The sequence below is a fragment of the Ochrobactrum sp. BTU1 genome (assembly GCA_018798825.1).
Taxonomy (GTDB): Bacteria; Pseudomonadota; Alphaproteobacteria; order Rhizobiales; family Rhizobiaceae; genus Brucella.
Genome location: CP076356.1, coordinates 115,344 through 346,029, shown reverse-complemented (window position 1 = coordinate 346,029; position 230,686 = coordinate 115,344). Strand labels below are relative to the sequence as shown.

The following is a 230,686-nucleotide window of genomic DNA, read 5'->3' as shown; positions in this document are numbered from 1 at the left end:
GAACACCGGCGATTCCAATTGCAAATAGGAGGCCCAATGACACAGGGAACAGCTACAAAACCTTCCAGCACGCCGCACCGGTTGAAGACCGGCGCGCAATATAAGGAGTCCCTCAAGGACAATCGCCAGATCTGGGTTGGCGGCTCAAAACTCAACTCCGTCTATGATGAACCGGCGCTGGCCAAGGGCATCGACCTTCTGGCTTCGATGTTCGACGATCAGTTCACCGACGAACATGCCGATGCCACCACCTATTACGATGAAAAGGCAGGTGCGGTTCTTAGCCGTTCGTGGCAGATCCCACGCACGAAAGAAGACCTGGCCGCCCGCCGCCGCATGATCGAATATACCTCGCTTAAAACCGCTGGCACCTTCGGACGTCCGCCAGACCTCGCGCCCTCCATCGTGGTGGGTCTCTATGCCTATCTGCCGACATTCAAGAAAAAGAAGTCGCTTATCGACGGCATTGATCCGGACTTCGCCGAAAACATCGAACGATACATGGAATATGGTCAGAATAATAACCTGACCGCTTCGGAAAGCCTTGCTGGCCCGCAGGCAGACCGTTCATCGCCCAAGGCCTCGGAAGCCTCACTGCTGAAAGCGCGCAAGGTTACCAAAGACGGCGTCTATATATATGGTGCAAAGACGGTAGGTTCGATTGCCGCGCAGGCCAACGATATCTTTTTCACCAATCTCGGCGGCATTCAGGAAACCCCTGCGGATGCCTGCATCTGGGGTTCGGTCCCGATCGACACGCCCGGCATCAAAATGATCTCGCGTGAAATGGTTTCGCAGCCATTGTCGAGCAAGTTCGACCATCCAGTGTCGAGCCTTGGCGAAGAAGCTGACCAGTTCATCGTGTTCGATAATGTTTTCGTGCCAAAGGAACGGCTCTTCAACCTCGGCGATCCGACGGCCATGAGCTATTACGGTCCGGTCTGCGTTTTCGCGCATTGGCACGTTCTCACCCGTCTCGCCGTGAAAGCGGAACTCTTCGTCGGTGCGGGTCAGATGGTTCTCGATTATCTCGGCACTGGTAAAATTCCAGCCGTGCAAATGATGCTGGGTCAGCTGGTCGAATATGCACAGACGCTCCGTGCCTTCGTCACTGCGGCCGAAGCATTGGCAGTCCCGACCGAAGGCGACGTCATGCGGCCTGATGTCGGCATGCTGACCGCCGGTCGCCTTTATTCGATCGAAAACTATCCGAAGATCATTCATATCCTTCAGGAATTATGCGGTCAGGGACTGGTGATGCGCTTTGGCAAGAAAGCCTTCGACAATCCGGAAGTTGGCCACTTCCTGCATGAACTGCTGCCCGGACACGGCGTATCGGCCATGGTGAAAGAACAGCTGATGAATTTCATCTGGGACATGACCTCCGGCTCTCTGGCTGGCCGCGTTGCACTGTTTGAAAACGTCAACGCCACACCGGCTCCCGCCTTGCGCGCTCGACTATACAATGAAGTCAAACGTGACGGCTATGTCGCCCAGGTGAAGAAGATCGCCGGGATCGAGTAAGCTCTGGCCACCCCGCCTGGTGCCAATCGGGCGGGGTTTTTTCTTTCGCGACATGTTGGAGATTGCGATGGATCAGTCCACGCTTATCGACCGCTTTTATAGCGCTTACACTTCGCGCGATGCCGAAGGAGCGGCTTCGCTTTATCACGCCGATGGCTGGCATGAGGAAGTCGCCATGGCAAAACGCCGCCAGGGACATTTTGCCCTCGCCGAGGGCCTAACCGGCTTCTGGCGTATGTTGCCCGATGTTGCATGGGAACGGCGCGGTTATATCCGCTCTGGCAATCAAGTTGCGGTTCCCTATCACATGACTGGCACATTCACACCGCGTGGCGACAACGTTCAACCTCGCCAGATCGCGCTTGACGGCCTGCATATATTCGAGTTCCACGATGGTCTCCTGGCGGGTACCAAAGACATGTGGGATCTCGATCTATTCAAAGCGCAGATGAGTTGAGACGATGAATGATCTGGCGAAACTCGATGGGCTCGCAATCTCCGCTCTGATCTCCGGCAACGAGATCAGCGCAAGCGAAGTCCTCGAAACCACTATCCAACGGATCGAGCGGCTCAACCCGCAACTCAATGCCGTCGTGCATCCACATTATGATCTCGCGCGAAAGCAGGTCGCCGACGGCTTGGCGCAAGGCCCGCTTTCAGGTGTTCCGATGTTGTTGAAGAACACGGGGTTCGAAGCGTCAGGTATGCTTCTGTCTAGCGGATCGGAATTGCTGCGACATGCCGTCAGCAAACGCGATTCCACCATCACCGCGCGCTACAAGGCGGCGGGTATGGTGATTGTCGGCAAATCCAATACGCCTGAATTTGCGCTGAGCTTCACAACCGAATCCGATGCCTTCGGTCCAACCCGCAATCCGTGGGACATCAGCCGAACCGCTGGCGGCTCATCCGGGGGTTCGGCCGCAGCTGTCTCAAGCGGCATGGTGCCGCTTGCCAACAGTTCGGACGGCGCGGGCTCCACGCGCTTGCCTGCAAGCCATTGCGGGCTTTTTGGTCTCAAGCCATCGCGACTGGTCAATCCGGTCGGGCCCGCCGCAGCTGAAGCCATTGGTGGCATGTCGACACCACATGCCGTCACCTGGTCTGTCCGCGATAGTGCCGCCATGCTCGACGTGACAAGCGGCAGCGATCTCGGCGACCCCTGGGCCTCCCCCGCGACGCCAGGCAGCTATTTGGCGGCTCTCGACAAGACACCGCCGCGCCTCAAAGTTGCGATGATTGTCGCTTCGCCGGACGGCAGTCCTATCGAACCCGAAATGGTTGAAAGCGTGCGCTCCACGGCGCGGCTTTTAGAAGACCTCGGACACAGCGTCGAAGAGGTTGTTGATGCAGGCTATGATGCAGATGCACTCAAATCGGCGTGGCGCATCATTGTTGGCGTCAATGTGGCTTTAGGGGTTAGCGGCGGCGATGTGTCCTCGGCCAATATCGCTATGCTTGAACCCGTTAATCAGCAATGGGTCAGAGAAGCCTTAGCGTTGCCCGGCACGCGCTATTTGTGGGCCGTCAACCAGCTCCATGCCTCGTCGCGCGCCCTCGCACGCTTCTTCAGCACCTATGACATCATGCTGACGCCTGCCAGCGCAGAACCCGCACCGTTGTTGGGAAAGCTTGCTGGTCAGGGCAAGAACATCGATGAATTCTACGATCTGTTCTGGTCACATTCGCCTTTCACTGCCGTTTTCAACACATCTGGCTGCCCGGCAATGTCGGTCCCACTTGGCATGAGTTCCAATGGCTTACCAATCGGCTCGCACCTGGGTGCAGCCTTTGGAAAAGACGCATTGCTTTTCGCGCTGGCTGCGGAGCTTGAACGCGCCGCTCCCTGGAGCAACCGGCGCCCATCTTTATTCGGCTGAGGAATTGTTTGATGAAGAACGCTGAAATCCTTGCCCTGAATGCTCGCGAAGTCGCCGCTGCGGTGTCTTCAGGCGTCCTCACCGCCCGTGTGGTAACGGAAGCATATCTTGAATGCATTGCCAATAAAGACGAACCGATCATGGCATGGCAGCATCTTGACGCTGCAAAGGCACGAGCTACCGCAGATGTGATGGATGCGGCTCAAGCCACAGGGCCACTGATTGGCGTCCCGATCGGCGTCAAGGACGTCATTGACACGGCCGATATGCCGACCGGCTATGGCACGAGTATCTATGAGGGCTTTCAGCCGCCGTGGGACGCCCCGGCCGTGCAGATTACCCGCAATGCGGGCGGCTTGATCCTGGGAAAGACGGTGAGTACCGAACTTGCAATGGCGAGCCCGAACAAGACCCGCAACCCACACAATCCGGCGCACACACCGGGCGGATCATCATCGGGTTCCTGTGCAGCGGTAGCCGCTGGCATGGTGCCTTTGGCCTATGGTACGCAGACTTCCGGTTCGGTAATTCGCCCGGCAAGCTTTTGCGGTGTGACCGCCTTTAAACCAACCTTCGGTGCGATTAATACGGTGGGGATCAAGGTGCTGTGCCATGGGCTGGATACGCTCGGTATTCTCAGCCGCAATATTGGAGATGCTGCTTATTGCGCTGCGGTGTTGAGCGGCAAATCCGAACTCACTGACCTGACACCTCCTCAACGCCCTCGCATCGGCATTTTGCTCGGAACGCGTCTGAATAAGGCGGAAGCTTATGCAATCGACATTGTCAACCGACTGGCATCGCTTGCGCAGGCCGCTGGCGCAGATGTTACCGTGTTGACTGCGCCGTCATGGTTTGACGGAATCTTCGATTTGCATGAAGCCGTCATGGGATGGGAAGTCACACAGTCTCTGATCTTCGAGACCAGCCGTCACTGGGATCGCCTGACGCCCGTTACCCGCGCCATGATGGAGGATCAAGGTCGCGTCGACGAAAACCGTTATCGCGCGGCCATGCTCGAAATCCCGGGCTGCCGCCTGATGATGGACGCGATCCTTTCGCGTTTCGACGCAGTTCTGACCCTCGCAGCTCCCGGCGAAGCGCCTGAGGGAGCGCCGACGGGCGATCCGATTTTCAACCGGCTGTGGAGTGTTCTGCAGGTACCGCTCATCTGTCTTCCGGCAGGCAGGGGCCCGAACGGATTGCCCGTCGGCGTCCAGCTTGTAGGTGCACGTGGCGCGGACCACCGCCTTGCATCTGCGGCGCTCTTCCTTGAAACCGTGCTTGCTGAAAAAGGAGGCACCCTATGATCCAGCCAGCCACTGATCAGCTGACCGATGATTTTCGTTCCGCCATGCGACAGCTTGCAGCGACAGTTAACATCATCACCGCCGGCGAAGGCGATCAACAGCGCGGCCTGACGGCAACTGCCGTCTGCTCTATGTCGCTGACGCCGCCTTCGATGCTTGTTTGTGTAAATCGTTTCGGTGAAGCGCATAAAGCCATCACCTCAGCCGGAAGCTTCTGCGTGAATATTCTCGCCGACTGCCAGCGCGAAGTCGCCATGCGCTTTGCAGGCCAGATCGGACAGCTGGGCGATGACAAGTTCGCGCCTTATCGCTGGACGCGTCTTGCGACTGGCGCTCCTGCTCTTGATGACGCAATGGCCAATCTTGATTGCGAGATCGCCACAGTTTCGGAGACGGACAGTCATTCGATTTTCATTGGCAATGTTAAGGCAATCCGCTTCGGACCCGAGACGTCGCCGCTGCTGCACTACAACCGTAACTTCTTTACACTGGCTAATCAAAACGCGCTCTAACAACCCAAAACAGTGGGAACCGGCTGCACGAGAAAAATAACAACAACCAATAGAGCGCACGTTTTCAGCGGGCCTGACCGACGTGCTCTTTGGTGCAGCCACAATGTCAAACGGGCAGACGCCCTATGGAGGTATCATATCATGTCAATCAGCGACGCTCAGTTCCTGAAGGGCTGGAGACAGGTGCTCGAAATGTGCAACCTGAAAGCTGGTGAACAGGTCACGATTCTGACGAGTGACGACAGCAACAAGCAGATCGCCTATATCGCCAAGCTCGCGGCTTCCGATCTCGGCGCAATCGTGACTGAACTGAACCTTGCTCCAGTCAACAGCGAGAAGGCAATTTCGCCTGACAAGTCGGGTTATATTGGCAAGACGCCACTCGACGGCAATTCAGCGGCATTGGCCTGCCTCATGGCATCCGATATGGTGATCGACACGTTGCAGCTGTTGTTTTCCAAAGAACAGGAGGAAGTGTTGAAATCGGGAACGCGCATGCTGCTGGCGGTCGAACCGCCAGCAATCATGATGCGCCAGATTCCGCGTCCGCAAGACAAGCTCCGCGTACTCGCTGCAGCCAAGAAGATCGGTGCGGCGAAGGAAATGCACGTGACCTCGGATGCCGGCACGGATTTTCGCTGCCGCCTTGGGCAATATCCGGTTCTCACGCAATATGGTCTTGCCGATGAACCTGGCCGCTGGGATCACTGGCCAAGTTGCTTTTCCGCCCGATGGCCCGATGAAGGTAGCGCCGAAGGCACCATCGTCATCGATGAAGGCGACATTCTGCTACCGTTCAAGAAATACGCTCGCGCGCCAATTACCGTCACCATCGAGAAGGGCTTTATCGTCGATATCAAAGGTGGATACGACGCTGAGTTCATGCGCAAGTTCATAGAGAGTTTCAATGATCCCCGCGCCTATGCCATGGCTCATGTTGGCTGGGGTCTGGAAAACCGTGCCAACTGGACTGTGCTCGGCCTTTACAATCCCGAGGCCCAGCTCGGCATGGATGCTCGCTCCTTCGCAGGCAACTTCCTGTGGTCGTCGGGTCCCAATACCGAGGCGGGCGGCGATCGCGACACACCATGCCACCTCGACATTCCGCTTCGCAATTGTTCTGTCTCTCTTGATGGCGAAGTCATGACATTGGCAGGTGTCGTCGTTCCTGCGGATCAGAAGTAAGTCGATGGCACAATACGACGTGGCAATCATCGGCGCCGGATCTGCTGGCGCTCTTCTCGCCGCACGGCTCAGCGAGGATCCATCCCGTCAAGTTGCGCTGATTGAGGCCGGCGGAGAGCCGACCGACCCCGACATCTGGAAGCCGGCCATGTGGCCTGCGATCCAGCATCGCGCTTACGACTGGGACTATAAAACCGTTCCGCAGGAGCACGCTGCTGGTCGCAGCTTTGCGTGGGCCCGCGGCAAGGCGGTTGGCGGGTCTAGCCTCCTTCATGCCATGGGTTACATGCGCGGTCACCCTGCCGATTTCGCCGCTTGGGCGGAAGCAACAGGCGATGATCGCTGGAGTTGGGAGGGCTTGCAAAACGCCTTCATGGCTAATGAAGACCATGTGCTGGGCGGCGACGGTATCCACGGCAAGGACGGTCCTATGCCGGTTTGGATTCCGGACGAGGAAGTCAGCCCGCTGACCCGCTCCTTCATCGAAGCCGGGGCGGCGCTTGGCCTGCCCCGTATACCCGGTCACAGCAGCGGGCAGATGATAGGTGTCACGCCGAACTCACTGATGATCCGCGGCGGCCGACGGGTGACGGTCGCCGAAGCATGGTTGACGCCAAGCGTACGTGCGCGTCGCAATCTCACATTGGTGACAAGGAGTAGAACTCGGCATCTCAACTTCGACAACGCACGCGTGACTGGAATCGAAGTTCTTGGTCCCGAAGGTCTCGCTACGATCACCGCCGAGCAGATCATTCTTTCGGCAGGAGCACTGGAAGGACCGGCCCTTCTCATGCGTTCCGGGATCGGGCCGGAAGACGTGCTGCGAGAGGCTGGTGTTGCCTGCCGCGTCAACGCGGCTGAACTCGGCCGTAACCTGATGGATCACTTGCTTGGCGCGGGAAATCTATATGCTGCAAAAAAAGAACTGGCCCCGTCTCGTCTGCAGCATTCTGAGAGCATGACCTATATGCGCGCAGATGGCGCGATGAAAGACGGCCAGCCCGAGATCGTCGTCGGATGCGGCGTTGCACCAATTGTGTCAGAACATTTTACCGCCCCAAAACCAGGCAGTGCCTATTCCTTGCTGTTCGGCGTGACACATCCCACCAGCCGTGGAGAAGTACGCATAACCGGTGCAGAGCTGGAGGATCCTCTTCAGATTGACCCGCAATATCTTCAGACTGAAAACGACCGGCTATTGTTTAGGGCAGCGCTCGCGGCAGCGCGAGAGATCGGCCATCGAGCTGAACTGGACGAGTGGCGCGATCACGAAATTCTCCCTGGTGTAGTGGACACCGAGGACGATATCGACGCTTTCATTGCCAAGGCAGCAATCACTCATCACCACCCCTCAGGAACCTGCCGCATGGGCAAGGACAATGCAGCAGTGGTCGATCCCGACCTGCGCCTGAATGGGCTTGCCAATGTCTATGTCGTCGATGGATCCGTTCTGCCAAGCCTGACCGCCGGCCCTATCCACGCGGCTATTCAGGCCATCGCCGAAAGATTTGCCTACGACTTCATCACTAAGGCGAATTGACAAATCGAGCGAACTCACTGTTTTCGTTGGGAGGGCGTGAGCGTCCTTTCAAGCGATTATCTCTTTTTTTGTATGAGTTTTGATCCCCAAAACAAAACTTCGAGCAAAGCTCAGATCATCCCGACTATTTATGCGACGTTTGCATCAAACTTCCACGTGGCGGAGAGCATTCTTCCTCAGCAGTGGCGCAGGCGATGAGTGTTTCGTTCAGTTGGGCTAACCTTGGTTGTACCGATGCATATTTAAGCGCAAATTTCTCGAGAAATGTTTCATGCGATCACCAGAGTGGGATGCTGACTTGAAGACCGCATCCTTGCGACGACAAGATTAGGAGCAAAAAAGTGGAAAAGCTCGGGATTTCCTTGTTAGCACCGATGGCGATCATTGATCTGATACCCCGCCATTCAAGTGCCAAACGTGGCCTTGCTGATTTCACAGGTGGAGAGACCAAATCTAAAGCTTTCAGATTGGGGCAATCGGCCAATCACGGGATGTGAGCGGATTTGCACACAGCGAACTCTTCTCTTCGTGTCGATGAGAATCCAGCCTGTAGCAACATACATTTAGACATATTTCTAGGCAGACCTTGCAAGTGTATTGCATCTTGTATACTAGAATATATCAAAAGCCAGATGGAGTGCTGGCCGTGCTATGGGAGGAGTGAATTCAATGAAAAATTTGCTATGGGCAGTGGTGGCCGCCACAGCTATGAATATGGTGCCACTTGCTGGCATGGCGCAGGCGCAGGAAGTTCCCGCGGCCGGCAAGAGCGCGCGTATTGACGCCATCAAGAAGTCGGGTGAATTACGCGCTGGCGTTCTCGCCAACCCGCCCTGGCTTGTGGAAGATACCACCGGCTCAGGCGAGCCATGGCGCGGACCAGCCTGGACACTTGCACAGACTTACGCCGAGAAGCTTGGTGTCAAACTGGTTCCAGTTCTTGTTTCGCATGAAACCAAAGTGCCGGTTCTGGCTGCCAATCAGGTGGACATGACGATTTCGCCGCTCTCCATGACCAAGCAACGGCAGGAAGTGGTTGATTTCGTCACTTATTCGCGAACGGCATTGTGTGTATTTGGCAAGGCTTCCAACCCAAAGGTTTCAGACGCCAAGTCAGTTGACGATTTCGACAAGCCGGAAGTGACCATTGCCTATTTCACGGGCGGCGGAGAGGAAAATTGGGTCAAGGAACGTTTCCCCAACGCGACGCTTCGCGGCGTGACGAGCGCGGGAACAGCGGCTCCGATGGAAGAGATCATGGCGGGACGCGCGGATGTGGCGCCGATCAATCGCATTCCTTTTGTGGCCCTCAGCCGCAATGTGAAGGGACTTGAAGCACTGCCGCGTGAAAATAACTGTCAAGACAGCACCGAGGCCGTGAATGAAATTGGTCTGGCCATTGACAAGAACCAGCCAGAATATCTCGAATGGTTAAAAGCCGTGGCCGAGCCGATGCTTCCCGAATTACTCAAGGAAGAAGAAGCAGAAGTCTCCAAAATGTAAGCCGGATGGATTTTGCGCGCACTGGTCTTCAGTGCGCGCAAAGCAGGTTCTGTTCAGTCAGAACTTTCATGGTTCCGGATCTCTGGATATTGACACATGGAATTCAATTTCAGCGCTGTTTTTGATAGTTGGCAGTTCCTGCTCAGCGGCTTGGTGGTGACACTTCTGCTTGCCGCCAGTGTGAGCGTCTTGAGCTTCTTTCTAGGGCTTCTGCTGACCGTCGCCCGCCTTTACGGTCCGAAATGGCTGAGCCGCATCACGATTTTCTACATCGATACCATGCGTGCCATCCCGGTACTGGTGGTTTTGGTCTGGGTGTATTTTGCCTTACCGATCACAACGGGGATCAATCTACCGCCATTCTGGTCGGCGTTACTTTCACTATCATTGCATCTGGCCGCTTACGTTGCTGAAGTGATGCGTGCTGGCATTCAGTCCGTGCGCCCCGGTCAAGTTCGCGCCGGTCTGGCGCTCGGCATGTCGCAGGCGCAGGTCTTGCGCAAGATCGTGCTGCCTCAGGCTTTCGTCCGCATGCTGCCATCCTTTGGATCGCTACTGTCACTCGCGGTCAAGGATACGGCTATCGCCACCGTGATCGCCGTGCCGGAACTCATGCGCCGCGCCGAAGCAATTGCCGGCCAGAAATATGCGCCTGTCGAAGCTTATACCACCGTCATGATCCTTTATTTTATCATCATCTTCCCGCTGACCCGAGGCGTCGACATGCTCTATCGCCGCATTTCCTTTCTGGGGCGCTCATGAGCTTCGACTGGTCCATCATTTGGAAAAGCCTCCCCGCATTGGGTCATGGCGCCTTGATCACCATTGCGCTGACTGTACTCACGATGCTGCTTGCAACGCCATTGGGCATCCTGATCGCGGTTATGCGTGAATCCCGCTTCAGGTTCGTAGCCCTAATTGCAACCTGCTATGTGGAACTGATGCGCAATCTACCGATCATTCTGGTCGTCTATTGGGCGTTCTATGTGCTGCCGATGATGAGCGGCATTGCATTTTCGCCTTTCCTGACCGGGCTGGTTGCGCTGGTTGCCAACAATGCAGCCTATAATTCGGAAACGTTCCGATCTGGTATCCGCTCAATCCGCAAGGGACAAACCGAGGCAGGACTGGCGCTGGGAATGAGCGAATGGACGGCATTCCGCAAGATTGTGTTACCGCAAGCTTCGCGCCGTGTTTTGCCGGTGCTGGCGACCACATGGGTCACACTGTTCAAGGACACCTCGCTGGTATCAGTGATCGCGGTCGGTGATCTGGCACATACGGCGCTGCAGATCCGCTCACAGACGTTCCGCGTGATCGAACTTCTTACTGCAATGGCTGCGATTTACTGGCTTCTGGGCTATCCGCAGGCCAAAATTGTTGACTGGATTCACCGCAAATACGGGGTTACCGAATGACATCTTCCAAAACAGCAGCCGTAAAGAGCAGCGATGTCGTTATTGAATATCGCAATGTCTGCAAATCCTATGGCACATTCGAAGCTCTCAAGGATGTCAGTCTGAAAGTGCAGCGCGGACAGGTCGTGTGCCTCATTGGTCCGTCGGGCTCGGGCAAGTCCACGCTATTGCGTTGTACCAATGGTCTTGAAGCCATTAATAGCGGAGAGATCAGGATTGACAGCACTTTACTGACGCAGGACCCCAAACAGGTTCGCGCCATGCGCCAACGCATGGGCATGGTGTTTCAAAATTTTGAGCTTTTTCCGCACAAGAATGCGCTTGGCAATATCATGATGGGACCGACCACCGTTTTGGGGATGTCGGAGGCGAAAGCAAAGGAACGCGCATTGGCTTTGCTCGCCAAAGTCGGACTTTCCGATAAAGCTGAAAATTTCCCGTCCAACCTGTCCGGAGGACAGCAACAGCGCGTCGCCATCGCCAGGGCCCTTGCAATGGAACCGGAAGTCATGCTTTTTGACGAACCAACCTCGGCACTCGATCCCGAAACCATCGGTGAAGTGCTTAATGTTATGAAACGGCTGGCGGATGACGGAATGACTATGATTGTCGTGACCCACGAAATGACGTTCGCCCGGCGTGTTGCCGATCAGGTCGTGGTCTTTGCTGATGGGCGGATCATCGAGCAAGGGCCGCCGGAGCAGATTTTTGAGAATCCGAAAACTGTGCGTACAAAAGATTTCCTGAGCCACCTCGGCTGGGACGGTTGACGCATGGCAGGGCTTCTCGGATCGACACATAATCCTGAAAGACCGGTACCTGGCGTGGGCGCCCCTCCCACGGTGGGGAGCATTCTTAATGCCATTCGCAACGATATCATAACCCTGCGCCTCATGCCGGGAAAACGCGTTTCCGAGAACGAACTGGCCAAACATTTTGGTACGAGCCGCACGCCGGTCCGTGAGGCCCTGTTACGCCTTGTTGATCAGGGGCTTGTCGAAGTTTGGCCGCAGCGCGGCACCTTCATTATGCCGATTTCATTGGCCGCCGTGCAGCGTGCTCGTTTCGTGCGCAATGCGGTCGAAGTTGCAGTTTTCAAGCGGGCCGCTGAGGAAGGACTTTCCCCCTCTACCCTTGCGGAACTAGACGCCGTCATCGCCAAACAGGAAGGTTCCAAGGGATCTCCTGAGGATTTTACCATCGCTGACGATGCCTTTCACCGCACTGTCGCCAATGGAATCCGAATGGGGGACATTTGGAGCTTGCTCGAACGGGAAAAAGCGCAGTTTGATCGCTTGCGCTTTCTGAGCTTGCCCAATGTGACCCCAGTGGAATTGCTCATTGAGCAGCATAAGGCCATGTTATCAGCAATCCGACGTCGCGACCCGATTGCTGCGGAAGCAGCCGTGCACGTCCACCTTTCGGAAGTCCTTAAAGTCACCGAACATCTGGCTCAACGCTACTCCGATCTCATCGTCAACGATCTTTGATCCGCCCCATCAGAAAGTCTCTATTTCATGTTGGATAGCGGCGAATATGCCGTCGACCAACATGCGATCAAGGCGAGAAATGACCTGTTGGGCAAATGGACCTTCTTTCAACACTTGCGGCAATAAATTTGGCAATGCTGCATAAGCGACAAATATATCTGAGGCAGATTGCGCATTGCCCAGAGCTGTGGCGATTTCTCCACCACGTGGATCATTGAGCGGATATGACCTTCCCTTCTCATCCCGACCAAGACCGTAGCGCATCCATGCCGCTGTTGCGAAAGCGAAGGGCGTCGTGTCACCGCCACTTTCATTCAATTCAACGGCTGGCGCAAAGATGCGTTGCGGCATCTTTTCCGTCCCATCCATAGCAATCTGGCGCGTTTCATGTGCGATAGCCGGATTAGCAAATCGGCTGGCCAAAGCCTGCGCATAAGCATCCAGATCAGCATTCATCTTGGGCAGGGTTTGAGCGGCGGCTCGCAAATGGCGCTGCACCAGCCTGTTGAGTGCTGCGTCCGCCATCACATCGCGCACATAGGTCTTGCTTGTGAGAAACCCGGCATAGGCGAGCATCGAATGACTGCCATTAAGCATGCGCAGTTTCATTTTTTCAAAAGGGCGGACGTCTTGGGTAAAGGTAGCACCCATCGCCTCCCATGCCGGCCGCCCAGCAGGAAAGTGATCCTCGATCACCCATTGCGAAAACGCTTCCGTCTCGATCGCAGCGTCATCTTCGCAACCGACGGCCAGTGCCGCATCGGCGCGCGTCTGCTCGGTTGGCTGCGGCGTGATGCGATCCACCATGGTGGCCGGGAAAGCAACCTCTTGAGCGATACGGTTTGCCAGTTCAGAACCATAGGCGCGTGTAGCGAAATCGATGACCGCAGCACGCAACAGCGCGCCATTATCCGGTAGGTTATCGCAGCTTAAAACGGTAAATGGCGGCAAGCCCAGCTTAAAGCGTTGTTTCAGCCCCAATACAATGAGGCCAAGCACGCCTCTGGGTTGTTCAGGTGTTGCGAGATCGGCAATAACTGCCGGATGGTTGCGATCACAAGCACCGCTGCGCAACAGACCATACCCTTTTTCCGTCACGGTGATGCTAACGATCCGGCACTTTGGCTCTGACATAAAGGCAAGCGCTTCAGCGCCGACGGTCGCTCCAGCAAGCACCTGTTTTACCGAGCCGATAACACGAGCGCGGCTTTCTTCACCGCGTACGATCAGCGTGTAATAACCGTCCTGCGGGTTAATCGCATCGGCCACGTCAGTTCCGCGCAGCGAGGCACCGACGATCCGCCAATCGGATGGCGTTTGCGTCAAGGCCGCGTCGGTATAAGCAGCCAGATGGGAACGGGCAAAAGCGCCGAGTCCCAGATGCAGAATGCCTGCATCAAGAACCTGGGGCTCATAAACGGGCCATTGGGCTTTGTCCGTTGGGCTGCTTTTGGCCGAAAGTCTCATTACGCCTCCCTCCTCGTCAGCGGATGTTCGAGCGCCGTCATAATCCCACGCAATTCAGCCAAACCTTTCAAGCGGCCAATGGACGGATATCCTGGCTGTCCGCGACGGCCGAGATCGTCCAGAATATCTTGTCCATGATCGGGACGAAATGGAATTTGCCAATCCGTTCGACCTGCTGCCTTGCGACGGCGTTCTTCAGCCAGAATCGAAGCGACCATGGCGACCATGTCCGTACCGCCTTCCAGATGGCCTGCCTCATGGAAAGAGCCGTACTGGCCCGCATCTTCAATCGTGACATTGCGTAGATGCAAAAAATGGACGCGATCGCCAAGACGGGCCATCATTCCGGGCAAGTCATTGTCCCGCCGGGTGCCGAGTGAGCCCGTGCAAAGCGTGATGCCATTGGCCGGAATATCTACGGCTTCAATGATCTGGCGGTAATCCGCCTCCGTGGACATGACGCGCGGCAGCCCCAGGAGTTGGAACGGAGGATCGTCCGGGTGACAGCACAGCCGCATGCCAAGTTTTTCGGCCAGCGGAGACACTTCTGAAAGAAAATCAATGAGGTGACCGCGCAGCTTGTCTGGGCTGATATTGTCATATTTAGCTAGATGGTCGCGCACATCGTTAAGGGTAAAGTTTTCGGCTGCACCAGGCAGGCCATAAACGGTATTGGCAGCAAGTTCCTCGCGGCGTGCATCGCTCATCGTTGCAAAACGCTCGTTTGCAGCTTGCACCACGTCGGCGGGAAAACTATCTGACGCGGCTTTGCGTTGCAGTATGTGAATATCGAAAGCGGCGAAATCAACAAGATCAAAACGCATACATGTCGCGCCGCTGTCCAAACGGTAGGCGAGATCCGTGCGTGTCCAATCCAGTACCGGCATGAAATTATAGCAGATGACCTCTATGCCAGCACGGCTTAGATTGGCCATGCTGGCTTTCCAGTTGGCGATATGGGTCTTCCAGTCGCCAGTCTGTCGCTTGATGTCTTCGGATACGGGCAGGCTTTCGACCACTTCCCAAGCCAATCGGGACTGCGCGCCGTCCTTCATTCGTCCGATTTGTGCCTGTCGCAGGGCAATTTCATCCGGGCTCCAGATCTCTCCTGTCGGCACATGATGCAGAGCCGAAACAACACCCTCCACACCTGCCTGCCGCATATCGTCGATTGACGTCAGATCCTTTGGACCGAACCATCTCCAAGTCTGTCTCACGTTCTGCCTCCATCTATTACGTCCTGATTAGCAGATGGTAGACTAGTATGGAAGATGGCGGACATCAATTTACCAACGCATCAGCTCCTTGCATTTTGCAGCCTGATAAGTCGGCTCTGCGCCATAGCTGGCGCACCTTCGATAACTGAGGTCCAACAGGTACCGCAAAGGCCCGCCCTGCGGCCAAAATCCTGACAAAGCCAGATACGCTCACCAAGCATCAGCAGTGAATCGCGTCCGCTCCATAGCTTAAATGATAAATCAACCTGCAAGAGGCATCATTTCGATTTTGTCGCCTTCCCGCCTCGGATGGGCTTGAAACGATACGCTGTGCTTTTGTTCGATTCTTCACCTACAATATCCGTTGGACGGCGCGCTGGGCGACGTGTAGCTGCGGCAGAACAATTCAATACGAAATCGTCTTCAGGTCTTCACCTTCGCCAATGCGTCAAGACGTGCTTCGGCTTCATTCCAAATGCCCGTCTTTATGCTGCTAGGCGACATGCCATTTTCAGCAAATGTCCACCGTAATGGCAGCACATTTTTACGCATGACCAACGTCGTCGGAATGACCCGCCAGAACCGCTCGGCCCCTTCAAAAGCAGCGATTTCGGGCGCCTCAAGGATGACTTCCACCCTGCCCGCGAGCTGCAAAACGTCGCCTGCCTCATGATCAACGAACAAAAGGCCAGCCCGCGGATTGACGAGGAAGTTGCCGAGCGTGTTGAAGAATAAATTGCCATTGAAATCCGGCACTGTCAGGCCACCGTCGGCATCAATACGCACAAAACCTGCCCGGCCACCGCGATGGGAGACATCGACCTGTCGACCCTCGTGCTGACGATCGAAATAAGAAGCAACAAAAAATGTATCCGCCTTCTCAATGATCCGACGGGCGTGGTCGTCTAGCCGGTCTAAAATTATTGCCGGTGAATTTAATGGCTCCGCTGGATCGCGGACAAAAGCAAAATGTCGGCTCTGAATGTAGCGCGGACAATTTCCGAAGCTATGATCAACGGCTACACAGAAACGATTACTTTTCCCGCGGCCGATCTTACCATTCAGGCGATTGCGACGCCGAGAGAGCAGGTCGATGCCAAGCAGGCCGATCGGGTCGCCGCCGCGCATACCATCTTGCGCAGGGTCGCTCGGATCGTCGATGGCATTAATCTCCAATGTCAGCGGATCCGGTGAATACAGGAACCCTGGCCGACCACTACGAATGCTCGCCCATGGCGTACCGTGCCTATCGACGGCTCCAATTACGATGAATGGCAGCGAGGAGTAGAATTCCCGATGTTGATCAAGCAGAAACTCCCGTATGAATTTGCGACCGAGCGCATCCATTTGGTCTGCAACGCCAGCTTGGCGTTGCATTTGGAGCTCGCCGTCGTGCCATGGCGAAGCTGGTATCGTTGCTTGATCGGGCATATCGTCGCCTCTATCTGGAAAAAACGCGGCCGGAGTCAGCCGGACGTCGCGACGGTATCAAGAAGCAAGACCGATCTGGGTCTTGGGGAACGCTAGGAAACCTGGCAGTGCCTCGATACGGGCAAGCCACTGACTGACTTCTCGATGCGGCGCGAGATCCACGTTCCCTTCTGGCGCACTGGCGATATAACTGTAGAGTGCGATATCAGCGATCGTGGGGCGGTCGCCTGTTATGAACCGATGCTGTTCGAGCTCGGCATTGATCAAAGCCAGAATGTGATCCGCGCGGGCAATCACTTCTTCGGCGCGGAAGTCAGCCCCAAACACGGTGATGAGGCGCGCTGCCGCGGGACCATAGGCGATCTCGCCAGCAGCCACCGAGAGCCATTTCTGCACCTTCGCAGCTGATTGCGGATCATCCGGAAGCCAGTCCTTGCGACCGAGTTTGGTAGCGAGGTACACCAGAATGGCATTGGAATCGCTGACAACAATCTCACCATCCTCGAGCACCGGCACTTGACCGAACGGATTGAGTTTGAAGAAATCCGGCTTCTTATGGGCGCCATTCCCGAGATCGACCTCGATGATTTCTGTCTTTATGCCCAACAACGACAAGAAAAGCGCAGCCCGATGTGCATGGCCTGAGAGTGGAAAATAGTGGAGTTTCATGTGAGGGTCCCTTGAGATTGAGGAGGCGGCTTCCTCGATACTTTGAAACTAACAGCATCCAATTTTCTGTAGTAGATTACCTTTGATAGAGGTATCCTCTCGTTTTTTGGAAGTGTTCAATGGATCGTCTTGAAGCAATGGCCGTTCTGTTGGCGGTGGTGGAAACCGGCAGCCTCTCAGCAGCCTCGCGTGCACTCCATTCGCCGCTGCCAACAGTGAGCCGTAAGGTTTCCGATCTCGAGTCCCATCTTGGAGTTCGCCTAATCACGCGGACCAGCCGCAAAGTCTTGCTCACAGAAGCCGGTGAAAGCTATGTCGCAGCGGCCCGTGAAATCCTCGGGCGTGTGGACGAGGCAGAAAAGCGCGCATCTGGTGAGTATCTCGCTCCGAGAGGCGACCTAATGGTGACAGCGCCGATCGTGTTCGGCCGCCTGCATGTGCTGCCCGTCGTAACCGATTTCCTCAAGGCTTTTCCGGACATTAATATCCGGCTCACCTTGGGCGACCGCACAGTCAGCCTCGCAGACGAACAAATCGATGTCGCATTGCGCATCGGCAGGCTTCCAGAGAGTAATCTCATCGCGACACGTCTCGGCAACATGCGCACGACTGTCTATGCCAATCCGGACTACCTGAAACGCAACCCGCAGCTTCAACATCCAAATGACCTCTCCGATCACCATTGCATTGCGTTCGAGGGGATGTTCTCTCACCGTTTCTGGATGTTTCGGGATGCAAAGCAGGATATTACGGTACCCATCAACCCTCGCCTTTCCGTCAACACTGCCGAGGCTGCTGTGGATGCCGCCGTGTCTGGAATCGGCGTGACCCGCATCATGGCCTACCAGGCAAAACGGGCGGTTGATGAGGGTTTACTCCAGCCGGTCCTTGAGGATTTCGAACTTGAAACCTCCCCCGTCCACCTCGTTCACCTTATTCAGGGTTTGATGCCCCTCAAGCTCAGGACATTCCTCGATTTTGCCGCGCCGAGGCTAAGAAAAAGTCTATCTTGAAAATAAATGTAACACAGCTGCGGCGGGTATCGCCCTTAAGCTTTAAAGTTTAGAAATTTGTGCGGTGACAGCGTATCAAACCAGCTTGGCAGCGTCGAAGACCTTTGGCGCGCGGGTGGGACGCAGCACCTGCATTCATCTGGATGGCGAGGCTGAGTGCCTCAGACAACCCCTATGCGTCGTAGCGTCGGCTTTTTGAACTTCGGCGCTCCGGATGGACTTGAATATACCCTTCACGCCAACCTTCGATATTCCACTGATGACAGGTTGATGGGCGCGTCATGCAATCGTGCAAACAAGCCCGTTACTCTCAGTTCGAACCCTCAGATTAAAGCAGTGACAGCGAGCTGCATCTCACACTCGCCAAAACGATTTGTTGCTAAAGTCGTGAAATAGGTTCACAGTACTCATTCCAGCAGCCATTTTACGGGCGCTGCTGTTTGAGGGTTGATTACCCTGGCCCCAAACGAGGAGGACACCATGTCTTCCCTATTTCATTATCCCAGAAAGCCCGAGTACGAGACCATCGTCGGTTACGTCCTATCCGCAGCCAGCCTTGCCATGATTGTGTACATTCTGGGCGAGCAGTGGTTTCGATAGGCCAAAGCAGGTGTGGCGAGGAAGGTGGTGCTCGATATGACCGAGAGAACGACGACAACCGAAATCACATTCCTGCATCCGTTTCGCCTGAAATCTTATTCAGAGCCATTGGAAGCAGGCACATATCGTCTAGTCGTTGACGAGGAGTTGATAGAAGGCGTGAGCTTCACGGCCTATCGGAAAGTCGCGACTTATCTTGAGCTTCCGGCGATCTCGGTGGCGATCACCTGCCACCAGGTGCTTCAGGTATCGTCCACAGAGATCGACGAGGCACTAGCACGCGACGCAGCTAACATGGCTCTAGGTTCGCGTGATACCATCCGATCACGAGATTGATTTTGAATAGCAAGCTTCGTGTATGGACATGAAGCTTGTCTTTCATTCGGTGGAGCGTCGTTGCAGCCACGTTGCATCGGTGATCATTAGGTTTTGTTCGCCCGGTAGATGCGGCAGAAAAACCCCGGTTCAAAACAGATTCTTGCAGAAAATTAGCGACCCTAACACTCGGCGGATGTATAGGTGTCTTTCATCTAGACCATCATTACTAGAGCGGAAATGGGATGGTTTTGCAATGATTACGGTGCTTTTTCAAGAGCCTCTCGACTACAATGTCGATGAGCCCCCTTCATTTTCCCATCTATCCAGATCCCGTTGGTTATTCCCGCATAGCCGTATCGTGCGTATTGCGATAAGGGCATCTAGCATCTGACCGGGATCATGGCGTCCTTCTCGGATTATTGTGAAAAGTTGGTCTGCGGACTGTGTTTGCACCAGTCGATCATCGCCACCGTCAAACGAGTAGCCTGAACGAAGCAAAAAAGCGCGCAACAAAGGGAAATCTTCGGGACCCGAATATGTTTGGCGAGTGATGGAAGACATAGCGTGTCCTCCTCGTTAGGGTCGAATTGCGGATCCTTGGGATCGCAACGCCCAATTGAATTTTTCAGTACCTAAATTATGCGCCTTTAGCTGAGCAATAGCAAGAAAACGATACCAGTCGCGACCCACGGCAATAATAGTTGGCTCAAAAGATTTTCGGTTTTCTCAAGAGCCAAAGAAGATTACCTTGTTGCTTTGTATTCCTGCATTTTCTCAATTTCGCGAATGAATTGCTCCGCAAATTGAGCAGTATCAACGTAGTCCTGCTCGTTTACTCCAAGATTGTGATGGCGGGTAAACACTGCCTTCAGACGATCCAGAAACTTGGGTTCTGCCTCAGCGAGATGGCCGATAAGGACTTGAAGTATCTGTTCATGAGCCAGGACCTTCCGTTCAAGCGCGGTTGCATCATTCTTCATTGGATTCACTCCCTGTCGATCCATGGCGTGTCGTGCGTTTGCGGGAAAACCCACCGCACACACGTCGCAAAATATTTGCCATATTGTTCCAATCCCAGGAGGGTGCGCTCATTTGCCAAAGAGCGGTTGTGAGGTCACCCTTGCTAGCTGTCCGATCTTCCTCATGGCGCGGACGTAAAGAGTGATCTCGTTGCGGAATTGGTGGTAGAAGCTCTTTTTGCATGTCAGCCTCCTGTTATGCGCCCGTACGACTGCTTTACAGCGCTTTAGCGAGCTCATTGCCACATGCTGCGGCGAGCGCAGCATTCGGTTGCTCCGCTCCCAACGGTGTCGCCCAGCCTGATTTTTCGATGAGCATTCGGCGCGAGTAAGCCGGTGCAGCTTTGTACTCGGCCATCACCTTTACGGCCTCCGGATCATTTTTCGATCTTTCCAGGCAGTATGGTGTGAGCGCGACTGCTACACCTTCGGACATACTGGACGCGATTAGACGCTCTGACGTCCCTCCCGTGACCCAGCCGCCGAAGGTAAAGCCAACAACAATTGTTGCAATTGCGCCAACTATCGCTCCGCCAACAGCGGAACGTATCCATTGTGCATTTTTCATGGTGATATCCGATCTTCAACGATCGAACGCACGTTATTGCGCGTTGAGATGCATTATACCACTCATATCGAGATAACTTGCATGTATTCTGCCGGCGTAGAAACCTTCGATTGCGCCTATTCGTTCAGCGCAAGTCGGAAGGAGTTGCGGATCTTTTCAACATGTCAGCGCTTTGGAGCTCGCAAAGGCTGGGGTCAAGATCTGGTTGGTCTAGCTCGACTAACCGGGCAGGTAGAACAATTTTGCCCGAAACCTTTAACGTACAACATCTCTCTTCTTTCTATTCATTACCCTTGCTTGGTGGGTGGCTACGACTGAAAGGCATTATTCGTGAAATTGTTCAATTTTTGGCGAAACTCATCGCGGCAAAACAGGTCGCGGGAACAAACCAACGATAGCAATGCCCTTCTTCCAGGTCATCTTGCGATGTTGGAACAGTTACGAAAGGCTGAGACTGATGATCCGATGGTTCGCCCCAGATTGGCAGGCCGAGTTCTGCATGATCTTGCTTGCAAAAGCGCGGTTTCAAATGAGATCATAAAACCTGAGAACCTCTTTGCAGCTCTCGCATCGAATGGCGGCTTTTCCTGTCTTATGGCTGCACAGTTTGAAACTGCTGCCTCTGGCGCTGCGGATGCCTTAACCATTGTAGAGACCAACGATGGCAATCTTTATTACTTTGGCGATCTCCCCAATCGTTATTTGATCGAAAGCCGTCTTTCCCTCCTAAGTCTTGCGCTAGGTGCAGCTCAAAGCGATGGGGCCAACATATCACTTGATATCGTCTATCAGGCGATGCGCCACGTAGCTCAGACCATCGGTTCTGAAGACTTCGGCGTGCCGCAGCTTCCAGCTTTAAGCAAACCAGATCATCTACCAATTGATTACCTTCAACCTCTCTGGTCGGTATTTCAAGAGGCACTGCAGCAATACGAGGCACCGCCAGAATACTGGCCAGCTTCATTCAGGTTTGCGCTTCAAGATGTGTTTGCGGCGTATAAGGCGCGTATCGACCCTAGTACTGCAGCACAAATCTGTATCGAATACGCCGTACCGATGGCAAAGGTCGACCCGAGAAGGATCGCGGGAGCATTTGGATGACTGTCAGAACAGCAACAGAAAATTCTGCAATGCTGACAAGGCTTTTTCAATTCCATTGAAAGGTCTGACATAACGAGTTTTGATTGCTGCGTCGACATTTGACAAGTTCGGGCTTCACACGAGCCATTTTACGCTGACATCCTGCAATAACTGCATATGATGATGCGTTTATTTCATGACCTGGCTATTAGGCCAAGCTAGCCGTTGCTTCCACGTTTATGCAATGCTGAGATATCAAACCAGTGGAGGGGTTCGATAAAATGAAAAAAATCATAACAATAATGGGTATCGCAGGCGCTATTCTAGCTACTGGATTTTCTGCTTACGCAGGAGAGACGCTGGACCGCGTCATGGAAAAGAAGGCTATGGTTGTTGCAACCAATGCGGGTTGGCCGCCACAGAGCTTTCTTGATGACTCCAACAAGCTTGTGGGCTTCGACGTAGACGTAGCCAATGAGATCGGCAAACGCCTTGGTGTCAGCGTCACTTTCGAAACACCCGATTGGGCAACACTAACTGGCGGGCGCTGGCAGGGTCGCTATGACGTGGGCGTTGGTTCAGTCACACCGACCAAGGCACGCGCCAATGTCATCGATTTTGCCGGTGTCTATTATTACAGCCCCTATGTCTATGTTGTACACAAGGATAGCGAGGCGAAATCCGTTGCTGATCTTAAGGGCAAAGTCATTGGCGTAGAAACCGCAACCACCTCGGAAGATTTTGCTCGCCGCCAGTTGGAAATTGACGCTCCGGGGCTTCCCCCTATCGAATATAAGCTTGAGCCAGGCGAAATTCGTACCTTCGCGGATTCCATGCTGCCATTCGATGATCTTAGACTAGGTGACGGCGTTCGCATTGATGCGATCATCGCGCCGGAACAAACGGCGCAGAACGCGATCAAGAATGGTTACCCGGTGAAGATCCTCGAGGGCGAATATGCATTCCGCGAGCCTCTCGTGGTCATTGCAGAGAAGAACGATCCGGAATGGACAGCCAAGATTGGGGAAATCATCAAGCAGATGAAATCTGACGGCACTTTGGCGACGCTCACTGCAAAGTGGTACGGCAAAGATTACAGCGCCGACTGACATTACCCTTAAATCATTTTCGGAATGAGCCATCGCCACGGTGGCTCAACCGTTATGTTATTCCGGTGTTCCGATGACTTACCCGACCACATATTACAGTCAAACAGCGGCGGACGCGGTGGCGCGGCCGACACTTGAACAGGAGATCACGGCAGATGTGGCCGTGATCGGCGGAGGGTTGGCCGGTCTGTCGGCCGCTCTGCAGATGTCACGTGCAGGCAAGCAAGTTGTTGTCCTGGAAGCCGAAAGCATCGGATTTGGGGCCTCGGGGCGCAATGGCGGGTTCGTGAGCCCAGGCTTTTCGTCAGGCGGCGATGAAATTGGCACCAAAGTGGGCAAATCTGTTGCTGAATCCCTTCACCGGTTGTCGATTGAGGGCGTCGAATTTGTTCGACAAAATATCGACACGATGAAGATCGTAGAAGCACAGTCCGTTCCCGGTATTTTGCACGTGCGCCGATATGACGACGGTGACAATCTAAGACATTACGCCGACGCGCTTCAGCGCGATTATGGCTACGAGATTGACTTTTATTCAACCACGGAAACACGTAGGATTCTGAATTCGCGGCGCTATTTCCAATCGGTTTACGACCCTAACGCGTTCCATATCCATCCATTGAATTACCTCCGAGCCCTCGGGCGCGAGATTGAACGACTTGGAGGACGGATATTTGAGCATAGCCGTGTGATGCAGTTGCTCGACGAAAAGGATGGCAAGCTTGTCAAAACGAACCGTGGACACATCAAGGCGGCCTCAGTTCTGATCACCACGGGTGGTTACACTGACGGTCTGGTGGGACAGATCCGGCGAGCTTATCTGCCAATTTCGACCTATGTGATGGTGAGTGAAAAGGCCCCCGAACTGATATCATCGGCAATCCACACTATGGCTGCGATTGGTGATAACCGTCGGGCCGGAGACTATTACCGCGTGATAGACGGGGGTCAGAGGCTTTTGTGGGGTGGACGTATCACTACAAGAGCGGCCGACACTCCCGGCGTGGTCCGCGAGTTGCGCCGCGAAATGGTCGGCACCTATCCCCAACTTGCTTCTCTCAAGACTGAGCTGGCTTGGTCTGGTTTAATGTCCTACGCGAGGCATAAGATGCCACAGATCGGCCAACTTGACCGCAACACGTGGTACTGCACGGCTTTCGGCGGTCATGGGCTCAACACGACTGCAATTGGCGGCAAGGTGGTGGCAGAAGCCATCTGCGGACAGAGCGACCGCTACAAACTCTTCGAAAAATTCGGACTTGTCTGGGCTGGAGGACACGCCGGCCTTGCAGCCGCACAGATTACCTATTGGAAATTGCAGATGCAGGATTGGCTTGCTGAGCGAAAGGCGAGCTAGCAGAGGAGAGAACATGCTCGGGAGGTTTTTTCTGACGCGGCCAGAAGCCGCCAAGCGTACTGTTCAGATAGCTTTTTTTGTTATCCTGACAGCACTCTTTTGTTTCATGAACATTCGGTTCTCAGGGATAACAAACTGGCTTGGTATAGACCCGAAGGTCGCGAAGGCAGGCTTCACCAAGTCGACCCTCATCTCCTCGGTATTGCTAAGCGTTATTATCTTTGCCAATTGGAGGTTTCTTAAGCTTTTCCCGCGTTGGGCGCAGATCTGTGGAATATGGCTGGAACTATTCCTTCTGTTGATGATCTTCTTCTACTCGTTCAATCTGTCCTTTGAATTCATTGCCCGGAAAATCGGATTTTTGATCAGTCAGGGCGTCGTCACAACGCTCTATATTTCTGCGGCATCCATTTTTTTCGCGACCATCCTTGCATTGGTTGGTGCTGTGGCCAAACTTTCTAAGAACGGCCTCGTCTACGGGCTGGCAACGTTCTACACTTCGCTCTTCCGTGGCCTGCCATTGTTAATGCAGATCTATATCATTTACCTCGGGCTCCCGCAGGTGGGGTACGTCATCGGACCAATTCCCGCAGGTATTCTGGCGTTGTCATTATGCTACGGCGCTTATATGACTGAGATCTTCCGGGCAGGCATCGAAAGCATTCCACGTGGACAACAGGAAGGTGCATTCGCGCTTGGCCTTGGCTCTTCGCAGACCATGTGGCTGGTCATTCTCCCGCAGGCGATGCGCATCATAATTCCGCCGACCGGCAACCAATTTATCGCGATGCTCAAGGACTCATCACTCGTCTCAGTCATTGGTGTATGGGAACTTATGTATCTCGCTCGTACCCAGGGACAAACTGAATTCCGACATATCGAAATGCTGATCACCGCCTCGATGATATATTGGGCCCTGTCCATTGTTCTCGAATATGGTCAAGCCAAACTTGAAACCCGCTTCAAACGTTCCCTCGCGCGCTGAGCGCGGCGGGCGTTCACGTCTGATTGTGTCAGCCAGCAAGAAGGGAGATGTGAGCGCTCTCCAGAGCCTTTGCTTCGCAATAGGTGCGAGGGAAAGCCATTTGCAATCCGTTAGTCGACTTAATCGATACCATGACCAAACTCCTGCACTTCTGTTAGGCATACCTGCGGCCCCAAGATTAGTGCCGGCTCACGGTACTTATCGCCGCCCGTTACACAACGGTCTTATGACGATTTTTGTATGGATTAGGATTTCAAATCCCGCAGTGCAGTATATTGCTGCAGCATAAACGATCGTCATTATGCTAACCGAAAAATAAATTGGTTTTCATTGGTCTGATTTCAGATTGGGTAGGGAAACTCTATTTAATCTAACAACCGCGGCAAACAAGTTGGACTAAGCTTCTTTAACGCCTCGGTCAGCAACATCACTTTCGGCAAACTTTCTTTGTTTTTCTGCCAAATCAGACGGAACGGCAAGCCGGTTGCAGTGTGTTCGGGAAGAACGTGAACTAGACTGCCGCTCAGAAGTTCATTCTGCACGAGCCAAGTCGGCAACTGAGCGATCCCGCATCCCGCAACGACAGCGGCTACTTTGCTTGCCGCGTCACCAAGTGCAATCCTTCCATCTACCACCCGTCGCACACTTGGCGCACATGGAGTATCCTGAAACAACCAAAATGATGGAGTACCATCGTTTTTTTTGTAAATCACCTTGTCATGAGCTTCGAGTTCAGCCACCGTATTTACAGATCCTGCTCGGGATAAATAACTGGGCGAAGCACAGAAAATTGCCGTTTCGGAACCGAGATGATAATGGCCGATCGTGGGAGGCCAGACATCGGGACCGCCGATCCGGACGACAATATCGACTTCATCCTCGATGAGATCGACGAAGTGATCCGAGAACGAAACATGTGGACGCAGACCTGGGTACGCAGCGGCAAACTCGAGCAATATCGGCATAACATGTAAACGGCCGTAGGAAGCTGGAACGTCAACTCTTAAGCGCCCAACAGGTTCTGACCCTTCAGCTGCTATTGTTACTTCTGCAGATTCGAGGTCCGCGAGAATTCTTGAGCAAGTGCGGTAGTAAGCGGCACCAGCGTCCGTAAGAGACAAAGTGCGCGTCGTGCGGGTGAACAGACGAACGCCAAGGCGCAGTTCAAGCCGAGCGATCGCTTTGCCTACCGCTGAATTGGTAATTTTCAACCGAGCAGCAGCAGCTGTAAAACTACCGCAGTCGGCAGCGGTGACAAAGGCGTCGATGCCTTTAAGCCTCTCCGGCGATGTCATTGCTCTTCTTTCATTATGGAATAAAATTCCATAGTAATAGGAATTCTTCGTCAGAGACAAGTATCATTTTCTACAATAGGTTACACGCATCTTTGTGGCTTATGAACGAGTAAAGCAATGGTGTCCTTTGATCGCCCTAAAATTCTAATCACAGGCGCTACCGGCCAAGTCGGCAGCAGAGTGCTCCACCTCAGCCTCTCCAACCCTGAGATTGATTGGGTGGCTGCCACGCGGTCACCCGTAAAAGCAGCCGCCTTGAATGAAAAGGGCATTGCAACAGTGATGCTCGACCTTGATGACGAAAGTACGCATCGGGCGGCACTAGAAGGTATCGATCGAATTTTCCTGGTGACCGGCTACACAGTCGACATGCTACGACAAAGCAAGGCTCTACTGGATAATGCAAAGAAAGGGGGTGTAAAGCATATCGTCCATCTCGGTGCCTGTGGCCGTGATGATACCACGGTCGCGCATTGGGCATGGCATCAGTTAGTGGAGCGCTATATTGAGTGGTGCGGCTTTTCCTTCACCCACTTGCGCCCAGAAGCCTTTATGCAAAATCTTTTGGGCTATGGTGGCAAAAAATCCGTAGAGGATGGGGTTGTTCAGGCTTTCGTTGGCCCCGCGCGAATAAGCTGGGTTGATATAGGCGATATTGCCGAGGTAGCGATAGAAACACTCTCGCGCCCTGATCTTCATGCTGGGCAGACTTATCGCCTTGGTTATGACGCCCTAACCTACGAGGAACTCGCCGCTCTTATGACGAGTATTATCGGCCAGCCGTTCCGTTATGAAGCCCGTCCGCCTGAACTTTTTTTGCAGGATATGATTAGTTCAGGCGCGGAAATGGCTTATATGGGCTGCGTTTACGACCACTATAAGCGCTATGCGGCGGGTACCATACCTGGCGCTGACGATACTTTCGATAATTTCCTCGCCATTACGGGCCGTCAGCCGACCCGATGGGTTGATTTTATCGCCAGGCATAAGGCCGACTTAGCCTATTAGTCTCAATAGATTAGCGACACCGATTACCACTGTGTGATCTGAACTGATCGAGCATCTGTTCATAAATTCTAATATTGCATAAGGGGCATTGCTCTCCTTCGCCCCTCTGCACACTACGAACTTTTTTGCCGACGATCGGCGCTACTGAAAGCTCTTTTGCAAGCGGCTGGTCAGTTGCAATTGACTGCTTCCCAGCAAATTGCGCATGCGTCAGCTCATTTCCGATCCCGGCGGCATTTGCCACAAAGCGTAGTTGACGAAAACCGCGCATTTGTGCCCCTTTTAACTAATGGACGAAACATTTTTTATAACACCGTGCTAAACAACCCTTTTAACAGGGAATTGCTGCATCGGCTCGCCAGCATGAAGCTGGGACAATGCTATCTGACGGCCGGTTGCCTCTTCCAAATTGTATGGAACGTTCCATCAGGCCGCGACCCAAATGGGAAATCAAAGATTACGACGTATTTTACTACGACGGTGAAGACCTAACTTGGGAAGCTGAAGATCGCGTCTATCGAAGCGTGTCGGACACGCTAGCTGACCTGCCAATTCGCGCGATTCATCTTAGCAGGCCTACTCCTTACGCTCTGTTGCCTTTTCCCAAATATACGCAAAATATGTCATGAACGAATTTCCATGCGGTTGAGCGGCAACTCACACAGCGACAAACTTGCCGCCCAAGCCAGTCATGCGATTTTAAAACTCACTTATCGAAACAAGACCGTTTAGCCCATTGACAGTTTTGTTATATCCATTATTCTGGATATATGGAAAACGAAATTGCGATCATGGCATTTGCTGCCCTTGCCCAACCAACAAGATTGGACACATTTCGCCTATTGGTGAAACACGAACCTACGGGTGTTCCTGCCGGTGAGCTGGCGCGCATGCTTGATGTTCCGCAGAATACGATGTCTGCACATCTGGCAACATTATCGCGCGCAGGACTTGTAAAAGGGGAGCGTCAGAGCCGTTTGATCATTTATCGCGCCGATCTCGACCGGTTTCGAGAACTGGCCCTTTTCATGATCAAGGATTGTTGCGGAGGCAATGCGGAACTCTGCGGGCCTCTCATTCAGAGTCTGATACCTTGTTGCGAACCGAAAACGACCACTGAATAACGCAGGGTCGATGAATTCGGCCTTTCACCAAATGGACTGATACAATGATAGCTAGGATTTATAACGTGCTCTGCTTGAGCACGGACAACGTCGTGCGTTCAATTTTGGGCAAGGCAATTTGGCATGTGGAGCAGGATTGATGTCCAAATTCGAACGATATTTGACTGTCTGGGTGGCTCTGTGCATCGTCGCAGGCGTAGCTTTGGGCCACTTCTTTCCAACAGTATTCCATGCAATCGGAGCTGCTGAAGTCGCCAGAGTCAACATTCCGGTCGCCATTCTTATCTGGCTCATGATAATCCCCATGTTGCTGAAGATCGATTTCAGCGCATTGAGACAGGTCGCTGAGCACTGGCGTGGCATCGGCGTCACACTCTTTATCAATTGGGCCGTCAAACCATTCTCTATGGCGCTTCTTGGCTGGTTGTTCATTGGCTGGCTGTTTCGCCCTTATCTGCCTGCAGACCAGATAGATTCCTACATTGCAGGGCTGATTATTTTGGCGGCTGCCCCTTGCACGGCAATGGTATTCGTCTGGTCCAACCTGACCAAGGGCGAGCCGCATTTCACGCTGTCACAGGTCGCACTGAACGATGCGATCATGGTTGTGGCCTTTGCCCCTATCGTCGGGCTACTGCTCGGACTGTCGGCAATTACTGTCCCGTGGGATACACTCGTTTTGTCGGTTGTCCTCTATATCGCCATTCCGGTGATTATCGCGCAAATCCTGCGCAAAAGCATTCTCGCCAGTGGTGGAGAACGAGCGTTCGATGCAATGCTCAAGACACTACAGCCCCTGTCCCTGGTAGCGCTTTTGGCGACACTCGTTTTGCTATTCGGGTTTCAAGGAGAGCAGATCATCGCACAACCCATGATCATTGCGGTGCTGGCCGTTCCGATCCTCATTCAGGTCTATTTCAACTCTGGTCTCGCTTATCTGTTGAATCGCATTTCAGGCGAGCAACATTGCATTGCTGGTCCCTCGGCATTGATTGGCGCCTCAAACTTCTTTGAACTGGCGGTAGCAGCCGCAATCAGCCTGTTTGGCTTCTCATCTGGAGCAGCACTTGCAACGGTGGTTGGCGTTCTTGTTGAAGTGCCTGTCATGCTCTCGGTCGTCTGGATCGTGAACCGCTCAAAGGACTGGTACGAACGCGGTGCAAATCAAAAGCCAGTCAATGAAGCCGGAAAACTCTGATGTCAGTTACGATCTATCACAATCCGAATTGTGGGACATCTCGCAACACATTGGCCTTGATCCGTGCCAGCGGCGAACAGCCTGTCGTCATTGAATATGTGAAGAATCCGCCTTCGCGAGAACGTCTGGTCGAACTGCTCACTGCAATGCAGATGACACCTCGCCAACTCCTTCGCGAGAAAGGCACACCCTATGCTGAACTGGGATTGTCTGATCCCAAATGGACCGATGATGAACTGTTCGACTTCATGATGGCGCATCCTATCCTGATCAATCGTCCAATCGTGGAAACGCCTCTTGGCACCAGACTGTGCCGTCCGTCAGAACTGGTTCTCGACATTCTGGAAAATCCGGTGTCGTCATTCACCAAAGAGGACGGAGAAGTCATCACCCATGAAAGAAAGTCCCGCTGACATGGACCTGCCGAACCTCGATCAGAATTCCTTCGCATTGCCCAACCTGGATGCACTACGCGCCGACTCTCCAAAGCATAAGCCTCGTATCCTCTTGCTCTATGGCTCACTTCGTGATCGCTCTTACAGTCGGTTTTTGACGCTGGAAGCGCAGGGACTTCTCGATGCGATGGGTGCTGAAACGCGTATCTTTCATGCCAATGGTCTTCCTTTGCCAGACGACGGTTCCGCAGAGCATCCAAAGGTTCAGGAATTGCGTGAGGCAATGCTGTGGTCAGAAGGACAAGTCTGGACTAGTCCAGAACGTCACGGAGCCATGAGCGCCGTCATGAAATCGCAGATCGACTGGATACCTTTGCCCGGTGGAGCAATTCGTCCGACCCAGGGCCGAACTCTGGCATTGATGCAGGTTTCAGGCGGGTCGCAGAGCTTCAACGCCGTCAATCAGATGCGTGTTCTGGGGCGCTGGATGCGAATGATCACCATTCCAAACCAGTCATCCGTCGCCAAGGCATGGCAGGAATTTGACGACGCTGGACGGATGAAATCATCATCCTTCTATGATCGCGTAGTCGATGTGATGGAAGAGCTGATGAAGTTCACACTTCTGACGCGTGGCATCTCGGATCATCTCACAGACCGTTATAGCGAGCGCAAGGAAGAAGCAGCCAAACTCGAAAAGCGCGTATCGTTGAAATCGATATGAGCAACGAATTACCCGCATGACGAAACCACAACCCGATCGGAGAACTGCGATGGAAAACAGACTTTAAACAGTCTGGCAGATCCGTGAAATGGAACTTCTGCCGACAGCGAAGCGCTGATGCCTATTACGCTTCAATGCGCGAGGGCATGTCATTTGAGACAAGTGAGGCAACCCGGCTAACAAGGATTACCAGATACGCATTCATATTCATCGCCCCGACGCTGTGAGCAGCACCCTGAAGAACTATTGTAGAAGTTCTCAACTAGCACGACGGCGCCTGACACCTCGTTGTAGAGAATGCCAGGGCCTGATTGACGAGCAGATTATTTGTCGAGATCAACACCGTCGAAACGGTGTGCGTCAGAAGGCTCAATGAGATAGCCCTCAACGTTTGAAGCCGTAACGACCGTAATGAGACCATTGGCCAGCGGTATCCAAGGTGCGTCATCCGCTGCAATCTGCTGAGCTTGCTGATAGAGTTCGGCCCTCCTCCCTTCAACAGTGGTATTGCGTGCTTCGCTAATCACTGCATCAAAGGCCTGGTTACACCATACAGCTTTATTGTTACCCCCTACCGATTTACAGCTCAGCAACGGCGTCAAAAAGCTGTCGGGATCGCCATTGTCTGCAGTCCAGCCCGCCAGAACCGCACCCTGATGCGAGGGGTCGTTGGAACGCTTTAGATACTCGCCCCATTCATAGGTGATGATTTCCGGCTTCAGACCGGCTGCCGCTAGATCCGCCTGCAGTAGTTCGGCGGCGCGCTTCCCATTGGGATTATACGGGCGCGAGACAGGCATAGCCCACAGTGTTATCTTCTGCCCCTCCAGTCCGAGCTCCTTGATCTTCTGACGTGCAGCATCCGGGTCATAACTGATAGTTCTCAGATTCTTGTTGAATCCGAACATATCCGGTGGAAGGACACTGTCTGCAATAATTCCACTACCCTGATAGACAGCGTCCAGAATTGCCTTTTTATTGACTGCCTGCGTAACTGCGTTTCTGACCTCTGGTCGGTCAAATGGCTTTTCTGTGGTGTTGAACGCCAGATACCCCACATTCAGCCCTGGTCGTTGAATAACTTTGAGGCTTTTGTCGTCTTTGAGAACCGGAATATCTGCCGGCGCGGGATAAACGGCGACCTGGCATTCTCCGGCTTTAAGTTTCTGGATACGGATCGCCGGATCAGTTGTGATGGCAAAAATAAGCGTGTCGAGAGGCTGCCTGCCGCCCCAGTATTCGCTGAAAGCTTCGTAGCGAATTACAGCGTCGGTCTGATAGGCGATGAAACGAAACGGTCCGGTGCCGATTGGCTTTTGGTTAAGATCGCTAAGACGTCCTGAGGCTGCGAGCTGATCGGCGTATTCTTTTGAAAGGATGGATGCAAAATCAAGGCCAAGCAGACCGAGGAAGGGAGCGGTTGGCTCTTTGAGGACAAACCGCACCGTAAGATCATCGACCTTCTCCAGCTTTTCTACAAGCTGAGGAATGCCCACATCATTGTAGTACGACCACACGGCATCTTCTGCAGAAGCCGTATAAGCCGCATCACCCGACTGCCTTAGAAAGCTGAAGACAACATCATCTGCATTGAGAGGACGCGACGGAGTGAAAATGTCATTGCTCTGGAATTTTACGCCTTCACGTAAATGAAAAGTATAGGTCTTGCCGTCTTCTGAGATTTCCCAACGTTCCGCAAGAGCTGGCACGATTTCCGTGGAGCCGCGTTTATATTCGATAAGCCGATTGTAGATGGTTTTCGACGATGCATCGAAAGTCGATCCTGCAGTATAGCGTGCTGGATCGAAGCCTTCCGGACTTGCTTCTGAACAATAAACCAGCGTCTTGGCCTGTACCGCAGGTGCAAGGGAACTCAGCGCGCAAAAGGTGGCGGCCGCAAAAAGAAGGGGTTTCATGAATATTCCATCTGTCAAAGAAAAGGCGTCCCATAAGGGACTGGGTTTAACGAAGGCAGTCCGTCAAATATTGACTGAACACGTCGCGGCGCTGTTCTTCTCTAAGTAACGCTGTTGTTTTTCATCTGCGATCTCTAGACCTTTAAAGGGGATGATCTGGGTGGTCGCAGGCTTGAGGGAAGTGGCGTTGAAAACGTCGCGTAGTCGGCCTGCCTCGTTCGCCTGAGCGCTCGAATGCACAAAAATTGCGGAGCGAACACCTTCACCGGTTTCCTCACCCTGCCTGTCCAAGGAGATCGGGTCATGACTGTCCCAAAAGAAGCGGATCAGCGCATCGTAAGAAAGAACCTGCGGGTCGAAATCGATCTGTACCACTTCGATGCGAGCGGCAGTGGTTGATCCGTCTGTACCACTTGAATGGCCAACACGTGTATCGATTACCCCGTCGATTTCACGGAAGAATGCCTCCGCTCCCCAGAAGCAGCCGGCTCCAAATGTTGCCTGCTCCATAATTTCTCTCCTTAGATGTCGTGTGAGAATAGACGGCTTGGTTTTTCCAGGATCGTCACTCCGCAATTGGCGACGGGAACCGCGAGGTCCAAAGCACGCAGATGAGCTTTCTAAATCCTGCGGCTCTGTTCCGGTTTGAAAGGTCCAATCAAGACAGCATCCTGGTGGGTCGAAATCCCGTGAAAGTTGAGTCGACTACATTTTCACCCAAGCAGAACCTCGGGAGGAAGGGTTTTACTTCGGCGATATATTCTGGCTGCATTGTTCAAGAGTCCCGCTATGAGGTTAGACTATATATCAGGGCGCGTTATCGCGACGAGGTAGAAATGCGCTGTGAGCTGTTAACAACGGAGAATAGAATTCTCCCGAAGGTTCATGAAGGCTGCACACCTCATCCCAATGCACCGCGCTATTACAACCCCTCACAGTACCCCAATTTATGGGATGCAACTTCAACGCGTTCCCGCGCATTTCAATCAAGCTGAAGGGTTAGGAACGCAGCCTCTATCAATCTGAATAAACTCAACAATATTGGCTGTTTCCGAGTATTAAAGCGGGGCACGAATGCCTCTACATCAACTCAGCCCTTTTGACCCTCCTCCACAACCGGCCCCTTTCCCTGGCTAATTCCTGATTTTGATTTCTGAGGAATTATCAACATTCGGCTCGCATGCACCGTTGTCCAACAGAGGGCAGGAAAGAATAGGATTTCGGTGCTATCGATGTTGGACACTTCGCACAACCGCATCGAGAACGAGAGCGGTTGGAACTTACCCTCCGCCAGACACACCGCGTTTAGGTAAGGTGAAGGCGTGAGCGCCCCCTTCACCCTGTTTCAAGTGTCGATCTTTTGCTCACCGAAACAGATATCGAGCAATTGCGGCATGACGGAGTGTCCCAGGGACAGACACCCGAGATCGCCTGAACGTAACACTTACCACTATAAGACCTAGGTGGCTTCACCCAGACTTCACCCAAGAATCAACCTCCAATTATCGGTGGTTATAAATAACTGAAAAATATGTATTATTTCGAATGTGGATTTAAATAGGTGACAAAAACAATGTTAAAATATTGTATCACGTTGATTATTCTAGCTGCTGCAACTTCCGCTCATGCGGATGAGGGAGAAGGGTTCGGGAGCAGTGAGACGGAATGCAAAACCTTTGCGGAGAGTGTTTGCCGCACTTCCGCAGGCGTCGATCAGGAGTGTTTTACCCGTATCTACGATACTTGCCGTACACCAGTCGACAACGACTAGAAGGCAGGCTCTCGCCGCCAAGCATTTTTTGCACCGTTCACCACAACTCCCGCCGATTTTACTCCCGTTAACTAGAAGGCTTCATGAAGGCTCGACACTTCAGCTTGTTTTGCCATGCGATCGCGTGACCCCATAGGTTCTAACTCACCCGCTAATCTCCACCCAAAACCAGTGTTATGGCCGCAGGATTGCACTATGCTCGTGGTCACGCCGGACGCATCCGTGGTGACATTGAAATTCACCGCAGCAAAGTCAATACGCAAACACTTCGATCAAGACCGAAGCATTCCTTCGTAGAAGGCTGTAACAATGGCCAATGACCATTGGAGCAATCTTCATGACCTTTATGCGAACTGCCAAAGCGGCGCCATTTTTCGGTTGGCATGTCGTGGCCGGGACCTTCGTCCTGGCAATATTTGGCTGGGGGATTGGTTTTTATGGACCGCCTATCTACTTGCAGATGGTGGTGCAGCGAACCGGATGGTCTGTGGCGCTCGTTTCAACTGCCACAACGCTGCATTTCTTGGTCGGTGCGGTGGTCGTTGCAAATCTTCCTCGGCTCTATCGGCTGGCGGGAGTTCCTGCTCTAACAGTCGCAGGAGCCGTCCTTCTTGCCTCTGGCGTCGTAGGTTGGTCTATAGCCGATCAGCCTTGGCATCTGTTTTTCGCCGCTGTTTTGACCGGAACAGGCTGGGTTACGATGGGTGCAGCTGCGGTGAATGCCATTGTTACTCCCTGGTTTATCAAGAGCCGTCCCGCAGCACTTTCCATGGCCTATAATGGAGCGAGCGTGGGTGGCGTCATTTTCTCTCCTTTGTGGGTGATGCTGATTGCTTCGATCGGGTTCGAAATGGCTGCAATTATTGTCGGAATTTTTATGGTTACGACCGTGATTGTTCTGGCTATTGTGGTGTTTTCCAAATCTCCCGAGGCCTTGGGGCAATCTCCCGACGGAGGACAGTCGAGTCAAGCAGCACCACTGACGGCTTCGCAGTCCCCTATAACAATGTCAGGCAGCTCATTATGGCGCGACCGACGGTTCGTCACGCTCGCTATAGGTATGGCGGCCGGATTGTTCGCGCAGATTGGACTGCTGGCGCATCTGTTTTCAGTTATTGTTCCAGTTTTTGGATCCCGAAACGCAGGTTTACTCATGGGGGGCGCTACCGTTTCAGCGATCGTTGGGCGCACCAGCATCGGCTGGTTTATGCCTAGTTGGGCCGATCGACGTCTCATCGCTTCGGCAAGCTATGGAGTTCAGATCATAGGCTCGCTAATCCTCTTGGCGACGGGTGGCGATAATGAAGCTTTGATGATCGTCGGAGTTTTGCTGTTCGGGCTTGGCATCGGCAACGCGACGTCGCTGCCGCCGTTGATCGCCCAAGTCGAATTCAATAAAGCCGATGTCGCTAGGGTCGTGCCTCTAATTGTTGCGATTAGCCAAGCAATTTATGCTCTCGCGCCCGCACTTTTCGGAATTGCAAGAGCAATGTCTCCGCTCACCATTTTTGCACTCGCCGCGGCAATCCAGCTCCTTGCAGTAACCGCGTTCCTTTCCGGACGGCGGAAATGACCGCCTTCTGATTAGATGCCATCTTTGCAATCAAAAGCCTACAACGCTATTCGCGGATTTCATCAAGGTATTGGCTTCACGCACAAATTGCTGGGTCGCTCAGCATCTCGTGAGCAAAAAGGAGCAAACGTTCCGAAGGTTTACAACGCAGTCGAGCAAAGCCTGTAGCAACGGCTCAGCAATTATAAGGGAACTATAAGGACGCCAGTGGGTTTCCAACACTTCTGCCCTGTTGTGTTCCTACGGGTCTAAAGTTGAGATTGTGCAATGGCAAAAGTAAAACTGTCAAAGTATCGCTCAAAGCGGGATTTCAAGAAGACCGATGAGCCCAGTGGCGACGCTGTCATTGGTCGATCCGATCGCCTTCGTTTCATTATCCAAAAACACGACGCAACCAGGCTTCATTATGATCTCCGTCTTGAACTTGACGGCGTGTTTAAGAGCTGGGCAGTCACCAGGGGCCCCTCGCTTGATCCACACGATAAGCGACTGGCGGTTGAAGTAGAGGATCATCCGCTTGATTATGGTGACTTCGAGGGAACGATTCCGAGCGGTCAGTACGGCGGCGGCACTGTCATGCTTTGGGATCGCGGCTATTGGAAGCCGGAAGGAAAAGCATCACCGGAAGAAGCTTTAAAAAAGGGTGATTTAAAATTTATTCTGCAGGGGAAGCGCCTGCATGGCAGCTTCGTGCTGGTGCGCATGCGCAATGATCGGGACGGCGGCAGACGCACCAACTGGCTCCTCATCAAACATCAAGACGAACATGCCTTGGAGAAGAATGGCGCGGCGGTGCTCGATGAGCACATGACATCGGTCGCGTCCGGCCGTACGATGGACCAAATCGCCAGTGGCAAGGGCAGGAAGCCTAAGCCATTCATGATGGATGATAGCAGTGTTCAGGCCAACGCCGTTTGGGACAGCAAGCAAGGTCTTGCGGCAGATCGTCGAAAAACTAACATGAAGCGACGAAGCGTTGCCGCTACTGATCTGCCGGAATTTATTGCGCCGCAGCTTTGTGAAACGCGTGCTCGGCCGCCATCAGGTGCCAACTGGGTTCATGAGATTAAATTTGATGGCTATCGTATTCAGTTACGCGTCTTGGCCGGAAAGGTGACGCTGAAGACGCGCAAGGGTCTCGACTGGACAACAAAATTCCCCGAAATTGCCAAAGCCGCCACCGGGCTTCCCGATTGCATCGTCGATGGCGAGATTTGCGCGCTCGACGACCACGGAGCACCCGATTTTGCGGCACTTCAGGCGGCCCTATCGGAACGTGCCACAGCGGATCTGGTCTTCTTTGCCTTTGATCTTTTGTTTGCTGATGGTGAGGATATGCGAGAAATGGCTTTGGTTGAGCGAAAGGCCCGGGTGCAAGCCCTCTTTTCTGAGGACAAGATGAAGGATCCTCGGTTGCGCTTCGTGGAGCATTTCGAAACGGGCGGAGACGCAATCCTACGCTCAGCATGCAGGCTGTCGCTGGAAGGCATCGTCTCCAAAGTATCGGACGCACCGTACATATCGGGCAGAAGCAACACCTGGGCAAAGTCAAAATGCCGTGCGGGACATGAGGTGGTGATCGGCGGATATTCTAAGACCAATGGAAAGTTTCGTTCGCTTTTGGCAGGTGTTTACCAAGGCGATCATCTCGTCTATGTCGGACGGATAGGCACCGGCTATGGTGCAAAAAAGCTCGAAACTCTTCTTCCCAAGTTGCGCGCCGCTGAAACAAAAACGTCACCTTTCACCGGAATCGGGGCGCCAAAAAGCGGAAAAGAGATTGTCTGGCTAAAGCCTGAACTTGTCGCCGAAATCGAATTTGCGGGATGGACCGGTGACGGTCTCGTCCGTCAGGCCGCGTTCAAGGGATTGCGCGAGGACAAACCAGTTGACGAGGTGACAACAGAGAAGCCGGCATCGCCGGCAAAACACGAAACACTTGAACCTGTTGCCACGCCGGAGAAGCGTTTCCCTCGCAAGGGCGGTAAGGCAGAGGTGATGGGAGTGATGATTTCCAATCCTGATAAACCGCTATGGCCTGACGCCGATGATAACAAGCCTGTGACAAAGGAAGACCTTGCGCATTATCACGAGGCCGTTGGGGATTGGTTGATCGAACATGTCAGAGGGCGACCATGCTCCATTATACGAGCGCCGGACGGCATAAGTGGCGAGCAGTTTTTCCAACGTCACGCAATGCCTGGCAGTTCCAATCTCCTCGAGCTGGTAAAAGTTTTCGGCGACAAGAAACCCTATCTACAAGTCGATCGGGTTGAGGGCTTGGTAGCCATCGCACAAATTGGCGGTATTGAGCTCCACCCATGGAATTGTGAGCCTGGTACACCGGAAGTACCAGGCCGCCTCGTATTCGACCTCGATCCGGGCCCCGATGTCGCCTTTTCAGCGGTGGTCACGGCGGCGCGCGAGATGCGTGATCGTTTGGATCAATTGGGCTTAATCAGTTTCTGTAAAACGACTGGTGGGAAGGGACTGCATGTCGTGACGCCACTTGCCGTGAACAAAAGAAAGCCTTTATCATGGAAAGAGGCAAAGGGATTTGCGCACGATGTCTGCGAGCATATGGCTCGCGACAATCCCGATCTTTATCTGATCAAAATGTCCAAGAGTTTGCGCAGCGGTCGCATCTTTCTCGACTATTTGCGCAATGATCGCATGGCGACGGCCGTAGCGCCGTTGTCGCCGCGCGCACGACCGGGCGCTAACGTCTCTATGCCACTCAATTGGACGCAGGTGAAATCTGATCTTAATCCAAATCGATATACTATTCGCACTGTTCCAGCCTTGTTGAAGACATCGAGTGCATGGCAGGACTATTGCGATGGCCAGCGTCCGCTGGAAAACGGCATCAAACGTCTCACTACAGTAAGACGGATGGTCTGAAACAGATATGTACAAATCAGTCGGTATTTTTCGATTGTTTAGTAGAAATATTTTTTTACGGTCAACTAAAGCAGACTATATTTAACATATGTCAGCTTTCGCTAGCTTGTATTGATTGTTTGTAAAGTCAAAATACTAAAAATATTTTCTTTATTTATTTCCATTCAACTGAGCGGAAAAACCGACCCCGATATTTTTCGATCAACCACGATGATAGAACGAAGCCGGAAGCCATATAAATTTTCTACATTGCGCTGACGCAGCATTCGTAAAGTTCATTTACCGCACAAAACCACCCGATGCTTGCATGAATGACCTTGATCAGTCTCCGAAGGCTGGGACTAAGGGCTGCAATTTTCTATGAGGCAAAACGAGAATTAATTTGGGACATTTGCGTCTTGAGCGCAACTCCTCCCCCAGGTTATTAAAGAGATGCGGGGGCCGGTGATGAAGTCGGCGTCTGAAGAGATGCCACCGGTCAATGACCGGCTTCATCGCCGCCAGTTTATTTAGTCTTTCATGACCGAAACTTACTTTCTTCGATAAACTAAAGCCTATTGTTTTATTCGTATTGACGATCATTTGCTCGACTTTTTATACCTTGCGTGTCGGGCGGCCACACAGGTAGTGGCTGCCCGAGAGGCGCGAGCAGCTTTAAAAATTTTCCCATTCAACGATTTAGGCACGAGTTTTTCAGCAAGCTACTGGCGGATTCGACACGATTCCGTGGACCAGTGGCCCGGTTTTTGAATTCACTGCACCACGCCGTGCTTTGGAAAAATAGCCGGATACACTGATTGCGGGGGGAGCAATGCGCATCCGGCCAAGTCTGGGAAACATATGCTTGCAAGCGTTGAAAACATAGCATTCTATCCGTTTAGTGCTACCGCAATTAACATCCCACAACTTAGTGGGTCTAACAGTGCGCTGCGCGCCAGGACATTCATTTTGTGCTGACTAACGTTCGATCTTGATCAGCCAGGAAGTTCTATTCTTCCATTTAGCAATAGTATTCTTTTCTCCCCTACCATCGGGAGAGCGCCATCGGGCTCGTCTCACTATTTTGTATTGCTTGAAGGACTGCCTCTGTCATGGTGGCGGCTCCATGTGAAACCTGAACCTTAGTCCTTTATTGCATTCGCGCGAAAAAATGCCCCCGTGAAAGTCCGGGTTCACACCTCAATTTCTGGTATGAGGGCGTTAGATATCGCCTTATTGTTCATGTTGCCTACCCATACAAGCGCGTGCTGGTTAAATTGACTGGCAATCACAACGATGACGATCTCGCACGGGCTCTTGCAGAAGTCAGTCGCTATTTTGATGACCCGCCGGATTCATTGAGCGACGTTGGAGTGCGCTTCGATATTCTTTCCCATCGCATTGAAGCATAGGACGGAAAATACTACGCCATCGACGCGACAGAACCGGTTGAGTCTATCAAGGCACACGGAAGGGACTGGGCGTCCTAAAAATGAATTGGCAGAGCTATTTGAAACGCGATCTCTAGCATTCGAAGTGCTAAACAGAAGCATGGCCTAACAGTCAATGTGCCGGAATAGTAAGCTTGTTTGCACGTGTCGTTATGCAAAGCACATGATCGCGCAACTCCTACATTAGACTGCGAGAATTTAGTTATTGACAGCTCGGTCCATAATGAATAGTTTGCGTGCATGGCGAGACCACGAGAATTCGACCGCGACGCGGCGTTGAAGAAAGCACTTGGAGTGTTCTGGGCAAAAGGATTCGCCGCGACTTCCACCGATGACTTGCGTGAGGCTATGGGGATCGGCAGGCAGAGCCTTTATGGTGCCTTCGGCGACAAACGCACTCTGTATCTGGAAGCACTCGATACTTATCAGCAGATGTCAAACACTGGCCATGTCAGCAGGCTATGCGGCCCGATATCGCCTTTGAAGGGAATCGAGAATTTGCTTGCTGGCATCGTGGTGGATGACGATTCCGAGCGAGCGCTGGGGTGCATGGGGGTTGGATCCGTCAGCGAATTCGGTGCGACCGACCCGGACCTTAATGCGCGCCGCAGCGCCGCCAGCATGGCACTGGGTCGACGCATCGCTGAGAGGGTGTCAGAGGGCCAGAAATTGGGGGAGGTCAACGCTGCGCTAAATCCTAATGAGGCTGCAGCGTTCATCCAGATGACCATGACGGGACTGCAGATCGCCGCGCGCGGCGGCGCAAAAGCCGCCGATCTGAAGGCGATGGCACGCTTTGCAACGGAGCGCTTGAAGGCTTAATGCGTCCTCAGACAATACTGAGGCCTTTTCATTTAAATAATTATGGACTGATCTGTCAAGAAAAGGAGACCCCATGACGATCGACGAACGAAAGACTGCACTCGTATTTGGAGGAGCCCGTGGCATCGGCGCCGCTGCGGTAGAAAGACTGGCAAAAGAGGGCTACGACGTTGCCTTCACATACGTATCGCGGCCGGACAGTGCTGAGGCTCTCGTGAACGAGGTCAAGAAGAGTGGGCGCCGCGCCATTGCAATTCAGGCCGACAGCGCAGACGCTGAAGCCATCCGGGGCGCAGTGGCTAAGACGATCGATATCTTCGGGCCAATCGACGCTATCGTTGTCAACGCTGGAATTTTGCGGCTTAACACGGTGGATGCGGTTAGTCTCGAAGAGCTCGATCTTATGATTAACATTAATATTCGAGGCGTATTCCTTTCCATCCAATCCGCGGTGCCACACATGAAGGATGGCGGCCGCGTCATCACGATCGGATCGAACACGGCAGAACGCACTGGTATGGCGGGAACGAGCGTCTACCAGTTCTCCAAGGCTGCGGTCGCAGCAATGGTGAAGGGCTTGGCTCTTGATCTCGCTCCTCGGCGCATCACCGTCAACAACATTCAGCCTGGCCCAACTGATACGGATATGAATGCTGGCGCTATTGAGATGTTGTCAGACCGAAGCCCGTTGAAGCGCGTTGCCAACCCAGAGGAAATTGCGGGAATGGTGTCCTACCTCGTAGGTCCAGACGCCTCGTTTATGACTGGGTCGAGCCTGACGATAGACGGAGGCTGGACGCTGTAAATCTGCGCTTCGGATAGCCAGGGTCGCGTGCAGCGGCCCTGGCCACAGAAGTAACAATCAGCTCCGGATGAATGCCAGTATATCTGAGTTCACAACCTCAGGATTGGTGGCAAGCATACAACGCGGCCAAGCCGGGTCTGGATCGCGCCTGCGAGATTTTTGCGCCATCTTGGTTATTGCCGAAGAAATGGCCTGTGGCTCGGTCAAGATAGAGCCGCGACCTGTCGACCAATTCCTTGCGGAGATCGCAAAAGTCTTCAATGGCGGTACCGTCGGGATTTTTCGGGTCTTCAGCATGCCCAACAGGCGCCAGAAAACTGCGTGGTTCACGTATTGCGGAAGATTTTCGGGTTCATCGACGTCCCTGTGCCTACAGCATAACTGCGTCGATACGAAAGCGCGCTCCATGCTGACAGGCCTTTTTCTTGTAACTGAGCAGATCAAACACCTAAGAAATTGGCCACAACGTCTGCAAATTCTTGAGGAGCAACGCGCGGATAAAAATGGCCCCCTTGCATTTCCTGGATAAGTGAATGTGCAATGAGATGATGCAGTTCTTCGACATGATAATATGGGATCATGATATCGTCACGCGCGCCGAGTAAAAGCGTCGGCTGATTGATCGCTGTCAGCTCTTGCGACCGATCAAAGTCTAGCAACATAGCGATGCGCTGTGCGGTCACCGAGTATGGGATAAGATTTTCGGCCGCGCTGGTAACCGCCGTAAGAAGTTCGGCTTCATGTGCGGCTATCCATTCCGGCGTATAGCCGAACACATGCGTGAGGTTTTGATACGCCGTCACCTCACCCTTCCGCATCATCTCCAAACGCGACAAGAACAGCGCACGAAAGCGTGCATCCGAACGTGCCCAGCTTCCGCTTATGACCAATGACCTGGCACGCTCAGCCGCATCAAGCGCAATGGTTTGTACCACCGTACCGCCGGTTGAATGGCCAACCAGATGGGCGGCATCGATCCTTTCTGCATCTAAAACAGTCACAACATCGCTTGCAATTTGCTGGATAGAATAGCCTTTGTCGGGGCGGTCGCTTCTCCCCGCCCCTCGATGATCAATCGTGATGATCTTAAGCCCGTTGAGAGCCTTCTCGACACCCCGCCAGAAGCGGCCATCGCCCCCCAGACCGGGGATAAGCACGACGGGTTCGCCCTCGCCCGTCACCTCATAGTACAGACGGCAACCGTCATCAGCGAGAGCTATCGACATTTGGCGCTCTTTCTCAATTAATTGCCCGGCCAGGTGTCGCCAAGGCGAAACCCCGTCGAGAACGGATCTGTCGGGTCGAGTACATAATTATGGAAAGCAGTGATCCATGCCTGTCCGGTTATCGCCGGACGAATGGCCGCCTGACCGCCACATGTGGTTTCTTTAAGCACGCGACCGATAAATTCGGTACCAATGATCGATTCATGAATGAATGTTTCACCAACCGCGACCTGCCTGCGCGCATGCATCACCGCCAATCGTGCACTTGTACCAGTTCCACACGGTGAGCGATCGATGCGACCCGGCGATACAATCACAGCATTGCGGGAACGCTTGACACCATCGCGCTCCTCCAGGGGCCCCGCAAACAGCGTCTGATTAATCGTATGGATTTCCGGGTTTTCCGGATGAATAGCCGGAAGCTGTTCAGCGGCGGCTTTCTTGATCCTCTCACCAACTTCGACGAGCCTGGCTGCTTCGGCTTTGTCGACGTTAAAGCCGATTGATGCTGCATCGACCAGAACATAAATCATCCCGCCATAGGCTACATCAACAGTAATGGTCCCAAGCCCCGGCACGTCAACCTTTGCATCGAGCGCGAAAACAAAAGATGGAACGTTCTCAAATGTAACGCTTACGCATTTGCCGTTTTCACACTGCGCCGTCACCGGCACGAGCCCTGCCGGAGCTTCCAGAACCAGTTTTGTTTCTGGCTCCTTCATCGCGATCATGCCCGTTTCCAGCAGAGCCGTTACGGTGCAGATTGTGTTGGTGCCGGACATCGGCACATAAAAATCCGACTCCATAATGACAAAACCAGCATCCGCTTCGGGTTTTGTCGCTGGCAGAACAAGATTAACGCATTGCGTTACCCGACCACGCGGTTCGTTTAGCAGAAAATTGCGCAGATCATCAGCTTGGCTTTCAAGATACTGCATTTTCTCAAACATCGAAGAGCCCGGCACGTCGAGAACGCCGCCAGTGATTACCTCATTTAATTCGCCGGCAGCATGAACGCCGACGACATTGACCATCTTCGTAAAGCGCATGGCTTAATCCTTCAAGGAGGCGAGCTTGGCGATGGCGTCATTCACGACAGTTTCAACATGCACGCGCTCGTCTCCCACCAAAGGAAGACGCGGCTCACGCACCCATTCGGGTGCGCCATAGACCAGCTTTTCAGCAAGTTTAATATACTGAACCAGCTTCACATGCGTATCGAGATGGAAAGACGGCGTCAGCAAACGATATAGCTTGCGTGCTTCTTCGAAGTCCCCAGACCAAGCAAGGTTGAACAGTTTTACACATTCGGCAGGCCAGACATTGGTCATACCCGAAACCCAGCCAGTGACGCCCAATGCCAGACTTTCAACAATCAGGTCATCCACGCCACAGAACACCGAGAAACGCTCGCCACATGCATTGTAAAGATCGGTCACACGACGAATGTCGCCACACTCTTCCTTGATGCAAACAATCGAGGGGGTCTCCTCCAATTGTTTGAGTATTTCTGGTGTCACATCCACACCGTAAGCAATGGGATTATTGTAGATCATGATCGGCAAACCGCTGCTTGCAGCAAGCGATTTGTACCAGGCCACGGTCTCTCGCGGGTCGGTCTTATAGGCAAGCGATGGGAACGCCATCAGACCCTGAGCGCCAAGCTTTTCATAGTGACGAGCAGCAGCTCCCGCATCGGCCGTCGAGATCTGAGCGAGGCCAGAGAGCAGCGGCACGCGATCAGCGACAACTTCTTTTGCTGCCAGAATAACCTGATCACGTTCTTCGGCCCTCAGCGAGGCATTTTCACCAAGCATTGGCAGTACAATGACGCCGGAAACGCCATTGGTGATCAACCGCTCTATCGAAGCAGCAGTGGCATCGAGATCAAGCGCACCGTCTTGCTTGAGCTTTGTGGTAACGGCCGGAAATACACCTGTCCAACGTGTCATGCTTTTGTTCCCTTATTTGTGTTTTTAATGAAATTCTCGATAAACTTCGTCATCGTTTCGGGCGTTTCGCAAGGCAAAGCACCAATCGCCTCAATATCGGCTTTAACGTCTACCGGAAGCCCCGAATTTGAGTCTTCAGGGATCTCATTGAGCTTTCCACCAATCAGAACGGGCATATTGGAACCAGCCTCTTTGAGAGCTGCCAGCACATCACGAGCATAGCGCAATGCGATGCCGTTATACGTCGATATAGCGATGATATCGGCTTTTTCGGCAAGGGCTGTGGCAACGACCGCTTCCGGGTCCGCAGAGGTGCCTCCGTCAATGATACCGACGGAACTCATGCCAAGAATGCGCTCGATCAGGTTCTTGCCATGCTCATGCACGTCCGATGAGGCGATGCATCCTCGCAAACCACTTTCAGCAATGTCTATACGTGCAGGCTCCGGAATGCGTTCAACCCATCCATGTGCACTTTCTTCAAGCTCCTCGACCCACTCAGCCAACATGACCGAGCGACGACCACCCCAGGCAGTTGCATCTTCGCGGCCCGCGCCATAGAGGCTTTCCAACCGTTTCGGCCCGATACGACGCAAGGCAAGCATAAGCGCTGCCGCGTCATTGATATTGACGCCCGCTTCTTCAAGACCGGACAGAACATTCTGACTAAAACGCTGCCCGGCTTCGATCAGACCATCAGCAGCTTTATCCACCTGTGCTAGGTCGATCAGACTGGCTGTTGGGATCGCGTGTTCTGCCATGCGGGTGGCAAAAGTCTGTGCATCAATGATTTCATCAACATCGGGTATGCGCTGATTTTCGGTCACAGGTACAGGGTTGATTGCATGTCCTGTATGAATGCGCGCCAAGGCCCAGATATCAGCCTGCAAATAGCTTGCAAGACTGGCAAAATTACCTGCCGAGGTTGATTTATAACTCACCGTATTGCCGAATAGCATAGTGCCCGGTGCATCGCTGAATGTCGCCAAAGCCTTATGGAATGCCATTCGCACGAGTGGTGCTGTGTAATGGTGACCGAAGCAATGCGACATGCGCCCGCCGATCAGGTTTTCAACGATATGCCGCTCGATCAGCACCATGCCAAGCGCCGAACTCATATCTGAAAATAGCCCTGCAAAACCGTCGTCCAGATTGGAGTGAACGAGCACCTCCTCATCTTGAGCCGCGATCAAACCAAGCGCTGTGACAGCAGCTTCAGTCGTTGCAACATCATCATCCCAATAGGGCAAGCGGAAGGTGAAATATTGCCCCAGATTACCAATGGCAGTAGCCCCTGCGGCAAGCGCACCCTTGGTGTTCTCGATAGCACCGGGTAATCCGAGCATGAAGTCGCCAAAATGCGCAGCCGCCGGTGCGGCATTGGTGATGCGTGCAAAGTCCTCAGGCCCGTTTAGAACAATGCCTGTTCCCTTGGGTCGATCTTTGCGCAGTGCAACCGGGTAACCCATTGACCAGTCAAGCGTAATACCGAAACGATCGACCGTCACGCTGCGACTGGCACAGGTGCCGTGCACTTCGCCAATCGCTTCAACAGTCCGCTCAACGCTACGAAAGCCTATATGCGCATGTTGCATCATGCGGCCTTCGGAGGCCTTGCGTCGTTTATATTCCGCCTCGCAGGTAACATTATTCGCGTCGAGAAAGGCATTTCTACCAACCCGCCAGTCGCGAGAAAGCTGTCTACCTTCAGCTATAAGATCAGTTCCCGGCTTCATGCGCTCAGGAACAAGATCAGCAAGGGCAGGCAGAACGGATTTCATGGCTACACCATTGGTGAAATTGCAGTTGGCTTAAGAATGCGGATAGTCTGACGTTCAATCATGCCCTTGATCGCTTCGAGATAGGCTTGCCATCCTGGATGAACGAGCATGCGCGCGCGCTTTTCCTCGCGTTCGGCAATGTTTTCATAGCGCCACAGCGCTACAACATGGTTCAGTTCGCCAATATCGCAGACGAAATGTCCTACGAAGCCGCCGAGGATTTCTGTCTGGATTTCAAGGCCAAGCTTTTCATATGTCGCAATGAATTCCGCCATGCGACCCGGAACGATATGATAGTCGCGTTCTTCGAGGATCATGATCGCCTCACTTTACCTGGAAGCCAAAGGCAAGCGGATCGCGCTCGTCCACAAGGATCGTATTATAGCCTGTGACACGCGCCCAACCACCAATGCTCGGCCGAATGGCAGGCCGACCGCCAACTTCCGTGGCACTCTCCACCCGACCATGGAACAGTGTACCAATGATCGATTCATGTACGAACGTTTCGCCAACGTGCAGCAATCCTTTAGCGACGCGCTGCGCCATGCGGGCCGATGTACCCGTTCCGCAGGGCGAACGATCGATAGCCTTATCGCCATAGAAAACAGCGTTGCGGGCATCAGCTTGAGGATGTTTTCCCTTGTCAGCCCACATAACATGGCTGACGCCAGCAATTCGGTCATCTTCAGGATGGATCGGCGCCACAGCTTCCTGTACCAGCGTGCGGATCAGCGGACTGATTTTGAGAATATCGTCAGCACTCATATTATCAAGGCCGGCCCAGTTCTTCTGCGGTTCAATGATGGCATAAAAATTTCCACCATAGGAAACATCGACCACAAGCTCGCCCATGCCCGGAACGTCGATCTTCGCTTCGCTGGCATGGAGATAGGCGGGCACATTGTATATGCGGACTTCGTCAACGAACCGGCCGTTGCGCTTGTACTCGACCTCCACGCGACCAGCCGGAACTTCGAGTGCGAGTTTTCCTTCGGTCTTTGGAACGACAAAACCCTGTTCAAGTGCAACTGTGACAGTGCCGATCGTGCCGTGTCCGCACATTGGCAGACAACCGGATACTTCGATAAACAGTACCCCGAGGTCGCAATCGTCGCGGGATGGCGGATAGAGAACCGATCCAGACATCACATCATGACCACGGGGTTCAAACATCAGTGCCTGACGCACCCAATCATGATCACGCAAAAAAAGCTGACGCTTTTCCGCCATGCTGACATTCGGCAAAATCGGTGCCCCACCAGAAACAACCCGAACGGGGTTGCCGCAAGTATGAGCATCGACACAGATAAAAGTATGCGGATTCATAATACGCTCCAGGTCAGGAAAAGCGGCTGACGGAAAAAGGTGAGAGATCAATGGCAGATTGTCTACGAGCAACGAGGTCTGCAATCAGGCGAGCTGTGGTTGGTCCGAGTGTCAGACCTCCGTGGCTATGACCATAGGCATGGATAACGTCGTCGCGATGTGGCGAGCGTCCGATCACGGGCAGGCTATCCGGCGTTGTCGGACGATGTCCCATCCAGCGCGTTCCCTCCTCCGATTTTAGATCGGGAAGATAAATACGCGCAAGCTTTGCGAGAGCATTGCTGCGTGCATAATTGGGCGCAGTTTCAAGCCCTGCAAACTCGGCAGCGCCTCCGATACGCAATCCCATATCCATCGGTGTGGCCACGAATTTGCGTTCGGCGAAAATCACTTCACGCGTAAGCGATACGCCAGAATTAGGTATCGTGATGTTATAGCCGCGTTCGCTTTCAAGCAGCACGCGATCACCTATCGACTTTGCAAGACGTGCTGACCACGCGCCTGTCGCAATAATCAACTGATCAAAGTCGACTGCCTTACCAGTTGCCAAACGCAATTGCTTGCTTTCAATGGCTACAGCTTCGCCGCTTACAAGCTTTACGCCCTGAGCAACAACAAATTCACGCAGACGATCCACGACACGTTTAGGATCATCAAAATGAGACCACTGCGGCGTCATTGCAGCGCGAACGACAGCTTTTCCAAGAGCTGGCTCAAGCCTGCGTGCCTCATAACCATCCAGCTCATCGAAGACAATGCCGTAACTGCGCCTGAGGTCGCGATCAAACGCGTCTGCTTTGAAGGCTGCTTCTGTCTCATAGACCCACAATGCGCCAACCTGGTGGAGCTCATGGGTTAGTTTCAGCTCCTCCAACAACGGCATATAATCATCATAAACCGGCGCAGTTAGTGCTGCGAGAGCCTTGGTAATACGCAACATTTCCGATTGTGAGCTGCTATGCATAAAGCGCGCAAGCCATGGGACAAGCTTCGGGAAATGTGCAGGACGCACTGACAGTGGACCGAGCGGATCACACAACCAACCTGGTACTTTCCAGACAAGTCCCGGTACGCTTGCTGGCACAATCTCGGTGACACCAAGTCCGCCGGCATTACCAAAGGATGCCTTGTCACCTGCCGGGTCGCGATCAACAATCGTGACACTATGGCCCTCAGCCAACAAAGCACGCGCTGCGCTCAGTCCTATTATTCCCGCACCTGCAATGAGAACATTGCTCATTCGGCATTCCATCCATTCACTGCGCCGGAATTAATCGCCCGGCAAAATAACGTATGACTTCGGTTAAAAGGCTGGCAGCTGTTATGGCTGAGGTCTTGGGATTATCCGGCGAAGGCAGATTGGCGAACCGCATAAAGGCTTCACCAAATGAACTTCGCGCCTCGATCTCATGCGTATTGAATGAAACCGCCGGATCGGCCACGACTCTAACAACCGTGCGCGCCACACCGGCGGCCAGCGCAATCGTGAGACCCGCATTCAGATTACGCGGATAAAGCTCTGCTGCACGAATGGCATTGCCCTCATAAAGTACGAACGCTTCGCGCATATTTTCGGGATCAACCCCAAGTTCTTTGAGTTCAGTGAGCCAAGCGGAGACCGGCTTGCGTGACGTGTAAGTTACGCTGAGATCGTCAGCTTGAGTCACGACATCAAGATAATCCAGACCACCCACCGCACCTGTCGAAAATATCAGTTGAGCACCACTCTGCTCGCTTAGTTCTGCTGCTCTTAATTTGAAAGCGGCATCAGCAATGCCCCCCACCGAAGCAGCAATTACATCAATGCCAGCCTTTAAAAAAACCGGACAGAATGCCTTCAAGGCATCCTGTCCGGCGGCCTCGACAACAACAGAAGGTGCTGAAGCCAACAACGCATTCACATCATTGACAAACCGGATCCTGCGGGGTGGCTGATCCGGTGCCTCTACGCCTTCGCGCAGCAGCACAGTGATCTGACAGTTATAGGCCAGAAGCTTACTGCACAGATCCCTTCCGATGGCGCCGAAGCCAAGAAGTGCAATATGGGGGACGGGAGTATCTATCGTCATGCGATTACCAGGCCGACATGCCGCCATCGACGGTGAACATTGCACCTGTCGCAAAGGATGCTTCATCTGATGCGAGCCACAAAATGCAATTTGCGATTTCCTGCGGCTCTGCCCAGCGATTGATTGGCGAACGTGCTTTCAATGCATTCTTGAAGCCATCAGGATCGGGCGTTGTTTCAACCATTTTCTCGAAATAGCTCGACCATGTGACACCGGGCGCCACACAATTAACGCGAATTTTTTCCTTCGCGTGATCCAGTGCCATAGCCTTGGTAAGAGCCGCTACACCACCCTTTGATGCAACATAGGCTGCACGATCAAAGATACCTACAGTCGCAACATTGGAAGCAGTATTAACGATAGTGCCACCACCTTGAGCCGCCATCACCGGGATAGCGTGCTTACAGCAAAGATAAACGCCCTTGAGATTAACTGCCATCAGCGCATCCCAATCGTCCTCTTCCGTATTTACGACAGTGCCCGGAATACCGTAACCCGCATTATTGGCCAGAATATCGAGGCGTCCGAAAGTACTGACCGCCTTATTGATCATCGCCTTCACTTCATCGGAGCGCGAAACATCGACGGTGAATGCAACAGCTGCATCGCCAAGTTCCGCAGCAACAGCCGCAGCCTTTTCCCCATCACGATCGGCTACAATGACTTTAGCCCCTTCGCGAACGAAAATATGAGCGGCAGCCTTGCCGATGCCTGCACCAGCGCCGGTAATAATGGCGACTTTGTCTTTCAGACGCATTTTTTCCTCGAATATAATTAGCCTGCCGGCCCACAAATCTGGGGGTCGTTTCAAGCTTCTGGGAGAAGCCAGCAACGCTTGCTGGCAGGGGCGTATTTTAAACTTTGTAAGGATCCGGCGGCGGCGCCGCAAAAACAGTGTCGCGCTCGATCTGCAGCACATTCTCAGGTCGAGGGAACGGCTCGGGTACTGGCTCACCATCTACCCGATCGCGCCCGATCAAGCGGAAGAAATCTTCCAATCCATTTGGCACAATCAGCCAAGTCCAAACTATGTCGGTGTCACCTTCGTTGATAAACATGTGGCGACGATTTTTGCCGATAAAAAAGGCTGACCCCGGAATCATTTCATGACTCTCGCCATCGACCACCGCACGCCCTTTGCCTGACACGACAAAGATGACTTCTTCGTTCTGATCGTGAGCATGCTCACGTACATAGCCACCCGGAGGAACTGTCTGCGTCCCGAAACCGATTGGATGCTCCATTGGAACTCGATGAGGGGCGAAAATTACATCGATAGAACCATTGGCGGGCACAGGTTGCCAGTAGCTTTCAGCAGAACCCGGCTGGACGATAAGTACATCTCCGCAAGGACCCTCCCCTGCGACTGTCCGCGTGTCTTTATTGGTCATTTCAATTCCCCGATGCGAGCTTTTGCCCGTCAATATTGGATACAATATCCAACTTGAACGGAAATAATGCCGTCGTCAACGCTATAAATGAAATTATTTTTCTATTTTCGATCATATAGGGCATCATATTTCATTGTTGACTCTATTTTTTGTATATTGTATCCAATTTAGAAATGGAGAGCCTGATGACAAAAAAGATCGGGAGACAATCCCTTACTGACCAGATCGTGGTGGAACTACGCCGCAGAATTATTGCTGGCGAGCTCGCTGAAGGCACCCCGCTACGGCAAGAAGCATTGGCAACCGAGCTTGGTGTTTCCCGTATTCCTATTCGCGAAGCCATTCGTCAGTTGGAGGCAGAAGGCTTCGTCCAGTCTGAATTGCATAAGGGCACTATCGTCAAAGCGCTGTCACTGGCTGAAATTCAGGAGCTTTTCGACATCCGCATTCATCTCGAAACATGGCTTTTTGAGATGGCGATACCGCGCCTGTCTGACGCAGATCTACTCCGTGCGGAGCAGTTGACTGATGAAACCCTTAGTGAGGGTAACGTCGAAAACTGGGGCGATCTGAACTGGCAGTTTCATGAGACTCTGTACGCGCCGAGCGGACGCACAGTTGCGTTGAAGTTGCTCAAGAGCGTGCATGATAACGCCAACCGTTACATAAATCTTCAGATCGCGGTCGCTCAGGACGTAGAGCTCGAGCTTTCCGACCATCGCGCCATTCTCGCTTATGCGAGACTCAAAGATACCGAACGCGCTGTCGAAACATTGCGCAAGCACATCCAGCGCGTTGCAAACAATCTCATGAAATCCTTGATCGATAGCAGAACGGATCAGCGGGAGCAGGAGAGAGCTTAAGGCAGTAGCCTTATAGCAAAAGACGCCGGTGGATGGCGAGCAATCCACAACAATAAAAATAATACCGGCCCATGAAGGCCAGAAAAACCAAAAGAGGGTTACGATGAAAGCTTATAAGAAGTTTCTAGCGGCGACTATCGCAGTCGCCGGCCTGTCGGGTGCTGCCCATGCAGATATCGTCATTGGCGCAGCCGGCCCACTGACCAATGCAGAGTCGATCTTCGGTGTGACATGGATGAACGGCATGGAACTCGCCGTCCGCCAAGTTAACGAGGCGGGCGGCATCAACGGTGAGAAGGTCGTTCTTCAGCGAGATGACGATAATGGCGATCCGAAGCAAGGTACGCTGATTGCGCAAAAACATTGCGATAATGCTGCAATGCTTGGAGTAGTTGCAAATTTCAACAGTGGCGTGACGATCCCGTCTTCCGATATTTACAATCGTTGCGACCTGCCACAAGTCACAAATGCATCAAATCCCAAGGTCACTCAGTCGGGCTATAAGAATCTCTTCCGTCCAATTGCCAACGACCTTTCACAAGGCTCAGCTCCGGCCGACTACGCAGTCAACACGCTGAAGGCTAAATCAGCTGCAATCATCCATGACAAGCAGGCATTTGGCCAGGGCGTCGCTGAAGTCTTCCGCGACACGTTCACAAAAGACGGCGGCAACGTAACCTCATTCTCAGGTGTTACACAGACCGACGTAGATTTCTCGGCTCTGCTCACCAGTATTCGCTCTGAAAATCCAGATGTCATCTATTTTGGTGGCGTTATGCCAGCCGTTGGCCTCTTCGTGAAACAAGCACGCGAGTTTGGCATTAAGTCCACGATTTTTGGGGCGGACTCAGCATTCTCGTCCGACTTCATCAATGGCGCTGGCGCCGAAAATGCTGAAGGTGCAATCGTCTCTTTCCAGGCTCCTCCTTACGACTCCTCGCCGGAACTAGAAGCTTTCGCCAAATCCTATAAGGATGCTTTCGGAGAAGATGCTGGCCCTTACTCGGCCTATGGCTTTGTTGAAGCTTCGGTTATCCTTGAGGCCATGAAAAAACTGCCAGCTCCGCTCACACGCAAGGCTATAGCGGAAGAAATTGCGAAGACCGACCTTAAGTCCATGGTTGGCACAGTATCGTTCAAGCCGGATGGTGAGCTCACCAACCCTTTCATCTTCCTGTACAAGGTTGATGGCGGAAAGTTCGCCCTCGTGAAGTAACTCTGTTCGGGTTCAGACGGGTCTCTGGCTTATTGCCAGAGGCTCACTTCCCAAACTTGAAAATGGTGCGCTTGGATCCCCCCGAGCACGGTTTTGCCTTGCTCCTCCTGAGCGCGCCTCGGCAATCGAGGCTTCGCAAATGTCTTCCTTCCTCCTTCAGCAAACTGTCAATGCGCTGACAGTCGGCTCAATCTACGCCCTTATAGCGCTTGGCTATACAATGGTTTACGGGGTTCTGCGGCTGATCAATTTCGCACATAGCGAAATGTTCATGTCAGGGGCGTTCGTCGCCGTCTTTCTTAGCGGCTCGCTGGGAATTGCAGGCTTTCCGGGCGCTGCCGTCATTGTCGGTATTCTTTCCTTCGTCATTATTGGCATTCTTGGTATGTCGATTGAAGTTGCCGCATACAGGCCTTTGCGCAATAAATCCCGCCTCGCCCCAATGCTCTCTGCGCTTGGTATGGCCATCATCATCCAGAATGTCGTCATGCTTGTCGCAGGACGTCGTCCGATTATTTATCCGTCAATGCTCCCAAGTGGCGTGATCGAAATTGGCGGTATCATCATAACATGGAAGCAAATTACGATCCTCGCGATCGCGCTTGTTCTGATGGTCATGCTCGAACTGTTTGTCAATCGAAGTCGTATGGGAATTCGTATTCGTGCGGTGGCCGAAAATGCTAATACCTCTTCGCTCATCGGCATCAATCCGAATATTCCGATCTCGGTAATCTTCTTTATTGGACCGGGCCTCGGTGCAGTCGCTGGTCTTCTTTACGCCTCTTATTATGGCGTTGCGACCTTCACAATGGGCTTTGTGATCGGCATGAAGGCCTTCACCGCAGCTATTCTCGGCGGCATCGGCTCTATCCCCGGTGCGATGCTGGGGGGCATCTTGCTGGGCTTCATTGAAACCTTCGCAACAGCGCTTCTGCCGGGTCTGACCGGTGGCGTCATCGGCACGGAGTATCGCGATATCTTTGCCTTCTCCGTTCTTGTTCTCATCCTTCTGTTCCGTCCGTCCGGCCTGCTGGGCGCAAAGGTCAGTGAAGAAACGATGGTGTACAAAAGTGATTTCTAAAGCTCCTCTCCCGAGCGCAGACAGCGCACCCGCACCAACGAGTGGCGGCTTGGGGCGTACCATGTTGCTGCTTGCAATATTTCCCCTTGCACTCATCATCCTTGGACAATTCCTGCCAACCTATCCGTTGCGCGTACTCGACACGATCCTGCTTTATGCCGTACTGGCAATGGGCCTGAATATCGTCGTAGGTTATGCAGGATTGCTCGATCTGGGGTATGTCGCATTTTACGCAATCGGTGCCTACACATATGCGCTTTTAGCGTCCGACCAACTGGGACTGCACTTACCATTTCCAGTGATCCTCGTCATTGGTGCAGTTCTGGCAGGCATTGCTGGCATTCTGCTTGGTATTCCAGTTCTTCGATTGCGCGGTGATTATCTGGCGATAGTCACACTTGGTTTTGGTGAAATCATCCGTGTTCTGATGAACAATCTGAACTGGTTGACCAATGGTCCACAAGGCATTGCACGCATCGACGAACCGAAGCTTCTTGGCTGGACAATCTCGTCACCACTTGATTTCCTCTATCTTCTATTAGGCTTACTGATCATCACGTTCCTTTTTGTCTGGAAGCTACAGCAGAGCGCACTGGGCATTGCTTTGTCAGCAGTACGCGAGGATCAGGATGCTGCCCGCGGTTGCGGGATCAATACGACAAAGGTCAAGCTCGTAGCCTTTGCTACCAGTGCGGTGATAGGTGGGATCTGCGGCGTTGTCTTTGCATCTATGCAACGCTTCGTAAGCCCAGAAAGCTTCACTTTCTGGGAGTCGCTCACCATTGTTCTGGTGTTGGTTGTCGGCGGTCTCGGAAACCCCTTCGGTGCAATGCTCGGTGCAGCCATCCTTGTGCTTATTCCGGAGCTGATGCGTGACTATGCTGATTATCGTCAGCTCGTATTCGGCATCGCACTCGTCTCAGTTATCCTGCTAAGGCCAATGGGCATTATCAGCCGTCAATTTGGTCCTTCATGGCTCGCCGCAAAACTGGGGAGACGCTGATGCTAACTTTTGAACATGTCACCAAAACCTTTGGCGCACACAAGGCAGTTGATGACGCTTCTCTTATGATGAAGCCGGGTAAAATTACCTCGATCATCGGCCCCAATGGCGCGGGTAAATCGACCCTCGTCAATATGGCAGCAGGTTCTTATCAGGTGACGTCAGGACGGATCGTTCTTGACGGTGTTGAACTGCAAAAGCTTCCAAAACACGCCGTAGCGCATGCCGGGCTGGGACGCACATACCAGAATATTCGCTTGTTCGACGGTATGACAGTTATGCAAAATCTCGAAGTTGCGCTTGTTCCCCGCACCATCTCAGCTCTCATCGCAGACGCTCTCCCAGGCAGAAGTGCTGAAAGATATCGACGTGATAAATGCTACGCTATTCTACAAAAGCTTGGCATCGCGCATCATGCGCAAAGGCTTGCCGGATCGCTTGCCTATGGTCAGCAAAAGCTAGTCGAGCTTGCCCGTGCAATGGTTAATGATCCACACGCCATTCTTCTAGACGAACCCGCTGCAGGTCTCAATCACGGCGAAACGGAAGAACTAAAGCATCACATTGTTGACCTCAAATCGGGCAAGATCGCCGTAGTGCTCATCGAGCATGACATGAAACTCATCATGTCCATCTCGGACGAAATTTATGTAATGAACCGCGGTAGTGTTCTGGCGCATGGGTCACCTGCCAACATCCGCAATAATCAGCAAGTTCAGGAGGCTTATCTTGGCCAGCCAGGTGCAATCAGTGACATCGAAGCCGCTGCTCGCAGTCGAGCAAATCGAGTCCGGATACGGTCGGGTGAAGGTCTTGCATGGCATCAGCCTTGAGCTGCATGCTGGCGAAATCGTATCGCTGATCGGCCCGAATGGAGCGGGAAAGAGCACGCTTCTGCGTTCGATAAGCGGAGTTTGCCCTATCTCCTCTGGGCAAATCAGCTTCAAAGGCGAACGTATCGACCGTCTGAAACCTTATCAGATCGCTAAACGCGGACTTGGCCATTGTCCCGAAGGGCGCGCAGTTTTCCAACACCTTACTATTGAGGAAAACCTGATAGCCGGCTATCTGGAAGGACGCGGAAAGACAGAAGCCGAATTGTTCGACCATGTCTACACGCTGTTTCCTGTGCTTGCCGAGCGTAGAAAAAGTCAGGCAGGGCGCTTGTCAGGTGGGCAACAGCAGATGGTAGCTATTGCAAGATCATTGATGGGGAACCCAGAACTATTGCTTTTGGACGAACCTTCACTGGGCTTGGCACCCATCATCATTCATCAGATTTTTGAGATCATCATCAAGCTGGCTGAGGCGGGCGTATCGATTGTTCTTGTCGAACAAAACGTCGATCTTTCGCTTGAAATTGCCGACTATGTTTATGCTTTCGAGCATGGCCAGATTCACGTATCTGGCCCCGCTGAAAAACTTGCAGGTGATACTCGCGTACGGGAAATATACTTACCAGCCTAAAGATTGTGATTCAGTGGACGATCTCTTTCCTTAGCATCTCTAATGTCCTGGGAAGGGATCATCCACTCAACAAGAACCGTTTAGCAAACCTTCTGTTAGAGCCGCCATCGGCACAAATTATTTGGTGGATTTCTGATTTAGTGTATGACCTGACAACATGGGTTGCGCGTAAACGGCAACAATCAGGCGATAGCTTTCGTTCCGATTGTGGTGGTAGAAGATGAAATCTGCCACTATGGAACTCGGACTGACATCGTTGACCGTTGACTACCCCAAGAGCGATGTTGGAGCGCAACTGCACCGTTGCAGAAAATTTCCTGCACCCGACGTTCACACAGAAACCTTACCGCATGCAAGCACCGACCTACAAATTAATCCAACCGACGGAAGCTGCCGATGCACTATCAATTTTGGCAGATCGGCTTGGGCCGCTTCTAAAGGCAGTTTATTTGCACGGCTCCGCCGTGGGACGTGGTTTGCGCAAGCACAGCGATGTTGATCTGCTCGCTGTGGTGGAAGGGGAGCTCCCAGATTCCATTCGGTCGCATCTACTAACCGATCTGAAGGCAACGTCAGGATTGTACCCGTCTGATCATCTGGGGCGACGTCCGCTGGAGATTATGATTTTCCAGGCGGTAGATCTTGAGCGGCTTTCTTATCCTGCGCGCACCGAGTTCGTCTATGGGGAATGGTTACGCGATGCTTATACAAATGGTGAAGTTCCGCAAGCAGAATTCAGCCCAGAGTTTACACTGGTTCTTGCGCAGGCAAGACGGGAAGCCGTGCCACTATTGGGGCCGGAACTGACAAAATTTGTTGGAGATATTCCTTTTCAAACTGTACGCCGCGCAATCGGCGATCTTCTTCCAGAGCTGATTTCCTCTGCCGAGGGTGACGAGAGCAATGTTCTCCTGACATTAGCGCGAATGTGGAGAACTCTCGCGACCAACCAGTTCGTTTCCAAGGATGAAGCTGCGGACTGGGTCGGTCCCAATTTGTCAGATCAGGCGGCCTGTATTCTTTCGACTGCTCGGGATGCGTACCTCGGTGAGCGGAAAGATGATCTTCATCTTCGACCAAAAGAAGTATCGCGCGCCATTGAGGAGTTGAAATCGCAGATTATTGCCGTCCTGTAAAAGCAAACATTTGTTCGCAATAGCGTAATCACTGGCCGTTAAGCTTTGGCAAGTCGAAAGAAAGCCGTGTTAACGCTCTGAGCATCCATTCTAAAGGGCCATAACGAAAGATGGATAGCCAAAACCTGCTTATCAGCAATTGAATGAAGAAAATTATTCCATCGATCAACAAAACCTGGGCAATCGATAGCCGATTCATCAAACCAAGGCCATAACCGTGGAAAACTATGGCAAGCAGCAACGATTGTAACAGATAATTTGTCAGCGCCATTCGTCCTGCCGCAGCCAAGAGACTTTGCACATTTTTTGCAGCAGGAGACGACATTATTTTGATCATTCCAAGCACCATGGTCGCAGAGAGCAGTGGCGCGGTCACGATAGACACTGCCAAACCTAACGTTTCAATGTAGGTGCCTGGAACGAACGTCGTGCTTAAGGAGTATGCTAAAGCACCAGGCGCACCAACAAGCAACCCCAGCATATAGATGCGGCCGGACCAGTTTTGCCGCACTGCCTTGATATTCTTAAATAGCTCATGGCGGCCCGCCACATACCCCAGGAGAAACATTGCAAGGGCGGTGGGTGCTTGCAGCAGCACCAGCAATGGTAGAAAGTCCTTTATCGCGGTGAGGTGCCCGGTGATGATCTGCCTTGGCGTGCCCTGCCAGTTTTCTGCCGCAGCCAGGATGATAGTTCGCGCTATATCGGTCTCGTCATGCGTCGGCAGACCGGTTTGCCAAACAGCAATTGCAACCCATAAAAATCCCGTCACAACGATGAGCATCACCGCGAGCACAGTGAGAAACCGGTCTGTGCGGTTGCGCAGGGCCAGCAACACCAGCCCCAAAACTGCGTAGGTGGTCAGAATATCACCGTGGAAAAGAACAACGGCGTGTATTGCTCCAATAACGAAAAGGCCAGCTTGCCGGCGCAGCATACGCGGTATGAAGTTGCTTCCGGAGCGCTCGGCTGACTGTATTTGCAAAGTGATCGAATAGCCGAAGAGAAAAGAGAACAACAGATAAAACTTTAGCTCAAATACCGCCGAGACAACGCTCTCGAGAAATATATCGAGCCAGCTTGCGTCCGGTGTAGACAGACCCGTGCCATACCAGGTTGAAGCAAAGACCAGGCTGTTGACAACAAGAATGCCTGCAAGAGCAAATCCTCGAACTGCGTCGATGGTCTCGATACGTTCAGACATATTCGCGGCCTTATTGTTGACGCTGGAGAATTTCGAGCAGGTTGTTCATCGTCGCGAGCATCTGCTGCGGGTCGAAGGCAGCATCCGTCTCCGCACGACTAAACACGCCGTCGATCCAGGTAGACAGGAGTACGGTCATCTGATCATTGGGTAGGAGAAAAGTTCTCTTGTTGCCCGCAATGAGCGCCGTGATCGTCTGGCTTAAGGCTTTGTCAGCCTGGGCGCTCAGCCCTGCAATCTCTTTGTCACGCGAAGTGGCAGCAGAGATTTCGAGGATAAGACGCCTTTCTTCCGGATCAGCGGCGGCTTCGATGATCCCTTTCAGCAGTAGCCGAAGCGCCTTGTCTGCATCATCATGGTCTTCCAATTCATTCAACCACAACTGGCTACTACGGATGTGGTCCTCCACCACCGCCAGGATCAATGACTGCTTGTTTGGAAAATAATGAAACAGCTTGCCGGTGCTGGTGTTGGCCTCGACACGGACGGACTCGGTACTTGCACCGTCAAAGCCGGCGCGGGAAAAGGAGCGCCGTGCGGCCTGAATAAGATGAGCTCGTTGAATGGCATGACTTGCTGGATTGGGTTTTCGCATATTTTCTAAACCAGAGTATTTACTCTGCTTTAGACCATATCGCCCCCAAGCTCAACAGGTTTTCTAATTTGCATATCCAAGAGACGACAAAGCGGAAGCTTGTTTCTTGTCTTGGAAAGTAGCTAGAGCGGTGCAGTCACAGAAACTGTCTATTGCCAAGCAACTCCGTTAGTCGTGAACCGGGTTTCCACGCATCGCGACATCCGTTATGAACTAAAAGGCTTGGACACTTTTCGGAAAAGCGATTTGGTCAGTCGGTAACCGGCTTTGCGCTCGTTGCAGTTCGGCGGCTCCCGATCCCATGGCAGTCGTTTGTCGTTATGAATGGTTTTCCTTGAAGCCGATGCTACGATGGATTGAGTTCCCGTAGATTTCGTTGATTGACGCGGCAAGAGAGTCGAGAATTGACGGCAAAGCCAAAAGTTACATGGTCCTCAGGTACGGACAGAAAGAGAAATGATGCGGAAAATGGCGGTTATCCTCAGTGCGATTGTCTTGACGTCATCGATCCCCGCGATGGCTGACCGACTTATTTGTTCCGAAGAAGAACATTTGCGCTATATGACGATGGTTGGCGAGGTTGGCGAGATGGGGATCGACCTTGACCCTGTAGGGCAGGATCCTGCTGCGTTCGAGAGGCTGACAGCCGCCTATGAAGACCTCAATCCGAAGGGATCGAAGACCTCGCTTTTCGTCGCGCATGTTCCCACCGGTCAAATTTATAGTCAGATATGCGCTGAAGAGCGCTGCACAATGCAAGAAATGTCAACTCCTGAGCAAGCCTGTTTGATCGATCATATGAACCAATGTAGCTATGTTGCACTTCGCTTCAGGGGCGAAGCGTTCTGCCTACTCCGTTCTCCGCAAGATTAGGTGTTTGACCCCAACATTGAAGGGTTGTTTCTCCCTGTCATGATCGTCAAATTCGTTCGATATATAGCGAACTGCTCGGACGTTCTCAGTCTTACGTACCGACGTGTTGTCCGCAATCCGACTGAGCGCTACACACTTCATTTCAAACATTTACGGAGGCGCAGGCAGACTGTTTGCTCTTGGGTGTGGCCGATAGTAATGTGAATGTCGAACCTACGCGCAATGACGTCCGGCAGCTTCCGACTTTAGTAGCGATCATTCAATCTCAAATGAATAATGACAGTTTGGCACCCAACCCTGATCCGAAGCGCCACACTGGCTTCATTTAAAAGCAAGAAACGGATAGAAATAACTTGGGTTTTTGGGACATTTGGCCTGATTTCAGGAGGCCTAATGCCAAATATTAAATTTCTCCCGCTTCCGAGCGATAAAATAGCATTTTTGCGTCGCGGCGGGCACGATGCGTATGGTTGCGTAGCAGAGCGCGCGGTTTCTGACGGTCATGGAGATCCATGCCGGCACTGCCTTAACTTCATTCCAAAAAATGCAGGCATGCTAATTCTCGCTTACCGTCCATTTGATCGTCTTCAGCCATACGCGGAGACTGGTCCCATCTTCCTATGTGCGGACGATTGCACCGCTTGGTCAGGGAGTGGAATGCCCCCGATATTGGCCAGCGTCGAATATCTATTGAGGGGCTACACGACGGATCAGCGTATTTGCTATGGCACTGGAAAAATTGTGGCGACAAAGGATATTGCCAGCTACGCAAACGAGCTACTTGAACGCGGTGATATAGATTTTGTAGACGTGCGATCAGCAAGGAATAACTGTTTTCAGGTCCGTATTATGCGCTCAACTAACAAGCTTACGGAACGCAGCAACTAGTTTACTGGCCGCGCGAAGAGACCGATTTTATGTCCGGGATGTCTGGGGCATCCGGAACAACCACCGCTCTTGGTTGACGAGAAATCACTGTGACAGCACCGGTTGATGCGTTGCTTCGCCAACTGTATTAACGTCGGGTCTGACACTGATCTCCATTACGTATAGTGCAACGCTGGACATGGCGACACCGACCGGAATGGAATGGAATGGAATGGAATGGAGTTGGCAATTAATGACTTTAACGATGTTTATTCATTTAGCAGAAGTTTGATCCCAAACAGAATATAATTATTGCGATAATGAAGTACTCAGTTGAGAAAAGAACTAAGAATCATTAGAAACTTGGGGGAAGGAATTAATGCCCCAAGGCGCTATTTTAGACGAATTTAGGATCTTTCTTTCAGCTACACCCGATATACTGAAAATGAAATCGGACGCGCGGTAGGTCTGCTGCCAACAGTCGAATGCAATATCGTCAGCGGTGAAGCTTACACCGCGAATGCGTACCACCAGCTCGTCACTTCCGATTTGCAAGTTCGTTTGTTCAACTTTGTTTGGCTGAACAACTTCGAAGAACTGTTCGATATGAGCGTCGTTCAGCCCGTGGTGTTCTGCCAAAAAACGATAGAGCGAGCCGCCGCCCGCAAGTTCATCCTGCTGAAGGCTCGGGACGAGATTGAGCGGCAGAATGGCACGCTCTAAAATAGCCGGCTTATCGCGCAGGCTTCGCAGTCTGACAATTTCCCAAACCGGCTGTCCTTGAGGGATGGAAAGCGCATCTGCTGCACCCGGGCTTGGCAGGCCGACTGCAAGCTGAATAAGCCGCGTTGCCATTTCTGTCGGCTGTGCGGCGGCAAGGGTTTGCAGCAACTCGCCGGACCGGCTCGGCTCCATAACGATGCGGCGCTCGGCAACAAAGGTGCCAAGACCCTGATGACGTGTGATGCGGCCCTCCCGTTCCAGCTTTTCGAGTGCATGCCGGATCGAGATCGTGCTAACTCCTGAGAGGTCGCCCAACTCTGAAATGCTGGGCAGCTTATCGCCGGGCTCAAGACCATTATCCCGTATCAACGCGACAATTGTGTCGTAAGCGACCTGATAGCGCAACTTTCCGGGTTCGGCCGTGTCCAATCGTGCTGTTTCAGCATTCTTCTCAGTCAAAGCTATGCCAGCCTCTCGTTGGTATCAGTCATCCCTTTCGGGGTCTTAGTCTCTTTATCATACTGAATCACAAGTCTGCACGTATAAACAACCTTATCACAACACTCTATCCGCCGTTAAATCAGCTTCCAAACGAAGATAAGTCGCGCAAGACGGTCAAATCTGGGTGGCCGACCAGCGCAGTAACAGAACGATCAGGGTCGGGACGACCGGAGATAAGTGCATTCAATGCATCTTCCTTCCCCTGCCCGGTGACCAGCAACAGCAATTTACGCGCCGCTAGAACCGTCGCCACACCCATCGTCAAACCATAATTCGGCACATCGGCTGAGGCTTGGTATATTCCACTCTGCGCTTCGCGGGTCGTCTGAGTGAGGGCAACGCGATGTGTCCCAAGCCTCCAGTCATCCCCGGGCTCGTTGAATGCCACGTGACCGTTGCGCCCCAACCCAAGCACTGCCAAATCTAGGCCGCCGGCAATATCAATCGCAGCATCATAGGCACGACATTCAGCCTCCACATCCAAGGCATCGCCCTGCAACAAGCGCAAATGGTCTGGCGCAATATGCAGCGGCTCGAAAGCATGGCGCATGAGGAAGCCGGCATAACTGCCTTCGTCGGCCAGTCCTTTGCCCTCAAATTCATCGAGATTGAAAAAGCGGGCTGATTGGCAATTGATTGCGCCTTCACGCTGACGCGCAGCCAGATTACGGTAAAGACCAAGCGGCGTTTCGCCTGTGGGCAAAGCGATCACCGCATCCGGCTTATTTTTTACCAATGTGCTAATATAACTGGCTGCAGCGTCATCCATCTCGGCGCGTGTAGAGAAATCCAGGATTTTCATTGCAATCTCTTCTATTACTTGCGATCGCCGCTGCGTGCGATATGTGGATAAAGCGCCATGAAGCGCGCATGGACGGGCTCATAATCGCGCGCAGTGTCGGTGGGAACGATTACCGGGGTGTTGATGAGTTGGATTGTCAGAGACTCACCGGCAAGGGCGGCAGCGCCAATTGCAGCGGAAGAACCAAAGTCAAAGACCTGAATGGACCGACCAGTCATGTCGGCAAACATCTGCACCAATGCAGCATTACGTGCCAGACGACCAGACAATACAAGATGTCGGACTGGCCAAGTTTCCGAAAGCACATCAATGCAGCGGCGTATTTCGAGGATGACACCTTCGAGATAGGCACGCGCCAGATCGGCACGGGTTGTCGCGACATTCAACCCGTGAAAAACACCCGTTAAAGACGTATCCCAGAGAGCCCCCTGCTCGCCGCCGCCTGTCATATAAGGCGCGCATGTGGTGCCGTTTGCTCCCGGAACACTGGCGAGCGCCTCCGCCTCAAGCTCCTCCGGTGACAAGCCCAGAATTCGACCGAGCCACGCAAAGCCAATGCCTGTTGAAAGCAAATCCATTTCCCGCCCGTACCAGCCAGACGCAACATGTGGTGTCAGCAGATAGCGCGCTTGGGGATCAAGGTGTCGGGCGGGTGTTGCACCAAAAATAATCGCACTGGACCCCATGGCGACGCTGGCGCTATTGGCGTTGAGACCTGTCATCGCGAAGGCACCAGCAGCGGAATCCGCCGCGCCGTTATATACGGCAATACCTTCCGACAGGCCCAGTAGAATTGCTGCCGCAGCGTTCACCGTACCAACAACCACAGATGTTGATGCCAGTTCAGGTAATAAGGACATCGGCAAGTTCCAGATTTGACAAAGCTCCGAGTCCCAGCTTTCAGTTTCGAGGGCGTAGACCCCATATCCTGCGGCTGTCGATGGGTCGGTTACCATGCGACCTGTCAGGACATAAACGATGTAATCTTTTGCCGAAAGGATGCGGCAAACCTCATCCCCACGCTGGCGAAAATGTTGAAGAAATTGCGGAGCAAGATACCGACCATCCACGGGCATGCCAGTCTGAGCATAAACACGGGAATGGGCTTCACCATGCAGCTTTTCCCGCGCCATATTGTCGGCACGGCTATCCTGCCAGGTAATCGAGGGGCCAACACATTCGCCGCCTTTGCCAATACAGACAAGTGTTGGCATTTGTCCCGCGACAGAGATTGCGCCAATTTTATCAATTGTTCCGTCAGGCAGATCGCCCAACGCTTTTATCAGAGCTGCGACCCAGTCAGACGGATTCTGTTCAGCCTGACCGGGACGCGTTGAAAATGTGGGATGAGAGGCTCCGCTTTCGGCCCGGACTTCCCCAGAACTGTCCAGTACGACAAGCTTGACGGCAGAAGTGCCAAGGTCAATTCCCAACCGCCAATCCGTCATATCGCTTTCCTCTCTCATCCCTCATATGCGCCAACCCGCTTTAGCGCGCTCTGATCAGACGCGCGACTTCACGTGCCGCATCCAATGTGCGGTCTACATCATCATTTGTATGCGCAAAAGTAATGAAGAGATTTTCAAATGCGCCCGGATGAAACAAAATGCCACGTTCAAGCATGCCTTCCCACCAAATGCGGAAGATATCATGGTTGGCATAGCGCGCTGCATCGCGATAATTATGGATGTCGTGCTCGGTGAACCAGACCTGATAAACTGCCCCCATACCCACAACGCGCGTCGGAATCCCTGCACTGTTGAACACGTCGATCAGGCCAAAACGCAATCTGTCCGAAACTGAGTCGAGAGAGCCGTAAAAGCCCGGCTGGGAAAGGATATCGAGTGTGGCGTTTGCAGACGAAACCGCAATCGTATTACCCGCATAAGTCCCTGCGACAGACACACGACCATCCGCAACCATCGACATAATATCCTTGCGACCACCCATCGCGGCCACAGGGAATCCACCACCGATACCTTTAGCGAAAGTAGATAAATCGGGCGTTATACCAAGACGCGCCTGCGCGCCGCCAAGTGCCAGACGGAAACCAGTAATCACTTCATCAAAAATCAGCAGGATTCCGTGTTTCGCCGTTAGCTCGCGCATGGCTTCAAGATAGCCAGGCTTTGGCAATATACAGCCGGTATTGCACATGACTGGCTCGGTGAGCACAGCCGCAATATTGTCGCCTTCCCGCTCAATGACTGCACGTAAGGCAGCAATATCGTTCCACGGCAAGATGATCAGCCCGTCAGAAATGCCATCCGGCATACCAGGGCCTTGAGGAATTGCGCGCGGCGCATTATCCGGACCGGACGTAGCCGGATCGGGATGCTTGCTCCAGTAAACCCCGTCGGAGAAACCGTGATACATGCCTTCAAATCGGATGATCTTCTTGCGCCCCGTGAAGGCGCGAGCAAGGCGGACGCTATAAAGCACCGCTTCCGTGCCCGTATTGCAAAGACGAACCTGTTCCAGCGATGGCACTGCTGCGATCAACTTGTGCGCCAGAACCGTTTCCGGCGCGCTCGGCATGGCGAAAACGGTCCCCACTTCGCGAATGGCACGCACCACCGCTTCAGTCACCGCCTCTGGGCGATGTCCGAGCAGCATTGGCCCTAAACCTATGAGGTAATCGATATATTCATTCCCATCAACATCCCAGACGCGAGCGCCCTCGCCACGGTCAACGAAAAGCGGATGTGGCTCCCAGCCAGACCAGGTTGCACGGGCAGTCGAGTTCACACCACCGGGAATAACTTCACAGGCCCGCGCAAATAGCTCACGGCTTTTCTCGTAACGTTTGCTGGAATAAGCGGCGACCGACATCATTTCCTCCTTTGATTAATTCCCGGACACCTGTCGCCAACTACGGAACAGCGCGCCCTTTCTCTCTTGTTATACTTTGTATAATGAGTCTGCTCGCTCGTCAACCAGCTCTGCGACTTTGCATGCTTTTTGTCAGATCAGATTGGCCGCTCGGGGAATAATGTGCGGAATGGCTGCGATCAGATCCCGTGTATGCTGAGCGTGCGGCTCTCTTGCCACCTGCATTGCAGGCCCCGCTTCAATAATGCGCCCCTCATACATGACAGCGATGCGATCGGCATAGCTTGCTGCCGTGGAGAGATCATGGGTTATCATCAGCACTGACATTCCACCTTCTCGGCACAATCCAACAAGAAGATCGAGAATGCCGCTGCGGATTGATACGTCGAGCATGGATGTCGGCTCATCGGCGAGGATTAGTTTAGGCTTGAGAACAATTCCGGCAGCAATAGCGACACGCTGGCGCTGACCGCCAGAAAGTTCATGTGGGAAACGCCGCAGGAAATCGTCAACCGGCGTCAAGCCTACGCGCTCGAGGGCTTCACGCACGAGGCGAAGGCGTTCTGCACGATTGTGCCCAATACCGTGTATTTCCAAAGGCTCCATAATCGTATGTTCAACACGGAAACGGCTATCCAGAGACTCGTAGGGATCCTGATAGATCATCTGAATATCGCGACGCACACGGCGCAATGCCCGCCCTTCAAGCGCAGTAATATCCTGCCCATCGAAGACAATTCGCCCTCCGCTAACGGGCTGCATACGCATGACCGCCTGCAAAGTGGATGTCTTGCCGCAACCCGATCTGCCAACGAGGGCAACAATCTCGCCGGCCTTTACGTTGAGGTCCAGCGCTTTCACAACCTGCTTGGGCTCGGGGCGATTGGACGTCAAAATCTGCTTTAGACTTGGACGCTGAGAATAGCATACAGTCAGCCCCTCTATCCCCAGCAATTGTGAACCAGAGACCTCTTCAGCCAACGGTTTTTTAGAAACCTCTGCATCATCCCGAATAGTCGCAGGAGAAGCTTTTAAAAGCTGCCGTGTATAAGGATGCGCCGGTCGATGAAAGAGATCCGCTGTCGGCCCGGTTTCAACATTCCGACCATTGAGCATAACCACAGCTCGCGTACATGCCTCCGCCACAACACCGAGATCGTGGGTCACTAGAATAACGCCCAAATCCAGTTTCCGGCTCAGATCGACCAGCAGTTCCAACACCTGCCGCTGCACCATCACATCAAGCGCCGTGGTCGGTTCGTCGGCCAACAGCACTTTCGGAGAACAGGCAAGCGCCATTGCAATCATTGCGCGCTGTCGCATGCCACCGGAAAACTCATGCGCAAAGCCACTTGCCTGCGTAGCAGGTATCCCCACCAATTCCAGCAATTCACCCACGCGCTGGATGCCCAAACGCCCCTTTGCCATGTCCTGAACTTCCATGGCTTCAGCGATCTGCCAGCCGATACTGCGCACGGGATTGAAGGCGTTCATCGCCCCCTGAAATACCATGGCAATGTCTTTCCACCGATGGGGCGCAACAGATGCTTCACCTGATGCGAGAATGTCGCGACCGTTTAGAAGAATTCTCCCCGCAACCTCCGCCGACGGCTGGAGAAGCCCCATTGTTGCCAATGCAATCGTCGTCTTTCCAGAGCCGGATTCGCCGATGAGTCCGAGACGCTCGCCCGGCATCAAATCAAAAGAAACGTCATGCAGAACCTGGATGCGAACGCGGTTTGACCTTCCGCCCGCACCATACCAGACATTGAGCTTCTCGACGCTAAGCAAAGGTTGCGTTCTCAAAGCCGAAGGCTGCTCTTTAGTCATGTTCGAGTTCCTTTGCAGGCCGCATCCGCCAGTTGCGTGTCGACAGATATGAAACCGCAAGCCTTGGATTGAGCCGGTCTTCGATGGAGCGTCCAACGAGATAACAACCAATGACAAGCAGTGCGACGGCCATGCCTGCCGGCACAATCGCCCACCATGCACCGGCACTTACTGCCGACCGATTGAATGCATGTTCCATGATGGTGCCCCATGTGACCGCGTTTGAATCGGATAATCCAAGAAAGGCGAGCGCGGTTTCGTTGAAGATGGCAACAGTGATCGCCAGCACCCAGTTAGCCGCCAGCAGCGGCCCAATCTGCGGCAGGATATGACGTAAAATGATATGCAGATGCCCCGCACCATTCGCTTCGGCCCGGCGCACAAAAACGCGCTGCCGCATTGATTTCACCTGAGAGCGGATCAATCTGGCCACCGAAGTCCACATCAACAGGCCGATCACAAGCACCACATGGTCAATGGAAGGGCTCCACACCGAAGCGACCACAATCATCAAAACGATCTGCGGAATAACCAGTAGATAGTCGGTGATGCCCATGAGTGCGGTATCGACCGGACCACCGAAATACCCAGCTAAAACACCGACCAGCGCACCAACAAAAATGGCGATCAGACTGGCCGTAACTCCGACCATAATGGAGATGCGACCGCCATAGATCGTAAGGCTCAACACATCTATCCCGCCGTCGTCGCAGCCAAACCAGTGTGAAAATGATGGCGATTCAAAGACACCGCAACTGGGTTCAGTAATCGAATAGGGAATGATCCACGGCGCTCCCAGGGTAATTATTGCAAAGCTTGCCAGTATTAGTATGCCGATCAGCAGACCGGGTTTTTCCAACAAGCCGTGCGTTAAGCGGCCAAGGCTCTCTTTAGTCATGTTCACTAACCCCAACTATGTTCTGACGCGTGGATCGAGCACGAAATGCAGCAGGTCAGCCGCAAGATTGAGCACCGTTACAACCACCGTAATGGCGAGAAATCCGCCTTGCAGCATGGGGTAATCGCGATTGAGCACCGCTTCATAAAGAGTGCGTCCGATACCGGGCCACGAGAAAATCACTTCAACGAGGATTGCGCCCGACACGATAGAACCGAGCGAAAGCGCGGACATGGTCACAATCGGCAACAGCGCATTGCGTAGCGCGTGACGCAGAATGATCCTGCGGCGCGGAACACCTTTTGCGCGCGCGGTCAGAATGTAATCTTCACCAAGCGTTTCGAGCATAGCCGAACGCGTGATAAGCGCATTTTCCGCATAGAGAGTAAGGACCAGCGTCGAAACAGGCAACACCATGTGCCAAAGACGATCACGCATTACTTCCCACCAACTATCGGCGAGCAAAAACGGATCACTCATTCCGGCCGCGGGCAGATAGCCAGCGCCAAAGATGAGCATCATCAGGCCAAGAAACTGCGTTGGAAATGCGTAAGCCAGCACGGCCGAGCCGGTCAGAATATGATCCGTCGGTCCATTACGGCGCGTTGCAGCAATAGTCCCCACCACGAGGCCGAGGATCAACGCCAGGACCGTACCTGTAGCGACCATCGGAATGGTATTCGAGAAAGCCTCAAGCAAGTTGTCAAAGACCGGCTGACGGTTGGCGTAGGAAATACCAAGATTTCCATGCGCCATTTCACGCAGGTAAATGAGAAACTGCTCCCATATCGGCTTGTCGAGCCCGAACTTTATCTCAAGGGCACGGCGCATTTCAGCGGAAGCATTGGGAATGCGTGCGATATGGGTAACAGCATTGCCCGGCAAAACGCGAAACAGCAGGAAATTGAGCGTGACCGCAACGAGAATAGTTACAGCCGCTGCAAATAGCCGCCGTAGAAAATATGTGAGGTTGAGCAACCAGCCCTCCGGATGTTCCCTTGACTTTTGAACTCATCATAATAAGAATAATAAGTGCAAGTCAAGCAGGGATACACCTGTGTTCGAGGACGGAGGCGCATCGCGTTTAGTTGCTGATTTCCGTCTAATCTTTATACTGACTATATTAAGTTAGCGCAGTCTAACAATATGAGGGAACAATGAAATCAGGAGCTTTTCCGTCAATCGCCCGCAAAACCGGCGCAATGAAAAAAACTGTCAGAGCGGCCGCAATCGCTTTGTGTATTTCTGCGAGTTGGGCTGCACCACATCAAGCTCTCGCCGACGTACTACGTATCGGCGTCAGTCAACCCATCGACTCCCTTAACCCCTTCGTCTCGAGTTCTGATTACAGTAGCATCGCGTTTCAATATGGATACCCTTTTCTGACAGTCTACGACGCGGACCTGAAGATTGTTCCATATTTTGCAACCGACTGGTCTTCATCTGACGATGGCACGATCTGGACTTTCCACACGCTCAAAGATGCGAAATGGTCAGACGGCAAACCATTGACTGCAAAAGACGCTGCTTTCACCTATAACCTGATCCTGAAATACAAAGACAGCACGACTGGTAAACTCGCGGGTTGGCTTAGTCATCTGAAGTCAGCTGAAGCCACCGACGATAATACGGTCGTGCTAAGCTATGACGGGCCAGCCGGAGATGTTCCGGTAAAGATGCAGGCGGTTCCTATTCTACCTGCCCACATATGGTCGGATGTGGCAGGCGAGGACGGATCAGAAATCGACAGCTTTGAAAACGCCGCGCCGTGGGTTTCAGGCGGACCTTTCGTTCTTTCCGGATACAAGAAAAACCAGTTGGCGCTATTCAAGGCTAATCCCAATTGGTGGGGCGAAACCAAGCCCAAGATTGAAGGGTTTGGTCTGCAATTCTTCGCAAATAGTGATGCAATGGCATCCGCGCTGACGTCAGGGCAACTGGATATGGTCGGGCAGACAATATCGCCTACTGCTATCGAATCCTTGAAGGGCGCAGGGATGGTGATCGAGTCCGCCCCCAGCACCGGCTTCCACAATATGATCATAAACACCAACCCGGAGAAGAAAGCGCATCACGAGCTTCTGAATCCCAAAGTGCGTGAGGCGCTTGAACTGGCGATTGATCGGGATGCCATTATCAAGCAAGTCTGGCTTGGCTATGCAACCCCGGGCACATCAATTGTCGCACCTGCAACCGGCTGGCATGACGCCGATCTCAAATCTGTTGGTTTCGATATTGGAAAGGCAAATGCCATTCTCGATCAGTCCGGTTATGCGCGCGGTCCGGACGGCATTCGCGTCGCTGATGGCACACGTATGGAATATGAAGTGATATTCCCAACAGAAGTGGCAGGCGCGGGCGATAGGACCTTCAAGATTATTCAGGCTGGCTATGAGCAGATTGGCATTCGCCTCGCCCAGCGTAAATTGGATGCCGATGCGGCCAATCATGCGATCATGGGGGAAAACAGGGATTATCGTGATTACGATATCGCGATGTGGCTTTGGGTGCCGCCACTGGACCCGGATTTCATCCTCAGCGTGCTGACCTGCGCCCAGCGTGGCAACAATAACGATAGCGGCTATTGTAACCCGGAATATGATAAGCTCTATATGCAACAAGCACAGATCGCCGACCGGGAAAAGCGGGCAGAGATAGTCAATCAGATGCAGGAGCTAGCTTATCGCGAGCGCCCTTACATCGCTCTTGTCTATCCGCAGACACTTGAAGCCCACAGCCCCGATTGGACCGGCTTTGTGTCGTCGCCGCTTGTTGGTTCCGTCAATAATCTTTCAGTCGAAACATTGTTAAACGTCCACAAAAAGTAGGTTCGCTGTGCATCTTATTTTAGAAGCAACTGACGATAGTCTCGTTATTTCCGATAGATCACAGGCGGTTCCATATGGAACCGCCACTGCACATTTATGGGAAAAAGCGCCTGAAAGCGGAGGCGTCGAAACTTCCTGGATCATAAATCTGGATGGTCGAGCGCATCGGGCGTTTGCGCTGGGACTTGATACATCCGGTTCCCAAAGCAATTATCGCGACTGCGGTATGCGTCTCGGCCGACTGAATACCGATGTGCCAACAATCGCGGTTGATCTGCGTGCGCTTTCAGGCCTCTGTCCAAAAGATATTGGAGCTCTTTGCGAAGGCATAGCACTTGGCACTTTCAAACCCGCTAAACGATCAGATCAAACGTTACGCCTCATTTTGTCAAAAGACGTCGATCAGTCTGCGCATCAACAAGCGGCGCAAAACGGGCTCATCATTGCGCACTGGACAAATTGGGCGCGTGATCTGGTGGAGCGACCTGCGGCAGATCTTCGACCGGAGGCCCTTGCAAAGGAAATTGCGGAACGTGCTGCCGAGCTCAATATTGGTGCCGAGATATGGCACGAGCCGCGTATGAAGGCCGAGGGCTTTGGCGCGACACTTGCAGTCGGGCGCGGCGCAGATGCAGCCCCTCGAGTGGTCATTTTACAATTCGGCTCCGGAAATAGACCTGTAGGGCTTGCTGGCAAAGGGGTAACATTTGATACTGGCGGTCTTAACCTCAAGCGCGATCTCCAGGAGATCGGCTATATGAAAAGTGACATGGCCGGAGCTGTCGCGGTCGCTGGGGCGCTTTTTGCAGCCGTAGCACTTAAGAAAGCGCCAGATGTGTTAGCGGTATTGCCGATGGCGGAAAATATGCCCTCGGGCCGTGCCATGCGGCCCGGCGACCGGGTATACCACCCTGATAATTCCACGACAGAAGTGATGGATACAGACAGCGAAGGGCGCCTTCTGCTCGCCGACGCACTCAGTTGGCTCAAAAGACATAATGTTCGTGCGCTGATTGACGTTGGCACACTAAGCGATGGTGGCGGTGTCGGACCTGAGTTCTGGGGCCTGTGGTCAAATGAAGAAAGTTTGGCTGCAAAACTGACAAGGGCCGGTGACAGCGCAGGTGATCCGGGCTGGTATCTCCCCCTGCGTAAAGAACGCGACACTCTGTTGCGTTCGCGTATCGGTGACCGCAGCAATGTGGCGGCAGGCGAAACCGATAGCGGTCAGATTGCAGCCTGTTATCTTTCACAATTCGTGAGCCACACTGAATGGGCGCATATTGATAACGGCTCCACCGCGTGGTTGCTACGAGACGTAGGTCCATGGCCCGAGGGCGCAACCGGTGCCCCACTGCGCGCACTCACTCAATTCCTTTGCAACGAGACACCATGACCGACCTCCCATCAATCCTCGCACGTATTTATACAGAACTTCCCGGCCAATGGCCTTTCACCGGAGGCATACTTGGCATTGTCACGCGGGATGGCGACGCCCGTTATCTGCAATTTGGCAGAGATTTCGAGCATCAGGAAATCACGGAACGAACACCGTTCTTAATCGGCTCTATCAGCAAGTTTTTCACCGGATTAATGATCGCCAATCTGATCGAGAATGACGTTTGTGACCCGGACCGTCCTGCCTCTGACATTCTTCCCTGGCTAAAAATTGGTTCGGACTATCCCGAACCATCGTTGCGCCATTTGCTTCATCACACTGCTGGGCTCGTCAAGGGCGCTGATGATCCACCAGACGAACTGGCGCAGTGCTGGAGTCTGCGCGACAGCAAAACTGCCAGCCCTCCCGGCACGTTCTTCCACTACTCAAATCTCGGCTATAACGTCCTTGGTCTTGCCGTCAGTCGGCTGACTGGCATGCATGCCACTGACCATGCGCGAGCCAGCTTATTGGCTCCGCTCGGAATGACCGACTCCTTCGCACGGCTTGAGAGCACCACTCGCGCGCATGTTGCGACAGGAAGCCAGCCCGCACGCGATGATATTCCGTGGCGACCCGGCTTAGCACTTGCCGCGGCTCCGTGGGTCGAGGCCGAAGGCGGCGACGGAAGCATCGCCGCTTCCAGCCGCGACATGGTTCGCCTGATGACGGCGCTTTTGCATGGTGGCCGGATCAACGGAGAACAGGCAATTCCTGCCGCTGCACTGTTGCGCGCAATCACGGACCTCGGGCATGAGGGCGAGGGAAATGTCGACGACTTCGGCGGCCTTGCAGTTAGCGAAAGTCGGTATGGCTATGGCATCAATATCGAAACGGTTGGCGGGCATATCTGCCTCACACATGGCGGCGGAATGATCGGGCATTCGAGCTTCCTTCTGGTTGACCGCACCGCAGGTCTTGGCATCTGTGTCCTTACCAATGCAAATGGCTGCTATGCCGTTGGGGAGACGCTTGCCCGGCACGCACATGCGACGCTGGTAAAAGGCGCGGTGCCGGCAGCGCGGCTGGATCTGGCATTCGGCACCGATTGCAAAGGGTACAACTCCTCGATGATTGGCCGTTTCGCTTCTGGCGCAATTGGTGAAACTAGTCCTGACATTATCGAGATTTTTGAGGAAGACCAGCGCCTCTATCTGCGCAGTAACGGTATAAGGGCCAATATTTGGCGCAGTTGGGGATCGCGTATGATGACCGATCACCCGGACATGGAGCATTTCCACTTAACCTTTGATGCCAACCTAAGCCAGTGGGCGTTCGGTGATCGTGTTTATAGGCCAGAAAATACGCAACCGTTCCATAGCCTCACTCAGCAAAAACACCCTTACGCTGGTTTGACGGGACGCTATCGCAGCTATTCTCCCTGGTGCCCCACCTTCCGCATCGTCATGCGTGAGGACAAGCTATGGCTCATCTCGCCGGGCGGAGTAGAGGGGCCTGACCTTGATATGGAACTTGTCGCGCTTGAAGACGGAATATTCCGGATCGGTAGCGATCCGCGACTTCCCGAACGTCTGTTGCTTGACAAATTTTGTGAGGGTCGTCCGGTCACCGTCTATCGTGACAGTTGCCGTTACTCACGCATGTCGATCAAGTAGACATTCCAGGTCCCCGCCACCGCCAACGGACCAGCAGGACACCGCTTCGAGAAGGAAAATAATTGCCCGTTTGAACCGGTCAAAGTTACTTTGATGATGACTGCCACTAGTGATCTACACAATCACATGCTCAAAGCGCTTACGAAAAAAGGGGTAAGCTTAGAGCAGTATTTTCGCTAGCTTCCATCCTGGCCACGTTGATTTAAAGTATTATGTTTTTTGACGCGCCGACGATACGCGCGGGCGCTTGCTTGGTCCCCGCACGGAGACATAGCACACCATACCCGATTGCCAGCCCGCGACTTATCAACGAACATCACATGACAGCGAGGCGAAGCGCATTGCTTGATGCGCATGCGATATGGGCCGGTAAATACCTGGATAGCATCACGCGCAATCAAACCAAGAATTTCGTTCATTTCGGCTGCATCGGGCGGCTCAGTGCTGCAGCCGTCACAAGCAATACGCAAAACCGGCATACCTGAACGGGCATGAGCGTTGATCAAAGCAATATCAGTCACCGAAATCTCACGTTGATTGATACGATTGTCGGCCAGCCTAAATATCGCCTCTCGCAAAGCCTTTGTTTTTGCGAGTTCCTCGTCTGTCACACAACCTGAGAGCGGCGGTAGCTCTGCTTCACAAAGCCATCTGTCCAGCAATGATGGCTCTGAGAAGCGGTCAATACCCTTGGTTCTGTCTTTTGACGCCGCGACTGTGGCAACAAGATTGAGTGCAACACTGTCAGAGCGGAACAGGAAGCGCCAGCTTCCTTTTCGGCGCTCTTTCGGATGTCTGGATTTTGCGGCATTTATGTCCATCGGCTCACTCTTTGCGTGACAGGCCGTTCAGCTTTTAACGCTGAACGACCCTTATGGGATAAGTTCCAACAAAATCAACTGTTCGCCGAAGGCGTCGCCAGCTCAAGGTCGACGGCATATTTGCCAATTTCCTGTATTTTTACAGCGACCGGATCATGCAGCGTATAGATGCGGACATCACGCCAGTAGCGATCCAGTCCCTGCTTCAAAGTCGCAGAACGCGCGCCAACGGCCTCAAAAATGCGCGAAGTTACTGAAAGCGATGCCGCGTCCGATGCAACTTTGGCCTGAGAGATGAGATCGGCAATCTCGCCACGACGTTCCGGTGTCAGCCGATTTTCGTCAATGTCTGCGACCAGTTCGCCGAACGCTTTGTTGGCCACAGTTGAAAGGGCAAAGGACGCGTTGGCTGTTGTTATGGCACGTCCGATACTGTCTGCAATGTAGTCCGGCACAGATGAGTTTTGACCGTTTTTGCGCAAATGCAGTTGCGACAGGGTAGTATCAATTGCCCCCAACGCTGTCCCATTGAGAAAATTAACGAACATGATCTGAAAGGCCAACGAGCCTATGGATTCATTGAGGGGTCGTTTTGTAGGATCGGCGGCTGATTTGCTGAAAATCGCGTCATCAGGGATAAATACATTTTCAAATACCAGACTGCCTGATGCCGAGCGACGCGCGCCAATGCCATCCCAGTCATCAGCATGGACAATCCCAGGCGTCGATGCATCAAGAACGAAAGTCAGACGTTGTTCAAGACCATCTGCAGAGCGATAGCTTTCGCCAATCACGAGACGATCCGCTGTTTGTGCAGCGGTTGCGAAGCTTTTCGTTCCATTGGCAATGTATCCTCCGTCAACCCGCTTTAAGTCTGCCGCAGGACCGTTTGGATTGTTGGCACCGCCCCAAAGTGTCGGTGTCCGCAACGAATCTTCCACAGCTTTCGAGAACACGGGCCCACGCCCGGCAATCTCAATACGCAGGAGATGCATATAATTGTAACCGAGAAGAGCTGCGGTGGATAAATCGACGCGTGAGATCTCCCGGATCGCAAAAAGGGCATGTTGCCATCGTGCTTTTATCGCTTCGCGGCGGCTATCAGCTTTCCGAAACAGCCTCAGACCATCATCGATCGTTAATGCCGGCAGACGAGACCAACGCAGAAGTTCTGCCTCCTCAGTCGGTGCGGAACCTTTACGGTCCCGCTCTACCACATGCGGAGCAAGCTCAGCTTTTACCTGATCGACCCGCGCTCGAATGTCGGCCTCTATTGGCGGATCGAACCATTGCGTGTGCCGGAAGGATTGTATATGTGCATTCATGGTTTCACATCCAGAACGGCTTTACCATGCAAACGCCGGTCAAGAAGGGCCGCAACCGCCTGGTCAAACTCGTTCCAGTCACCACGCCATTTCACTTCAGTCTTAAGCTTGCCCTCAGCCAGCCATTGCAGCAGTGCCTTGAGATAAGAGCCCACCCGGCACTCGGAAATCAGGAAGCCATGAATGTGGCGCCCAACCGGACCAACCGTACCCAGATTGCCAAAAGTGGCGTCTTCTCCTGAGGCCCAACCGAGGCTTTGTACATTTCCATGACGGTTAAGAAGTTTGAAGGACTGCACGAGCTGCGGCCCACCGACATTATCGATCACCAGATCGATACCTTCCTTCACATCATCAAGGCTGGTCACAACAAGATCCGCGCCAAGTTCCCCCAGACCGGTTGCACTAGCATCTGATCCCACAGAGGCGATAACGCGCGCGCCACCCAGCCGTGCAAGCTGAATTGCAAAGCGGCCTACGCCGCCAGAAGCGCCGGTGATCAACACCGTCTTGCCGAGAATTGGCCCACCAAGTTGTAAGGTTGCCAGCGCCGTGACAGCTGCTGTCGGCAGAGTTGCAGCTTCTGCAGGATCTACACCCTCCGGAATGACAGCAATATCTTCTACATGTGCAACGCGCTTTTCAGCCCAGGCACCAAGTGGGGCACGTGTCACAACCAATGTTCCGATGGGTGGCGCTTTGGTTTGTGGGCCAACGGCTACAATCACACCGGACGCATCCCATCCAAGAACCGTGCCATCAGCCTCAAGACCGCGTGCCCCCCGTCGAGTTTCGCCGAAATTCAAAGAGGTGTTTGTCACATTGATGAGTACTTCCCCATAACCAGGCTCAGGAGTCGCCCGTGTCGCGAAACGCAGACCGCCGGAACTTGCCTTATCTGTCTCGATAACTCGAATGGTCATACGCTGATCCTTTCTAGACGCCCTGCAATCGAAGCGCCGCGGGTAACGACGTTATAAACAAAGCTGTTAAGCTCAACGCGTTGGCGCAGGTCTTCCAGCTCGGCGTCAGATGCGGGAGATTGGATTTTCGCGGTGTATCGAAGTTCCAGATCAACGGGCTCGTTGGAGCCTGTTCCGATTTGTCCGGGTTTGCTGACAGCTTCGGCAACAACTTCCAGCGCATCAATCTCGATATCGAGCAGTGACGCCTGAATAAGAAAACCATGATTGAGGCAACCAGCAACGGCGCCAATCAGCAATTCACCCGGGGCCGGACCAAGATCAAAACCACCGCCGGCGGGAGATCCATCGGTGATAATCTGAAAATCACGAATGAAAAGACGACGGATTCCGCTGCGTCCTTCAGCAACGACACGGGCGGAAAGCTGGCCTGCGCCGGATGGCTTTCCCTGTCGTGCGTCGTGCAGCTTTCTCTTGTGTCGGATGTATTTCGTCAGACCACTGGTCATAGGTATTTCCTGTACTCGGTAGGTTGGAAGAATGGCTTATTCAGCAGGTTTGATTTCGTATGGTAGCGTCCAGTCATCCCGGCGAATGTCCCACACGACTTTCTTGCTGTAGGCATAGGTTTGCGGCAGATCCCAAAGAAAGACAGCGAGTGCTTCATCAGATGCCACTTCGGTTGCACGTTTGACCGATGCGAGCTCGGCCTCCTTGGTTAGTGCGCCCTTTGCCTGCTTGACCGCTTCGTCAAAGGCGGCGGGGACGGGTCCAATCGTCTGAAAATGCGTGCTGCCAAGATAGGTCAGTGTTTCGGCTGCAATGCTGGCCGTATCGGCGTAACCAAACCAAGTCAGGCCGGCTGCTTTATCGGATGCCGCGCGCTCGGCATGGGACGAAGCAGGCAGAATATTGAGCTGCGCCCGCACGCCAACGGCTGCTAGTTGCGCCGCGATAATTTGTGCTGCCTGCTCTCCACCGACATAGGTGCCTTTGCCAAACACCATCTCGACATCAAAGCCATCCGGATAACCAGCTTCCGCAAGCAGCGCTTTAGCCTTCGCTGGATCATAAGGCCACGGCTTCAGCTCTATGTTATAACCCTCATGAAAGCTGGTGATGATCTGGCTGTTGGCGGGGCTTACCAATCCTTTGAATAGGGCCTTGGTAATGGCTTCCTTGTCGATTGCGTAGTTCAAAGCCCGTCGCACCCGCGCATCATCAAGCGGCTTAATATTGGTATTGAAACGGATGATCTGTACGCGCGTGCTTGGACGCGCACCTGCTATCAGATTCCCATTGGTTTCGAGTTGTGCGAGATCCTGCGGTGCGATAACAGCTGCGGCATCGATCTCGCCGGATTTCAGGCCATTGATCTTGGCCGCAGCATCCACAACAACGCGGAACTGCGCCTTGGTGAATGTTGCTGACTTGCCGAAATAGTTTTCATTTGCTTCAAGGCGAACTTCGCCCTCGGGATTATAGCTGACCAACTTATAAGGGCCGGTGCCAAGTGCCTCAATCGCTGGATTATGTGACTTGGCCCATTCCGGTTCCAGATAGAAAATCCCTGCCAGCCGCTTGGGAAACTCGATGTCGGGTTGTTTCAGTGTAAAGGCAACCTGATGCGGTGAAAGGACTTCAACCTTATCGACTGCCTTCATCGACGATACGATCCAGCTTGGCTTATCTGACGACAGAATTCGCTCGATGTTCCACTTAACAACTGAAGCATCAAATGGCACATTGTTGGAGAAAGACACGTCGTCGCGCAGATCGAACACCCAACGCGTATCCGACTCCTGCTTCCAGCTCTTTGCCAGAACACCTACCAGTTTTCCTTCACCATCAAGGCGTGTCAATGGCGAATAGATCGATGCAATGATGCTCAAATCCCCACGCAAGTTCCCCCCAACGGCGGGATCAAGGGTCTGCAAAGCATAGGGCAACGCCACCACCAATTCATGTGTCTTGCCATAGTCCGCAGGTGCTTGTGCGTGGGTCGCCGATAGCGTTGCAGACATGACAATCAGGCTTGCTCCCATCAATCTCAATGCGTGCAATGATCGCTTTATAAACATGTGTCTTTTCCAGTTTTCGTGTTCAGATTCAGGAGTTGGGAGAGACAGGAGGCTTTCTGCCGGGAATGGCAGCAAGCAACTGTCGAGTATAAGGATGAGCCGGTGCCTGAAAGATCCGGCGGGTTTCGCCGCGCTCGACGATTTGACCGCCACGCATCACCACGACTTCGCGACACAAACGTGCAATGACTGAGAGATCATGAGAAATGAGCAGTTGCGCGGTACCATGCCGACGCTGCATATCTTCCATCAAGGAAAGCACGCGTTCCCGCGACGTGGAGTCGAGTGCCGCGACAGGCTCATCGGCGATGAGAAGTTTGGGGCTGGGCGCAATTGCCCGTGCGAAACCGACACGTTGGCGCTGTCCTCCGGATAGGCGTCCCGGCAACCGATGCCACAAAGACGGATGAATACCGACTTCTTCGAGCAAGCATTTGGAAATCCTCGCGGCTTCAGCTTTGCAAAGCCCTTTCGCAAGCAAAGGTTCCGCCACTGTCTCCAAAATGCTTATGCGCGGATCGAGAGACGAATATGGGTCCTGAAACACATATTGTACGTGGTCTGAGCGTGTCCGTGGAGGTCGCGCGTTACCGTCAATCAGGATATTGCCGTCATCTGCGCGCTCCAGCCCGGCAATAATCCGGGCCAGCGTAGTTTTTCCCGAGCCACTTTCGCCAACAATTCCGAGCGTCGTGCCAGCCTTGACCAAAATATCGACGCCATCGAGCGCGCGTGGACCGTTGCGAAATGTCTTTTGAAGAGCTTTTACTTCAACAAGTGGAGGTTGGGATCCAGCGTCGTAAAGCGTGCCACCTACAGTCGCAAAAGTCAGTTTACTTGCCTTAAGAAGTGATCGCGCAGCACGGCTCCTGGGATTTGCAAAAAGGTCATTCGTAACGCCGCTTTCAACGATCGCCCCGCCATCCATGACGGCAACGCTATCCGCTCGATCCCGGATCACGCCCATGTCGTGGGTAATCAGGAGAACACCGAACTCATGACGTTTTTGCAGCCGGGCAATGAGATCAAGAATTTGCGCTTGAACTGTCACATCAAGCGCAGTCGTCGGCTCATCTGCGATAAGCAGTTTCGGCTGCCGCGCCAAAGCCATCGCAATAACAACGCGTTGCGCCAGCCCGCCCGACAGTTCATGTGGCCACGCGGTCAGCTTCTTCACCGGCTCGCTGATACCCACCTCCTCCAAAAGTTGCAGGCAGATATTGGCAGCCTTGGCCTTTTCGCGGCGCATTGTAGGCGATAGGGCTTCAAACAGCTGAGCGCCAACGCTCAGCCGCGGATTAAGAGCAGTTGTCGGGTTCTGAAAAACCACACCAATCTGTGACGTTCTGAGATCGCGACCGCGTTGAGATCTTCCAAAAGCGAGGGGTATGCCATCGAGATAAGCCCGACCATCAGCATGAAGGCCTTGTGATAGAAGTCCTCCAACAGCCATTGCAGTCAGTGTTTTACCTGAACCGGATTCGCCAACGATCCCGAGTGTTTCGCCTTGATTAAGCGTGAATGACACCGGACCAACAATTGCCTCTCCACTTGCCCTGACAACCAGCCCTTCAACGCATAAAAGTGTATTCATGGATGTCATGCCTGCGCTCCTGTTTCACGCGCGGAAAGCCGGCCCGAAAGGGCATCGCCTAAAAGCTGCACGCCAAAGAGAAGGCTGAGCAGAGCAAGCGCAGGCATGAGCGATAGCCACCAGGCGGCGCCGAGCTGCGACTTCCCCTGGGCGATCATAAGGCCCCAATCGGAAGTTGGCGGTTGAATCCCCAAACCAATGAAGCTCAGACCAGCTTCTGTCATGATGATGAAGGCGGCACTTATCGTTGACGATGCAATCATCAATGGCAACAGTCCCGGAACGATGTGGCGCAAGACGGATTTCCACAACGGCACGCCTGCAAGCCATGCGGCTTCCATATAGCCCTGATTTCGCGCATTAAGGGTGTAGGATCGGGCGACACGAAAATGCAGGGGCCAGCTTTCAAGTGCCAGAATAAGGATCAAATTCTCAAGCCTTGAACCAAACAATGCCAGCGCAAGAAGGGCCAAAACAAGACCAGGAATTGTCAGCTGAATTTCAGCAAGCCGGGCAATGAACTGGTCTAACAAACGATTGGTCAATCCTGCGACAATACCCAGTACGCTTCCGATGAAAGCGGAAAGAAGCGTTGCAAGGGTTGCAACCAGCAGCACTGGCCTCGCGCCGTAAAAGACCCGACTTAAAATATCTCGTCCAAGATCATCTGTTCCGAGCCAGTGTCCGCTGTTAAATGATGGCTCTTGTAGAAACGCCATCAGATCACTTGTATTGGGATCAAAAGGTGCAAGTAGCGGTGCGAATATAGCGCCAAAGACCCAGAGAATGATGATCAGCAAGCCAAGTTTGCCTCGCAAAGCCAGTTTTGGCGTTGGAATTTCACCCGTGGCATCAACGATTTCCGGGCTCGAAATCTCGCTCATTTCGTCACCGCACTACGTGGATCGACAACAGCAATGAGAAGATCGGCTACAAGATTGCAGAGACTGACGGTCAAGGCGATCAGTACAATTGTGGCCAGTATGACTGGGTAATCTTTCATACCAACTGCACTTACTAAAACCGTACCAACACCCGGCCAACCAAAGACTGTTTCTGTCAAGACAGCACCACCCAACAGAGTGCCCGTCTGTGTGCCAAGAAGTGCAATCACAGGAACAAGGGCATTGATTGCGATGTGCCTGAAACGCACGCGGCTGAGTGAAATCTGTTTCGATAAAGCCGTGCGCACGTGATCTGCGCCTTGCTGCTGTTTGAGACTGGTACGAAACAGACGCGCCACGGGTGGTGCAATCAACAATGACAAAATCAACGCAGGCAAAACGAGATGACGCAAGCTGCCACTGCCCCCCGTTGGCAGCCATCGGAGCGTCAACGAAAACAGCAGAACAGCAAGGATGCCGGTCACGAACACAGGCGTGGACTGCACGACAGTCAGAAGGGCCAGCGGTCCTTCACGCAGTAACCTGCTTGATGAAGTGGCTGAAAGATAACCAGCTATCAGCCCTAATGCTGAACCGATCAACAGCGCAGTCAAAACCAGAAACAATGTCAGTGGTATAGCCGGTACAATGACATCGACGGCAGGGACGTCAAAACGAAGAGACTTTGGAAACTCGCCGCGCAGGCAATTAAATAGAAACTGTCCATATTGCTCTATCAGCGGGCGATCAAAGCCATAACTCGCATTTAAAGCGGCAATCTCGTCTTTCGTAGCTTGGCCGCCAGCGAGCAGAGTAGCGGGGCTACCGGTTGCGAAGATCAGGAAGAACACCAAAGAAACGGAACCAAGAACGGAAATTGCCGTCGCACCAAGCCTTTGCAGGACAAAAGACGGGCGAATATCGCGCCTCCGTTGTGGCAGCTTGCTTAGAACTGGTCTTTGAGCATTTGCGGGTTCAGAACCCCCATCTGCTTGCAGCCAGAACTCCTGTTCGCGCGATTTGACGGTCATAACCAGCCCTTGATAATTAATCTAGTATTTTTATAGATTATATATCGTCAGCTATTAAGCACCTGACGTTTCGTTTGAAATGACGACACGGAAACAAATTACTACCCATGCTGCGCTGATGAGCTCAAAAACATCATGGGTCTAGCACCTGACGCAATCAAAAGTCGTCGGAACAGCAGCGATCGAGCTCTGAAGAACCGCTTCATACCTCGTTTCTGTTGAGGGGACATTCGACCATCAAAAGGCGCAAGAGTGCCTTTCTATGCAATCGGTGTTCGTGGCCCGCGGAAGAGAGCGTGCTGGTTTTTAGAATATACTAAGTAAGGCAAATTGGTTGCCAACCATATATCAGCGGAACGCTTGGCTATTGAGAGAGAAGAACCGGCCCGTTGAACTAGTGTTCACCTTTGACTTCTTCTCGATCTGAAGGCATTTCGGAAAATTTGGCACCATGCGAAGAACTCGCATCATCAAATACGGCTATTATTTGCCTAAACTTCTCACCAACGGTAGATCGTCATACTGTCCTTCGCTTCGCGTCGAGCATCTCCTCAGCTTGCAGATTTTGAACGCAACACTTGTTGATGAACTTCTAAGCCTGGCGGTCCATCTTGATCTTGAAGGCCATGGTCGCTCGAGCGGAGATATGAGTCTGCATATCTATCGCCAGGAGGCATTGCGGAGGGAGCATGCAAAGGTTGCCTGGATGCCTGAAAACTATTTTCTACAACAAGGTTGGTTGACCTTCGAAAACTTGATGCAAAGGCAGTGCTTGTAGATTTTCAGGGAATCGTACCTTTATATCCCAATGACCAGGATACGCGTTGTGCAGCGCGTAAGACTGCATCAACCTGCTGAGGCACAACAGGAACACCTATATTCTGTATTGATCCGACGATAGCCAAAGCGCCAACCGCATTTGAGTTCCCATCAAAAATGGGAGCGGCTATTGCGTTGATGCCAACTGTATCTTCATTCGGTGAACTGGCAAAGCCACAGGCTCGAATGGTCTGGCATTCCGCTTCGAGTTGTTTGACATCGGTGATGGTGCTGGGCGTGAGGGCTCTTAATTCTTTGCGCTTTAGTTGTGTGAGAAGAGCACTTCCGCCATAGGCAATCCCTATTTTTCCCTGCGCCGTTGCGTGAAGCTCCAATGCGCTGCCGATCCGAACGCCTATTTCCAAATTTGACTTGCCCAGCAGTGTCATCAGAACTGTCAGGCCGCGAAGACCAATGGTTGAGACCACCACTGTTTCTCCGATTTCGTCCCGCAATGTCTTTGCAGGCTCCTGTGATGCGGAAAGGATGCTGATGCGGCCTGCCGCAGCCTGCCCAAGCAGATAGGAACGCACACCCATATGATAGCGTTGCGTTTCGTGGTTCTGTGCCAGATATCCACGCTCAACCAACGTTTGAAGGTGACGAAATACTGTTGCTTTGGTCGTACCAAGTTTGGCGGCGAGTTCGCTGACGCCAATTTCGCCATCCTCTGACGCGACAACTTCCAAAACATCAAAGGCAAGATGCAGCGATTTCACGCCATTTTCACGTTTTTGATTGTCAGTCACGAAAAGCGCCTCCCCTCTATAACCAGACACTGCGGACATCTGTACATCTGCATGCCTCCTAAGCGCATGTCACCCTGCCGGGCACATTAAATTTGCTTTAATACGGAGTATAATGTCACCCTTCACTACTTAAAGTTTAAGGAATTATGCTCAAATAAAGCGCTGCCTCAATCACCTCTGATAATCTGACGAACCCTCAAAAGCAACGGCGCCCCACTCTCCATTCAATCCACATAAGGCTAAAATCTTCAAGAGTTGCCTGTTCAGAACAAAAGAGCTGGGATGACCTGTCGGTTTGTGTTCAAGCATATTGTTTTTATTTGTGGCGAGATCAGAAATCAGTCCTGTGGACTGATTTCCTGCGAAGAGTATCCCGCTTTCCGCAATGCGCTTTAGCTGCTCATCATTGTATGGAAATTCGGCGAACTCTGGATCAGTTGTCGGGTGTAATCCTGCTTTGGAGAAGCTATAATTTCCGCAACAGTTCCAATTTCGACAAGTTTTCCGTTTTGAAGAACCGCTATTCGGTCGCAAATATCGGCGGCAACGCGCAGATCATGCGTAATGAACAGCATCGTCAGGCCGAAACTCTCCTTGACCTCCTTGAATAGAGCCAGAACCTGAGCCTGAACGGAGACATCAAGCGCCGAAACAGCTTCATCAGCCACAATAATATCAGGCTGCATAATAAGCGCACGGGCAATTGCAACTCTCTGTCGCTGCCCACCGGAAAACTCGTGCGGATAACGGTCCAGCGCATCTCGCTTCAACCCAACCCGATCAAGCAGACCTGCCGCGCGTTCACGCGCATCCTGCCCGGACATCCCCATTTGAACGGGCCCAGCAATCAACGCTTGCGCAATCGTCTGACGCGGATTGAGCGACGCGTAGGGGTCCTGAAAGACCATCTGAATGCGCGCGCGCAAGGCTGAAGAACGTTTACGGATATCGCTTGGAACATTTTCTCCTTCGAGAGACATCTCTCCAGTTACCCCACGAAGAAGCCCAACGATGCTACGGCCAATCGTTGATTTTCCCGAGCCTGATTCACCAACCAGCCCTAAAGTCTCCCCTTTTCTAAGATCAAAGGAAACATCATCAATTGCTTTCACCACATGAGCTTCGCCGAAAAAACTGCGACCAATCGTGAATATTTTTTTAAGCGACGTCACCTGAAGCAAACTCTTTGCTTGCAGAGGCTTTTTTGCTGGATCTGCAGCGCCTTTTGGAATAGCCGCAATCAGGCTGCGCGTATATTCGTGCTGCGGCGAACGCAGAACTTCGGATGCGACGCCCTTTTCCACGACCTTTCCCAGCTTCATAACTAAGACCTGATCGGCAATTTCTGCAACTACACCGAAATCATGGGTGATAAAGATCATCGCCATTTTTTTGCGGGTCTGAATCTCACGCATAAGCTTCAAGATCTGAGCCTGCGTTGTCACATCCAAAGCAGTGGTCGGCTCATCGGCAATCAGCAGCGTTGGCTCCAGAACCATTGCAGCAGCAATCATTACACGCTGACGCTGTCCGCCGGACAAGCGAAAGGGGTAACTGTTGGCAATTTTTTCCGGCGAAGGCAAACCAACATCCCGCAGAGATGAGATGATGCGCGCCTGTCTTTCGGCCCTGGACAGAGAAACATGTGCATCCAGAACTTCGCCAATCTGCTCCCCAATCCGCATGACCGGGTTGAGCGACGTCATAGGCTCCTGAAAGATCATGCCAAGTCGTACGCCGCGCAGTTTGCGAAACTCTTCCTCCGTCTTGTGGAGAATATCAGAGCCTTCAAAAATGATCTTTCCACCAGCCGGCGCCACATACGGCTTAGCAAGTAGGCCCATGACTGCGCTTGCAATCATGGATTTTCCTGACCCGCTTTCCCCGACGATACAGGTCGTCTGGCCTGCGAGAACGTCAAGTGAGACGTCTTCCACAGCCAAACTTCGATCGGCGCCGCGTGGAAGACTGATGGAAAGGTTTTCAATCTGCAGAATGGGTGAAGTGTTGCTCATTTCAGTCTTCCATCCAGCCGTGTATTTAAACCATCGCTTAAACCTTCACCGAAAAGATTAAGTGCAAGCACAGTGATCATAATCGCAATGCCGGGAAACACAGCAACCCACCATGCCTGTCTGAGCGCTGAGCGGGCCGCTCCAACCATATAACCCCAGCTCATCATATTCGGATCTCCCAGCCCCAGAAAGCTCAGCGCCGATTCCAGTAGAATAGCAGTCGCGACCATAAGCGAACCCATCACGATGATTGATGAGGCCGCGTTCGGGAGTATCTGCGTTACGATGATCCTGAGATTGGATTGACCCGCCAGCAGTGCAGCCTGAACAAACTCGCGCTGAGAAAGCGTAAGAAACTCGCTTCGCACTAGTCGCGCGACGGGAGGCCAGGAGACCAGTGCAATTGCAGCCACTATTGAGTAGACGGATGGCTGAAAGATTGCGACCAGAACAATCGCCAGAGCAACACCGGGGATGACCTGAAAGATTTCCGTAAAGCGCATCAGCGTCGTATCAACCCATGAGCCGTAATAGCCTGCAACAGCCCCAACGGTGATACCAATGAACAAGCTGGCAATCGTTGCTGACAAGCCAACAAGAAGCGAAACCCGTGCCCCATAAGCAATTCCAGCAGCCACATCGCGGCCAAGCGCATCAGAACCCAATGGCATGCCACTGATGGTGAATGGCTTGAGGAATGGTCGCTGAACCATATCCCAAGGACTGTGCTGAACCAGAAGCGGTGCAAACACCGCAATAAACACCATGGCGACAAGAAACAGGAGACCGGCAACGGCACCTCTATTACGTCTGAAACGGCGAATAAATTCGGGACTTATCATAGCTCGATCCTCGGATCGACGAATGTATAGATTACGTCGGTAATAATGTTGAAGACGATCGCAAGCGCTGCTGTCACAAGGAAGGTGCCAAGCAGAAGACTGTAATCGCGCTGTGTCAGCGCCTCAAACAGCAAACGCCCCATTCCTGGCCATGCAAATACAGTCTCGATGAGAACGGCCCCGCCAACCATAGCCCCTGCCTGAAGACCTGCAAGGGTAACAACAGGCAATAGTGCATTGCGTAGAACATGGCTGCGTAAAATTCGAGATTGCGACAAGCCTTTTGCGCGGGCGGTCTTCACAAAATCTTGACCCGCAACTTCAAGCATCGTTACACGTGTCATTCGGGCGTAGATAGCAATATAGAAGGTTGCGAGCACAACGGTCGGCTGAATCATGTGCATTGCAACATCACCCGCTCTGGCCAGCCCCGTATAACCGGAACCGATCGTTTCGTAACCAAATGCGGGCAACCATGGGTTCCAGACGGAGAAGACCAATATCGATACTATTGCGAGCCAATAAACCGGTGTTGCATAGAAAACGGTCACCAGAACACTCATGCCGGTATCTTTCCATGAACCGACTTTGGCACTCATAAACATACCGATGATGATACCGATCACGATCGAAAGTATGAATGCAGATCCGGTCAACAACAATGTTGCCGGAAGCCGGTCCAGGATCAGTTCAAGCACAGGCTTGTTTTGTCGATAAGACATCCCAAGATCGAGATGAGCGAGATTAACAAGATAAGACCATAGCTGAACAAGAATTGGCTCATCCAGACTGAAGCGTTCGCGCAACTGCTGCATGAATATTTCGTCCGCCGCCCCGGCTTCTCCAGCCATGACGGTTGCAGGATCACCGGGAGCCGCGCGGATGAGAAGAAAATTTATGATCGCGATGATGACGAGTGTAAAAACGCCAAGGAACAACCTTTGCGCAACGAATTGAAACAATTTCATGTCAGACTTCCGATCAGGATATAGAGGCTCTGGCCAGACTGTCGTTGATGCCAAGGCCGGTATTGATCGGGCTGTTGATTTTGCTTCGATACACAGTTGGATAGGTCAGGTCCAGCAACCATGCCTCAGCGACGTCATCCACCAATATCTTCTGCACTTCAGCATAAAGCTGCTTCTGCTTTTCAGGATCTGCCTCTACACGGGCGAGTGAAAATAATTCATCAACACGTGCATTAGAATATCCGCCAACATTATTGAAAGGTGACCCCTTCTTGATCTCGCTGGAAACGTAATTCCTGGAGACCCCCAATGCTGGATCGCCATTGGTATAGATCAGCGTGAAAGCAAGATCGAAATCCCAATTCGACTGCAGCGACAGCGTTGTTGGAACATCGGCACTGACCATCTCTACCTTGAAGCCTGCCTGTTGCAGGTTTTGCCTGACTGCTTCAGCCATTCTTACCCACACTTCACCAAATTGCAGCGGTAGAAGACGAATGGTCTCACCTTTATATCCAGCTTCATCAAGGAGGGCTTTTGCCTTGTCTGTATCAAAGATATAATTTGTCGTCTGGTCAGTATAACCAGCCGTGCCACGGCTGAATGGTCCAGTCGCAGGCTGAGCAAACCCCTGCCAGACAATTTGAGCCAGCGCATCGCGATTAATCGCATGCATTAACGCCTGTCTGACCTTGAGATTAGCGAGAACCGGATTGCGGTGATTGATCCACATAAAGCTGATCGGACATAGCTTTTCCCAGCCCTTGGTCGTTACCGTTACACCATCCATTTCCTGCAGACGCGTTACATCAAAAAATTCAATGGTGCCACCGGGCAGGACATCGACCTTTCCGGATTCAAACGCTACCGCCCGTGACGATGCATCCGGAATGATATGCCAATAAATGTTTTTGATTTTTGGCATGCCTGGTTCGTGAAAATCGTCATTGGCAGCGAGCTGGATATAAGCCCCTCTTTCCCAAGCAACGAATTTGAACGCGCCCGTACCGATTGGCTGAACCTGAACAGGCTTGCTGAGATCGACCCCACCGAGCTGATGCTTTGGCACGATTGGCAGGGTACTGACATCAAAAATACCGATAAAAGCGGGGAACGGCTGTTTAAGTTTAAACTCAACGGTCAGGTCATCGACAGCCTTGATTGACTCAACACTTGCCATAACCACCCGAACCCGAGGTCCGAGCGTGCGCATATATTTGTCGACACTGAAGACAACATCTTCCGCTGTAAACGGCTGACCATCATGCCACTTCACACCTTCTTTAAGCTTGAACGTATAACTAAGGTGATCATCGCTGATGCTCCACTCGGTCGCGAGGTTTGGGAGAGGTTGTAGATTCTCATCATACCGCAACAAGCCGTCATAAATATTGCCAATCACCATCATGGATGGCCCCGTTGTGCCTACACCTGCAACAAGCGAGGTCGGCTCCGGGAAAACAGCGATGTTTAAGACACCCGAAGCTTCACTATGCGCAGGAATTGGTAACCCGCCGTATAAAACAGCAGTAGTGGCGGCACCTGCAACAAGAAACTGGCGACGAGAATACAGCATAAATCGTTCCCTTTAGTTTTGGCCGTTTCGGCTGCAAAGCTTGCGCGCCTGTTGGTACAGGGAGCAAAAAATGTAACACAATACGAAACAGCGTTTGTCATTACGATACACAATTGATAGACTTCGTCAACATTCAAGGAAGATATTGAAGATGGGCTGGCTACTGAATTTCATCTAATGAAATTATCCTGCCTCCATACTATCACCCATTTATCATATAATGGGCAATCTGATGTGAGCTATTGACGAATGTCTTATAAAAATAGCCTTTCCTTGGAACTTTGTTTCAATCATTGAAATACAGGGGAATTAGATCAAGAATGAGTGTCGCAGATACGATTGTTAAGAATGCAAAAATCTACACCGTGGACGCACTTCGTCCATGGGCATCGGCCTTCGCTATTGCAGAGGGCCGATTTGTAGCGATCGGTAGCAACGAAGACGTTGCTCCGCATATTGGCCAGTCTACAAAGATAGTCGACGCGAAAGGCGCCGTTATTCTGCCGGGGCTTATTGATGGTCATGCCCACGCCTTTGAAGGCGCAAGATCAGATCTTTTTGAGCTGGAGATTTCACCATCTCATGACTTTGATCGGATAATTGCGGCGGTCTCCGATGCCGTACGCCATAAAAGGCCGGGCGAATGGCTAATAGGCGGAGGATGGAGCGCCGGAAAACTGTTACCACAGCTGGCGGAAGAGTCGTCGCTAGAACGACTGGATAAAGCCTCTCAGGGTCACCCAACTGTGCTTTACGACCTGAGCCACCATACGGCATTCGCAAACTCTATCGCCATGAAAATTGCGGGTATCAATGAAGATAGTGCAGTCGCTGGCGGAACAATCGTGCGTTACGCGGATGGCCGCCCAGCAGGGCTTTTTCTGGAAACAGCGTATTCCTTACTTGAAGAAGCAAGCCCTACATTGTCGGAGGATGACCGCCGACTGACTGCCCTTCATGCAACCAAGCTCTTCAACAAACACGGAGTGGTTGGTTTTGCCCAGGCCCTGACATCAGAAGTGATTATGAGCACCTTTAAGGCGCTTGACGAGAAAAATGAACTCAACGCCTGGATAGCAACCTATATTTCCATGGACACTATCCTTACACCGGCCAGAGATGGAATAGGTCAGCCAGCAGTAGAAAAGCGCGCGCAGTATAATTCAACACATATTGCGGTCGATTATGTAAAATTCTTCATGGATGGTGTACCTGCATCGCTAACAGCTGCATTTTCAAAACCATATGGTGGTATGAGCGAACTAGTGTCTTCGATGATTCAGGTCGAAGCGCTGGCAAAGCAGATTGAAACGCTAGATGCTCAGGGCATCCATGTAAAAGTGCACGCGATCGGCGATCAGGCGATTCGTGACACCCTGGACGCCATTGAGATTGTACGCAAGAACAATGGCAAAGACGGCCCACAGCATTCTATTGCGCATCTAAGCTACATTGACTGCAATGACATTCCGCGCCTCGCGGCATTGAATGTGGCTGCAGACATCTGCCCGCCACTCTGGTTTCCTAACATAACACTGGAAACCAACATCAGATTGCTGGGCGAAGAGCGAGGCAGCAATGCTTGGTCGATACGCGATATATTGACGTCAGGCGCCGATGTCACAGTCGGTACTGATTGGCCTGCCATTGCCCAATCCCCAAATCCATGGCCCGGAATGGCCGCACTGATCACACGTCAGGACCCTTCCAACAATTATCCCGGCACCTTTCGACCAGAACAGGCTCTGACGATCTATGAAGCACTACCGCTTTACACCATAAACGTCGCCAGGAGCCTCGGTTTTTCCGATCAGACCGGTTCAATCGAAGCGGGAAAATGCGCTGACTTTATAATTCTTGACCGCGATATTTTTGAAATCGAACCATCAGAGATCAAAGATGTAAGCATTCAAGCTACATATTTCGCAGGCAAAAAGGTCTATCAGGCTTAATTCGCAGCCGCGCACCATGCGCTTTCGCGCATGGTCGTACGAACGAAAAGGAGCGCCGAAAAGCGCTCCTCTTTATTGGGCATTTACAGATAATTTAAAGAGACGACGCAACCTCATCCAATGATTCACCAAGCGCCTTCAAAATAACATCAATCTCGGCTGGCGTGATGATGAGTGGCGGAGCGCAAACGAGACTATCGCCGAGCGCTCTCAACAATACTCCCCGTTTACGCAATGCGTCCGACACACGCTGCGCAATTTTCAGCGACGGATCGAAAGGAGCCTTGGTTGCCTTATCAGCAACAAATTCTAGCGCGCCCATAAGCCCAATCCCACGAGCTTCACCAACGATCGGGTGATTAGCGAAACGGCGCAACCCTCCCAGAAATTGCGGCTCCAGCGCCTTCACTTTGGCAGCTATATTCATCTCCTCATAGATTTTAAGGGTTTCCAACGCCACCGCAGCACCCACCGGATGCCCCCCATAGGTGAAGCCATGACCAAAGCCACCAAACTCGTGGGTCCGGTCAGCCATCACCTGATAGATCTCATCGGAGATGAGCAGTGCAGAAATTGGGAAATAGGCCGAGGAAAGCCCCTTGGCACAGGTCAGCATATCCGGCTTGATACCCATGGCATCGGAGCCCCAATACTCGCCCGTACGACCAAATCCGCAAATCACCTCATCGGCAACGAACAACACATCATATTTCTTGAGGACAGCCTGCACTTTTTCAAAATAAGTCGCAGGTGGAACAAGAACACCGCCGGTACCCATAACAGGTTCTGCAAAGAACGCGCCGATTGTCTCAGGTCCCTCACTAAGAATGGTCTCTTCGAGCTCTGCAGCCAGTCGGGAGGCAAATTCCTCGTCACTTTCACCCGGCTTCGCGTTGCGATATGCATGTGGTGCCGTAACCGTGATGAAACCATCAATCGGAATACCAAATCCTTTGTGCATATTTGGCAGACCAGTCAAGCTGGCAGCGGCGATCGTCGTCCCATGATAGCTTTTCAGACGGGATATGATCTTCCGTTTTTCCGGACGCCCCAATGCCGCCTGATAATACCACACCAGCTTAATTGCAGTATCCACCGCTTCAGAACCGGAACACTGAAACAGCACTTTCGACATTGATCCCGGCGCCTTGGCCAGAAGTGCATGCGCAAGATCAACCGTCGGCTGATTTCCGCGATGTGCAAAGATCTGCTGGTATGGCAGCGAGAGCGACTGCTTATATGCAGCCTCCACCAAACGACGCTCACTGAAGCCCAATGATGCACACCAAAGACCCGCCATGCCCTCGATGTATCGATTTCCTTCAGAATCGACAATGTAGATGCCGTCGCCTTTTTCGATCAGCATCGGGCCGATTTCCTCATGAATCCTTGCATCTGTCTGAGGATGCATATGCCCCTCAATGTCGCGTTCGCGGGCAGAATTGCTTTTCATAATCACCATCTCCGTACCGTTATAGGAAACACGGTACCGTATTGCGGAACATTAATCAATTGAACACGTCATCGGTTTGGGTTAACATTATCAAGAATAAAGTTAGTCCCATCTTTGACTGCAAGCTGAACCTGACAAAAATATCGGGCAATGGAAATACTCTCGAAGAGCCTTCCGATACCAACCTGCAAAACGCAGGCACTTCTTTTAGAGAAATTTCACTGAATGAAATTCTTTATGCAGGAAAATGATATGAAAATGCGGATAGTCCCAATTTTGAGCCCATACAGCGTGACAACGCATTAATTGTATGAACCACTGAATGAAACTATTTCCATATAAAGTGGAAAGTCTTCGACGTAACGGGATGGAATGCACGGATGGTCGCCCTGGGAACTCATACGAGAAGCAACAATTTGGATTTAGCCGCTGGAAGCGATCCAACGCCTTTTACACCGTCGATTATCGCGACCTTTCGCAACGTTAATAAGAATTATGGATCTTACATAGCGATCAGCGATCTTGATCTCGACGTTTACAATGGCGAGTTTCTGACACTTCTCGGTCCGAGCGGTTCGGGCAAGACCACCACGCTGATGATGCTTGCCGGTTTCGAAAAGCCGAACTCTGGCGACATCCATATTAACGGCGAGAATGTTACGCGGCGCGCACCCTATGATCGAGGCATGGGAGTGGTCTTTCAGAGCTATGCCTTGTTCCCGCATATGACCGTGGCAGAGAATCTCGCCTTTCCTCTGGCTGTACGCAAAATACCGAAGGCCGAGCGCGATCGGCTTGTCACACGAATGCTCGACCTCATTCAACTTCCTTCCGTTGGCGAGCGCAAACCGCAGCAACTGTCTGGCGGCCAGCAACAGCGCGTCGCTCTTGCGCGCGCACTGGTTTACGAACCCCGTATCGTACTAATGGATGAGCCGCTTGGTGCTCTCGATAAGGCGTTGCGTGAAACCATGCAAATGGAGCTGAAGTCACTGCATGCTCGGCTTGGCGTCACCTTTGTGTATGTCACCCACGATCAGGATGAAGCACTCACCATGTCCGACCGCATCGCAGTATTTAATAAGGGAAAAATTGCACAGATTGCGCCACCCGAAGTGATCTACAGACGTCCCTCGGACAGATTTGTCGCGGGCTTTGTCGGTGAGGCCAATCTCGTTGATGCCGAAGTTCTGGAAATTGCGGCTGGCCGTGCGAGTGTCAGAACCCGGGATGGCGCGATCCTTTCCGGGATAGCATCTAGCAATCTCACCATTGGGAAATCAGCCGCCATCTTCAGCCGCCCTGAGGAAGTGCGGATCGTTCACGCTTCTGAAACCGGCCTGCACGGTCAGGTAACTTCGGTTATTTTTCATGGCGATCATCTTCGCATTCACATCACCACGGACGCCGGACAAGTCATTCATGTCAAAGAAAATTCTGCCGGACGAAATGATAAAGTGCAGCCCGGCGATCGTGTCGCACTGCAATTCCCCGAAGAAAGCTCCGTCATTATTCCTTAATCGACAACTGCACCACACACAGACTACCGGGCGCATATAAGCCGCCTCAACTTTAAACCATGCTCTGGTAAATATCATAAAGGGAACCGAAAATGGCATTCATAAATGGGAGATTCCTTCTTGCCGCGACAATCGTTTTAGGATTGCCGGGCGTAAGCATCGCGCGTGATCTCACAGTGACATCATGGGGCGGCACCTTTCAGGACGCACAGCGAAAGGCTATCTTTGAACCGTTCACCAAGGAGACGGGCAAAAAGCTGATCGAAGATTCCTGGGACGGTGGTATTGGTATTTTGCGCACGAAGTCCGAAGCCGGCGATGGCGGCTGGGACGTTGTTCAGGTTGAATCCGAAGAACTGGAACTTGGATGCTCAGAGGGCCTGTTTGAGGAGATCGATTTTGATCGTGCTGGTGGAAAAGACGCTTATGTGGCAGGCGCAGTCAGCCCATGTGGCGTAGGCTCCGCAATCTATAATTTCGTGGTCGCATATGACACTACGGTCTTCAAAGACGGTCCGACCAACTGGGCAGATTTCTTCAATCTCGAAAAGTTCCCAGGCAAGCGCGCCTTGCGTCAGGGTCCGAAAGGCAACCTTGAAATCGCGTTAATGGCTGACGGTGTTGCCCCTGCAGATGTCTATGCAACACTTAAAACACCGGAAGGCGTAGACCGTGCCTTCAAGTCACTTGATCGTATCAAGCCTAATCTGGTTTTCTGGAAAACAGGCGCGCAGCCGATGCAGTTACTTGCCTCAGGCGAAGTCGCTGCCACATCGACATATAATGGTCGCGTCACCACTGCGATCAATGTTGATAAGAAGCCATTCAAACTGGTGTGGAACGAATCTCTCCAGACAACAGACAGCTGGGTTATTCTTGCAAACTCCCCTAATAAGGATGCGGCATATGAGTTCCTCGATTTTGCGTCGAAGGGCGAATATCAGGCAAAAATCCCATCCTATCAACCAATTGGTGTAACATCGAAGGCTGCACTTGACCTGATCGACAAGAAAATTCTCGCCGACCTGCCGACTGCACCGGACAATGCCGCAAATGTGCTAAAAATCGACGATGCGTTCTGGATCGACAACATTGATTCACTGAATGCCAAATGGACGACCTGGTCGGCTAATTAGATCGCATCCGAATACGTGTGAGGCCGTCTTATAAAAGTGGCGGCACTAGACAGATATTTGCGCTGTTTCGATCGATTTTATCCGGTCGAAACGCGCGGTACTTGAGCAGAGAGATCCAGCATGGCCACAAATCTTTCCAGAGAGCGCTTCGGTAGCTATGCCCTGATCGCCCCTTTGTTGATCTTTATGATTGCCGTCTTCCTTGTGCCGCTTGGTATGGTGATGTGGCGCAGCTTTTCCGATACAGAGTTGATAACAGCACTTCCTAAAACAGCTACGGCTCTCGACCAGTGGGACGGGATAAACCTTCCACCTGAATCCGCCTTCGACACGCTTGCAGATGAGATCAAGGACGTGGCTCCTGCTCGCTTAGCCTCTCTTTCACGACGCTTGTCTTACGAAAACCCGGGCGCACGCGAACTTTTCACAGGGACGAAGCGCAAGATTGGTACTGCAGCACCAGGTAGTGGTCGCGAACGCCTTGCTGCAACGGATAAGCGCTGGGAAGAACTCAGCACGTGGCAGATTATGAAGCGGGCAACTGGCCCTGTTAATACATATCATATTCTGTCCGCTCTTGATCTGAAACACGATTATGGCAACGGTATTATAGAAGCGCGCCCGGAGGGCGCTATTTACCGCGATGTGATGATGCGAACATTCAGTATTGCAGCCATCACCACAGTCGTTTGCATCATTCTGGCATTTCCACTCTGCGTCTTTCTCGCAGGGCGCTCAGACCGGACACGAAATTTTCTGCTGATCATCGTGCTGTTGCCGTTTTGGACATCAATTCTGGTTCGCACCACTGCATGGATCGTGCTGTTGCAGGATCGCGGTGTAATCAACATAGTGCTGCAAAATCTTGGCATTATCGACCAGCCGCTGGGGTTACTTTTCTCGAGAACCGGCGTCATTATTGCAATGGTCCATGTCATGTTACCATTTCTTATCTTCCCGCTGCTTGGTTCAATGCGGGCTGTTGATCCGCGTCTTATGCGGGCCGCCGCCTCACTCGGTGCTCGTCCGCTATATGCATTCTTCCGGGTTTATCTGCCACAGGTCGTACCAGGCTTAATGGCTGGTGCAATGCTGGTCTTCATCATCACGATCGGCTTTTATATCACGCCTGCACTACTCGGCAGCCCTGGAGATCAAATGGTCGGTTACTACATCTCGATGTTCACGACTGCTACCCTGAACTGGGGACTTGCCTCGTCGCTTGGCCTCTTCCTTCTCGTCATAACCGCCGTGTTGTTTACGCTTCAAAGACGTTTCTCACGCGGCGGAATTAATCTGGGTTGATAACAATGATAGCCGTACAAAAATATTCGCCCGGACGACTGCTTCTCGCCCTTATATCCGGTCTCGTTCTAGGCTTTCTCATTCTGCCTATTCTGGTAATCGTGCCCCTGTCATTTAACGACTCACGTTACCTTGCACTGCCATTTGAAGGTTTTACGTGGCGTTGGTATCAGGACTTCATTTCCTCACCAACATGGCGGGAAGCACTGATTAACAGTATCGGTATCGCGTTGGCGACCACCCTGCTGTCAACCATTCTGGGCACCGCCGCTGCAATAGGTCTGGCAAACGGGAAAGTTAGAGGCAGAAAACTCATTGAAACACTGCTTTTGGCGCCACTCATCGCACCCGCAGTCATTGTCGGTGTGGGTATCTATTTTATATTCTCAATGCTTGGCCTGACACAGACCATGATTGGTCTCATTCTGGCGCATACAGCGCTCGCAGCACCATTTGTTGTGGTCACGGTTGGTGCAGCAATGACCGCACTTGATCAACGTCTTCTCTGGGCTGCGGCCAGTATGGGCGCGCGTCCGCTGCACGCGTTTAGAAAAATCACTCTACCAATCATATCCCCCGGGATCGTATCCGGCGCATTATTTGCCTTCACAGCCTCGCTTGATGAAATTGTCATCACGCTGTTTCTGGCCGGACCGGGTCAAAGAACATTACCAAGGGAAATGTTCTCGGCAGCACGCGACACGATCACTCCGACGTTGGCAGCGGCGGCAACAACGATGATCGTCTTCTCGACAGTTCTGCTTGTAGCCTCGCTTGTCGTGAAAGGCCGCGCGCAAAAAAGCGCGGTAGAAAGCTGATAAGAGAAACCGCCTGAAGAACGTTGAGGTGTGACGAGTTCTAATATGTTGTGTCGGGATTGCGCTGGCGGACGACATCTTCATCGCCTGTGTTGAACGCAGCGGCAAGGGCAGATGTTGCGGTGGAGAGCAAACCTACATCTGTGCCGACAGCAACAAAAGTCGCGCCAAGTTCAATGTAACGACGAGCAAGACTTTTATCGGCGGTCAGAATTCCTGCCGCCTTGCCGGACGCAACAATTTTCAAAAGGGCATCTTCCACCACAGATTGCACCTCCGGAGCACCCGGACGGCCAAGAAAGCCGAGATCTGCTGCCAGATCTGCCGGGCCGATAAAGACACCATCGACGCCATCAACATTCAAAATTGCATCAAGCGACGAAATTCCGCGCCTGCTTTCGACCTGAACCAATAGGCAAATCTGCTCATCCGCTGTTTGTAGATAATCATTGGTTCGGTTAAATGCAGATGCACGCGCAAGTGCAGCGCCCACGCCTCGCACCCCATGGGGAGGATAGCGCGTTGCGTCAGCATGAGCTTTCGCTTGTTCTGCCGTTTCGACCATCGGAACAAGTATAGATTGCACACCAATATCAAGCACCTGCTTAATCATCCAGGTTTCACCAATCGGCAAGCGGATCACAGGATGGCTGGATGTGCCGATAGCCTGCAATTGAGCCAGCATGCTGCGAATGTCATTGGGAGCATGTTCGCCATCGATCAGCAGCCAGTCAAACCCTGCGCCCGCCGCAATCTCAGCCGTATAGGCATTGGCAAGGCCGAGCCACAACCCTATCCGAAGTTGTTGCTGTGCGAGCGCAGCTTTAAAAGCATTTGGCTTTACTGGCATTTTCACACCGATTGAAAGTGGCAGCTCACTGTGCCGAGACTGCCGTAATCGGCAAAAAACGTTGAACCGGGTAGCGCCTCGATAGGACGAATGAACGAACCCGAAAGTATAATTTCCTCAGGCAATATTGCTTCACCCACTTGCGCCAGACGGTTTGCCAGCCAGGCTACCGCAGTCGCAGGATTATTTAGAACGCCCGCTCCGAGCCCCGTTTCTTCAACGGCACCGTTTCTGGAAACAATCGCGCCTATCCAGCGCATATCCACATCAAGAGGCTTCACGCAACGCCCACCGAGCACAATACCCGCATTTGCAGCATTGTCCGCAATGGTGTCGAACACATTGCGAGTTTGTCTTGTCTGATAATCGACACGCACAATGCGCGTATCGAGGATTTCAAGTGCGGGCTGCAAGAAGGCCGTCGCATTGAGGACGTCGATGGCTGTCACATTAGGCCCTCGCAATCCATCCTTCATAATGAAGGCAATTTCTGCCTCAACGCGCGGCTGTATAAAGCGTCCTGCGGGTACGACACCGCCATCTTCAAACATCATATCGTCAAGCAGTATGCCTGAATCCGGAATATCAATATTTAGAGCAGATTGCATCGCCTTGGATGTCAGACCGATCTTGCGGCCAATGACCTGTCGACCCTGCGCATATTTCTGCCGCATCCATTCTGCCTGAATGGCATAGGCATCATCCATTGTCATAGATGGGTTTGCGAGACTGATCAGACCTGTCTGTATCCGCGCTTTTTCAGCATGGGCGAGGTTTTGGACGCAGTTCTCAATCTGCTCGCGGGTCATCATGTACAAGACTCCTCATCCGTCACTCGATTAGCTAGAATTCCGACACCCTCAGCCTCGACTTCAACGAGGTCTCCGGGCTTCAGCCACACCGGCGGATCAAAGCGAGCGCCGGCGCCCGTGGGTGTACCCGTTACGATAATATCGCCGGGAACCAGCGTCGTGAACGTGGAGATATAGGCAATCAGCTTTCGGAAACTGAATGTCATACGACTGGTGCGATCATCCTGCCGCAACTCTCCATTGACACGTGTAATCAGCCGAATATCTGCGATCTGATCCTCGTGATCGAATGGAATAAGCCATGGACCCATTGCACCGCTGCGATCAAAGTTCTTGCCCTGCGTGACATTGAACTTCGCATGCCTCACCCAGTCACGAACTGTGCCTTCATTGCAAAGGGTAATTGCAGCAATGTGGGAAAGCGCATCACGCTCAGCAATATGACGGCCGCTCTTGCCGATCACGAGCGCCAGTTCGCCCTCATAATCAAGCTGTTGCGAAACGGTTGGTCGCATCACCAGTTCACCATGACCAACAAATGAACCGGGAAAGCGAACAAACAACGAAGGGTTGATAGGGGCAGACTGTCCATCTTTGTATTCCTCATTCCGATCCGGATAATTCACACCGACGCAGATAATCTTCTGCGGTCTGGCAAGCGGAATAAGATAGGATAATTCAGCGAGAGAGTGGTCAATAGTCAAACCCGATAGCTTGCCGCGCAACTTACCAAGGCCCGAAGACGCAATCAGGCGTCCAAGGTCACCAAGTTCAGGGTAGCGATTACCAAGATCGATGAAACCATTCGGCGTTACAGCGCCAAATGTTTCGCGGCCATCAAGAAGTACACTGGCTAACTGAAGACGTTCTGTCATACGGCCACCTGATCTGCATTATTGAAGCCGAACAGCGCTGCTGGATTGTCGACGAGAATCTTCTGACGCTGTTTTGCATCAGGCGCGTAGCGAAACAGTAGATCAAACAAGTCGCCATCATTGGGCGGTTGCTTTTTTGAAAGCGGATGTGGCCAGTCGGTTGCCCAGAGCACTCGATCCGGCGCAGCCGCAATATAACGTTGCGCAATCGGCACAACATCATTCCATGGCGCACCGCTGCGAGAAAACTTGTGTCCATTAGAAAGCATGACCCAGAAATTTCCACGTTTGAGCAATTCTTCCGTAGCGCGTACAGTTTCGGAGTCCAGGCCCTCGGCAACATTCGGTCGACCCATATGATCTATGATAACCGGAATATCGATGTCACTGATCTGGGATAGCGCATCTGTTATGCCATTCTCGCTAGGCTGTATCTTAATGTACCAGCCAAGTTCCCGGGCGCGATCAACTGAACGAGCAAAACTATCCGCAGATGTTACAAGATTAACAGAACTCAGGAAGTTAAATCGCGCGCCTCTTACACCAGCAGAATCTAGTCGCTCTATCTCTGCATCACTTAATGATAGCGATGCAGCGACGGTACATCCCTTATATTCTGGTCCAGCGACTTTCAGAGCATCAAGCAATATCCTGTTATCGCTGCCATATGTGGTAGACTGAACGATAACGCCCCGCTCAATTCCAAGAACGCGGTGCATCCGCAAAGCTTCCGCAATGGTTGCATCCGGCATTTCATAAGCCGCACCCTGACGAACAGGATAAGTCAGTGGATCACCGAAAGGATGAAACTGACTGTCGCAACTTCCCGCAGGCGCCTTGTTTTCGGGGCTGCGCGGTTCGGGATCAAAAGGAAAGTAATCTGACATATTTTTCATCCGGATCAGTCTGCGTCGAGGATAGCGACAATGTCACACTGGATCAGCAATTCCGCGCGCATATGCCCCTGATGGGCATGCCGTGCTGGTCGGTTTAAAGGATCGGGAAACATCTTTTCCCATTCAGCATTCAGGGCGACCCGATCATCGGGATTTTTGAGCCATATCGTGAATTTAACAATGTCGCCGATATTGCCGCCTGCGGCTTCAACAATGTGGCGGGCGTTGTAAAACATTAGTTCGCACTGCTCTTCCAAAGTGGCCGGGGTCGCACCCGTACTGCTGTCGACGCCATTAATCACGCTCGACATCAACACCCCCCTCACCACAGACGCGTTCGGAATAGGGTTTCGGTGCGATACACCCTGGAGAAAAATGCTGCGCCTGAATTGACTGCTCATGATTGCACCAATTATTTCATCAAATGAAACTTCTTTTCCAGCAACGTATTCCCGAAGTGCGCGAAATCCAACAATATACTTTACTTTTGTGCGTCGATGCTGCGTACTATCGAAAAATATCGATGATTAGTTTCAATCAGTGAAAGCAGGTAGGCCATGCAGATTACCAACCAACAATTGTTGCGCACCCAGTGCCTTGTCGACGGAAAATGGCTCGGAGACGCGGTTACCCCTGTTTTCAATCCGGCTACCGCCGAGCAGATCGGCGCCACGCCGTCTCTTGATCAGAAGGATATCGTTGCAGCCGTCGAGGCCGCCGAAGCAGCTTTTCCCGATTGGTCAAATCGCCTTGCGAAGGATCGCGCCAAAATCATGCGGCACTGGTCGGACCTTCTGCTTGAAAATATCGACGACCTTGCGCTGATCCTGACTAGCGAACAGGGCAAACCAATTGCGGAAGCGAGGGGGGAAATTACTGCAAGCGCCGCGCAGATAGAATTCTTTGGTGAAGAAGCAAAACGCATCTACGGGACAACAATTCCTACTCATGTCGAGGACGCGCGTATCATTGTCAACAGGCAGCCTATCGGTGTCTGTGCGGCCATCACTCCATGGAATTTCCCTGCGTCTATGATTGCGCGCAAAGTCGCCCCCGCACTTGCTGCCGGGTGTACGGTTGTGTGCAAGCCCGCTCCCGACACACCACTAATCGCGCTTGCGCTTGCATCTCTTGCAGTTGAAGCGGGCATTCCAGCAGGCGTTCTTAATATCGTCACCGGCGACGCTAAAATGATCGGAAACATCCTCACCACACACCCCGCCATCCGCCTTGTCAGCTTTACCGGATCAACAGACGTTGGCAAATTGCTGATGTCTCAGGCAGCTTCCACCGTTAAAAAACTGTCGCTGGAACTGGGTGGCAATGCGCCCTTCATCGTTTTCGATGATGCTGACCTTGATGCCGCGATTCAGGGCGCGCTGGCAGTGAAATACCGTAATATGGGCCAGACATGCGTCAGCGCCAATCGCCTTTACATTCAGAGTGGAATTTATGACCAGTTTTCTGCGCGACTGGCTGAGCGTGTGGCACAGTTTACCGTCGGCAATGGTCTAGATACATCGGTCTCGCAAGGACCGCTCGTCAATGCTGCCGCTGTCAGCAAGGTCGAACGCCATATCGAGGATGCGCTTGCAAAAGGCGCAAATCTGATAGCTGGCGGGAAGAGACATGAACTGGGCGGAAACTTCTTTGAACCGACCGTTATGACCGAGATTTCGTCGGATATGCTTGTCTGTCGTGAAGAAACATTTGGTCCGCTTGCTGCACTAATCCGGTTTGAAAGCGAAGATGAACTGATCCAAATGGCAAATGATTCAGTTTCCGGCCTTGCCGCCTATTTTTATACACGCAATCTGGGTAGAGCGCTTCGTCTGAGTGACAAGCTGGAAAGCGGAATGGTTGGGGTTAACTCGACACAGCTTGTCGCTGAAACCGTTCCCTTTGGCGGCGTAAAACAATCAGGACTGGGACGTGAGGGCTCTCATTTCGGCATCGAAGAAGTCACCGAAGTCAAATATATCTTGCTCGGCGGCTTAAACGCACACTAGTTTAAATGGAAATATGCTCTGATCTTCAAATTCCAGAGCACCCATGCGCGCCGGAATAAAACCCGGCGCGTTGCAGCACATTCTGAACAATGTGGTGCGCAACGCAACTGTGAGATATTAGGGTGTATATTGCAAAGTCTGGATCGTTTCGCAAAAGTTCTGAAAGCGTTGGCGGGAGCTGATAAGTCCGGCTTGCGTCTTTCACAGGTTTCCCGCCTCACTGGTCTGGGCCTTCCAACGACATTAAGATTGCTTGAAGCACTGGTGGAGCAAGGTTTTGCCGAAGCTGATCGTGATCAGAAGTCTTTCAGCCTGGGACCGGAACTGGTCTTCCTCGGAATGGCGGCAACGCGGAGTTTTCCGGTCGCTCAGCTTGCAAGAGATGCATTGCTTAACCTTGCAGGCATGACAGGCGATACGACCTATCTGACACTGCGCAGTGCAAACCATACAATTTGCCTTGACCGTGTACTTGGTAGCTATCCGGTGCAGACCTTGACAATTCAGGTGGGCGATCAGCGGCCTCTGGGCGTTGGTGCGGCGAGTATAGCCATACTCGCAACCATGTCGGAAGATGAGACCGAAGAAATCCTGCGCCAAAATCAGGAAGCATTTAAACACTTTCCGGACATTACCACCGAGCGTATCCGTAATGACGTTAATGCGGCACGTTCACTAGGGTATTCGCACACGCAAAATCATGTTGTGCCGGATGTATGGGCCGTTGCTCACGCAATCACCGATCCATTTGGCAAGGCGATCGGAGCGGTAACAACTGCAGCAATTGCGTCACGTTTCAAGGATGACAGGCTTCAATTCCTGCATGAAACCACCAAAAATGCTGCCATCGAAATCGAAAAGCGAATTACGAGCCACCCACATGGTTAAAACGCCGACCTGATTGAACCAGACCGGCGTTTTAAAAGTGGTATTTCTTCTATCAGCTTTCTAGACCAAGCACTTTCGCTGCATTGGTTGCGACCATCTTGTGGATGTCTTCATCGGAATATCCCAGCTCCATCAGAATGCTAATGCCGCGTTTAAAGCCTTCCAGCGGATCAACAACGCCGACCTGGCCAAGATCGGAGCATATAATCGTTCTATCAATACCAGCGGTATCTACCAGTGATTTCATGTCCTCAGATGTGCAGGTTTTGAACTTTGAACCTTCCACAAAGAAAGCCAGTGAGTGCTCGACGTAAGCGCCCATCTCAGCAATGCCGCGCACATCCTCCAGCGATGCACCGACCACGTCTTCTGGATGCGTGAAGATGAGGCGCTCAACACCACGGCGCTTTGCTTCCTCGAAAACGATCCACGTTTCGCTGACATGGATATGACCACTCGCAAGCGTCATATTGTTCTTCGCAATAATATCGAGGATTTCCTTAAGTGCATCAACAACCTGCTTCTGCCCATCAAGAACAGGTACCGGCGATGCTGAACGCATCTTCTGGGTCGATGCTGGGTGCGCCCAACTCCCGGTCTTTTCCCACTGCAGGTGGTTCTCGGCCGCAAGTGTTGGCATCCACACAACCTTACCGCCCATTGCGGCTGTATGTTCAACGGCATAAGGGTTAAGACCGCCTACAACGTTGTTAAGCACTATTCCTGAATAAATTTTTGTCCTGAGATCAGGATAATGGTTCGCGATCAACTGAGCCGTCGCAACGCCCGCATAATCGTGATCCTTGGTTACGGCTGCGATAAAGCCCGCATCTGAATAGATTTTTGCCAGTTCCAGATGATCAACCATTCGCGGTGCGATCGAAGGCCCACTATGCACATGAGGATCCACTGCGCCAATCAGAATCTTGGCAATTCTGGCTTCCTGTTCGTCTGTTCTCATCCGAATGTGTTCCACACCAATTCCTCCCATTATTCAGCATCACTCAGGACTCTGCCTGATGTTCACCGCATGATTGAAGCAATCATCGCAGCGATCATGACGTGAACACAAAATTTTCATCTGGCAGATGACCAACGGCTCTCTGGTCGGGAAATACTATCTTGAAGCCTTCAAGAGACGGCCACCTTGTTCTCCCTGTAAGAACTCTGTTCTCTTATGCGCATTTTGCAGATCGGTGTCAACGCGTAAGAATGGTCTGTGAGGAAGTTGAACAGGGCAAAGTTTGCCTAAGCGTGTCCGGGCATTTGAGCGAGGGCGCTTAGACGAAAGCGCGTTTGCAGATGATGGCTTAAATGGACATCGGGCATATCAGCGAACAGAAACTTTACCCGAAAAGTGCCGGCCACTTTTCGGGATGCCATTTTAATTCACATGCCCGAAAGCACTTGAAATATCTCTCGTCAACCGAAGTAGCCGATTGACCAGCGCAGGATCTGGCACGTCTGGAATATGCTGAACAGAACCTACAAAGCCGATGCTGGCTATCAGCTTATTGTCGTAATTGATCACCGGCGCAGCCATGGCGTTTATACCCAACAAAGCCTCCTGCGGCGCAGAAGCGAACCCGTATTCACGTACCTTCTTCAATTCTTCTTCCAGAACGTCCCAACTGGTAATTGTATGTGGTGTAACTGGAGTTAGCGACGTCTTCTTCAACTCAGACAGGTTGCTACCCCCCATTGCCAGAAAGACCTTTCCCTGCGCTGAAGCATGCAATGCAAGATGGCTGCCGGTGCGCACACCGATCTCTATCTGATGCGTGCTTGGACAGGTTAGAACAACATAGGCAGAGGCTGGCATCGGCGTCGACAATACAACAGCCAACCCAGTTTCATTACGTGCTGCCAGCATAAATGGTAAAGCGATCGCCGTGATGTCATTCAGACTTTGTGCCTGCTGCCCGATCAGCCAGGCCTTGGGGCCAAGGCGATAGCGACTGGTCGATGGATCCTGCACAACAAGCCCGCGACTGATTAGCGTATGCAAGTGTTTGAACGCCGCACTTTTGGCAATTCCAAAGCTCTCAGCTATCTGCGTCACGCCGTCGCGTTCAGGGGAGAAAGCAACGTGTTCCAATATCCGCAGGCATAGTTCAGCGGCCTTAACATTGTCTGTTCCAGTCACGATCTCTCCTATTTCCAGTTTTACTACCCGCCTAGCGAATTGAATTTATTACACGATTTCTTCTTACTTAGATTTTTGATTCTTACGAATTACCAATTCACCTCATGAGTTTGCCATGTTGCTGTTGACAGATGCTAGCACGTCGTTTTTATTAAGAACAGAGTTCTCTATATGAGAACAATCTTGGGAGGGATTAAAATGAAAGCCTATTTTCTGGCGGCCATGTTGGGCGTAATGGCACACAGTGCGTATGCAGAACCGGTTACTCTTCGTTTGGGTCACGCAGTTTTTGAAAGTCATCCCAATCACGACACGGCCGTGCGTTTCAAAGAAGCGGTGGAGCGAATCTCGAACGGTGATGTCAAGATCGAGATTTTTCCCTCGCGGCAGCTTGGTGATGTGAGAGAGCTGATGGAAGGCGTCGAATTGGGAACAATCGACATGACCGTTAATTCCTCTTCAGCTCTCGCGACAATGATTCCAACTGTCAACGCATTGCAGTTGCCGGGGATCATCCCGGATTATGAAGGTTTTGCTAAGCTGGCGGTATCTGATTCCGCACGTGCAATCATGGATAAAATCGAAGACCACGGCATGATTGCGCTTGGGCTTTATGATGGTGGTCAACGTCACTTCTTGAGTGTTCGCAAGCCGGTTGAATCCTTGGCAGACCTTAAAGGCCTTAAAACACGGGTTCCACCTACTCCATTATTTATCGATATCTGGAAGACACTTGAAACCAATCCAACTCCAATGGCCTATGGCGAAGTCTACTCAGCTTTGGAAACCGGTGCACTCGATGCAGTAGAGATCAACCTGTCTTCAATTGACTCCGAGAAATACTACGAAGTCGCCAAAGGCGTCACATTGACCGGTCATTACTTCTGGCCCTCATTCCTCCTGATCAACAAAGATACGTTTGAAACATTGGATGCTGCCCAGCAGAAGGCCATGCGGGATGCTGTTGCAGAGACCGTTCATCCGCAAATCATGGCTGTCGCGGAACAGGACAAACGCGTCCTTGAAACACTGGCGCAACGCAATATCCCGGTAGTCAAGCCTTCAGCTGAAATGACAGAGCAAATGCGCGAAGTTTTTGCCCCCCTAGTTGAGAAATATAAGGCAAGCGATCCGCTGATTGCAGCCTTTGCTGATGAAGCTGCAGCCATCAATGGCGCACAGTAATCTCGACGCATCCAATCATCGGGATATGCAAAAATGAAGCGACTGCAACAATGCTACGTCATTGTGATCGAAAGCATCTGCCTTACAGGCATTACGCTGGTCACACTTCTTGGCGGCCTACAGGTCTGGTTCCGTTATGTGGCTGGCGATTCACTGGTCTGGTCTGAAGAACTAATGCGCGTGACAATGATCTGGATCGTTATGCTGGGCGCCGGTCTGGCATATTCACGCGGTCAGTTCCTTGGGATGCGGGTTCTGCTGGATTACCTTCCCTCCCCAATCCGCCGCGCCTGCGATTTTATATCATTAATAGGAATGCTGACTTTTCTCGGCTTCATCGCCTGGTACGGTTGGAAATTTGCAATGAAGACACAATTGCAGCTCTCTCCCACGCTCGGATTTTCTCTGTTCTGGGTCAATATTTCAATTGTTGTCGGATCGCTGCTTCTGGCGATCCATATCATTCTAGGTTCAATCTTTGGCGTGCAGGAAACGGAAATTCTGGAGGGGCACGAATGATTTGGCTCGGCGGTTTCTTCTTTTTCTTCCTGCTCATCGGCATGCCAATTGCCTTTGTTTTGGGAGCAAGTGCACTCGGCTATTTTGTTATGACCGAACAAACGCGGTTCCTGATCACGCTGCCACAGCGCATGATCGCAGGCATGGATATGTTCGTTCTGCTCGCCATTCCGCTGTTTATACTTGCCGGCAACGTGATGGACGTTGGTGGTCTGACAAAAAAACTGGTTGGGCTTGCCAATTCGGTGGTCGGACGCTTCCGCGGAGGCCTTTCATTGACCGCTGTATGGGGTGCGTTTCTCTTCGGCGGCGTGACGGGTTCTGCGGCTGCTGATGCAGCAGCACTTGGCACCGTATTGGTGCCGGATATGAAGCGTCAGGGCTATGATGTTGATTATTCCGGCGCTTTGATTGCTGTGTCATCACTGATGGCACCTCTGGTTCCGCCATCAATTGCGATGATCATTTATGGCGCTCTATCCGGCACATCGATCTCGGCATTGATGATCGCTGGTGTTGTGCCGGGTATTATTCTCGCTGTTGTGCTATCTGCTTACGCAATCTTCATCGCCAGAAAGCGCAATTATCCGCGTGCAGCTCCAATGCGCTTTTCTGAGATCATGCGCTCAGCAATCCATGCTATTCCGGTTATGCTGCTGCCAGTTATCATTGTTGTGGGCATTCGTGGCGGCATTTTTACGCCCACGGAAGCAGCAGCCGTTGCTGCTATCTACGCACTGATCGTGTCCGGTCTCATTTACCGGGCATTAACGCTGACATTTCTCAAACGTGCACTGGTTAATACAGCAATTCTCAGCGCGGCGATCTACGTGCTGATCGCAATGGCGAATGTGGTTGCCTTTATCTTCGCTGTTGAGCAGTTGCCGCAAAAAGCAGTCGCAGGGCTGACCACAATCTCAGACAACCCCCTGATCATTTTGTTGATGGTCAACATCATTCTGCTGATTTTAGGTATGTTCCTGGACACGATTGGCGTCCTCATTCTCACGGTTCCGGCTTTGACCGCCATCGGCACAACTCTGGGAATGGACCCTGTTCATCTGGGCGTAATGGTCGTGTTCAATGTCCTCATCGGCTTTGTAACGCCACCTGTCGGATTATGCCTGTTTGTTATTGCTGGCGTGACCCGAAGACCGATGGAAAAAATTGCACTTCATGCTCTGCCGATGATTGGCCTCGCCATTCTCGTTCTCGCACTCATCGCGCTTGTTCCTGAAGTTGTGCTGTCACTGCCACGTATGATGGGATGAAGGAAATATTATGAACCGCCTCGAAACCCGTATTGGTCGGCTGACGCTTAAAAACCCCGTTATAGCCGCTCCGGGTGAACATATGATCGATGCAGCTGGTATCCGATCTGCAATACTTAGTGGTGCCGGGGCAGTCGTGGGAAAATCCACGAATGAATCTGAGGCGGCCAAAGACCAGTTGACCCGAGCAGAATATGTTGCGCTCGGGGCTGACTGGCTGCCCGTACCATGGTCTGCTGATGCCCCACCAGCAACCATTCTTTCGCGCTCTGGCCTTCATCCGCTTGGCTTTGAAGACTGGCTGGCACAGTCGGTCGAAATGGATCAGTTGGCGCGCCAGAATGATTGTCTTTACGTAGCCTCGCTTATTCTCGCCCAGCCAGAACCAGCAGTAGCCATGGCAAAAGCGATTCAGGCTGCGGGATTTAGGGTTCTGGAATTTAATATAGGCACTCCTTATGCCAGTCAGGCCGCTAAGGGCGCTGTGTCTACAGAGCTTTCGCCTGAACGTGTGGGCGCACTGACCGCAATGATGGTTCAGGCACTCGATATCCCTGTCTGGATCAAGATCACAGGCCAAAGCGAGCGTGTACCAGAACTCGCTAAGGCAGCTTTTGCCTCCGGTGCAGAAAGCGTTGTTATGGCTGGTCGTGCGCTTGGAATGGTTCCGGATCTGGAAACGATGGCGCCGATATTGAGCACAAGCGGTGGTATAGGGGGGTTCTGGAACCTGCCCCTGACCTGTCACTGGCTGGCAAATACACGCACTCTAATGGGTCCTTCATCATCATTGATCGGTATTAATGGCGCTACAAGCGGCCATGATGTTGCGCGTATGGTACTGGCGGGTGCTTCGGCGGTCGGCATGTCTTCCGAAGTCATGCTGCGTGGTTGGCAGGTTCTTTCGGATGCGGTCAGTGAACTGGACGTCTGGTGTAAAGCCAAAGACGTGACTATCGCGGAAGTCATTGGCCGCGCGGCTGATGGGCGCAAACGATTTGCCGACATGCCGATACTGGATGAGCACTGGCGACATTTCATTCCATCGCCTTTGGATAACACGGGAAAAGCATCAGGAGATGTGTGACGTCGCGCACCGGAAATGATGAGCAATAACGCAAAAGTAAACAAAGGGCGGAACATATGATCCTGCGCGAACGCATTATGGCCGGGGAACTACTGGTTGGCCCGTTCCAGAAAACTCCCAGCCCACAGGTCACCGAATTGCTCGGTTTCGGTGGCGTCGATTTTATTATTGCAGATCAGGAGCATGCTCCCATCGGGATTGAAGCACTGGATCAGATAGCCATGGCCGGGCGTGCAGTCGGCTTGCCTGTTATGATCCGCGCAACCCTCGCATCGCCAGCCGCCATATGGCCTGCACTTGATCTGGGTTGTATCGGCATTATGGTTCCACATATTCGCAATGCATCCGACGCCAGTGCCGTTGCTGATGCAATGAAATACGCACGCGGACGTGGATTTTCCCCATCAGGCCGTGCAGGAGAATATGGTCGCATGCGCGCTGCGGATTACCGTGCTTTGTCCGACTCCCAGACTATCTTTCTGGCCCAGATCGAAGATGCCTGCGCGCTTGACGCACTCGACGAAATTGCTGCGGTACCCGAAGTGGACGTGTTGTTTATCGGGCCACAGGATTTATCATACTCGCTTGGCTGTTCCGCAGATGCACCAGAAATGCATGAAGCCATTGATCAGGTTATCGCTGCCGCTAAGCGACATGGAAAAGCATCCGGCTTTTTTGTTTCCGATGCGAGCCATATTCCAGCCCTCCACCATCGCGGCATGACCGTTTTTGTCTGTGGTTCCGATCAGGGACTACTTCGCAACGGAGCAAGCCAGCTGATGACCACGGTTCACAATTTCAAGGAGTAATAACATGAACATCCATCAGATCGACTGGTCTAAAATCGAGTGGAAAACTATTCGAGCCGGTGTCGAACAGAAAGCCTTTTCGGGCAACGCAGCGACTCTGGCTCTGCACCGCCTGCAGCCCGGTCACGAACCTAAGCCTCATAAACACACCAACGAACAGATCGCTTACATCGTTTCGGGCACCGCTGATTTCCACATTGGCGACACTGTCACGCGACTTGGGCCAGGTGGCATTGTTGTTATCCCTTCAGACACCATGCACCACGCAGTTGTGGTTGGGGATGAAGAGGTGATCAACATCGATGTTTTCACCCCAGCACGACCAGAATACGCACCTCTGCCCGAAGTCTAAAATCAAATCAAATCCCCCCAAGACGCAGCCTGAGACGGCTGCATGACTCACTTTGTGTCTGGAGACATTAAATGACACAGACCATGTTCATCGATGGAAAGTGGACTGCTGGTTCCGGCTCACGCCGCTTCCCTGTCGTTAACCCTGCAACTGGCGAGAAAGTAGCTGAAGTTTCTCTTGCTGAAATCGCAGATCTGGATGCCGCTCTCGAAGCTGCTGACCGCGCATTTGTCAACTGGGCGCGCACCTCTGCCTATGATCGCGCAGCTATACTCAAGCGTGCTGCATCCTTTGTGCGGGAACGTTCAGAAGAAATCGCTCAGGCTATTACGCGTGAACAGGGCAAGCCACTATCCGAAGCGCGCATGGAAGCAGGCAGCGCAGGCGATCATATTGAATGGTATGCGGAAGAAGCACGTCGCACCTATGGGCGGGTAATCCCTACCCGCCAGCCAGAGGTCATGCAGAACGTAATCCTTGAGCCGGTGGGTCCGGTTGCAGCTTTCAGCCCGTGGAACTTCCCGATTGGTCAGATTGTGCGCAAGATTGCGGGCGCACTGGCGGCGGGCTGCACAATCATTGCCAAAGCACCAGAAGAAACACCAAGCTGTGTCATCGCGCTGGTGCGTTGTTTTGAGGATGCGGGCGTTCCAGCAGGCGTACTGAACCTTGTTTTTGGCGTTCCGGCTGAAATTTCCGAGCATCTGATCCCATCGCCAATTATTCGCAAAGTTTCCTTCACCGGATCAGTTCCGGTCGGCCAACATCTTGGGGCACTGGCTGCAAAGCATCTCAAGCGTACAACAATGGAACTTGGTGGCCATGCACCTTTCATCGTCTGCGATGATTATAACGTTGCAAAAGCTGCCGCACTGGGTGCGGGTCTTAAGTTCCGTAATGCGGGACAGGTCTGCGCGTCTCCAACGCGATTTCTGATTCAGGAAGCCGTATTTGACACTTTTACAGAGGCTTTTGTCGGCCACGCGAAAGCATTGAAGCTCGATGCTGGAACAGTCGAAGGTGTTGGTATGGGTCCGGTTGCGCATGCCCGCAGACTGGACATGATGCAGGATCTCGTTGATGACGCAGTTTCACAGGGCGCAAAGCTTCTGACTGGGGGCGCACGTCATGGAAATATTGGGTTCTTCTTTGAACCGACGGTTCTTGCAGATGTACCGCCTTCAGCACGGATCATGAACGAAGAGCCATTCGGACCCATCGCGATCGTCAATCGCTTCGCCGAATTAGACGAAGCCATCAAAGAAGCCAACCGTCTCCCATATGGTCTGGCTGCTTTCGGCTTCTCAACCCGTAATGATCGCACTCATGCTATGGTTCGCGGCATTGAAACTGGCATGCTCTCGCTTAATCACTTTGGCCTTGCAGCCCCGGAAACGCCTTTTGGTGGGATTAAAGATTCCGGCCATGGCTCAGAGGGTGGCTCGGAGGGAATCCAGGCTTACCTGACCACCAAGTTTGTCTCACAGATGAATGGCTGATCTGATGGATAGCTTCGATCATATCGTGATCGGTGCCGGTTCAGGCGGTGCGGTTGTAACGCGCCGTCTTGTGGATGCCGGCCGTTCGGTGCTGCTGCTTGAAGCAGGTCCCAGTGATAAAACTCCTTTTGTACATATTCCAGGCACATTCGTGCGCGTTATTGGCTCGAAGCGAACCTGGCCTTACGCAACAGAACCGGAAGCAGGTGCGCTCGGCAGAGTGATGCACATCCCGCAAGGCCGAACGCTTGGTGGCTCATCCTCAGTCAATGCGATGATCTACATTCGCGGCGATGCGCAGGATTATGACGACTGGAACGCAAATGGCGCCAAAGGCTGGTCTTATGCCGATGTCCTGCCGTGGTTTCGCAAAGCGGAAGCAAACTGCCTGTTCGATAATGAGTACCACGGTACCAAAGGGCCTCTCACCGTATCGGATCCCGCACATCGTCATCCACTGGGTTATGCTTTTCTGCGCGCCGCGCAGCAAACAGGACTGCGGCTCAATCCGGATTTCAACGGCGAAGATCAGGAAGGCGTCGGCTTTTATCAGAGCACCACGAATGCCGGACGCCGGGCCTCAACCTCCGTCTGCTATCTGAAGCCTGTTCGAAAAAATAAGCTCCTTACGCTTCGTACCGGTGCACAAGTGCAGCGGCTGCTTGTTGATGGCGACCGGGTACATGGCGTCGAAGTGCGGATGCAAAACGGACAGGTGCTTCAATACACTGCCCGTCAAGACGTAGTTCTGGCGGCTGGTGGATTGGGCACACCGAAGATACTAATGCTATCAGGTATAGGACCTGAATCTTCGATCGTGCCGCACGGTATCAATCACATTCATCGTCTGGATGGCGTTGGCAAAAACTATCAGGATCATGTTTCAGCTTCTGTCTATGGCAGCCTAAAATCACCATTAAGCCTGTTCGGAGCAGATCGCGGGCTTAAAGCTGTCCAAAACATGAGCCGCTATCTACTCACCCGCTCTGGTGTGCTCGCGTCAAACGTCATCGAAACAGGTGGTTTTCTCGACACTTCCGGAAGTGGCAGGCCGGATGTCCAGATCCATGTCGTCCCGGCGCTTGTGGGGGATGCTGACCGCGCACCACCGCAACAGCATGGAATTTCTCTAAATCCGTGTTGCCTGCGCCCGACATCGCGCGGACAGGTGACACTCCGGAATCCAGATCCTGACGCACTGCCTGTTCTGCATGCCAACAATCTTACGACAGATGAAGATATACAAACACTGATGCGTGGTGTCAGCCTGTGTCGCCGTATTTTGCAAGCTCCAGCTTTAGCTGAGCACCTCAGCGGAGAGTTGGCACCAGGTACGGCAGGAGATACGGTCGAAGGGCTTGAAGAACACTGTCGCCGCTTTGCGAAGACAGTGTTTCATCCCTCATGCACTGCTCGTATGGGAACGGACGATCAGGCCGTTGTCGACCCGACGCTCAAGCTGCGTGGGCTGAAAGGTTTGAGAATTGCTGATTGCTCGGTAATGCCAGCGATTGTAAGTGGTAACACAAATGCCCCCACAATCATGATCGGTGAGCGATGCTCAGATTTCATTCTGAAGAGCAAATAAAAGTGCATCAGCAACAGCCCACCAGGAAACCTGTCTTAATACAATAGAAAATAGAACACCGATTTGAATGAAATCAGATCGGTGTCCTAAAGGCGACGGAAGTCACAAAAGAACTGCACTAGACTGCGGGATGACTACTAGGCTTCCAGACACATAGCCACGCCCATACCACCACCAATGCAAAGAGTGGCAAGACCCTTACGAGCATTTCTGCGCCTCATTTCATGAATAAGGCTAACAAGAATACGAGCACCTGAAGCACCGATTGGATGCCCAATCGCGATGGCGCCGCCATTCACGTTCACCTTATCAACATCCCAGCCCATGTCCTGATTTACAGCGCAGGCCTGCGCTGCAAAAGCTTCATTTGCTTCGATCAGATCGAGTTCGCTGGTGCTCCAGCCAGCCTTCGCAAGTGCTTTTCGCGATGCCGAAACTGGGCCGATCCCCATTACGGCTGGATCGACGCCAGCCGTAGCCCAGGAGGCAATCCGCGCGAGAATAGGCAGATTGCGCCGCTCTGCCTCAGCGTCCGACATGATAACAAGCGCCGCAGCGCCGTCATTTAAGCCGGAAGCATTTGCGGCAGTGACAGTTCCATTCTTTTCAAAAGCCGGACGCAGCCCTGCCATTTTTTCAGCACTGGCATCCGCCTTGATATATTCGTCGTTATTAACAACGATTGTTCCCTTCCTCGTTGCAATCGAAAAAGGCACGATCTCAGCGTCAAATCGCCCGGCCGCCTGAGCTGCCGCAGCCTTTTGTTGAGAGCGCAGTGCGAAGTCATCTTGTTGTTGGCGCGAAATCCCATACGCCTTTGCAACATTCTCAGCTGTAATTCCCATATGATACGAATTGAATGCATCCGTCAGCCCATCTGACAGCATGGTGTCAACGAGCGAAACGTCCCCCATCTTCGCTGCAACACGCAAATACTGACAATGCACAGACCGCGACATCGATTCCTGCCCACCAGCAATCATGATCCTTGCGTCGCCAGACGTGACTTGCTGCGCGGCCAGCGCCACTGATCGCAGCCCGGAACCACAGACCTGGTTGATGCCGAGGGCTGTCGTGCCATGCGGCAAACCCGCAAGAATACTGGCCTGCCGCGCAGGATTTTGCCCTTGACCGCCGGTAAGCACCTGACCAAGAATAACTTCGTCGATATTCTCTGGCGCTATGTCTGTTTGCTCAAGAATGGCCCTGATCACCGACGCGCCCAGCTCATGCGAAGGCGTCGCTGCAAATGAACCTAGAAAACTGCCAACAGCCGTGCGCTTCGCTGCGACGATTACTGCATCAGCCACGGCTCACCTCCCCAGCAGAAAGATGCACATCGAAGTCAGCCTCGGTTTTTGCCCTGATTTCGTCCAGTAAAACACCATCTGCCAGTTCAATAAGTGTCAGTTTCGGTGTACCATTTCTAACGACCGTGAAGACGCCCAAATCCGTGATGATTAGGTCTGCAACTCTTTTCCCTGTCAGAGGCAAGCTACACTCCTTTAGTATTTTAGGCTCGCCCTTTGCTTCGTGCTCCATGACTACGACGACACGCTTCACTCCCGCAACGAGATCCATGGCACCGCCCATGCCTTTTACCATCTTGCCCGGAATCATCCAGTTCGCAAGATCCCCACTCTCAGACACCTGCATAGCACCCAAAATCGACAAATCGATATGTCCGCCGCGGATCATCCCAAAGCTGTCAGCTGACGAAAAATAGCTTGTATTGGGCAGTTGCGTGATGGTCTGTTTGCCTGCATTGATCAGGTCGGCATCTTCGTCTCCATCAAATGGAAACGGACCCATCCCGAGCATGCCGTTTTCACTTTGCAAAGTGACTTGCACTCCATCAGGAATGTAGTTGGCGACCAAAGTTGGAATACCGATTCCGAGATTGACGTAAAAGCCGTCTTCGAGCTCGCGCGCAGCTCGTGCCGCCATTTCATTGCGTGTCCAGGCCATGTCAGGCTTCCTCCAACTTTCTTTCGACGACAGTTCGCTGCTCAATACGTTTTTCCACTTCGGGAGCAGCCACTATGCGCTGAACGAAAATCCCCGGCGTATGGATCATATCCGCATCAATCTCGCCAAGCGGAACAAGATGTTCAACTTCGGCGACTGTGACCCGCCCAGCCGTAGCCATCATTGGATTGAAATTACGTGCTGTCTTGCGATAAACAAGGTTACCTTCTGTATCAGCCTTCCAGGCATGAACGAGCGACACATCTGCCACAAGCCCGGTTTCCATCACGTAATCATCGTCATCGAACCGACGAACTTCCTTGCCTTCTGCAATCAGCGTTCCAACACCTGTTTTGGTGTAAAAGGCCGGGATCCCTGCGCCGCCTGCTCGGATACGCTCGGCCAACGTTCCCTGAGGATTGAATTCCAGCTCCAGCACGCCCGACAAAAACTGTTCCGCAAACAGTTTATTTTCTCCAACATAAGACGAGATCATCTTACGGATCTGCCTGGTTTCTAGCAAAACCCCGAGCCCAAAGCCATCAATGCCGGCATTGTTGGAAATCACAGTCAGGTCTTTAACTCCGGACAGGCGAACTGCTTCTATCAGAGCTGTCGGAATACCACACAATCCAAAGCCGCCGGACATGATCGTCATGCCGTCTTTGAGTACATCTGCAAGCGCCAGCGTTGCAGTTGAATAAACTTTTCTCATAAATCCTCCCGCCTGCCATCTCGTCTTCATATTAGGCAGGGCCGCATAAAATACGACTTGTCATGGGCCTCCGGTTAGCCGTATTAATACGGCACTTCTTCAGCCTTGAATTGCGCACGATTAGCTTTGAGGTCTCATGTTTTCTCTGCATGAAATTCCAGTTCCCATGGTCTACGCAACGTTCAGGATTATTAGGGATTGCAACACAGAGTTCCTGTCTCTCTTCGGCTACGTATCGTCCGATCTGATCGACAAGAGTTTCGCCCGTCTATATCCTAAGCATTCTGATTTCGTACGAACTGGCAAGATGTGGCAGGCACATATGAGCGGTGGTGACATTTATTACGACGAACGAATTATGACAGCGAGCGATGGCAGGCGGTTCTGGTGCAAAGTCCATGGACGCACTCGGTGTCCAGCCGATCCGTTTGCGGAGGCATTATATTGTTTCCAACCGATTAGCCGCCCTGTCGCCAGCCAGCGCATTCGTCTAACGGATCGCCAGAGGCAAATAGTAGCGTTGATGACTCAAGGAAAGACAAACGCGCAGATAGCAAGCGAGCTGAACATCTCGAGCAGAACTGTCGAGTCGCATCGTGCAAGACTGATAAAGTCATCCGGCGTAAAAAACACTGCTGAGCTCATAGCTCGATTCAGCAACAGCTGAAGATTTAACCTGGGCCGGAGCGGATTATTCTATTGGGCACGCGGATCGTCCATGCTTGGAGCGAGATGATGTCAGCGGAGAAGCGCCTACGAGCATCCAGCCTTGAAGTTGCAACAGTCTTAATTCCGAAAAGCGTATCGCAATCTTTTGCCGTCTGCCGTGGGAACCGCTAGCACCTTTAGAGGGAAACAGCGTGCCGAGAAGTAAAAGCAAACCTTGAGAAATTGCCGGAATGTCGGGCTTACTCTCTTACAATATTTCCTCGGGAATGCGCTGTTCTTCCAGTTATGGAGTTACTTTCAGCCTTACCAACTCCGGTTGTGGTGCCGGCGGTGGCGGCGGCGGGTAGTAATCGCCTTCAGCCATTTCGGCAATATTCGACTGTTACAGACCCCACTCCGGTGGGGTCTTTCGTTTCTTTTTCGAGACAAATTTTGTTTTTGAGACGTAAACCTGCAAGTCGCGTTTTGTGTCTATGGAGCAGAGATCATATCCAACTGATCGTTTGCTTTAGGTTTGGGTTTTATCGGGAACGTTCGGTGGAGGAGCATTCTCATAGCTTTGGTCTCTTTTTTGTCTGAACCTGCTGCGGTTCATGCAGATACTTAACGCCGGACTTTTTCAATTCACCTTAAATCTGAACTGCTTCAGCGAATGCACAAGGGACATGCTTGTGCTCACGCACCACGTGTTTTCCCCAACGTGTTGTCTCCTCGCCGCCGCTTCACAGCAAAACACGCTCAACCAAACCTTGACGCATCCGCCTTATCAGCTGTTCGCCTGATCTCTCACGGAGGGAATAGCCCCTTCGGTTAAGGAGTAAAACAACTTTTTCAACGGTACCAAACGGAAACATGTCTTAAGTCCATTGCTCTAGAGAGACCGCTGCCTAGCTCCCGCTGTTCAATGGTAGTGATCAGTGGTGCCCGATAAAAATCCGCCGAAATTATCGGCGGATTTATCACTGTCTTCAGTTCCTTGCAGCAACGACCACAACTTCAATCAACCGCTTCGGATCGCCAAGATCAGCCACCCCTATGGTAGCGCGGGAAGGTAGATCATCCCCATCGAGCCATTCAAGCCAGGCTTCGTTCATTTCCTCCTTTTTTGCCATGTCACTGAGATAGATGCGGGCAGAAACAAGCTGCGTTTTGTCGGAGCCACACTCCGCGAGGACTCCGTCCAACTTGGCGCATATCTGTTGGGTCTGTTCTTTCATGCCGAGCGAAATGTCGGTTGCCGCATGACCGCCGACGAAGATCAAGCCGTTATGTTCGACTGCCGCATGCATAATGCGATGCTTCCGGTAACGAGTTACCATGACTATACCTCTCTTACAGGTTCATTTGTTGGTTGGTGTGGATGTTACGCTGGCGCATAAACGCCTAAATCAATGCCAAGTGGTGCATCAGTCAGCAAATCCGCCAGCAACTTGCCAGCAAATGGTCCAATGGTGAGCCCTGCGGCACCAAGTCCATTACCAAGGGTCAATCCGGCAACATCCGGAACACGACCCAGAATAGGCTTCGCATTTCCGGATGCCGGACGGAAGCCGATCCGCGTCTCTATGTGCGTTGCGTTAGCAAGTCCGGGCGCCACTGCCAGCCCGGCATTCAGTACTTCAGCTTCACCACCTGCCGTCACACGATAGTCGAAACCGGAATTGTCCTCGCGCGTTGCACCGATAACCACACGAGAATCGTCGAAAGCCAACAAGTAATGGCTCCCCATCGGCAGAAGCACCGGCCAGTTCGAAGTCTGAACACCTGGCAGACGGAGGTGAATGATCTGCCCTTTCTGAGGCTCGACCGGATGGGTGAGACCAAGGGTGGCGAGAATCTGTGACGCCCATGCTCCTGCCGTCACAACGATTTCATCGGCCTCATACAAAGTGCCATCGCTTGCAATGCAGACAGGCTTTCCTTCCCTCAATGAGAGTGTGACACGGTCTTGACCGACTGTAGCGCCAAGAGAGACGGCCGCGCGCAAAATGGCTGCCGCCAACAACCGGGCATCCACGCGTGCGGCACCAGGAATGAATATTGCTTCCATCCCATCCCGCAAGGGTGGAAATTTCGCACGAGCAGCTGCTGAGCTTAGATGCTCGACCACGCCCGCTTCAGGAACATTTGCAACACGATGAGCAATGCGTTGAGCTGCAGCGTCAAATTCATGTCTGTCTTCCGCAACGACCAATGCGCCAACTTTGCCGTAGCCCAGGTCAGTTTCTCCAAAGGATTTAAGCCCGTCCACCAATGTTTCATAATAGGCAGCACCGGCGGCATACATGTCGTAAAATGCACCGTTCTCGAGCTTGGTTGCCCATGGGCACACGATGCCTGCCCCAGCGAGAGTGGCCTTACCTTCGTGCTGGGCATCAACGATTTCAACATTGATACCCTTCCGGGCGAGATGGTAGGCGGTACTGGCACCAAGTATACCCGCACCAATTATCAAAACTTTCATATTCGCTCCCATGCCAATGCGGTTCCCGACAGAACGTGTCCGGGAGCCACGAAATCTTGTTCTATTCAACCGTCACGCCTGAAAACCGGCTTGTACCGAAGATGGCAGGCTCAAAGCCCTTCACATTCTTGCTGACCGTTGTCAGCGTATCGGCTCCACCGAGAATGACCGCAGGCGCCTCCTCATGGAAACGTCTCTGCGCCTTCTCATAAAGTTCGATGCGTTTTTCCTTGTCGCTGACACGTCCAGCTTCATTCATGAGGCTGATAAATTCCTTGTCGCACCAGCCGCCCACATTGGATGGGCTTGGCTTGCCTTCGGAATCGCAGATAAAATAATTATTTGGAATCTGACTTGGGTCCGGGAAGTCATAAATACCGCCAAACATGGCAACCGGGGCTTCGCCTGCTCGGGCGCGCTGAACATACTCCCCCCATTCATAGGTAACAATTTCAGCCTTCACGCCAATTTTAGCCCAATCTGCCTGGATCATTTCTGCGGCGCGGCGGCCATTTGGCATGTAGGGGCGATAAACAGGAACAGCCCATACTTGTGTCGAAAATCCATCTGAATAGCCTGCTTCCTTCAGAAGTTCCTTGGCCTTTTCTGGATTATATTCGTGTGGTGGCAAGTCTTTGGCGTGCCCCCACAAGACAGGAGGGATGAGTGCCCCTGTAGCTACACCCATGCCGCTATAGACTGCGTCGACCAGTGCTGGCACGTTGATTGCTTCAGCGAGAGCTGTTCGCACGCGTTTGTCCTGAAACTTCTCGTCTCTAAAGTTAAAGTCAATGAACCCGGTTGAGGCCACCGGCGTTTGTCTAAGATCGAGGATGTCACTTTTCTCGATCATCTCGCGATCAGCGAGATTGGGGTAGAGTGCTATCTGACATTCGCCTGCCAAAGCACGCTGCAGCCGAACGGATGCATCCGTACTGATTGCCATGATAAGCGCATCGACCATTGGCGTGCGGCTCTTATCACCGATAGATGCGCCCCATGTTTCTTTGAATGGTATAAGCCGTATCATAGCATCCTGTTGATATGCTTGTAGGGCAAAAGGCCCGGTTCCAATGGGCTGCATATCAAAAGCTTGAGGCGTTCCGGCCTTTAACAAGACATCTGCGTATTCCGCTGAAGTTATAGCCAGCGATTGATGCGCCATAATTCCGATAAAAGGGGCCAGCGGCTCCTTCAACGTAAAAGTGACTGTGTAATCATCAATCTTTTTCACCGATTCCAGAATATCGGCAAGCTTGGTGTTGAACGTGACGTAGTTGCCGCCATTGATCTTGGCATAAGGATTGTCCGCCTTCATCATCCGGTCAAATGTGAAGATCACATCATCAGCGTTGAAATCGCGGCTCGGGTTAAATCCGGCGTTGGATTGCCACTTCACGCCTTTGCGAAGTGTAAATGTATAGGACCGTCCATCATCCGAAACTGTCCAGCTTTCGGCCAGCGAAGGCTCAATATCGGAGCTGGTCGCCTTCACGGATACCAGATTATCGTAAATGTTCGCGAGAACGTTAGACGTGGTGCCGTTGCTGCTCAGTTGTGGATTGAATATTTCTGGCGAACCTTCTACGCATACCGACAAGATGCCGGCATGGGCTGTTGTTGAAAGCGTCACAGCCATAAGGGCCGAACCCAGTGTGGCGGCAAAGACCGAAGTACGGACCAATGTCATGCTCATTCCCCTTTTTGGAACAAATCGCACCGGCGATCAGTCCATCTTGTTTTCAAGGAGAAAAGCGAGACAGGACATAATTGTCAAATATCAAATTATCCTATCATTATAACCAAAACTCATATTGCCGATTCATGATGAGAGTATCCATATGAATATCCGCCAGCTGGAAGCATTCCACAACACAATCGAAACCGGATCGGTAACGCATGCTGCGGAACGAATGCGAATATCGCAGCCAGCCGTCAGCAAGCTGCTTCGAAGTTTCTCGGACGCGTGCGGCTTCCAGCTATTTGTTCGAACAAATGGACGCCTTACACCGACACTTGAAGCACGGATGCTTGCAACTGAGGTTGCCAAGATGTTTTCAGGCACGGCACGTGTTGCTCGACTGGCCGATGCTGTACGCAATCAGGAGTGGGGCGAAATAACCCTTGTCGCTCCGCCTGCGCTGACCACTCGATTTCTGGCCCAATCCCTGGCACCTCTGCTTGCAGACCAGCCCGACATCCATTTTACCATGCGTAGTCTGCCCTCTCCGCGCATTATCGATCTTGTCGCGGCGCAGCAAGTCGATATCGGTCTGAGCGTATTGCCCTTCGAAAACCCCAATGTTGAAGCAGAGCGTCTCATACGTTTCGAAATGGTTTGTGTTTTGCCTGCAGGTCATCCACTGGCAGACAAAGCCGTTATCGATCTTGAAGACTTGAGCAGCGACCCATTCATTTCTCTAGCTCGCGATGACTGTTCACTAATGACGATTGACCGCGCTTTCCAAATCAAAGGTGTTCAAAAGAAAAACCGCATCGAAGTCCCGCTTTCCGAAACTGCCTGCTGTTTCGTAGCCAGCGGCGTGGGCGTTTCGATCGTCCCCTCGTTTGTCGGTTTGGATTTCGCTCCCGATATGTTGATTAGACGACGTATCGTTCCAGAAACAACGATTGATCTTTGGCTTCTTACGCCGAAAAATCACCCAAGATCTCTGGCTGCAAGCAAACTCATCGACTTTCTTCGACAGGTCATCGCACCCTTCGATGTGCGTCAATGACTGGGTAGCGGAAACGCTGGTTGATGTTGGAATTGACAAGATACCGATGTTCATGCATCCATATCCTTTATGAGCACCATACACGCAACACCGACGAGACAGGGCCGCAACCAGCGGACCGTTGGCGCGCGCGTGTTTGCAGGACGAGGTCTTCGCGTCCAGTCGTAAGCCGTGCTATCGCGCGACCGATTGGACGTAAAGCATTCACCTCATTCTTTTATGGCCACCATGGAGATTAGGCCATGCTCAGCATTTCGAACGTAAATTCTCTCGTGCACTGGGAGGAACGTGAAATCCTCCGGCGTGAAGAGTTCATCCGCCATTTCTCGGAGGAGGTGCGCTTCTTCCTTCGCTCCGTCAATCCAGCATGGGACATGCGTCGTGTTGAAGCGCCGACACTGATACCTCGGCAACTTATTTCCGATGCATATGAGAACGCTGACGTCTGGGTTCAGGAAAAGCTCGACCCTACTGAAACCGAACTTGTCCTTCGGCCCGAGACTACGCCTTCCACCTATTCCTATATGACGTATCTTCTAAACAATCACACTGGTACAAAATTGCCCCTCTGCGTATGGCAGGCTGGGCGTTCATATCGTCGGGAGCAGGAGCAAACGACTGCCCACATGCGGCTCAAGGAGTTCTGGCAGTTGGAGTTCCAAGCGGCTTTTACCTCTAACACCGGAATGGATTACCATTCCGCTTCTCTTGAAGCAGTGCGGAAGATGATTGCTAGCGTGATCAACCTGCCAACTCGCATCGTTGAGTCAGATCGCCTCCCGAGTTATTCGCAGATCACCATGGATATCGAGGTCGATAACGGGTTCAAATGGATGGAAGTTTGTTCAATCTCGCGCCGGACAGACTTCCCGCTAAAATTTTTGTCTCGAGCAAAAAGCGGCGAGGTTAGAGAGCATGACGTTCTTGTACTTGAGATAGCGATAGGCCTTGACCGCTGCCTTCATAACTGGGCAATTGCTGCGGAACGTGCCTGATTTTGCTGTCTGATAATATCTCGCCTCTGCATGAGTTGAGGCGAGATATCGGTATTTCCGACAACGGTTTTTCCCGGCAGATGGTTGAGTTTACTTACAATGTTGAGGCGCTTTCTCAACCCACATCTGCTGGACCTAAATGAGGTATACGACACGTAAAGGATAAAAGATTTAGGAACCTATTTACAAGACTTTCTGATAGTCCACACTAAAGGATAGATACAGGAACCCTTCGTACAATATTTCAAACCATTCCTTCGTGAGATTTTCCTTCCGGAGCAGACGTTGAACTAGCTCATTACGGACTGCGTGTCAGAGCGCTGAAGCAGTTCAAAACAGGCATCTGTCTGCATCATGCAGCTCAAGAACGAAGGAATTAGACCATGAAAGCTCTCACCGACAAGCTGTTGTCGCTTTCTGCATATTCGCATGACATTGATGTTCCGCTCGATCAGATCGATATTGCAGATTGGCTTTTCAATCTGCCTGAAGCAGAATACCAGCGTTGCTGCCCACCTGACCACATCGCTTGCGGCGCTACGTTCACCGACGACGGTCGCAAGATGTCGATCAACGTTGAAAAAATCGGCACCGGCTTGGTAATTCAGCATTATGTGGCAGAAGTAGCGACAGCTTCGTACTGTAAGATGAACTCAATTTCTGACGTGTTCACGCCAACTGGTGAGCGTACTCAGGTCAACGTTATCTGGGAACTGATCGGCGAAGCGATTGCGGGCAACCGCACCCGTTATACAAACAAGGTGACTTGTCATCCAACCGACGCGTTCATGACATTTATCGAACAACACGGACAAAGCTTCGAAGATGCCGCAGCAGCACGCCAAGCTGCAGGTGGAGATCACAATCATCGCGAAACGCCACTTTTTGCTGAAAGCATTGCTCGCAAGGCTCGCGAAAAGGCCCTGTCAAAATAAATACGATCGCTTTGGTCTTCTCAGGAAAGCGGATGACATTCGCTTTCTAGTTGACCAGTCAAGATTTTTGGTTGGAGCATCTCCTCACGGAGCTCTGGACCGAACAATGCCAGGATTTCACGATACGCTACGGGATTTTGACTGGCATGTTGGTAATAAAATTTGGAAACCAAACCGCAAGAACCCCACAACTTTATGGGGTTCTTGCGGAAGACGTGAGAACTACCTTGGAGCTGAACTTCATCGGCAGAACTATGCCGTCTGATGTCGTCAATTTTTTCGCATCAACGCGCCTGAAAGCCTGAACCTCATCGTCGTTGCATATCGGTTCGAAATCACTTGGAAGCACGATGTCATATGAGACTAGCAATTCCCGATGCATTCCTTGTGGACTAAAGTAAATACATGGGATGCGCTCACGTTGTATAACATCGGACATGAGTTCTGTAGTAATGCTGGCTTCTTCCCATCCCTCTTTAACAGCGGTTTCATGTAAACTTACATTGCTCGTTTTGCCTCCCGCCACCAACGTGTCCCAATGACCTGGCGCAGCGTTCGCGGTATCAGAACGTTGCGAAAGCCAGATTTGAACATTGGTGCTTTCAGATGTCTTTATGACGCCATTTACATGTACTTTCGTTGCCCGCAGCCCCAGAATTCGCAAGGCACTGCGGTCAATGGTGGCGACGGGTTCAGCATCAAAATGATAAAGAACGTCCATGACCTCATTTCGGTGGTCAACGATTAATCCGTCTGACCATAAGGCATCCCGGATCTACACCGACCGTTGCACCCTCACTTTGTTCCTTGTTTGGCGAGAAGTAAGACGAAGTAGATGCCGACGGGGAGCTGTGTTTGGAAGGCGTGCTGGGCTGCGTAATCGGCAGTTGTCAGCAACAGGCTTCCGGTGAGTGCGGATGGCATTAGGGTAACGCCTGCAGAACGGCTGATGCGGCGGGCAATCTGTGGGCTGCAAGCGCTATGAAGGCAATGGGACCAGCCGCAGCTGTGACGGTTGCGGTCAGGGCAACACCCAAGATCATCAACAGCAACCGCGTACGACTGGCATGCACGCCTGAGGCACGCGCTGCATCATCACCCATTTCCAGCTGTCGCATGGGGCATGCAAGCAACATGATCAGTGGAATGATCATTGCAAGAACAATATGGGCCCAATTCGCATCAGGAAATAGGCGTCCTAATTGGCTGCCCTTTCGACGGTTTCTGATCCTTCACATGCGCGATAGATGGCAAATCAGACAGGCGCGAAGTAATACTTGTGGAACCACAATTCGACAATGCACTAAGAACCGACGCCCGACTGCGCTGCCCGCCTTAAAGAATTAATCAAGTTCATTATTCTGACACAGAATGAACAAAAAATAATAAATTGGGATAGATCAGCCTTTTCTTTTGCTCTAGATTACAATCAGACTATATACCCAATATATATTGAATTAATAGAATTTCTTTTCTGTTCTCTAATAGCTTCTTCATATCGGATTTACATTGATTGGTCATAGAAATTATAGATATAAAACTGGTAAATATTACTATAATTGTTTTACTATAGAAATAATCGAATATGATAATATATTTTTCTTTTTTATTAATAATAAAGCAAGACGAAATTTCCGTTAAACAATTTCAAAGCGTAATATGTATTCTATGTCATCCTTATTTATCAAACGGCTGGAATCCGATGTTAATTTATAGAAAAACCAATACACGCATGGCTTAGCGATCCTTTAGATCATACGCCGGCCTGATAAACAGCTTGCACAGATATTACGTACCTCTGTCTTGCATTACAAAAGCGAAAAGGAGCGGCTGTGAAATCCAGAATGATGTTACTCTTTACTTCCGGCCTCGGTCTATTTTTATCTGATCCTGCAAATTCTGAGGGGCTGGTCCTACAGTTCAATATTGAAACCGGCGAACTGACCCCATTTGAACCGCACACTCAAGACGCGGATCGGGGCGCAATTCCGGCCAGTATTCTATCTCAGGCCGGAACTTACCGAGGACACCGGACTGTTCAGCCATCAAAATCAATTCTCGAAGCAATTGAAGCAACCGCCCAAAAATACGTAACCGCATCCGCCTTAGCGAAAGCCAATCTCACATCACATGAATGGATTGCTCTTTATCGCGCCAATATCGAGATTGAGAGCGGCTATAATACTGCTGCCGTCAGCAGAACGGGTGCAATCGGGCTTGGTCAATTAAGTCCGGAGACAGCAGCGCACCTCAACGTTGACATCAATAATCCCGCTGACAATTTACGCGGCTCTGCTGAGTATTTGGTAAGCCTACTTGATACTTTTGGTTCTCCCGATCTCGCCATCGCTGCCTATAACGCTGGTCCTGCTGCTGTCGTAAAAAATGGTGGCGTTCCACCGTATGGCGAGACCCGCGAGCACGTCCGTAAGGTCCTGGGCGTCTTTTTTCGATTACGGAAGCATTACGTTTAACCAATTGGAGAAATACTGCATGCATCGCACAAAGCGTATCACCGGGAAGGCGCAGGCTGCTGCTATTTGCCTGTCGGTCTTAGCAATCTATCTGAGCACGGTTGAGCCAACACTGGCAGCAAATATTGACCTTAGCCCTATTCAGCAGTTTCTCGATAGCATCGTGAAGTCTCTGACCGGACCTCTTGGAAAGACGGCTGCAACACTGGCCGTTGTCGCATCACTGCTAACTTGGTTCTTTGGCATCATCGATTTTCGCCAGTTGTTATGGATTGTGGTTGCCATCGTTTGCATCGGTTCTGCTTCGACGATCGTCAGCAGTCTGTGGGCTGGTGCTTAGCAAATCTCCGAATGGTGGAGGAGCTTTCCTTCGCCATTACATCGATAATTTATGGAGATGGATGTGCTTGAGCGTGACGAAATATACAGAGGCTTGCTTAAGAAGCCATCTTTTCTTTTTCTACCACTGCTTGATTTTGTGTGTTTTATTTCAGTCAGCGGGCTTTTGTTTATGTGGTTCCAGTCCTTCTACATTCTGATCGCGATAGCATTACTTTACGTCATTTTACTTGTCGCCTCTAAATGGGACCAGAACTTCCTGCATGTGATCTGGATCACCTCTAAAAATATCAAACGCAGCAAAAATGCCCGGCTTTGGGGTGGTGTGTCTTATGAACCATAAATTCAAACTTGCTTCACGCGGCTTTCGTGATCTTTATTTCTCATCGGCAGGTAAGAGGATTTTTCCCCGCGCCATGGCGCACGAAGAGCAATTCGAAGACTACCTGCCCTATGCGTTCTTGCTGGCAGATGATGTCACTTTACAGACAAAAGAGCGGAAGTTCATTCAATGCATTAGGCTCGATGGAATTAATTCTTCGAGCTCCAGCAATGCGACCATCGATGGCCTTAAAAAGCTGTTTGCTTCTGTCGTTGCCAATTCGGATGAACAGTTCAGCTATTATGTGCATAGCATCTCGAAAAACATCAAATATGCGCCGACAGAGATTCGTGGTAATCAGTTTGCCAGAGAACTGGATGACAAATGGCTTTCGCACTTAATGCGAAAAGGCCACAAAGACACATCCATTACGATTTCCGTCATTTCTTCATCCTCTCTGTTGATGAAGTTTGGCGGACTGGCTGAGAGTATCCGTTCCTTGCGCGGAGATCAGGCACTACCGAACCGCTATGATGCCCATCATGCCGACAGTCGCGAGCGTATTACACGCCTTGGTGAATTAACTGCGCTGATCTGTTCAGCTTTTGCTGCGCAAAATGCGCGGGTACTAAACGGCAAAAGCGGCGAATTAATTGGCTATCTGGAAAGCATCGGTTGTGGGATTGAAACCAGAGCCTATCCTCTGGAAGAATGCGCTATTCTGTCACGATCTATCGCCAATTATCGACCAACGCAGAACGGCACAATCATCCTGATTTCTGGTGGCTCGGTTTCAAACCGCATCGGCCGCATATTCACAATCAAGGATTACCCGCGGAGCTCTTATGCTGGTATTTTTGACGACTTGAAGTTGCCGCTCGATTTTGTCCTGACAAACTCCTTTGTACCGGTCGCTGATGAGAGTGCAAAGGAGCTTTTTCGGCGGACATTGGCGCAGCGCGTAAGCGTCAATGACGCGGCGGTGACTGATCAGCATCAGATGGCGCAAGGCCGAGATCGGATAGCGAGTGGCCTTGAACGTCTTGGATCGCATCATATGACAATCGCTATCTATGCTGAAACAGGTGATGAAATCGAGAAGGCCTCCGCCGAGATCCGCGCAGCTGCACAGGAAGCCGGGGCAAAAGTTGTTACGGAAGCATTTGCCGGTATGGGACATTACTTTGCTCAGTGGCCGGGCAATGAACATTTTCGTGCTCGCACCGGGCTTGTAACCAACCAGGTCTTTGCCGGTATGGCAGCGTTTCATCGAACTCCGACAGGCCTTGATGGTCATAATCTGCCATGGCGCGCACCGATTACTGCATTTCCCACACCCGGCAATGGCATCTATAAATTCAGTTTCCACCCCAAAAGCAGTCCTGATGCGGAACCACCGGCGGCCCATACCGCAATGTTTGGCGATATGGGTTCGGGAAAAACGGTTCTGATCAACTTTCTGACTGCGCAGTCGCGTCGGCTTGGAGTACAGACCTTCCTGTTTGATTATCGTCAGGGCATGGAAACCGCCATCAAGGCCCTGTCGGGCAGCTATACAAAAATTTCGCCCGAGCTGCCTACCGGTCTCAACCCGCTCTATGGGCAGACGGACCCCGAGGGTCAGGCATGGTTAACTGACTGGCTGATCGCGCTTTTTGATAGAGATGACAAGAGATTCACCGCCTTGCAGCGGCAGGCGATTTCCGATGCTGTAAGCGGCAATGCCAAAGCCCCCGATCATTTGCGCAATTTCAGAAACTTTCCGGACTTGTTTGCGCATATTGATGATGACGGAGAATTACAACAGCGCATTCGCGAATGGTGTACCGATGGCCGTTATGGTTGGGTGTTTGGTGAAAACAGCGTCGAAGAATTCAGCCTGAACAATCCGGTCATGGGCTTTGACATGACCACTGTGCTTGATAGCGGCCATGAGAAAGAAAAGACCGCTATTCTTGGTTATTTGTTCCGGCTGATTGAGCGCAAATTGCAGGATAAACAGCCGACTTTGATCGTCATTGATGAGGCGTGGAGTGCGCTCAATACCGATTACTTTGCAAGAAAGCTGCAAACCTGGCTAGTAACCGCTCGCAAGCTCAATGCCGTAGTGATGCTGGTTACACAGTTTCCCTCACAAATATCCGAATCCCGCCTTGGACCATCAATGTTTCAGGCAATCCGCACGCATATTGTCCTTCCGAACCGCAATGCCGATGCCAGCAATTACGACGCCATCCGGCTCAATGAACGCGAGTTGCAAACCGTACTGAACAGCCCTGCAGGCACCCGTATGGCATTGATCCGCAATGACACTGAATCCATCGCCGTCAATACTGATCTGACCTGTTTGGGCGAGCATTTGAGTATCCTTGGAGGTGGACCATCCGGACAAAAAGCGTTTCAAGAATACATTTCCCGAGGCTCCCATGATTAAACTTGTAGCCAGCCTTTTACTCATATGTGTGCTTGGAGGTTGCACCAGTGTAGCGCCCGCAAAATCCAAATGCTTTTCGTTTGGACGTGTGAACTGCAAGTTCACGCCGATCAACCAGTTGTGGGCATTAACCGATGAAACTATCAAGCTGTAGCCTGGCAACTCTGTGGACACTGTTACTGGCATTAAACGCGCCAGCCTATGCATTTTTCGGTAAGGAGGTGTTTGATAGCGAAAGATTTATTGAAGAAACAGCTAAGCTCGATCAATCACTGAAAGACCTTAAAACCCAATATCATAGGTTTGATCAATACACGAATATTTTGAAGTCCGACGATCAGATAATTTCAGAGCTGGATAAGTTAATTGATGCAAGCGCTTTGCCAAAAGACGCGACGCGCGTTTCTATTGAGAACTTGGAACGAGGCGCAAACGAAACAAAAGGTGTCGAAAGTAATCTCTATAATCCGCAGGACACAAATCCAGCGGCCTCCAAAGCTTTTGGGGATGCTTCCCTCACTGTAGAACAAGTAATTATTCAGGGAGCCAGAGAGACTTATAGCCTGTCTGGCGTTTCAATAGCCGGTTTATCACAACCACAGTGGCGAGCTCTGCTACAGGCGTTGATTTGGCAAGAGTCGCGGTTTAATCCATTTATTGGATCGAAAGCTGGGGCGTTTGGACTGACACAGCTGATTAGAGGTACGGCGCAGGAAATGGGCGTCGATCCTCAATACAAAACCGAACCACTGGCACAGGTGCGTGGTGGTGCGAAGTATCTGGCGAAGATGCTCGCCATGTTTAAGGGCAATATTGTTCACGCCCTAGCTGGCTACAATGCGGGTCCTGGTTCCGTCCTAAAATATGGTGGGGTGCCACCATTTGCAGAAACTCAGAATTACGTTGTTGTCATCCCGAAAAAGTACAATGAGTATCTCGCGAAAATCGGTGGCCTTGATGCGGAAGGCACGATTGAACCCGCACTTGCAGCAGGTGCCAACTATGCAATGGCGAGCGATGCACTCCGCTCTTATGGCGACAACAGCGCTCAGAGCGTCTCTCTGATTGCAAGACGTCTTAAAGACATCATTGAGCAAATGAAAGCTAATGAGAATCCGGCGCAAGCCTGGGTGTTGAATTCCTATGCGCGTGCTGAAATGGCGCGAATTATGGCGCTGCGGACCAGAATGGCAGCCATCCAGACGCGTCAGATCAGTGCGCTGGCGTTGCAAGAGGCTGCGGATCGCGCAGAAGAGCGCGAATTCTTTAATTTTGAGGGACGAGTGCAATGAAAGCAAAAGCTACTGTTCTAACAACAGGCCTAATTTTATGGTTTAGCGCCACATCTGCACACGCATTCTATTTGGTTCACGATTCCACAAATATTGCAAAAGCAATTGCACAGCTCGGCGTTCTCAAAGAGAACGTTCTCGTTCAGAATGAACTACTGAAGAATGCTTACGAGCAATACAAAATGCTGACGAAGCAATTTGACCAGCTCAAGAGCATTTATGATCAGTTTAGCGGACCGCGTAACGTTCTTGGTATGTTGCTACCAGGTGAATTGAATGGTCTTTTGGATGGAAATTTCAGCAGCACGAGCGGCGTATTGTCGACACTGATGTCGGGATCAGCGGGCCAATGGACAGGTTTTGCCTCGGGTAAATCGGCTCCGATGACGAAGACCGTTAAAAGAAGTTTGGAAGCCGCAGGCCTTTCCTCTGAAACATTGTCTAGATGGACCGCGTCTGGCGAACCCATCCAGCAACGCACGGCCCAACAAGCGGCGGGCGGAGCCATGCTAGCTGCAACTGCAGAGCAATCCTATAAGGAAGCAGGTCAGTCTTTAGATCGTGTTCAGCAGATACTGAAAGAAACGCAGAACAGTCCCGACATTAAGACCTCAATCGATAACAACACCCGCATGCTCGCCGAGCTTTCAATCCAACTCGCCAAATCCCTTGAGATCACTTCAACCGAGGCCGTTTACAACGGTCTGGCCGGGGTTAATGCAGCTGCAGAACGCGCCGAGGAACGCAAATTCTTCACATTCGGCAATGCGCAATAATCACGGCATCAGGATATTATTAATGCGAAAAATTGGTGCAATTCTTGAATACGAATTAATCTTTGGTGCGGTGGATCGAGAGCGCCGCTGGCGTAAAATTGCCTATTTCGCATCTGGCTTTGGCGTAACCGGCTGTTTGTTGGCCGGTATTGTTGCCGTTGCCGTTGATAAGCCGGCACCGGCTCTTGTGCCGTTTGATGTTCGAACCGGTGTGGCACTTCCAAATGTTAACGTCGGTTCGATCTCGATCACCCAGAAAGATGCGATCATTGAATCGATGATCTATTCCTATGTAAGTGATCGTGAGACCTACAATATCTTTGACAATGATCTTCGAATTGAAACCGTCAAAACCCGGTCAACCGGTCTTGCGCTCAAATCACTGATCGGCCTTTGGGACGGGTCAAGCCCAGACTATCTTGCCAGACAATATAGCGATAAAGCCCGCATTGATGTCGCGATTTCAAGCATTGCGCTTTTATCTGACAATCGGGCTCAGGTCCGGCTCAGAAAGCGCCTCACCTCAACAGACGGCATGAAAGACAATGCCTTTCTAGTTACACTCGAATACGAGCTCACACCATCCAAACAAGCCAGTTTAGAGGCGGTCTGGAAAAATCCGTTCGGCTTTGTCGTCAAAAATTACAGGGTTGTCACGCAACAATATGAGCAGAGCTGAAGCAATGATGAAACGATTGATTATCGCCAGTGTCATTGGCGCGCTTCCGGCATTTGCCATGGCTGAAACGGTGCCGAAGTCAAACCGCATGGATAGCCGTGTCCGCGAAGCCACTTACATCGATGGACAAGTATTTCGCGTGTACACTTCCCTCTTAAGATCAACCGCAATCGAGCTACCTGCCGGTGAGGTCTACAACTATCTTGTTGCTGGCGACACCGAGGCCATTCAGTACGCGGGCGCACCAGGAGGACGTGTAATTGCTATTAAGCCAATTCTACGCGGTTTGAACACTAATATTACGCTCTATAGCAACAAGCGGGCTTATTACCTGAACGTCGTAGAGAAGCCGAACAGCGCATATTTCGCAGTTCGTTTTAACGGCGGTTACACGCTCAAAGAACAAGTAGTGCCGGAAAGTAACCGGGGCCACCCGACCGGGCCCTACATGAACTACGGCGCCAACGTTAAAAATGCGATTACACCCACGAATGTCTGGGATGACGGCATTTACACCTATTTTGAGTTTTATCCCAGCTCTTCCCTGCCTGCGATTTTCAAGACTTTGACTGGCGAAGAAAGCACGGTCAACAGCACCGTGCTGGAGAACAGGGTAATGCGCGTTTCTGGTCTCTCCAATTACTGGGTTCTGCGCTCCGGCACATTGGAAACGGTTGTTAAACGGATGCAGCCCGGACAAGCGGTGAAAACTGCGCTCGGAGGCTCCCATGATCGATAAATCTCCAGAAGAAAAAGCCGCAGATCTGGCGAATGCGGTTAAATCATCTAAAGCCATGCTAAATCCGGGCATCAGCATCGGCCAGAAAGCAGGCATTTTGCTTTTTGTCGGAACCGTGTGTTTTGGCGTATTGGGCTACATCTGGTGGCCGACACGTGAAGTATCGGATTTGAAATCCAGCGAGAGCACTTCGTTTATCAATGGTGAAGGCGACGCCTTTGGCAACATACAGCAGCCGGTTCCTGTCAGGGCACCGGATCCCAATCCGGAACTGCTGGAGAAGATCAAATCGCTCGAAGGGATGATCGCGGATCTGAAAAACCGTCCTGTTCAAGCTGTCGGGGATGATACGGAAGTCAATAAGCTCACTCTAGCGCTTAATGACCTCAAAAGCCGTATGGAAAAGGCATCAGACGAATACAAGCGAGCGATCCGTGACCGTGATCTCGATATAAAGCGTCTGAATAACGAGCTGGACGCGAAGCGACTTACTAGTGGCGAAGGCGCTAAAAGTCCGGACGCGGGAAAGCTGGATGCAGAAGCATTGCTAAGGAAACGCGTAACCTCACCACTCAGCCCACTCAATGGCAGCAACAGCAATAGTGTACAGGCAAGTACTAACAAGAACTCACTTGAACAAAGAACGCTTAGTCAAAACGTGCTCTTTGCCAGAGATCAGGCGAAACCGATCCCGGTTGAACAGGCAAAAATCATTGCCAATCCGTCAAACACGGTTCTGCAGGGCACTGTCTTACAGGCATCGCTGGAGACAGCAATCAATACGGATCTGCCCGGCTCGATTCGGGCAGTTGTTGCTGAAGATGTCCATTCTATCGATGGCAGTCGCGTCCTCATCCCTCGCGGCTCTAAGGTACTTGGAAAATACTCGGACACGATCAGTCTGGGTCAGAAGCGCGTAATGGTGATCTGGGAGCGCATTCTGCTGCCAGATAACCAGACAGTGACCATTAATTCCTACGGCGCTGACGCCGTTGGCCAGGCTGGTGTCAAAGGTCATGTCGACAGCCATTTCTTTCAACGTTTCGGATCGGCCACACTTATCAGTGTGATGGGTGTTGCACCGACTCTCGCGACGGCCGCAATGAACGGGCACCACAACTCCAATGGCACCAGCTCCGTCACCACGATTAATACGCTCGCCGATCCTGTGTCGCAAAATCTGCAATCCTCGCTTAACGGGGTTATAGGCGATTATCTCAGGCGCCCGCCAACGATCGGCGTGTATCAGGGCGCTAACATCACCATCTTCGTTGACCGTGATCTGGAGATATTCTGATGGAATATCTTCAATATGCACTCGAGCCGCTTGGACCTTGGCTCATCGACGCCGAAATGATTGAAGTTTCTGTCAATCCGGACGGCAAGGTCTGGCTGATAAAGCGCGGTGACGTCACCATGAGCTTTGCAGGTCTGACGCTGGATCAAGGTGTTGCTGAACGTCTGACAAATCTGATTGCTGGCAATACCCATACCAAAACCGGGCAGAACAACCTCCTTGTTTCAGCAACTATTCAGTACCGGGACCGTCCTATCCGGGCGCAATCCGTGCTACCGCCAGCAGCGTTTGGCGGAGCTGCCCTATCATTTCGAATGTTCTCAACTATTCCTATCAACCAGATCGAGCTTGCGTATCTTTATGCAAAATCATGCCCTACATCGCAGAGGCGAGCGGAAAAACTGGCCACACTGCGGCAGCTTATAGAAGGTGCAGATCTTATTGACACGTTGCGGTTCTGCGTCGAAAAGCGTCTTAATATACTTGTCTCAGGCGGCACAGAAACCGGGAAGACAGTTGTGCTACGCAAGCTTGTGTCCTTCATTCCCTATGATAGCCGTTTGATAACGATAGAAGATGCACCAGAATTGTTTCCGGGGCATCCCAATCATGTCTCTCTGGTTGCAGATCGATCAGGAGATGTCCGCTCTGCGGACAAGCTTCTGGAAGCTTCGCTACGTATGCGCCCCGACCGCCTGATTGTCGGGGAGGTCAGAGGCAGGGAAGCGATGACATTTCTTGAAGCCATCAACACCGGCCAAGAAGGCGGATTTGCAACGATCCATTGCGAGACTCCTGAGCTCGCGCGTGACCGGCTTGCAATAGCAGCAAGTCGGTCTGGCATACCTATGACCTACGACAACTTTCTCACCTATATCGACCGCACCATCGACGTCATCATCCAGACCGGTCGCGACGGTGCCATGCGCGGGATCAGTGAAATCTATCTACCAGAAAAGGAGACAGTAGCATGAAGAAAATACTGTTGATCATCACTGCAATTCTATGTGCCACGCCAGGATATGCTGCTGCTGATGATGATGATGCCGCGGGCCGTGAGAGGGATCGGAATTTCTTTAAATTCAGCACCCCTCTGAATACAGAAAGTGATGAAACACGTATCACCGATAAAGGGTGCATAGAACACGCAATACCGGCTTCGTTTATTGATAAATATGGCAACGATAAAGGAATGGGAATTCTATGGGCAATTAATAACAACATTATATCGAAAGAGATATTAAATAGTAATCGATGCACATGTGAGATGTTGTATCCTAAATGGGATAAAGCTATCGAAATATATGAAAAAGACTTCGCAAAATTAGACGCTTGGGCGCCGTCCGGCACCGCAACGAATAAATATTTAGCTCAATACCGAAGTCATTCCCAAGAAAATATCATGCAAGCACGCCAAATCTGTTCGAAAATGGGAGTTTGGTAATGGAACCGTTTGTTGGAAATTTTGTAAAAACTAGCGATGGATTGATTGGTTCTGTTTCCCGGTCCGGCTTTTCATCCGTGCTTCAGGCTGTAAACGGTATTGCTGCTTCTTTAGCAATAATAGCTATTCTCACGTTAGTTTTTAATCAGCTCCTACAGTTTAGATACATCTCAATAGAACGCTTCTTAGGGCTTTTTGTAAAACTACTTTTGATCGCAATTATAGGGCTGAAATGGAGCAATTTTAGCGCCGTCGCGAATGCAATATATGGTGGTATGGATTCAATTGCCGCCAAATTACTGACCATGGCAGGGCCGAGTGAACAAACCACAGTCGCCGGTGCCATTGACGATCTAATAACAACAATGGCTGAAAAAGCTAATCAGGCTGGCTCTAAAACCGGTTGGGTCGCCGGTGCACTTTTATCGCTTCTAATCACATGGCAATTGAGTCTAATTGGATGTCTGGGAGCTCTAATAATTATATATTCCAAAATTATGTTTTCTGTCTACATGTGTATCGCTCCCATGTTTATCGCATGCTATATATTTGATTCATCGAAGGATTATTTTTATAGGTGGCTGCAAGGAGCAATCACCTATACTCTATATCCAGTCATAACATCTGCGATAATCGGGATGAGCTATAGTGTTATTTTCGCCTATATTAAAACAATTGATGGTTTAAGTATCGGCACCATTGCATCATTTATCCCATTCATTTCAATTCTTACAATGATGATCCTTCTCATCATCTGTATTCCTATTATCGTGGCCGGTCTCTCCGGTATGATACAGCATGTCTCTCCTGTACATCACGCGCGTGTCGTTTCAAATATCTATTCGTTCATGAACGGGCCAGCACCTGGTACTAACAACATGAACCCGCAACAAAGCCAGCCTTTGGCTTCGTCGCCAATGCAATCAAAACCATTTACAGAAACACAACCATCAGGCTCATTTCCAGGAGAACCTGCCCGAATGCTCGCAAGAGAGGAGCGTCTGAATAGGAAAGAATAAGCTGCCCTTCCAAACAAAACCTTTTGCGACAAATTACTGATTCGAAATGAATATTGCAGCCATTAATAAATAAACTTGCCGATTTGAGGAGTAAACTTCATGTCATTATGTGGACATTGCGGTACCCGGGTCAATGATGGTTTCATAGTCTGTACTGGATGCGGGGCTCGTTTGGAGCGAAAGTATAAAAGCCTATTCCTCACACTTTTCCTTCTTTTGCCGATCCCGATTATATGTATTGTTATAATGATTGATGGAATCGAACAGGAAAAGGTCGGCTTGACGGACTATATTACTTTTCTTCTAGTCTTCACCGTATCGTCTTATGCAACAGTATTGGCATTTAGAAAATCTATAACTAAAAAATGGGTGTTACGTTATCCGAGAAGATAATTTCTACATTATAAGCTCACGGAAATGCCCCTGATTTGATCGCGTTTTTCGATTATTTTGGCTTGCCGAAACAAGTCTGCAATCGCATACATCAAGGGTTCTACTTCATTTTTATCTGGTGATAGATCCTCAATTATTTCTGCAACAGGCAGGACAGAAGCCGCTTTTTTTGCACGATTCCTGATCGGCTTTTCCTTGGCCTCCTGTTGCATCACCTGAAACGCTAGCTTGTTTTGTTCATCGCTCTTAGCCTCAAGGGCTTTGCAATCTAAAAGTTTTGCCTCTACGCTACTGACACGGGCATAATCAGCTTCGGTAATCACGCATTCCGGCATTGGTGGTGGTGCTTTCATATCCTGAGACTGAAAGAGCGGCTTCAATTTTCTGTCAGCATAATATTTCAGACGCTTGGCTCTGATCGGCATATGTCCGTTGATCAAGATTATGATTTCATCATGTGGTAGACGCCGCGCATCGTCCCTGGTCAACAACGGATATTCTTCTGACCGCTCTGTAATATGCGATCCAAATACACCTTCCTTGATCGATCTGGATTTGGTTGTGACCTTCTTAGTGGTTGTGCCAACGGAATCCGATAACTCCGCAATTGTGTCCTCTTCGCTAGGTGTCAGATAGAGTTTAATTCCACTGTTTGCCTGAATGACCTTGCGGTCATCAACACCATAAATGCGGTCAATGTCAGGGATGGATTGGGTGACAATGGCAACGTTACCGCCATAGGCGCGCAGCAGCGACAAGCTATCAACAATGATGGGCATTTTTCCGATACGCTGGAATTCATCGAGAAGGATCATGACTGGAAATGGTTCGTCCTTTCCTGGCTCCTTTGCCTGCAGCGAGGCAATGAGTTCGGAGAAGAACATACGTACTAGTGGCGATATTGTCCGCAGATCATCAAATGGCACGGTAAAATAAACTGTCTGCGGTTTGCTTCTGAACGTGCGAAAGTCAAAGTTATTCTCTGCCGTTACCGCGCATGTATGCGGGTTCGCCCATGGTGAGAACCCGCTTGAATTTAAAACAGAAAGATAGGCGCTTAGAGTGTCTTTGGCCGTGTTGCCGAGCTTCTGGAACAGGAGCTTTGCGCTTTGATCCTGCACTTGTCTTGCGTAGCGCTTAAACTTGTTCTTGTTATCGAGCTCGCCGCCATAAGCGAGTTTATATATATCGCCGAGGGTGAAGCTGCCCTGTTCGAAGGCCAGAATGGCACAGGCAATAAATACGTCTTTGCTATTGGGTAGGAAGCTGGCTGCTTGAGAGCTTTCGGCTTGCAGAAACATGGTCGCCAGTTTGTCGATCTCTGCCATGCGCTGAGCGGGGTTTCGCAGCTTAGAAATACGATGTAACGGATTAAACCGGTGACTTGGCATGTCAAAGTCGCGCGGGCCGAATCGGTAAATCGAGTGTCCCATTCTCTCCCGAAAGCGCGCTGTCTTTTCAAAGCATTCTCCTTTGACATCCAACACCACAGCGCTCCCCAGATAGGTCAGCAGGTTTGGGATCACGAAACCTACCGTCTTACCTGCACCGGTGGGCGCAACCAGTAGACAATGTGGAAAGCGGGCCGAAACAATGTGCTGACTTTTGCTTTCCGGCTTTCCGGTTTTTCCCAACAGAAATCCAGTTGCCGGATTGGCAAAGAACTGACTTTTCTTCATGTCGGCTTTGGTTTGCCAATGGGTTGTCCCGAACGCGGTCAGATTAGGTTCCAGTAGTCGCGCACTGAGCAGCATACCTCCAATACTTGGCATAAGTAGCATGAGGGATGCGACGAGCCATTCCGGATAATTGCTCTGATAAAGCCTCATATAATTCATGAGAATGAAAAGCGGGCCGACATGCCAATCTTTATGCCAGACGCTCAGCACCATCAGTGCTAGAACATAGCCGAACAATGCGCCTGTCATAAGCAGGAACAAGGCGGTTAGCATCTGCCTTTTGCTATCCTGTGCAATATTCATTGCCGGATCTCCTAGAGGTTAAAGCCCGTAACTGTCGCGTTCGTTCAATTCCTCTTCCAAGGCTTTGTCGCCAATCGCGCGTTCTTCACGCAGCGCCGCGAGTTCGGCGCGGGTGTCCAGCAGTTCTGTTTTCGTGGCGATGGCCTGATCCAAAGCTTGGGTGATATAACCTTCTTGTTTCATGGCGGACGAATAGACAGACATCATCTGCAGGGCTTCGCGACTATCGATGTCAAAACCCGCTTCCCTGAACACTTCAGTATGGACGCGGTGGATCTCGTCCATGCCATTTTTACCAAGCACTTCATTCAAGCCCTCGATGATTTGCTTACTCTCATTGATATTCAGCGTGTCCTTCTTTGCCAGATCGCGGATTTCTTGCAGCGTATCCCTGTCCAACGTTCCAAAATAATGCGCTTCAATGGCTTGCAGGCCGTTTACCCGCCCGCTCACTGTAGTTAAGTCGACGCCATATTGGCCGGCAAGATCAGTGAGAGTATGCCGGTCTTCCCGCGCAACATAAGATTTTGGTTCCATATAGCGATGGTTTTCAGCGTGAGCTTCAATTTCCAGCGCTAGGGAGACAAGTTCAGCATGCAGTGGTGATTTTTGAGCATATTCATCGAAAGCATTTTTCTCGGCCTCATATCGATCAGGCCATTCCCGCTTTACGTTCGGACTGAAGGAATTATGATCCCCTTCCCATTCTTGATCTGTATTAGACGTGTTACGGACGCCGGCTTCATAGAATTGCTGGCGCAATGCGCTAAGCTGTTGCCAATCTTGGACTGTCAGGCTTTCATTTTCAGAGACGTCATCAATAATCTCGCTGTGCAGATCCGCCGCTAGGCGCATCGCTTCTTCGCGCCCTTCTTCTGTATGCGTATCAATGTTCAAGTGCTGCCCGATCGCCTGAATATCCCGTTCGATCCAGTGAGATTCAAGCGCATAGGAACAAGTCGCAACATTGGTGCGCGCGGTAAACTCGTCGCACGAAACCCCATATTGCTGCAGCCGCTGTAAAGTGCGTGCGGGCATTTTGTGCGCCAGTTTATGACGATGTTCATCTGCATAAACGGAATCCGCTGCTTTCTCGATAAACTCGCGTCGCCGCTCACCGACAAGTAACCGGTCCATGTCACCGACTGCACTGAAATAGCGTTCCTCGATTTGCGGGCGCTCGGCATCCGGTATGTTCGGCAGATGCTCCCACACAGCATTGAGCTGGTCACGTGCCTGTTCAATGCTTGAAAGCAATGCTTCACTGTCCCGGACAATATCCGCTTCACTTAAATTTACATCTGCGTTCATAAAATCCTCCTGAACATGTCTCAAATCATCAATTGTCTGCCCATTGTGTAGCGCCTCACTCGCCGCCTGAAACGCCAGGCTCAACGCGATCTGTGCTCCCTTGCAAAACTCTGCAAACCGGCGATAACGGCTAGCCTCCTGCAATACGAGGCTACGCCGTCTATCAGCGATGGTTTCTTCCTTTTCTGTCGATGTTTCAGTTTCAGGGCGACAAAATGTTCCGTATTCCTCACCGGCAAAATCAATGCGCCAGTCATTGCGGTGGGTGGTGATGATCTTGCCGTCCTGCGCCAGAACTTCGACCGGCTTTTTGCCTTCATGACGAATACGGATCTTATCACCGCGCGTGGCTCCGCTATCTTCCAGCACTGCTGCCAGACCCACTCCCCAAATGGTGCGCGCTCCGAAGCGGGTTTGTAGCGTCACATAAAAACTGTCAGATCCGCTCTCCTGATACCTATAGGCGGCTGAACCATAATCGAGAACAGCGCCTTCAAGCCCACGCATTGCCTCTTTTGGATTGCTGTCCAACGCATAATCACCAAGCCCTCGTGACAGACGCGACGAGTTGTTCAGCTCCACGCCATAAGAGCGCGCGTGTTTAACAAGTGTGTCTTTGAACAGATCGTATGTGAACTCATGATCGCGCGCGAGATAGAACCATTCACCTTCCCCATTGCGGCGATTGACGATGATATGACCATGCGGATTGTTGGTATCGGTGTGAATGGCCGCGATATAGTCAAACCGGTTACGCCCCTGCGATAATAGCTCGTCGCAGGTATCATAGATTATGCCCTCTACAGCACTCTGGGACGTTCCGTGCGGAAAGCTTGCTACCAGGTGCATCGTGTGTTTGCCGTCGTGTGCCGTTTTCTTCCAGCTATCGGCCCAACGCGACGCCAGACCCTGAGTGTCTTTGCGCGCAATATGATCCTCACCATCAAACTCCCCGCTCGGATCAATCACCCGTTGAGCTTTCCCGAGCACATAATTGAGTTGTGCCGACAACCCTATATAGCCGCTGCAATAGCCGCTCCTAACCGTGCGAAACATCACCTGTGGCAGGCGTTGCACATTGCGGGCATAGCGCGACATGTCGCTGGCAGCCTTAAAACCAACGCGTGAAAAACACGGGGCATGGCTCAAACCGCCGACATTCTTGAAATACTCATAACGATTGGTCACAAACACGCTGGCAGAACACATCATTTGCCCTCTTCTTCCGTGCCAATCAGCTGCGCCACAGTTGTTAAGCGACGTTGCCCGGCACGGACAAGCAAGGCGTCAACCTTGTCAGCTGCTACGAGAAAAGTGCGTTGCATGGCGCGGATTTCGGCCAGATATTGTGGCTGTGGGGCTGTTCTACCTTGCAAAAGCGCCTCGCGATTGATTTGATAAGCCACCTGATTGAGATTGCTACCAATCCTTTTAAGCTCCCTCGATAGCCCCACAGCGGCCTTTGCGATCTCAGTATCCGCATCAAAGAACCCCGCTGCCCGACGCAGCACACTGCGCGAGAGGGCAGAAACAGTCTGCCCACGCAATTCTGCAACCGCTTTCAGCGCCGCATAGTCTTCTGCTGACAGGCGTGAATACACCCGCACCGCGTATGCCGCGCCCGCGCGTGAAGGCTGACCACTCTCCAAAGCCCTATAGACCGTTGAGCGCGCAACACTGTGCTTGCGAGCGGTAGCTGCGATGCTCAAACCCGCCTTATGATCCCGCACAATCGCAATCGTTTCATCGCGGCTAAGCCGGCGAGATGGGTGGTTTGTCGAGTGTAGCGCTGACAAGTTACATTTCCTGCTTCACAGCCCAATCTTAGACCCCATCTTTATCATCCTCCCCCAGACGACACATCGCCAACTAAGAGTGAGCTAAAACTGTAAAGGAGAGGACAAACCATGCTTAGTACCAAAGCTTTTACTAGATGGGCTCCGCCGAACCTACGGCGTTCAATAAAGACGCGGTCCGGCTCCACCCAAGCCCAGCCAACGGCTGGGCACAGCACCGAACTTCTGACGTCAGAATCCTTTATCCGGGCACATGGCAGGTAGTGTGATCTGACAACATGTTAGCTAACGGTCTGATCGCTCAACTGTATGGGTGTACAACTGTTTAGATGTTTAAATGCTCAAATAACCGAACATTTTCACACAATTTACATCGCACTTTTTGTTCCGCGAATTATTTAACACAACATATTGCCGTTTCGGCAAAGCGTTCACCTGTTTACCGTTATCAGAACAACAAACAGGATCTGGATCTACCATTATTGTCGTACGATCCTTTTTTCGATGACCAGACTGCTTATTCAATCTCACTGGGTGCTCAGCCATCAATTTTTATGAGCGCTTCTTCCGTATTGCTTGGAATGGATAATGTTGAAAATCGTACTAGCTGGCCAAAAGGGAGGAGTGGGCAAGTCAACCATCTCCTGGCTCCTTATAAATGCAGCACTTGCAGCTTCCGATGAGACAACCGCTCTCCTCATTGAAACCGATCATCAGGGTTCATCCGCAATGTATCACCGTAGGGTGATGCAAAAATATCCGGACCTCCACACGCGCTTTCAATGCAAAATAGCGCATGATGAAAGCTCACTTTTAGCGGCTTTCGAGCAGGCGGAAGCAGATGCCATCGATTACATCATTATCGATACGGCCGGACAGCACGAGGAATTGACCCGCTTTGCTCTCAGCGTTGCAGATAGGGTGATTATCCCCTTCCGACCCAGTGTCAAAGAATATGAATCGCAGCTGGCAACCGTAACGCTCTACATACAACTGCGCGATGCACTGCAAGCAAAGGGCGTGGCCGCCCCGAAAGCAGCTCTGCTACTCAACGACTGGGCCCAAAACACACGTCTTACCAATCGGCAAAAGACAATTCTCAACACGATCCATGAAGACGAGATGCTGGCGGACTTCTACATTCCAGCTCGAAACGGCTATGACACGCTTGATCAGGGCATCATCTTTATTCGCGAATTGCAGGAGGAGAATGTGGTCAGTAATCCGTTTGTGCGCAAGGCGTTGCAAACAGATTTGCGTATTGCCGGCAGCACACTGAGAAGCATCGAGGCCCTGCAATGACTAATCTCAAAAAGCCTGAAACCAGTCTCAAAGACAAATTTGAAGTGGCTCGCGCTGTAGCACTTCCTCCCCCCTCCCCGATGACTGACCCAAAACGCGCTTTCAATGCTTCGGCTGCAAGCTTGTCAAAACATGCTGCTAAAATCGCATTCATCAGCATGCCATTCACCTTCGCTTTTAAGATCACAGACTACGAGCTTGCATTGCAGATCACGGCGAAAGTCGGTTGCAGCTTAGAAGATATGCTGCTGCTCATTGCCAGACGTTTCGACGACCAGGCGCTCGATCTCACTGTCACGACGTTTCCGCCACGCAGTAGCCCATCAAAACGTGTGATGTTGAAATTCAGGCAATCCACAATCGATGATATTCGGAACATTAAAGATCCGCTCAATATTCGTTCCGATGGTTATCTGTTGCGTGCACCTGTCATTGCAGCACTAGACCATCTTACAACTCCTGCGTTGAACGAACTGGAAGAACGCTATCGTTCGTAATCTGAAAACACTTTCTTGCGCCGGTCTGGTAACGCTCGTCAGCGTTTGCGTTAGTCGCGCGGACAGGCAGCAAACAATCAACGACAAATGATTGATGATTTATATTCTCGGCCGAAGTCAGACTGGCAAACTGGTGCTTGTCTGTTACCCTGTAAATCTATGGAGGTATCCGAAAGTGGGTAAGGCACAATAGCGCTATTGCATTGATTACAAAGATGCGTGGTTTCGTTGAAAGAATGTTGCACTATTGACTGGCAATGATCACGAGGCATTGACAATAATCGGCGGCCGTTATTTTCGTGACAACGCAGCGCATCCTTCTCATCTGGCAAACCGGCCGGTCGATCCGGGCTGTTTGTCACCGCCGAAGCACATGCATTGCAACACAAAACATTGGGATTTCATTCGGGGCTCGATTTTGTTAGACTGTCTTCGGAGTGGAAGGCAGGCTTTCGCCCACCTCCCTATTTCCTAGGTTATGAATCGAACCCGCAAAACAAGTGACCAGCTCGTGCGGGTTCTTTTCATTTCTAGGGTGATGCTAAGGGGTAAAAACCACATTGCATACACCTCCGAATTGAAAGCAAAGCCGTTGCCTCGGTCGCGGTGGCTCATCCTCCACGATAGCACTGGCTGGTTCAGTGCTGCTGCTCTCGCTTTCAAATACGAAATTTACGACGGCGCCGATTGCGTGCATTGGGGCGCATCGGCCATTTCTGTCAGGCCTTCATTGCCCGCGCGATTGTTTTGCTCCGACCGGCACAAAACCCTCTTTGGTGAGCGCACGCAGGATTTCGATTGTCGGAATTGGCTGAAAGCGGTGTGAGCGGCTTTCATGGGCAGTGAGAGCAAAAACTGACAGTGCAGTTTTAAGCATTTCGTCCTCACGCATCGCGCGGGTCCAATGGGCAGTCTCAGTGCAGATGGTCATGGGTTTGCTTCCGCCTTTTCCTTTGCCTGTCCCTCTTTAGAGGTCAGCAGCTCTGCGCTGCTGTACCTCTTGCCTCGTGGCGAACAGAGGGTGTGCAAGCGGAGGGGTGGTTTCGCGGGGAACCAGCTGCAGAGAGCAAAGCGAGCGAAGCTGGGCGGAAACCAATCAGAAGCGCGCTGAGGGCAGATGCCCTAAGCCCTTGAAATTCGACTAAAACAAGGAAAAGAGAAACTCTATACCGGACGACGCTCTGAGTGCATATCAAAGGCCTTAAGACACCGAGGCCTGTGCCGGGATGCACCGATCAGCTCGTTCGCTGGCGCGTCATAATCCTCTGCTTTGCCAGTGTCCTTTGCGCCTCCAATTCCCAGGAGAGGATTAGCTTTGGTTTGGAGTAGTGAAACAGTTCGTTCATGAAGAGTAGGCAAAGAAAAGGGTCATACTCTTTGCGCATGGGTGAGTTTGAGAGGTGGTAAAGCCTCTCTCATCTGGCAAATCGGCCGGTCGATCCGGGCTGTTTGCCACTGCCGGCGCACGTGCGCGGCAATGCAAAACATTGGGATTTCATTCGGGGCTCGATTTTGTTAGACTGTTTCCGGAGTGGAAGGCAGCTTTAACACTGCCTTCCGTTTCCTTACTTAATGAAATTGACCCGGATCGTCAGTAACCAGCTGGTCCGGGTTTTTTTCAAAGTAAGGGTAACACTCAGTGGTATAAACCACATTGTATTAGCCTCCGAATTGAAAGCAAAGCCGTTGCCTCGGTCGCGGTGGCTCATCCTCCACGATAGCACTGGCTGGCTCAGTGCTGCTGCTCTCACTTTCAAATACGAAATTTGCGATGGTGCCGATTGCGTGCATTGGGGCGCATCGGGCATTTCTGACGGGCCTTCGTTGCCTGCGGCCGTCTTGCTTGCTGTTACGCTTTGAGCTCCGCCATCTTCTGCGACAGCGTCCACAGTGCTTTGTTCAGCCTGATATCCTGATCGATGCCATTAACAGCACGGGACTTCACACGGCGCGGGCGGCCGCATGCGTCACGGCTAATGCCACGTAATCCGCCCTTTAAGCAGTTTTCTTGCACAGTGTTAAAAACCGTCCACAGATCGTTTGCCTTGTCATCATGGCGGCGCGGGATGAGAAGTTGAGCGGGTTTGATGGGTGTATGGGTTACGCCCTCTGCATTGCCAAAACGCAGCATGTGGGCGGCATCGGCAAAGATCGCCTGCTCATCTCGGTTCAAATGAATAGCTGACCAGTCCTGCGGGGCGGCGAGAACCTTTTCGGCTTCATTTAATACGCTATATGTGCCCTCTATCACCTTGCCCGTCACATCGCCTGAATGGCGAACCTTGATCGCTTCAATTGTGCCCACTTGGGCCACAAGTGAATTCATGCAGCGAATGCGAAACAGCCCTGCCATCAATTCATAAGCGCTTGTTCCGTCATTGGCGTTCTTGAGAAGGATTTCACAGATATTGTCACCGACGCTGTAGCTATTACCGTCATCGATACGGCGCAGGCGAATGAGGTGTTTGGTAAACTCGGCTTTGCCTTCAATCCGACTGCGCGATTGCTTTGCTCCGACCGGCACAAAGCCCTCTTTGGTGAGGGCACGCAGGATTTCGATTGTCGGGATTGGCTGAAAGCGGTGTGAGCGGCTTTCATGGGCAGTGAGGGCAAAAACAGACGGTGCAGTTTTAAACATTTCGTCCTCCCGCATCGCGCGGGCATTGTCGAAACTGGCTGTATGAGTGCAGATAGTCATAGGCTTTCTCCGCTTTTAAGTTCTGTCCCCTAAAGGGGTCAGCAGCATCGCGCTGCTGTACCTCTTGCCTCGTGGCGAACAGCGGGTGTGCAAGCGGAGGGGTGGTTTCGCGGGGAACCAGCTGCAGAGAGCAAAGCGAGCGAAGCTGGGCGGAAACCAATCCGAAGCGCGCTGAGGGCGGATGCCCTAAGCCCTTAAAAATCCGATTGAAACGAGGAACTCACGACACTGACGAACCTTCTTTGATCTCGCTATGAAAATGGCAAGAAAGCCTTGCTCGTAGACGATAGGCTAAAGATTAATGGGTATCGTGTGATGCCGGGCGCCTGCCGCCACGCTATCGTGCCCAGCATTTCATTTTAAGCGCTGAAGCCCGATAGCATAGCCGCTTCCATTCCGGAAAACCTGAACTCATTGCCAGCAATCTCTGGCAGTCCTGCTTACTCTTGCGTTCAAGCACATTTGCAACGGCAAAAAAGCCGACCTAACCGCGGTTGCCAATTTTATCTCCAGCTCTCACATCAAATAATTGCGGAGAGTTTTCAGAAGTAACAAGACTTGTAATAAGCACGCATTAAATTTGCGGCAGAACGAGTGCCATGGAAATGAATAAAGCCTCTGCTGTGTTTTGTGTAACAAAAGTCTCTAAGGGCGTCGCTTTTCTAGCGCCCTTAGAACGCTAATCAGGACCCAGTTTTGGCCTGAATTTCTCTAATCAACTTTTCTAGCCAGTGCAGACCAACCGTATAATATTGGAGAGGTTTTTGCCTCGCCCTTGCTCTCGGTGCTCGATGGTGATCAGTCCATGCGCTCGAGCTCTCCGCAATGCATTGCGGGCAGTTGTGAGCCCTACGCCTGCGAGATCACCGATTTCCTTGTTGGTGCGGCAGCATTTACCGGTCTTCTGGATATCGGAGACTATGATGTAGAGTACGGCTTGTTCACCTTCAGTAAAAATACAACTGATGTGGGGTGGCAACGCGCCTGCAGCAGCGAGAATTCGCTTACGTGCGACACGCTGAGGATTATGCTTGCCAGAGGCCGCTTCCACCCGACGTTGCTGTTTCTGCAACTCGGTTCGTCGCTCGAGCACCATTTCATAAAGCGCAAAGCTCATTGCGTCGAACCGATTGGTGAGCTCAATCAGCTCGCTCGCGATTTTGAAGACCTCGTTTACCTGTTCAATAGTCTCAGCGCGCTTACATAGCTCCACCACTTGCTTCTGCATGAACTCTATGCGCAAGCATAAGGTTGTACTCGTCATGTTGCCCTTTCTGAGAAAGGCACAAAAATCCGGCGCAGAAGCGCTAGAGGCCGGCATTGTTGCAGAGAAAGGAGAAAATATTGCTCTGCCGTGTGGAGATACCGACGGGATTGGAGTCCATCAGCCCCAATTCCGAAGAAACTGCCTCCGCGTCCGTTTTTTGTGTCCGTAATTCTCTCCATTAAATCTGATTGAAAATTGCATAAAGTAATCAATAAAACTGACCCAGATTGAATAGGAACACGTCCAAAATCAAATGGCAAATTGTTGGGGGCTTTGTTCAGAAAGGCTGCTCAATATGAATTGGCAGCTACAAAATTCAATCTGATAGCGAATGCCAAACACACGCCAGCGAAAGACTCCGATCAAAGACCTCCTATCGGCCCATTGGCTCCGGTCAATCAGTAGTGCGGTGATAATGCGTGCTGCTGCGCGCACGACCTTGAATTTTATATTTATCTTCGCCTGTCGAAAGATGCTAGCCCGCCTTTCGGCGGGCTTAAGTGTTTACCGTATGGTTCCTGGGCGGTTCCAGATGATGGTGAAGGTATTGGGATCATCCTGGCCGGTAGTCGGTCCAAGATTGGCGTGGATGCGGCGGGCGAGCTCAGGTGTATCGATCATCAGCGCGATATAGGTGTTACCTGTTGATTTGACTGTTCGGATCCAGGCAGCACCTACTTCGGCACGGTTTGACAGGATACGATAGTCCGGCGATTTCTCGCTGGTCTTTGTGATGGGCACCAGCTTGATGGGAGCGTCGATGGTTAGAGTGCGCAAGAAACCTTCGTAGGTGCCGTTTTCTTTGTAGGTGACGTAACCGATTGCAGACATTGTCTTACTCCTTAACCGAAGGGACTATTCCCTTCGTAAGAGATCGGTCGAACAGCTGATAAAGCGGATGCGCCAAGGTTTGGTTGAGCGTGTTTTGCAGCGTAGCGGCCGCGAGGAGACGAGACGTCGGGGAAAACACGCGTTGCGTCAGCACAAGCATGGCCTTGCGCATTCGCTGAAGCGGTTCAGATTTCAGACGAAGTGAATTTAGTCCAACGTTAAGAAGTTGCACCAACTGCAGCAGGTTCAGCCCAGGGAAACGGATCAGAGCTGTCGCTAAGGACTTGACACAAAAGACGCCAGATCCACGGCACGACGCCCTCGAATAGACCAGTTGCAGCAGGTCGTTGTAACAACATAGCGCTCAGGGGTTTCTAACCATGATGACCCGGTGCGGAAGCGCGACAGAATGCCATTGAGTACCATCCGATCACCAACGCGGTGCAGGAAGCTATCTTGCCAGAAATGTGTTATCAGAGCGCTATCGATTGATCTATTTTTGTATAACGGAAGGCAGATATTCTCCGCGTAGTTTCCTGTCAAATCGTCCAGCCACCATCAATGTTATAGGCTTGTCCGGTGGTGTAGGTCGCACCGGCGAGATAAACAGCCAAATCAGCGATTTCTTTCGGCTGCCCAATTCGTCCAATTGGCTGTCTCGCGATAAACGCAGACCGTGCCTTTTCATAGTCGCCGTGATCCCGAAGCCGTTGTTGCAAGGACGGACTATCTACTGTGCCGGGGCATATAGCATTACAACGGATACCCGCTGAAACATAATCTGCGGCCACTGATTTTGTCAGCCCTATGACACCCGCTTTTGTCAAACCATAGGCAAAGCGGTTAGGAACGCCTTTGACGCTTGAGGCGACAGACGACATATTGATGATCGCACCGTCTTGACGCGCGAGCATACCCGGCAGGACAGCTCGAATGGTACGGATCATTGACCGAATGTTGAGATCAATTGCCAAATCAAGCTCTTCATCACGCATATCTAAAATAGAACCGCCATGAACACAGCCCGCACAGTTAAACAACACATCCACTATGCCGATCTCGTTTACCAATGAAACGACCGCCGCCTCATTGAGTACATCAAGCTTTCTGGTGATGATGCGCCCAGCGTCTTCAAAATTCTTCAGTGCATCAATATTGACATCGGTCGCATATACCGTGGCACCGGCTGCTGCGAAAGCGCGGGCACTTGCATGTCCTATGCCTTGTGCCGACGCGGTAATGAGAACGATCTTTCCGTCGAGATTGTTAGACACGTCGAGGTCTCCGTCAGTGTTCTACCTGAAAACGAATTGTCTCAATAGGTGGTTCTGCCACCACTAAGATCAAATGTTGCGGCTGTGGTGTAAGAATTTTCTTCCGACAACATCCATGCAACCATGGATGCGACTTCGTTCAGCTCAACAAATCGGTCCCGCGGTATGCGCACGCGCATGTATTCAATAAACTCTGGTGTAAGACCGTCGAGGATTGGTGTTTTTGCAGTGGTTGGCGTGATGCAATTGACTGCAATGCCAGTTTTTGCCAGCTCTTTACCGAGCGATTTCGTTAGGCCAATCACACCAGCTTTTGCCGCACTATAGGCAGCGAGATTAGGGTTTCCCTCTTTACCAGCGACAGACGCTATATTGACGATACGCCCGTAATTATTCGCAGCCATCAGTGGAACAATTGCACGGCAACAGTTAAATGTGCCAGTTAGATTGACAGCTAACACTTTGTTCCATTCGTTCTGATCATAGTCGACGAGCGGCTTGACTGGGCCGGTGATACCGGCACTATTGACCAGGCCATCAACAGTTGAAAGCACTGCAATGGTTTGCGTTGTGGCATTCTCCACGCTGGTCCCGTCTGCAACGTCGACGCCAAAAGCGATACATTCAGCAGAGAGCCTTTTGGCCGCTCTTTCTGCCTCGCCGGCATTCAGATCCCAGATCGCAACAACAGCACCTGATTTTACCAAACGCTCAGCGATTGCAAAACCGATCCCTTGCGCGCCACCCGTTATGATGACGCGCTTCCCATTCATATCGATCCGATTCATCTCTATCCCCCTGCGTATAACAGTAAATTCAGGCTGCAGCTGTGACCTGGTTCTGCACGCCCAATCCCTCGATCTCAACACGCATTATATCGCCCGGCTGAAGATAGCGTGGTGGTTTCATACCCATCCCAACGCCGGGGGGAGTGCCCGTCGTAATCACATCACCCGGTTCCAGCTTCATGAATTGCGAAATATAGGAGACGATGAAAGGAACTTTGAAAATCATCGTACCAGTTGAACCGTTTTGAACACGCTCACCATTGACGTCGAGCGTCATTGCAAGGGCATTAATGTCTGCAATCTCATCAGGTGTAACAAGCCACGGTCCTAACGGACCGAAGGTTGGACATCCTTTACCTTTCGTCCAGGTTCCGCCACGCTCTAGCTGGTACGACCGCTCCGAAACATCATTACAAACACAATAGCCGGCAATATATTCTGCTGCTTCATCCTCGGTGACATAGGATGCAGTTTTGCCGATAACGATTGCAAGTTCGACTTCCCAGTCTGTCTTTTGCGATCCACGCGGAATAAGCACGGTATCATTCGGGCCAGCAATGCATGAAGGTGCCTTGTTGAACAAAACAGGCTCAGTGGGTATCGGCATTCCACTTTCTGCTGCATGGTCAGCGTAATTCAGACCAACAGCAATGAAATTTCCAACGCCGGTGATGCATGATCCCAGTCGCGCACCCTCAGGTGCAAGAGGCAGGTTCTCGATCTCGATTCCTGCAAGCTTCGATTTGATCGTTGTAAGCTCTTTGCCGGAGATATCACCTAGAATAGATGAAAGATCGCGAATGGAGCCATTTTCATCCACAACACCCGGCTTTTCAGCACCAACGCCTCCAAATCTGACAAATTTCATCTTTTTTCTCTCCCTTAGATTGATTGAGCCAAGCGTTTAACACCCTTACTGGCATAGTTTGCGTGATGCTCTTTCCAGCTCATTCCCATCGGTAAGACTGGTGCGTCAGAGTAATCCTCTTCCAGCCAGATTGCGCATGAGATGGGACGCACCAAACGCCCATGGAGGACAGTCTGTTGATAGTTTTACCCGGTTTCTCAACGTGCCCAAGTGCTCGTTGGAAATCGATACAATGTCACCAACATGATGTGTAAAGCCCTGCCCAACTTCACCTCGATCTTCTGTTGGTGCGAACAGAGTTCCCATAAACAAAACCAGACCATCCGGATATTGATGATGCGCACCAATTGTTTGTAAGACCAGATCAACCGGATCGCGGCTGATCTCTTTCATTGAGCTATGCCCGCGAAGTAAAAAGCCATCGTCGCCTTCAACGGTCAGTGTCAACTCGGCAGCACGCACATCATCGAGATCGTAAGTTTCATCAAACAGCCGCAGCAGTGGACCTATCGAACACGAAGCATTATTGTCTTTCGCCTTGCCCAGAAGAAGCGCTGACCGTCCCTCTATGTCGCGCAGGTTGACGTCATTGCCCAACGTCGCCCCGACAATTCGCCCCTGACTGTTTACCGCCAGCACAACTTCAGGTTCAGGATTGTTCCACTTGGAAGCAGGATGCAACCCGACATCAGCACCATGTCCGACAGACGATAGGACCTGTGCTTTAGAGAACACTTCCGCATCCGGCCCAATGCCGACTTCGAGGTATTGTGACCACAAACCTTCTTCAATCAATGCCGCCTTGACCTGCTCTGCCGCTGCAGAACCGGCTTTTAGATCGCACAAGCTTTCGCCAATAACCGAGGCAATGCGACCACGGATACGCGACGCCAATTTGGGATTACCGGCGGCACGTTCTTCAATGACACGCTCAATCATCGAACGGGCGAATGTAACCCCACAAGCTTTCACCGATTGAAGGTCAATTGGGGCCAGCAAGTGGATCCGTCCATCAGACCCGCAATTGAGCAGGTCTGTTATATCCGCAATGGGCTCACCAACCGAGTGAGCGACATAGGCTGCCGGATCGCCCATTTCGAGAAGATCACGCATTGTTGGTACAACAGTGCTGGTGATATCTACAACCTTACCGTTGCGTATCGCCACAACAGCTGGTCCCTCAACATCCTCACGCCAGACCCGCCCTACAAAGGTTCCGTTTTTAAAAAAGTCCTGAAGAGACATAGAGCTTTCCTGCAGCTAAACCCTTTGAAAAAAATACGTCGAGAAGCGCCCTCTTGTCGGGCCACGATCACGCTTAGCGCTGGAGAAATTTTGCAAGACGACTGACACCGTCCATCAAGCGAGCTTCATCCGAAACTGCATGACACCAGCGCAGCCACCCATTGCCCTCCGGCCCAAATGCAGACCCTGGTGCTAGTCCAAGTCTTGCGTGGGAAACGAGGCGTTTGGCTGTTTCAACGGAATCCGAATGTCCCGCAATTCGGAAAAAGACATACATGGCTCCGCCAGCTTCGGGGACGTCGACACCGGGTATATCAAGCAAACCCGATACCAGCAGATTGCGGGTTCGCGCCAACCGGGAACGCAGATTTGCGATCTCTGCCTCACCTTGCTGAAGCGCAACCGTCGCGGCTCGTTGTATCGGTTCAAAAACACAGGAGAAGTTATATTCGATCAGCTTTGCAAGATCGTCAGCCATCGTGACAGGAGCCGTTATCCAACCGGCGCGCCAACCGGTCATAGACCAGGCTTTGGAGAAACTATTGACAGAGATAAGCCGTTCATCCGCGTTCATATGACGTAGAAAGCTGGGCGCCGACCGAGCCACAGGGTCGTAGATCAAACGTTCGTAAACTTCATCGGCAACTACCCAGATTCCAAGCCTTCTACAATGCGTAGCGATTGCATCAATCTGCTCATCGGAGATCGTCCACCCGGTCGGGTTATTCGGCGAATTCACGATCAGCATTTTTGTCTCAGATGTCAGTGCACACAGCAGCCGATCAAGATCAAGCGACCATTTTCCGTCCTTCACATCAAGTGAAACACGCTCGACATAGGCACCTGCAATGCGAGGAATTTCGGTGATATTCGGCCAAAGCGGGGTGATAACAACTACCCGATCGCCCGGAGAAAGCATCAGTTGCGATACGACTCCAAGACCCGTGACGCCGGAGCCAACCACGCTGATGCGATCAGTCTCAACGACGCGCCCATGTAGATCGGACATGTACTCGGCGATAGCCTTACGCAAATACGGGCGGCCGAGATTTTGGGCGTAGAATGTTTCGCCTGCTGAAAGCGACTTTGCTGCCGCGTCCCGGATGAACGCCGCCGTTGGCTGGTCGGTTTCACCGAACCAGAATGGAAGCACATCCTTGCGGCCCATGGCACTGTTGGCCACTTCTCTGATTTGCGAGCTGGACAGAGAGCGAACTGCATCGCGCGATTGTGTCGGTAACATTTGTTTCAGCAACATTAGTTGTCCTTTCTTGTATCAGGACGGAAAGCACTCAGGCATGGACAATTGAATTCAGGAAAAACCGCGCACGCTCGGTTTGCGGATTATCGAAAAAGGCATCGGGTGCGTTCTGCTCGATGATTTCGCCTTTTTCCATGAAGATGATACGGTCCGAGATACGACGTGCAAATGACATTTCATGGGTCACAACGAGCATTGTCACACCAGTGCGCGCAAGACTCTGAATCACATCTAGGACTTCCCCAACCATCTCGGGGTCGAGCGCCGATGTCGGCTCATCAAACAAGAGCACTTCCGGCTCCATAGCAAGTGCACGTGCTATTGCGACGCGTTGCTGCTGTCCGCCGGAAAGCTGATCCGGAAATTTATGAACATGCTCTGCGAGGCCAACACGCTGCAAAAGCTGGTGGGCTCTTTCTTCCGCCTCGGCCCAACTGCAGCCGCGCACTCGAACCGGAGCAATAGCAACATTGCGCAACGCCGTCATATGCGGAAATAGATTGAACTGCTGGAAGACCATACCGACTTCTGCACGAACTTTCACAAGCTCTTTGCCTTCGCGAACTGGAACACCATCAACGACGATTGAACCTGAGCTGAACGTCTCAAGAAGATTAATGCATCGAATAAGCGTCGATTTGCCGGAACCGGATGAACCGATAATTCCAACCACCTCACCACGTCGTACGGAGAGGTTAACATTCTTCAATGCGTGGAATTTACCGTAGTATTTTTCCAAAGCAGAGATTTCGATCAGTGTCTCGGAGCTCTGTTTGTTCGGTTTTTCGTTACTCATAATTTTTGCTCCCAAGCAACCGCTAACGACGTTTCTTCTGCCGCTTTTCCAACATGCTGACGACACGCACCAACGGGATGAGCATCAGCAGGTATAGCAAAGCAGCGCCAACAAGCGGTGAGGGATTGGCGTAAAATGCCTGCGCCTGTGTTGCCTGCTTCAGCAAATCTGGCAGTGCGACAACTGAAGCAAGGGCCGTATCTTTGATCAGACCAACTGCAACACCGGTTGCCGGGGGCACAACAAGGCGCATTGCTTGAGGTAGAATGATATCCACCATCAGCCGCGGCCACGAAAAGCCAAGAGCATGCGCTGCTTCAAACTGCCCGCGGGGAACTGCCTCAATACCAGCCCGGAAAGTTTCAGCCATATATGCAGATGCAACCAGTGAAATCGCTGTGGTCGCGGCCCAGAATGCTGACAGACGAAGCCCTACAAATGGCAGCGCATAATAGACGAGGACGAGAAGAACCAACAGTGGGATTGCCCTGAAGACATCAATGTAAGCAATCGCAAAGATTCTTATAGGTGTTGGCGCATACATCCTTATCAGTACTAGAATGAGCCCGAGAATGATCGAAGCAATCAAGCTCGTTATACCGAGTAGTGCTGTCAGCCCGAAGCCCTGCAACATTAACGGGGCAGCGTTCTTTAGAACCTCAAAGTTCAGAAACGTCGTGTAGAAATCCATAGGCGGGTCCAAACATCTAAATAGTGGATGACGATTTACTCGTCAGGAGAAACTGCCGGAGAACCCGCCGGCAGCTCACTGATCAACAATCGATTATTTGCCTGGGATTGGACGCACGCCGACTGTGCTCGAATCTTTGCTCGGCGGATTGCCAAACCATTTTTCATGAATGCGGGCGATCTCGCCGTCCTCTTTCAACTTGCTGATAACAGCGTTTAGTTCAGGAAGCAGCGGACTGTCTTTCGCCAGCATGATAGCGAACTGTTCGTTCGTCGGAATGGTGTCAACAATAGCGTATTGTGGCTTATCCTTTATGTAATATGCGTCAATTGGGCAATCATGCACAAAAGCAGCCACGCGTCCGGTGGCAATATCGAGCATAGGCTCGCTCACACCGTCGTAGCGATTGATTTCGGTGATACCGTACTTGTCTTTGTTTTCGGTTGCCCACATTTCACCGGTCGTTCCGGTTACGACAGCCAAAACTTTTCCGCTCAAGTCCTTGAGGCTTTTCACATCGCCGTTCGAACTCGTCGTCAAACAGGCGTCAGCATCGTAATATGGCTGCGTGAATGCAACAGATTCCAGACGCTTAGCTGTGATCGTGACGGTGCCAATAGCAATATCAGCCCGGCCGGACTGCACCGTCGCGAATATGCTGTTGAATGGCATCTGTGTGTAGTTGATTTTCTTGCCAGTGCGTTCGCCAATAAGGTTAACCAGATCAACCTCAAAGCCCACGAGATTGCCGGAGGCATCCTCAAATTCAAATGGCACATTTGCCGTGACAGATGCCACGTTCAAATCACTTGCATAAGCTGTACCCGCGAATATCGAAATGACACTTGCGAGTAGGCTTGCACGCTTCATCATGTTTGGAACCTCCCGTTTCCTACAACAGTCTTGAGTACTGCTGGCAAACGGTTACACTGCGAAAATTCGCGCCGGTATCACCCCTAGGGGGGACAGATCGTCGGCGGGCAATGAGCATAGATACAATGATGAAAATGCAGCATAGTGGAACGAACAAAACCCAAGATTCTGTAGTCGCTGAAATGATCTCGGCGATCGACAATCCAGAATATCCACGCCTTGCGATGAGAGCACTCAACCGGTTGGTTCAGGCTGATGCTACGGCAATGTACATCTATTCCGGCGATCAATTGGTCTATATTCTGGACGACGACATCGGCCATCTCGTGGACAGCAGGTTCGTCGATAGCTATCGGAGGACAACATATCGTCTCAACCCGTTTTACCAGCATCATCGGATCGGAATTGAGAGCGGTACGTACACAATGGGTCAATTGGCTCGTAGCCAATCCGTCAAAAAGCCCCTTGCCGAATATACCGGAATTGAAATCGATGACGCTGAAGAAATCGGGTATCGAACGCATGGCTTCCCCAAGCGCTGCTCCGAGCTTGCCATTGCCGTAAAATTATCCCCCCTACAAACGGTCCAGATTGCACTTTACCGCTCTGGTTATAATGCGTTTCAGGCACATGAACTTTTGACGCTTAAAGGGCTAAACCAAACGCTCAGTGCGCTCTACACCCGGTTTTGGCAACATCATCAACTCAGCCATGTCAGTGACGATAATATATTGCAAAGCGCGCTTGACGGCCTGTCTCGGGGCGCGCTCTCGAACCGAGAACAGGAAGTTCTGTTACTTGATTTGAATGGCAACGACGCGCGCCAGATCGCCGTGCAGCTCAAAATTTCCGAAGAGACCGTCAAGACCCATCGCAAACGGGCTTTCATTAAGCTGGGGCTAAATACCAAGTCTCAGCTATTTCAAACAATCTTGCGCAGAATTATAAATAGAAGAAATATCGATTAAGCACAGTATATGTTCATCTCAAAAATAGCAGCAGTAACAATATGCGAAAGACGGCTTTATCGTCGGGTTGAAGTAGTAACCAGTATCCCAGAAAGCTAATGCCGAGAACATAAATACCGACTGCGATCGCTATCTCCGGCAACCCGGGTGACCGGTTCACTTGTGCATGGATTGGGCGGATATCAGTCATTAGCAAGCCTCAAATCCCACAAATACTCGACCGCATCTTTGGTTGTTCGCATGAGTTATCACTCAAAGCGAGTAGTGTCGATGATCGAGCATAGCGAGCGAATCCGGTGTTACCTTGCGCTAAATTGGTGATGGACAGCGATATCGTCTGTGCACGGAAGTCGGCGGTTAGGGGAAAACTTGCAAATCGAACATGCAGGCGCCTCGCTTCTAGTCAACTCGCGGGGAGACAGCAGTTCAACTCATCCTGACGACAACTTTCTCCCCGGATAAGCCGGCTTTTTGTATTTCGATTGCAGTTTGAAGACTTACAAGACCATTTCCTGCAATGCGTGCGGCGTGGCTGAACGACATGAGGTGGCCTGGTTTGTGAAACGGGCTGCAATTGCCGCAGGCCTTCGTGGCCTCTCAGCGAGATCGAGCGCGATTTCAAGTTCTTTGGCCGCTCTGCGAGCAGGTCTCGCCTCCTCTACCGAGGTCAAACAGCGATACGTGCAGCGCCACCTCTTCCTTTCACCACATAGCTTTCGTCTCGCCTTGGTCGGCGCATCAGTGGATGCGCTGCAGCAGTTTTTCACGATAGGTATCGACAATCACAGCAAGTATGATCACGGCGCCAATAATGATCGGCTTGTAATTATCGCCGATGCCAAGCAATTGCAGCCCGGTCGCCAGAACCTGTAGAATACAGGCGCCCGCGAGTGTACCTACGATGGAGCCTTTTCCCCCAAAAAGACTTGTCCCACCGATAATGACCGCCGCAATTGCGTTTAGTTCGTAGCCGGTACCGGCGATCGGGCTGCCAATATTCAAACGCAGCAAATAGACGATTGCGGCGATACCTGCAGTGACGCCCGAGATGACAAATGCAGCAATCTTATACGTGTCGGGATTATGCCCTGACAGACGGACTGCCTCATCATTGGCCCCCACAGCATAGATCATGCGCCCAAAAACAGTAAACCGCAGAATGAACCAGCCCACAAAAATGACGGCCACTGCCACCAGAAAAATTGAGGGCAAAAAACCGCCGATGATCAGATTTCCGAAATCGACGAAGCCTTGCGGCAGTCCCGTAATGGTCGAGTTGTTGGACACCACACGCGCTGCACCAGCGGCAATATTCAACATACCGAGCGTAACAATGAAGGACGGGATCTTCCAGAAGGTCGATACCTTACCGTTTATGTAGCCGCAAAACCCACCAACTGCGATGCAAGCCAGAGCGGCAAGCGGTATCGATAATCCGGGTTCAAGACCTGATGTCATGATGAGCGCACCTACGACCGTGCAAAGCGCGAGCACCGAGCCAACGGAGAGATCAATGCCGCCGGTCAAGATGACAAAAGTCATACCTGCCGCAAGAACCGTATTGATCGCGATCTGGACGAAAATCTTCAACGCGTTGCCGGGCGTGGCGAAATAAGGTGCGGTAAAAGAAAATACCAGTGTGATCAGTAGAAGAGCCAGAAAAACACCAGCATCACGTAGCAGGAAGCGTTTCAACTTCTGGTGGTCTGCTACTGCGGATTTATCGGGCACAGGTGGCTTCGCGGTCATTGAACATGCTCCTGATATGCAAGCGAGAGAATACGCTCCTGATCAAATTGCGACCGAGGCAGTTCTCCTACCAGCTTGCCGTTGGAGAACACGATAATGCGGTGACACATGCCAATGAGTTCAGGCAAATCAGAAGAGATCATGATGATCGCTTTTCGACTTGCGGCCAGCATCCAAAGTAGTTGATAAATTTCGCGTCTGGCACCGACATCGACGCCTCGCGTCGGTTCATCCAGTATCAAAGTTGAGGAACCGCGAAACAGCCATTTTGCAAGCACCACTTTTTGCTGGTTACCACCAGACAAATTGCGCACCGCAGTGCCGATGGAAGCCGTTTTGATCCGCAATCGCTCGACCAGTTCGGTAACGGATTTCTTTTCTTCGCTTTTGTTCAGCAATCCGCCATGGGAGATTTTCTTCAAATCGGTGATCGTCGCATTTACGTCTACAGGCATATCCAGCATCAGCCCCTGCCCCTTACGATCTTCGGTCAGGAAACCAAGTCCATTTCTCACGGCATCTTTTGGATTACGAATATTTACCGGCGTGCCATACACTCGGATTTGTCCCCCGTCTTTGGGATCGGCACCGAAGATCGCACGCATGATCTCCGTGCGGCCCGCCCCTACCAGACCTGCCACTCCCAGAATTTCACCCTCACGCACTGAAAAGGAGACTGCAGTGGTCAGTTTCGCTCGCGTAACGTTTTCAACCTCGAGGGCAACCGAACCCGGCACGATATTCGAATCGAAGCTGTATTCGTCTGCAATATCCCGGCCAATCATCATGCGGACCAGATGGGGTACGCTCAGCCCCTCCAATGTGCGCGTTTCAACCAGACGACCGTTGCGCAAAACCGTGACGCGATCGCCAATTTCAAAGACTTCGTGCAAGCGGTGTGAGATATAGATAATGGTCACACCCCTGACCTTCAGTCTCCCAATGATGGCAAAGAGCCGTTCAATTTCGGGCGGTGTCAGTGTCGCCGTCGGCTCATCGAGGACCAGAAGTTTGCTATCATAGCCAAGCGCCTTTGCAATTTCGACCAATTGCATTTGCGCGATGCCCAATTCGGAAACAAGTGTGCTGGGATCCAACCCCAGCCCAACCTCGTCCAGCAATTCAGCGGCGCGACTGTTGAGTGAAGTCCGATCCACGATGCCGTAACGTCGCGGAAGCCTTTCCAGCATCAGGTTTTCCGCTATGGAAAGGTGTGGAAGTAAATTGAGTTCCTGATGAACAATACGAATGCCCTGGACTTGCGCGTCATGCGGCGTCTTGGGCCGATAGGGCTGATCATTCAGGACGATCTCGCCAGCGTCGGGTTGATAGATACCTGCAAGCAGTTTGATAAGCGTTGACTTGCCCGCGCCGTTTTCACCGAGAACAATATGCGTTTCGCCGCGCAACAGTTGCAGATTGATACCGTCCAGAGCGACCACGCCCGGAAAGACTTTGCCGACGTTTTCAAGCCTCAAGATCGCGTCGGCTGACTGCATCACAGCTCCTGCCTGTCCAAGTGACGGAAGGCCGCAAAGGAGTGCATCCGATGCGACCTCGCTATCTTGCGAGTTCCTAGAGGTCCTTGGCGGTAATCAGCTTGATATCCGTCTTGACCCAACCTGAGAATTTTTCTCCCGCCAGTTCCTTCAGGCCATAATCGATGCCCATTGCCGCCATCTGCGCGCCGAACTGGTCGATTGTGGCCAGCATTTTGCCGTCCTTGATCAGCGGCTGGACAGCGGGAATATTGTCAAAACCGACGACCTTGATCTGACCTGACTTACCCGCAGCATCGAGCGCCTTTACAACGCCAAGCGCCATGGAGTCGTTAGCTGCCATAACACCTTGAATATCCTGATATTGTGTAAGGAAATTCGTCATGAGCGTGTTGGCTTCTTCCGTCTCCCAATGTGCGGTCTTGGAATCCAGCAGAGTCAGGCCGCCTTCGGCCACAGCATCATCAAAACCCTTCTTGCGCTCCTTGGCATTGTCGGCCTCGGGATTACCTTCGAGGATAACTACCTTGCCGCCCTTGCCAAGCTCCTTGGCAAGCGCCATGCCGGACAGCTTTGCGCCTTCGCGATTGTCGGGTCCGAAAAATGCCAGATCAACACCGGCCTGCTTCTTCGCCTCTTCATCAAGCGCCACGTCGATATTAATGACCTTGATGCCGGCTTCCAGCGCCTTCTTCACCGGTGTGACCATAGCCTTGGAATCGGCCGGTGCCAGAACGATCACATTAAACTGCTGCGTGATGAAGTTTTCCACCGCATCGACCTGGGCAGCGAAATCACGTTCGTCTTTCATGCCAACAGCGGCAAAGGTAAACTTGTCCGTATTCTTGGCTGCGTAATCTTCAGCACCGGCCTGCATTTGCTTGAAAAACTCGTTTGCAAGCGACTTCATGACAAGCCCGACTTTGGGCTTGTCCGCTGCAAAAGACGGTAGGGACGGCAGAAGCAGTGCCCCTGCTGCAGCCGCACTGGACGTTAGAAACTGGCGTCGCGAAATTGAACCTAGACCCAGCCCATTAACAATTGAACCTTTAGTCATGAATTCCTCCCCTCGCTTCAGCATTAAGCTTGAGCGTGAATTCAAAGGTAGAGCCGGAAATGGAAAACTGTCAAGTCTATAGAACGTGGGAGATTATAAGTATCGCGCCCGCGCGATTACATTCGACCTTGCTTGCCGTTGCACTTTTCCGTTCCAAGTCGATTTACCAGATCGACCACGGAGAAGAAGCGGCCGCACGTGCTGTTGCGTATGAGCGCCCGGGCATTCGCGATAGCCAGGCGGCCCTTGCCGGCGGCGCCGCCTTAACCGATCAGTTTTGATCTGCATGGTATTGGGTTGCCATGACAACAGCCTCGACCACCGTTACAAGCGTCATCGCTTTTCAGCTGAGATCATCGCCCATGCGGTCTAGTTCTATTATCGATTTTCACTCAGCCTTCGTGATCTGTTGGCCGAACGTGGCACTGACGTCTCGTTTCAAACCGTTTCCCAGCGGGCCATAAAGTTCGGTGGTCAATTTGCCTAAGAGGTCAAGCGGCAGTCGCGAGGCAATTTTGCCGATAAATGGCACAAGGATGAAATGATTGTGCCGATCAAGGAGAAGAAATATTGGCTGTGGCGCCTCGATGACGCCAAAGCTACGTTCCTGATGCGCTTATGCAATCGCGCAGAAACAGCAAGGCTGCTCTCCGACTGACCGAAAAGTTGCTGAAAAGCCAAGGCGTCAGGACACGGGTGCTGGTGACCAATATGCTACGATACTGGAGCCAAGCAGGAGATTATGCCCGGCGTCCGACATCGCTCGCGCAAAGTCCTCCACAATCGAGGAGAGAATTCACATCTTCCCGTGCGAGGACGGGAGCGGCGGATGATGCGTTTCCAGTCAGCGCGGCAATGCAACGGTTCGTCTCAGTCCATGGCCTGATTGCCAATCTATTTCTACTTCATCGAGAACATCTGACTGTAGTGGACCATCGCCAATTTCGAACCCAGGCCTTCGCGACCTAGCGGCAAATTACTGTTTCAATCGGAGCATCAAAACAGTACCCAATGCTCTCTTACGTCCTTTGCTCGATGGTCTTGTTCGATGGCTTTGTTCATATATCTTCTGGGCCGGATAGCGATGGCCTTCCCATCTCTCGCGGCAGGTTTTCAACATCACACTGCATGATGGCAATTCGCCCCCTCGATCTCCAGTACTTCGCCGGGCGCTGCATGGCTAGCCCAGCTCGTCGCCGGGCCCTTTTCGTGTAGTGCGAAATCAATCACCCGATAACAGCGAGCTGCAGCGAAGTGGCCAAGCGTGTAGTCGCGCTTGCACAGCTCCGTCCAGCTTCCGGCCAAGAGAAAAACTTAAAGCGATCGTGATTTGCGGCACTTTCCAAATTTGCTGAGCGCTGGCGCCGTAAAGCCGATCCTCGAAGCTGATGAGGTGGAACGGCCGTTCTAACACGGCATCTGGTGCCTAACGTGGTCGTGTTGAAGCGCCACAAAGAAGAAGGGGCTCGATGGAGAAGATTAGTGCGGTAAGACCGAATGCCTTGTTGATTGTTCGGATGCTCATGACGCCTCCACATTGAATCTTTGCCTTGGTATTAAGGAGCCGGGCGTTAGTAAAACCGTTCATCAACTTCCTTCGTTGCCGAAATCCTGAACCTGCACGACGTTCGCAGTGGCGCGGATTCCGGGCCGTCTGCTGGCCTGTCTTGATGAGAAAATCAGGAATTGCGCGACAGCACCATAGGTTTGGCAAGCTATCGTGCCTCAGAGAACGGCCGAGCCTATCGCCCAAAGACCAAACGCGATCAGGACGAGACCGGAGAGGCGCGAGACCCATCCAGCAAATGTTTCGGGCAGACGATGCCTGGCAAGCGCAACTCCACCACTGAGGACGCTCCACCACAGCATGGACCCGACAAACACCCCGGAGACGACGAGAATAGCATCTGCGGGTCCGGTTCCGGACGCCAGCCCAAGACCGGCGAAAAGAGCTGCGAACGAAATGATCGTCATAGGGTTCGTAATCGTCAACAGAAAAGTCGCAGCGGTGGTGCCGATCAGATCGCGCGCGGAAATCTTGGCCGCTGTCCGGGGTGGGCTTGGTCTCATGCTCTTCCAGCCGAGCCACAGCATAAAAGCGCCGCCCACCAGTCTAAGCGGCATATCGATTATGCCTAGAACATTGGAAAACGCCGCGAAGCCTAATGCGGCCAGCGCCGCATAGACCCCATCTGCCAGCGCCGTGCCTAGGCCCCCGGCAACACCGGCGACAAATCCTCGTTCCAGCGTCCGGTTGATGCAAAGCGCCCCTATCGGTCCGAGAGGTGCAGCAATGGCCAGCCCGAGGAACAGGCTTTTGATAAAGAGCAGCGGTTCCATCAGCGGGTATCCTTGAACACGAAAGCCCCTGCAACCGGGGACGAGAGGGCGATCACTGTTTCGCTTCGGCCAAGAAACTTCCGCGCCTTGAGGTCGGTCAGAAACAGCTCGATTTCTGGCGTGGTGCTGACCCGGAGCTTGATAAGATACGACCAACCGCCCGTGACATGGTGGCATTCCAGTATTGCCGGCGTCGTCGCGGCGTAGTGGCGAAAAGCCGCCTCATCGGCATCTTCACGCAACGCGACCCATATGAAAACGAGTGTTTCAAGCCCGATCGCAGCCGGTTCCACGTCCACCGTGAAACGCCGGATGGCACCCGAGGAGGTTAAGCGACGGATGCGCTCGTTCACGCTGGAAGGCGATAGGTCCACGATACCGCCAATATCGGCTAGCGAACGCCGGGCATCCGACGACAATAAATCAATGATTTTTCGGTCAATATCATCCATTGCCGCATAATATACGGAAAATATTGATTATCAACCAAAATATACGGCTCTAAATAGCCTCTGAACATTAAAGGGGCTCGCCGAGCGTCAGCGCTCGGCACTGCTCGATTTGCCCACCGACGAATTGTCGCTGCTCACCATTACACACTGGCCGACGACGATCGGGAACACGTGAACGGCGTAGGCCGGACGATCGGCTCGGGTTTGCTCTACAGCTCTGCGCGCTTAGCTATCCCTGTCAGGCGCTGACGTCGGCGAGTTTCTCCCGCAAGAAATCCTTGCCTTTATCGGCACTCAGATCGGCATTCCGCCCGATACGCTTATCACTTCAGTACCAACAACGGGCCCATCCATCTAACCTCCCGAACGAGGCGGTTGAACCATTCCTGATGGCTGCTGAATTTAGTGTGACCAAAGCCGACCGCACTCATCCATATGCCCGCAGCGAACATTATGATCTGATCAACGTCTTGCACGCCACGCCTCTCCCTCATCAACGGTAGTTGAAGGTCTTCATCTTCAACTACCGTTGATGAGGAGAGAACAATTTTCGTCAACAGTCTTACTGCAACTGGACAGCGCAATTATTGTTTATCCATCACAACCCATGGCAGGCCTCTCGTCTCACGTGTAAAACACACATCTTGTTGCTGATCGTAGCTTGGAGCGTAAGCCTATAATTATGGTTATCGAAGGTTAGTTGACCAACACTTGACCAAATGCCGTCATACTGTTAATTTTTGCTTTTAAAAGCGGTGTTAAAGTCCGTCCAAACCATTCTCCAGCGGAGCATTCCACATGACCGTTTCAGTCAAGGTCGGTGAAGCCAAAACCCATCTCTCGGAACTGCTTGCGAAAGTTGAAGCAGGGGAAGAAGTTATTATCTCGCGGGGCAATACGCCCATTGCCAAACTGTCTCGCATTCGCCGTGAAAATAACGTCGAAGCGCTGATCGCCGAAATCAAGGCACAACGCCTTACGCGGCAGTCGACAACACAGGACGAGATTCGTGAGTGGATAGAAGAAGGCCGCCGCTACTGATGTCTTTTGTTCTCGATGCCTCCATTGCCGCAGCCTGGTTCCTGCCCGACGAACAACACGACGCTGCCGATCGATTGATGGCTGACCTGCGCACATCTATTGCTTTCGTGCCGTCCTTGTTTTGGTTCGAGACCCGCAATCTGTTCTTTGTGTCCGAACGACGCAAGCGGCTGAAACCGGGTGAAGCCTTGTTGCTGATGGCGCAGTTGCGCGCTTTTCCTCTGGAAGATTTGGGCTCAGGCGGCGACGGGGCTGTGCTCTCCTTATGCGAAAGATATGATTTGAGCGGCTACGATGCTTCATATCTGGCCCTGACACTTGCAGAAAAAGTCCCATTGGCAACCGGTGATCGAAAGCTTGCTGCTGCCGCCCGGTCGGAAGGGATCCGCATTCTCGGACCTTTAGAGAATGAACGCTAAGTTTTCCAGATCGGACGAATGATTTCATCTGCGAACGGCCGCACTCGACACGATCTCAGGGGTCTTGGCGATGAGCCGTCGCGACAGGCTGGCAGAGATTCTGACCGATTAGAATGTCGAATCGCTGCGTCATCTGGTCAAAGAAGGCATGGCTGAAAACACCCTGCGTGCACGGAACTCGGATCTCGCCGATCTCGAAGCCTGGTGGATGGCCGCAGCCGACAGACCGCGCCCCTGGCCTGCGCCAGAGCCCCTGCTCCTGAAGTTCATCGCCCATCAATTATGGTGGCCACAGCAACGCGAGATCGAACCCGATCACAGCATACCGGCACGTGTGGAGGACGATTTGCGCCAACAAGGCTTTCTGCGCGTATCCGGTTTGCACGCACCGGCAACCGTCCGCCGTTGTCTTGCCAACTGGTCGACACTGACCCGTTGGCGCGGAATGGGGGGTCGTTTTCGTCACCGGACGTCAAATCGGCCATCCGCGCCATCAAGTATGCAAGGCTTCGCGATGTGCCCCGCAAGACGACACTTCGTTGATGATCTTCGCCGATTGAGAGGCTCGCTTTCAGCCTCGGCGCGCTGGCTTGCAGGATCGAAGACATCGTTGACCTGATAATGCCCATCCGATGAAACGAACCCATCCTCCACGCTGAATGACAACCTCGAGCTTGTTTCCCCTCTGACGCATTGAGCCAATGTTCACCATCGCATCCGTGGGTGACTTGTCCCCACTACCGGAAACCCATTGGGTGGAACCAGCTGCGATCGACTTTTTGTCTACCTTCTCCACAACGCTGACATTAGCAACCAATAAGGCGATCAGGCGAGAGAAACACAGGATTTACGCATTAATAACCTCTTAAGTAGCTTCGTCCTGCCTGAATTTGCTCGTCACCATAAAGCCGGATTCCGACTTCTGCCGTATGCTGATTATTGTCAAAGGCATTCCATCGGATCAGTTGCAAAAAATGTCTTCAGCACAGAACACACTTGGCTCTGGACGCATATGTAGAATGGCCCTGATAGCAAAGTTTTTCTGCGTTACTGACCTATTGGACTGTGCAGTCATATGTCCGGCCTGTTTTTTTGCAAACTAAAAGTTCCGGGCCATGATGATAACCGCTATGCCGATTGCCTTATCAGTTATGCGCACACGAAGGTGCATTGCGTCGATCGGTCTAATCGGTATCTGGATTTCGTCCAGCTGGTTCATCACGCTTGGCACCCTGGTATGATCCGGCTACTTTAGTCGCAACATCTTGAGCCCTATTTTAGGTTTGCTCCATAATATCTGGTGCTTGATACGTACAACCTTTCACGAGAAGCGCCCAGATCGCACGCGCAATCTTATTGGCTAATCCTACTGCTGCCCCCTTATAAGGGCGGCGCGCTATCAATGTGATGACTCATTTCCGGCATCGACATACCAATCCGGGCTTGCTTAAGAATAGAGGTTGCGCCGACGATCAGCAGCGTTCGCAATTGCTTCTTGCCCCGTTTCGATATTCGACCGAGCCGCTCCTTACCACCACTGGAATTTGCTCGCGGTGAAATACCCATCCAGGCGGAGAGCGCGCGACCTGTTTTGAATGCGGCTGAATTTGGAACGTTCGCCTGAACGGTTGCTGCAATGATGGGGCCAACTCCCGGTATAATGGTCAGACGCCGCGCAGTATCATCTGCTTTTACCGTTGCAATGATCTTCCTCTCGAGTTTCTTGATACGTGTTGTCAGCATCTCTATCTGTTCAGCCATTTCCATCAGAGCCATCCTTGCAACTTCCGGAATGCTGTCGTCCTCGCAGCAATTAGCCTATTGTGCATTGTCTTTCTTCTTGCGTCGTAGGCTTGCAAGCAGCGACCCTCCCACAGTCAACACGGCGGACAATGCAACAGTAATATTCGACGATGTTTGCCCATTGGCAATTAGGATCGAGGTAGAAATCAACGGGGCGAGATACGAGAGGCCGCCAAGCAACGGCATGTTGCCGTGTTTTGTCGCATAATCCCAAGCCAGGAAAGCATGGCCGACAGGGCCGACCCCAAGAAGCAAGACTGCCTGCCATTGAGGCTGGGTGGGCCAAACAGTTTCCTCAAGAAGGAAGTGTACGCCCGCGCCAGCAATTGCAACCATCCCGCAAACGCCGACCAGCATATCACTGGATATGTTTGCAAACCGGCGATTTGCGACAGAGTATGCCGACCAGATGAGGGCGCAGCCAAAGGCAGCGATATAGCCGAGAACTGAAGTAGCCTGCGAACGCTCTCCCTGGTGATCCAACAGTATGACGGCGGTGCCAATGAAGCCGAGTGCCCCACCTGCTAGGTGCTGCCAGCGAAGCCGATCACCGTTCGGACCGAAAGTGGAGAGAATTACAATCAGCAGGGGCCAGAGATAGGCAATCAGACTGGCGCGGGCGGGCGGAACAGTCGAAAGTGAATAAAAGTATAGTGCGTGATAGAGGAAGATTGCGAAGAATGCCAAAAACCATGGTGCAACTGGTTGCCTGAGCCGCCTAAGCGCATGGAATCCCTGCGAAGCGAGCACAATCATGCCGCTGAGAAAGGCGACACCAAAACTAAGCGCTAGAAGCTCAAACGGCGGGATACCTTTTGCTTCGACGGTGAACAGAGCCAAGCTCGCCCATAATCCGATTGCGATTAGCCCAATAGTTGTCGCTTTGCCGCTTCCCTTCTCCACCAATTTCTCCTCCCTGCTCGAACAAGGCGTAATGGAGCACAAGCAACCGCGGTGTCTTGGTAAAAGCTTCCAGATTTTAGGCTTTTTGTTCAAATCGGCCGAGCAAGCTTTTGCGGATCGCAGCCGGTGTTACACCCCTCTCCCTCTGCATGATACGTGTCAACGCGCTCTGGTCAGAGTGTCCGCTGCGCAACGCGACCTCGGCGATGGAAAGGTGCGGATTTGAAAGCAGACTTTCAGCTGCGTCTAATCTTATTGCAATCAACTTTGCGTGAGGTGTCATCGCGAGACGCTTGAGAAAGGCGTCATGAAGGCGAGTTGGGCTTAAACGCGCTGCTTCGGCGATGTCGCTGTTGCGGATAGGTTGCGCCAGTCTTTGCTTCATGAACGCAATGGCTCGGTTAACTGCCAATTCGGTGAGATCAATATTGCCACCTTGTTTATCAAGTCGATCCAGGACAAGGCCAGCCCACATCTCAAGGAGTTGCGCCGAAGGCTTGGATTGCGGACCATCTGCTATTAGATAATCAATCAGCCCTCGAATGTCTGGTCGGATCGCGAAGAACGGGGCCATCGCCGCATGGTTTCTGATTGCCGACGAGAGACCCGCTGGCACGTCAAGAACGATGAAACGGCTTTCGGGCTTGGCAATAAAAGCATGATTGAATCCTGCTGGCACAAACGAAGCTATACTGTCCGTCACACGACCGGCTGAGCGGTCAATATCGATTTCCAGCATACCAGAGCACGGCAAGATCACTTGATGGAAATCGTGGCGGTGGGTCTCTGTGACACCGGAGTAACTTCTGATTTCAACAACCGTGCGGCTCATAATTGATCCAGTCGATTTCGTACAGTTATGACTAGCACAGACGCAGTTCGTCCATCAACGGACTCGTTGAGAGGCAACTGATTGCTTCTGGTCATCGCGAGGGTCCACATTTCATTGATCTTTTTGTGACCTTGCCTAGAAGGCCGGTCGCACCAGTCACAAAGGTAATTGAATTGCCCGAACTGACTAGCTACTCGTGGGCGAAGCGCGAGTGGGGCGCGTGGGGCAAGCTGGGCAACGAACCAAAACCTACCGACGGCACTTTTTGTTAACCCACCAGTCTATACACGATCCCATCTACAATCTTCATCATCTTCCCCGCAACCAGTTTAACGCTGCTGATCACCCTGAATTACAGGGCGCTGCTCCCAACATGTGGCGGGAAGCCTCAAGCCTGAAGTCCGCGTAGAAATGGTATCAACGAACGAAAGACATCGGCGCCCATATTTAAGAGACTGTGCCGAAAACTCATACACGACTGCCGCAACGTTTAACCTCAGTGATGGCAGGACAACCTATTGAGGCATTTCGTTCTCATATAGAGACCAGATGTTGCTGACGCTGTTGTGTTTTGACAAGGTGTCGATGTACTCACCATCATTTCTTGACAATCGGGGTTCAAATTAGAGCCATGTTAACTTTACAAGGCTGTCGAAATGCGGCACCCAGTTTCCGGCTGCAGCGTTGTTCCTCTTCGCACGAGCAACTTCAATACTCTGTGGCTATCCATGAGGGTTGTCTGCCTTCTCCTGGTATCAATCTTTAGTTTTATTGTGTTCCCTCTGTTTAATTTGGCGGTTACTTTCTTGCAAACGGGCACACCTAGCGAGAATGGTCATTCGAGCTATGACGCAACGGTCGTGAGACGGGAATAGGGAAATCAGTGAGCACAAAAATGTCACTACCGCGCGGCGTTGTTGGACCTAAAGTTAGGAACATCCTACGCGCAGCAGGATGTATGAAAATCGCACCGCAAGCCGGTCGAATGGCAGCGCCCTGCCACTCCCAATGCAAACAAGATATTTCTTCCCCAACCGGCGCCTACACATGGTGAATGGATCACCTATGACCTTATCGAGCGTCTTTTCTCGCAGGACGCTTTTTGATGCCGCACAGTTAGCTGTCCTATAGCTATGCTGAGGACGGGCACAACCTACAAAATCAGGAGACACGAATGTCTGAATGTACGGAAAAAACCCTAGGCGCAGCTGACATCTTGGAGGTGATGAAGCTCCTCCCCCATCGTTATCCACTTCTGCTAATTGACAGGATCATAGAAATCGATGGCGATAATTTTGCTATCGGAATCAAGAACGTTACGGTCAATGAGCCGCATTTCACCGGCCATTTTCCAGGTCGCCCAATCATGCCGGGTGTCCTGGTAGTGGAAGCTATGTGTCAGACGGCAGGCGCGATTTGTGCGCGCAAGCAGGATGGCGGCCGGTATCTAGTTTATCTCATGACAGTCGACAATACACGCTTCCGCAAACCCGTCGAACCCGGTGACCGGTTGGAGATCCACGTCATTAAGCAACGCCAACGCAGCAAAGTCTGGAAGTTTCATTGCGAAGCCAAGGTCGAAGGCGCTCTGGTTGCGGAGGCAGATATTGGTGCGATGATGGTTCCCCTAGCCCGCGATGAGTAAATGGCTTTGTCGCGAAAAGTCTACTTGTGCTGATGTGGCCACCGTTGGCGGAATAATTGAGCGAGGTGAGCCGGGATGAGATAGCTCAGCCGAAGTGAAATTTGAGAAATAACCCACCTTATCGCATTTGGCTTCAGATTTTCATTCTGGGTACGATCGTTAGCTTGTTATTTTTATTATCTAATGTTCTCTGTGTATTTGTTGCCAAAATAATTCTCCGAAGTACTTACAGGCTCTAATTGGGCTTAGCGACTCATGACGCGTATAGTCGGCATGGTTCTGATTGATCTCGGCGTCAACCTTGCACTGCAAAGAACGTAACGGGGATGCGCCACATAAATCCGGTTAGGACGCAACATGGTTTACCGCTGACCGCAACTAAGCAGTTAGTTCCTTGACTTGCTACCTGAGCGGGAGCATTCTTTCCTTTGGAAGGACGTCCCGCTGTTCATGCATTATGTGAACCAGTTAGATGCCGGAAAGCGTGATACTGGCGGCCTTGGACTTGAAGTCGAGCAAGGATCGAAATTACCGTTTGACGCGGCGATGATCCTGCTCGATGGAATTGTTCATGTATTCGCTGACACTATTAGCGCTGAAGTTGCCGGTGTGTAACACCCCAGTTCTATACGTCGCACTGCATAATTGCCGTGCGCTCACAGTTTGGCTGCCGTCAGTGGTGATCTGCTTCGCGCTGCCGTCACGGGTTCGGCCTTGTGCAGAATGCCCTCAATCGGTTTGGGACTGAAATGCGAGACCCGGCGATCCAATGTCGAAATGGCGGACTTTGAACATCGATTATGCTCTACTGATGTTAAGCCGACATTCTGCGTCTTCGTTGACGAAACGTTTCCAAAACATGCATCGTATCTCCTGAACTCCCCGCATGGATGCTCCCGGCGTTCAGCTTGCTTCTCGTCTAAGCAGGAATTTGCAGCAGACCCCTCTGCACTATAGACCTCTTCGCACGATAGCTTTATGAGGAACCCTTGCAATATTAACGAAAGCAGCCCAACCACCAAGGTTGCTTAGCAGCTGAAGGTGTCGCGGGTTTTGGAATTTTTGCGATGATTGGTGCCGTATCTGCCAAGCATAGTCCGCCCAGACGTTTCATGGTGACATTCTTGAAATTCTCAATTGTTTTACCAATCACCCTCCTGGTAGCATCTTTCGCTGTAGTTCCATCGAACGCGGCCGATCTGGTTTTGCCGATCACCTTCGATGAGCATTCGATACCTATGGTCAGCTTGGAAATCGATGGGGCGACACATTTACTGAACCTCGATACGGGTTCGGAGGAAGGGTTGCACCTTCGTCGCGATCTTCTCGATCAAATTGCAGGTGTCCGCTTCACTGGAGAAATGCAGAGATCCAGCGACATGGCTGGCATTGCTCAGGAGAACGCTCGGTTTGTGATTGACAAGCTTTCGGTAAATGGACGTCTCTTCCGAGATATCCGTGGCGTCGAACTTTCCCCTTGGGGGATCACCGTGCGAAAGGATAGCGAGCTTCCAGTGTCGTCAGTGCTAGGCCTCGGGTTCTTCAAAGGGCAGCGCATCCTGATCGACTATGTTTCCAAAGAGCTGACGATCTTCGATCCCGTGTCCGATTTTGACCCAAACAGAAAAGCGGACTGGATCGACGTACCTTTCCGCCATTCGGCGGAGGGGCTTATCCTGGAAACAATGATTGCCGGACGGCGCCACGACATGGTGCTCGACACCGGCGCGCGCGCCAACCATCCTAACTTCCACGTCCGAGGCTTCATCGAAAAGGGGACAACGACAACGCCATTCGATATGGCGGTTCTCAATGAACTGGATCGTTTTCATCTAGCGATTGAGGCGATAAGGCGTCTGCCACTAAATAGCGACGTTGCCCTACCTTTGATTGCCGAATTCGAGGAAAAACTAACATTGCATAAGAAATATGTTTGCGAGCATGGTGAGGACATGGCGGAAATCAGGGATTGGAAATGGTCTTACACCAGATGAACCAGTCATCCTCTAAACCGGTCAAAGAAAACCGTAACGAATAATAGATTTCTTGGACCCCAAAAAAAGACTAAGGCCATGATGAAGCGAGAGTTTCTTCGGGGATCCGGAACTCACTCATTCAAATGTGTGGCGTTCATTAACCCATACCGACGTCGATACGAGCTGGGTTATAGCAACAGCTAAGGAGCAGCGATGCTGAGCAGATGGAATTAATCATCGAAGTTTGATCTCGACTTTTTCATGTACGAACATGCCGAGCAACATCGCAACTACGAACAGAGCGCTCTGCGGCAGTCCTACAGATAAAGATGCAATGGCTGGCCCGGGACAGAAGCCACCAATGCCCCACCCCAGACCGAACAGAGCCGATCCAATGATAAGACGCGCATCGATCCGTCTGTGCGTCGGCACATGAAAACTGTCATCGAATGTAGGATGCTGCATCCGCTTCGCTATCTGTACGCCAATGAAGGCGACGATAACCGCGCCACCGAGAACAATGGCAAGACTTGGATCCCATGCGCCGAAAATATCGAGAAAGCCTTGTACGCGAATGGGATTGAGCATTCCAGATATAGACAGTCCAAAGCCGAAAATGACACCTGAGGCAAGCGCGCTGCAGAATTGACAAACCTTTAAGATCATATCCCTAGACCTCGTAGCACAGTGACGGCAATCACCCCTGTTCCCACAAAGGTAGCAACCGCTACCATTGATCGCGGTGACAGACGAGCCAGCCCCAGCACACCGTGACCGCTCGTGCAACCGGATCCCAGGCGCGAGCCGAAGCCGACAAGAAGTCCGGCGACGATGATCAGTGGCCACCCGGCAGTAATCTGAACTGTGGGCCAGGTGCCGAACACAATTAGATAAATGATCGGCCCGATTGCCAGCCCCACCACGAAGGCAAGGTTTGTTAACGGAGCGCTTCTGTGTAAAAGCCGTCCGACGATTCCGCTTATTCCAGCAATCCTTCCGTTAAGGATCAGAAGCATCGCTCCTGAAATACCGATTAGCATCCCGCCGATAAGTGAGGATAGATAAGTGATCATTCTACGTTCTCCACGCAAAAGATTTCATAAAGGGCGGCGACCAGTTGCGCCACCTTGTCTTCTGTGAGGCGATAAAAAATCTGTTTTCCATCGCGTCGTGTCTCGACTATCCCGGAGTTGCGCAACACCGTTAGATGCTGAGAAAGGTGCGGTTGATGCACCCCGGTTTTTTCCTCAAGTTCGCTTACGGAGTATTCGCTCTCCACCAGGCTGCATACGATCATCAGACGCGCTGGATGCGACAGTGTCTTAAGCAGATCTGCCACTTCGCCTGCGCGCAGAGATAGTTCTGCAGACGATAATTTAGCTTTCATCATTGCCATGCTATTCAAGGTCATTCCCATGCAGCCCCTTCCAGCGCGTCCAGTGGAAACCTCAAATAACGTTTACCGTTGGCTTCCGGCTCAGGCAGTCGCCCGCCGCATATGTTTACCTGTAGCGCATGCAAGATGAGCTTAGGCATTGGTAGCGTTTTGTCGCGCTCGTTCCGTAATGCAACGAATGTTTCTTCCGTGTTGCCAACAAGGTGCGAGTTGAAGTTTCTTTGGTCCGCTACAGTGCTCTCCCAACGTGGAGTACGGCCGCCCGGCTGGTAATCGTGTCCGGTGAATGTCCGCGTCTCATCGGGAAGTGTTAGGACATTCTGGATCGACTTCCATAACGCTCTCGCATCACCGCCAGGGAAATCCGCGCGAGCCGTCCCGCTGTCGGGCATGAAGATTGTGTCATGGACAAAAGCTGCGTCGCCAACCACGTAAGTGATAGAGGCGAGGGTATGCCCGGGCGAGAACATAACTTTGGCATCGATAGACCCAACCTTGAACGTCTCACCATCGGCATAAAGCCGATCCCATTGCGAGCCATCTGTGGCTAGTTCGGGCCAGTTATATATCTCCTTCCACAGCTTCTGGACGTTAATTACATGCTCGCCTATCGCCGTCTTTGCGCCGGTTTTCTTCTTAAGGTACTGAGCGGCGGAAAAGTGGTCGGCGTGTGGATGCGTGTCGAGAATCCATTCGACAGTCAGGCCACTATTACGGACGTAATCGAGAACTGCGTCTGCATTGATCGTCGCCGTAGACCCCGACTTTTCATCAAAGTCGAGAACGGGATCTACAATTGCGCACATGCCGGTTGTCGGATCGGACACCACGTACTGAACACTGGAGGTTCGCTTATCGAAAAAGCCTTTTACTCGCGGTCTTTGGTCAGTAAAGCGCTCAAGCCACGATGCCGCAACGCTGGTATCAAAGCCGAGCTGATGTCCGAATGGCACGACGTCTTCAGCAGACATGCGTCCGTCCAGTACCTCACCGATAAGATAAAGGCTGAGCGAACGGGCACCTGTTTTGCAGTGCGCGCGCACGAGACCTTCGGCTTCTTCGACCGCCTTCTGAAACGCTCGAACGTCGGCTTCAGTGATCGCATTCATCGTTACCGGAATGAAAGCATAGGAAAGACCAATCTTCTGGACTATATCGCATTCGGCCTGGTTTCCGGTTTGGTCTGCATCCTCATTGTCGGGACGGTTGTTAATCAGTGATTTTACGCCGCTTTGATCTAATAGGCTGAGTTCTTCCGAGCTTGGCTGTGATGATACCGACAACTTCTCGGAAATTTTGATGACGGGCATCTATGCCTCCAACATTAATGTTATATAATATACTATAATGTATAATGACAAAGTTTTCAAGTCTGCTCTAACAACGCCATTTTCTCCGGACGTGCGTTGAAACAATAACAAAAAAGACAAAAGTTCAATCGCCGGAGACGATCGAACTGCCGCGGCAGGTGGCAATACAACTGACCTCGCACAATCACTTTGAAAGCACATGCTCGTGACGAATTGGTGATCGTTGAAGACAAGGAACCTAGGCCAGTGCAATCAGGCGACGTTTTCGGTCGGGGCTGCCCTACCCTTATTAGCGGTCGTTTTCGCACCTGCATCGATCTTGTTTTACGCCGTTGCTATCTCTTCCTTGTTGTTTCCGGCGTTTCTAGGAAGAATTGGCGTCAATGCGGGAGGAGCCAGTGTGATTAAAGCGGACCGTGCGTGTTACCTTTTTGGAGTACTGGCTATGGCAATCACGGCCAGTATCGACGCTCTGCTCGGTATGGCGGTTTAACGGTGGCGTCTAATTATTGATGCAAGTTTCATGACCACAATTGATCGTAGTCAGTGTGAGGTGGGAGAATATCCTTTATAGTCCATTCATTCGACGCGCTGGGGAGACGTGAGCAATGCAACGCTCGGCCAAAGACAGATTTAAAGCCGGCCTTTTTATGGTTGCACTCTGCGGGCTAGGTATCGGGCTCAGCTTACATCTGTTAAATTACACGCAAAGTGCACGGATCGCTTGGACACTTGCCACGTTGCCCGTACTTTTGTCGTTGTTCATCGATATCATCCGCAGCTTATGGCGAGGAGAATTTGGACTGGATATCGTTGCTGCGATGTCCATGTCGGCGGCTCTTCTTGTTGGGGAAACACTCGCGGCTTCGATTGTCGCCCTAATGTATACTGGCGGAGGCTTTCTTGAGAGCTCTGCTGAAGGACGGGCACGTCGTGAGATGCATGCTTTGCTGTCTCGTGTGCCGCGAACCACAATGCGTTATATCGATGACCATCTCGAAGAGACTGACGTCGATGTTGTTCGTCCGGGTGACCGTCTGCTCATCCGGCAGGGCGAGGTCATCCCCGTCGACGGAAATATCGCTTCCGTAAAAGCCTTCGTAAACACGGCTGCACTTACGGGAGAGTCACTTCCGGTCTCACTTGCGGCAGGAGCAGATGTGCTGAGCGGATCAATGAATGCTGGTGACGCATTTGACATCATTGCCAGATACGAAGCAAAAGATAGCACCTACGCTGGCATCGTACACCTCGTAGAAGAAGCCCAAAATTCTAAGGCTCCAATGTCGAGGCTGGCGGATCAATGGTCTGTCGGCTTTATGATCATTACCGTCTTGATCGCCTTCGCCGCGTGGTGGTTTACTGGGGACCCAATAAGGTCAGTAGCAGTTCTTGTCGTGGCGACGCCATGTCCTCTCATCCTGGCGGTGCCCGTCGCTCTTGTTGCGGGACTGTCGCGCTCCGCTCATTTCGGTGTGCTGGTAAAAGGCTCTCGTGCATTAGAGAGTATGGCTCGTATAAATACGCTGGTGCTGGATAAGACTGGCACGCTGACCGATGGCCGCCCGCAGATCACCTCAATCCACGTCGAGCCTGGCTTCAATGAAAATGAGATTTTGCGGCTTGCCGCCTCACTTGACCAAGTGTCCAAACATCCGATGGCACAGGCTCTGGTACTGGCCGCTCAGAATCGCGGCATAGAAATTGTACTACCGACTGACGTTAGCGAACTGGCCGGTGATGGTGTGACTGGCCGGGTCGATGACAAAAGTGTCATTGTCGGAGGAACCAGCTTTGTTGAGAGACAAGTCAACCCAAAGCTTACAGAAATCCCCAGTACAGAAGCTGGCGCAGTCCTGGTTGCAGTCGCAATAAACGACAGACTTGCTGGCTATATCGTCATGGCCGATCCTTTGCGCGGCGATGTGATCGCCACGTTAGGCGGTATACGCAAGGTCGGCGTGAAGCGCATAGTGCTTGCGACAGGCGACCGCGCTGCGGTGGCCAGACGCATCACTAAGGGGCTGGGGCTCGATGCAATCTACTCCGAACTTTCACCCGGTCAAAAGGTACTGACCGTACTCAGCGAGCGCAAGAACGGTCTCGTAATGATGGTCGGAGACGGGGTCAACGACGCGCCTGCGCTTGCCGCAGCGGACGTCGGCGTTGCGATGGGTGCTAGGGGAGCAGCAGCGTCGGCGGAGGCCGCCGATATTGTTCTTCTTGTTGACAGACTAGAAAGCCTTCGAATTGGGATGGAGATTGCGAAGCGCTCAAGGCGCATTGCCATCGAAAGTGTTGTGGTGGGTATCGGACTTTCAGTGATCGCAATGACCGTAGCAGCGTTGGGTTATCTATTGCCTGTCCAAGGTGCATTGCTCCAGGAGGCGATCGATGTCACTGTCATCCTCAATGCGCTTCGGGTGTTGAGAATCTCACCAACCGTCAGTTGATGGTCGCGGCCGGAATACTGCACAACTGATCATCCTACAGTGCAAACAGTTTTATATTGCCAAACGCAATTTTTTGATCGGTTCTGCGGCTTATCAAGCTACGGCATGAAATAGATGTCACGTCGTTATTAGAAACCGACGCCCTATGAATTTGTCCGCAGCCTGAATGCTGATAACTGTTGACCATTACAACAACCTCACACGCCTCCCTACCCGAGGTCTGCAAAAGGCGGCGTGACGCGAAACGGCCAGTTGCGGGTAATCGGAGCAGATTTGTAGGCAGTGCTTTTGTGTTTGGTTTAAAGTCAAGAACCGTATCGATCCATTCCCAGCAGACACGACCGGCTCTCTTTCCAGATAACCGCCAAGAAAAATAATCACGACTTCAATGTTCAGATAAGGCTTCTTGCCAATTTTGGCCGCCATAAAAGAAACCTAGCACAACAACCTCTTGTTCAGTGGCATTGAAGGCTATCGTAACTCTGCGTTCAAAGTCAACGGTTCGCAGCCCTTCACGTATACCGTCATGCAAAGTGCCGCGCTTAGAAGCCTCGTCAAAGCTGCGAGTATAATTTTCCAGCCTGTCCATGGATCCCAGCGCAGTCTGAGGCGAAGCTCTTTCGGCTGTCCAGTCATAAGGACCCAAAAGATCTTCCTCCGCCTCAGGCGATAAGACAACTCTGCTACAGATCACTTTCGAACTTTCATGCGTTCAGCATGTCGATTGCGAACCGAAGAAAAAGCAGAACCGACACTCCGCGCCCCGTTACGCCGCAACCATAGCCATAACTGCCGCCCGACCGATATCTGCCGTGGCGCGTAGATCCTGCACAGTCGCTCCGTCCTTGGCTTGAACGGCAATACCTTGCAGGACAGCACAGAGGAAACGCGCAGCCTCTCCGCAACGGGCTGTTGGAAGCCAACGCCGAAGGTCATGATCAAGGCTTACGGCCATAGCGTGCCGGCGAGCGGCAAGCTCGTTACGCAATTCGCCGTGATCTGGGTGGCAGACCAGCAATCCCAATGAAACCATGCAGCCGCGTTCGCCCTGCTCGCCCGTCACTCTTTCAATTGCTTGGTTGAACAGATACGAAAGAGCCTCATCGAGGGTCAACCCTCGTTCGACACCACGCGAAAGCGTAAATTCGGCCGTCACCAAGTAACGATCCAAAGCCTCGCGATATAACCCGGCTTTGCTTCCGAAAGCGGCATATAGACTGGGGGGCGCTATTCCAACCGCTTCTGTCAGCATGGTAAGCGAAACTCCCTCGTAGCCGTGCATCCAGAAGAGATGCATCGCTATCTCAATTGCACCGTCACGGTCAAAGCCGCGAGGGCGGCCACCTTTATTCTTTTCCTGTTTCATATCGATCACTAAAGAACCATTGACCACAGCGAGTCAATGAGTTTAGATCTGTAGTGATTGTTAAAAAAGGTGAGAAATGATCCTCAAAACCTATGCACGGATGTTTTCGGCAGACTGCGATGCGACGCTGGCCACCCTCGAACGGCTTCACGGCCGCAAAGCGCATTTGCGGTTCCCCTTCGGTGAATGGGATTTGGCCGGTGTTGGGGATATGTTTATTGTCGCGGGAACGGAGGACTCACTCGCACCAATTCGGGATAGCCACGGACCCGTCATCGTGCGCGATATCGAGGCAATTGAAGCCGAGTTGCTTGCTTGCGGTGCAGTCATTACCCATCCGCTCGTTGATGTTCCTACAGGGCGGATGCTTTATGCGCGTCATGCAGACGGCCTCCACGTCGAATATGTGGAATGGACCGATGAACTCGTTGACCGATTTATCCGCGAGCCGCAACGCGATGGACGCTTGTCATCCGAACTGTAGAAGCGGTGCTGGCTGCCGCTGTTTTCCCAAATATGCATGTGGAATATCACCACGAGCCACGTGAGAATGTTGCCATATCATCGTCGAACGCTCGCAGTGTTAAGGAGATTGTATTGGTGTGACTCGGTGCGAAAAGTACTGCGCCGGCGTGGTGCCCAAGGCCTTCTTGAACATCGTGATGAACGCGTTCACTGACTCGTATCCAAGTTCGGCAGCAACATTCTGCACTGCCTCGCCACTTGCCAGTTCACGAAGGGCGACAACGAGGTGGAGTTGCTGTCTCCAGCGACCGAACGTCAGCCCAGTCTCGCGGATTAGCAGCCGCGCAAGTGATCGGTCGCTCATTGCAAGGTGCTTCGCCCAATCGCTCAACGTGCTGCGATCTGAAGGTTCAATCGTCAGTGCGTGTGCCATTGCCCGGATCTTCGGATGGTTTGAGATCGGCAGGTTGAACCGCTCATATGGCATCTGCGCAAGTTCGTCGAGGATCACCCGCGCGATCCGCGCGGCATGGCTGTCGGCGAGATAGTCCGCACGCTCGCGAGCAAGCCGATCGACCATCTCGCGGATCATTGGGGAGACCGACAGTGTGCAACTGTTTCCGGGCAGGTTCGCTGCGCCCGGCTCGACGAACAGATAGTTGAGCCTTGCATTGGCAGTTGCGCGCGCACTATGGGGCAAACCGCCTGGAATCCAGACTCCGCAATTGGGAGGCACGATCCAGATCTCGTTTCCTGCCACGCAGGTGACGGCTCCATGTAGAGTGAGGATTAACTGCCCCTTGCGATGTACGTGCAGAGGTACTTCCTCCTCATGTTCCGCGAAATCCAGCTTGTGAGCAACTGCAGGCAAAAGGGTAAGGTCGGGATCGAAAACGGAAACAGCAGATCGCACGAAAGACATCAGAATGACCATTTTTAGGTATTTTATGGCATAATACCGAATTTATATGCCTTTGAAAATGGGGCAAAACTGGCGGCATGAATACTGCGCCGTCCATAAATACCTTCTTAAACAAGGCTGTTGCAGCCGTGTTTCAAGCTGGAACAACCTTCCTGCGCACGCCGATCATCAAGGCGGACGCGGATGCGATCCTGTTTTCGGCCAAGAGTTTTGTCGCAGCAATGTTTGCCTACTACATTTCGTTGAGTATCGGGCTTCCCAAGCCGTTCTGGGCAATCATTACCGTCTACATAGTCTCGCAGACATCTGCTGGGGCGTCCTTAAGCCGTGGAGTCTATCGGTTCGCTGGAACCTTCGTCGGCGCGGTCGCGACGGTCACGATCGTCCCGAATTTCGTCAACGACCCGATGATGTGCAGCGCGGTGCTTGCAGGCTGGATCGGCATGTGCCTGTTTTTCTCGTTGCTTGACCGCACACCACGCGCTTATGCCTTCGTTCTTGCCGGCTATACCGCGAGCTTGATCGGGTTCCCGAGTGTTCTTGATCCAGGCGCGGTTTTCGAAACGGCGTCGGTGCGCGTCCAGGAGATCTCGATTGGGATTCTGTGCGCCGTCTTAATTCATCGCTACATTTTGCCGAAACGCATGACAGGACAGTTCACCGGCAAGCTGGCGGCCACGCTGCGGGACGCTCGTCGGCTGGCAGGCGATGCACTAAGTGGAAATGCGGAAAAAAACCGGCGCGACCGCCACCAAATCGCAGCGGACTTGTTAGCAATTAAGGGGCTTGCGACGCATCTACCCTATGATCCAGCTCCAACACCACCAATGCAGATACTGCATCATATCCATGACCGGCTTGCTCGTTTGCTGTGGCTCGCGGCCGAGATCGAAGATCGGGTTCAGGCCCTTGGCATAGTGGATGCACATGCGCTTGATGACCTCGTCGCATTGGTCGGGGACGTCAGGGCCTGGGTTGCGAGCGTCGAGCCGCAAGGAGGGGAGGCTACCGCAGCTCAACTCATCGCGCACGCACGATCAGTCCAGAAGTTGTTTGGCGCCAACGCTACGATGCCCGGCGACAGGCTTGCCGCCAACCTGGCAGGTCACCTCGCGGAAATGGTCGGTCTGCTACAGGACTGCGACAGGCTGGAGCGGAACATCGCAGCGACCGGGCCGTCCCGCGATGCCACGTTACTTCATGGGGCAAAGCGAGCGAAGGGATATATCTATCACCGCGATACCTGGATGGCGGGGCGCACTGCGCTCGGCGCGGTCATCGGCATTCTCATTGGCTGCGCCTTCTGGATCTGGACGGCATGGCCGGAGGGCGGAATGGCCGTCTCCATTCTCGGCGTCTGCTGCACCCTGTTCGGTAACGTCGATGCGCCTGTGCCCTTTGTCGTCAAGTATATCGTGGGCTCCATCTACGGGGTCATAATCAGCCTCATCTATAGCTTTATCATCTTGCCCCAGGTCTCGGAATTTGGGGTTCTTGTCGCCGTGCTCGCCCCGGCTTTCCTGTTTGCCGGCTCTTTGCAGGCACGCCTTCAAACAACATTCATGGCGCTCGGCATCACGCTGACCATTCCGATCCTCTCGACGCTCGGCCCCTACTACACCGGCGACTTCGCCACCTCAATCAACAGTGTGATCGCTCTGTTCGCGGCTGTGGGCTTCGGCGGCGTGAGCATGTCCCTGTTCCAGACGGTATCGGCTGATGGGGCTGTTAAACGCTTGCTTCGCTTGAGCCGCCGCGACGTTAGCCGACGCGCGCTTGGGAATGCGTCGAACGAAGCGCGCTGGACAAGCCTTATGATCGATCGGACGGCTTTGCTGCTGCCGAGGGTACAGCTGACCGGCACAGCCTATCCGGACGTGCTCGACGATGCTTTACACTATCTTCGCATCGGGCATGTTGCCGGACAGCTTCGCAAGACGGTCCCACAGATCAAGGGTGACGCCCGCGTCGAATTGAGAGAGCTTCTATCAATCATCGCCAAGCTCTTCAGTGGTGGGAAGCAGTCAACGCCTTCTGACTTCCTCGATATCGAGAAGCGGATAGAGATCTTGATCGAGAAGGTGGTGGACAGCGCGCTCAGGAATCGCCAGCAGATTGTCGACCTGCTCATCGACCTGCGGTTCGCGGTCGGTTCCCCGGCGGAAGGGAGGGCCAAGACCGATGATCATTGACCTCAATCTCGGAGGCGTTCTCATACCCGGTCTCGTGGTTCTCGCGTTCATCTCGCTGGTCGCCACCATCGCGGCGGTCCTCCTGTTCGCCGCCTCTGGTCTCAATCGCCTGTTCGCTTATCGGGCGCTGGTCGAAATAGCCACCTTTGTCATCATCTATGGTCTGCTCGTGCAGTACCTGTCATCAATCGGACCCCTGCCTTGAAACCTGTCCTATCCGTGCTTGGGCGCTACACACTGACCCTTTGCCTTGTAACAGTCTCGGCCTTTATCGCGCTGAAGGCGTGGAATCACTACGAGCGGACACCTTGGACCCGCGACGGACGGGTTGGCGTCGATGTCGTACAGATCGCACCGGAAGTATCCGGCACGGTCAGCGCAGTCTCCGTGGTTGATAACCAATATGTGCGTCGGGGCGACATCCTTTATGAGATCGACCCTGAGCGGCTCAGGCTGGCCGCAGCGTTGGCAGAGGCTGAGGTCGATGCCAAGCGCCAGGATATGATTGTTCGCCAGACGACGGCTCGGCGGCACAGTCAGCTAAAAGACGTCGTCTCCCGAGAGGCGGTCCAGCAATCGAGCGGCGCGGCTGCGGTCGCAGGCGCAGCCTATCGATCAGCGCTGGCAACGCTCGATCTGGCCAAACTCAACCTTGCCCGATCGACTGTCCGCGCGCCGGTCGACGGGTATGTCACCAATCTGAGGCTTCGGCCGGGCGACTATGCGACGGCTGGTGTGACGAAGGTCGCCGTCCTCGACGCCGCCAGTTTCTGGATCACCGGCTATTTCGAGGAGACGAAAATACGGCAGATCCGCGTTGGTGACCCCGCACGGATCATGCTTATGGGCTTTGATCAGCCCATATCAGGGCATGTCGAAAGCCGCGGTCGCGGGATCGACAACAGCAACGACGCGCCCGGCCATCTCGGCCTGCCCAATGTGGCCGCGACGTTTTCCTGGGTGCGTCTTGCCCAGCGCATCCCGGTGCGCATCCATATCGAAAAGGTGCCGTCCGGCATTGAACTCGCGGCGGGTATGACAGCAACAGTTGAAATACTCCCCTCAGATCTTGAGGCCGGAGCGAGCAAGCGACCGTGATGGCCATATCAATTGGCCACTACTGGATGAATTGCCGAACTCCTTTGAGCGCAACTATTGACTTTGTGTGGTTTGATCTTGGTAAGTTGCGGATGCCGTATTTACCGTAAACATGCGAAGAATTCTGACCCTCATAGTCCAACATTCGCAATCGGCGCAGGAGAGATGTCCTATGACTGCCAACGCTCCCAGTGACTCACAGGGCGTCCGAGATGATGAAGGCACCTGTTTTGGCCGCTTTAGGATATTTCCTCGCCTGCGAATTCTCATGCGCGACGGGTTCAAGGTTGAGATCGGCCCGCGTGCAATCGACATTTTATGGCTTTTGATAAGAGCCAATGGTGAGCTAGTTACAAAAGATTATCTCCTCACAACGGTCTGGTCCGGCGCTGTCGTCGAAGAAAACAACCTGCAAGCACAAATGTCTGCGATAAGGCGTGCTCTGGGTTCCGATCGGGATATGATCAGGACAGAGTTTGGTCTCGGATATCGGCTTGTCAAAAAGCAAAACCCCGAGGCAGCCGCGGAACGGGTGCTCGACAAGCCAGCGACACGAGCGCTTCCTATTCCGCTTACCCCACTGCTCGGCCGAGACCGAGAGCTGCTGGAACTTGGCGGATTGTTCGTTAAGTCTCGCCTTCTAACAATCGTTGGTTCTGGAGGCGTCGGAAAGACCAGATCCGCACTTGAGTTTGCGCAGCGCCTAGCTGATCGAGATGGTCATGATGTGCGGCTGGCGGAGATGGCCAAAATCTCCGACGCTCAACTCGTCGAAGCGTCACTCGCAAACGCACTCCTGATCCCTAGTCTGGACATTCACCACATCAGGGAGGCTGTTGGTGGCAGCAAGGCAAGTCCGCTCACACTCATCGTCGACAATTGCGAACATTTGTCTGGTGCGATCGCGGAAGCAATCGAAGTGCTGCTGACAAATGCACCCCATATCAAGATTTTGACGACCAGCCAGGAACCACTAGGAATTAGTGGGGAGCAGGTCTACCGGCTAAGTCCGCTGGCCATGCCGCCGCAAAACGTCACCGATATCAAAATTGCTCTGCAATTCCCCGCTTTTGCTCTTCTCGTGGAACGCGCTTCGGCCAATGTTCCGGCTCTCCAGGTCGATGTAGAGTTGACCAACGCTATTTGCCATCGGCTTGACGGATTACCGTTAGCTCTAGAGCTGGCTGCAGCTCGCGTCCCCACACTCGGCCTAAGCGGCGTTCTGGCAGCCTTAAATGATCGTTTCAATCTGCTTACAGCGGGGCGAAAGACTGCTCTTGCCAAGCACAGGACGCTTCGGGCGACCGTTGATTGGAGCTATCATCTGCTAGATGCGGACGAGCAATTGATGCTCAGGCGCATATCAGTGTTTTCCTCTCCCTTTGATGTCGCCGCCGTTCGTGCCGTCGCCACACCAGAGAATAGCGATCCCTGGTATGCGATCGACGTTCTCGGACGACTGGTTAGCAAGTCCCTGTTGCTGCTGGATTTGAGCCAGACTAGACCGCAGTATAGATTTCTTGAATCCATTCAGTTTTACGCACTGGAAAAGCTAGCGGAAGATGCAGATCTCAATGGCATCATGAAACGATATGCCACCTTCATCTTGACTGCGGCTCGCCGTGCGAACGAAGATTGGAAGACGCTCCCGACGGATGAATGGCGGTCAACCCACGCAGGCGTCATCGATGACATCCGCGGCGCTCTTGACTGGTCGTTTTCCGCCAACGGTGACGTCCAAGTTGGAACCAGTATATTGGCATGCGCAACACCATACTGGGTGCAGCTATCACTTCATGCAGAATGCCGAAATCGCATTTCGCAGGTGCTAGAGAGGTTCGCAGATTCCCTGTCACCCAACGAGGAAATGTCTCTTCAAGCAGCACTCGGAACCGCACTTAGCTGGGCTGTCGGACCCGTATCGGATGCGGGCGACGCGTGGCAAAGAGCGCTTTATTTGGCGCAGATCCATGCAGCTTTCGAGATCGAACTCCAAGCAAGGTATGGTCTGTGGCTAGTCTGTTTGAGATCCGGTCGATTTCAGGAATCGCTATACCATTCCCGAGAAATGCTACGGTGTTCAATCAATGCCGGTGATCCCGAATCTACAGCGGTCGCGGAACGGATTGAGGGAGTTTCACAACATTTTTTAGGAAATCACGATCTCGCACTCGTGCTTCTTGAAAGAAGCCTTCATTGGTTCGAGGTGAACCTGCCACCACAGAGATTTAGGTTCGGGCTCGACCAAAGGGTCGCCGGGAGATCGTTCCTTGCGCGGACGTTATGGGTTTTGGGTCGGGTTGACGAGGCTAAGGATATAGCTGCTCGCGCTGTGTCGGAAGCGACGCAGCTCGATCACGCCAATTCTTTATGCTGCGCACTGGCAGAAGGCGAATGCACTGTCCATGGTTTTGAGGGCGACTTCGAGGCAGTGCAGCGCGCAACCGCTTCCCTAAGGCATGAAGCGCGCCAGCATGGACTAGGATTTTGGGACACCTACGGTGCGCTATTCGATACCTGGGCGGCCGTGGAAAGTGGGAAAGCCATTCCTTGGACTGAACTCTCATCCTTGGTCGACGCGGTCATCAAAGCTGGATTTCATCCAAAATACTCGAACCTTTTCAGTGACATCCTTCTCAACGCACACCGAAATGCGTGGGATAAAACTTTGCTGCTGCCTATATTAAATATCCTTGTGGAAGAAACGGATACTGATCCGTGCTGGGCGGATGTCGAATTCAGGCGCGCCGCATTTCATCTGGCTGGATCGCCGTCGGCGACAAGTGTTAACCTGTGGAACGAATTGAAGAATGCCCGCAGTCAGAATGCCCTGTCATGGGCACTAAAAGTCGGCATCGACCTTGTTTCCCTTAATGCTTCCGATGTGTCCCTCGACGAGGCGATCCGCGCGCTTGCCGACTTGGTCGAAGAACTGCCTAGTGCTTCTAGCGGCAGGCATGTCAACGTGGCACGTTCGATCTGCGAAAATCAGATGCGCGGTGCAAAAAGTTAGTAATGTTTACCATAGTCCGGTCTGGGGCCCGATTGCGGTAAGCTTTGTCGAGATTCATTTTAGTACATTTACTGAGTTCGCTCGGCGAGCCTGTGCGACACGCGGTGCTGGCACACAGTCTTGCGATCAAACTGGCCGTCAAAAAATTCAGACGTCTGAAATTCCTCACCAAAGCTTCTGACCAAGCCGTGCACTACGGTCCAAGTTAACAGAAGCATTTTAAGCGGGCAGACGTTGCCGCGCTATCGAAGAGGAGTAAGGCTTTGGCTGAACTTGTCGCGGTTTATGCCGTCCCACATACACCGAATTTTGTCGTTGACGCGCAGCTCAATGGTGAGAAGTCAGAGGCACTGCGTTACTTTGCGGAAATACGCGCTCATTTTGAGGCCTCCAGACCGGATGTGATTGTTACGGTCAACAACGATCACTTCAACACGTTCTTCTTCGACAACTGGCCGACTTTTGCAATCGGTATTGCTGAGGCGACAGCTGGACCAAACGATCAGACTCCCGGCATGCCGTGGTATGATGTCCGCGTCGATGCCGCTGCTGGGAAACACCTGTTGTCGAGTATGATTGGCGCAGGCTTCGATTTCTCATCCACGGTTGATTTCCAAATAGATCACGGCGCGCTCGTGCCACTCCATTTCCTGACACCAGATATGCATTTGCCGATCGTACCGGTCTTCATAAATTGTGTTGTACCGCCATTGCCCGTCGCGTCACGATGCCTTGCCCTGGGCCGTTCGCTTGGAAAGGCAATACGGTCCTGGGATAGCGATATCCGCGTTGCAGTTATCACAAGCGGATCCCTTAGCCTGGAAATCGGTGGGCCGAGAGCTATTGTCGACAAGACTTTCGGAGTTCCCGACCCCGCCTGGGCTGCCTGGATTCTTCAGGAAATTAAGACTGGCAATTATGATAACCTGATCTCACAGGCAACTGAGGATCGTATGCTAGATGCGGGCAATGTAGCCGGCGAGCTTCTCAACTGGATTGTCGCTTTAGGGCTTGTAGGGGATGAAACCCCGGCAATCCTGATAAATCAGCCGGAATTGGGCAACGCCTTCGCCGCCTGGGACGTAAGGAGTGCGCAATGAATATTTACCTTATTCACACCCTCTGCCGCCGTGTTCTTCACGAAAAGGAGTTTCGCAAGCTTATCTTGGCGTCACCCGAGGCTGCCGTGCAGAATATGCCTTTCACAGAGGAAGAGCGGACAGCGCTGCTATCTGGCGACGTCGGCCGTTTAAACCGTGCCGGCGCATCCGGCTTCCTGCTGCTGATCCTGTCCCGGTTCGAGGTGTTTGGCTTGGCACTACCAATATTCAATCGCCGGATGCGCACAGGCAAACCGGAATAGCTGCCTCGATTCGCCGGAATTCTCAAACATGGACACATGTAAACAGCTACTCGCGGAGGAAGAGCTGGAGAAAATCCTGTCGGCTGTAATTTAATAGGGAGGATAAAATGAGCGAAGGTACGTTTCAAGAGATAGGTCCTATTCAACGACGAACACTCGGCAGCAGTTTCATCGGCTGGATGTTCGACGGGTTTGAGACCAGCACCCTGATATTGGTTGGGGGTATCGCAGCGATGTCGCTGCTCAGCAATCCGACACCCGATGAAGTCCGAATTGCCGTTGGATATGCGATCGGTGCGACTCTTCTGGGTTGGGCAGCCGGTGGCACGATCGGAAGCATCATGGCGGATCGGGTCGGTCGCAAGCTGATGCTCATGATATCGATCGCCGGATACTCTGTGTTGACGGCGTTAACCGCATTCAGCCACACGTGGACGGTCCTGATCGTACTGCGGTTTCTTACAGGGGTCTTTCTGGGATCCGAGTGGAGCACCGGAACCGCGCTAGTGGCGGAGACATGGCCAGATCGAGCACGCGCTAAAGCACTTGGCATTATGCAGTCCGGCTATGGTTTTGGATTTTTTCTTGCCGCAGGTCTTTGGCTCTTTATCCAACCAAATTTCGGCCCGGACGGATGGCGCTTGATGTTCCTTATCGGCGTGCTGCCTGCTTTCATCCTCATGTATATCCGCAGGAAGGTTCCGGAATCGAAAGTTTGGTTGGAGGCAGTTAAGGAACCGACGCCAGGTGAGACAATCAAGTTTCAAAAGGAAACTCGCTTGGCAATGCTGTTCGGCGATCCAGAAGGACTGAAGCGTGCAGTTGCCACCTTGGTTATGGCAGCTGTGACTGTGTCTGTGTTTTACGGAATATCCGCGCTCATCGGCCCCTACATCGGCGGGCTCGCGGCAAAAAAGGGACTGACTGCAAGTTCTTGGGCGGCCATCAGTGCACTCGTGTACAACGGCGGCGCCATCGTGGGTTACATAAGTGCAGGCTTCATCGCCGACCGCATTGGTCGTAAGCCCTATATGTTTGTGATGTTCGGTGGAGCAATTTGCGCCGGCGCAGTCCAGGCCTATGTGCCTGAAACGCTGACGTGGTCGCTGGTGTCAGTCTTCATTCTCGGAATATTTACGCTCGGTGTTTTCTCCTGGATGCCGATCTATCTGCCTGAACTCTTCAAGACAAAAGTTCGATCGACAGCATCGGGCATCGTCTTCAATCTTGCCCGGCTCGTCTCATTCCCTCTTCCGATCATGACAGCTTTCTTGTTTTCGACCTTGGGCGGCTTTCATATGACTGTCCTCTCAATGGTCCTTCTTTATGTCGTGGCGATTTTTGCACTCTGGTTCCTGCCAGAAACCCGCGGCAAGCCTCTTCCCAAGTAACTACAATAATTCAATAAGGAGACGTGCAATGAACCTCGAAATCGAAGGTAAGGTAGCTATCGTGACCGGAGCAAGCGCCGGGATTGGCCTCGCAGTTGCGGAAGAACTTTTCACCAATGGAGCGCGCGTGCTGATCGTCGCAAGAGACCAGGCGCGACTGACGGATGCGGTTAGCAAGTTGGCGCCAAAGGCCGCGGGCCGCGACGCCGACATCGTTGCCTTGGCCGCAGACGTCTCGAAGCCGGAATCAGCTCAGCTGATTGTCGACCGTGCTATCAAGGCGTTGGGCGGGCTCGATATCCTAGTTAACAATGCCGGGCGGGCTCACGCTGGAGGATTGCTAACTTCAACGGAGGCTGACTGGGAAGAGATGACGGGAGTCAAGCTGACGTCAATGCGGCGGCTTTGCAAGGCGGCCATTCCCCATATGCAAACGAACAAATGGGGGCGCATCGTCAACATGTCCTCCATCGGTGGTATCTACCCCAATCCCAAGCTATTCGTTTCCCATGTTCTAAGTGGTGCCATCAACAATCTTACGAAATCGCTTGCTTTGGAAGTCGCAAAAGACGGTATTCTTGTGAATGCTATCGGAATTGGTGCAGTCGCAACCGACAACTGGGCGAACAACATGCTACCGGCTGTGCGCCGCTCGCGCCCGGAATTTACGGATCTGTCGGATGGCGAAGTTATCGCCCGCATCTCCGCTGAATGCACCCCAATCGGACGCGCTGGCTCAGCTCGGGAAATCGCTGCTATTGCGGCGTTCCTTAGCTCCAACAGGAATGGCTTCGTGACCGGCGATACAATTGAGGCATCCGGTGGTGCTGACCGCTTCATGTAATCCGATCGACTAAAGCAACTGCCGGTCTGAGCTCGGAACGGCAAAGGCGCGTTTTATCCAGCCTTGTTCCCGGCGATCAGCCGGGAACAAGGAAACCGTTTCTAATCAATATTCAAAAATTTGGAGTGCTGCGATGATCAAGATTAATGTCACCGCGGATGAGGCGCTTGCGTACCATCTCGAGCCCAGCCCTGGAAAATACCAAATGAATGCTTCCAAGCCGCTGAGGACACCGCGCGACCTATCGCTGGCCTACAGCCCCGGCGTGGCACACCCCGTTCGGGCTATAGCAGAATGCCCTAGTGCTGCTTACGATTATACCGTGAAGGGGAATATGGTCGCCGTGATTTCCAACGGCTCCGCAATCCTGGGTCTCGGCAATCTGGGTGCTCTTGCTTCCAAACCCGTGATGGAAGGCAAAGCAGCGCTCTTCAAGCTCTTTGCCGATATCAATGCTATCGATATCGAGCTAGACTCCGGAGATGTCGACGAGCTGGTCAAGGCGATCCATATGATGCAGCCAACATTTGGTGGTATCAATCTGGAAGATATCAAAGCTCCTGAATGCTTCCTCATCGAGGCGCAGCTCAAGAAAATAATGGATATTCCCGTCTTTCATGACGACCAGCACGGAACAGCAGTCATCGTGACCGCGGGATTGATAAACGCGTTGATGCTTGTCGACAAGAAGATCGAGAACGCCAAAATCGTACTCAACGGCGCAGGAGCGGCCGGAATTGCATGCTTGAAGCTTTTGCATGCGATAGGTGCTCGACCGGGCAACACTATCCTTTGCGACTCGCAGGGGATCGTTTGGGCTGGCCGGGAAAATAATATGAACTCCTGGAAATCTGATCTCGCAGTCGACACCCCTGCAAGAACACTGGCCGAAGCACTCGTTAACGCCGATGTGTTTATTGGAGTATCGGTCAAGGGTGCCCTGACAGACCAAATGCTTCGGTCCATGGCTAAAGACCCGATTATATTTGCGTTAGCTAATCCGGATCCTGAGATCACCCCTGAGGAAGCGCTCGAGTCGCGCAGCGATGCGATCGTCGCAACCGGGCGCTCCGACTATCCCAACCAGGTGAACAATGTGCTTTGCTTTCCATTCATTTTCCGGGGAGCACTCGATGCGCGAGCCAGAGAAATAAACAACGAAATGAAAATTGCATGCGCGTTCGCACTTGCTGCACTTGCTCGCAAAGCGGTCCCAGAAAGCGTCAAACTCCTCCACAGCAAAGACCTCTCGTTCGGGCGCGACTATATCATACCGTCGCCATTCGATCCCCGTTTGCTGAGTGAACTCGCCCCCGCCGTCGTGCGCGCCGCTCTTGAAACTGGCGCATCGCGAATTGCATTAGACTTTCGTCAGTACAAGAATACGCTTGAACTTCGCATACCAGGCACGTGGAACTCGTCGACAGTTTAGGGAATGCTGTTGTTTAGGTTGATGGGTACTATTTTCCCCGCACCGTGATCGGGAAGGTTTTGTCGCCGGTTTTATCCGATGTAAAAGGTGTGACAGAACCTGGACCTAAAAAAATTGAACAACTTGCAATCACTTTCAAGCGATTTGCTCGTCTCTTCAAGTTGGTCGAAGCTGCAATCGCGACACAAAGCGCTCTTACGTTCTCGACGTCCATGTCGTTCTGTTTGTAAGTGAGCATCATGGATGCGGCCTGGGCGAGACCTTCCTGCCATTGTTGAGCAAATCGAAGTCGCCCCGGATCGTAATGAGCAGCAGCGGGCTCAGCCAGCTCGCCGATGCTTTTGGACATCCGGAGCGAAACCTGGACTGTCGGATTTGTTGGATAAAGTGACTCAAAATCGGCGCTCGCCATGCTGACTGCCAAACTCGCAAAGAAGCTGGAGAGCGAGGGGATTAAAGTGAACTCTGTAGACCCTGACCTGACTCCCACTGACATGACCGGGACCAGCCCGTGTCAATCGCCCGAAGCATGTGCTCGCCTGGCAGTCGCACTTGCGACGATCCACGCATTCGGTCGCTCGACAGGTTTCTACGCTTATTCCTCATCGGGGGGCTTGTTCTGAGAAACTAGTGACTGGTGAAAGCCGCGACGGCGAAACACAGCGATGCAATTGCCCCTTGTTGATCCGTTTCATGGGTGCAGATCCATTCGGAATCGAGCGGAAGCAATCACGCCTCGGGTTACTCCAAGAAACGCGGATGATTGGGGGCGTAGCCGAAATTAATCTTATGATGACGGCTGTGTCCGAACGGTGAGCTTATGTCCATCCGGATCGCGAAGATAGGCGACGAAAGCTCCGTTCGGACGCTCCGTGGGCGGGCTCTCGATTGCTGTGCCACCATGTGCGGTTCCGGCCTCATGCCACGCTAGAACATGATCGCGGCTCGCTGCGGCGATACCGATCGTTCCACCATTTGCTACGGTCGCCGGATTACCATCGATCGGTGTCGTGATCATCAGCCGGCCGCCCGCGTGAGCATAGATAAGCCTGCCTCTGGTGTCCATCTCGCCGGGATTCCCGCCCAACGCAACGAAGGTGGCGTCGTAAAAGCATCTGGCCCGCTCCAGGTCATTACTGCCGATCATGACGTGAGTGAACATCTCGCGACTCCTGTGAAATACCTTATAGTCCCTGTGCTAACTTATTATGCCGAGCCATGGGGCAAGCTCCACAATTTCGGATGAAGTAAAGCCCGCTGCCTATTTGGCACCCTTTACAGAATACAAAATTCTGGATTGAAATCGACATTGTGTCCATAGCCTCAATTTGTCCAGAACCGTAGGAGTATTTTTCCACAACCAATATACCTCAGTCGCACGCGCCTTCCGGCGAAACGAGTTCGTTCCACGACCCCGCTTCGGTCATTGCCGATAACAACCTCTTCGCCTGAGCTGACCCTCGAAGCGAGCGTCCACCGCCCCAAGTCGCCTCGCTCGTCGGTTCAGTCAGCAATCAAGCGCTTTGCCAATTTGTAAACCTGTTGAACGCCGCGTGCAGTCAAATCCCAGCTTGCCACTTCCTGACGAACTAGTTCCGGGTGCTTCTTGCTGATGTCCCGCAACGCGTTACCGACGGATTTTCGCAAGTATTCACTTTCTTCCCCTCTTTGTGCCGAGAGTAGCCCAACAGCAACGTCAGGCCTGTCTCGGAAATAGGGGCGAGCCGTCCATATCCTCAGCCCCTCTGTCACAGCACGGCGTGTATTGGGAATAGCGGCAGACAACCAGTCGCGGATAATTGGAAGCGCCGCCTCATAGCCAGTATCTCGGCAGAACTGATCAAACGCCTTGGCAAGTATTTCCTGTACCCGCCAGTCATCGTCGTTGCTAACCCGATGTTTTAAAATGTGCAGGGCGTCTAGATCCGATGCTGCCAGATGTCCAAGTAAGAAAGTGCCCACGCATCTCGCCTGATGGAACTCAGAGCAGAGAAGCTCAAGCGAAATTTGCTTGGATCGAGCCGGATCACCAGACAAGATGATTTCATTCGCGGCGAGTTGCAAATCATTAAAGCCGTGTTCTGTTTTCCTTGATCTTTTGACAATTTCTTCGATGGTTTCCATTTAGCCCTACCGTTCTGGAAAAGAGGGTATCAGATGGCTACTGCGACCGAATAGCTACAATAATCACAAAAATCAGTGAATAACTTCCCCGATGACGTTTCCTTGCTGGAAGCTACCAGTTCGCCTTCGACCCCATGTATAAGGACTGTTGGGCAAACGTCGCGCCCCAAGCGGTCGGACGGCTATGCGCCAATGCGGTCGCGCATAGACTTGAGTGCTATTATCGAAATCAGTCCCTGCCCAAAGCAACTAGCGTGTTTCTGGGTTAAGCGGCCAAGCGCGAAATACGGCTCAGTCCGCACAGATAACCTTGCTCATATTGATACCTGTCACTTGGAAACCTGTGGCTTCATAAACGTGGCGCGCCCGATCATTGCTAGCGGCAACACGTAGTTTAAGCTGCTCAAACCCCAGACCTCGCATCCCATCCTCAAAGGCTGACAGGACTTGTCGGGCAAGTCCTTGTCCACGATATCTCTCAAGGACGCAGAAATCGTAGATGAACGCTGACCGTGTGGACAAATCAGGTTTATACCAGAGATATCCGATAAGCTGCTCTGCGGTGCTGTTTTGCTGCATAATGCTCTGCAAAACATGCCCCTCCGTTTGAGCACCATCTGGAAGGTTAGAGACAATTTCTGACCGAGCCTGAACGAGTGCGGCTTCCTCAGAAAGCCTGTAGTTCACCGATATCTCGGCAGCGTAATCTGGGACAAAATAGTCCAGGTAGGCCTGATAGCTCTCGGCGTCCATAGGTCTGAATACGATCATCGCGCAATTCCTTTGCCGGAAACGCTCGCTTGAGCAACGGTCTCCAAAGCTCCCCTTAAGGCTTAAGCACAGCGTTGTCACACCATTATCTTCGGACTGGCGGTTTGTTACTGGAAAGATACGCTTACGTCGGCTTCCACCTAATTATGAACGAATCCTGACTGTCAGCAACCCACCCCGTGGCAGACAGAGGCTCTCCTTGGGTTGATGACCCTCACTCAATTGATCGAGATTGCGTAAGTGCTGTTCATCCTCGTGAACTAATCGCCCTCCCCATGCAGTGCCTTATTCAAACCGAGCACGACAGCCTGCCAGGAACGCAAAATCTGTTCAGACGGCTGGGTGCGCGAATATCAAACCTCGATAGTAAGCAGGGCAGATTTGTAGGAGTGCTTTTGATTTTGGTTCCAAGTCAAGAAACTAACGCAACGACGCCACTTTGATACACGAAGGAACAATTCTGAATTGGAGTGAAGCGGCTGAAAAATATCACAGCCAGTCTCGCTAAGTACTGTCTCGAGAGCTCACTGATTTATCATTGATGGATCAGATAAATTTGCAGTTTCGACCCTGTGGCCTCTGCGTACCGACGCAATGTAGAAATGGATGGAGAAACTTTACCACCTTCAAGCGAGCAATGGCCGATTGGGTTGTGCCAATACGTTTCGCTACATCGGCTTGCGACATCTTTGCCTTGGTTCTCGCCCTCAGAAGAGCTTCGACAAGAGCAAACTCTGCATCCGCTTCTTCATATTCCTTCTGGAATTCGGGATCGTTCATAAGGCGCTTTTTTAGGTCTGAGATCTTGGTCATGGCTTTATCTGCTTCATTCGTTGCGTTGCGAGCAACCCCGCCTCATCAGGAACAGGGTGAGATGCCTCCATGATTTCTACCCGGTCACACCTTGCAGCATAGCCATAGCGTGTGACAACCACACCTTCGAGTGGTCCCTGCCATATCCTCTCAAGCGCTGCTGCCATTTGTGATGAAGCTTTCCCAGCTCCTATGATAATTGTGCGACCTTTTGGTCGTTCGGGCAAAAAGCTTCCAATGGCAAGTGCTGGGTCTGCTGCATTGTCAGCTGCACGAAACAAGCCGTCAAAGAATGCTTTTGTGTCGGCAATCATGCAAATGCTCATTCAGTTTTGTTTACGGCGTCATCAACGGCAAGTATGTAACCATCAGGGAGATCGCCAACCAGATTGCGAACACGCTTGTTACGAATTGCTTCAATAATCTGCAAAACGGCCTGCTTTGCGCCCGAAACGCGTGACGGATGATCAGTATCAGCGGCAATATGCGGATAAAGCTTCATTCTGCCACCCAATTGTCGGGCAGGCGCAACATAAGGAGCAAGTGGACCGCTAAGATGCCCTGTTTTCGCATCGCGGAAAATATCTGCGTCAATAAAAGCGTAACGCACCTGTCCACTCTGCATCGCATCCGACAAGGCTTGAACATCAACAACTTCGCCGCGATCAAAGTTCACCACAGTGGCGCCCGGTCGCATGACCTTTAACAATGGAGCTCCAACAATGCCGCAATTCCTATACGAGCCGCTAATCTCGTCGCGCTTGCCAAGACCAACATGCACACTCAGAATATCTGCATCGACACATGCGGCAACTAAATCATCGCTGTAATCAAAGCCCGCCGCAAGAATTCGCTCTTTATGGACAGAGCGTGCATAGACGGTCACATTCATGTGGAAGGCTTTTGCAAGCGTTGCGACCTCGCGACCGATATTGCCGAACCCAAGAACAGTAAGCCGCTTACCCTCGAGTTTTTCTGTCGGGTAAGCCTGAATATGAACTCCCGTGTCAAAACCGCCAGCGAGAACCTGCTCATGCAAATCATCAAGTGGCAGGTCAGGCATCACACTCAGAATAGCCTTCATCACCATCTGCGCTGTGGCACGGCTGTTACTGCCAGGAGTGTTCATCAGCGGCGCATTGCCGCCTATGCCCGTGCCCCCGCCCCATGAGGTCGAACCCATGTTTCCGGTTCCTGCACCAATACGTACACCACCGAGATTAAACAGAGCCTGTGATGGCACATGCGTCGCAGCAGCAATGACAGCGTCATAACCTCCATTCCCCACCCCCATCATTTCTTCAGCTGTAGAGAGATGCGGCAGATAGTAGAAATTGATTACATCATGACGCATTTTTGCAGCGTTCTCCAGAACGCCGCCAATATGAAATACTCCACCTTGCGCATGGATAAAATCGGCAACTTCGGAGTGATCGGGGCGCCCATTTTCATCGAATTTCAAACCGACGAGATCGCAAATAAGAACTTTTTTCAATGCAGAAACACCTCTCCGGTTTAAAAGAAATTGGTTGCCGTTTCGAGTGTTAATCTCTGTCCAGTCTCAGGTTCAATGACGCAGCTGATCGGGCCAGCCGTTGCCAGTATGCGGAGAACTCCCTGAGCATATATTGATACTCGTCAACTTTGCATGTTGAGAGCGCAACAGATAGAGCTGCAAGATTTTCCGAATGCTTGCGAAGTTCACGCAATTGATCTGCCCGCTCGTCGGACGACACAATATCTTGCTTGAAAGGCAAGCGATCTTTATCCGCCTCCACGACCATATATTGCAAGACAGCAATCTTCGCTCGATACCAAGCGTATTGCAGGTTTTCTAACAAAAGTACAATACCTTCTTTACTGCGCACTCCGCCAACCCATGCGCGGAAATCTCCCGGCGTCCCCGGAAAAGCATTAATTTAAAAAGCCGCACAGAGCCCTGCCTCGTGTCTACGCTGCCGGTTCACTTGTTATAAGGTTCTGCCAAAACCTTATAATGACAGTCGCCCAGAACTTTGTTATAAGGTTTTGGCAGAACCTTATAACGTCGTTGTGAAGTGGCTTTTTCGCCCCTCACCGGAGCCAGATCACTCGGGAGAAAAAGCATCGCCGATGAAAGATATCGACATCAGTTATCGAACAATGTTCGCTGAGTTAACCCAGCGAACAATCGATGCACAATTCGCGGCGGACTTTCCCCTCGAGGGATGGTTCGTAAACGTTACAGTTAAAAATCGTGATTACTGGTATTTCGACCTTCCTACCCCCGAGGGCATGGATAAACGAAGATACGTCGGCCCGGCGAGTGACGAAGCGATCAGTGAGCGGGTAAAAGCTCACAAAGAGATTAAGGACAACATTAGGGAGCGAAGGCGCATGGTTAGCTCGCTGCGACGCGCTGGCCTCCCCGGGCCTGATCCTTTCGCCGGCGATGTCACAAGAGCCTTAGCCGAGGCGGGTCTGTTCCGCTTACGCGCTATCCTGATCGGGTCAGTGGCATTCAGCACTTACGCTGGAATGCTCGGTGTCCGCTTGCCTGCTGCAGCAATGCAGACAGGCGATGCGGATTTTGCCCAGGATTTCGCGATATCGTCTGAGGTCCAAGACAGCCTGCCACCAATTCTCGAAATATTACAGTCAGTCGATCCGCAATTCCGGGCTGTTCCGCATCATGCAGATAAAGCCAGCGTAACCACTTTCGTGAATGGCAAAGGTTACAGAGTTGAATTCCTGACCGGTAACCGGGGATCGGACGAATACACCGGAAAGCCATCGCCCATGCCGGCTCTAGCTGGCGCCTCGGCGGAAAACCTGCGTTTCCTCGACTACTTGATCTACGAGCCTATCCGCACGGTACTTCTTTTCCGTGAAGGCATCAACGTCCTCGTCCCTGCTCCGGAAAGATATGCGATACACAAGCTGATCGTGTCTTCGCGGAGACTTACAGACACGATAGGGCGCTTGAAGGCCGACAAGGACCTTACACAGGCCGCTCTGCTCTTCGAAGCTTTGGTGCAAACGCGTCACGGTGATGAGCTAACAGATGCTTGGGAAGAAGCATGGGATCGCGGTGACGCATGGAAAGAAGGCATCGTCACTGGCCTTTCGAGATTGCCCAAAAACGGAGTTAAAGCGTTAATAACAACATTGGGCTCCGATGTCGTGGAAAGCCTGCTGAAAAAGTAATGGATGGATTGTGATCGCGTCAGATAGCAAGCTGTTCAAAGCCAAAAGCGAGCGAGTCCGAGTGAAAGGTCAAAGAAGATTAACTATGGGTGCCAGTCAAGAATCTTTGCGCTATATATTGATGGGACATGAACCTACGATCCGTCAGTGATGTGGACGTATTAAACAATCGCAGATCACCAATAATCCGTGAAATAGAGTTAGAAATTAGACGGTCCAGTCTTCTACCCTTAAACCGGGGACACGATCGAATTCTCGGCGATTGTTCGTAATCATAATCAACCCCCGTGAGCGGGCGTGACCAGCAATCAATTGATCGTATGGGCCAATAGGAGTTCCACTACGCGCCAATTCGGCACGTAATTGGCCCGTGTGGTTTGCTGCAGGTTCATTGTACGATAATACCTCAAGGCGAGCTGCGAACCCTGTCACCACTGCAAGGTTTTTTTCAGGATTGGCGGACTTTTCCGCCCCGTAAATCAATTCCATCAAACTAATCGAGCTGATGCACAATTGATCGTGGAAGCGGTTAAATGCTTCTCGAACTTGCTGTGGACGATTCTTGATCGTGAAAATACATATATTCGTATCCAGCATGTACTTCAGCATTACAACGCCTCGCGTTCCTGCGACGCAGGCTGATCACGGTCACTCATAAAGTCCGATGTCGGCTCAATACCTTCAAACCAGCTATCCCACGCCTCACCAGCAGGCGCTATAATTCGAGTACGCCCCACCGCAACAATATCAACACGCTTCACATCGGCAGGCAAAGCTACTGCCTTCGGCAAGCGGATAGCTTGGCTTCGGTTGCTCTGAAATACGGCTCCCTGTTCCATCTGCGTCACTCCTAATTGTATCGACGATGATATGACGTAGATAGCGTATCATTTGGGATATGTCAATGGGATATACTTACGGAGAACGATGAGATGACCAGTCGATTAGATTGTAAGAAACTTAAGTCCACCGGACACATAATTACACACGCGTTGGAAGCCAAAAAGATAGCTGCACTTGTACCATGCCGCATCCGTAGTACTCAGACTGCCAGTAAAGACCGCGATGCAGAGATAGTAAAGCTTGCAGAGTAGATCAGGCTGCACGAGCCATCGGGTTAATCATTTCACAATCAGGACCACCCTGAAATCGTTCACATTCGTACCGGTTGGCCCCGGCATGAACAGATCACCGATTGTATCAAATGCGCTCCACGCATCATTGGCGTTTAGCCGTGCAGCGCCATCTTCGCCAGCCTTTTGCAGCCGCGAAACCGTTGTCCCATCTGCAAACGCGCCGGCATTGTCTTCCGAACCATCGATGCCGTCGGTATCTGCAGCCAGTGCGTGAATATTCCCATAGCCATCAATATCAAGCGCAAAGGACAGCAGAAACTCGCTGTTGCGGCCACCCTTGCCGCCTTTGGCGCGGATGGTCACAGTGGTCTCACCACCAGAAAGCAGCACAACCGGTTTTTTGAACGGGCGATCACGATCCGCCACTTCACGCGCGATTGCTGCGTGAACATGCGCCACTTCGCGTGCTTCCCCTTCCATTGAATCGGACAGGATCACCGCCTCGACCCCATGACGCTCGGCTTCCTTTACGGCTGCTTCCAGCGAAACAGCAGCGGACGCAATCACCCGCACTTCGTTATCGGCAAAGATTTTATCATCGGGCTTTGGTGCATGAGCCTTCTCGCTTTTGATATGCGTGAGCACGGCATCGGGCAGTTCAAGCTTGTAACGTTCGATGATTTTGAGCGCATCATCGCGAGATGTTGCATCAGGCACGGTTGGGCCTGAAGCGACAAAGGCAGGATTGTCGCCGGGAATATCGGAAACCACCAGCGAGAAGACTTTTGCCGGATGTGCGTGCGCTGCCAGCCTCCCGCCTTTAATGGTCGACAGGTGTTTTCGCACCGCATTCATGGCCGAGATCGGCGCACCAGAAGCCAGCAAAGCTTTGTTGACCGCAATCTCGTCGGCAAGCGTCAGACCTTCAGGCGGCGATGGCAGCAAAGCAGAACCTCCGCCAGAAATAAGCGCCACAACAAGATCATCTTCGGTGAGGTTAGAAACTGCATCGAACAGCCGTTTTGAGGCCGCAAGCCCGGCATCATCAGGCACCGGGTGCGATGCCTCAATGATCTCGATGGTCTTGCAAGGCGCGCCATAGCCATAGCGCGTGACGACGATGCCTTCGATTGGTGCGTCCTCGCCCTCATGCCGCTCTGCCCATGCGCGTTCGAAAGCGGCTGCCATCTGTGCCGAGCCTTTGCCCGCACCAATCACAATCGTCCGGCCCTTGGGCTTGGCAGGCAGATTGGCGCGGATAACCAGTTCGGGATCAGCAGCCGCAACCGCCGCATCGAACAACGACTCCAGAAAAACACGCGGCTCAAACTTGAATGTCATACTGTTTAGAAGAACCCCGATGAGATTACCAAAACTTTGCATATACGTGGAAATCTTGGTGGCGCTTTATATTGCGCGCCACCATAGCGTGATGCTATTTTGCGATGCCGGATATCGACTTCAAAATGGAAGCTCCAAGTGTGTATTTTGGATCTACCATATTTCCAAGGCGGACACGTCCCGCCTGCGTTAAAAGCATATAGGCGTCGATTTCATCGAAACCGAAATCGGTTGCCATCCAGCGGATCAACTCCCTGTAGGCCTGTCGAGCCGCGTCTTCCATCGGGCGGGAAGAACCAACTGTCATATAGAATTTATCATTCTCCAGACGAGGAGTACGGATAGTCCAGTTTTTTATCAAATCGACCTGAATGGTCGTCACTGTTGGATGTTCAACGGCCACACCGCAAAGTTCGCCATCACCTTGCGCAGCGTGACAGTCACCAAGAAACAGGTAGGCACCCTTGGTTTGCACGGGCAGGTAAATGATTGCGCCCGGCGCAACATCAGGCAAATCCATATTGCCACCATAATAATCCGGGACCAGAGCACTGATAGCTTCAATTTCAGGTGCAGTCCCGATTGTACCAATGAATGGTTCGTATGGCAGTGTGATACGATCGTTCCACTTGACGCCTTTTTCAGCATCGATGTGCAACTTCTTGACCACTTCCGGCAATGTTGGATTCAGCATCGCTGTATCTGCTGTCGGCACGAGACCGCCAAATTCAGGCATGATAACGGTGGTCCCCGACGGTTGCTCACCTCGCGGACGGATTTCCTTGATATATACCGCCAGCGTGTCGCCTTTCTCTGCACCCTCGACATAGATTGGCCCATTTTGTGGATTGAGGAATGGAAAATTCAAAATTTCTGATGGCTTGTCAGTTTCCTTGCGGATTTTCCCTTCAAATGCGTCATGCGTCTCGGCGGAAATCACCGAGCCTGGCTCTACATGTAGAACCGGCTCAACATAGGAACCATAGACATATTGATACTTGCCCTGCACTTCCTCACTGATGTGATGGCTTTTTCCAGCGATACCCTTTGCAACGCCTTTGCGGACCATGATCGATTCATCAAACCAGGACATAAAAGTCTCCTTTAATCATTTTGAGATGGTATAGGTTTCCGAGCTGCTCCTGACCCGGAACAAACGAATATTGGGACTGTTCAAAACGTGTAACTACGAGATTGCCATCGTCAAACGGCGAGATATCTGCGCACCGTGTCGCGATCTTCCAACATCTCGGCTGTGAGAGTTGCAACGATACTTCCCTTGTCCATAACATAGCAGCGCTGGGCCATGGCGCGGATCATATCGATATTTTGCTCAACGAGAATGATAGACACTCCAGTTTTCTGGTTGAGTTCCACCGATAGTTTCGCAATATCCATCACGATGTTTGGCTGGATCCCTTCCGACGGCTCGTCGAGAAGAATAAGAGATGGACGTCCTATCAAAACACGACCAATTGCCAATTGTTGTTGCTGGCCGCCCGACATTGTTCCCGCGCGTTGATGCCGTCTTTCTGCGAGGATTGGAAACCGGGAATAAATATCGTCATAAAGCTCTTTACTGGCACCTGGAGTGATAGATTCGCCAACTGCCAGATTTTCTTCAACCGTCATACGGGGGAATACATCCCGACCCTGCGGAACATAACCGATACCTTGGCGTGCCCGCTTGTGCGGAGGTAGATGCGTGACATCCTGTGCGTTGAAACCTATTGATCCCCGGTCAGCCGGCAAAAGCCCGATAAGCGACTTCATAAGTGTCGACTTACCGACGCCGTTACGACCGATGACTGCTACGATTTCTCCCTTGTGCACATCGATATCGACACCCTGCAGCACGGGCTTACCACCATATCCAGCCCACAAACCGCGTGTTTGAAGTAGAATTTCCTTATGCATCGGCCTGCCCCAGATAGATTGCAGCGACCCGGTCATCCTTAACGATGTCGTCGATCGAGCCTTGCGCGAAGATTTTACCAAAATGCAGGACTGTAACCTGTTGTGCGATTTGCCGAACGAATGCCATGTCATGTTCAACGGCCAGAACAGTCACTCCCTGCGCATTCAATTGTTGAACCATTTCTCCGGTTGCAAATGTTTCGTCCGGGGTCATGCCTGCAGTGGGCTCATCGAGAAGCAGCAGTTCTGGTTCAAGACTGATAGCCATACCGATCTCCAACCATTGCTTCTGGCCATGGCTGAGATTACCAGCAAGTTTTGTGGTGGAATCCTCAAGCTTCAGGAAACCTAAAAGACGCTCGATTTCGCGTTTGAGCTCTGTACCGCGATGCTTTCGTTGAACGGCTATTTCGAGGTTCTGGTAAACACTCAGCTCCTTAAAAATACCCGGCACCTGAAACTTCACGCTAATACCGCGGTCGATCCGATCAAACGATTTCAATTGCGTAATTATTTCACCTTTATAAAGAACATCACCTTCGCTTGGCAGATATTTACCCAGTATGAGCGCGAAGAGGGTACTTTTACCTGCCCCGTTGGGTCCAATCAAACAATGAATCTCCCCCTTCCTGAGTTGAAGGTTGACATCATTTGTTACATGCAGACCACCAAAGCGCTTATGCAGGTTGCGTGTTTCAAGGATATTCATGATGCTGACCTCTTCTGTTTGAAGATCAGAACACGCCCGACCAGATTAGCTAGCCCCAGTACAATACCTTGCGGCGCAATAAGCACGGTGAACACAAGCAGAGCACCCATAACAATCAGTGCGTATTGTGCGCCATAAATTGTAAGCGCCTGAAATCCTGCAAGCACCAGAATTGTTCCAATAAGCGTCGCTGTGATGTCGCTGCGCCCACCAACTGCAACCCAGACAATCGGTAGTGCTGCAGCCGTAATGCTCATGCTTGATGGCGTAATATATTGACCCCAGGCCGTATAAAGAACGCCCGAAAGACCGGCCAGCATTGAACCTATGATAAAGCCCCCCCACTGATAGAGGCGAACATCATAGCCCAGCATCTCGGCTCTTTGTGGGTTTTCGCGGATGGCAACGAGAACATTGCCAAATGGCGAGTTCAACACAAGCCGCAATCCCAGATAGACGACCAAGACGAGGCCAAGAACGACATAATAGAGTCCAATATCGGGATAGAGAGCAATATCGCCACCAAACCAAGGAATAGTGATTGGCGGCATACCACTCATGCCGTTGAAACCGTTAAGGCGGGCTTTTCCAATCGCCCATTCCGGGCCGGCGGTCTGCGCCATGAAGCGTTCCAGAACCAACGTAACCGAAAGGGTGACGATGCCCAGAAACACACCCGTTATCCGCCCATAGAACAAAAAATAGCCAATGATTGCAGCAGTCAGACCGGCAAGGAGAATTGCCAGCACTAGCGCGATAAGGGTGAATCCGAAAGCATCACCGATATTGATCGTCAGAACGCCATAAGCGTAACCCGCAACGCCGAAGAATGCTGTTTGGCCAAACGACAATGCACCGCCATAACCCCAGATGAGACTGAGCCCCATGGCCATGAATGTCCAGATCAGAAAGTAGACGTTGTTTCCAATTGTGTATCCGTCTGAAAACATTGGATAAATGATTGCGAGCAGGACAACGGCTAAAAAGCCACTCCAGAAAACTGGGCCTTTCCCCTTGGTTTGCGGGCCTTCAAGATGCCCGAATAGCTTGAGTGCCATTAACCTTTTCCTTTTATGAAAAGCCCTGAAAGGCCATTTGGCAGCACCCGAATGACGATGATCACAGCAACGAGCAGCCCAATCTGTCCGAACAGCTGGCCATACATGGAAGTGAGACTTGCCTTAACGACCGCGAGGATGGCTGCGGCTGGTGCAGTGCCCAAAAAGACGTCAGCGCCACCGACAACAACAGTTACGAATGACTCCACGATGAAGCTTGATCCCATTGTCGGCACCAGGGTCATGGTGGGAGCATAAAGCCCGCCGGCGAGCCCTGCCAGACCGGCGCCCAGACCAAACGTCAGCGCATAAATGTAGTTCGTGTTCACACCAAGCGTTCTGGCCATGTCCGGGACCTGAATGGTCGCGCGAGCGAGGATGCCGAAGCGAGTCTTGTTAAAGACAAGGTAGAGACCTGCGAGGATAGCCAGCGCAGCCAGCATCAGGACCATGCGGTAAACTGAGAAGGAAAGAGCACCCAGAGTGAATGAGCCCAATGGCGTGCCGATGCCCTGCATCGTTGAACCCAGAAGAATGAGCGTTCCCTGTGTCGCAATCAAACTAATGCCCCAAGTCGCCACGATTGTATCAAGCGGGCGTCCGTAGAGATGGCGGATCACAAGCCGCTCGAGCAGCATACCGATGATACCTGCCACCAAAGCACCCGCGATTATCGCCAATGGCAACGGCAAACCGGCTTTTGTCGTCATTACGGTGACATAGGCACCGCACATGATGAACTCTCCATGCGCGAGATTGATGACCCCCATCATGCCGAAAATAATTGCCAGTCCGCACGCCGAGAGAACGAGAAACGCAAACGCATCGCCAAACTGATAAAAGGCAGCGAAAAGAGAACCCAATAGCTCCATCATAATAATCCTTAATCGGGAGACGTCTGGTCTTCCGGCACGCAACAGGTGCGTGCCGGATCAGACCCTTACTGCTTCGAAGGTGGATTAGATGGTGTGTACTGTTCTCCCGGATTACTTCTCGTCAGGTCGCAACCCGCATCACCCAGCCAGTAAGGCTTCACATCGTTCCAGACTTTCGGGAAAGAAACGCTATGGTCATCGCCAACTTTTGCCAGATAGATGGTATGCGACATATGCTGGCTCTTGGGATCAAGGCAGGTTTTTCCCGACGGGCCATCAAAGCAAACATCACCTTCGGCGATTATCTTGCGCAAATCATCCCGCTTGGTTGAACCACCGGCACGCTCAACCATCTGCTTATAGAGGTTGACTGCAATATAGGAGTTGGCAGCTTCCTGATTGATATAGGGTTCATTCGGAAACTTGGCGTGGAAGCGTTCTTTAAAGTCCTTGCTCGCAGGCGTATCAACTTCCTCGATATAGTTTGTCGTCACATGCATATTGGCGAGGCTGGGCGGTGTAAAGCGCTTGTGCTCATAACCCTGACCGACATTTACCGATGAAGCCATAGGCAATTTCAGATTGGCAGATGCAGCCTGTTCGTAATAGGAGGCCTGCGCGGTTCCAACCAGCAGAGTTACAACCACATCGGGCTTGGCCGTTTGGATATTCTGAATGGTCTGCGAGAATTGCGAAACACCGAGCGGAATGAATTCCTCTCCAACCATCTCGCCACCATTTTCCTTGACGATATTGCGTACCCATTCAGCAGAAATCTGGCCGAAATTGTAATCCGCGGCGATGGTGTAAACCTTCTTCCCATAAGTTTCCATCATCCATGGAATGAGGGTCGAGAACTGCTGTTCCGGCACAGCACCCGTAATCACCATATTGGCATCACAGACACCGCCTTCATACTGATTGTTATAGAAGGCAAAGCCGTCAAACTGTCGCACGATCGGTCGATAGGCTTCGCGGGAAGCCGATGAAAAGCCGGCGAAAATCACATCAACCTTATCGCGTTGCAGAGCGCGTCGCGTAAATTCCTGAAAGCGCGTATTGTCCGACTGGGTATCATAGACGACTAGCTCAATCGGGCGCCCGGCAATACCACCTTTGGCATTGATTTCTTCGGTCGCAAGCTGAATTGCATGAACCTTGCCGATAACAGGCACGACAAATTCGCCAGATTGATCTTCCAGAACACCGATCTTAATCGGCTCCTGAGCAAGTGCTACACCAGAAAAAAGTGCAAGCGTTCCCGTTACCGCAAAAGCTGCGGCTTTTTTAATAATAGACATTTTTTATTCTCCTCGGAGGTTAGTTCGCGATCGTTGACCTTTGAGTGGTTTCTGTTTCGCGGTCGTCCACCTTCATCACTTCGCTGATGAAGTATTCTGCGTATGTTTCAACATTCATTCGTGATTTCATGCTTTCCCTGCGAAGAAGGTTGTAAGCCTCATCATCACAGACATTGTGACGACGCATAATCTCGACGATTGCCTTGATCAGACTGCGGCGCTGCTGGCGACGCATTTCATGGAGAGCAATTGTGGTCTCCATCTGTTGTCGCTGCTGGTAGGAGTTGATGCCAAGGACAATAGCTGAATAGACAATTGATCCATAAACGGGTTTGCGCAGGAAGGCCGTCGCGCCTGACTGCACAAGTCCTTTCAAGCGGCTAGGGGCTTCGACACCAACCAGGCCGACAATCGGAACACAGGCCAAGCCACTGACCGGACTGACTGGAAGAGAAAGTGGATTATCGAGATCACCATCCACAAACAACACGTCACGCTCGGCATTGAGCTCAGATTCCAACAGTTCCGCCCTATCGGCTTTAAGCGGTACATAGGATGCACTCAAGCCTAGTTTTGGGAGAGTCGAATCCAAAGCGCCAATTGCTCTGAAATCACGCGAAACAATGATCCCGCGGCGGTTCCTGAAATTCTGTGTGAAGCGGCCGCTCATTGTACAACCCTCAAACTAGCCTGACCAATTGAGGTTATAGCTAGGCTATCTGCAGAAACGAGATAGGGGTCGGGTCGCACAGGCGCTGGCGCCTCGATCAGCACTTCAAATTCGGCGTCCCGGGTCGATAGTCCGATCCGCGGCGTCAGATATGCATGGTGTGTTTCCGGGTCAATTGTCACCAATCCCTGCGGTGCCTTTAACTGCATTCCGGCGACAGCGTTTCTAACCAGCATGGGATCGGTGGAATTGGCCGCGGCAATAGCCATTCCGAGCATGATAGTAGCGATATAGGCGGCTTCACCTTCTGCCGCTGGAGGGGGACCGTCAGGAAAAGCCTGGTTATATTGGGCCACAAAAAAACGGTTTTCGGGATTGGTCAGGGTCGAGAAATAGACGGACGAGCTGATATGTCCATTTCTGCACTCCGGCATTATTTCAGTAAGATCGGGTTCAGAAAGATTGCAGCTCGCTATTGGGAAGCGTTCGGTCTGATTGATACCGCGCGCTTCACATGCCTGTCGAAACTGCTCGAAAAAGGCGTATGAAGAGTCACCAATCAAAGCATTGAATATAAAATCCGGCTGCTCTTCAAAGATGGTTTCGATGATCTTCTGAAAGTCCGTTTCACCAACGCCGAGATAACGCTCGGCCAGAACACGTCCCTTGCGCACATGAATATATTCGCGCAGGACACGGATGCTTTCCCAACCCCAAATATAGTTGGAACCAACACAAAAGGCTTTGCGACCATATCGGGTTAGGAGGTAGTCCATCAATGGTGACATATGATGGTTTGGCGAGGCACCCGTATAGATTACGTTTGGAGAGCTTTCAAAACCTTCATAATGGGATGGATGCCATAGCTGTGCATCATACTTTTCAAAAAGTGGAATAACTTCCTTGCGGCTGGATGACGTATAGCACCCCACGACATGACGATAACCGGCGTCGATCATCTTTCTGGTCGCCACTGAATACTCTTCCAGATCACCACCGGGGTTGTAATGCACCGGCTCGAGAGCGACCTTCAGCTCTTCGTCGGCATTTATCTGCGCACATGCCAGCAGGGTTCCGTTCAAGATGGCACGTCCAACTGCCGCATAAGCGCCAGTTGTTGAAATCAATATGCCGATCTTGCAGGTTAGCTCACCCATTCCACCTCACAAACGACAAAAATCCCGCCAACACGAAGTGTTGCGGGCTTCATTGCCACCACGTTCCCTTAGATTATTTTCTACGCATTGACGGGCTACGTTGCCCCCGCGTTCGAATATACAACAAGCTTTTCCACACTCTGTCAAGCGTTTCGTCAATGCTGAATTGATGGCATCCTGGAACCACGACTGCATCGCTGTAGAAAGCGGCCCTGACCATGTGATAAAACCGATCTCCCAAGTGAGATGGCTGATTGCCAGTCAACAAATGTTGCTTACTCGTATCCTACTACATCGCGAAGGGATGACTGCAAATTTAGATGATGATTCAATAACAGGCTCGACATGCCTATTTTTGAGTGGACATGGATCAATTCAAAAGGCCTGGCGCTTACTCATAAAAGACAGGAGCCAACAAAACTGTAGATTTGGATGCAATATTTTCACGGCCAATCTATTACATCAGCTATAAGCTGGGTTTCACCGAATACGATCAAACGGGTGCCTCTTGGATCAAATACTCGCCATTCGAACATTTGTCCGGGTTGCTGAAGCCGGATCGTTCGCCAAAGCCGCTGACATGATGAATCTGCCCCGATCCTCGGCGAGTAAACTTGTGCAAGATCTTGAAGCACATCTCGGGACAAAGCTCGTAGAACGCACCACACGCTCGGTCACAATGACATCCGAAGGTATCGCCTATCACGAGCGAGCGCTAAAGCTTCTCGCTGACCTCGATGACATGGACGGTACTGTCGCTGGCTCACGCAGCGCACCGAAAGGCAAACTGCGCGTCGACATTGGATCGGTGCTCGCAAACCAGATCCTGATACCCACGCTCTCCGATTTTCAACACCAGTATCCTGATATTGACCTTATGCTCGGCGTAAGTGATCGCCCTGCCGACCTCATCAGTGAAGGGATCGATTGCGTCATTCGCGGCGGCGCTCTCAGCGACTCGGCAATGAAAGCGCGGAAATTATGCGAGCTGGATTACGTCATTTGCGCGTCCCCTGCCTATCTGAATGGTCTGGAGCTTCCGATGAGGCCAGACGACATCCATTCGCATCGGATCGTCAGTTATTTTTCGGCGTCATCCGGAAAGAGGTTTCCGCTGCGCTTTCAACGCGCTGATGAGCGGACTGAATACCACCCCACGTCCAGTGGCATTTCGGTGAACGAGAGCACTGCGCATTTGAACGCGCTGCTTGCTGGCCTTGGGCTAGGCCAAAGCTTCGGGTTCCTCGCCAGACCGCATATTGCGAGCGGAAAACTGATCGAACTGCTGCCTGACTGGAAGCCTGAAAATCATCCGCTACACCTCATCTACCCGGCAGATCGATTCCCCAACCCGCGATTGCGCGCATTCACGGAGTGGGCTGCAAAAATATTCGCAACAGTCGACGCGAGACGCGATGTGACTTTGTAGACTATCCATCCATATGGATAATGTCTCCACGCTGAGTGGCTTCTCACCAGCAGCGTGACGAACTAATTTCTCCTCATCGGACAGCGACGAGCCCAACGGCCAACGTCACCTCCCGTACAGTCTCAGAATTTCAACAGGCCGCACATTCGGGCTGAACCCTCTCGTGCGCCCGGCATCAGGAGAATAGAATGACCAACAGGCTTAAAGACAAGATCGCCGTCGTCACCGGCGCTACCAGCGGCATCGGCCTTTCCACGGCCAAACTTTTTGTTGCAGAAGGCGCACGCGTCTACATCACTGGCCGTCGTAAAGAAGCCCTCGACAAGGCAGTTATCGAGATAGGCAACGGTGTGATCGGCATTCAAGCGGACTCTTCCAGCAACAACGATCTGGACAGATTGTTTGCTCAGGTGAAAGCTGAACAAGGACGCGTTGATGCTCTTGTTGTCAATGCTGGTGGCGGCACCATGCTGCCACTCGGTCAGATCACCGAGGAACAGATAGACGATACCTTCGGGAGCAATGTGAAAGCTGTCATTTTCACTGTCCAGAAAGCGCTTCCGTTATTGGGCAAAGGCTCGTCGGTCGTGCTGACCGGCTCTACCGCTGGCACTGAAGGCACGGCTGCATTCTCAGTCTATTCTGCTTCCAAGGCGGCAGTTCGCAATCTGGCCCGTTCGTGGGCGCTTGACCTGAAGGGAACCGGCATCCGCGTCAACGTCGTCTCGCCCGGTGCAACGCGCACACCCGGTCTTGTCGAATTGGCCGGTGACGACAAAGGACAACAACAAGAGCTTCTGGACTATCTTGCTTCGCGCATTCCACTCGGTCGCGTCGGCGAGTCCGAGGAAATCGCCAAGGCGACCCTGTTCCTCGCTTCAGATGACGCAAGCTTCGTCAACGGTTCCGAACTCTTCGCCGATGGCGGACAGGCTCAGGTCTAACCCGGAACCGCAACAGCTGATCGCCCCCAATTCTCAGTTTAAGGAGAAACCACAATGCGTGCCGCAGTCTATTTCAATTATGGAAAGCCAGCGGATGTTCTTCAAGCAGTCGAAGTTGAGGAGCCCAAGCATCCCGAACGCAATGAAGTGCTGATCCGGGTGCTTCTCCGGCCGGTTCATCACGGCGACCTTCTCGGCATATCAAGGCGGTATCAATCAGGAGCGACAATCCCAACAGAGGGTGTGCGCGTTGGCTTCGAGGGCTACGGCCTCGTGGAGGAGATTGGTGATGGTGTGAACTTAAAGCCGGGCGACCGCGTCGCCTTTTTCCCCGGTAGCGGTGCGTGGGGTGAAAAGATCACTGTATCGGCCGAATATGTCACCAGAGTTCCCGATAGTGTATCCGATGAAGCAGCAGCCCAGCTTCACGTCAATCCGCTAACGTCAGCACTTCTCCTCCGAGCTGTCGAAACCGCTGGCGCAAAACCCGGCAGGGACGTTGTTGTGTTGACTGCCGCCGGATCAGCCGTGGCCCGGCTCGTAATCGGATTGCTTCTCGATCGTGGTTTCGATGTGGTTGGCATTGTCAGACGTGAAGCTGGTGCGGAAGAACTCAACGTGGTGTTTCCGGACCTGCCAGTTGTCTCCACAGACAAGCCGGGCTGGCAGAACAGGGTAATTTTCTCGGCAGACGGGCGTCCCATAAGGGTCATACTCGATCCCGTTGGTGGCGAGATAGCGAGTGATGCGGCCGGATTTCTGTCTCAGGGTGGCAGTCTCGTATCTTACGGCGACCTTTCCGGACTGCCAATTTCGATCCCTGCCCTTTATTTTTCGACGCGTGACATCCGGATATCAGGCGTGACGGTCGGACGATGGGCCAGCCTGCCCCTGGAAGTCCGCAAAGCTGACCTCCGCATGGCTATCGAACTTGCCGCAACAAAACCGGAGCTTTTTTTAGGCGGAAATACCTTCGATCTGGCAGATGCTGGCAAAGCCGCAGCGCTTGTTGAAACTGCGGGTAAAATCGGCACGGTTTTTCTCTCTTCGTATCAGGAATAAAAATACTGAGCCGTAACAATCCATTCTCCGGTCAGATCCAATCAGATCGAAACGCGCTCTAAAGAATTAACGACAACACTTCATCATCCAAGCAATCTATGAGGAACTGCCATGGCAGACCATGACAAGACATTGCCGACCGGCGTCGTTGTAAGCGCTTACTATCGCGTTCATCCCGACGACCGCCAGACCTTCATCGACGCCGTCATCCCCGACATGAAGGCCGCGGAGAAAATTAAAGGCTGCAGATTTTATGCGTTTGCACAGGACCTGACAGACCCGAACACTTTTCACTTGATTGAAGGTTACGACGACGAACGGGCCTATGAGGAGCATGAAAATTCCGAGACCTTCCTCAAGGCGCTCACCCAAGTCGTCAAGAATGTCCGCATTCTTGATCGGCAGGGCGTGCGCTAAGATGTTGCGAAGTTGCACATCGATGATCCTCGTAGCCGCGTCAACAGCTGAACCCGCTTGTCTAAAGAGTTCGGGGCAGCACTACGGAGCCGTAGAAAAAGCTTGGGTTACACGCAGGAAGAAGTCGCAGACATGATAGGAAGCAATTGACGTTTTATCGGTGAGTTTGAGCGAGGAAAGGGGAGAAGTTATCTTGGGTCGTCTCTAGCAGCCGCAGAGACACTTGGTTTGCAGATTTGCAGGATTTTTCCCGAGAAGAAAATAGGGGCTGGGTTAAATCTCCCTCCATTCAATGGGGTAGGCTTATGCAACTATACTACGAGAATTACGTAGCATGCGAAAATCATAGAGCAGAATGATTTCCCGCCCCGATTCAGGACCAGCAGTCTTGCTGTCTCCTCAAGCTCCTCGGCGGCGTGAACCGCGAACGAGATATCTCTGCCCTCGACCACCAGGCCGTGATTGGCCAAGATAAAGGCAGCATGACGACCAGCCGGGCCCCTAATTATGCCACCCATTCTCTCGTCACCCGACTTGACGTAGGTCAGCAATTTCACCTCTCCCACGTGCATTACGACGAAGGGCGTCAACGGCGGGACACAGTCGTCCGGCTAGGTGTTGGCGAGGAAGGATAAAGCGGTCGCAAAAGTCGAATGGAGATGGACGACCGCCCCCGTCTGTGGACGCGTTTCACCATACTAGCAATAATAGTCCTCTCTGAGTGGCATCAGTAAACGTCACGCAGATAGCGCTTTTCACGACGCAGGCTACCGACATAATCCGTGGCTCTGGGCAATGTTCTAACTGCGCTTGCGCCAACCTTTTCCATCGCGCTGGCGGGTCGCATTTTAACGGCGTTCAATCATGGTACATTTTTCGGCATCGGGTCTTTAATTGCTGCCTCACTTGTTTCAAAGGACAGACAAGCAAGCGCCATCGCCTTCATGTTGGTGTACCCGCGGGAACATGGCTTGCCCAATTTTATAATTGGCGATTGGTGTTTTGGGTAATCGCTCTGCTCGTACCACGTATCGGAGCTGGCAAAGCGGTCGCCATCAAAGCTGAATTGCGTGCGTTCGTTGATCCGCAGGTTCTGCTTGCCATGGGCATCACAGTTTTCGGTCCAGCAGCCTTTTTCACTTCCATCACGTACATCGCCCCTATGATGGCCGAAGAAGCTGGGTTTTCTGACATAGGCGTCGCATGGCTGATGGTCTCGGGCTGGCTGTTGGTAACTGGATGGGCGGCCGTTTCGCCGATAAATCTCTATTCGGTACACTGTTCGTGACACTCGCGGCGCAGGCTGTGATCTTGCTAATATTCTGGATCGGCGTCAACAGTAGTATCGTGGCCTTCATCTCAGTCTTCCTGATGGCAGCATTCGGTTTTGCCACCGTTTCACCGATCCAGAAACTTGTGATGGAACGCGCAATACGTGCCGGTGCCCCTACGATGGCAGCGTCAGTGAATATCGGTATGTTTAATTTGGGCAATGCAATTGGTGCATGGGCGGGAGGAGCGACCATGGCAGCTGGATTTGGCTTAGCATCTCCGAATTGGACGGGTACGATCTTGTCGCTTGTGGCGCTCGCCTTAGCGCTCATTGCTTGGGCGAGTTCTCGCAACGAGTATTCTGTGGTGGCGGCTGAATAGAAGCGAACTCACCACCCGGGTTTTCCGTCCTTTAAACCACGACCTTCACGAATGGCGTCTTACAAAAATCGACCTCTGAAAGTCGCCGTTCTGCTCTCCACACCTACGGTCGCTAGTAGTATGCAAAGTGAAATGACCGTTTTCGGTAAACGTTTCGGCGGCCTGAACGACCGTCTTGAAGGCGCTTAATAGTCCGGCGACTTTCGACCTTGATGGCCGCCGTTCCCGAGACTACGAGTTACAACCAAAGCCTGCCGTTCGTCCAGGAAGACCGCCGGTACAGCTTGGCCTTTCCTCAATTGGTCTGCACATAGTTGCTTCCCCACCGACAAGATCATTTTTTGCGACCCGGTAACGATTTCTATAAAACAAGGGATGACATTGTATTTCTCTACCCACGGTGCCGCAACGCATCCACAATGACTTTGAATGCCGGCAGGTTCTGGCGGCGGCTGGGATAATAGAGGAAATAGCCATCGAAAAACGGCGACCAGTCGTCGAGAACCTGGACCAGTATGCCCGAAGCGATCTGCCGCTCCACAACGTTCTCCGGCACATAGGCTATGCCATAACCATTCAAAGCGGCGTCGATCATGGCGTAAGAGTTATTGAAGGTGAGCTGGCCGTCGACCCGAACCCGTAACTCCTCACCGTCTTTTGCAAACTCCCACGCATAGAGACCGCCTGCGGTCTCGTGGCGCATGTTGATGCAGATATGCCGGACGAGATCCTTCGGGTGTTCTGGCACGCCATGCGCATCAAGATAATCCGACGATGCCACCGCAACCAACCGCCAGTCCGGTCCGATGCGGACCGCAATCATGTCCTTCTCAACACTTTCCCCTAAGCGCACGCCAGCATCGAATCCTTCTTCAACGATATTGCGGAAGGTGCTGTCCAGCAGCAATTCGACACTGATGTCGGGATAAGCTTTAAGGACTGACTTCAGCTTCGGCCAGACAACACTTTCTAGCGCATGGTCGGACAGGGTTAGCTTTATTGAGCCTGACGGCTTGTCGCGAAATTCCATCAGCGCGCCGATCTCCTCCTCTATCTCGGCCATGCGCGGCGTAATCGTTCGAAGCAGGCGCTCGCCCGCAGCCGTGGTTGCTACATTGCGCGTCGTGCGGGTCAGAAGGCGGATTCCCATCCGCGCTTCAAGCTGCTTGATCGTATGACTGAGCGTCGATTGCGCCACGCCGATCCGTGCAGCGGCCTTCGTGAAGCTCCGCTCCTCGGCCACGATCCGAAACCAAGTCAGATGGTTGAAATCGGTTTGCTCCATTTGTTCCACCTGCCCCATCCATGAAAACATTAATCGACCAGGTCGATTGATTCATTCGGATTTTAGCGGGTAATCGCTTGATCGCAAAGCCGCTAAGCTGCAGGTCAACAAAAGCTTCAGGAGAAAACGGATATCATGGATACCGCCACAGCAAATGTAAGCAGCAGGCCCGTTGCCGCTTGGGGCGCCGTTCTTTCGATGGCGCTTTGCGTGGCGATGCTGATCGCATCGGAGTTCATGCCAGTCAGCCTGTTGACGCCGATGGCCGAGGGGTTGAACGCGAGCGAAGGACAGACGGGGCAGGCAATCTCGATCAGCGGGCTATTCGCCGTAGTGGCCAGTATGTTCGTGACCACGGCTGTCGGGGGACTGAACCGGAAATGGGTTCTGATCGCGCTAACTGCCTTCATGTTGCTGTCTCTGGTTCTGGTTGCCGCCGCGCCAAATTTCACAGTCCTGATGCTCGGGCGCGCATTGCTCGGCATTAGCATCGGCGGCTTCTGGGCGCTGGCGACCGCAGTCATCATGCGGCTCGTTCCGGCTGCGGAGGTGCCACGTGCGCTGGCGGTGATGTATGGCGGCCAGGCAATTGCCGCCGCCTTCGCCGCGCCTGTCGGCAGCTATCTCGGTGGCCTGTTCGGCTGGCGGGAAGTGTTCTGGGCGCTGACGCCGATCGCCGCTATCAATCTCGTTTGGCATGCGGTTGCGCTTCCGTCCCTGCCTGCCGGTCAGAGGCAGGACTTCCGGGCGATGTTCGGCCTGCTAAAACGCACTTACTTTCTGCGAGGGCTCGTGGCCTGCATGCTTTCTTGGGGTTCAGCCTTCACAATGTTCACCTATCTGCGCCCGTTTCTCGAACAGGTGACGGGCGTGGATGTGACCATTCTTTCGGTCCTCCTGCTGCTTCTGGGCTGTGCGGGCTTCATCGGCACGTGGGCCGCAGCCCGCTTCATCAAGGGCAATGTCGCCCCCTTCCTGAAGCTGCCGGCGCTGGTCATGGGCGGCGCCACAGCTGGGCTTCTGCTTCTCGGCTTCTCGGTCGCCGCCGTAGGTCTGTTCATGGCGATTTGGGGTGCGATGAACACCATGTTCTCGATCATCTGGATGACATGGATGTCGCAGAATGCGGACGACGAGCCGGAGGCCGCTGGCAGCCTGATGGTCGCTGCAATCCAGGCTTCGATCCTGCTCGGCGCAGTAGTCGGTGGCTTCCTGCTGGATGGCATCTCCATCCAGGCCACCTTTATCGGAAGCGTGTTTCTGGCCGTTCTCGCCCTGATGCTTATCGGCAATGGCCAGCGCATGCTCAAGCCGGAGGTGACCTGACATGACGACGACTTCTCGAATTTCCCGACGTTCGCTGCTGTCTGTCGGTGCGGCCAGCTTCCCCTTTCCAACCCTGATCGCGGCGCTGACGGGCAAAGCCCAAGCGCAGGAAGAAGCCGCCATGCGCTTCAGATTCACCTTCGCAAACCAGGAATTCACGGCAACGCTGGAGGATACGGCGTCCGCCCGTGAGTTGTTCGCCATGTTGCCGCTCGCTCTGAAGATCAGCGATTACGGAAACAATGAGAAGATCGCCTATCTGCCGGGCAAGCTGAGCGACGACGGCAGCACCCGTATCAACAACGAGGCGGTCGGCGACCTTTGCTACTACGCACCCTGGGGCAACCTCGTGATGTACTACGCCACTTACCGCTGGTCGCGCGGCCTGATCCGCCTCGGTCGTCTGGATGGTGGCATCGCACCGCTCATGGTGCGCGGCGAATTTCCGCTGCGCGTCGAGCGAGCGTCCTGATCGCGTGCACTCATTCACCATGTTGGCCCTCATCGATCGAAGGCATCCCGAAAATTGCAAGGAGAACCTGCTATGAACCAGAAAATTACTCCCCAAAACGCAGCCGAACAGGACATATATGACACAGGCCGTCGCGATCTCCTCAAGCTCGCCGGCGTCAGTGTAGCAGCCATCGGCGTAGCGTCGTTTCTCCGCACTCCAGAAGCAAAGGCGCAGACGATGTCTCCGGACTGGGATAAGGTTTTCCCGAAAAGTGAAAAAGTCGATCATCAGAAGGTGTCGTTCAAAAACCGCTACGGCATCACGCTGGCGGGGGATCTCTACCTGCCGAAGGACAGGGCGGACAATCACCTGCCAGCCATCGTCGTCGGCGGCCCGTTCGGCGCCGTCAAGGAACAATCGTCCGGTCTTTACGCGCAGACCATGGCCGAACGCGGTTTCGTTACCCTGGCGTTCGATCCGTCCTACACTGGCGAAAGCGGCGGTGAGCCGCGCAATGTCGCATCCCCCGACATCAGCACCGAGGATTTCATGGCCGGCGTGGACTATCTCGGACCGCACGATGCTGTCGACCGCGAGCGTATCGGCATAATCGGTATCTGCGGCTGGGGCGGCATGGCGTTGAGCGCCGTCGCCGTCGACAAGCGCGTCAAGGCCGTGGTCGCCAGCACCATGTATGACATGACACGCGTCATGTCGAAGGGCTACAACGACAGCGTAACTTTGGAGCAACGCGCCCAGACGCTGGAGCAGTTGAGCCGGCAGCGTTGGGCGGATGCTGAAGCCGGTACACCGGCCTATCAGGCAGCGTATAATGCCAATGTCGCGTCGGACTCGCCGCAGTTCATGATCGACTATCACGACTATTACAGCACGCCGCGCGGCTACCATAAGCGTGCGGTCAATTCCGGCAACGCCTGGACGCAGACTACTCCCCTGCCGTTCATGAACCTGCCGATCTTGACCTACATCGCGGAGATCTCACCGCGGCCGATCCTGTTCATCCACGGTGAAAATGCCCATTCGCGCTACTTTAGCGAGACCGCCTTCGCGGCGGCTGCAGAGCCGAAGGAACTGATGATCATCCCGGGTGCCAGCCATGTCGATCTCTACGACAAGGTCGACTTGATCCCATTCGACAAGCTGACCAGTTTCTTCAATCAGCATCTCGCCGCTTAACCTGCGTTGGCGCCTTCACCTATAGTGCAGGCGCCGTAATTGGTCGGGAAACATCAGTGGCAGTTTCTCAAAAGGCAGCATATCTATTGCGCATTCCAAGAGCTGTCGGATTGATCAGCTTTTCACAGGCACTTACTGAGACGCATGTAGAATGTCCGCTGTTGGGTGTGCCCCGCGAAAATTCCAATGACGGGAATAAAGCGCAAAGCTGCAGTTGCAAGCTTGACCGCCGGCAATCCGATACCCACACCATAGCCAACAACGACGATTTCAGGTGGGGGCGGCTTTACTGATGATCGCGAGCTTCATTCCAGTGATTGAGATGGCGTGAGTGCTGTGCACCGTCGTGAACTCATCGCCCTCCCCAGCATAATCATAAAGAACCAAGAGATCTGCCTCCGCTTCAGGTGATAACATGACCCTCCTGCAGATCACTTTAGGCCCTTCATGCGTTCTGCATGTCGATTGTTAACAGAAGCAAAAGCAGAATCGACGCTTACCGCGCGGCGCGGGTCGGATTTCATCGCATCAAAAGATGCAGAGACTTCATTGTGTAGCCAGCGTTCAATCACTTCATCGCGCTCTTTTAATGCGCGGATGCCAGCACGAACAACCTCACTAACTGAGGCGTAATCCCCATTACTGACTTTAGAGTCAATGAACGCAGCCTGTTCACTTGGCAGACTAATCGTACGTTTTTCGATATTGGCCATTCTACTTCTTCTCTATTATCACTTTGAGTAGGGTGTGAATAAATCATACCTTTACTTAAGGTCAATGCAAAGGCTTGTTATTCAAGTGAGTAAATTCAACGACGGCGATTCCGAAGTGGTGCTAAAAAGAAGCTTATCAGAATGGTCGCAGCGTCCGCCCGGCGCTCTTTCCCAGATGACCAGTCAAGATTCTCAACGGGCGTCCCTCACTGACGCCGACATGGCCTATTTTATATTGATGGGAAACGAACCGTTGATCCTTAGTTTTGGCCGTATGAACTCTCGATAGAACCGCTAGTTAATGGAACGGAGGATTTTAAATCATTCTCCCGGTTCGACATGTGACAGCGCTGGCAATAGCCCTGGCGAACGTGGAAACCTGTTCACGGTTTCCCTAACTTTCCTGTGAAATGTACGCATTGTCTCACGCTGGTGAATGGTATGCCGCTTTGTCGCTATTGGGGCGTTGCCATCGAGGAGTTGGTCATCACAATATTATTGCCTCTCGATCGTCACCATCTGCCAGATCGCCCAGGCACTTGGTGTGAAAAACCATTGAGATTTGTGCTCCAGACGATCAGCCCTGGGCGGGACGTCTCCAAATATTGACGCACAAACCAGTCTATATTTCGATCAAAATAACGACTTTTTTTGTATCTAAAATGGTTAAACAGAAAGAGTAAGAAGAAACCCCACGCCGCCTCAACTGGAATACCCAGGACGGCCTGCATGGTTTGCCCGAAGGGATGCAACATAAACAATGGCACACATACAAGCAGTGCGCGCTGACCGGGCTGTTAGTGTTTCTGAGCTGAAAAAGAATCCCAGCGCCATTATGAGCGATGAGGACGGCTCCCCAATCGCCGTACTCAATCATAACAAGGTCATGGGATACTTTGTTCCTGCTCAGCAGTACGAGCAACTGCTGGACTACGTTGAAGATCTCCGTCTTGAGCTGACAGCTATCGAGCGGATTGAAGGCCAGGTGGACATGATTGAAATGTCATGGGAAGAACTTGAGCATATCGCGAACGGTTAGCGCCTTTTATCAATAGGCAGGCCAATTTCTAATGGACGACATAATACCGGAATACCGACTTTCGTTGTTGAAACCCGCGCTGAAAGAGTTTGAGACGCTTCCAAAACCGCTGCAACAAAAAATCGCAAAGAAGCTCCTTGAACTTCGTTTGATGCCAAAAATGCCTAAGAATGCGCTTCGGGACAAGCTGGCGGGTTGTTATAAAATCAAACTCCAAAGTGCGGGTGTGCGACCCATTTAGAGAGTCGATGACGGCAAGCTCGTCATTCTCGTTCTCGCTGTCGGGAAGCGCGTAGACAGCGAGATATACAAGATTGCGGAAGGCCGGAAATAATCGCGGCATTTGGCTTATGTACTCAAACCGATTCCGCAACCAGATTGTATGCGAATTTAGGTGCAACGTGCGTTAAATTACTCCCTAACGCCTCCCTGTCAGATTCGCAAAAAGTAAACGGGGCAAATTGTGAGGCGTCCGCTTGTCCAGTATAGGCGCTTACAGGAAGTTTTCTGATCAGGCGTCAAGAAATCCACTCGCGGTGAACTGCAGCAAAGGGGCCGTTCCACATACGCGTCTAGAGATGAGGCCACTTATGCACTTCTCAAAACTCTGCGACGCTGGTCTGTAAATTTCCCTTCTGTCACCTTCCGAGTCAGAGGTCGCAGGTATCCGCCAATAGAATTGATGTGGTTGGCTTGTTGCAGGATACATGCGAGTGTGACAGCCGTGGCTTTGCTCTTCCGTTTTAGCCGAGATGCCTCAAAGCGTACTTGTTCAAGCTGTTCTACTTGGACCAGACCGCATTCTCAGCGTCTAGCTGTCTGAGAATGCGTTTCCCGCGCTTTTGGACTTCATGCGAGACTTGGTTCAATAGATCATGACCGCCAACTGAGCTAACTGAGATTTCATTGGCAACCATCTCAGCGTTCTTCAGTACGCTCTCAGCCAAGGATTGCACTCTACGAAGAGTTTTAGCCGGGCTGAGGTTTACACTGGCCGCCAATTCTTTCCAATCGGCTGCGAGCAACTCGTTGGCATTCGTCTTACCAGCAATTGACTGGGCTAACGACTGATCCACATTTGAGTAGATGGCGGAGCACATCAGATCGTAGAGAGGTGCAAGTTTAGCCGTGCCTCGTTGGCCGATTAGGATAGAGTAGTTTTTAGCGTGTGCATCGGTATTGCAGATCAACACGTTAAAGATTACGGCATCAAGAAGCTTCTCTCGCTCACCAGGCGAAATGAACTCTTCAATCGCTTTAAACATGTCGGCAAGTGTTGGGCCATTTCGCCCACCGAACCTAGAGCGCTCATACTTTTGAGCGGGGAAGTAACCAAGGACCTGACAGAAATCTTCCTGATGGATACGGCGAACAAAGCCTTTGCCGTCCCGAATGCGATCGTAGCGTTCAACAAGAAGATACGACCGACTTCCAGCTACTCCCGTTGTCACGTTCGCAACATCAAGACCGCAATGTTTAGCGAGACGCATGCAGAAGGCTTCGTTCTGAACACTTGCAGGAAGTCGAGTTTTTAGAGCATTAGGTTTTAAAATATGCGTTGACGGTGTTCCATCGGTTGGGACCCCAAGCGATCCACTAACTAGCATATAGACAGGCAGTTTATCTTGAACTCCAGCAAGAGACATGGAGACGCCTTCCGTACCAATCAGAAACGGCTTCTCTGGAAGCTCATTGATGATTTTCTCCAGGGCTGCTTCATCAGTGATAGGTATGACTGTCGTGCTTCCACTTTTGCGTGGCGCACCGACCGATATTGCGCCAGCGGTGTCTCTTCCAAGGTGTTCCAACACACCCACGATATCTTGCGGTGAAACTTTGAGTTTCTGGCCGATTTCGCTTAGGTGGCTTTCCGGCAACAAGTTCGCAAGCCATGGAAGGATTTTTTCGGGACCATATGATATCGTATTTGTTGGCATAGTCATTGAGAGAGGGAAGGCTGACCGACGATCAGCCCATTCGCCCAGATAAGAGAAATTCAAACTCTCTTCGGAATGGAGTTCGCCTACTACAAAATCTTCATAAAACAAAGTCGTCATTTCAAATGGCCTCGGCGTTTAGTATTTTGGCAAGTATGACAACTCGTCGTCTGCTTCCGTTTCCCCTTGTCGATTTTCTATAAACGAATTGGCATCGACGAGATGAATTCCGACTTCGCGCGCAACCAATAGAGCCTTCCCCAGTTGGCATGTCGACTTCCCGCTTTCCAGGTCGATAATAAAGCGATCTCCCGTGCCGGATCTCCCCGCGAGGTCTGTTTGCGTCCATCCGCGAGCCTTGCGCTTTTCGCGAACCAATGCTCCTAAGTCTGCAGCTGATTTAATCAATCGCATTCTCCTTTGCATATTTTCGTAAGGGATTATTCCGGCCACATCAAGGAAAATCATACCGATCGGTAAGATCCAATACATGCGGACACAAACTTACCGCTCGGGAAGCCATAAGCCAAATCTATAAAAATATTACCGCTCAGCAAGATTCAACCGTCGCGCAGCGATCATCAGATCACAAACCGGATTTAGAAAGCTGGCAACGTCATATGTGCTTCATCGACTCGCTATGAGTTCAACATCGGTGGGTTACTTCCGATTTAGATTTTGAGTCAAGAACGACGATCACGATTTCAGTGCTCAGATAAGGCTTCCTGCCAATTTTGGCCACCATAAAATAAGCCAAGCACAATAACTTCTTGTGCAGTGTCATTGAACGCGATCGTTACTCTGCGTTCAAACCCAACGGTTCGTAGCCCTTCGCGTATATCGTTAAACAAAGTGCCACGTTCAGAAGCCTAGTCGAAGCCGCATATATAGCTCTCGAGCCTATCAATGTATCCAAGTGCGGTATCAGGCGATGCTCTTTCGGCTATCCAATCATAAAGAGCCACAAGATCTGTTTCCGCTTCCGGGGACAAGACGACGGATCTGCAGATCACTTGCGAACTTTCACGCGTTCAGCATGTCGATTACGAACTGAGGCACATGCATTTCCAGATTGCTGGTCAGAATCGGGTCGATGGCTCCTCACCCTTAGTAATATAGCTCATTGGGCACCTTGAGTTGATCTGAACCCATGAACCCGACATTGAGCAACGTCACAGTGCCGACCCAAAATGCAGCTCGAGTTCAATTATGTCCACCCCCTCTCCGCAGAGTTGGATGGACAAGAACTGCAAAACTACCCCCACGGTATATCCTCATCACGAGCTTGATGCACTTCAGATATGTTTTCCAAGCGGAGACTATGAATGATGGTTATCGGTCTCGCGCACGAAGTACTAAACAGGGCTTGTACTGCGGTTATAAATGCTTGCGACTGCCGTTGTGACTCTTGTCGGAGGTAAAGGTGGATAGCTCCTTGTCCCGATAATCTACAGAATTTACCTGCGGGGTATTTTGGGTGCTCGCCATTCGCGTCAGAATGATCTTGGTGAGTATCAATGCCGGCGAAGCGAAAACGAAAAGCAAGGCAACCGTGAGAAATGCCGTATCGAAAGCGATTACCGTAGATTGGATTGCGACAGCCTTGCCCAAAAAAAACCTGGACGCCTGATCTGCAGCCACAGTAGTCATCCCGCGGGCCTCAAGAACTGCCGCACTAGTTCCTAATCGTTCACCTACAGCAGAATATCCAGCTGTAATATGGCTGCCGAGCACCGATACATTGCCTGCAATATGCCGCGTCATTAGAGACTGAAGACAAGCTACACCTAGGAGACCGCCGAACTGGCGACCAGTGTTGAAGATTCCAATCGCAGCAGGGAGGCTGCACGCGCTCACCGTACTGAATGCGATCAAGGTAATGGAAAGAAATAGAAAGCCAAGGCTCAAGCCCCGCAGGAGAACGGCGTTTCTCATGTCGCCTATTCCGCTATCGATCGCTGAGCCTGACAAGAGCCACATAGAAGTCATAAGCATGACAATTCCGAAAGGTACGGTGGCAATTGGAGAGACACCGAGGCCCTGGATGAAAAAGGCAGATAAGAGAAGCGAAAATACAAAAAAAATGCTACTGGCAAGCAAAAGAACACCGGTATCCGTTGGCGTGAAAGCCAAAACGGAGACTGCGAAATTCGGAATCAAATAGCTGCTTCCAAATAGCGCTGCACCAGCTACAAAACTTACTATGAATGCGAACGTAAAATTGACTGATCTGAAAACGCTCAGTTCGAGCAGTCCGTCATCCTCAGGCCGGCTCGCTTGTTGACCGACAAACATGCAAAGTGTCACAACACCTATTCCGGTCAGCCACCGGATGCGGCGTTCATCGAACCAGTTCCAACGGTCGCCTTGGCTGAGCACATAGACGAGGCAGAAAAGCGTGATCGATGCGAGTAGAAAGCCACTCCAATCAAAGCGCCTATAGGGAATATGGTTATCGTTGGGTTCTTCTGATAGGAGCACAAGCCCGGCAGCCAGCAGTCCGATAGGAACTACTGAGAGAAAAATCCATGTCCATGAATAGTTGTCCAATAGCCATCCCTGGAGGGCCGGTATGATAGTTGCTGGTGCAACGACAGCCCCTATTGCAAACAAGGCTTGCAGCAATGGTTGGCGAGAAGCGCGAAAATCTCGGAAAATTACTGTTTGTCCGATAACCAGTAAAATTCCTCCCGAAAACCCCTGACATGCGCGCACAACAATCAGCAAGTCCAGTCGGATCGTCAGAGCTGTGACTGCACTTGCCACTGTTATTGTCAAGGTTGCTACAACAACGATAACGCGCATATTGACAGTCCTCGCTATCCAGGACGCTGTCAGGAACCCAATCATTTTCGAAGTCGTATACCCGACATCGAGCCATGCAAATTCATCTGGAGTTGCATATAGGTCACCGATCATGTCACCTTTGCCAAGTGTCAAAGCTGTACCCGCAATCGCGTCAGTCAAAGTGGCAATCACAATGCCAGCGAGGAGGAGGCATCCTGTATTTTGCCTGGTCTGGATCGAGACGTTTCGGCGAGAGATCATCAGCCCTCGCTCCCCATAATGATCTGAACCCGGGCAGAAAGCCCGGGAACCAGGCGACCAGGAATTGGGTTCTGAACAAGTTTGATCTTGACTGGAACACGTTGCACGACACGGACAAAATTGCCGGTTGCGTTATCAGCAGGAAGAAGACTGAATGTGGATCCGCTACCCGGCGCAAAACTATCAACTTTTCCGTCGATAATTATTCCTGGATAGGCGTCGAGCGTTACTTGAGCTGACTGGCCGGGTTGAATGTTCTCGATCTGTGTCTCTTTGAAATTTGCGACGATCCATACGTCCTTGATTGGCACCAGATCGATCAAGGAGGCTCCAGGGGATACGAGGCGTCCGACGCGGACCTGACGGTTACCAATAACACCGTCAAAGGGAGCGCGAACGACTGTATTGTCGAGATCAATTTGGGCCAGATCACGCGCAGCCTTGGCCAGAAGCACAGCAGCCAGGACAGCTTCCTTTTGTGTTGTGAGAACTTTTATGCGTGCTTCTTGTGCCTCGTACGCGGCCTCTACACCTAGCAAAGCGGCTTCTGCTTTTGATCTGGCAGCATCGCTTTCGTCGACCTGCGCCCTGCTGACCGAATGTGTTCGAACGAGTTCACGCTGTCGCTGGGACGCTTTGACAGCAAGAGCAAGATCTGCTTGTGCCGCCTGCTTCTGCGCCGTCGCCTGCTTGACCAAAATATGCTGCAGCTGGATCTCAGCTTCTACATTTTCGATATGAGCCTGTGCGGCCTGCAAATTTGCTTCAGCTTGCGACAGACGGGCGCGGAAATCTAAGTCATCGATTCTGAACAAGACGTCATTAGCTCGCACCGTCTGATTATCGGCCACCTCTACGACGGTGACATATCCGGTTACCTTGGGTGCTATAGAGGTTGTATTGGCACGTACGTAGGCATTGTCAGTCGTCGCTCGCTCAGTCGAGCGCGTCCACATCCAGCCTCCTGCAGCGGTTGCAATCGCAATGAGACAAAATACCAGGCCAACGATTTTCTTCTTACTGGTCGACATGTTTGCACCAATTGGTAATTGCCATTACCGTTGACAGATACGGTAATGGCAATTACCAGTCAAGCAGCAATATTAAAAGGGCAGATATAAGTGACCGCTACGAAAAGCGAACGGACACAACTTCGACGGCAGGCTATACTTCGTGCCGCAGCTCAGCTTTTTTTTGAGCAAGGCTACGCAACCACCAGTATCGATGCGATCATTGAACGTACAGGTGGATCAAAGCGAACAATCTACAGCGAGTTTGGGAACAAGGAAGGATTGTTCCTGGCTCTGGTCGCCGACAGTGCTGATCGCGCAATCTCAGCACTCTCTCTAGACTACAATACCCAAAATGACTTGCCCAACACGCTGACGGTTTTTGGAACTCACTTACTTGCGGTTTACATGAGCCCTCCAGTCCTGGGTATTTATCGTATCATTATCACTGAAGCTGGTCGAATTCCCGATCTTGCGCGCTTGTTCTACGAAAGAGGTCCGGGGCGTACTACGGAGCATCTTGCTAAAGTTCTACAAGCTGCAGCCGATCGCAAAGAAATTCGGATAGGTGATCCTTTGCTTGTTGCCGGGCATTTTGTTGGAATGATCCGCGACAATCTTCATTTGCAGGTTGTGCTTGGATTGCGACCTCCCCCTACCGAAGGGGAGGCGCAGGCCACTGTCGCCTCTGCAGTAACGCTGTTTCTTAATGGTGTGCGGCCTCGGTGAGGTTATCACGCCCAAGCCGGAACCAGAACACACACATTGGGCGAATCAAGCCTTGGCTGCCACCGGAAGAC

At 52.2% G+C, this 230,686-nt stretch carries 215 protein-coding genes and 9 pseudogenes (1 of these 224 running past the window's edge); 104 read left to right on the top strand and 120 right to left on the bottom strand.

All coding sequences use genetic code 11. The features are described 5' to 3' along the window. Positions 1 to 36 precede the first annotated feature (36 nt). The 12 genes from KMS41_20765 (at position 37) to KMS41_20710 (ending at position 12,362) form a co-directional block, all read left to right on the top strand. Positions 37 to 1,524 (top strand): 4-hydroxyphenylacetate 3-monooxygenase, encoded by a 1,488-nt coding sequence (locus KMS41_20765; protein QWK80999.1) that lies wholly within the window; start codon positions 37 to 39, stop codon positions 1,522 to 1,524. A 67-nt stretch (positions 1,525 to 1,591) separates the two neighbouring features. Further along, positions 1,592 to 1,981, top strand: coding sequence for a nuclear transport factor 2 family protein (locus KMS41_20760; GenBank protein ID QWK80998.1), 390 nt, complete (start codon positions 1,592 to 1,594; stop codon positions 1,979 to 1,981). A gap of 4 nt (positions 1,982 to 1,985) precedes the next feature. Then, positions 1,986 to 3,404, top strand: coding sequence for an amidase (locus tag KMS41_20755; protein QWK80997.1), 1,419 nt, complete (start codon positions 1,986 to 1,988; stop codon positions 3,402 to 3,404). An 11-nt stretch (positions 3,405 to 3,415) separates the two neighbouring features. Next, positions 3,416 to 4,714, top strand: coding sequence for an amidase (locus tag KMS41_20750; protein QWK80996.1), 1,299 nt, complete (start codon positions 3,416 to 3,418; stop codon positions 4,712 to 4,714). Continuing rightward, a complete protein-coding gene (locus KMS41_20745; protein ID QWK80995.1) occupies positions 4,711 to 5,226 on the top strand; it encodes a flavin reductase family protein in 516 nt (171 codons plus the stop codon). Before KMS41_20750 ends, KMS41_20745 begins: the two co-directional genes overlap by 4 nt. A gap of 141 nt (positions 5,227 to 5,367) precedes the next feature. Then, on the top strand, positions 5,368 to 6,411 hold the full coding sequence (locus KMS41_20740; protein ID QWK80994.1) for a 2,5-dihydroxypyridine 5,6-dioxygenase: 1,044 nt from the start codon (positions 5,368 to 5,370) through the stop codon (positions 6,409 to 6,411). 4 nt (positions 6,412 to 6,415) lie between these two features. Next, positions 6,416 to 7,951, top strand: a complete 1,536-nt coding sequence (locus tag KMS41_20735) for a GMC family oxidoreductase (GenBank protein QWK80993.1) — start codon at positions 6,416 to 6,418, stop codon at positions 7,949 to 7,951. Between the two features lie 669 nt (positions 7,952 to 8,620). Next, on the top strand, positions 8,621 to 9,454 hold the full coding sequence (locus KMS41_20730) for a transporter substrate-binding domain-containing protein (GenBank protein ID QWK80992.1): 834 nt from the start codon (positions 8,621 to 8,623) through the stop codon (positions 9,452 to 9,454). A gap of 96 nt (positions 9,455 to 9,550) precedes the next feature. After that, on the top strand, positions 9,551 to 10,216 hold the full coding sequence (locus KMS41_20725) for an amino acid ABC transporter permease (protein QWK80991.1): 666 nt from the start codon (positions 9,551 to 9,553) through the stop codon (positions 10,214 to 10,216). Then, on the top strand, positions 10,213 to 10,872 hold the full coding sequence (locus tag KMS41_20720; GenBank protein ID QWK80990.1) for an amino acid ABC transporter permease: 660 nt from the start codon (positions 10,213 to 10,215) through the stop codon (positions 10,870 to 10,872). The genes KMS41_20725 and KMS41_20720 overlap by 4 nt, the downstream gene beginning before the upstream one ends. Next, positions 10,869 to 11,642 carry an amino acid ABC transporter ATP-binding protein gene (locus KMS41_20715; GenBank protein ID QWK80989.1) on the top strand — a complete coding sequence of 258 codons (774 nt, stop codon included), beginning with the start codon at positions 10,869 to 10,871 and terminating at the stop codon, positions 11,640 to 11,642. The genes KMS41_20720 and KMS41_20715 overlap by 4 nt, the downstream gene beginning before the upstream one ends. A 3-nt stretch (positions 11,643 to 11,645) precedes the next feature. After that, complete coding sequence (locus tag KMS41_20710; protein ID QWK80988.1) at positions 11,646 to 12,362, top strand: GntR family transcriptional regulator; 717 nt, start codon at positions 11,646 to 11,648, stop codon at positions 12,360 to 12,362. A gap of 9 nt (positions 12,363 to 12,371) precedes the next feature. Here KMS41_20710 and KMS41_20705 read toward each other — a convergent pair whose 3' ends face one another. The 4 genes from KMS41_20705 to KMS41_20690 form a co-directional block, all read right to left on the bottom strand. Continuing rightward, the gene (locus tag KMS41_20705) at positions 12,372 to 13,829 is read right to left on the bottom strand and encodes a mannitol dehydrogenase family protein (GenBank protein QWK80987.1); all 1,458 of its coding nucleotides are present in this window, start codon (positions 13,827 to 13,829) and stop codon (positions 12,372 to 12,374) included. Further along, positions 13,829 to 15,046, bottom strand: coding sequence for a mannonate dehydratase (gene uxuA, locus KMS41_20700; GenBank protein ID QWK80986.1), 1,218 nt, complete (start codon positions 15,044 to 15,046; stop codon positions 13,829 to 13,831). Before uxuA ends, KMS41_20705 begins: the two co-directional genes overlap by 1 nt. A gap of 423 nt (positions 15,047 to 15,469) precedes the next feature. Further along, positions 15,470 to 16,477 carry a pyridoxamine 5'-phosphate oxidase family protein gene (locus KMS41_20695; protein ID QWK80985.1) on the bottom strand — a complete coding sequence of 336 codons (1,008 nt, stop codon included), beginning with the start codon at positions 16,475 to 16,477 and terminating at the stop codon, positions 15,470 to 15,472. 57 nt (positions 16,478 to 16,534) lie between these two features. Next, entirely contained in the window at positions 16,535 to 17,146 is a 612-nt protein-coding gene (locus tag KMS41_20690) for a glutathione S-transferase (protein QWK80984.1), read from the bottom strand. A 119-nt stretch (positions 17,147 to 17,265) separates the two neighbouring features. On the opposite strand from KMS41_20690, the gene KMS41_20685 reads away from it, so the two are divergent. Both KMS41_20685 and KMS41_20680 read left to right on the top strand, forming a co-directional pair. After that, positions 17,266 to 18,159 carry a LysR family transcriptional regulator gene (locus KMS41_20685; GenBank protein QWK80983.1) on the top strand — a complete coding sequence of 298 codons (894 nt, stop codon included), beginning with the start codon at positions 17,266 to 17,268 and terminating at the stop codon, positions 18,157 to 18,159. A 636-nt stretch (positions 18,160 to 18,795) separates the two neighbouring features. Then, positions 18,796 to 19,095: a hypothetical protein gene (locus tag KMS41_20680; protein QWK80982.1), complete on the top strand. Its 300-nt coding sequence runs from the start codon at positions 18,796 to 18,798 to the stop codon at positions 19,093 to 19,095. A 725-nt stretch (positions 19,096 to 19,820) separates the two neighbouring features. Here the strand turns inward: KMS41_20680 and KMS41_20675 are convergent. Continuing rightward, positions 19,821 to 20,057 carry a hypothetical protein gene (locus KMS41_20675; protein ID QWK80981.1) on the bottom strand — a complete coding sequence of 79 codons (237 nt, stop codon included), beginning with the start codon at positions 20,055 to 20,057 and terminating at the stop codon, positions 19,821 to 19,823. 256 nt (positions 20,058 to 20,313) lie between these two features. Beyond that, positions 20,314 to 20,664, bottom strand: coding sequence for a hypothetical protein (locus KMS41_20670; GenBank protein QWK80980.1), 351 nt, complete (start codon positions 20,662 to 20,664; stop codon positions 20,314 to 20,316). A gap of 330 nt (positions 20,665 to 20,994) precedes the next feature. On the opposite strand from KMS41_20670, the gene KMS41_20665 reads away from it, so the two are divergent. The 4 genes from KMS41_20665 to KMS41_20650 all read left to right on the top strand — a co-directional run bounded on the left by KMS41_20665 (position 20,995) and on the right by KMS41_20650 (position 25,195). After that, positions 20,995 to 21,765, top strand: coding sequence for a hypothetical protein (locus tag KMS41_20665; GenBank protein ID QWK80979.1), 771 nt, complete (start codon positions 20,995 to 20,997; stop codon positions 21,763 to 21,765). Between the two features lie 281 nt (positions 21,766 to 22,046). Then, complete coding sequence (locus tag KMS41_20660) at positions 22,047 to 22,853, top strand: transporter substrate-binding domain-containing protein (GenBank protein QWK81138.1); 807 nt, start codon at positions 22,047 to 22,049, stop codon at positions 22,851 to 22,853. A gap of 73 nt (positions 22,854 to 22,926) precedes the next feature. Then, positions 22,927 to 24,210 (top strand): FAD-binding oxidoreductase, encoded by a 1,284-nt coding sequence (locus KMS41_20655; protein QWK80978.1) that lies wholly within the window; start codon positions 22,927 to 22,929, stop codon positions 24,208 to 24,210. A 13-nt stretch (positions 24,211 to 24,223) separates the two neighbouring features. Then, entirely contained in the window at positions 24,224 to 25,195 is a 972-nt protein-coding gene (locus tag KMS41_20650; protein QWK80977.1) for an amino acid ABC transporter permease, read from the top strand. Between the two features lie 365 nt (positions 25,196 to 25,560). Here KMS41_20650 and KMS41_20645 read toward each other — a convergent pair whose 3' ends face one another. Beyond that, positions 25,561 to 26,550, bottom strand: coding sequence for a LysR family transcriptional regulator (locus tag KMS41_20645; protein ID QWK80976.1), 990 nt, complete (start codon positions 26,548 to 26,550; stop codon positions 25,561 to 25,563). A 57-nt stretch (positions 26,551 to 26,607) separates the two neighbouring features. Between KMS41_20645 and KMS41_20640 the strand changes: the two genes are divergently transcribed. Beyond that, complete coding sequence (locus tag KMS41_20640) at positions 26,608 to 27,498, top strand: SDR family oxidoreductase (protein ID QWK80975.1); 891 nt, start codon at positions 26,608 to 26,610, stop codon at positions 27,496 to 27,498. 10 nt (positions 27,499 to 27,508) lie between these two features. On the opposite strand, the gene KMS41_20635 is transcribed toward KMS41_20640, so the two are convergent. Next, on the bottom strand, positions 27,509 to 27,769 hold the full coding sequence (locus tag KMS41_20635; protein QWK80974.1) for a hypothetical protein: 261 nt from the start codon (positions 27,767 to 27,769) through the stop codon (positions 27,509 to 27,511). Positions 27,770 to 28,268: 499 nt separating this feature from the next. On the opposite strand from KMS41_20635, the gene KMS41_20630 reads away from it, so the two are divergent. The 4 genes from KMS41_20630 to arsH all read left to right on the top strand — a co-directional run bounded on the left by KMS41_20630 (position 28,269) and on the right by arsH (position 30,939). Beyond that, the gene (locus tag KMS41_20630; protein ID QWK80973.1) at positions 28,269 to 28,622 is read left to right on the top strand and encodes a metalloregulator ArsR/SmtB family transcription factor; all 354 of its coding nucleotides are present in this window, start codon (positions 28,269 to 28,271) and stop codon (positions 28,620 to 28,622) included. A 139-nt stretch (positions 28,623 to 28,761) separates the two neighbouring features. Beyond that, entirely contained in the window at positions 28,762 to 29,820 is a 1,059-nt protein-coding gene (gene arsB / locus KMS41_20625; protein ID QWK80972.1) for an ACR3 family arsenite efflux transporter, read from the top strand. Then, positions 29,820 to 30,233, top strand: coding sequence for an arsenate reductase (glutaredoxin) (gene arsC / locus KMS41_20620; GenBank protein QWK80971.1), 414 nt, complete (start codon positions 29,820 to 29,822; stop codon positions 30,231 to 30,233). Before arsB ends, arsC begins: the two co-directional genes overlap by 1 nt. After that, on the top strand, positions 30,214 to 30,939 hold the full coding sequence (gene arsH, locus KMS41_20615) for an arsenical resistance protein ArsH (protein ID QWK80970.1): 726 nt from the start codon (positions 30,214 to 30,216) through the stop codon (positions 30,937 to 30,939). The genes arsC and arsH overlap by 20 nt, the downstream gene beginning before the upstream one ends. Positions 30,940 to 31,262: 323 nt before the next feature. Here arsH and KMS41_20610 read toward each other — a convergent pair whose 3' ends face one another. Both KMS41_20610 and msrA read right to left on the bottom strand, forming a co-directional pair. After that, complete coding sequence (locus KMS41_20610) at positions 31,263 to 32,855, bottom strand: ABC transporter substrate-binding protein (GenBank protein QWK80969.1); 1,593 nt, start codon at positions 32,853 to 32,855, stop codon at positions 31,263 to 31,265. Positions 32,856 to 32,918: 63 nt separating this feature from the next. Then, positions 32,919 to 33,365 carry a peptide-methionine (S)-S-oxide reductase MsrA gene (gene msrA / locus KMS41_20605; protein ID QWK80968.1) on the bottom strand — a complete coding sequence of 149 codons (447 nt, stop codon included), beginning with the start codon at positions 33,363 to 33,365 and terminating at the stop codon, positions 32,919 to 32,921. 1,607 nt (positions 33,366 to 34,972) lie between these two features. Between msrA and KMS41_20600 the strand changes: the two genes are divergently transcribed. From KMS41_20600 to KMS41_20585, 4 genes are all read left to right on the top strand, one after another. Next, a complete protein-coding gene (locus tag KMS41_20600; protein ID QWK81137.1) occupies positions 34,973 to 36,199 on the top strand; it encodes an MFS transporter in 1,227 nt (408 codons plus the stop codon). A 267-nt stretch (positions 36,200 to 36,466) separates the two neighbouring features. Then, positions 36,467 to 39,100, top strand: a complete 2,634-nt coding sequence (ligD, locus tag KMS41_20595) for a DNA ligase D (protein ID QWK80967.1) — start codon at positions 36,467 to 36,469, stop codon at positions 39,098 to 39,100. Positions 39,101 to 40,770: 1,670 nt separating this feature from the next. After that, positions 40,771 to 41,352, top strand: a complete 582-nt coding sequence (locus KMS41_20590; protein QWK80966.1) for a TetR/AcrR family transcriptional regulator — start codon at positions 40,771 to 40,773, stop codon at positions 41,350 to 41,352. A 73-nt stretch (positions 41,353 to 41,425) separates the two neighbouring features. Continuing rightward, on the top strand, positions 41,426 to 42,157 hold the full coding sequence (locus KMS41_20585; GenBank protein QWK80965.1) for an SDR family oxidoreductase: 732 nt from the start codon (positions 41,426 to 41,428) through the stop codon (positions 42,155 to 42,157). 440 nt (positions 42,158 to 42,597) lie between these two features. Here KMS41_20585 and KMS41_20580 read toward each other — a convergent pair whose 3' ends face one another. From KMS41_20580 to KMS41_20535, 10 genes are all read right to left on the bottom strand, one after another. Then, the gene (locus tag KMS41_20580) at positions 42,598 to 43,383 is read right to left on the bottom strand and encodes an alpha/beta hydrolase (GenBank protein ID QWK80964.1); all 786 of its coding nucleotides are present in this window, start codon (positions 43,381 to 43,383) and stop codon (positions 42,598 to 42,600) included. A gap of 17 nt (positions 43,384 to 43,400) precedes the next feature. Continuing rightward, positions 43,401 to 44,432 (bottom strand): proline racemase family protein, encoded by a 1,032-nt coding sequence (locus KMS41_20575; protein ID QWK80963.1) that lies wholly within the window; start codon positions 44,430 to 44,432, stop codon positions 43,401 to 43,403. A gap of 3 nt (positions 44,433 to 44,435) precedes the next feature. Further along, positions 44,436 to 45,335, bottom strand: coding sequence for a dihydrodipicolinate synthase family protein (locus tag KMS41_20570; protein QWK80962.1), 900 nt, complete (start codon positions 45,333 to 45,335; stop codon positions 44,436 to 44,438). After that, positions 45,332 to 47,116, bottom strand: coding sequence for a cobalamin-dependent protein (locus KMS41_20565; GenBank protein ID QWK80961.1), 1,785 nt, complete (start codon positions 47,114 to 47,116; stop codon positions 45,332 to 45,334). Before KMS41_20565 ends, KMS41_20570 begins: the two co-directional genes overlap by 4 nt. Positions 47,117 to 47,118: 2 nt before the next feature. Continuing rightward, positions 47,119 to 47,433 carry an NIPSNAP family protein gene (locus KMS41_20560; protein QWK80960.1) on the bottom strand — a complete coding sequence of 105 codons (315 nt, stop codon included), beginning with the start codon at positions 47,431 to 47,433 and terminating at the stop codon, positions 47,119 to 47,121. 7 nt (positions 47,434 to 47,440) lie between these two features. After that, positions 47,441 to 48,442 carry a 4-hydroxyproline epimerase gene (locus KMS41_20555; protein ID QWK80959.1) on the bottom strand — a complete coding sequence of 334 codons (1,002 nt, stop codon included), beginning with the start codon at positions 48,440 to 48,442 and terminating at the stop codon, positions 47,441 to 47,443. Positions 48,443 to 48,455: 13 nt separating this feature from the next. After that, a complete protein-coding gene (locus KMS41_20550) occupies positions 48,456 to 49,682 on the bottom strand; it encodes an FAD-binding oxidoreductase (protein QWK80958.1) in 1,227 nt (408 codons plus the stop codon). A 16-nt stretch (positions 49,683 to 49,698) separates the two neighbouring features. Continuing rightward, positions 49,699 to 50,511 carry an aspartate dehydrogenase gene (locus tag KMS41_20545; GenBank protein ID QWK80957.1) on the bottom strand — a complete coding sequence of 271 codons (813 nt, stop codon included), beginning with the start codon at positions 50,509 to 50,511 and terminating at the stop codon, positions 49,699 to 49,701. A 4-nt stretch (positions 50,512 to 50,515) separates the two neighbouring features. Next, positions 50,516 to 51,268, bottom strand: coding sequence for an SDR family oxidoreductase (locus KMS41_20540; GenBank protein ID QWK80956.1), 753 nt, complete (start codon positions 51,266 to 51,268; stop codon positions 50,516 to 50,518). A gap of 97 nt (positions 51,269 to 51,365) precedes the next feature. Then, the gene (locus KMS41_20535) at positions 51,366 to 51,902 is read right to left on the bottom strand and encodes a cupin domain-containing protein (protein ID QWK80955.1); all 537 of its coding nucleotides are present in this window, start codon (positions 51,900 to 51,902) and stop codon (positions 51,366 to 51,368) included. A 185-nt stretch (positions 51,903 to 52,087) separates the two neighbouring features. Here KMS41_20535 and KMS41_20530 point away from each other — a divergent pair, with 185 nt between their 5' ends. From KMS41_20530 to KMS41_20500, 7 genes are all read left to right on the top strand, one after another. Beyond that, a complete protein-coding gene (locus tag KMS41_20530; protein QWK80954.1) occupies positions 52,088 to 52,765 on the top strand; it encodes a GntR family transcriptional regulator in 678 nt (225 codons plus the stop codon). Between the two features lie 103 nt (positions 52,766 to 52,868). Continuing rightward, the gene (locus KMS41_20525; GenBank protein QWK80953.1) at positions 52,869 to 53,981 is read left to right on the top strand and encodes a branched-chain amino acid ABC transporter substrate-binding protein; all 1,113 of its coding nucleotides are present in this window, start codon (positions 52,869 to 52,871) and stop codon (positions 53,979 to 53,981) included. Between the two features lie 139 nt (positions 53,982 to 54,120). After that, on the top strand, positions 54,121 to 55,062 hold the full coding sequence (locus tag KMS41_20520) for a branched-chain amino acid ABC transporter permease (protein ID QWK80952.1): 942 nt from the start codon (positions 54,121 to 54,123) through the stop codon (positions 55,060 to 55,062). 61 nt (positions 55,063 to 55,123) lie between these two features. Beyond that, positions 55,124 to 56,065 (top strand): branched-chain amino acid ABC transporter permease, encoded by a 942-nt coding sequence (locus tag KMS41_20515; GenBank protein QWK81136.1) that lies wholly within the window; start codon positions 55,124 to 55,126, stop codon positions 56,063 to 56,065. Continuing rightward, the gene (locus KMS41_20510) at positions 56,065 to 56,898 is read left to right on the top strand and encodes an ABC transporter ATP-binding protein (protein ID QWK80951.1); all 834 of its coding nucleotides are present in this window, start codon (positions 56,065 to 56,067) and stop codon (positions 56,896 to 56,898) included. The genes KMS41_20515 and KMS41_20510 overlap by 1 nt, the downstream gene beginning before the upstream one ends. Next, positions 56,831 to 57,532, top strand: a complete 702-nt coding sequence (locus tag KMS41_20505; protein ID QWK81135.1) for an ABC transporter ATP-binding protein — start codon at positions 56,831 to 56,833, stop codon at positions 57,530 to 57,532. The genes KMS41_20510 and KMS41_20505 overlap by 68 nt, the downstream gene beginning before the upstream one ends. 350 nt (positions 57,533 to 57,882) lie before the next feature. Continuing rightward, the gene (locus tag KMS41_20500) at positions 57,883 to 58,668 is read left to right on the top strand and encodes a DUF4111 domain-containing protein (protein ID QWK80950.1); all 786 of its coding nucleotides are present in this window, start codon (positions 57,883 to 57,885) and stop codon (positions 58,666 to 58,668) included. 28 nt (positions 58,669 to 58,696) lie between these two features. Here KMS41_20500 and KMS41_20495 read toward each other — a convergent pair whose 3' ends face one another. Next, a complete protein-coding gene (locus KMS41_20495; GenBank protein QWK80949.1) occupies positions 58,697 to 59,872 on the bottom strand; it encodes a DUF418 domain-containing protein in 1,176 nt (391 codons plus the stop codon). 10 nt (positions 59,873 to 59,882) lie between these two features. Next, positions 59,883 to 60,467: a TetR/AcrR family transcriptional regulator gene (locus KMS41_20490; protein QWK80948.1), complete on the bottom strand. Its 585-nt coding sequence runs from the start codon at positions 60,465 to 60,467 to the stop codon at positions 59,883 to 59,885. Positions 60,468 to 60,935: 468 nt separating this feature from the next. Here KMS41_20490 and KMS41_20485 point away from each other — a divergent pair, with 468 nt between their 5' ends. Both KMS41_20485 and KMS41_20480 read left to right on the top strand, forming a co-directional pair. Continuing rightward, on the top strand, positions 60,936 to 61,340 hold the full coding sequence (locus KMS41_20485) for a hypothetical protein (protein QWK80947.1): 405 nt from the start codon (positions 60,936 to 60,938) through the stop codon (positions 61,338 to 61,340). 393 nt (positions 61,341 to 61,733) lie between these two features. Next, positions 61,734 to 62,228, top strand: a complete 495-nt coding sequence (locus KMS41_20480) for a DUF1203 domain-containing protein (GenBank protein ID QWK80946.1) — start codon at positions 61,734 to 61,736, stop codon at positions 62,226 to 62,228. Between the two features lie 324 nt (positions 62,229 to 62,552). Here the strand turns inward: KMS41_20480 and KMS41_20475 are convergent, their stop codons facing one another. From KMS41_20475 to KMS41_20445, 7 genes are all read right to left on the bottom strand, one after another. Further along, positions 62,553 to 63,389, bottom strand: a complete 837-nt coding sequence (locus KMS41_20475; protein ID QWK80945.1) for a GntR family transcriptional regulator — start codon at positions 63,387 to 63,389, stop codon at positions 62,553 to 62,555. Between the two features lie 121 nt (positions 63,390 to 63,510). Next, positions 63,511 to 64,233 carry a glucosamine-6-phosphate deaminase gene (locus KMS41_20470; protein ID QWK80944.1) on the bottom strand — a complete coding sequence of 241 codons (723 nt, stop codon included), beginning with the start codon at positions 64,231 to 64,233 and terminating at the stop codon, positions 63,511 to 63,513. Between the two features lie 14 nt (positions 64,234 to 64,247). Continuing rightward, positions 64,248 to 65,681, bottom strand: coding sequence for a hypothetical protein (locus KMS41_20465; GenBank protein ID QWK80943.1), 1,434 nt, complete (start codon positions 65,679 to 65,681; stop codon positions 64,248 to 64,250). Positions 65,682 to 65,721: 40 nt separating this feature from the next. Continuing rightward, positions 65,722 to 67,068, bottom strand: a complete 1,347-nt coding sequence (locus KMS41_20460; GenBank protein ID QWK80942.1) for a glutamate-1-semialdehyde 2,1-aminomutase — start codon at positions 67,066 to 67,068, stop codon at positions 65,722 to 65,724. 129 nt (positions 67,069 to 67,197) lie between these two features. After that, positions 67,198 to 68,895: an ABC transporter ATP-binding protein gene (locus KMS41_20455; protein QWK80941.1), complete on the bottom strand. Its 1,698-nt coding sequence runs from the start codon at positions 68,893 to 68,895 to the stop codon at positions 67,198 to 67,200. Next, the gene (locus tag KMS41_20450) at positions 68,888 to 69,793 is read right to left on the bottom strand and encodes an ABC transporter permease (GenBank protein QWK80940.1); all 906 of its coding nucleotides are present in this window, start codon (positions 69,791 to 69,793) and stop codon (positions 68,888 to 68,890) included. The genes KMS41_20455 and KMS41_20450 overlap by 8 nt, the downstream gene beginning before the upstream one ends. A gap of 15 nt (positions 69,794 to 69,808) precedes the next feature. Continuing rightward, positions 69,809 to 70,771 (bottom strand): ABC transporter permease, encoded by a 963-nt coding sequence (locus tag KMS41_20445; protein QWK80939.1) that lies wholly within the window; start codon positions 70,769 to 70,771, stop codon positions 69,809 to 69,811. Between the two features lie 179 nt (positions 70,772 to 70,950). On the opposite strand from KMS41_20445, the gene KMS41_20440 reads away from it, so the two are divergent. Genes KMS41_20440 through KMS41_20430 form a run of 3 tightly spaced genes read left to right on the top strand, consistent with a single transcriptional unit; the run spans position 70,951 to position 75,675 of the window. Beyond that, a complete protein-coding gene (locus KMS41_20440; GenBank protein ID QWK80938.1) occupies positions 70,951 to 72,621 on the top strand; it encodes a peptide ABC transporter substrate-binding protein in 1,671 nt (556 codons plus the stop codon). Between the two features lie 7 nt (positions 72,622 to 72,628). After that, entirely contained in the window at positions 72,629 to 74,017 is a 1,389-nt protein-coding gene (locus KMS41_20435; protein QWK80937.1) for a hypothetical protein, read from the top strand. Next, entirely contained in the window at positions 74,014 to 75,675 is a 1,662-nt protein-coding gene (locus KMS41_20430; protein ID QWK80936.1) for a beta-lactamase family protein, read from the top strand. Before KMS41_20435 ends, KMS41_20430 begins: the two co-directional genes overlap by 4 nt. Before the next feature lie 176 nt (positions 75,676 to 75,851). Here the strand turns inward: KMS41_20430 and KMS41_20425 are convergent, their stop codons facing one another. From KMS41_20425 to KMS41_20365, 13 genes are all read right to left on the bottom strand, one after another. Continuing rightward, positions 75,852 to 76,496 carry a CGNR zinc finger domain-containing protein gene (locus KMS41_20425; GenBank protein ID QWK80935.1) on the bottom strand — a complete coding sequence of 215 codons (645 nt, stop codon included), beginning with the start codon at positions 76,494 to 76,496 and terminating at the stop codon, positions 75,852 to 75,854. A 74-nt stretch (positions 76,497 to 76,570) separates the two neighbouring features. Further along, positions 76,571 to 77,821 carry a hypothetical protein gene (locus tag KMS41_20420; protein ID QWK80934.1) on the bottom strand — a complete coding sequence of 417 codons (1,251 nt, stop codon included), beginning with the start codon at positions 77,819 to 77,821 and terminating at the stop codon, positions 76,571 to 76,573. Then, positions 77,818 to 78,744: a zinc-binding dehydrogenase gene (locus KMS41_20415; GenBank protein QWK80933.1), complete on the bottom strand. Its 927-nt coding sequence runs from the start codon at positions 78,742 to 78,744 to the stop codon at positions 77,818 to 77,820. Before KMS41_20415 ends, KMS41_20420 begins: the two co-directional genes overlap by 4 nt. After that, on the bottom strand, positions 78,741 to 79,253 hold the full coding sequence (locus KMS41_20410) for an OsmC family protein (GenBank protein ID QWK80932.1): 513 nt from the start codon (positions 79,251 to 79,253) through the stop codon (positions 78,741 to 78,743). Before KMS41_20410 ends, KMS41_20415 begins: the two co-directional genes overlap by 4 nt. A 36-nt stretch (positions 79,254 to 79,289) precedes the next feature. After that, the gene (locus KMS41_20405) at positions 79,290 to 80,825 is read right to left on the bottom strand and encodes an ABC transporter substrate-binding protein (protein ID QWK80931.1); all 1,536 of its coding nucleotides are present in this window, start codon (positions 80,823 to 80,825) and stop codon (positions 79,290 to 79,292) included. A gap of 28 nt (positions 80,826 to 80,853) precedes the next feature. Further along, complete coding sequence (locus KMS41_20400; protein ID QWK80930.1) at positions 80,854 to 82,428, bottom strand: ABC transporter ATP-binding protein; 1,575 nt, start codon at positions 82,426 to 82,428, stop codon at positions 80,854 to 80,856. Continuing rightward, a complete protein-coding gene (locus tag KMS41_20395; protein ID QWK80929.1) occupies positions 82,425 to 83,303 on the bottom strand; it encodes an ABC transporter permease in 879 nt (292 codons plus the stop codon). The genes KMS41_20400 and KMS41_20395 overlap by 4 nt, the downstream gene beginning before the upstream one ends. Next, entirely contained in the window at positions 83,300 to 84,334 is a 1,035-nt protein-coding gene (locus tag KMS41_20390; protein QWK80928.1) for an ABC transporter permease, read from the bottom strand. The genes KMS41_20395 and KMS41_20390 overlap by 4 nt, the downstream gene beginning before the upstream one ends. Positions 84,335 to 85,116: 782 nt before the next feature. After that, a complete protein-coding gene (locus KMS41_20385; protein ID QWK80927.1) occupies positions 85,117 to 85,902 on the bottom strand; it encodes an IclR family transcriptional regulator in 786 nt (261 codons plus the stop codon). Between the two features lie 392 nt (positions 85,903 to 86,294). Beyond that, entirely contained in the window at positions 86,295 to 87,917 is a 1,623-nt protein-coding gene (locus tag KMS41_20380; protein QWK80926.1) for an ABC transporter ATP-binding protein, read from the bottom strand. Next, positions 87,914 to 88,759, bottom strand: coding sequence for an ABC transporter permease (locus KMS41_20375; GenBank protein ID QWK80925.1), 846 nt, complete (start codon positions 88,757 to 88,759; stop codon positions 87,914 to 87,916). Before KMS41_20375 ends, KMS41_20380 begins: the two co-directional genes overlap by 4 nt. Beyond that, on the bottom strand, positions 88,756 to 89,721 hold the full coding sequence (locus tag KMS41_20370) for an ABC transporter permease (GenBank protein ID QWK81134.1): 966 nt from the start codon (positions 89,719 to 89,721) through the stop codon (positions 88,756 to 88,758). The genes KMS41_20375 and KMS41_20370 overlap by 4 nt, the downstream gene beginning before the upstream one ends. Before the next feature lie 19 nt (positions 89,722 to 89,740). After that, positions 89,741 to 91,303 carry an ABC transporter substrate-binding protein gene (locus tag KMS41_20365; GenBank protein ID QWK80924.1) on the bottom strand — a complete coding sequence of 521 codons (1,563 nt, stop codon included), beginning with the start codon at positions 91,301 to 91,303 and terminating at the stop codon, positions 89,741 to 89,743. 320 nt (positions 91,304 to 91,623) lie between these two features. On the opposite strand from KMS41_20365, the gene KMS41_20360 reads away from it, so the two are divergent. Next, positions 91,624 to 93,255, top strand: coding sequence for an amidohydrolase (locus KMS41_20360; protein QWK80923.1), 1,632 nt, complete (start codon positions 91,624 to 91,626; stop codon positions 93,253 to 93,255). A gap of 94 nt (positions 93,256 to 93,349) precedes the next feature. Here KMS41_20360 and KMS41_20355 read toward each other — a convergent pair whose 3' ends face one another. After that, positions 93,350 to 94,708 carry an aminotransferase class III-fold pyridoxal phosphate-dependent enzyme gene (locus tag KMS41_20355; GenBank protein QWK80922.1) on the bottom strand — a complete coding sequence of 453 codons (1,359 nt, stop codon included), beginning with the start codon at positions 94,706 to 94,708 and terminating at the stop codon, positions 93,350 to 93,352. A gap of 380 nt (positions 94,709 to 95,088) precedes the next feature. Between KMS41_20355 and KMS41_20350 the strand changes: the two genes are divergently transcribed. The 4 genes from KMS41_20350 (at position 95,089) to KMS41_20335 (ending at position 99,487) form a co-directional block, all read left to right on the top strand. Further along, positions 95,089 to 96,228 carry an ABC transporter ATP-binding protein gene (locus KMS41_20350; protein ID QWK80921.1) on the top strand — a complete coding sequence of 380 codons (1,140 nt, stop codon included), beginning with the start codon at positions 95,089 to 95,091 and terminating at the stop codon, positions 96,226 to 96,228. Between the two features lie 92 nt (positions 96,229 to 96,320). Further along, positions 96,321 to 97,364, top strand: coding sequence for an ABC transporter substrate-binding protein (locus KMS41_20345; GenBank protein ID QWK80920.1), 1,044 nt, complete (start codon positions 96,321 to 96,323; stop codon positions 97,362 to 97,364). Positions 97,365 to 97,484: 120 nt separating this feature from the next. Then, on the top strand, positions 97,485 to 98,669 hold the full coding sequence (locus tag KMS41_20340; protein QWK80919.1) for an ABC transporter permease: 1,185 nt from the start codon (positions 97,485 to 97,487) through the stop codon (positions 98,667 to 98,669). A 5-nt stretch (positions 98,670 to 98,674) separates the two neighbouring features. Continuing rightward, complete coding sequence (locus KMS41_20335) at positions 98,675 to 99,487, top strand: ABC transporter permease (protein ID QWK80918.1); 813 nt, start codon at positions 98,675 to 98,677, stop codon at positions 99,485 to 99,487. A gap of 40 nt (positions 99,488 to 99,527) precedes the next feature. Here the strand turns inward: KMS41_20335 and hpaI are convergent, their stop codons facing one another. Genes hpaI through KMS41_20310 form a run of 5 tightly spaced genes read right to left on the bottom strand, consistent with a single transcriptional unit; the run spans position 99,528 to position 103,321 of the window. Continuing rightward, positions 99,528 to 100,337 carry a 4-hydroxy-2-oxoheptanedioate aldolase gene (gene hpaI / locus KMS41_20330; protein ID QWK80917.1) on the bottom strand — a complete coding sequence of 270 codons (810 nt, stop codon included), beginning with the start codon at positions 100,335 to 100,337 and terminating at the stop codon, positions 99,528 to 99,530. A gap of 2 nt (positions 100,338 to 100,339) precedes the next feature. After that, the gene (gene hpaH / locus KMS41_20325; protein ID QWK80916.1) at positions 100,340 to 101,149 is read right to left on the bottom strand and encodes a 2-oxo-hepta-3-ene-1,7-dioic acid hydratase; all 810 of its coding nucleotides are present in this window, start codon (positions 101,147 to 101,149) and stop codon (positions 100,340 to 100,342) included. After that, on the bottom strand, positions 101,146 to 102,024 hold the full coding sequence (locus KMS41_20320; protein ID QWK80915.1) for a fumarylacetoacetate hydrolase family protein: 879 nt from the start codon (positions 102,022 to 102,024) through the stop codon (positions 101,146 to 101,148). The genes hpaH and KMS41_20320 overlap by 4 nt, the downstream gene beginning before the upstream one ends. Beyond that, the gene (locus KMS41_20315; protein QWK80914.1) at positions 102,021 to 102,911 is read right to left on the bottom strand and encodes an amidohydrolase family protein; all 891 of its coding nucleotides are present in this window, start codon (positions 102,909 to 102,911) and stop codon (positions 102,021 to 102,023) included. Before KMS41_20315 ends, KMS41_20320 begins: the two co-directional genes overlap by 4 nt. Before the next feature lie 14 nt (positions 102,912 to 102,925). Further along, on the bottom strand, positions 102,926 to 103,321 hold the full coding sequence (locus tag KMS41_20310) for a RidA family protein (GenBank protein QWK80913.1): 396 nt from the start codon (positions 103,319 to 103,321) through the stop codon (positions 102,926 to 102,928). A gap of 156 nt (positions 103,322 to 103,477) precedes the next feature. On the opposite strand from KMS41_20310, the gene KMS41_20305 reads away from it, so the two are divergent. Both KMS41_20305 and KMS41_20300 read left to right on the top strand, forming a co-directional pair. Continuing rightward, complete coding sequence (locus tag KMS41_20305) at positions 103,478 to 104,929, top strand: NAD-dependent succinate-semialdehyde dehydrogenase (protein ID QWK80912.1); 1,452 nt, start codon at positions 103,478 to 103,480, stop codon at positions 104,927 to 104,929. A gap of 129 nt (positions 104,930 to 105,058) precedes the next feature. Then, positions 105,059 to 105,817, top strand: a complete 759-nt coding sequence (locus tag KMS41_20300) for an IclR family transcriptional regulator (protein ID QWK80911.1) — start codon at positions 105,059 to 105,061, stop codon at positions 105,815 to 105,817. Between the two features lie 52 nt (positions 105,818 to 105,869). On the opposite strand, the gene KMS41_20295 is transcribed toward KMS41_20300, so the two are convergent. Both KMS41_20295 and KMS41_20290 read right to left on the bottom strand, forming a co-directional pair. After that, on the bottom strand, positions 105,870 to 106,784 hold the full coding sequence (locus tag KMS41_20295) for a hypothetical protein (protein QWK81133.1): 915 nt from the start codon (positions 106,782 to 106,784) through the stop codon (positions 105,870 to 105,872). A 417-nt stretch (positions 106,785 to 107,201) separates the two neighbouring features. Further along, on the bottom strand, positions 107,202 to 107,963 hold the full coding sequence (locus tag KMS41_20290) for an IclR family transcriptional regulator (protein ID QWK80910.1): 762 nt from the start codon (positions 107,961 to 107,963) through the stop codon (positions 107,202 to 107,204). A 198-nt stretch (positions 107,964 to 108,161) separates the two neighbouring features. Here KMS41_20290 and KMS41_20285 point away from each other — a divergent pair, with 198 nt between their 5' ends. The 8 genes from KMS41_20285 (at position 108,162) to KMS41_20250 (ending at position 116,273) form a co-directional block, all read left to right on the top strand. After that, entirely contained in the window at positions 108,162 to 109,148 is a 987-nt protein-coding gene (locus tag KMS41_20285; GenBank protein QWK80909.1) for a TRAP transporter substrate-binding protein, read from the top strand. 33 nt (positions 109,149 to 109,181) lie between these two features. Further along, positions 109,182 to 109,667, top strand: a complete 486-nt coding sequence (locus KMS41_20280) for a TRAP transporter small permease (protein QWK80908.1) — start codon at positions 109,182 to 109,184, stop codon at positions 109,665 to 109,667. Next, entirely contained in the window at positions 109,664 to 110,938 is a 1,275-nt protein-coding gene (locus KMS41_20275; GenBank protein QWK80907.1) for a TRAP transporter large permease, read from the top strand. Before KMS41_20280 ends, KMS41_20275 begins: the two co-directional genes overlap by 4 nt. Before the next feature lie 10 nt (positions 110,939 to 110,948). Next, on the top strand, positions 110,949 to 112,025 hold the full coding sequence (locus tag KMS41_20270; protein ID QWK80906.1) for a hypothetical protein: 1,077 nt from the start codon (positions 110,949 to 110,951) through the stop codon (positions 112,023 to 112,025). Positions 112,026 to 112,081: 56 nt separating this feature from the next. After that, positions 112,082 to 112,834: an aldolase gene (locus KMS41_20265; protein QWK80905.1), complete on the top strand. Its 753-nt coding sequence runs from the start codon at positions 112,082 to 112,084 to the stop codon at positions 112,832 to 112,834. 4 nt (positions 112,835 to 112,838) lie between these two features. Further along, positions 112,839 to 113,186 carry a cupin domain-containing protein gene (locus KMS41_20260; protein ID QWK80904.1) on the top strand — a complete coding sequence of 116 codons (348 nt, stop codon included), beginning with the start codon at positions 112,839 to 112,841 and terminating at the stop codon, positions 113,184 to 113,186. Between the two features lie 71 nt (positions 113,187 to 113,257). After that, positions 113,258 to 114,685, top strand: a complete 1,428-nt coding sequence (locus KMS41_20255) for an NAD-dependent succinate-semialdehyde dehydrogenase (GenBank protein ID QWK80903.1) — start codon at positions 113,258 to 113,260, stop codon at positions 114,683 to 114,685. 4 nt (positions 114,686 to 114,689) lie between these two features. Then, positions 114,690 to 116,273 (top strand): GMC family oxidoreductase N-terminal domain-containing protein, encoded by a 1,584-nt coding sequence (locus KMS41_20250; protein QWK80902.1) that lies wholly within the window; start codon positions 114,690 to 114,692, stop codon positions 116,271 to 116,273. A gap of 137 nt (positions 116,274 to 116,410) precedes the next feature. Here KMS41_20250 and KMS41_20245 read toward each other — a convergent pair whose 3' ends face one another. Genes KMS41_20245 through KMS41_20235 form a run of 3 tightly spaced genes read right to left on the bottom strand, consistent with a single transcriptional unit; the run spans position 116,411 to position 118,956 of the window. Next, positions 116,411 to 117,583, bottom strand: a complete 1,173-nt coding sequence (locus KMS41_20245) for an acetyl-CoA C-acetyltransferase (protein QWK80901.1) — start codon at positions 117,581 to 117,583, stop codon at positions 116,411 to 116,413. Further along, positions 117,576 to 118,241, bottom strand: coding sequence for a 3-oxoacid CoA-transferase subunit B (locus KMS41_20240; GenBank protein QWK80900.1), 666 nt, complete (start codon positions 118,239 to 118,241; stop codon positions 117,576 to 117,578). The genes KMS41_20245 and KMS41_20240 overlap by 8 nt, the downstream gene beginning before the upstream one ends. Position 118,242: 1 nt before the next feature. Further along, positions 118,243 to 118,956 carry a CoA transferase subunit A gene (locus KMS41_20235; protein QWK80899.1) on the bottom strand — a complete coding sequence of 238 codons (714 nt, stop codon included), beginning with the start codon at positions 118,954 to 118,956 and terminating at the stop codon, positions 118,243 to 118,245. 136 nt (positions 118,957 to 119,092) lie between these two features. Between KMS41_20235 and KMS41_20230 the strand changes: the two genes are divergently transcribed. Further along, entirely contained in the window at positions 119,093 to 119,623 is a 531-nt protein-coding gene (locus KMS41_20230; protein ID QWK80898.1) for a PAS and helix-turn-helix domain-containing protein, read from the top strand. Between the two features lie 970 nt (positions 119,624 to 120,593). Here the strand turns inward: KMS41_20230 and KMS41_20225 are convergent. The 3 genes from KMS41_20225 to KMS41_20215 form a co-directional block, all read right to left on the bottom strand. After that, positions 120,594 to 120,944: a RidA family protein gene (locus tag KMS41_20225; protein ID QWK80897.1), complete on the bottom strand. Its 351-nt coding sequence runs from the start codon at positions 120,942 to 120,944 to the stop codon at positions 120,594 to 120,596. Positions 120,945 to 120,988: 44 nt separating this feature from the next. Continuing rightward, the gene (locus tag KMS41_20220; protein QWK80896.1) at positions 120,989 to 122,089 is read right to left on the bottom strand and encodes an FAD-binding oxidoreductase; all 1,101 of its coding nucleotides are present in this window, start codon (positions 122,087 to 122,089) and stop codon (positions 120,989 to 120,991) included. A 61-nt stretch (positions 122,090 to 122,150) separates the two neighbouring features. Next, positions 122,151 to 123,779 (bottom strand): ABC transporter substrate-binding protein, encoded by a 1,629-nt coding sequence (locus tag KMS41_20215; GenBank protein QWK80895.1) that lies wholly within the window; start codon positions 123,777 to 123,779, stop codon positions 122,151 to 122,153. Positions 123,780 to 123,930: 151 nt separating this feature from the next. Between KMS41_20215 and KMS41_20210 the strand changes: the two genes are divergently transcribed. The 3 genes from KMS41_20210 to KMS41_20200 all read left to right on the top strand — a co-directional run bounded on the left by KMS41_20210 (position 123,931) and on the right by KMS41_20200 (position 126,757). Further along, positions 123,931 to 124,827 carry a LysR family transcriptional regulator gene (locus tag KMS41_20210; protein QWK80894.1) on the top strand — a complete coding sequence of 299 codons (897 nt, stop codon included), beginning with the start codon at positions 123,931 to 123,933 and terminating at the stop codon, positions 124,825 to 124,827. Positions 124,828 to 125,069: 242 nt separating this feature from the next. Then, positions 125,070 to 125,822: a hypothetical protein gene (locus tag KMS41_20205; protein QWK80893.1), complete on the top strand. Its 753-nt coding sequence runs from the start codon at positions 125,070 to 125,072 to the stop codon at positions 125,820 to 125,822. A 383-nt stretch (positions 125,823 to 126,205) separates the two neighbouring features. Next, the gene (locus tag KMS41_20200; GenBank protein ID QWK80892.1) at positions 126,206 to 126,757 is read left to right on the top strand and encodes a hypothetical protein; all 552 of its coding nucleotides are present in this window, start codon (positions 126,206 to 126,208) and stop codon (positions 126,755 to 126,757) included. A gap of 193 nt (positions 126,758 to 126,950) precedes the next feature. Here the strand turns inward: KMS41_20200 and KMS41_20195 are convergent, their stop codons facing one another. Both KMS41_20195 and KMS41_20190 read right to left on the bottom strand, forming a co-directional pair. Beyond that, positions 126,951 to 127,478, bottom strand: a complete 528-nt coding sequence (locus KMS41_20195; protein QWK80891.1) for an NUDIX domain-containing protein — start codon at positions 127,476 to 127,478, stop codon at positions 126,951 to 126,953. Between the two features lie 74 nt (positions 127,479 to 127,552). Next, positions 127,553 to 127,911 (bottom strand): annotated as a pseudogene (locus KMS41_20190) (iron chelate uptake ABC transporter family permease subunit). Positions 127,912 to 128,589: 678 nt separating this feature from the next. Here KMS41_20190 and KMS41_20185 point away from each other — a divergent pair. The 12 genes from KMS41_20185 to KMS41_20130 all read left to right on the top strand — a co-directional run bounded on the left by KMS41_20185 (position 128,590) and on the right by KMS41_20130 (position 139,572). Beyond that, the gene (locus KMS41_20185) at positions 128,590 to 129,231 is read left to right on the top strand and encodes a lytic transglycosylase domain-containing protein (protein ID QWK80890.1); all 642 of its coding nucleotides are present in this window, start codon (positions 128,590 to 128,592) and stop codon (positions 129,229 to 129,231) included. A gap of 19 nt (positions 129,232 to 129,250) precedes the next feature. Next, positions 129,251 to 129,571, top strand: coding sequence for a TrbC/VirB2 family protein (locus KMS41_20180; protein ID QWK80889.1), 321 nt, complete (start codon positions 129,251 to 129,253; stop codon positions 129,569 to 129,571). A 63-nt stretch (positions 129,572 to 129,634) separates the two neighbouring features. Continuing rightward, on the top strand, positions 129,635 to 129,913 hold the full coding sequence (locus tag KMS41_20175; GenBank protein ID QWK80888.1) for a VirB3 family type IV secretion system protein: 279 nt from the start codon (positions 129,635 to 129,637) through the stop codon (positions 129,911 to 129,913). Continuing rightward, positions 129,903 to 132,326: a type IV secretion system protein B4 gene (locus KMS41_20170; protein QWK80887.1), complete on the top strand. Its 2,424-nt coding sequence runs from the start codon at positions 129,903 to 129,905 to the stop codon at positions 132,324 to 132,326. The genes KMS41_20175 and KMS41_20170 overlap by 11 nt, the downstream gene beginning before the upstream one ends. A 134-nt stretch (positions 132,327 to 132,460) precedes the next feature. Further along, positions 132,461 to 133,618, top strand: a complete 1,158-nt coding sequence (locus tag KMS41_20165) for a lytic transglycosylase domain-containing protein (GenBank protein QWK80886.1) — start codon at positions 132,461 to 132,463, stop codon at positions 133,616 to 133,618. Next, positions 133,615 to 134,394 (top strand): type IV secretion system protein, encoded by a 780-nt coding sequence (locus KMS41_20160; GenBank protein QWK80885.1) that lies wholly within the window; start codon positions 133,615 to 133,617, stop codon positions 134,392 to 134,394. Before KMS41_20165 ends, KMS41_20160 begins: the two co-directional genes overlap by 4 nt. 22 nt (positions 134,395 to 134,416) lie before the next feature. After that, positions 134,417 to 135,073, top strand: a complete 657-nt coding sequence (locus tag KMS41_20155) for a type IV secretion system protein (protein ID QWK80884.1) — start codon at positions 134,417 to 134,419, stop codon at positions 135,071 to 135,073. Positions 135,074 to 135,077: 4 nt separating this feature from the next. Then, positions 135,078 to 135,812: a TrbG/VirB9 family P-type conjugative transfer protein gene (locus KMS41_20150; GenBank protein QWK80883.1), complete on the top strand. Its 735-nt coding sequence runs from the start codon at positions 135,078 to 135,080 to the stop codon at positions 135,810 to 135,812. After that, entirely contained in the window at positions 135,802 to 137,109 is a 1,308-nt protein-coding gene (locus KMS41_20145) for a TrbI/VirB10 family protein (protein ID QWK80882.1), read from the top strand. Before KMS41_20150 ends, KMS41_20145 begins: the two co-directional genes overlap by 11 nt. Next, entirely contained in the window at positions 137,109 to 138,083 is a 975-nt protein-coding gene (tadA, locus tag KMS41_20140) for a Flp pilus assembly complex ATPase component TadA (protein QWK80881.1), read from the top strand. Before KMS41_20145 ends, tadA begins: the two co-directional genes overlap by 1 nt. Then, entirely contained in the window at positions 138,080 to 138,553 is a 474-nt protein-coding gene (locus KMS41_20135) for a hypothetical protein (GenBank protein ID QWK80880.1), read from the top strand. Before tadA ends, KMS41_20135 begins: the two co-directional genes overlap by 4 nt. After that, positions 138,553 to 139,572 (top strand): type IV secretion system protein, encoded by a 1,020-nt coding sequence (locus KMS41_20130; protein ID QWK80879.1) that lies wholly within the window; start codon positions 138,553 to 138,555, stop codon positions 139,570 to 139,572. The genes KMS41_20135 and KMS41_20130 overlap by 1 nt, the downstream gene beginning before the upstream one ends. Positions 139,573 to 139,973: 401 nt before the next feature. Here KMS41_20130 and KMS41_20125 read toward each other — a convergent pair whose 3' ends face one another. From KMS41_20125 to mobC, 3 genes are read right to left on the bottom strand one after another with little or no spacing between them, the layout of a single operon-like run. Beyond that, complete coding sequence (locus KMS41_20125; GenBank protein QWK80878.1) at positions 139,974 to 141,947, bottom strand: type IV secretory system conjugative DNA transfer family protein; 1,974 nt, start codon at positions 141,945 to 141,947, stop codon at positions 139,974 to 139,976. An 18-nt stretch (positions 141,948 to 141,965) separates the two neighbouring features. Further along, entirely contained in the window at positions 141,966 to 144,470 is a 2,505-nt protein-coding gene (locus KMS41_20120) for a relaxase/mobilization nuclease domain-containing protein (GenBank protein QWK80877.1), read from the bottom strand. Continuing rightward, entirely contained in the window at positions 144,467 to 145,054 is a 588-nt protein-coding gene (gene mobC, locus KMS41_20115; GenBank protein QWK80876.1) for a plasmid mobilization relaxosome protein MobC, read from the bottom strand. The genes KMS41_20120 and mobC overlap by 4 nt, the downstream gene beginning before the upstream one ends. Before the next feature lie 588 nt (positions 145,055 to 145,642). Between mobC and KMS41_20110 the strand changes: the two genes are divergently transcribed. Both KMS41_20110 and KMS41_20105 read left to right on the top strand, forming a co-directional pair. After that, the gene (locus KMS41_20110; protein ID QWK80875.1) at positions 145,643 to 146,356 is read left to right on the top strand and encodes a ParA family protein; all 714 of its coding nucleotides are present in this window, start codon (positions 145,643 to 145,645) and stop codon (positions 146,354 to 146,356) included. Next, positions 146,353 to 146,853, top strand: a complete 501-nt coding sequence (locus KMS41_20105) for a hypothetical protein (protein QWK80874.1) — start codon at positions 146,353 to 146,355, stop codon at positions 146,851 to 146,853. The genes KMS41_20110 and KMS41_20105 overlap by 4 nt, the downstream gene beginning before the upstream one ends. A 727-nt stretch (positions 146,854 to 147,580) precedes the next feature. Here KMS41_20105 and KMS41_20100 read toward each other — a convergent pair. The 12 genes from KMS41_20100 to KMS41_20045 form a co-directional block, all read right to left on the bottom strand. Then, entirely contained in the window at positions 147,581 to 147,784 is a 204-nt protein-coding gene (locus KMS41_20100) for a hypothetical protein (GenBank protein QWK80873.1), read from the bottom strand. 918 nt (positions 147,785 to 148,702) lie between these two features. Beyond that, positions 148,703 to 149,551: a DUF945 domain-containing protein gene (locus tag KMS41_20095; GenBank protein QWK80872.1), complete on the bottom strand. Its 849-nt coding sequence runs from the start codon at positions 149,549 to 149,551 to the stop codon at positions 148,703 to 148,705. Positions 149,552 to 150,275: 724 nt separating this feature from the next. Continuing rightward, complete coding sequence (locus KMS41_20090) at positions 150,276 to 150,815, bottom strand: hypothetical protein (GenBank protein QWK80871.1); 540 nt, start codon at positions 150,813 to 150,815, stop codon at positions 150,276 to 150,278. Positions 150,816 to 151,322: 507 nt separating this feature from the next. Continuing rightward, the gene (locus KMS41_20085) at positions 151,323 to 151,649 is read right to left on the bottom strand and encodes a DUF736 domain-containing protein (protein ID QWK80870.1); all 327 of its coding nucleotides are present in this window, start codon (positions 151,647 to 151,649) and stop codon (positions 151,323 to 151,325) included. A 539-nt stretch (positions 151,650 to 152,188) separates the two neighbouring features. Continuing rightward, on the bottom strand, positions 152,189 to 152,923 hold the full coding sequence (locus KMS41_20080; GenBank protein ID QWK80869.1) for an SDR family oxidoreductase: 735 nt from the start codon (positions 152,921 to 152,923) through the stop codon (positions 152,189 to 152,191). A gap of 41 nt (positions 152,924 to 152,964) precedes the next feature. Next, positions 152,965 to 153,711 carry an SDR family oxidoreductase gene (locus KMS41_20075; protein QWK80868.1) on the bottom strand — a complete coding sequence of 249 codons (747 nt, stop codon included), beginning with the start codon at positions 153,709 to 153,711 and terminating at the stop codon, positions 152,965 to 152,967. Between the two features lie 28 nt (positions 153,712 to 153,739). Beyond that, the gene (locus KMS41_20070) at positions 153,740 to 154,579 is read right to left on the bottom strand and encodes a fumarylacetoacetate hydrolase family protein (protein ID QWK80867.1); all 840 of its coding nucleotides are present in this window, start codon (positions 154,577 to 154,579) and stop codon (positions 153,740 to 153,742) included. A 105-nt stretch (positions 154,580 to 154,684) separates the two neighbouring features. After that, a complete protein-coding gene (locus KMS41_20065; GenBank protein ID QWK80866.1) occupies positions 154,685 to 155,824 on the bottom strand; it encodes a fumarylacetoacetate hydrolase family protein in 1,140 nt (379 codons plus the stop codon). Positions 155,825 to 155,897: 73 nt separating this feature from the next. Continuing rightward, the gene (locus KMS41_20060) at positions 155,898 to 157,067 is read right to left on the bottom strand and encodes a pyridoxal phosphate-dependent aminotransferase (protein ID QWK81132.1); all 1,170 of its coding nucleotides are present in this window, start codon (positions 157,065 to 157,067) and stop codon (positions 155,898 to 155,900) included. 49 nt (positions 157,068 to 157,116) lie between these two features. Next, positions 157,117 to 157,842, bottom strand: coding sequence for an amino acid ABC transporter ATP-binding protein (locus tag KMS41_20055; GenBank protein ID QWK81131.1), 726 nt, complete (start codon positions 157,840 to 157,842; stop codon positions 157,117 to 157,119). A 61-nt stretch (positions 157,843 to 157,903) separates the two neighbouring features. Further along, the gene (locus KMS41_20050) at positions 157,904 to 158,572 is read right to left on the bottom strand and encodes an amino acid ABC transporter permease (protein QWK80865.1); all 669 of its coding nucleotides are present in this window, start codon (positions 158,570 to 158,572) and stop codon (positions 157,904 to 157,906) included. 93 nt (positions 158,573 to 158,665) lie between these two features. Then, complete coding sequence (locus tag KMS41_20045) at positions 158,666 to 159,445, bottom strand: transporter substrate-binding domain-containing protein (GenBank protein ID QWK80864.1); 780 nt, start codon at positions 159,443 to 159,445, stop codon at positions 158,666 to 158,668. A gap of 125 nt (positions 159,446 to 159,570) precedes the next feature. Between KMS41_20045 and KMS41_20040 the strand changes: the two genes are divergently transcribed. After that, positions 159,571 to 160,413 carry a LuxR C-terminal-related transcriptional regulator gene (locus KMS41_20040; protein ID QWK80863.1) on the top strand — a complete coding sequence of 281 codons (843 nt, stop codon included), beginning with the start codon at positions 159,571 to 159,573 and terminating at the stop codon, positions 160,411 to 160,413. A gap of 738 nt (positions 160,414 to 161,151) precedes the next feature. Here KMS41_20040 and KMS41_20035 read toward each other — a convergent pair. From KMS41_20035 to KMS41_20025, 3 genes are all read right to left on the bottom strand, one after another. Then, a complete protein-coding gene (locus KMS41_20035; GenBank protein QWK80862.1) occupies positions 161,152 to 162,162 on the bottom strand; it encodes an ABC transporter permease in 1,011 nt (336 codons plus the stop codon). Continuing rightward, positions 162,159 to 163,661 carry a sugar ABC transporter ATP-binding protein gene (locus KMS41_20030; GenBank protein ID QWK80861.1) on the bottom strand — a complete coding sequence of 501 codons (1,503 nt, stop codon included), beginning with the start codon at positions 163,659 to 163,661 and terminating at the stop codon, positions 162,159 to 162,161. The genes KMS41_20035 and KMS41_20030 overlap by 4 nt, the downstream gene beginning before the upstream one ends. A 76-nt stretch (positions 163,662 to 163,737) precedes the next feature. Then, positions 163,738 to 164,718 carry a sugar ABC transporter substrate-binding protein gene (locus tag KMS41_20025; protein ID QWK80860.1) on the bottom strand — a complete coding sequence of 327 codons (981 nt, stop codon included), beginning with the start codon at positions 164,716 to 164,718 and terminating at the stop codon, positions 163,738 to 163,740. 59 nt (positions 164,719 to 164,777) lie between these two features. Here KMS41_20025 and KMS41_20020 point away from each other — a divergent pair, with 59 nt between their 5' ends. Together KMS41_20020 and KMS41_20015 are read left to right on the top strand one after the other, a co-directional pair. Continuing rightward, complete coding sequence (locus tag KMS41_20020) at positions 164,778 to 164,999, top strand: hypothetical protein (GenBank protein ID QWK80859.1); 222 nt, start codon at positions 164,778 to 164,780, stop codon at positions 164,997 to 164,999. Between the two features lie 5 nt (positions 165,000 to 165,004). Next, a pseudogene (locus KMS41_20015) lies at positions 165,005 to 165,687 on the top strand (IS6 family transposase). Between the two features lie 150 nt (positions 165,688 to 165,837). Here KMS41_20015 and KMS41_20010 read toward each other — a convergent pair. The 3 genes from KMS41_20010 to KMS41_20000 form a co-directional block, all read right to left on the bottom strand. Next, complete coding sequence (locus KMS41_20010) at positions 165,838 to 166,023, bottom strand: siderophore-interacting protein (protein QWK80858.1); 186 nt, start codon at positions 166,021 to 166,023, stop codon at positions 165,838 to 165,840. A gap of 420 nt (positions 166,024 to 166,443) precedes the next feature. Then, positions 166,444 to 167,058, bottom strand: a complete 615-nt coding sequence (locus KMS41_20005; GenBank protein QWK80857.1) for a LysE family translocator — start codon at positions 167,056 to 167,058, stop codon at positions 166,444 to 166,446. Then, positions 167,058 to 167,510: an Lrp/AsnC family transcriptional regulator gene (locus KMS41_20000; GenBank protein ID QWK80856.1), complete on the bottom strand. Its 453-nt coding sequence runs from the start codon at positions 167,508 to 167,510 to the stop codon at positions 167,058 to 167,060. The genes KMS41_20005 and KMS41_20000 overlap by 1 nt, the downstream gene beginning before the upstream one ends. 798 nt (positions 167,511 to 168,308) lie before the next feature. Here KMS41_20000 and KMS41_19995 point away from each other — a divergent pair. The 3 genes and pseudogenes from KMS41_19995 to KMS41_19985 all read left to right on the top strand — a co-directional run bounded on the left by KMS41_19995 (position 168,309) and on the right by KMS41_19985 (position 169,459). Further along, positions 168,309 to 168,551: a type II toxin-antitoxin system prevent-host-death family antitoxin gene (locus tag KMS41_19995; GenBank protein QWK80855.1), complete on the top strand. Its 243-nt coding sequence runs from the start codon at positions 168,309 to 168,311 to the stop codon at positions 168,549 to 168,551. Further along, positions 168,551 to 168,970: a type II toxin-antitoxin system VapC family toxin gene (locus KMS41_19990; protein QWK80854.1), complete on the top strand. Its 420-nt coding sequence runs from the start codon at positions 168,551 to 168,553 to the stop codon at positions 168,968 to 168,970. The genes KMS41_19995 and KMS41_19990 overlap by 1 nt, the downstream gene beginning before the upstream one ends. A gap of 70 nt (positions 168,971 to 169,040) precedes the next feature. Then, positions 169,041 to 169,459: pseudogene (locus KMS41_19985) on the top strand (integrase). 788 nt (positions 169,460 to 170,247) lie between these two features. On the opposite strand, the pseudogene KMS41_19980 reads toward KMS41_19985, so the two are convergent. The 3 genes and pseudogenes from KMS41_19980 to KMS41_19970 form a co-directional block, all read right to left on the bottom strand. Continuing rightward, positions 170,248 to 170,752 (bottom strand): annotated as a pseudogene (locus KMS41_19980) (transposase). A gap of 36 nt (positions 170,753 to 170,788) precedes the next feature. After that, positions 170,789 to 171,679, bottom strand: a complete 891-nt coding sequence (locus KMS41_19975) for an EamA family transporter (protein ID QWK80853.1) — start codon at positions 171,677 to 171,679, stop codon at positions 170,789 to 170,791. 73 nt (positions 171,680 to 171,752) lie between these two features. Then, positions 171,753 to 172,508 (bottom strand): AraC family transcriptional regulator, encoded by a 756-nt coding sequence (locus KMS41_19970; GenBank protein QWK80852.1) that lies wholly within the window; start codon positions 172,506 to 172,508, stop codon positions 171,753 to 171,755. Between the two features lie 1,174 nt (positions 172,509 to 173,682). On the opposite strand from KMS41_19970, the gene fabZ reads away from it, so the two are divergent. Further along, positions 173,683 to 174,153, top strand: a complete 471-nt coding sequence (gene fabZ / locus KMS41_19965) for a 3-hydroxyacyl-ACP dehydratase FabZ (protein ID QWK80851.1) — start codon at positions 173,683 to 173,685, stop codon at positions 174,151 to 174,153. Positions 174,154 to 174,624: 471 nt separating this feature from the next. Here the strand turns inward: fabZ and KMS41_19960 are convergent. Further along, a pseudogene (locus KMS41_19960) lies at positions 174,625 to 174,738 on the bottom strand (IS6 family transposase). A 1,145-nt stretch (positions 174,739 to 175,883) separates the two neighbouring features. Between KMS41_19960 and KMS41_19955 the strand changes: the two are divergent. Then, a pseudogene (locus KMS41_19955) lies at positions 175,884 to 176,147 on the top strand (phosphoketolase). Between the two features lie 216 nt (positions 176,148 to 176,363). On the opposite strand, the gene KMS41_19950 reads toward KMS41_19955, so the two are convergent. From KMS41_19950 to KMS41_19935, 4 genes are read right to left on the bottom strand one after another with little or no spacing between them, the layout of a single operon-like run. Next, positions 176,364 to 176,795: a YeeE/YedE family protein gene (locus KMS41_19950; protein QWK80850.1), complete on the bottom strand. Its 432-nt coding sequence runs from the start codon at positions 176,793 to 176,795 to the stop codon at positions 176,364 to 176,366. Next, positions 176,792 to 177,202, bottom strand: a complete 411-nt coding sequence (locus KMS41_19945; GenBank protein QWK80849.1) for a YeeE/YedE family protein — start codon at positions 177,200 to 177,202, stop codon at positions 176,792 to 176,794. Before KMS41_19945 ends, KMS41_19950 begins: the two co-directional genes overlap by 4 nt. Next, positions 177,199 to 177,546, bottom strand: a complete 348-nt coding sequence (locus tag KMS41_19940) for a metalloregulator ArsR/SmtB family transcription factor (GenBank protein ID QWK80848.1) — start codon at positions 177,544 to 177,546, stop codon at positions 177,199 to 177,201. The genes KMS41_19945 and KMS41_19940 overlap by 4 nt, the downstream gene beginning before the upstream one ends. Next, positions 177,537 to 178,835: an MBL fold metallo-hydrolase gene (locus tag KMS41_19935; GenBank protein ID QWK80847.1), complete on the bottom strand. Its 1,299-nt coding sequence runs from the start codon at positions 178,833 to 178,835 to the stop codon at positions 177,537 to 177,539. The genes KMS41_19940 and KMS41_19935 overlap by 10 nt, the downstream gene beginning before the upstream one ends. Positions 178,836 to 179,443: 608 nt before the next feature. Here KMS41_19935 and cadA point away from each other — a divergent pair. Further along, a complete protein-coding gene (gene cadA / locus KMS41_19930; GenBank protein ID QWK80846.1) occupies positions 179,444 to 181,288 on the top strand; it encodes a cadmium-translocating P-type ATPase in 1,845 nt (614 codons plus the stop codon). A 385-nt stretch (positions 181,289 to 181,673) separates the two neighbouring features. On the opposite strand, the gene KMS41_19925 is transcribed toward cadA, so the two are convergent. Both KMS41_19925 and KMS41_19920 read right to left on the bottom strand, forming a co-directional pair. Continuing rightward, positions 181,674 to 181,982: a type II toxin-antitoxin system RelE/ParE family toxin gene (locus tag KMS41_19925; GenBank protein QWK80845.1), complete on the bottom strand. Its 309-nt coding sequence runs from the start codon at positions 181,980 to 181,982 to the stop codon at positions 181,674 to 181,676. Between the two features lie 72 nt (positions 181,983 to 182,054). Continuing rightward, positions 182,055 to 182,654, bottom strand: coding sequence for a TetR/AcrR family transcriptional regulator (locus KMS41_19920; protein QWK80844.1), 600 nt, complete (start codon positions 182,652 to 182,654; stop codon positions 182,055 to 182,057). Positions 182,655 to 182,730: 76 nt separating this feature from the next. Between KMS41_19920 and KMS41_19915 the strand changes: the two genes are divergently transcribed. After that, a complete protein-coding gene (locus tag KMS41_19915) occupies positions 182,731 to 183,138 on the top strand; it encodes a hypothetical protein (GenBank protein QWK80843.1) in 408 nt (135 codons plus the stop codon). 99 nt (positions 183,139 to 183,237) lie between these two features. Here the strand turns inward: KMS41_19915 and KMS41_19910 are convergent, their stop codons facing one another. Beyond that, positions 183,238 to 184,041, bottom strand: coding sequence for a helix-turn-helix transcriptional regulator (locus tag KMS41_19910; protein QWK80842.1), 804 nt, complete (start codon positions 184,039 to 184,041; stop codon positions 183,238 to 183,240). Positions 184,042 to 184,118: 77 nt separating this feature from the next. Between KMS41_19910 and KMS41_19905 the strand changes: the two genes are divergently transcribed. From KMS41_19905 to KMS41_19865, 9 genes are all read left to right on the top strand, one after another. Further along, positions 184,119 to 186,233 carry an FUSC family protein gene (locus tag KMS41_19905; GenBank protein QWK80841.1) on the top strand — a complete coding sequence of 705 codons (2,115 nt, stop codon included), beginning with the start codon at positions 184,119 to 184,121 and terminating at the stop codon, positions 186,231 to 186,233. Beyond that, positions 186,223 to 186,438 (top strand): DUF1656 domain-containing protein, encoded by a 216-nt coding sequence (locus KMS41_19900; protein ID QWK80840.1) that lies wholly within the window; start codon positions 186,223 to 186,225, stop codon positions 186,436 to 186,438. Before KMS41_19905 ends, KMS41_19900 begins: the two co-directional genes overlap by 11 nt. Beyond that, a complete protein-coding gene (locus tag KMS41_19895; protein ID QWK80839.1) occupies positions 186,435 to 187,331 on the top strand; it encodes an efflux RND transporter periplasmic adaptor subunit in 897 nt (298 codons plus the stop codon). Before KMS41_19900 ends, KMS41_19895 begins: the two co-directional genes overlap by 4 nt. A gap of 172 nt (positions 187,332 to 187,503) precedes the next feature. Then, positions 187,504 to 190,344: a winged helix-turn-helix domain-containing protein gene (locus KMS41_19890; protein ID QWK80838.1), complete on the top strand. Its 2,841-nt coding sequence runs from the start codon at positions 187,504 to 187,506 to the stop codon at positions 190,342 to 190,344. A 263-nt stretch (positions 190,345 to 190,607) separates the two neighbouring features. After that, positions 190,608 to 191,444: an extradiol ring-cleavage dioxygenase gene (locus KMS41_19885; GenBank protein ID QWK80837.1), complete on the top strand. Its 837-nt coding sequence runs from the start codon at positions 190,608 to 190,610 to the stop codon at positions 191,442 to 191,444. After that, complete coding sequence (locus KMS41_19880; protein ID QWK80836.1) at positions 191,441 to 191,707, top strand: hypothetical protein; 267 nt, start codon at positions 191,441 to 191,443, stop codon at positions 191,705 to 191,707. Before KMS41_19885 ends, KMS41_19880 begins: the two co-directional genes overlap by 4 nt. A 107-nt stretch (positions 191,708 to 191,814) precedes the next feature. After that, positions 191,815 to 193,098 carry an MFS transporter gene (locus tag KMS41_19875; GenBank protein QWK80835.1) on the top strand — a complete coding sequence of 428 codons (1,284 nt, stop codon included), beginning with the start codon at positions 191,815 to 191,817 and terminating at the stop codon, positions 193,096 to 193,098. Positions 193,099 to 193,126: 28 nt separating this feature from the next. Continuing rightward, positions 193,127 to 193,942: an SDR family oxidoreductase gene (locus KMS41_19870; GenBank protein ID QWK80834.1), complete on the top strand. Its 816-nt coding sequence runs from the start codon at positions 193,127 to 193,129 to the stop codon at positions 193,940 to 193,942. A 133-nt stretch (positions 193,943 to 194,075) separates the two neighbouring features. After that, positions 194,076 to 195,374 (top strand): hypothetical protein, encoded by a 1,299-nt coding sequence (locus KMS41_19865; GenBank protein QWK80833.1) that lies wholly within the window; start codon positions 194,076 to 194,078, stop codon positions 195,372 to 195,374. A gap of 28 nt (positions 195,375 to 195,402) precedes the next feature. Here KMS41_19865 and KMS41_19860 read toward each other — a convergent pair whose 3' ends face one another. The 8 genes and pseudogenes from KMS41_19860 to KMS41_19825 all read right to left on the bottom strand — a co-directional run bounded on the left by KMS41_19860 (position 195,403) and on the right by KMS41_19825 (position 200,950). Continuing rightward, on the bottom strand, positions 195,403 to 195,786 hold the full coding sequence (locus KMS41_19860) for a hypothetical protein (GenBank protein QWK80832.1): 384 nt from the start codon (positions 195,784 to 195,786) through the stop codon (positions 195,403 to 195,405). A 375-nt stretch (positions 195,787 to 196,161) separates the two neighbouring features. Next, positions 196,162 to 196,536, bottom strand: coding sequence for a VOC family protein (locus KMS41_19855; GenBank protein ID QWK80831.1), 375 nt, complete (start codon positions 196,534 to 196,536; stop codon positions 196,162 to 196,164). A gap of 341 nt (positions 196,537 to 196,877) precedes the next feature. Further along, positions 196,878 to 197,498: a DNA alkylation repair protein gene (locus KMS41_19850; GenBank protein QWK80830.1), complete on the bottom strand. Its 621-nt coding sequence runs from the start codon at positions 197,496 to 197,498 to the stop codon at positions 196,878 to 196,880. A gap of 291 nt (positions 197,499 to 197,789) precedes the next feature. Further along, positions 197,790 to 198,251: a GNAT family N-acetyltransferase gene (locus KMS41_19845; protein QWK81130.1), complete on the bottom strand. Its 462-nt coding sequence runs from the start codon at positions 198,249 to 198,251 to the stop codon at positions 197,790 to 197,792. 553 nt (positions 198,252 to 198,804) lie between these two features. Continuing rightward, a pseudogene (locus KMS41_19840) lies at positions 198,805 to 199,082 on the bottom strand (helix-turn-helix domain-containing protein). After that, positions 199,079 to 199,396, bottom strand: coding sequence for a DUF4147 domain-containing protein (locus KMS41_19835; protein ID QWK80829.1), 318 nt, complete (start codon positions 199,394 to 199,396; stop codon positions 199,079 to 199,081). The pseudogene KMS41_19840 and the gene KMS41_19835 overlap by 4 nt, the downstream one beginning before the upstream one ends. 8 nt (positions 199,397 to 199,404) lie before the next feature. Continuing rightward, on the bottom strand, positions 199,405 to 200,577 hold the full coding sequence (locus tag KMS41_19830) for a phosphoglycerate dehydrogenase (protein ID QWK80828.1): 1,173 nt from the start codon (positions 200,575 to 200,577) through the stop codon (positions 199,405 to 199,407). Between the two features lie 49 nt (positions 200,578 to 200,626). Next, entirely contained in the window at positions 200,627 to 200,950 is a 324-nt protein-coding gene (locus KMS41_19825; GenBank protein ID QWK80827.1) for a hypothetical protein, read from the bottom strand. Between the two features lie 244 nt (positions 200,951 to 201,194). Between KMS41_19825 and KMS41_19820 the strand changes: the two genes are divergently transcribed. Next, positions 201,195 to 202,268, top strand: coding sequence for a hypothetical protein (locus tag KMS41_19820; protein QWK80826.1), 1,074 nt, complete (start codon positions 201,195 to 201,197; stop codon positions 202,266 to 202,268). A gap of 207 nt (positions 202,269 to 202,475) precedes the next feature. On the opposite strand, the gene vapC is transcribed toward KMS41_19820, so the two are convergent. The 11 genes from vapC to KMS41_19765 form a co-directional block, all read right to left on the bottom strand. Then, the gene (vapC, locus tag KMS41_19815) at positions 202,476 to 202,877 is read right to left on the bottom strand and encodes a tRNA(fMet)-specific endonuclease VapC (protein QWK80825.1); all 402 of its coding nucleotides are present in this window, start codon (positions 202,875 to 202,877) and stop codon (positions 202,476 to 202,478) included. Beyond that, on the bottom strand, positions 202,877 to 203,107 hold the full coding sequence (locus KMS41_19810; GenBank protein QWK80824.1) for an antitoxin: 231 nt from the start codon (positions 203,105 to 203,107) through the stop codon (positions 202,877 to 202,879). The genes vapC and KMS41_19810 overlap by 1 nt, the downstream gene beginning before the upstream one ends. 282 nt (positions 203,108 to 203,389) lie before the next feature. Then, positions 203,390 to 204,685, bottom strand: coding sequence for a glycerate kinase (locus KMS41_19805; GenBank protein QWK80823.1), 1,296 nt, complete (start codon positions 204,683 to 204,685; stop codon positions 203,390 to 203,392). Positions 204,686 to 204,779: 94 nt separating this feature from the next. After that, positions 204,780 to 205,778: an acetamidase/formamidase family protein gene (locus KMS41_19800; protein QWK80822.1), complete on the bottom strand. Its 999-nt coding sequence runs from the start codon at positions 205,776 to 205,778 to the stop codon at positions 204,780 to 204,782. Between the two features lie 110 nt (positions 205,779 to 205,888). After that, positions 205,889 to 206,602, bottom strand: a complete 714-nt coding sequence (gene urtE, locus KMS41_19795; GenBank protein QWK80821.1) for an urea ABC transporter ATP-binding subunit UrtE — start codon at positions 206,600 to 206,602, stop codon at positions 205,889 to 205,891. Further along, positions 206,595 to 207,311 carry an ABC transporter ATP-binding protein gene (locus tag KMS41_19790; protein ID QWK80820.1) on the bottom strand — a complete coding sequence of 239 codons (717 nt, stop codon included), beginning with the start codon at positions 207,309 to 207,311 and terminating at the stop codon, positions 206,595 to 206,597. The genes urtE and KMS41_19790 overlap by 8 nt, the downstream gene beginning before the upstream one ends. After that, positions 207,308 to 208,369 carry an ABC transporter permease gene (locus KMS41_19785; protein QWK80819.1) on the bottom strand — a complete coding sequence of 354 codons (1,062 nt, stop codon included), beginning with the start codon at positions 208,367 to 208,369 and terminating at the stop codon, positions 207,308 to 207,310. The genes KMS41_19790 and KMS41_19785 overlap by 4 nt, the downstream gene beginning before the upstream one ends. After that, positions 208,369 to 209,241 (bottom strand): branched-chain amino acid ABC transporter permease, encoded by an 873-nt coding sequence (locus KMS41_19780; protein ID QWK81129.1) that lies wholly within the window; start codon positions 209,239 to 209,241, stop codon positions 208,369 to 208,371. The genes KMS41_19785 and KMS41_19780 overlap by 1 nt, the downstream gene beginning before the upstream one ends. 68 nt (positions 209,242 to 209,309) lie before the next feature. Further along, the gene (locus KMS41_19775; GenBank protein ID QWK80818.1) at positions 209,310 to 210,545 is read right to left on the bottom strand and encodes an urea ABC transporter substrate-binding protein; all 1,236 of its coding nucleotides are present in this window, start codon (positions 210,543 to 210,545) and stop codon (positions 209,310 to 209,312) included. Positions 210,546 to 210,564: 19 nt separating this feature from the next. Next, positions 210,565 to 211,215 carry an ANTAR domain-containing protein gene (locus KMS41_19770; GenBank protein ID QWK80817.1) on the bottom strand — a complete coding sequence of 217 codons (651 nt, stop codon included), beginning with the start codon at positions 211,213 to 211,215 and terminating at the stop codon, positions 210,565 to 210,567. Further along, positions 211,212 to 212,372, bottom strand: coding sequence for a transporter substrate-binding domain-containing protein (locus KMS41_19765; protein QWK80816.1), 1,161 nt, complete (start codon positions 212,370 to 212,372; stop codon positions 211,212 to 211,214). The genes KMS41_19770 and KMS41_19765 overlap by 4 nt, the downstream gene beginning before the upstream one ends. 508 nt (positions 212,373 to 212,880) lie before the next feature. Here KMS41_19765 and KMS41_19760 point away from each other — a divergent pair. The 4 genes from KMS41_19760 (at position 212,881) to KMS41_19745 (ending at position 216,224) form a co-directional block, all read left to right on the top strand. Then, positions 212,881 to 213,801: a LysR family transcriptional regulator gene (locus KMS41_19760; GenBank protein ID QWK80815.1), complete on the top strand. Its 921-nt coding sequence runs from the start codon at positions 212,881 to 212,883 to the stop codon at positions 213,799 to 213,801. Between the two features lie 188 nt (positions 213,802 to 213,989). Further along, complete coding sequence (locus KMS41_19755; GenBank protein ID QWK80814.1) at positions 213,990 to 214,745, top strand: SDR family oxidoreductase; 756 nt, start codon at positions 213,990 to 213,992, stop codon at positions 214,743 to 214,745. A gap of 54 nt (positions 214,746 to 214,799) precedes the next feature. Continuing rightward, entirely contained in the window at positions 214,800 to 215,807 is a 1,008-nt protein-coding gene (locus KMS41_19750; GenBank protein ID QWK80813.1) for a zinc-binding dehydrogenase, read from the top strand. A gap of 111 nt (positions 215,808 to 215,918) precedes the next feature. Continuing rightward, the gene (locus tag KMS41_19745) at positions 215,919 to 216,224 is read left to right on the top strand and encodes an antibiotic biosynthesis monooxygenase (protein QWK80812.1); all 306 of its coding nucleotides are present in this window, start codon (positions 215,919 to 215,921) and stop codon (positions 216,222 to 216,224) included. A 311-nt stretch (positions 216,225 to 216,535) separates the two neighbouring features. On the opposite strand, the gene KMS41_19740 is transcribed toward KMS41_19745, so the two are convergent. Next, the gene (locus tag KMS41_19740; GenBank protein ID QWK80811.1) at positions 216,536 to 216,814 is read right to left on the bottom strand and encodes a class II aldolase/adducin family protein; all 279 of its coding nucleotides are present in this window, start codon (positions 216,812 to 216,814) and stop codon (positions 216,536 to 216,538) included. 21 nt (positions 216,815 to 216,835) lie between these two features. Continuing rightward, positions 216,836 to 216,913, bottom strand: a pseudogene (locus KMS41_19735) (class II aldolase/adducin family protein). 308 nt (positions 216,914 to 217,221) lie between these two features. On the opposite strand from KMS41_19735, the gene KMS41_19730 reads away from it, so the two are divergent. Then, positions 217,222 to 217,512: a hypothetical protein gene (locus tag KMS41_19730; protein ID QWK80810.1), complete on the top strand. Its 291-nt coding sequence runs from the start codon at positions 217,222 to 217,224 to the stop codon at positions 217,510 to 217,512. Further along, positions 217,509 to 217,877 (top strand): hypothetical protein, encoded by a 369-nt coding sequence (locus KMS41_19725; GenBank protein ID QWK80809.1) that lies wholly within the window; start codon positions 217,509 to 217,511, stop codon positions 217,875 to 217,877. The genes KMS41_19730 and KMS41_19725 overlap by 4 nt, the downstream gene beginning before the upstream one ends. 391 nt (positions 217,878 to 218,268) lie before the next feature. On the opposite strand, the gene KMS41_19720 is transcribed toward KMS41_19725, so the two are convergent. Continuing rightward, positions 218,269 to 219,162, bottom strand: coding sequence for a LysR family transcriptional regulator (locus KMS41_19720; protein QWK80808.1), 894 nt, complete (start codon positions 219,160 to 219,162; stop codon positions 218,269 to 218,271). Positions 219,163 to 219,297: 135 nt separating this feature from the next. Between KMS41_19720 and KMS41_19715 the strand changes: the two genes are divergently transcribed. The 3 genes from KMS41_19715 to KMS41_19705 all read left to right on the top strand — a co-directional run bounded on the left by KMS41_19715 (position 219,298) and on the right by KMS41_19705 (position 222,139). After that, the gene (locus tag KMS41_19715) at positions 219,298 to 220,488 is read left to right on the top strand and encodes an MFS transporter (GenBank protein QWK80807.1); all 1,191 of its coding nucleotides are present in this window, start codon (positions 219,298 to 219,300) and stop codon (positions 220,486 to 220,488) included. A 1-nt stretch (position 220,489) separates the two neighbouring features. Then, complete coding sequence (locus KMS41_19710; GenBank protein QWK80806.1) at positions 220,490 to 220,960, top strand: MFS transporter; 471 nt, start codon at positions 220,490 to 220,492, stop codon at positions 220,958 to 220,960. A gap of 72 nt (positions 220,961 to 221,032) precedes the next feature. Continuing rightward, complete coding sequence (locus tag KMS41_19705) at positions 221,033 to 222,139, top strand: alpha/beta hydrolase (GenBank protein ID QWK80805.1); 1,107 nt, start codon at positions 221,033 to 221,035, stop codon at positions 222,137 to 222,139. A gap of 431 nt (positions 222,140 to 222,570) precedes the next feature. On the opposite strand, the gene KMS41_19700 is transcribed toward KMS41_19705, so the two are convergent. Continuing rightward, a complete protein-coding gene (locus KMS41_19700) occupies positions 222,571 to 222,852 on the bottom strand; it encodes a type II toxin-antitoxin system ParD family antitoxin (GenBank protein QWK80804.1) in 282 nt (93 codons plus the stop codon). A gap of 760 nt (positions 222,853 to 223,612) precedes the next feature. Between KMS41_19700 and KMS41_19695 the strand changes: the two genes are divergently transcribed. Together KMS41_19695 and KMS41_19690 are read left to right on the top strand one after the other, a co-directional pair. Further along, positions 223,613 to 223,891, top strand: a complete 279-nt coding sequence (locus tag KMS41_19695) for a type II toxin-antitoxin system Phd/YefM family antitoxin (GenBank protein QWK80803.1) — start codon at positions 223,613 to 223,615, stop codon at positions 223,889 to 223,891. 31 nt (positions 223,892 to 223,922) lie between these two features. Next, positions 223,923 to 224,132, top strand: coding sequence for a hypothetical protein (locus KMS41_19690; protein QWK80802.1), 210 nt, complete (start codon positions 223,923 to 223,925; stop codon positions 224,130 to 224,132). A 347-nt stretch (positions 224,133 to 224,479) separates the two neighbouring features. Here KMS41_19690 and KMS41_19685 read toward each other — a convergent pair whose 3' ends face one another. The 6 genes and pseudogenes from KMS41_19685 to KMS41_19660 form a co-directional block, all read right to left on the bottom strand. After that, a complete protein-coding gene (locus KMS41_19685; protein ID QWK81128.1) occupies positions 224,480 to 224,686 on the bottom strand; it encodes a hypothetical protein in 207 nt (68 codons plus the stop codon). Then, positions 224,674 to 225,948 (bottom strand): type II toxin-antitoxin system HipA family toxin, encoded by a 1,275-nt coding sequence (locus KMS41_19680; protein QWK80801.1) that lies wholly within the window; start codon positions 225,946 to 225,948, stop codon positions 224,674 to 224,676. Before KMS41_19680 ends, KMS41_19685 begins: the two co-directional genes overlap by 13 nt. Before the next feature lie 18 nt (positions 225,949 to 225,966). Then, on the bottom strand, positions 225,967 to 226,236 hold the full coding sequence (locus KMS41_19675) for a helix-turn-helix domain-containing protein (GenBank protein QWK81127.1): 270 nt from the start codon (positions 226,234 to 226,236) through the stop codon (positions 225,967 to 225,969). A 296-nt stretch (positions 226,237 to 226,532) separates the two neighbouring features. Continuing rightward, positions 226,533 to 226,841: pseudogene (locus KMS41_19670) on the bottom strand (type II toxin-antitoxin system RelE/ParE family toxin). A gap of 364 nt (positions 226,842 to 227,205) precedes the next feature. Then, positions 227,206 to 228,876, bottom strand: coding sequence for a DHA2 family efflux MFS transporter permease subunit (locus KMS41_19665; GenBank protein ID QWK80800.1), 1,671 nt, complete (start codon positions 228,874 to 228,876; stop codon positions 227,206 to 227,208). Beyond that, complete coding sequence (locus KMS41_19660; GenBank protein ID QWK80799.1) at positions 228,876 to 229,907, bottom strand: HlyD family secretion protein; 1,032 nt, start codon at positions 229,905 to 229,907, stop codon at positions 228,876 to 228,878. The genes KMS41_19665 and KMS41_19660 overlap by 1 nt, the downstream gene beginning before the upstream one ends. Positions 229,908 to 229,997: 90 nt before the next feature. Between KMS41_19660 and KMS41_19655 the strand changes: the two genes are divergently transcribed. Then, positions 229,998 to 230,615 carry a TetR/AcrR family transcriptional regulator gene (locus KMS41_19655; protein ID QWK80798.1) on the top strand — a complete coding sequence of 206 codons (618 nt, stop codon included), beginning with the start codon at positions 229,998 to 230,000 and terminating at the stop codon, positions 230,613 to 230,615. A 45-nt stretch (positions 230,616 to 230,660) separates the two neighbouring features. Here the strand turns inward: KMS41_19655 and KMS41_19650 are convergent, their stop codons facing one another. Beyond that, positions 230,661 to 230,686 carry the end of a carboxymuconolactone decarboxylase family protein gene (locus tag KMS41_19650; protein QWK80797.1) on the bottom strand. Its footprint extends 421 nt past the window's final position, so the window shows 26 of its 447 coding nt (coding positions 422-447); the start codon falls outside the window, past its right edge; its stop codon occupies positions 230,661 to 230,663.

Coding starts and splice junctions, on each gene's coding strand:
- KMS41_20750 (QWK80996.1), top strand. CDS start 3,416: ATGAAGAACGCTGAAATCCTTGCCCTGAATGCTCGCGAAGTCGCCGCT.
- KMS41_20280 (QWK80908.1), top strand. CDS start 109,182: ATGAAGCGACTGCAACAATGCTACGTCATTGTGATCGAAAGCATCTGC.
- hpaH (QWK80916.1), bottom strand. CDS start 101,149: ATGATGACCCGCGAGCAGATTGAGAACTGCGTCCAAAACCTCGCCCAT.
- KMS41_20365 (QWK80924.1), bottom strand. CDS start 91,303: ATGCTGTATTCTCGTCGCCAGTTTCTTGTTGCAGGTGCCGCCACTACT.
- KMS41_20310 (QWK80913.1), bottom strand. CDS start 103,321: ATGAGCAGTCAATTCAGGCGCAGCATTTTTCTCCAGGGTGTATCGCAC.
- KMS41_20690 (QWK80984.1), bottom strand. CDS start 17,146: ATGAAACTCCACTATTTTCCACTCTCAGGCCATGCACATCGGGCTGCG.
- KMS41_20515 (QWK81136.1), top strand. CDS start 55,124: ATGTTGCTGCTTGCAATATTTCCCCTTGCACTCATCATCCTTGGACAA.
- KMS41_20230 (QWK80898.1), top strand. CDS start 119,093: ATGTTTTCTCTGCATGAAATTCCAGTTCCCATGGTCTACGCAACGTTC.
- KMS41_19890 (QWK80838.1), top strand. CDS start 187,504: ATGACTGCCAACGCTCCCAGTGACTCACAGGGCGTCCGAGATGATGAA.
- KMS41_20150 (QWK80883.1), top strand. CDS start 135,078: ATGATGAAACGATTGATTATCGCCAGTGTCATTGGCGCGCTTCCGGCA.
- KMS41_19690 (QWK80802.1), top strand. CDS start 223,923: ATGGACGACATAATACCGGAATACCGACTTTCGTTGTTGAAACCCGCG.
- KMS41_20390 (QWK80928.1), bottom strand. CDS start 84,334: ATGACCGTCAAATCGCGCGAACAGGAGTTCTGGCTGCAAGCAGATGGG.
- cadA (QWK80846.1), top strand. CDS start 179,444: ATGCAACGCTCGGCCAAAGACAGATTTAAAGCCGGCCTTTTTATGGTT.
- KMS41_20255 (QWK80903.1), top strand. CDS start 113,258: ATGACACAGACCATGTTCATCGATGGAAAGTGGACTGCTGGTTCCGGC.
- KMS41_19940 (QWK80848.1), bottom strand. CDS start 177,546: ATGGGAATGACCTTGAATAGCATGGCAATGATGAAAGCTAAATTATCG.
- KMS41_20565 (QWK80961.1), bottom strand. CDS start 47,116: ATGAAATCCGTTCTGCCTGCCCTTGCTGATCTTGTTCCTGAGCGCATG.
- KMS41_20430 (QWK80936.1), top strand. CDS start 74,014: ATGACCGACCTCCCATCAATCCTCGCACGTATTTATACAGAACTTCCC.
- KMS41_20375 (QWK80925.1), bottom strand. CDS start 88,759: ATGATAAGTCCCGAATTTATTCGCCGTTTCAGACGTAATAGAGGTGCC.
- KMS41_19700 (QWK80804.1), bottom strand. CDS start 222,852: ATGGCCAATATCGAAAAACGTACGATTAGTCTGCCAAGTGAACAGGCT.
- arsB (QWK80972.1), top strand. CDS start 28,762: ATGTCCAAATTCGAACGATATTTGACTGTCTGGGTGGCTCTGTGCATC.
- KMS41_20670 (QWK80980.1), bottom strand. CDS start 20,664: ATGAAAAATGCACAATGGATACGTTCCGCTGTTGGCGGAGCGATAGTT.
- KMS41_20460 (QWK80942.1), bottom strand. CDS start 67,068: ATGATGTCGGTCGCCGCTTATTCCAGCAAACGTTACGAGAAAAGCCGT.
- KMS41_20470 (QWK80944.1), bottom strand. CDS start 64,233: ATGAAAATCCTGGATTTCTCTACACGCGCCGAGATGGATGACGCTGCA.
- KMS41_19905 (QWK80841.1), top strand. CDS start 184,119: ATGAATACTGCGCCGTCCATAAATACCTTCTTAAACAAGGCTGTTGCA.
- ligD (QWK80967.1), top strand. CDS start 36,467: ATGGCAAAAGTAAAACTGTCAAAGTATCGCTCAAAGCGGGATTTCAAG.
- KMS41_20650 (QWK80977.1), top strand. CDS start 24,224: ATGCTCGGGAGGTTTTTTCTGACGCGGCCAGAAGCCGCCAAGCGTACT.
- KMS41_20210 (QWK80894.1), top strand. CDS start 123,931: ATGAATATCCGCCAGCTGGAAGCATTCCACAACACAATCGAAACCGGA.
- KMS41_20315 (QWK80914.1), bottom strand. CDS start 102,911: ATGTCAGATTACTTTCCTTTTGATCCCGAACCGCGCAGCCCCGAAAAC.
- KMS41_20265 (QWK80905.1), top strand. CDS start 112,082: ATGATCCTGCGCGAACGCATTATGGCCGGGGAACTACTGGTTGGCCCG.
- KMS41_20425 (QWK80935.1), bottom strand. CDS start 76,496: ATGGACATAAATGCCGCAAAATCCAGACATCCGAAAGAGCGCCGAAAA.
- KMS41_20410 (QWK80932.1), bottom strand. CDS start 79,253: ATGACCAGTGGTCTGACGAAATACATCCGACACAAGAGAAAGCTGCAC.
- KMS41_20145 (QWK80882.1), top strand. CDS start 135,802: ATGATCGATAAATCTCCAGAAGAAAAAGCCGCAGATCTGGCGAATGCG.
- KMS41_19870 (QWK80834.1), top strand. CDS start 193,127: ATGAACCTCGAAATCGAAGGTAAGGTAGCTATCGTGACCGGAGCAAGC.
- KMS41_20215 (QWK80895.1), bottom strand. CDS start 123,779: ATGACATTGGTCCGTACTTCGGTCTTTGCCGCCACACTGGGTTCGGCC.
- KMS41_20105 (QWK80874.1), top strand. CDS start 146,353: ATGACTAATCTCAAAAAGCCTGAAACCAGTCTCAAAGACAAATTTGAA.
- arsH (QWK80970.1), top strand. CDS start 30,214: ATGAAAGAAAGTCCCGCTGACATGGACCTGCCGAACCTCGATCAGAAT.
- KMS41_19665 (QWK80800.1), bottom strand. CDS start 228,876: ATGATCTCTCGCCGAAACGTCTCGATCCAGACCAGGCAAAATACAGGA.
- KMS41_19765 (QWK80816.1), bottom strand. CDS start 212,372: ATGGGTGAGCTAACCTGCAAGATCGGCATATTGATTTCAACAACTGGC.
- KMS41_20070 (QWK80867.1), bottom strand. CDS start 154,579: ATGAAATTTGTCAGATTTGGAGGCGTTGGTGCTGAAAAGCCGGGTGTT.
- KMS41_19850 (QWK80830.1), bottom strand. CDS start 197,498: ATGGAAACCATCGAAGAAATTGTCAAAAGATCAAGGAAAACAGAACAC.
- KMS41_20440 (QWK80938.1), top strand. CDS start 70,951: ATGAAATCAGGAGCTTTTCCGTCAATCGCCCGCAAAACCGGCGCAATG.
- KMS41_20090 (QWK80871.1), bottom strand. CDS start 150,815: ATGACGAGTACAACCTTATGCTTGCGCATAGAGTTCATGCAGAAGCAA.
- KMS41_19995 (QWK80855.1), top strand. CDS start 168,309: ATGACCGTTTCAGTCAAGGTCGGTGAAGCCAAAACCCATCTCTCGGAA.
- urtE (QWK80821.1), bottom strand. CDS start 206,602: ATGCATAAGGAAATTCTACTTCAAACACGCGGTTTGTGGGCTGGATAT.
- KMS41_19800 (QWK80822.1), bottom strand. CDS start 205,778: ATGTCCTGGTTTGATGAATCGATCATGGTCCGCAAAGGCGTTGCAAAG.
- KMS41_20765 (QWK80999.1), top strand. CDS start 37: ATGACACAGGGAACAGCTACAAAACCTTCCAGCACGCCGCACCGGTTG.
- KMS41_20680 (QWK80982.1), top strand. CDS start 18,796: ATGACCGAGAGAACGACGACAACCGAAATCACATTCCTGCATCCGTTT.
- KMS41_20580 (QWK80964.1), bottom strand. CDS start 43,383: ATGTCGATAGCTCTCGCTGATGACGGTTGCCGTCTGTACTATGAGGTG.
- KMS41_20450 (QWK80940.1), bottom strand. CDS start 69,793: ATGACTAAAGAGAGCCTTGGCCGCTTAACGCACGGCTTGTTGGAAAAA.
- KMS41_20585 (QWK80965.1), top strand. CDS start 41,426: ATGACGATCGACGAACGAAAGACTGCACTCGTATTTGGAGGAGCCCGT.
- KMS41_20200 (QWK80892.1), top strand. CDS start 126,206: ATGAAAGCTCTCACCGACAAGCTGTTGTCGCTTTCTGCATATTCGCAT.
- KMS41_20125 (QWK80878.1), bottom strand. CDS start 141,947: ATGAATATTGCACAGGATAGCAAAAGGCAGATGCTAACCGCCTTGTTC.
- KMS41_20655 (QWK80978.1), top strand. CDS start 22,927: ATGACTTACCCGACCACATATTACAGTCAAACAGCGGCGGACGCGGTG.
- KMS41_20600 (QWK81137.1), top strand. CDS start 34,973: ATGCGAACTGCCAAAGCGGCGCCATTTTTCGGTTGGCATGTCGTGGCC.
- KMS41_20345 (QWK80920.1), top strand. CDS start 96,321: ATGGCATTCATAAATGGGAGATTCCTTCTTGCCGCGACAATCGTTTTA.
- KMS41_19755 (QWK80814.1), top strand. CDS start 213,990: ATGACCAACAGGCTTAAAGACAAGATCGCCGTCGTCACCGGCGCTACC.
- KMS41_20305 (QWK80912.1), top strand. CDS start 103,478: ATGCAGATTACCAACCAACAATTGTTGCGCACCCAGTGCCTTGTCGAC.
- KMS41_20045 (QWK80864.1), bottom strand. CDS start 159,445: ATGATGAAGCGTGCAAGCCTACTCGCAAGTGTCATTTCGATATTCGCG.
- KMS41_20155 (QWK80884.1), top strand. CDS start 134,417: ATGCGAAAAATTGGTGCAATTCTTGAATACGAATTAATCTTTGGTGCG.
- KMS41_20485 (QWK80947.1), top strand. CDS start 60,936: ATGGCGGTTATCCTCAGTGCGATTGTCTTGACGTCATCGATCCCCGCG.
- KMS41_19920 (QWK80844.1), bottom strand. CDS start 182,654: ATGAAACAGGAAAAGAATAAAGGTGGCCGCCCTCGCGGCTTTGACCGT.
- KMS41_19845 (QWK81130.1), bottom strand. CDS start 198,251: ATGGACGCCGAGAGCTATCAGGCCTACCTGGACTATTTTGTCCCAGAT.
- KMS41_20250 (QWK80902.1), top strand. CDS start 114,690: ATGGATAGCTTCGATCATATCGTGATCGGTGCCGGTTCAGGCGGTGCG.
- arsC (QWK80971.1), top strand. CDS start 29,820: ATGTCAGTTACGATCTATCACAATCCGAATTGTGGGACATCTCGCAAC.
- KMS41_20040 (QWK80863.1), top strand. CDS start 159,571: ATGATGAAAATGCAGCATAGTGGAACGAACAAAACCCAAGATTCTGTA.
- KMS41_20395 (QWK80929.1), bottom strand. CDS start 83,303: ATGAGCGAGATTTCGAGCCCGGAAATCGTTGATGCCACGGGTGAAATT.
- KMS41_20075 (QWK80868.1), bottom strand. CDS start 153,711: ATGAATCGGATCGATATGAATGGGAAGCGCGTCATCATAACGGGTGGC.
- KMS41_20035 (QWK80862.1), bottom strand. CDS start 162,162: ATGACCGCGAAGCCACCTGTGCCCGATAAATCCGCAGTAGCAGACCAC.
- KMS41_20320 (QWK80915.1), bottom strand. CDS start 102,024: ATGACAGAACGTCTTCAGTTAGCCAGTGTACTTCTTGATGGCCGCGAA.
- KMS41_20745 (QWK80995.1), top strand. CDS start 4,711: ATGATCCAGCCAGCCACTGATCAGCTGACCGATGATTTTCGTTCCGCC.
- KMS41_20405 (QWK80931.1), bottom strand. CDS start 80,825: ATGTTTATAAAGCGATCATTGCACGCATTGAGATTGATGGGAGCAAGC.
- KMS41_20050 (QWK80865.1), bottom strand. CDS start 158,572: ATGGATTTCTACACGACGTTTCTGAACTTTGAGGTTCTAAAGAACGCT.
- KMS41_20550 (QWK80958.1), bottom strand. CDS start 49,682: ATGAGCAATGTTCTCATTGCAGGTGCGGGAATAATAGGACTGAGCGCA.
- KMS41_20610 (QWK80969.1), bottom strand. CDS start 32,855: ATGAAACCCCTTCTTTTTGCGGCCGCCACCTTTTGCGCGCTGAGTTCC.
- KMS41_19780 (QWK81129.1), bottom strand. CDS start 209,241: ATGGAGCTATTGGGTTCTCTTTTCGCTGCCTTTTATCAGTTTGGCGAT.
- KMS41_20725 (QWK80991.1), top strand. CDS start 9,551: ATGGAATTCAATTTCAGCGCTGTTTTTGATAGTTGGCAGTTCCTGCTC.
- KMS41_20495 (QWK80949.1), bottom strand. CDS start 59,872: ATGTCTGAACGTATCGAGACCATCGACGCAGTTCGAGGATTTGCTCTT.
- KMS41_19770 (QWK80817.1), bottom strand. CDS start 211,215: ATGAGCGGCCGCTTCACACAGAATTTCAGGAACCGCCGCGGGATCATT.
- KMS41_20635 (QWK80974.1), bottom strand. CDS start 27,769: ATGCGCGGTTTTCGTCAACTACGCTTTGTGGCAAATGCCGCCGGGATC.
- KMS41_20525 (QWK80953.1), top strand. CDS start 52,869: ATGAAAGCTTATAAGAAGTTTCTAGCGGCGACTATCGCAGTCGCCGGC.
- KMS41_20735 (QWK80993.1), top strand. CDS start 6,416: ATGGCACAATACGACGTGGCAATCATCGGCGCCGGATCTGCTGGCGCT.
- KMS41_20465 (QWK80943.1), bottom strand. CDS start 65,681: ATGACGGATTGGCGGTTGGGAATTGACCTTGGCACTTCTGCCGTCAAG.
- KMS41_20275 (QWK80907.1), top strand. CDS start 109,664: ATGATTTGGCTCGGCGGTTTCTTCTTTTTCTTCCTGCTCATCGGCATG.
- KMS41_20710 (QWK80988.1), top strand. CDS start 11,646: ATGGCAGGGCTTCTCGGATCGACACATAATCCTGAAAGACCGGTACCT.
- KMS41_20675 (QWK80981.1), bottom strand. CDS start 20,057: ATGAAGAATGATGCAACCGCGCTTGAACGGAAGGTCCTGGCTCATGAA.
- KMS41_19710 (QWK80806.1), top strand. CDS start 220,490: ATGACGACGACTTCTCGAATTTCCCGACGTTCGCTGCTGTCTGTCGGT.
- KMS41_20020 (QWK80859.1), top strand. CDS start 164,778: ATGGAAAACTGTCAAGTCTATAGAACGTGGGAGATTATAAGTATCGCG.
- KMS41_20660 (QWK81138.1), top strand. CDS start 22,047: ATGGGTATCGCAGGCGCTATTCTAGCTACTGGATTTTCTGCTTACGCA.
- KMS41_20455 (QWK80941.1), bottom strand. CDS start 68,895: ATGACTAAAGAGCAGCCTTCGGCTTTGAGAACGCAACCTTTGCTTAGC.
- KMS41_19880 (QWK80836.1), top strand. CDS start 191,441: ATGAATATTTACCTTATTCACACCCTCTGCCGCCGTGTTCTTCACGAA.
- KMS41_20130 (QWK80879.1), top strand. CDS start 138,553: ATGGAACCGTTTGTTGGAAATTTTGTAAAAACTAGCGATGGATTGATT.
- KMS41_20640 (QWK80975.1), top strand. CDS start 26,608: ATGGTGTCCTTTGATCGCCCTAAAATTCTAATCACAGGCGCTACCGGC.
- KMS41_19855 (QWK80831.1), bottom strand. CDS start 196,536: ATGTTCACTCACGTCATGATCGGCAGTAATGACCTGGAGCGGGCCAGA.
- KMS41_19705 (QWK80805.1), top strand. CDS start 221,033: ATGAACCAGAAAATTACTCCCCAAAACGCAGCCGAACAGGACATATAT.
- KMS41_19950 (QWK80850.1), bottom strand. CDS start 176,795: ATGATCTTAAAGGTTTGTCAATTCTGCAGCGCGCTTGCCTCAGGTGTC.
- KMS41_19970 (QWK80852.1), bottom strand. CDS start 172,508: ATGAGCCGCACGGTTGTTGAAATCAGAAGTTACTCCGGTGTCACAGAG.
- KMS41_20540 (QWK80956.1), bottom strand. CDS start 51,268: ATGCGTCTGAAAGACAAAGTCGCCATTATTACCGGCGCTGGTGCAGGC.
- KMS41_20110 (QWK80875.1), top strand. CDS start 145,643: ATGTTGAAAATCGTACTAGCTGGCCAAAAGGGAGGAGTGGGCAAGTCA.
- KMS41_19990 (QWK80854.1), top strand. CDS start 168,551: ATGTCTTTTGTTCTCGATGCCTCCATTGCCGCAGCCTGGTTCCTGCCC.
- KMS41_20195 (QWK80891.1), bottom strand. CDS start 127,478: ATGGACGTTCTTTATCATTTTGATGCTGAACCCGTCGCCACCATTGAC.
- KMS41_20510 (QWK80951.1), top strand. CDS start 56,065: ATGCTAACTTTTGAACATGTCACCAAAACCTTTGGCGCACACAAGGCA.
- KMS41_20240 (QWK80900.1), bottom strand. CDS start 118,241: ATGGCCTGGACACGCAATGAAATGGCGGCACGAGCTGCGCGCGAGCTC.
- KMS41_20590 (QWK80966.1), top strand. CDS start 40,771: ATGGCGAGACCACGAGAATTCGACCGCGACGCGGCGTTGAAGAAAGCA.
- KMS41_19865 (QWK80833.1), top strand. CDS start 194,076: ATGATCAAGATTAATGTCACCGCGGATGAGGCGCTTGCGTACCATCTC.
- KMS41_20420 (QWK80934.1), bottom strand. CDS start 77,821: ATGAATGCACATATACAATCCTTCCGGCACACGCAATGGTTCGATCCG.
- KMS41_20335 (QWK80918.1), top strand. CDS start 98,675: ATGATAGCCGTACAAAAATATTCGCCCGGACGACTGCTTCTCGCCCTT.
- KMS41_19785 (QWK80819.1), bottom strand. CDS start 208,369: ATGGCACTCAAGCTATTCGGGCATCTTGAAGGCCCGCAAACCAAGGGG.
- KMS41_20350 (QWK80921.1), top strand. CDS start 95,089: ATGGTCGCCCTGGGAACTCATACGAGAAGCAACAATTTGGATTTAGCC.
- KMS41_20355 (QWK80922.1), bottom strand. CDS start 94,708: ATGAAAAGCAATTCTGCCCGCGAACGCGACATTGAGGGGCATATGCAT.
- tadA (QWK80881.1), top strand. CDS start 137,109: ATGGAATATCTTCAATATGCACTCGAGCCGCTTGGACCTTGGCTCATC.
- KMS41_20135 (QWK80880.1), top strand. CDS start 138,080: ATGAAGAAAATACTGTTGATCATCACTGCAATTCTATGTGCCACGCCA.
- KMS41_20535 (QWK80955.1), bottom strand. CDS start 51,902: ATGACCAATAAAGACACGCGGACAGTCGCAGGGGAGGGTCCTTGCGGA.
- KMS41_20025 (QWK80860.1), bottom strand. CDS start 164,718: ATGACTAAAGGTTCAATTGTTAATGGGCTGGGTCTAGGTTCAATTTCG.
- KMS41_19750 (QWK80813.1), top strand. CDS start 214,800: ATGCGTGCCGCAGTCTATTTCAATTATGGAAAGCCAGCGGATGTTCTT.
- KMS41_19790 (QWK80820.1), bottom strand. CDS start 207,311: ATGAATATCCTTGAAACACGCAACCTGCATAAGCGCTTTGGTGGTCTG.
- fabZ (QWK80851.1), top strand. CDS start 173,683: ATGTCTGAATGTACGGAAAAAACCCTAGGCGCAGCTGACATCTTGGAG.
- KMS41_20490 (QWK80948.1), bottom strand. CDS start 60,467: ATGCGAAAACCCAATCCAGCAAGTCATGCCATTCAACGAGCTCATCTT.
- KMS41_20740 (QWK80994.1), top strand. CDS start 5,368: ATGTCAATCAGCGACGCTCAGTTCCTGAAGGGCTGGAGACAGGTGCTC.
- KMS41_20170 (QWK80887.1), top strand. CDS start 129,903: ATGAACCATAAATTCAAACTTGCTTCACGCGGCTTTCGTGATCTTTAT.
- KMS41_19820 (QWK80826.1), top strand. CDS start 201,195: ATGAAAGATATCGACATCAGTTATCGAACAATGTTCGCTGAGTTAACC.
- KMS41_20500 (QWK80950.1), top strand. CDS start 57,883: ATGCAAGCACCGACCTACAAATTAATCCAACCGACGGAAGCTGCCGAT.
- KMS41_20180 (QWK80889.1), top strand. CDS start 129,251: ATGCATCGCACAAAGCGTATCACCGGGAAGGCGCAGGCTGCTGCTATT.
- KMS41_20160 (QWK80885.1), top strand. CDS start 133,615: ATGAAAGCAAAAGCTACTGTTCTAACAACAGGCCTAATTTTATGGTTT.
- KMS41_20705 (QWK80987.1), bottom strand. CDS start 13,829: ATGAGACTTTCGGCCAAAAGCAGCCCAACGGACAAAGCCCAATGGCCC.
- KMS41_20360 (QWK80923.1), top strand. CDS start 91,624: ATGAGTGTCGCAGATACGATTGTTAAGAATGCAAAAATCTACACCGTG.
- KMS41_19805 (QWK80823.1), bottom strand. CDS start 204,685: ATGACATTCAAGTTTGAGCCGCGTGTTTTTCTGGAGTCGTTGTTCGAT.
- KMS41_20400 (QWK80930.1), bottom strand. CDS start 82,428: ATGACATCCATGAATACACTTTTATGCGTTGAAGGGCTGGTTGTCAGG.
- hpaI (QWK80917.1), bottom strand. CDS start 100,337: ATGCCAGTAAAGCCAAATGCTTTTAAAGCTGCGCTCGCACAGCAACAA.
- KMS41_20000 (QWK80856.1), bottom strand. CDS start 167,510: ATGGATGATATTGACCGAAAAATCATTGATTTATTGTCGTCGGATGCC.
- KMS41_20630 (QWK80973.1), top strand. CDS start 28,269: ATGGAAAACGAAATTGCGATCATGGCATTTGCTGCCCTTGCCCAACCA.
- KMS41_20270 (QWK80906.1), top strand. CDS start 110,949: ATGAACCGCCTCGAAACCCGTATTGGTCGGCTGACGCTTAAAAACCCC.
- KMS41_19695 (QWK80803.1), top strand. CDS start 223,613: ATGGCACACATACAAGCAGTGCGCGCTGACCGGGCTGTTAGTGTTTCT.
- msrA (QWK80968.1), bottom strand. CDS start 33,365: ATGGAGCAGGCAACATTTGGAGCCGGCTGCTTCTGGGGAGCGGAGGCA.
- KMS41_20120 (QWK80877.1), bottom strand. CDS start 144,470: ATGATGTGTTCTGCCAGCGTGTTTGTGACCAATCGTTATGAGTATTTC.
- KMS41_20205 (QWK80893.1), top strand. CDS start 125,070: ATGCTCAGCATTTCGAACGTAAATTCTCTCGTGCACTGGGAGGAACGT.
- KMS41_20100 (QWK80873.1), bottom strand. CDS start 147,784: ATGACCATCTGCACTGAGACTGCCCATTGGACCCGCGCGATGCGTGAG.
- KMS41_20005 (QWK80857.1), bottom strand. CDS start 167,058: ATGGAACCGCTGCTCTTTATCAAAAGCCTGTTCCTCGGGCTGGCCATT.
- KMS41_19910 (QWK80842.1), bottom strand. CDS start 184,041: ATGTCTTTCGTGCGATCTGCTGTTTCCGTTTTCGATCCCGACCTTACC.
- KMS41_19680 (QWK80801.1), bottom strand. CDS start 225,948: ATGACGACTTTGTTTTATGAAGATTTTGTAGTAGGCGAACTCCATTCC.
- KMS41_19915 (QWK80843.1), top strand. CDS start 182,731: ATGATCCTCAAAACCTATGCACGGATGTTTTCGGCAGACTGCGATGCG.
- KMS41_20220 (QWK80896.1), bottom strand. CDS start 122,089: ATGAAAGTTTTGATAATTGGTGCGGGTATACTTGGTGCCAGTACCGCC.
- KMS41_20570 (QWK80962.1), bottom strand. CDS start 45,335: ATGACACGTTGGACAGGTGTATTTCCGGCCGTTACCACAAAGCTCAAG.
- KMS41_20685 (QWK80983.1), top strand. CDS start 17,266: ATGGATCGTCTTGAAGCAATGGCCGTTCTGTTGGCGGTGGTGGAAACC.
- KMS41_20730 (QWK80992.1), top strand. CDS start 8,621: ATGAAAAATTTGCTATGGGCAGTGGTGGCCGCCACAGCTATGAATATG.
- KMS41_19720 (QWK80808.1), bottom strand. CDS start 219,162: ATGGAGCAAACCGATTTCAACCATCTGACTTGGTTTCGGATCGTGGCC.
- KMS41_20065 (QWK80866.1), bottom strand. CDS start 155,824: ATGTCTCTTCAGGACTTTTTTAAAAACGGAACCTTTGTAGGGCGGGTC.
- KMS41_20060 (QWK81132.1), bottom strand. CDS start 157,067: ATGTTACCGACACAATCGCGCGATGCAGTTCGCTCTCTGTCCAGCTCG.
- KMS41_20415 (QWK80933.1), bottom strand. CDS start 78,744: ATGACCATTCGAGTTATCGAGACAGATAAGGCAAGTTCCGGCGGTCTG.
- KMS41_20085 (QWK80870.1), bottom strand. CDS start 151,649: ATGTCTGCAATCGGTTACGTCACCTACAAAGAAAACGGCACCTACGAA.
- KMS41_20760 (QWK80998.1), top strand. CDS start 1,592: ATGGATCAGTCCACGCTTATCGACCGCTTTTATAGCGCTTACACTTCG.
- KMS41_19660 (QWK80799.1), bottom strand. CDS start 229,907: ATGTCGACCAGTAAGAAGAAAATCGTTGGCCTGGTATTTTGTCTCATT.
- KMS41_19945 (QWK80849.1), bottom strand. CDS start 177,202: ATGATCACTTATCTATCCTCACTTATCGGCGGGATGCTAATCGGTATT.
- KMS41_19935 (QWK80847.1), bottom strand. CDS start 178,835: ATGCCCGTCATCAAAATTTCCGAGAAGTTGTCGGTATCATCACAGCCA.
- KMS41_20720 (QWK80990.1), top strand. CDS start 10,213: ATGAGCTTCGACTGGTCCATCATTTGGAAAAGCCTCCCCGCATTGGGT.
- KMS41_20555 (QWK80959.1), bottom strand. CDS start 48,442: ATGAATCCGCATACTTTTATCTGTGTCGATGCTCATACTTGCGGCAAC.
- KMS41_20695 (QWK80985.1), bottom strand. CDS start 16,477: ATGCCCGATCAAGCAACGATACCAGCTTCGCCATGGCACGACGGCGAG.
- KMS41_20520 (QWK80952.1), top strand. CDS start 54,121: ATGTCTTCCTTCCTCCTTCAGCAAACTGTCAATGCGCTGACAGTCGGC.
- KMS41_20575 (QWK80963.1), bottom strand. CDS start 44,432: ATGCGCTTTACGAAGATGGTCAATGTCGTCGGCGTTCATGCTGCCGGC.
- vapC (QWK80825.1), bottom strand. CDS start 202,877: ATGCTGAAGTACATGCTGGATACGAATATATGTATTTTCACGATCAAG.
- KMS41_20340 (QWK80919.1), top strand. CDS start 97,485: ATGGCCACAAATCTTTCCAGAGAGCGCTTCGGTAGCTATGCCCTGATC.
- KMS41_20380 (QWK80926.1), bottom strand. CDS start 87,917: ATGAGCAACACTTCACCCATTCTGCAGATTGAAAACCTTTCCATCAGT.
- KMS41_20715 (QWK80989.1), top strand. CDS start 10,869: ATGACATCTTCCAAAACAGCAGCCGTAAAGAGCAGCGATGTCGTTATT.
- KMS41_20235 (QWK80899.1), bottom strand. CDS start 118,956: ATGAGAAAAGTTTATTCAACTGCAACGCTGGCGCTTGCAGATGTACTC.
- KMS41_19810 (QWK80824.1), bottom strand. CDS start 203,107: ATGGAACAGGGAGCCGTATTTCAGAGCAACCGAAGCCAAGCTATCCGC.
- KMS41_19775 (QWK80818.1), bottom strand. CDS start 210,545: ATGTCTATTATTAAAAAAGCCGCAGCTTTTGCGGTAACGGGAACGCTT.
- KMS41_19715 (QWK80807.1), top strand. CDS start 219,298: ATGGATACCGCCACAGCAAATGTAAGCAGCAGGCCCGTTGCCGCTTGG.
- KMS41_19900 (QWK80840.1), top strand. CDS start 186,223: ATGATCATTGACCTCAATCTCGGAGGCGTTCTCATACCCGGTCTCGTG.
- KMS41_20260 (QWK80904.1), top strand. CDS start 112,839: ATGAACATCCATCAGATCGACTGGTCTAAAATCGAGTGGAAAACTATT.
- KMS41_20530 (QWK80954.1), top strand. CDS start 52,088: ATGACAAAAAAGATCGGGAGACAATCCCTTACTGACCAGATCGTGGTG.
- KMS41_20225 (QWK80897.1), bottom strand. CDS start 120,944: ATGGTAACTCGTTACCGGAAGCATCGCATTATGCATGCGGCAGTCGAA.
- KMS41_20545 (QWK80957.1), bottom strand. CDS start 50,511: ATGACGATAGATACTCCCGTCCCCCATATTGCACTTCTTGGCTTCGGC.
- KMS41_19745 (QWK80812.1), top strand. CDS start 215,919: ATGGCAGACCATGACAAGACATTGCCGACCGGCGTCGTTGTAAGCGCT.
- KMS41_20030 (QWK80861.1), bottom strand. CDS start 163,661: ATGCAGTCAGCCGACGCGATCTTGAGGCTTGAAAACGTCGGCAAAGTC.
- KMS41_19875 (QWK80835.1), top strand. CDS start 191,815: ATGAGCGAAGGTACGTTTCAAGAGATAGGTCCTATTCAACGACGAACA.
- KMS41_20285 (QWK80909.1), top strand. CDS start 108,162: ATGAAAGCCTATTTTCTGGCGGCCATGTTGGGCGTAATGGCACACAGT.
- KMS41_20560 (QWK80960.1), bottom strand. CDS start 47,433: ATGATCCTCGAAGAACGCGACTATCATATCGTTCCGGGTCGCATGGCG.
- KMS41_19835 (QWK80829.1), bottom strand. CDS start 199,396: ATGATTGCCGACACAAAAGCATTCTTTGACGGCTTGTTTCGTGCAGCT.
- KMS41_20480 (QWK80946.1), top strand. CDS start 61,734: ATGCCAAATATTAAATTTCTCCCGCTTCCGAGCGATAAAATAGCATTT.
- KMS41_20755 (QWK80997.1), top strand. CDS start 1,986: ATGAATGATCTGGCGAAACTCGATGGGCTCGCAATCTCCGCTCTGATC.
- KMS41_20165 (QWK80886.1), top strand. CDS start 132,461: ATGAAACTATCAAGCTGTAGCCTGGCAACTCTGTGGACACTGTTACTG.
- KMS41_19860 (QWK80832.1), bottom strand. CDS start 195,786: ATGGCGAGCGCCGATTTTGAGTCACTTTATCCAACAAATCCGACAGTC.
- KMS41_20095 (QWK80872.1), bottom strand. CDS start 149,551: ATGACTATCTGCACTCATACAGCCAGTTTCGACAATGCCCGCGCGATG.